The 230,686-nt window shown below is 70.0% G+C and carries 144 protein-coding genes, 1 tRNA gene, 1 pseudogene and 2 riboswitches (2 of these 148 running past the window's edge); of the genes and pseudogenes, 73 read left to right on the top strand and 73 right to left on the bottom strand.

The window, feature by feature from the left end:
• Positions 1–262 carry the 5' portion of an OmpW/AlkL family protein gene (locus C9I47_RS15625; RefSeq protein ID WP_111267584.1) on the bottom strand. The gene continues 386 nt to the left of window position 1, outside the view, so 262 of the gene's 648 nt are visible here — the first part of the coding sequence; it begins with the start codon at positions 260–262; the stop codon falls past the left edge of the window.
• 322 nt (positions 263–584) lie between these two features.
• Between C9I47_RS15625 and aceF the strand changes: the two genes are divergently transcribed.
• The 4 genes from aceF to lpdA are packed head-to-tail and all read left to right on the top strand — an operon-like array spanning position 585 to position 5,593.
• Positions 585–1,934 carry a dihydrolipoyllysine-residue acetyltransferase gene (gene aceF, locus C9I47_RS15620; protein WP_111267583.1) on the top strand — a complete coding sequence of 450 codons (1,350 nt, stop codon included), beginning with the start codon at positions 585–587 and terminating at the stop codon, positions 1,932–1,934.
• A 20-nt stretch (positions 1,935–1,954) separates the two neighbouring features.
• On the top strand, positions 1,955–2,617 hold the full coding sequence (locus tag C9I47_RS15615; RefSeq protein ID WP_111267582.1) for a hypothetical protein: 663 nt from the start codon (positions 1,955–1,957) through the stop codon (positions 2,615–2,617).
• A 6-nt stretch (positions 2,618–2,623) separates the two neighbouring features.
• The gene (locus tag C9I47_RS15610; RefSeq protein ID WP_111268184.1) at positions 2,624–3,769 is read left to right on the top strand and encodes a mechanosensitive ion channel family protein; all 1,146 of its coding nucleotides are present in this window, start codon (positions 2,624–2,626) and stop codon (positions 3,767–3,769) included.
• 30 nt (positions 3,770–3,799) lie between these two features.
• The gene (gene lpdA / locus C9I47_RS15605; RefSeq protein WP_111267581.1) at positions 3,800–5,593 is read left to right on the top strand and encodes a dihydrolipoyl dehydrogenase; all 1,794 of its coding nucleotides are present in this window, start codon (positions 3,800–3,802) and stop codon (positions 5,591–5,593) included.
• Positions 5,594–5,856: 263 nt separating this feature from the next.
• On the opposite strand, the gene C9I47_RS15600 is transcribed toward lpdA, so the two are convergent.
• Positions 5,857–6,063, bottom strand: a complete 207-nt coding sequence (locus C9I47_RS15600) for a DUF2061 domain-containing protein (protein ID WP_111267580.1) — start codon at positions 6,061–6,063, stop codon at positions 5,857–5,859.
• 204 nt (positions 6,064–6,267) lie between these two features.
• Between C9I47_RS15600 and C9I47_RS15595 the strand changes: the two genes are divergently transcribed.
• The 9 genes from C9I47_RS15595 to C9I47_RS15555 all read left to right on the top strand — a co-directional run bounded on the left by C9I47_RS15595 (position 6,268) and on the right by C9I47_RS15555 (position 13,597).
• On the top strand, positions 6,268–6,633 hold the full coding sequence (locus C9I47_RS15595) for an ATP synthase subunit I (protein WP_223250180.1): 366 nt from the start codon (positions 6,268–6,270) through the stop codon (positions 6,631–6,633).
• A gap of 51 nt (positions 6,634–6,684) precedes the next feature.
• The gene (gene atpB / locus C9I47_RS15590) at positions 6,685–7,482 is read left to right on the top strand and encodes a F0F1 ATP synthase subunit A (protein WP_111267578.1); all 798 of its coding nucleotides are present in this window, start codon (positions 6,685–6,687) and stop codon (positions 7,480–7,482) included.
• A gap of 79 nt (positions 7,483–7,561) precedes the next feature.
• Complete coding sequence (atpE, locus tag C9I47_RS15585) at positions 7,562–7,858, top strand: F0F1 ATP synthase subunit C (RefSeq protein ID WP_111267577.1); 297 nt, start codon at positions 7,562–7,564, stop codon at positions 7,856–7,858.
• A 111-nt stretch (positions 7,859–7,969) separates the two neighbouring features.
• Positions 7,970–8,440 carry a F0F1 ATP synthase subunit B gene (locus C9I47_RS15580; protein WP_111267576.1) on the top strand — a complete coding sequence of 157 codons (471 nt, stop codon included), beginning with the start codon at positions 7,970–7,972 and terminating at the stop codon, positions 8,438–8,440.
• Positions 8,441–8,457: 17 nt separating this feature from the next.
• Positions 8,458–8,985, top strand: coding sequence for a F0F1 ATP synthase subunit delta (locus C9I47_RS15575; protein WP_111267575.1), 528 nt, complete (start codon positions 8,458–8,460; stop codon positions 8,983–8,985).
• 55 nt (positions 8,986–9,040) lie between these two features.
• Positions 9,041–10,591, top strand: coding sequence for a F0F1 ATP synthase subunit alpha (gene atpA / locus C9I47_RS15570; protein WP_111267574.1), 1,551 nt, complete (start codon positions 9,041–9,043; stop codon positions 10,589–10,591).
• 69 nt (positions 10,592–10,660) lie between these two features.
• The gene (atpG, locus tag C9I47_RS15565) at positions 10,661–11,524 is read left to right on the top strand and encodes a F0F1 ATP synthase subunit gamma (protein ID WP_111267573.1); all 864 of its coding nucleotides are present in this window, start codon (positions 10,661–10,663) and stop codon (positions 11,522–11,524) included.
• A 105-nt stretch (positions 11,525–11,629) separates the two neighbouring features.
• On the top strand, positions 11,630–13,057 hold the full coding sequence (gene atpD / locus C9I47_RS15560; RefSeq protein ID WP_111267572.1) for a F0F1 ATP synthase subunit beta: 1,428 nt from the start codon (positions 11,630–11,632) through the stop codon (positions 13,055–13,057).
• A 114-nt stretch (positions 13,058–13,171) separates the two neighbouring features.
• On the top strand, positions 13,172–13,597 hold the full coding sequence (locus tag C9I47_RS15555; RefSeq protein ID WP_111267571.1) for a F0F1 ATP synthase subunit epsilon: 426 nt from the start codon (positions 13,172–13,174) through the stop codon (positions 13,595–13,597).
• A gap of 98 nt (positions 13,598–13,695) precedes the next feature.
• Here C9I47_RS15555 and C9I47_RS15550 read toward each other — a convergent pair whose 3' ends face one another.
• Entirely contained in the window at positions 13,696–14,079 is a 384-nt protein-coding gene (locus C9I47_RS15550; protein ID WP_111267570.1) for a GtrA family protein, read from the bottom strand.
• A 181-nt stretch (positions 14,080–14,260) separates the two neighbouring features.
• Here C9I47_RS15550 and glmU point away from each other — a divergent pair, with 181 nt between their 5' ends.
• The gene (gene glmU, locus C9I47_RS15545; RefSeq protein ID WP_111267569.1) at positions 14,261–15,643 is read left to right on the top strand and encodes a bifunctional UDP-N-acetylglucosamine diphosphorylase/glucosamine-1-phosphate N-acetyltransferase GlmU; all 1,383 of its coding nucleotides are present in this window, start codon (positions 14,261–14,263) and stop codon (positions 15,641–15,643) included.
• A gap of 152 nt (positions 15,644–15,795) precedes the next feature.
• Positions 15,796–16,752, top strand: coding sequence for a right-handed parallel beta-helix repeat-containing protein (locus C9I47_RS15540; RefSeq protein ID WP_111267568.1), 957 nt, complete (start codon positions 15,796–15,798; stop codon positions 16,750–16,752).
• A 32-nt stretch (positions 16,753–16,784) separates the two neighbouring features.
• Here C9I47_RS15540 and C9I47_RS15535 read toward each other — a convergent pair whose 3' ends face one another.
• The 8 genes from C9I47_RS15535 to C9I47_RS15500 form a co-directional block, all read right to left on the bottom strand.
• Positions 16,785–18,056: a sensor histidine kinase gene (locus C9I47_RS15535; RefSeq protein WP_111268183.1), complete on the bottom strand. Its 1,272-nt coding sequence runs from the start codon at positions 18,054–18,056 to the stop codon at positions 16,785–16,787.
• 62 nt (positions 18,057–18,118) lie between these two features.
• A complete protein-coding gene (locus C9I47_RS15530; protein ID WP_111267567.1) occupies positions 18,119–19,465 on the bottom strand; it encodes a sigma-54-dependent transcriptional regulator in 1,347 nt (448 codons plus the stop codon).
• Positions 19,466–19,539: 74 nt separating this feature from the next.
• The gene (locus C9I47_RS15525; protein ID WP_190238531.1) at positions 19,540–20,046 is read right to left on the bottom strand and encodes a nuclear transport factor 2 family protein; all 507 of its coding nucleotides are present in this window, start codon (positions 20,044–20,046) and stop codon (positions 19,540–19,542) included.
• A gap of 35 nt (positions 20,047–20,081) precedes the next feature.
• On the bottom strand, positions 20,082–21,299 hold the full coding sequence (locus tag C9I47_RS15520; protein ID WP_111267565.1) for an ABC transporter permease: 1,218 nt from the start codon (positions 21,297–21,299) through the stop codon (positions 20,082–20,084).
• A gap of 8 nt (positions 21,300–21,307) precedes the next feature.
• A complete protein-coding gene (locus tag C9I47_RS15515; protein WP_111268182.1) occupies positions 21,308–22,639 on the bottom strand; it encodes an ABC transporter permease in 1,332 nt (443 codons plus the stop codon).
• Between the two features lie 10 nt (positions 22,640–22,649).
• Positions 22,650–23,381: an ABC transporter ATP-binding protein gene (locus C9I47_RS15510; protein WP_111267564.1), complete on the bottom strand. Its 732-nt coding sequence runs from the start codon at positions 23,379–23,381 to the stop codon at positions 22,650–22,652.
• 61 nt (positions 23,382–23,442) lie between these two features.
• On the bottom strand, positions 23,443–23,697 hold the full coding sequence (locus C9I47_RS15505) for a hypothetical protein (protein WP_111267563.1): 255 nt from the start codon (positions 23,695–23,697) through the stop codon (positions 23,443–23,445).
• 44 nt (positions 23,698–23,741) lie between these two features.
• On the bottom strand, positions 23,742–25,025 hold the full coding sequence (locus C9I47_RS15500; protein WP_111267562.1) for an efflux RND transporter periplasmic adaptor subunit: 1,284 nt from the start codon (positions 25,023–25,025) through the stop codon (positions 23,742–23,744).
• A gap of 234 nt (positions 25,026–25,259) precedes the next feature.
• Between C9I47_RS15500 and glmS the strand changes: the two genes are divergently transcribed.
• A complete protein-coding gene (gene glmS / locus C9I47_RS15495; RefSeq protein WP_111267561.1) occupies positions 25,260–27,092 on the top strand; it encodes a glutamine--fructose-6-phosphate transaminase (isomerizing) in 1,833 nt (610 codons plus the stop codon).
• Between the two features lie 623 nt (positions 27,093–27,715).
• Here glmS and prpF read toward each other — a convergent pair.
• The 6 genes from prpF to C9I47_RS15465 all read right to left on the bottom strand — a co-directional run bounded on the left by prpF (position 27,716) and on the right by C9I47_RS15465 (position 36,337).
• Entirely contained in the window at positions 27,716–28,912 is a 1,197-nt protein-coding gene (gene prpF, locus C9I47_RS15490; RefSeq protein ID WP_111267560.1) for a 2-methylaconitate cis-trans isomerase PrpF, read from the bottom strand.
• An 8-nt stretch (positions 28,913–28,920) separates the two neighbouring features.
• The gene (locus tag C9I47_RS15485) at positions 28,921–29,382 is read right to left on the bottom strand and encodes an SRPBCC family protein (protein ID WP_111267559.1); all 462 of its coding nucleotides are present in this window, start codon (positions 29,380–29,382) and stop codon (positions 28,921–28,923) included.
• A gap of 43 nt (positions 29,383–29,425) precedes the next feature.
• Positions 29,426–32,065: a Fe/S-dependent 2-methylisocitrate dehydratase AcnD gene (acnD, locus tag C9I47_RS15480; RefSeq protein WP_111267558.1), complete on the bottom strand. Its 2,640-nt coding sequence runs from the start codon at positions 32,063–32,065 to the stop codon at positions 29,426–29,428.
• Positions 32,066–32,732: 667 nt separating this feature from the next.
• The gene (gene btuB / locus C9I47_RS15475; protein ID WP_111267557.1) at positions 32,733–34,607 is read right to left on the bottom strand and encodes a TonB-dependent vitamin B12 receptor; all 1,875 of its coding nucleotides are present in this window, start codon (positions 34,605–34,607) and stop codon (positions 32,733–32,735) included.
• A 142-nt stretch (positions 34,608–34,749) separates the two neighbouring features.
• Positions 34,750–35,017, bottom strand: a riboswitch (cobalamin riboswitch).
• Between the two features lie 442 nt (positions 35,018–35,459).
• A complete protein-coding gene (locus tag C9I47_RS15470) occupies positions 35,460–35,840 on the bottom strand; it encodes a TfoX/Sxy family protein (protein ID WP_111267556.1) in 381 nt (126 codons plus the stop codon).
• Entirely contained in the window at positions 35,837–36,337 is a 501-nt protein-coding gene (locus C9I47_RS15465) for a GAF domain-containing protein (RefSeq protein ID WP_111267555.1), read from the bottom strand. The genes C9I47_RS15470 and C9I47_RS15465 overlap by 4 nt, the downstream gene beginning before the upstream one ends.
• A gap of 42 nt (positions 36,338–36,379) precedes the next feature.
• Here C9I47_RS15465 and bioD point away from each other — a divergent pair, with 42 nt between their 5' ends.
• Entirely contained in the window at positions 36,380–37,108 is a 729-nt protein-coding gene (gene bioD / locus C9I47_RS15460; RefSeq protein WP_111268181.1) for a dethiobiotin synthase, read from the top strand.
• A 92-nt stretch (positions 37,109–37,200) separates the two neighbouring features.
• Here the strand turns inward: bioD and C9I47_RS15455 are convergent, their stop codons facing one another.
• Both C9I47_RS15455 and C9I47_RS15450 read right to left on the bottom strand, forming a co-directional pair.
• Positions 37,201–40,371 carry an efflux RND transporter permease subunit gene (locus tag C9I47_RS15455; protein WP_111267554.1) on the bottom strand — a complete coding sequence of 1,057 codons (3,171 nt, stop codon included), beginning with the start codon at positions 40,369–40,371 and terminating at the stop codon, positions 37,201–37,203.
• Positions 40,372–40,544: 173 nt separating this feature from the next.
• Entirely contained in the window at positions 40,545–41,690 is a 1,146-nt protein-coding gene (locus C9I47_RS15450; RefSeq protein ID WP_223250179.1) for an efflux RND transporter periplasmic adaptor subunit, read from the bottom strand.
• Between the two features lie 484 nt (positions 41,691–42,174).
• Here C9I47_RS15450 and C9I47_RS15445 point away from each other — a divergent pair, with 484 nt between their 5' ends.
• Both C9I47_RS15445 and C9I47_RS15440 read left to right on the top strand, forming a co-directional pair.
• Positions 42,175–43,422 (top strand): efflux RND transporter periplasmic adaptor subunit, encoded by a 1,248-nt coding sequence (locus C9I47_RS15445; protein WP_111267552.1) that lies wholly within the window; start codon positions 42,175–42,177, stop codon positions 43,420–43,422.
• A 9-nt stretch (positions 43,423–43,431) separates the two neighbouring features.
• On the top strand, positions 43,432–46,581 hold the full coding sequence (locus C9I47_RS15440) for a multidrug efflux RND transporter permease subunit (RefSeq protein ID WP_111267551.1): 3,150 nt from the start codon (positions 43,432–43,434) through the stop codon (positions 46,579–46,581).
• A 481-nt stretch (positions 46,582–47,062) separates the two neighbouring features.
• On the opposite strand, the gene C9I47_RS15435 is transcribed toward C9I47_RS15440, so the two are convergent.
• Entirely contained in the window at positions 47,063–47,515 is a 453-nt protein-coding gene (locus C9I47_RS15435; protein WP_317616523.1) for a phasin family protein, read from the bottom strand.
• A 73-nt stretch (positions 47,516–47,588) separates the two neighbouring features.
• Positions 47,589–47,942 (bottom strand): 6-carboxytetrahydropterin synthase QueD, encoded by a 354-nt coding sequence (queD, locus tag C9I47_RS15430; protein WP_111267550.1) that lies wholly within the window; start codon positions 47,940–47,942, stop codon positions 47,589–47,591.
• A gap of 307 nt (positions 47,943–48,249) precedes the next feature.
• On the opposite strand from queD, the gene C9I47_RS15425 reads away from it, so the two are divergent.
• From C9I47_RS15425 to C9I47_RS15360, 14 genes and pseudogenes are all read left to right on the top strand, one after another.
• Entirely contained in the window at positions 48,250–49,017 is a 768-nt protein-coding gene (locus tag C9I47_RS15425) for a 4'-phosphopantetheinyl transferase family protein (protein ID WP_111267549.1), read from the top strand.
• Positions 49,018–49,209: 192 nt separating this feature from the next.
• Positions 49,210–50,355 (top strand): annotated as a pseudogene (locus tag C9I47_RS15420) (efflux RND transporter periplasmic adaptor subunit); the annotation flags it as partial.
• A gap of 54 nt (positions 50,356–50,409) precedes the next feature.
• Entirely contained in the window at positions 50,410–53,631 is a 3,222-nt protein-coding gene (locus C9I47_RS15415) for an efflux RND transporter permease subunit (RefSeq protein WP_111267547.1), read from the top strand.
• Between the two features lie 49 nt (positions 53,632–53,680).
• Entirely contained in the window at positions 53,681–56,866 is a 3,186-nt protein-coding gene (locus C9I47_RS15410; protein WP_111267546.1) for an efflux RND transporter permease subunit, read from the top strand.
• 373 nt (positions 56,867–57,239) lie between these two features.
• Positions 57,240–59,744, top strand: a complete 2,505-nt coding sequence (locus C9I47_RS15405) for a penicillin acylase family protein (RefSeq protein ID WP_111267545.1) — start codon at positions 57,240–57,242, stop codon at positions 59,742–59,744.
• Entirely contained in the window at positions 59,741–61,477 is a 1,737-nt protein-coding gene (locus tag C9I47_RS15400) for a cyclic peptide export ABC transporter (protein ID WP_111267544.1), read from the top strand. The genes C9I47_RS15405 and C9I47_RS15400 overlap by 4 nt, the downstream gene beginning before the upstream one ends.
• 61 nt (positions 61,478–61,538) lie before the next feature.
• Positions 61,539–64,745, top strand: a complete 3,207-nt coding sequence (locus tag C9I47_RS15395) for a non-ribosomal peptide synthetase (RefSeq protein ID WP_190238530.1) — start codon at positions 61,539–61,541, stop codon at positions 64,743–64,745.
• Positions 64,738–80,718, top strand: a complete 15,981-nt coding sequence (locus tag C9I47_RS15390; RefSeq protein ID WP_111267542.1) for a non-ribosomal peptide synthase/polyketide synthase — start codon at positions 64,738–64,740, stop codon at positions 80,716–80,718. The genes C9I47_RS15395 and C9I47_RS15390 overlap by 8 nt, the downstream gene beginning before the upstream one ends.
• Before the next feature lies 1 nt (position 80,719).
• Positions 80,720–91,813, top strand: coding sequence for a non-ribosomal peptide synthetase (locus C9I47_RS15385; protein ID WP_190238529.1), 11,094 nt, complete (start codon positions 80,720–80,722; stop codon positions 91,811–91,813).
• Positions 91,807–107,355: a non-ribosomal peptide synthetase gene (locus C9I47_RS15380; protein WP_111267540.1), complete on the top strand. Its 15,549-nt coding sequence runs from the start codon at positions 91,807–91,809 to the stop codon at positions 107,353–107,355. The genes C9I47_RS15385 and C9I47_RS15380 overlap by 7 nt, the downstream gene beginning before the upstream one ends.
• On the top strand, positions 107,352–120,845 hold the full coding sequence (locus tag C9I47_RS15375; protein WP_111267539.1) for a non-ribosomal peptide synthetase: 13,494 nt from the start codon (positions 107,352–107,354) through the stop codon (positions 120,843–120,845). Before C9I47_RS15380 ends, C9I47_RS15375 begins: the two co-directional genes overlap by 4 nt.
• Before the next feature lie 114 nt (positions 120,846–120,959).
• Complete coding sequence (locus C9I47_RS15370) at positions 120,960–121,940, top strand: TauD/TfdA family dioxygenase (protein ID WP_111267538.1); 981 nt, start codon at positions 120,960–120,962, stop codon at positions 121,938–121,940.
• Positions 121,937–122,812: a thioesterase II family protein gene (locus tag C9I47_RS15365; protein WP_111267537.1), complete on the top strand. Its 876-nt coding sequence runs from the start codon at positions 121,937–121,939 to the stop codon at positions 122,810–122,812. Before C9I47_RS15370 ends, C9I47_RS15365 begins: the two co-directional genes overlap by 4 nt.
• Positions 122,805–124,406, top strand: a complete 1,602-nt coding sequence (locus C9I47_RS15360; protein WP_111267536.1) for an MBL fold metallo-hydrolase — start codon at positions 122,805–122,807, stop codon at positions 124,404–124,406. The genes C9I47_RS15365 and C9I47_RS15360 overlap by 8 nt, the downstream gene beginning before the upstream one ends.
• A gap of 138 nt (positions 124,407–124,544) precedes the next feature.
• On the opposite strand, the gene C9I47_RS15355 is transcribed toward C9I47_RS15360, so the two are convergent.
• Positions 124,545–124,621, bottom strand: a tRNA-Met gene (locus tag C9I47_RS15355).
• 144 nt (positions 124,622–124,765) lie between these two features.
• Between C9I47_RS15355 and C9I47_RS15350 the strand changes: the two genes are divergently transcribed.
• The 3 genes from C9I47_RS15350 (at position 124,766) to bfr (ending at position 126,321) form a co-directional block, all read left to right on the top strand.
• The gene (locus C9I47_RS15350; protein WP_111267535.1) at positions 124,766–125,389 is read left to right on the top strand and encodes an RNA pyrophosphohydrolase; all 624 of its coding nucleotides are present in this window, start codon (positions 124,766–124,768) and stop codon (positions 125,387–125,389) included.
• A 110-nt stretch (positions 125,390–125,499) separates the two neighbouring features.
• On the top strand, positions 125,500–125,703 hold the full coding sequence (locus C9I47_RS15345; RefSeq protein ID WP_111267534.1) for a (2Fe-2S)-binding protein: 204 nt from the start codon (positions 125,500–125,502) through the stop codon (positions 125,701–125,703).
• Between the two features lie 147 nt (positions 125,704–125,850).
• Complete coding sequence (gene bfr, locus C9I47_RS15340) at positions 125,851–126,321, top strand: bacterioferritin (RefSeq protein WP_111267533.1); 471 nt, start codon at positions 125,851–125,853, stop codon at positions 126,319–126,321.
• Positions 126,322–126,925: 604 nt separating this feature from the next.
• Here the strand turns inward: bfr and C9I47_RS15335 are convergent.
• Positions 126,926–127,501, bottom strand: a complete 576-nt coding sequence (locus tag C9I47_RS15335; RefSeq protein ID WP_111267532.1) for a DUF4126 domain-containing protein — start codon at positions 127,499–127,501, stop codon at positions 126,926–126,928.
• Between the two features lie 100 nt (positions 127,502–127,601).
• Here C9I47_RS15335 and C9I47_RS15330 point away from each other — a divergent pair, with 100 nt between their 5' ends.
• From C9I47_RS15330 to C9I47_RS15305, 6 genes are all read left to right on the top strand, one after another.
• A complete protein-coding gene (locus C9I47_RS15330) occupies positions 127,602–128,402 on the top strand; it encodes a DUF6776 family protein (RefSeq protein ID WP_223250178.1) in 801 nt (266 codons plus the stop codon).
• Positions 128,403–128,404: 2 nt separating this feature from the next.
• Positions 128,405–128,833, top strand: a complete 429-nt coding sequence (locus C9I47_RS15325; protein ID WP_111267531.1) for a bactofilin family protein — start codon at positions 128,405–128,407, stop codon at positions 128,831–128,833.
• A gap of 103 nt (positions 128,834–128,936) precedes the next feature.
• Complete coding sequence (locus tag C9I47_RS15320; protein WP_223250177.1) at positions 128,937–129,737, top strand: DUF6776 family protein; 801 nt, start codon at positions 128,937–128,939, stop codon at positions 129,735–129,737.
• A 48-nt stretch (positions 129,738–129,785) separates the two neighbouring features.
• Positions 129,786–130,175 (top strand): iron-sulfur cluster insertion protein ErpA, encoded by a 390-nt coding sequence (gene erpA / locus C9I47_RS15315; protein ID WP_111267530.1) that lies wholly within the window; start codon positions 129,786–129,788, stop codon positions 130,173–130,175.
• A 69-nt stretch (positions 130,176–130,244) separates the two neighbouring features.
• Positions 130,245–131,189 carry an NAD(+) diphosphatase gene (gene nudC / locus C9I47_RS15310; protein WP_111267529.1) on the top strand — a complete coding sequence of 315 codons (945 nt, stop codon included), beginning with the start codon at positions 130,245–130,247 and terminating at the stop codon, positions 131,187–131,189.
• Positions 131,190–131,354: 165 nt separating this feature from the next.
• A complete protein-coding gene (locus C9I47_RS15305) occupies positions 131,355–132,266 on the top strand; it encodes a hypothetical protein (RefSeq protein ID WP_111267528.1) in 912 nt (303 codons plus the stop codon).
• An 89-nt stretch (positions 132,267–132,355) separates the two neighbouring features.
• On the opposite strand, the gene C9I47_RS15300 is transcribed toward C9I47_RS15305, so the two are convergent.
• From C9I47_RS15300 to C9I47_RS15290, 3 genes are read right to left on the bottom strand one after another with little or no spacing between them, the layout of a single operon-like run.
• Positions 132,356–132,640 (bottom strand): CD225/dispanin family protein, encoded by a 285-nt coding sequence (locus C9I47_RS15300; protein WP_111267527.1) that lies wholly within the window; start codon positions 132,638–132,640, stop codon positions 132,356–132,358.
• A 25-nt stretch (positions 132,641–132,665) separates the two neighbouring features.
• Entirely contained in the window at positions 132,666–133,103 is a 438-nt protein-coding gene (locus C9I47_RS15295; RefSeq protein WP_111267526.1) for a DUF2752 domain-containing protein, read from the bottom strand.
• Between the two features lie 55 nt (positions 133,104–133,158).
• Positions 133,159–133,443, bottom strand: a complete 285-nt coding sequence (locus C9I47_RS15290; protein ID WP_111267525.1) for a CD225/dispanin family protein — start codon at positions 133,441–133,443, stop codon at positions 133,159–133,161.
• Between the two features lie 304 nt (positions 133,444–133,747).
• Between C9I47_RS15290 and C9I47_RS15285 the strand changes: the two genes are divergently transcribed.
• On the top strand, positions 133,748–134,158 hold the full coding sequence (locus C9I47_RS15285) for a hypothetical protein (protein WP_145985542.1): 411 nt from the start codon (positions 133,748–133,750) through the stop codon (positions 134,156–134,158).
• 7 nt (positions 134,159–134,165) lie between these two features.
• On the opposite strand, the gene C9I47_RS15280 is transcribed toward C9I47_RS15285, so the two are convergent.
• Positions 134,166–136,169, bottom strand: a complete 2,004-nt coding sequence (locus C9I47_RS15280; protein ID WP_223250176.1) for an MFS transporter — start codon at positions 136,167–136,169, stop codon at positions 134,166–134,168.
• A 191-nt stretch (positions 136,170–136,360) separates the two neighbouring features.
• Positions 136,361–137,659 (bottom strand): phosphoribosylamine--glycine ligase, encoded by a 1,299-nt coding sequence (purD, locus tag C9I47_RS15275; protein WP_111267523.1) that lies wholly within the window; start codon positions 137,657–137,659, stop codon positions 136,361–136,363.
• 198 nt (positions 137,660–137,857) lie between these two features.
• On the opposite strand from purD, the gene C9I47_RS15270 reads away from it, so the two are divergent.
• Positions 137,858–139,294, top strand: coding sequence for an alanine/glycine:cation symporter family protein (locus C9I47_RS15270; protein WP_223250175.1), 1,437 nt, complete (start codon positions 137,858–137,860; stop codon positions 139,292–139,294).
• Positions 139,295–139,482: 188 nt separating this feature from the next.
• Here the strand turns inward: C9I47_RS15270 and C9I47_RS15265 are convergent, their stop codons facing one another.
• From C9I47_RS15265 to C9I47_RS15195, 15 genes are all read right to left on the bottom strand, one after another.
• Positions 139,483–140,565, bottom strand: coding sequence for a calcium/sodium antiporter (locus tag C9I47_RS15265; protein ID WP_111267522.1), 1,083 nt, complete (start codon positions 140,563–140,565; stop codon positions 139,483–139,485).
• A gap of 8 nt (positions 140,566–140,573) precedes the next feature.
• The gene (purH, locus tag C9I47_RS15260; protein WP_111267521.1) at positions 140,574–142,184 is read right to left on the bottom strand and encodes a bifunctional phosphoribosylaminoimidazolecarboxamide formyltransferase/IMP cyclohydrolase; all 1,611 of its coding nucleotides are present in this window, start codon (positions 142,182–142,184) and stop codon (positions 140,574–140,576) included.
• 157 nt (positions 142,185–142,341) lie between these two features.
• Positions 142,342–142,614 carry a DNA-binding transcriptional regulator Fis gene (gene fis / locus C9I47_RS15255; RefSeq protein ID WP_111267520.1) on the bottom strand — a complete coding sequence of 91 codons (273 nt, stop codon included), beginning with the start codon at positions 142,612–142,614 and terminating at the stop codon, positions 142,342–142,344.
• 124 nt (positions 142,615–142,738) lie between these two features.
• Positions 142,739–143,548 carry a DUF3426 domain-containing protein gene (locus C9I47_RS15250; protein WP_190238528.1) on the bottom strand — a complete coding sequence of 270 codons (810 nt, stop codon included), beginning with the start codon at positions 143,546–143,548 and terminating at the stop codon, positions 142,739–142,741.
• Positions 143,549–143,639: 91 nt separating this feature from the next.
• Positions 143,640–144,560, bottom strand: a complete 921-nt coding sequence (gene prmA / locus C9I47_RS15245; RefSeq protein ID WP_111267518.1) for a 50S ribosomal protein L11 methyltransferase — start codon at positions 144,558–144,560, stop codon at positions 143,640–143,642.
• A gap of 2 nt (positions 144,561–144,562) precedes the next feature.
• Positions 144,563–145,276, bottom strand: coding sequence for an NYN domain-containing protein (locus C9I47_RS15240; protein WP_111267517.1), 714 nt, complete (start codon positions 145,274–145,276; stop codon positions 144,563–144,565).
• 160 nt (positions 145,277–145,436) lie between these two features.
• Complete coding sequence (gene accC, locus C9I47_RS15235; RefSeq protein WP_111267516.1) at positions 145,437–146,804, bottom strand: acetyl-CoA carboxylase biotin carboxylase subunit; 1,368 nt, start codon at positions 146,802–146,804, stop codon at positions 145,437–145,439.
• An 11-nt stretch (positions 146,805–146,815) separates the two neighbouring features.
• Positions 146,816–147,292: an acetyl-CoA carboxylase biotin carboxyl carrier protein gene (gene accB, locus C9I47_RS15230; RefSeq protein WP_111267515.1), complete on the bottom strand. Its 477-nt coding sequence runs from the start codon at positions 147,290–147,292 to the stop codon at positions 146,816–146,818.
• 92 nt (positions 147,293–147,384) lie between these two features.
• Positions 147,385–147,795, bottom strand: a complete 411-nt coding sequence (locus C9I47_RS15225; protein ID WP_111267514.1) for a lysozyme inhibitor LprI family protein — start codon at positions 147,793–147,795, stop codon at positions 147,385–147,387.
• Positions 147,792–148,235 (bottom strand): type II 3-dehydroquinate dehydratase, encoded by a 444-nt coding sequence (aroQ, locus tag C9I47_RS15220; RefSeq protein WP_111267513.1) that lies wholly within the window; start codon positions 148,233–148,235, stop codon positions 147,792–147,794. The genes C9I47_RS15225 and aroQ overlap by 4 nt, the downstream gene beginning before the upstream one ends.
• A 204-nt stretch (positions 148,236–148,439) precedes the next feature.
• Positions 148,440–149,045: a TlpA disulfide reductase family protein gene (locus C9I47_RS15215; RefSeq protein WP_141482405.1), complete on the bottom strand. Its 606-nt coding sequence runs from the start codon at positions 149,043–149,045 to the stop codon at positions 148,440–148,442.
• Positions 149,046–149,114: 69 nt separating this feature from the next.
• Positions 149,115–151,637 carry a protein-disulfide reductase DsbD family protein gene (locus C9I47_RS15210; protein WP_111267512.1) on the bottom strand — a complete coding sequence of 841 codons (2,523 nt, stop codon included), beginning with the start codon at positions 151,635–151,637 and terminating at the stop codon, positions 149,115–149,117.
• Positions 151,634–151,984: a divalent-cation tolerance protein CutA gene (cutA, locus tag C9I47_RS15205; protein ID WP_111267511.1), complete on the bottom strand. Its 351-nt coding sequence runs from the start codon at positions 151,982–151,984 to the stop codon at positions 151,634–151,636. The genes C9I47_RS15210 and cutA overlap by 4 nt, the downstream gene beginning before the upstream one ends.
• Positions 151,985–152,167: 183 nt before the next feature.
• Positions 152,168–153,904 (bottom strand): endonuclease, encoded by a 1,737-nt coding sequence (locus C9I47_RS15200; protein ID WP_111267510.1) that lies wholly within the window; start codon positions 153,902–153,904, stop codon positions 152,168–152,170.
• A gap of 86 nt (positions 153,905–153,990) precedes the next feature.
• Positions 153,991–154,425: a helix-turn-helix transcriptional regulator gene (locus tag C9I47_RS15195; protein WP_190238527.1), complete on the bottom strand. Its 435-nt coding sequence runs from the start codon at positions 154,423–154,425 to the stop codon at positions 153,991–153,993.
• Between the two features lie 659 nt (positions 154,426–155,084).
• Here C9I47_RS15195 and groES point away from each other — a divergent pair.
• The 5 genes from groES (at position 155,085) to C9I47_RS15170 (ending at position 162,939) form a co-directional block, all read left to right on the top strand.
• Complete coding sequence (gene groES / locus C9I47_RS15190) at positions 155,085–155,372, top strand: co-chaperone GroES (protein WP_111267508.1); 288 nt, start codon at positions 155,085–155,087, stop codon at positions 155,370–155,372.
• 143 nt (positions 155,373–155,515) lie between these two features.
• Complete coding sequence (gene groL / locus C9I47_RS15185; protein ID WP_111267507.1) at positions 155,516–157,156, top strand: chaperonin GroEL; 1,641 nt, start codon at positions 155,516–155,518, stop codon at positions 157,154–157,156.
• A 645-nt stretch (positions 157,157–157,801) separates the two neighbouring features.
• On the top strand, positions 157,802–159,166 hold the full coding sequence (locus C9I47_RS15180; RefSeq protein WP_111267506.1) for a S8 family peptidase: 1,365 nt from the start codon (positions 157,802–157,804) through the stop codon (positions 159,164–159,166).
• Between the two features lie 143 nt (positions 159,167–159,309).
• Complete coding sequence (gene glnE / locus C9I47_RS15175) at positions 159,310–162,162, top strand: bifunctional [glutamate--ammonia ligase]-adenylyl-L-tyrosine phosphorylase/[glutamate--ammonia-ligase] adenylyltransferase (RefSeq protein ID WP_111267505.1); 2,853 nt, start codon at positions 159,310–159,312, stop codon at positions 162,160–162,162.
• 129 nt (positions 162,163–162,291) lie between these two features.
• Positions 162,292–162,939, top strand: coding sequence for a LysE family translocator (locus C9I47_RS15170; RefSeq protein WP_111267504.1), 648 nt, complete (start codon positions 162,292–162,294; stop codon positions 162,937–162,939).
• A gap of 21 nt (positions 162,940–162,960) precedes the next feature.
• Here the strand turns inward: C9I47_RS15170 and C9I47_RS15165 are convergent, their stop codons facing one another.
• Positions 162,961–163,950 (bottom strand): mitochondrial fission ELM1 family protein, encoded by a 990-nt coding sequence (locus tag C9I47_RS15165; protein ID WP_223250174.1) that lies wholly within the window; start codon positions 163,948–163,950, stop codon positions 162,961–162,963.
• Positions 163,951–164,126: 176 nt separating this feature from the next.
• Here C9I47_RS15165 and C9I47_RS15160 point away from each other — a divergent pair, with 176 nt between their 5' ends.
• From C9I47_RS15160 to C9I47_RS15135, 6 genes are all read left to right on the top strand, one after another.
• On the top strand, positions 164,127–164,714 hold the full coding sequence (locus C9I47_RS15160; RefSeq protein WP_111267502.1) for a malonic semialdehyde reductase: 588 nt from the start codon (positions 164,127–164,129) through the stop codon (positions 164,712–164,714).
• A gap of 72 nt (positions 164,715–164,786) precedes the next feature.
• Complete coding sequence (locus C9I47_RS15155) at positions 164,787–165,368, top strand: YceI family protein (RefSeq protein ID WP_223250173.1); 582 nt, start codon at positions 164,787–164,789, stop codon at positions 165,366–165,368.
• A 77-nt stretch (positions 165,369–165,445) separates the two neighbouring features.
• Positions 165,446–166,150 (top strand): pirin family protein, encoded by a 705-nt coding sequence (locus C9I47_RS15150; RefSeq protein ID WP_111267500.1) that lies wholly within the window; start codon positions 165,446–165,448, stop codon positions 166,148–166,150.
• Between the two features lie 155 nt (positions 166,151–166,305).
• Positions 166,306–166,506: a zinc-finger domain-containing protein gene (locus tag C9I47_RS15145; RefSeq protein WP_111267499.1), complete on the top strand. Its 201-nt coding sequence runs from the start codon at positions 166,306–166,308 to the stop codon at positions 166,504–166,506.
• A 172-nt stretch (positions 166,507–166,678) separates the two neighbouring features.
• Positions 166,679–167,776: a glycosyltransferase gene (locus C9I47_RS15140; protein ID WP_223250392.1), complete on the top strand. Its 1,098-nt coding sequence runs from the start codon at positions 166,679–166,681 to the stop codon at positions 167,774–167,776.
• Positions 167,757–169,091: an O-antigen ligase family protein gene (locus C9I47_RS15135; RefSeq protein ID WP_111267497.1), complete on the top strand. Its 1,335-nt coding sequence runs from the start codon at positions 167,757–167,759 to the stop codon at positions 169,089–169,091. The genes C9I47_RS15140 and C9I47_RS15135 overlap by 20 nt, the downstream gene beginning before the upstream one ends.
• 42 nt (positions 169,092–169,133) lie before the next feature.
• On the opposite strand, the gene lpxL is transcribed toward C9I47_RS15135, so the two are convergent.
• The gene (gene lpxL, locus C9I47_RS15130; RefSeq protein WP_111267496.1) at positions 169,134–170,051 is read right to left on the bottom strand and encodes an LpxL/LpxP family Kdo(2)-lipid IV(A) lauroyl/palmitoleoyl acyltransferase; all 918 of its coding nucleotides are present in this window, start codon (positions 170,049–170,051) and stop codon (positions 169,134–169,136) included.
• Between the two features lie 239 nt (positions 170,052–170,290).
• Between lpxL and waaA the strand changes: the two genes are divergently transcribed.
• Positions 170,291–171,622, top strand: coding sequence for a lipid IV(A) 3-deoxy-D-manno-octulosonic acid transferase (gene waaA, locus C9I47_RS15125; RefSeq protein WP_111267495.1), 1,332 nt, complete (start codon positions 170,291–170,293; stop codon positions 171,620–171,622).
• Positions 171,623–171,700: 78 nt separating this feature from the next.
• Here waaA and C9I47_RS17655 read toward each other — a convergent pair whose 3' ends face one another.
• From C9I47_RS17655 to C9I47_RS15110, 4 genes are all read right to left on the bottom strand, one after another.
• Complete coding sequence (locus tag C9I47_RS17655; protein ID WP_145985541.1) at positions 171,701–171,964, bottom strand: hypothetical protein; 264 nt, start codon at positions 171,962–171,964, stop codon at positions 171,701–171,703.
• A 244-nt stretch (positions 171,965–172,208) separates the two neighbouring features.
• Positions 172,209–173,624, bottom strand: a complete 1,416-nt coding sequence (locus C9I47_RS15120; RefSeq protein WP_111267494.1) for a TolC family outer membrane protein — start codon at positions 173,622–173,624, stop codon at positions 172,209–172,211.
• Between the two features lie 17 nt (positions 173,625–173,641).
• The gene (locus tag C9I47_RS15115; protein WP_111267493.1) at positions 173,642–174,310 is read right to left on the bottom strand and encodes a protein-L-isoaspartate O-methyltransferase family protein; all 669 of its coding nucleotides are present in this window, start codon (positions 174,308–174,310) and stop codon (positions 173,642–173,644) included.
• Positions 174,311–174,474: 164 nt separating this feature from the next.
• Positions 174,475–175,137, bottom strand: a complete 663-nt coding sequence (locus tag C9I47_RS15110) for a TetR/AcrR family transcriptional regulator (RefSeq protein WP_111267492.1) — start codon at positions 175,135–175,137, stop codon at positions 174,475–174,477.
• 148 nt (positions 175,138–175,285) lie between these two features.
• On the opposite strand from C9I47_RS15110, the gene C9I47_RS15105 reads away from it, so the two are divergent.
• Complete coding sequence (locus tag C9I47_RS15105; RefSeq protein WP_223250172.1) at positions 175,286–176,407, top strand: efflux RND transporter periplasmic adaptor subunit; 1,122 nt, start codon at positions 175,286–175,288, stop codon at positions 176,405–176,407.
• Positions 176,408–176,414: 7 nt separating this feature from the next.
• Positions 176,415–179,594: an efflux RND transporter permease subunit gene (locus C9I47_RS15100; RefSeq protein ID WP_111267490.1), complete on the top strand. Its 3,180-nt coding sequence runs from the start codon at positions 176,415–176,417 to the stop codon at positions 179,592–179,594.
• 114 nt (positions 179,595–179,708) lie between these two features.
• Here the strand turns inward: C9I47_RS15100 and leuB are convergent, their stop codons facing one another.
• The 13 genes from leuB to thrA form a co-directional block, all read right to left on the bottom strand.
• Complete coding sequence (gene leuB, locus C9I47_RS15095) at positions 179,709–180,812, bottom strand: 3-isopropylmalate dehydrogenase (protein WP_111267489.1); 1,104 nt, start codon at positions 180,810–180,812, stop codon at positions 179,709–179,711.
• On the bottom strand, positions 180,802–181,398 hold the full coding sequence (gene leuD, locus C9I47_RS15090; RefSeq protein WP_111267488.1) for a 3-isopropylmalate dehydratase small subunit: 597 nt from the start codon (positions 181,396–181,398) through the stop codon (positions 180,802–180,804). Before leuD ends, leuB begins: the two co-directional genes overlap by 11 nt.
• Positions 181,398–182,858 (bottom strand): 3-isopropylmalate dehydratase large subunit, encoded by a 1,461-nt coding sequence (leuC, locus tag C9I47_RS15085; protein ID WP_111267487.1) that lies wholly within the window; start codon positions 182,856–182,858, stop codon positions 181,398–181,400. Before leuC ends, leuD begins: the two co-directional genes overlap by 1 nt.
• Before the next feature lie 8 nt (positions 182,859–182,866).
• A complete protein-coding gene (locus C9I47_RS15080; RefSeq protein ID WP_111267486.1) occupies positions 182,867–184,462 on the bottom strand; it encodes a 2-isopropylmalate synthase in 1,596 nt (531 codons plus the stop codon).
• Positions 184,459–185,601, bottom strand: coding sequence for a threonine dehydratase (locus tag C9I47_RS15075; protein ID WP_111267485.1), 1,143 nt, complete (start codon positions 185,599–185,601; stop codon positions 184,459–184,461). Before C9I47_RS15075 ends, C9I47_RS15080 begins: the two co-directional genes overlap by 4 nt.
• Positions 185,602–185,603: 2 nt before the next feature.
• The gene (locus tag C9I47_RS15070) at positions 185,604–186,548 is read right to left on the bottom strand and encodes an aminotransferase class IV (protein WP_111267484.1); all 945 of its coding nucleotides are present in this window, start codon (positions 186,546–186,548) and stop codon (positions 185,604–185,606) included.
• Positions 186,539–186,775 (bottom strand): ACT domain-containing protein, encoded by a 237-nt coding sequence (locus C9I47_RS15065; RefSeq protein ID WP_111267483.1) that lies wholly within the window; start codon positions 186,773–186,775, stop codon positions 186,539–186,541. Before C9I47_RS15065 ends, C9I47_RS15070 begins: the two co-directional genes overlap by 10 nt.
• Complete coding sequence (gene ilvG / locus C9I47_RS15060; RefSeq protein WP_407067485.1) at positions 186,759–188,594, bottom strand: acetolactate synthase 2 catalytic subunit; 1,836 nt, start codon at positions 188,592–188,594, stop codon at positions 186,759–186,761. Before ilvG ends, C9I47_RS15065 begins: the two co-directional genes overlap by 17 nt.
• 31 nt (positions 188,595–188,625) lie before the next feature.
• The gene (gene ilvC, locus C9I47_RS15055; RefSeq protein WP_111267481.1) at positions 188,626–189,606 is read right to left on the bottom strand and encodes a ketol-acid reductoisomerase; all 981 of its coding nucleotides are present in this window, start codon (positions 189,604–189,606) and stop codon (positions 188,626–188,628) included.
• 41 nt (positions 189,607–189,647) lie between these two features.
• A complete protein-coding gene (gene ilvD / locus C9I47_RS15050; RefSeq protein WP_111267480.1) occupies positions 189,648–191,414 on the bottom strand; it encodes a dihydroxy-acid dehydratase in 1,767 nt (588 codons plus the stop codon).
• Between the two features lie 372 nt (positions 191,415–191,786).
• On the bottom strand, positions 191,787–193,118 hold the full coding sequence (gene thrC, locus C9I47_RS15045) for a threonine synthase (protein ID WP_111267479.1): 1,332 nt from the start codon (positions 193,116–193,118) through the stop codon (positions 191,787–191,789).
• Positions 193,115–194,104: a homoserine kinase gene (locus C9I47_RS15040; protein WP_223250391.1), complete on the bottom strand. Its 990-nt coding sequence runs from the start codon at positions 194,102–194,104 to the stop codon at positions 193,115–193,117. Before C9I47_RS15040 ends, thrC begins: the two co-directional genes overlap by 4 nt.
• Before the next feature lie 76 nt (positions 194,105–194,180).
• Positions 194,181–196,712, bottom strand: coding sequence for a bifunctional aspartate kinase/homoserine dehydrogenase I (gene thrA / locus C9I47_RS15035; RefSeq protein ID WP_111267477.1), 2,532 nt, complete (start codon positions 196,710–196,712; stop codon positions 194,181–194,183).
• 769 nt (positions 196,713–197,481) lie between these two features.
• On the opposite strand from thrA, the gene C9I47_RS15030 reads away from it, so the two are divergent.
• Positions 197,482–198,639, top strand: coding sequence for a M23 family metallopeptidase (locus tag C9I47_RS15030; protein WP_111267476.1), 1,158 nt, complete (start codon positions 197,482–197,484; stop codon positions 198,637–198,639).
• Between the two features lie 18 nt (positions 198,640–198,657).
• Here the strand turns inward: C9I47_RS15030 and C9I47_RS15025 are convergent, their stop codons facing one another.
• Together C9I47_RS15025 and C9I47_RS15020 are read right to left on the bottom strand one after the other, a co-directional pair.
• Positions 198,658–199,518 (bottom strand): helix-turn-helix transcriptional regulator, encoded by an 861-nt coding sequence (locus C9I47_RS15025; protein WP_111267475.1) that lies wholly within the window; start codon positions 199,516–199,518, stop codon positions 198,658–198,660.
• A 23-nt stretch (positions 199,519–199,541) separates the two neighbouring features.
• Positions 199,542–200,105: a YbhB/YbcL family Raf kinase inhibitor-like protein gene (locus C9I47_RS15020; RefSeq protein WP_111267474.1), complete on the bottom strand. Its 564-nt coding sequence runs from the start codon at positions 200,103–200,105 to the stop codon at positions 199,542–199,544.
• Positions 200,106–200,250: 145 nt separating this feature from the next.
• Positions 200,251–200,351: riboswitch (TPP riboswitch) on the top strand.
• A gap of 63 nt (positions 200,352–200,414) precedes the next feature.
• On the opposite strand from C9I47_RS15020, the gene thiC reads away from it, so the two are divergent.
• The 5 genes from thiC to C9I47_RS14995 all read left to right on the top strand — a co-directional run bounded on the left by thiC (position 200,415) and on the right by C9I47_RS14995 (position 210,023).
• Positions 200,415–202,292 carry a phosphomethylpyrimidine synthase ThiC gene (thiC, locus tag C9I47_RS15015; RefSeq protein WP_111267473.1) on the top strand — a complete coding sequence of 626 codons (1,878 nt, stop codon included), beginning with the start codon at positions 200,415–200,417 and terminating at the stop codon, positions 202,290–202,292.
• Positions 202,293–202,617: 325 nt separating this feature from the next.
• Positions 202,618–204,939, top strand: coding sequence for a winged helix-turn-helix domain-containing protein (locus tag C9I47_RS15010; RefSeq protein ID WP_111268175.1), 2,322 nt, complete (start codon positions 202,618–202,620; stop codon positions 204,937–204,939).
• A 143-nt stretch (positions 204,940–205,082) separates the two neighbouring features.
• Positions 205,083–205,988: a helix-turn-helix domain-containing protein gene (locus C9I47_RS15005; RefSeq protein ID WP_111267472.1), complete on the top strand. Its 906-nt coding sequence runs from the start codon at positions 205,083–205,085 to the stop codon at positions 205,986–205,988.
• Between the two features lie 51 nt (positions 205,989–206,039).
• The gene (locus C9I47_RS15000; RefSeq protein ID WP_407067484.1) at positions 206,040–208,916 is read left to right on the top strand and encodes a TonB-dependent receptor; all 2,877 of its coding nucleotides are present in this window, start codon (positions 206,040–206,042) and stop codon (positions 208,914–208,916) included.
• Positions 208,917–209,033: 117 nt separating this feature from the next.
• Positions 209,034–210,023, top strand: a complete 990-nt coding sequence (locus C9I47_RS14995) for an aspartyl/asparaginyl beta-hydroxylase domain-containing protein (RefSeq protein ID WP_111267470.1) — start codon at positions 209,034–209,036, stop codon at positions 210,021–210,023.
• Positions 210,024–210,099: 76 nt separating this feature from the next.
• Here C9I47_RS14995 and ppa read toward each other — a convergent pair whose 3' ends face one another.
• From ppa to C9I47_RS14980, 3 genes are all read right to left on the bottom strand, one after another.
• Complete coding sequence (gene ppa / locus C9I47_RS14990; RefSeq protein WP_111267469.1) at positions 210,100–210,654, bottom strand: inorganic diphosphatase; 555 nt, start codon at positions 210,652–210,654, stop codon at positions 210,100–210,102.
• Positions 210,655–210,830: 176 nt separating this feature from the next.
• Positions 210,831–212,333 (bottom strand): mechanosensitive ion channel, encoded by a 1,503-nt coding sequence (locus C9I47_RS14985; RefSeq protein WP_111267468.1) that lies wholly within the window; start codon positions 212,331–212,333, stop codon positions 210,831–210,833.
• A gap of 220 nt (positions 212,334–212,553) precedes the next feature.
• On the bottom strand, positions 212,554–214,581 hold the full coding sequence (locus tag C9I47_RS14980; protein WP_111267467.1) for a sodium-translocating pyrophosphatase: 2,028 nt from the start codon (positions 214,579–214,581) through the stop codon (positions 212,554–212,556).
• 262 nt (positions 214,582–214,843) lie between these two features.
• Here C9I47_RS14980 and C9I47_RS14975 point away from each other — a divergent pair, with 262 nt between their 5' ends.
• On the top strand, positions 214,844–215,362 hold the full coding sequence (locus C9I47_RS14975) for a hypothetical protein (protein ID WP_111267466.1): 519 nt from the start codon (positions 214,844–214,846) through the stop codon (positions 215,360–215,362).
• Between the two features lie 54 nt (positions 215,363–215,416).
• Here the strand turns inward: C9I47_RS14975 and C9I47_RS14970 are convergent, their stop codons facing one another.
• A complete protein-coding gene (locus tag C9I47_RS14970; protein ID WP_223250171.1) occupies positions 215,417–216,928 on the bottom strand; it encodes a DUF4434 domain-containing protein in 1,512 nt (503 codons plus the stop codon).
• Between the two features lie 356 nt (positions 216,929–217,284).
• The gene (locus C9I47_RS14965) at positions 217,285–218,544 is read right to left on the bottom strand and encodes a 6-phosphofructokinase (protein WP_111267464.1); all 1,260 of its coding nucleotides are present in this window, start codon (positions 218,542–218,544) and stop codon (positions 217,285–217,287) included.
• A gap of 228 nt (positions 218,545–218,772) precedes the next feature.
• Between C9I47_RS14965 and C9I47_RS14960 the strand changes: the two genes are divergently transcribed.
• The 3 genes from C9I47_RS14960 (at position 218,773) to C9I47_RS14950 (ending at position 221,736) form a co-directional block, all read left to right on the top strand.
• Positions 218,773–219,351 carry an adenylate kinase gene (locus C9I47_RS14960; protein ID WP_111267463.1) on the top strand — a complete coding sequence of 193 codons (579 nt, stop codon included), beginning with the start codon at positions 218,773–218,775 and terminating at the stop codon, positions 219,349–219,351.
• Between the two features lie 295 nt (positions 219,352–219,646).
• On the top strand, positions 219,647–221,038 hold the full coding sequence (gene mpl, locus C9I47_RS14955; RefSeq protein WP_223250170.1) for a UDP-N-acetylmuramate:L-alanyl-gamma-D-glutamyl-meso-diaminopimelate ligase: 1,392 nt from the start codon (positions 219,647–219,649) through the stop codon (positions 221,036–221,038).
• Positions 221,039–221,127: 89 nt separating this feature from the next.
• Entirely contained in the window at positions 221,128–221,736 is a 609-nt protein-coding gene (locus C9I47_RS14950; RefSeq protein ID WP_111267462.1) for an LON peptidase substrate-binding domain-containing protein, read from the top strand.
• Between the two features lie 25 nt (positions 221,737–221,761).
• Here the strand turns inward: C9I47_RS14950 and C9I47_RS14945 are convergent, their stop codons facing one another.
• Positions 221,762–223,771: a bifunctional DedA family/phosphatase PAP2 family protein gene (locus C9I47_RS14945; protein ID WP_111267461.1), complete on the bottom strand. Its 2,010-nt coding sequence runs from the start codon at positions 223,769–223,771 to the stop codon at positions 221,762–221,764.
• Positions 223,772–223,892: 121 nt separating this feature from the next.
• On the opposite strand from C9I47_RS14945, the gene C9I47_RS14940 reads away from it, so the two are divergent.
• The 3 genes from C9I47_RS14940 (at position 223,893) to C9I47_RS14930 (ending at position 225,911) form a co-directional block, all read left to right on the top strand.
• Positions 223,893–224,558: a protein kinase family protein gene (locus tag C9I47_RS14940; protein WP_111267460.1), complete on the top strand. Its 666-nt coding sequence runs from the start codon at positions 223,893–223,895 to the stop codon at positions 224,556–224,558.
• 74 nt (positions 224,559–224,632) lie between these two features.
• Complete coding sequence (locus C9I47_RS14935; protein ID WP_111267459.1) at positions 224,633–225,445, top strand: SDR family oxidoreductase; 813 nt, start codon at positions 224,633–224,635, stop codon at positions 225,443–225,445.
• A gap of 46 nt (positions 225,446–225,491) precedes the next feature.
• The gene (locus tag C9I47_RS14930) at positions 225,492–225,911 is read left to right on the top strand and encodes a VOC family protein (RefSeq protein ID WP_111267458.1); all 420 of its coding nucleotides are present in this window, start codon (positions 225,492–225,494) and stop codon (positions 225,909–225,911) included.
• A gap of 154 nt (positions 225,912–226,065) precedes the next feature.
• Here C9I47_RS14930 and C9I47_RS14925 read toward each other — a convergent pair whose 3' ends face one another.
• Positions 226,066–226,938 (bottom strand): ion transporter, encoded by an 873-nt coding sequence (locus C9I47_RS14925; RefSeq protein ID WP_111268173.1) that lies wholly within the window; start codon positions 226,936–226,938, stop codon positions 226,066–226,068.
• A gap of 122 nt (positions 226,939–227,060) precedes the next feature.
• Here C9I47_RS14925 and C9I47_RS14920 point away from each other — a divergent pair, with 122 nt between their 5' ends.
• Positions 227,061–228,287: an acetylornithine/succinylornithine family transaminase gene (locus C9I47_RS14920; RefSeq protein WP_111267457.1), complete on the top strand. Its 1,227-nt coding sequence runs from the start codon at positions 227,061–227,063 to the stop codon at positions 228,285–228,287.
• A gap of 308 nt (positions 228,288–228,595) precedes the next feature.
• Here C9I47_RS14920 and hemL read toward each other — a convergent pair whose 3' ends face one another.
• A complete protein-coding gene (gene hemL, locus C9I47_RS14915) occupies positions 228,596–229,894 on the bottom strand; it encodes a glutamate-1-semialdehyde 2,1-aminomutase (RefSeq protein ID WP_111267456.1) in 1,299 nt (432 codons plus the stop codon).
• 35 nt (positions 229,895–229,929) lie between these two features.
• Positions 229,930–230,559, bottom strand: coding sequence for a thiamine phosphate synthase (gene thiE / locus C9I47_RS14910; protein WP_111267455.1), 630 nt, complete (start codon positions 230,557–230,559; stop codon positions 229,930–229,932).
• Positions 230,560–230,625: 66 nt separating this feature from the next.
• Here thiE and C9I47_RS14905 point away from each other — a divergent pair, with 66 nt between their 5' ends.
• Positions 230,626–230,686: the 5' end (the start) of a rubredoxin gene (locus tag C9I47_RS14905; RefSeq protein ID WP_111267454.1), read on the top strand. It continues 131 nt past the right edge of the window; 61 of the gene's 192 nt are visible here — the first part of the coding sequence; it begins with the start codon at positions 230,626–230,628; its stop codon lies off the right edge, out of view.

The following is a 230,686-nucleotide window of genomic DNA, read 5'->3' as shown; positions in this document are numbered from 1 at the left end:
TGGCCGCGCCCCAGGCTTCGATCGCGATGTTGTCGTTGATGTACCAGCTCGCGCTCAGGGTGGCGGCATTGCTGCCGTCCAGCTCCAGGCGCTGGCTGTCGCCGATCCAGGTGTTCTCGGTCGGCTCGGCCAGGGCGACGCCGCCGACCACGGCAAAGCGCTTGCCGGTCGAGGTTTCGGTGCTGAACGCGTCCTGCGCGAACGCGGTGGGGGCGATGGCCAGGGTGCCCAGCAGGGCCAGGGTCAGGTGACTGAAACGCATTTTGGATTCTCCTGGAGCTTCTACGGCTCCTGTTTTCGGGGGAGCCCCGCCGACGCAAAGGGGGAGGGAGCGTTGCAGGGCGCGCACACCGTATCCGGGCCTGCATGAATGCGAGTTGCGCGGTAATTGCCGCCTGAATGAACTTTTCACGCCCGCGACCGGTCGCGCCGTCGCGTCCGCGCGGGCCTTCCGTACCGCCCCGTGTGGTGCCCGGATGCGCGCAATGCCCGTCGCGCAAGGCCTGCGGGGCCAAAGTCGCGGTTGGCGCTGCCGCGATCAGCCGCCACAATAGGATTTTCCCCTCCCACGGCGAACCCGAACCATGGCTGACTTGAAGGAAGCGCGCGTCCCCGACATTGGCGATTACCAGGGCGTGCCCGTGATCGAACTGCTGGTCGCCGTGGGTGACCAGGTCAGCCAGGACCAGGGCCTGGTGACCCTGGAGTCGGACAAGGCGACGATGGAAGTGCCGGCCCCGTTCGCCGGCGTGGTCCGCGAGCTGAAGGTCAAGATCGGCGACGAGCTGTCCGAGGGCAGCGTCGTCGCCCTGATCGAGGCCCAGGATGCCGGCGCCGCGCCGGCCGCCGATGAATCGGCCCCGGCCAAGGCCGCGGAGACCGCAGCGGCCCCCGCGCCGGCGCCCGCGCCGAAGGCCGAGCCCGCCCCGCCGGCGCCGCCGACCCAGGCCGCGGCCGGCGAGCCGAAGTCGCCGCCGGTCGCGTTCGACGCCGACGAGCTGTTGCCGGACAAGGTGCCCTACGCCAGCCCGGCGGTGCGCCTGTACGCCCGCGAGCTGGGTGTGGACCTGTCGAAGGTCGCTGGCAGCGCCCGCGCCGGCCGGATCACCCGCGAGGACGTGCAGAAGTTCGTCAAGGGCGTGATGTCGGGCGAGGTCGCTTCCGGCGCCCCGGCGGCGGCCGGCGGCGGCCTGAGCCTGCTGCCCTGGCCGAAGGTCGACTTCGCCAAGTTCGGCGAGATCGAGAGCAAGCCGCTGTCGCGGATCAAGAAGATCTCCGGCGCCAACCTCGCCCGCAACTGGGCGATGATCCCGCACGTGACCCAGCACGAGGATGCCGACGTCACCGAGCTGGAGGCGCTGCGCGGCACCCTCAACAAGGAGAACGAGAAGGCGAAGAACGGGGTCAAGCTGACCATGCTCGCCTTCCTGATGAAGGCTTCGGTGGCGGCGCTGCAGAAGTACCCGGAGTTCAACGCTTCGCTCGACGCCAGTGGCGAGAACCTGGTGCTGAAGAAGTACTTCCACGTCGGATTCGCCGCCGATACCCCGAACGGGCTGGTGGTGCCGGTCGTGCGCGACTGCGACAAGAAGGGCGTCATGCAGATCGCGAAGGAGATGGGCGAGCTCGCGGGCAAGGCGCGCGAGGGCAAGCTCGGTCCGGCCGACATGAGCGGCGGCTGCTTCTCGATCAGCTCGCTGGGCGGCATCGGCGGCACCGCGTTCACGCCGATCATCAATGCGCCCGAGGTCGCGATCCTCGGCGTCTCGAAGTCGTCGATCAAGCCGGTCTGGGACGGCAAGGCGTTCCAGCCGCGCCTGATCCTGCCGCTTTCGCTGAGCTACGACCACCGTGTGATCGATGGCGCGGCGGCGGCCCGCTTCGCCGCCTATCTGGCGACCCTGCTCGGCGACCTGCGCCGCGGCCTGCTGTGAGCGCCCGCGGCACGACGACGATGCGTCGCGCCCTGCGTCTGGGCGCCTTCGTGCTCGCCTGCGCGGCGGCGGCGCCGGCGTTCGCCGACGACGAGGCCTGCAAGCCGGCGCTGGGCCACGGCTGGCCGCCGGCGACCGAGAACTACGGAACCGCGGTCGAAGGTCTGCTCGCCGACGGCATCGCGCCGGAGCTGATGTTGACCCGTCTGCCGGCGCGCGGCAACGAGGACGCGTTGATGCTCGCGCGCGACGCCAGCGGAGGCTGGACCCTGCGCTATGCCGAGGCCGACGAGCGGGTCATGAGCTGGACCGGCAACGGCCTGGAGATGCGCCGCGAGCTGATGGTCGACCAGGTACCAGAGAAGCTGGAAGTGCCGATCCCCGCGATCCTGGCCACCCGTGTCGTCGATGCGTGGCGGCAGGCGCTGACCGAGGCGGTGCCGGCCGGAGTCGAGGCGCCCTACAACGAGGGCGACACCTGGTTGGTGGTGATCGGCGGCGACCGGGTCAGCGGCGCGGCGCCCGACTGCGGCAGCGCCCGCTTCATGGCCGAGCAGTTGGAACTGCTGATCGACGCCGCCGACACCAAGGCCTCCAAGCGCGACCGGCGCTGGGCCGAGGTCGCAGAGTCGCTCGACGAGATGCGCGAGGCGCGGGCCCGCGCCGATGGCGGGAGTGCCTGAGCGATGATGAACGAGACGGCCGCCAGTCCGATCGAGGCGGTGGGCGAGCAGACGCTCGACATCGCCGATGCGGCCGCGAAGCAGGGCATCGACGGGCTGCGTTCGCTTCTCGAGTTCCAGTTGCTGCACACATCCAACGTCACCATTGCCGTCGGCAGCCTGCTCGCCGCCGTGCTGGTGATGGTCGGCACGCTGCTGGTTTCGGCGCTGGTCCAGCGCGCGCTGGGCCGCTATGGCAAGCGCACGCCCAGCGTCAACCAGGCCTCGCTGTACACGCTGAACCGGGTCGTGCACTACCTGCTGCTGGCGGCCGGCCTGCTGCTGGCGCTGGAAGTGCTGGGGATGTCGGTCACCAAGTTCGCTGTGCTGGCCGGCGGTCTCGGCGTCGGCCTGGGCTTCGGCCTGCAGGCGATCTTCAACAACTTCGTCTCCGGCCTGATCCTGTTGTTCGACAAGTCGCTGAAGGTCGGCGATTTCGTCGAGCTGGAGGCCGGCACGCGCGGCATGGTCAAGGCGATCAACATCCGCGCGACCCTGATCACCACCAACGACAACATCGACATCCTGGTGCCGAACTCGGAGTTCGTCAGCGGCCGCGTCGTCAACTGGACCCACCGTTCGGCGAACCGCCGCATCCGGGTGCCGTTCGGCGTCGCCTACGGCACCGACAAGGAGCTGGTGAAGAAGGCCGCGCTGGAAGCCGCCGCACGGGTGCCGTTCACCCTGGCGATGGAGGGCCCCGAGGGGCCGCAGGTCTGGCTGGACAACTTCGGCGACAGCGCGGTCGAGTTCATCCTCGCGGTCTGGCTGACCGAGGAGGCCGCGCGTCGCAATGCCGCGATCAGGGCCGCCTACCTGTGGGAGCTGGATACCTCGCTCAAGGAACACGGCATCGAGATCCCGTTCCCGCAGCGCGACCTGCATATCCGCAGCGCGTTCGGACGCCACGGCGAGGCCGCGCTGGCGGCGTTCGCCCGCGGCGCGGCGGCGCCCGGCGACGACACCGAGGACGCCGCGCCGGCGCTTGCGCGCGAGGAGCGCGAGGCGCTGTCATCCAACGATGCGACGCTGGACGTACAGCAGGGCGGCGTCGATGCGCCCGCGTCCGCCGATCACGAACAGACACCGGACACCGACGCGCGCGACCGCTAGAGCGCGCGCCTGACAGGAGAGCCCCCCGCAATGGCAACACAGATCGAAGTAAAGGTTCCCGATATCGGCGACTACGACGACGTCCCGGTGATCGAATTGCTGGTCGCCGTCGGCGACAGCGTTGCCGCCGACCAGGGGCTGGTCACGCTGGAGTCGGACAAGGCGACGATGGAGGTGCCGTCGCCCGCCGCCGGCGTGGTCAAGGCGCTCAAGGTCAAGATCGGCGACGCCGTATCGGAGGGCAAGGTGATCGCGATCCTCGAGGCCGAAGGCGAGGGTGGCGGCGATGCCGGCCCGGACGCGGGCGCCGAAAAGGCCGCGCCCGCCGAGGCGGCGCCGGCTGCTGCGGCCGCCCCGGCCCCGAGCGCGGCCGCGGCCAGCGGACGCAAGGCCGACATCGAATGCCGGATCGTCGTGCTCGGCTCCGGCCCCGGCGGCTACACCGCCGCCTTCCGCGCCGCCGATCTGGGCCTGGATACCGTGCTGGTCGAACGCTACCCGACCCTGGGCGGCGTCTGCCTCAACGTCGGCTGCATTCCGTCCAAGGCGCTGCTGCATGCCGCCGCGCTGATCGACGAGGCCTCGCACTCGTCGACGATCGGCATCGACTTCGGCAAACCGAAGATCGACCTCGACACCCTGCGCGGCTTCAAGCAGGACAAGGTGGTCGGCCAGTTCACCAAGGGCCTGGCCGGGATGGCGAAGCAGCGCAAGGTACGCACCGTGCAGGGCGTGGGCCGGTTCCTGTCGCCGAACGAGATGGAGATCGCCGACGCCGACGGCAACACCCGGGTGCTGCGCTTCGAGCAGTGCATCATCGCCGCCGGCTCGCAGGCGGTGAAGCTGCCGAACTTCCCGTGGGACGATCCGCGGGTGATGGATTCGACCGATGCGCTGGAGCTGGCCGAGGTGCCCAAGCGTCTGCTGGTCGTCGGTGGCGGCATCATCGGCCTGGAGATGGCGACCGTCTATCGCGCGCTGGGCAGCGAGGTCACCGTGGTCGAATTCATGGACCAGCTGATGCCGGGCGCCGACAAGGACCTGGTCAAGCCGCTCGCCGACCGCCTGAAGAAGCAGGGCGTGAGCGTGCACCTGAAGACCAAGGCGGCCCGGGTCGAGGCGGCGAAGAAGGGCATCACCGTGCACTTCGAGAGCGCCGACGCGGGCCAGAAGCCGGCGCTGGAATCCGGCACCTGGGACCGCGTGCTGGTCGCGGTCGGCCGCGCGCCCAACGGCGGCAGGATCGACGCCGACAAGGCCGGCGTGCAGGTCACCGAGCGCGGCTTCATTCCGGTCGATCGGCAGATGCGCACCAATGTGCCGCACATCTTCGCGATCGGCGATCTGGTCGGGCAGCCGATGCTCGCGCACAAGGCGACCCACGAGGGCAAGCTCGCCGCCGAGGTCGCCGCTGGCGAGAAGAAGGAGTGGGTCGCGCGGGTGATCCCGTCGGTGGCCTATACCGATCCGGAAATCGCCTGGGTCGGCGTCACCGAAACCGAGGCCAAGGCCAAGGGGTTGAAGATCGGCGTTGGCAAGTTCCCGTGGGTGGCCTCGGCGCGCGCGGTGGGGATCGGCCGCGGCGAGGGTTTCACCAAGCTGGTCTTCGACGAGGCGACCCATCGGATCATCGGCGCCGGCATCGCCGGCGTGCATGCCGGCGACCTGATCTCCGAGCTGGCGCTGGCGATCGAGATGGGCTGCGAGGCGGCCGACATCGGCCACACCGTGCATCCGCATCCGACCCTGGGTGAGACCGTGGCGATGGCCGCCGAGGTCTACGAGGGCACGATCACCGACCTGTACATCCCCAAGCGCAAGTAGCCGGAGTGGTTCCGCAGCGCGCGATTCTGTCGGAGCGGCGTAAGCCGCGATGAGGCGTTCATGGGGAGGCCGTCGCGCTGCGCAACGCATGCGGGCGCCGGACAGACAGAAGCCCCGGCATGCCGGGGCTTCTGCTTTGAGGCCACCGCGGTTCAGGCCTTTGACGAGGAAGTAGTGGCGGGGCGCTCGCAGGGTATGACCGCGCCGACGCGCTTTGGTTCCCGGCGCTGCGCCGCACGTGCCGGTTCGCGCGGCGGCGATGGTCAGCCGGCCAGCATTCCGGTCGAGGGCGGGCCGCGGCGGGCCTCGAGCCGCTTCCAGACCTTCTCGTGCAGGTGGAAGGCGACGGTGTTCAAGGCCGGCTCGACCAGGGCCAGGGCGCCGCCCACCAGCACGCTGCCGGTCATCAGATAGCCGACGCTGAAGGCGACGCTGAAATGCACTGCGGCGAAGCTGAGGGTCTTGCCCATGACGGCGGCCTTTAATGAGAATGATTCTCAATCATCACAAAGCGCGGGCCGGATGTCCAATCGAAAACCGCGTTCGGGCCGATAGCCGGGGGCTATCCCGGCCGGTGGCCGGTGCGCACTTGTGGCGGTTGCTGGAGGGCGGTCCTCAATCTATACTCTCGGGGCTCACCCGGGCGTTTTTCTCCAAATACAACCGAGTCCCGCGTGTACGATCCCTTGCAAGCAGGCCATCGCCTGGCGCGCCGCAGCGCTGCCTGGCAGGCCGGAACAACGGCGCTGTTGGCTCTGATGTTCCTGCTGCAGGGGGTTCCGCACGCCCTCTCGGCGCTGGTTGGAGGCGCGTCCATGCTGGCTGGCGGGGCGGTCGCGGCACGACTCATGGTCGGCGGCGGCGTCCAGGCCGCGGCGGGGGTGATGATCCGCTGGTTCGCCGGTGCGGTCATCAAATGGGTGTTGGTGGTCGTGGTGCTGGCGTTGGGGCTGCTGTTGTGGCGCCTGCCGCCGGTTCCGATGCTGCTGGGCGTGATTGTCAGCCTGGTCGCACAGATGCTGGCGATGAGCCGGCGCTGACCCGGCCGGCAGCTCCAAATTCATTTCACTTCAATCCAGGATTCAGGATAAATGGCGGGCGAGGCAGAACTGACTCCCACCGGGTATATCAACCACCACTTGCACAACCTGACCACGTCGGTTGGCGAGGGCGGCTTCTGGACCCTCCACCTGGATACGCTCATCACCGCGGTGCTGATGGGCCTGTTGATCGTTGTCGCATTCTGGGCCGCGACCCGCAAGGCCACCTCGGGCGTGCCGGGCAAGTGGCAGGCCTTCGTCGAGATCTGCCTGGAGTTCGTCGACAAGCAGGCGCGCGACACCTACCACGGTCCGAGCAAGCTGGTGACGCCGATCGCGATCACCCTGTTCTTCTGGATCCTGATGATGAACCTGCTGAAGATGATCCCGGCAGACTTCATCGCCAAGCCGCTCGAGCTGCTCGGCGTGCATTACTGGAAGCCGGTCCCGACCGCCGACGTCAACGCGACCCTCGGCATGTCGATCAGCGTGTTCTTCCTGATGCTGTTCTTCGCCATCCGCGCCAAGGGCTTCGGCGGCTTTACCAAGGAATTCCTGACCGCTCCGTTCGGCAAGTGGATGATGCCGTTCAACCTGATCCTGAACATCGTCGAGTGGCTGAGCAAGCCGATCTCGCTGGCGATGCGACTGTTCGGCAACATGTTCGGCGGCGAGATCGTGTTCCTGCTGATCTGGGTGCTCGGCGGCGCCGGCATCCTCGGTGCCCTCGCAGGCGGCGCGTTCGGCCTGGGCTGGATGCTGTTCCACCTGCTGGTGATCCCGCTGCAGGCATTCATCTTCATGATGCTGTCCATCGTGTACCTGAGCCTGTCGGAAGACGCGCACTGACCGCCGGCCAGACCGCAACAAACTCCAGTTTCACCCTTCCACCCTTAAGCAACACAACAAAACCCGTTCGGAGAAAACCATGGAAATTCTTGCCCACCTCGCTCAAGTCCAGGCTTCCACCGTGCTGGCCGTCGGCATCATGATCGGTCTGGCTGCGCTGGGTGCGGGTCTCGGTCTGGCGATCATGGCCGGCAAGTTCCTCGAGTCCGCCGCGCGTCAGCCGGAGCTGATCCCGGTCCTGCAGGTCCGCATGTTCATCACCGCCGGCCTGATCGACGCCGCGTTCATCATCAGCGTCGCCGTCGGCCTGCTGCTGGCCTTCGCCAACCCGCTGGCCTCCGCGCTGCTGGCCGAAGCCGCGAAGGTCGCCGGCTAAGCACCGGTTGAGCGTGTCGCACCGGGTGCCCTGCGCGGGTACCCGGTGCGGAGATGAAGGGTCGGCGCCGTCGGTGCCGTTCGCCCCATTCCATCTGGCAGAGCCTTACGTATGAGCATCAACCTGACCCTATTCGCCCAGGCGCTGGCATTTGCCGGCTTGATCTGGATCATCGCGACCAAGATCTGGCCGCCGCTGCTCAACGCCATCGAGGAGCGCCAGAAGAAGATCGCCGAGGGCCTGGCCGCCGCCGATCTGAGCCAGAAGCACCTGGCCCAGGCCCAGGAAAAGATCGACGCGGAGCTGCGTGCGGCCCGTACCAAGGCCAACGAGATCATCGAGCAGGCGCATCAGCGCGCCAATCAGATCGTCGATCAGGCCAAGAACGAGGCAATCACCGAAGCCGCCCGCCAGAAGGCGCTGGCCGAGGACGAGATCGCCGCGGCCGCCAACCGTGCCCGCGAGGACCTGCGCAAGCAGGTGTCCGCGCTGGCCGTCAGCGGTGCCGAGAAGCTGATCCGTCGCGAGATCGACGCCGCCGCCCACAAGGCGCTGCTCGACGAACTCGCGGCCGAGATCTGAGCAGGGAAGGCTGAGCGATGACCCAGGCCCTGACTCTCGCCCGACCCTACGCCCGCGCGGCGTTCCAGCTGGCCCGCGAGGCCGGCCGTGCCGCCGACTGGTCGCTGGCGCTGGCGTTCGCCGCCCGCGTCGCCGCGGACCCGCAGGCGCATGCGCTGCTGGGCCACCCCCAGCTGGGCGAGGCCGATGCCGTCGCCCTGCTGGCTCCGGACGGCGCGGACGACACCTTCAAGCGCTTCCTCGGTCTGCTGGTGAGCAACCACCGCGCCGCCCTGCTTCCGGAAGTCGCCGGTCTCTACGAGGACCTGCGCGCCGAGGCCGACCGCGTGGTCAACGCCAGGGTGACCTCCGCCAGCGAATTGCCGGTGTCCGAGCTGGAGTCGATCAAGGCCGCGCTCAAGCGCCGTTTCGGCCGCGAGGTCGAGGTCAGCACCGCGGTCGACCCGACCCTGATCGGCGGCGCGGTGATCGACGCCGGCGACGTGGTCATCGACGGCTCGCTCCGCGGCAAGCTCGCGCGCCTGCAGACGCAGCTCGCCCAGTAACCGAATTCACGTACACGCATTCACTCCGGTTTTGGCCGGATCAAGGGAACCACCCATGGCAACCACCCAGCTCAACCCGTCCGAAATCAGCGAACTGATCAAGACCCGCATCGACCAGGTCAAGCTGACCGCCGAGGCGCGCAACGAAGGCACCGTTACCTCGGTGTCCGACGGCATCGTGCGCATCTACGGTCTGGCCGACGTGATGCAGGGCGAAATGATCGAACTGCCAGGCAACACCTACGCGCTGGCGCTGAACCTGGAGCGCGACTCCGTCGGCGCGGTGGTCCTGGGTGACTACGAGCACCTGCGCGAGGGCGACGTCGCCAAGACCACCGGCCGCATCCTCGAGGTGCCGGTCGGCCGCGAACTGCTCGGCCGCGTGGTCAACGCGCTGGGCGAGCCGATCGACGGCAAGGGTCCGATCAACGCCGCGCAGACCGCGCCGGTGGAGCGCGTCGCGCCGGGCGTGATCTGGCGCAAGTCGGTCGACCAGCCGGTCCAGACCGGTTACAAGTCGGTCGACTCGATGATCCCGATCGGCCGCGGCCAGCGCGAGCTGGTCATCGGCGACCGCCAGACCGGCAAGACCGCGCTGGCGATCGACGCGATCATCAATCAGAAGGACACCGGCATCAAGTGCATCTACGTCGCGATCGGCCAGAAGGCCAGCTCGGTCGCGAACGTGGTGCGCAAGCTGGAAGAGAACGGCGCGCTGGCGCACACCATCGTGGTCGCCGCGACCGCTTCCGAGTCGGCCGCGATGCAGTACATCTCCGCCTACTCCGGCTGCACCATGGGCGAGTTCTTCATGGACCGCGGCGAAGACGCGCTGATCGTGTACGACGATCTGTCCAAGCAGGCCGTCGCCTACCGCCAGATCTCGCTGCTGCTGAAGCGTCCGCCGGGCCGCGAGGCCTACCCGGGCGACGTGTTCTACCTGCACAGCCGCCTGCTCGAGCGCGCCGCCCGCGTCTCCGCCGACTACGTCGAGAAGTTCACCAACGGCGAGGTCAAGGGCCAGACCGGTTCGCTGACCGCGCTGCCGATCATCGAGACCCAGGCCGGCGACGTCTCCGCGTTCGTGCCGACCAACGTGATCTCGATCACCGACGGCCAGATCTTCCTGGAGACCGACCTGTTCAACGCCGGCATCCGCCCGGCCGTGAACGCCGGCATCTCGGTGTCGCGCGTCGGTGGCGCGGCCCAGACCAAGATCATCAAGAAGCTGTCGGGCGGCATCCGCATCTCGCTCGCCCAGTACCGTGAGCTGGCCGCGTTCGCGCAGTTCGCCTCGGACCTGGACGAAGCCACCCGCAAGCAGCTCGAGCGCGGCCAGCGCGTCACCGAGCTGATGAAGCAGCGCCAGTACGCGCCGATGTCCATCGCGATGCAGGCGCTGTCGATCTACGCCGTCAACGAGGGCTACCTGGACGACGTTCCGGTCAACAAGATCGGCGCCTTCGAGGACGGTCTGCACGCCCACTTCGTCAACACCAAGGGCGAGCTGGTCGATCAGGTCAACTCGACCGGCGGCTGGAACGACGACATCGAGGGCGCCTTCAAGAAGGGCATCGAAGAGTTCAAGTCGACCGGTACCTGGTAACAGGCGCAGGACACAACGGACGGCCCGCGGCGCGGGCCCGGCCCCAGCAGCGACAACAGCGAGCGATACATGGCAGGCGGACGCGAAATCAAATCCAAGATCAAGAGCGTGCAGAACACCCGCAAGGTGACGCGCGCGCTCGAGATGGTCTCGGCTTCCAAGATCCGGAAGGCGCAAGACCGGATGCGCGCCTCGCGGCCGTACGCGCGGGTGATGAAGCAGGTGATCGGTCATCTGGCGCAGGCCAATACCGATTATCAGCATCCGTTCCTGCAGGAGCGCGAGCAGATCAAGCGGGTCGGCTACATCATCGTCTCCTCCGATCGCGGCCTGGCCGGCGGCCTGAACAACAACATGTTCCGCAAGCTGCTGGCCGAGTTCCGCGGCTGGCAGGAGAAGGGCGTCGAGATCGACGTGGTGACGATCGGCCAGAAGGCTTCGGTCTACTTCCGCCGCCTCAAGGTCAACATGGTCGGCTCGGTGACCCATCTGGGCGACACCCCCAAGCTCGAGCAGATCGTCGGCGTGGTCAAGGTGATGCTGGATGGCTACAGCGACGGCAACCTCGATCGCGTGTTCGTCTGCTACAACGACTTCGTCAACACCATGACCCAGCGGGCGACCTTCGACCAGCTGCTGCCGCTGCCGAAGTCGGAAGAGCAGGTCGCCAAGCACGACTGGGACTACATCTACGAGCCCGGCCCGCAGGATGTGCTGGACATGGTGCTGACCCGCTACGTCGAGTCGCTGGTGTACCAGGCGGTGCTGGAGAACGTGGCTTCCGAGCACGCCGCGCGCATGGTCGCGATGAAGGCGGCTTCGGACAACGCCAGCAAGCTGATCGACACCCTGCAGCTGGTCTACAACAAGGCCCGCCAGGCGGCGATCACCCAGGAAATCTCCGAGATCGTCGGTGGCGCCGCCGCTGTTTGACGAAACCCCATGTGGGAGCGGCGTGTGCCGCGGCCTGCAAACCACCAAGCGGTCGCGGCTGACGCCGCTCTTACAACAAGATTTGAGAGTTCAGAGGAAACAACCATGAGCCAGGGCAAGATCGTTCAGATCATCGGTGCCGTCGTCGACGTCGAGTTCCCGCGCGCCGAAGTACCGAAGGTGTACGACGCGCTGAAGGTCGAGAACACCGCCATCACGCTGGAAGTCCAGCAGCAGCTCGGTGACGGCGTTGTCCGCACGATCGCCCTCGGTTCGACCGACGGCCTGAAGCGCAACCTGGTCGCCACCAACACCGGTCGCGCGATCTCGGTCCCGGTCGGCGCCGGCACCCTGGGCCGCATCATGGACGTGCTCGGCAACCCGATCGACGAGGCCGGTCCGGTCGAGGCCAGCGATGCCTGGGAAATCCACCGCAGCGCCCCGAGCTTCGACGAGCAGGCTTCGGCCACCGAGCTGCTGGAAACCGGCATCAAGGTCATCGACCTGATGTGCCCGTTCGCGAAGGGCGGCAAGGTCGGCCTGTTCGGCGGCGCCGGCGTCGGCAAGACCGTCAACATGATGGAGCTGATCAACAACATCGCCAAGGCGCACTCGGGCCTGTCCGTGTTCGCCGGCGTGGGCGAGCGTACCCGCGAGGGCAACGACTTCTACCACGAGATGATCGAGTCGGGCGTCGTCAACCAGGACAATCCGAAGGAGTCCAAGGTGGCGATGGTCTACGGCCAGATGAACGAGCCGCCGGGCAACCGCCTGCGCGTGGCGCTGACCGGCCTGACCATGGCCGAGTACTTCCGCGACGAGAAGGACGCCAGCGGCAAGGGCAAGGACGTGCTGCTGTTCGTCGACAACATCTACCGCTACACCCTGGCCGGTACCGAAGTGTCGGCGCTGCTGGGCCGCATGCCGTCGGCGGTGGGCTACCAGCCGACCCTGGCCGAGGAAATGGGCGTCCTGCAGGAGCGCATCACCTCGACCAAGACCGGTTCGATCACCTCGATCCAGGCCGTGTACGTGCCCGCGGACGATCTGACCGATCCGTCGCCGGCGACCACCTTCGCCCACCTGGATTCGACCGTGACCCTGTCGCGTTCGATCGCCTCGCTGGGCATCTATCCGGCGGTGGATCCGCTGGATTCGACCAGCCGCCAGATGGACCCCAACGTCATCGGTCACGAGCATTACGACACCGCCCAGCGCGTCCAGCAGACCCTGCAGAAGTACAAGGAACTGAAGGACATCATCGCGATCCTGGGCATGGACGAGCTGTCGGAAGAGGACAAGCAGGCCGTGTCGCGCGCACGCAAGATCGAGCGCTTCTTCAGCCAGCCGTTCCACGTCGCCGAGGTGTTCACCGGCTCGCCGGGCAAGTACGTGTCGCTGAAGGACACCATCCGCGGCTTCAAGGGCATCGTCGATGGCGAGTACGACCACCTGCCGGAGCAGGCGTTCTACATGGTCGGTACCATCGAGGACGCGGTCGAGAAGGGCAACAAGATGATCGAGAAGGCCTGACCGGTTTTCTCTCCCGTCCGCGGGAGAGAACCAGGGTGAAGGCATCGCTGCCCGCACCCTCACTCCTGCCCTCTCTCGTCTGCGAGAGAGGGGGAATCGGAAGAGAAGCGAGTTATGAGTACCACGATCCGTTGCGACATCGTCAGCGCCGAGAGCGAGATCTTCCACGGTGAGGCCGAGCTGGTCGTCGCCACCGGCGAGATGGGCGAGCTGGGCATCGCACCCAAGCACGCGCCGCTGATCACCCGGCTCAAGCCCGGCAAGGTCGTGGTGACCCTGCCAGGCGGCGAGAAGCTCGACTTCGCGATTTCCGGCGGTCTGCTGGAGGTGCAGCCGCAGGTGGTGACCGTGCTGGCCGACACCGCGATCCGCGCCGAGGACATCGACGAGGCCGCGGTGCGTTCGGCGAAGGAAGAGGCCGAGCGCATCCTCGCCCATCGCGGCGAGCAGATGGAGATCGCCGAGGCCCAGGCCAAGCTCGCCGAGGCGATGGCGCAGCTGCAGGCGCTGGAGCGTCTGCGCCGCAACATGAAGCACTGACGGCGGGCGGCGTCAGCCGCCTGTCCGAGCGAAAGACGCCGGCCCCGTGCCGGCGTTTTTTGTGCCCGAGCGTCCGACAATGGGAGGGCGACGCGGCGCTAGCGGCGATAGACCCAGTGGCGCGAGACCACGAATCCGACCATTGCGAGCAGGGCCTCGACCGGCAGCTTGGCAATCCAGGCCCATTTGAGCCCCAGTTGGGCGTCGATCGTGGTCATCGCGGCGGTGCTGACCGCGGTCGTGCACAGCCACATGGCGATGAACCGGCCGAGCTGGCGACCGCCGACCCGGGTATCGTCGCCGGCGAAGGTGATCCGGCCGTTCAACCAGAATCCCAGCAGCGCGCCGCTGACGCGTCCGCCGATGTTGGCGGCGACCATGGGGACGCCGGCATGGCTGAGCATGACCATCACCGCCCAGTCGACCAGCCACTGGATGCCGCCGATGATCAGGTAGTGCCGCGACTGCCTGAAGAGGGTCATGGCGCGGATCGGATCCGCCAGGCGCGGGTTTGCCGGGCGCAGGGTCCATCGGACCGGCGCGGCAGCGCTACCGGACGGTGTCGGGCGGACGGGATGAAGACCGGCATCGCGGGAGCATAGCAGGGCGACGATCGCTAGAATGCAGGGTCCGATATCGAGTTGCGAAAACGCCGGAGCCCGCATGAGCGCACCCCTGCACGTCGTCATCCTCGCCGCCGGCGAGGGCAAGCGCATGAAGTCCGCGGTGCCGAAGGTGCTGCAGAAGATCGCCGGAAGGCCGATGCTGGGGCACGTGATCGATACCGCGCGCGCGCTGGCGCCGGCCGGCATCCACGTCGTCTACGGCCATGGCGGCGAACAGGTGCGCGCGGCCTTCGCCGACGATGGCGAGCTGTCGTGGAGCGAGCAGAGCGAGCGCCTGGGCACCGGTCACGCGGTGCAGCAGGCGATGCCGGACGTGCCGCAGGACGCGCGGGTGCTGGTGCTGTACGGCGACGTGCCGCTGATCGCCGCCGACACCCTGCGGCGGCTGCTGGACGCGCCGGGGCGGGTCGCGGTGCTGGTCGCCGATCTCGACGATCCGACAGGCTACGGCCGCATCGTCCGCAATGCCGAGGGCAACGTCGCCCGCATCGTCGAGCACAAGGACGCCGACGACGAGCAGCGCGAGATCCGCACCGTCAACACCGGCATCCTGGTCGCCGACGGCGAGCCGCTGCGGCGCTGGCTCGACCGCCTGGACAACGACAACGTCCAGGGCGAGTACTACCTGACCGACGTGTTCACCTCCGCGGCGGCGGAGTTCAACGCCGCCGAGATGGTGCATGTCGCGACCCCGGTCGAGGTCGAGGGCGCCAACGATCCCTGGCAGCTGGCCCAGCTCGAGCGCGCGTTCCAGTTGCGCGCGGCGCGTGCGCTGTGCGTCGCCGGCGCGCGCCTGGCCGATCCGGTGCGCTGCGACATCCGCGGCGAGGTCAGCGTCGGGCGCGACGTCGAGATCGATGTCGACGTGGTGTTCGAGGGCCGGGTCGAGCTGGCCGACGGCGTCCGGATCGGTCCGTTCTGCCGGCTCAAGGACGTGCGCCTCGGACCGGGCACCCAGGTCCACGCGCACTGCGACCTGGAGGGAGCGGTGGTCGAGGGCGCGGCGGCGATCGGGCCGTATGCGCGCCTGCGTCCGGGCACCGTGCTGGCCGACGGCGCGCGTATCGGCAACTTCGTCGAGACCAAGAACGCACGCCTGGGCGTCGGCAGCAAGGCCAATCATCTCAGCTACCTCGGCGATGCCGACATCGGCGCCGGAGTCAACGTCGGCGCCGGCACCATCACCTGCAACTACGACGGGGTGAACAAGTCGAAGACGGTGATCGGCGATGGCGCCTTCATCGGCTCCAACAGTTCGCTGGTCGCGCCGGTCACGATCGGCGCCCGGGCCACCATCGCCGCCGGCTCGGTGATTACCCGGCCGGCGCCGGAGGGTCAGTTGACCGTTGCGCGGGCCCGGCAGAGTGTCGTCGAGGGCTGGCAGCGGCCGGTGAGGCGGGCACGCCAGGACCAGGAATGACCGCACTGGCGCGGCCGTCTCCGCCGCGCGACTCCGCCTTCCCCGCGTTGCCGCCGGGCGGGTCCGCGGTGTGGGGCGGGCACGATGGCGCGCCGATCTCGCACGCCCCCCCATCGCAAGGCGGGACGACCGGGGCACATCGACGCTTGGCCATGAGCGCGATGGTCCTGGGGACGTTGCTGCTGTGCGCGCTGCCGGGCAGCGTGCAGGCGGCATTCCGTCTGTACCTGTCGGCCGACGGCGACGATGCCCGCGACGGCAGGCGCGCGGCGACCGCGATCCGGACGCTGTCCCGTGCCGACCGCCTGCTGCACCGCTACTCGCCGAAGGAAGAGGTCGAGATACTGATCGCGCCCGGCCTCTATCTCGACCAGCAGGTCCGCTGGACCTATCTCAACGGCTGTCGGATCAGCTTCATGCCGATGCCGGACGCATCCGGGCGCGCGGTGTTCGACGGGCGCGGCGATGGCACCTGGTTCCAGCTCAGAAGCGGCTCCGGCGCATCCAAACTGCGCTTCCGCGGTCTGACGGTGACCCGCTACTGGTTGGGGATCGACCTCGTCGGAGACCGCGACGACCCCGGGCGGTGGAATGCGGACAACGAGCTCGACGGCATGCACTTCCTGCGGATCGGCAACAAATACCCTCCCACGGGCGGGCGCTACTCGTATGCCGCGGTACGGCTGGTCAACTCGCGATCGAACCTGATCGTCGGCAACGTGTTCGAGAAGATCGAGAACGTCGAGGCCCGGTCCGGCTACGTGCACGCGATCTACGCCGCGCACCACTCGCGGTGGAACCGGATCGAGAACAACGCCTTCATCGATGTCAGTGGCGATGCGATCCGCACCCGCGATGCCTCGAACGGCAACCGGATCATTGGCAACAGCTTTGTGCGCGCCGGCAAGTACGCCGCCTATTCGGACTGGTTCTGCACCCGCAACTGCGGTCTGTTCCGCCACGAGTGCCCTTCGGTTTCCAATGTCTTCCGCGACAACCGCGTCCAGGACGGCTACCACGGGGCGCTGGCGGCGACCCGGGCGTTCGGGCCGGACGATGCCTGCGGCGCACCCGGACAGGCGAGGATCATCGAGGTGCGCTCGCCGTAACCGCCCCGATACGGGAGGCCCGGCGGAGATGCTCAGCCGCGCGCATCGTGCGTGCTGGAAAAATACAGCGATACGCACAGCCCACCGTCCTCGCGGTTGAGCAGGGCGATGCGGCCGCCATGGGCCTCGGCGATCTCGCGCGCCAGGGCCAGGCCGAGGCCGGTGCCGTTGCGCTTGGTCGAATAGAACGGCAGCAGCGCGTTGGCCAGCACCGCCTCGTTCATGCCGCTGCCGCGATCGAGCACGTCGACGCGCCAGGCGTCGGGCAGGCGCCGCAGGGACAGCCTCACGTCCTCCGGCGCGGAGCCGGATTCGTGCGCGTTCTTGAGCAGGTTGAGCAGGCACTGTTCGAGCTGGGCGGCATCGACGCTGATTCCGCCTTCGTCCGGCACACCCTCGGCCTGGAACGGCACCTGGGCCTGCAACTGGGCAACGAAGCGCCGCCACTCGATCGGCTGCAGGCGCGGTGCCGGCAGCTTGGCGAAGCGCGCGTAGTCGCGGATGAACCCTTCCAGGTGGCGTGCGCGCTCCTCGATCGTCGCCAGCGCCTGCGGTACCCGTTCGGTCTGGCCGCGCCGCAGCAGCTCGGCGCCGGAGTGCGCCAGCGACGCGATCGGCGCCAGCGAGTTGTTGAGCTCGTGGCTGATCACCCGGATCACCTTCTTCCAGGTCTGCACCTCCTGTCGGCGCAGTTCCGCGGTCAGCAGCCGCAGCATCACCAGTTCGTGGCGGCGTCCGTTGAGACGGAAGTGGCGCCGCGACAGATGGTAGATGTCCTCATTGTCCTCGTCGCCGACGGTGAACATGCCGTCGCCGCCGCGGGCCAGCGCCTCTCGCAGCGCCTCGGGCGCGCTGTCGACGATCGTGTCGAAGGCGTGGCCTTCGAGCCGGCGGCCATCGCCAAGCATCTTGCGGGCGGCCAGATTGCCGTGGACGACGCGTCCGCTGGGATCGACCAACAGCATCGCGACCGGTGTGTTCTGGACCATGGTGTCGAGCAACAGTTCGCGCTGGACCAGCGCGTTGCGTTGCTCGCGCAGGGCGGCGCCGAGACGGTTGTGGGTTTCGACCAGCTCGCCCAGTTCGCCCTTGCCCTTCCAGTTCAGCCCGAAGCTGTAGTCGCCGTCGCGGTAGCTGGCCACGGTGCCGCTGAGCGCGCGGAACAGCGAGCGCATCGGCGCGAATGCGCGGCGCACGTGATAGATCAGCAATGGCACCGGCAGCACGGTGGCCAGCGCCACCGCCATCCAGGTGTGCGGCAGCAGCCGCGACAGGCCCGCCGTCAGCAAGGCCGTCGACAACATGTAGGCCACGGCGATGCCGGTGTAGATCAGGCTCAGCGGCAGACGGCGCCAGTCGAACATGCTCAGTCCCGCTTGATGCCCAGGCGCTCGAGCCGGCGATACAACGCCTGCCGCGACAGCCCCAGGTCGCTGGCGGTCTGTGCCATCACGCCGTCGTTGCGTTCCAGCGCCGCCTCGATCGCGGCGCGATCGGGTTCGTCGCCGGAGGCGCCGCTGTTCGACGAGGCCGCGGCCGGGGGCGGCGGCAGGCCCAGGTCGGCGGCGGCCACGGTCTCGCCGCGGGCGAGCAGGGCGCCACGCTGGAGCGTGTTGCGCAGCTCGCGGACGTTGCCCGGCCAGGCGTGCGCGAGCAGCGCGCGCTCGGCGTCGGCCGACAGCGAGCGGCCGTCGGGAAGGAAGTGCCGGGCCAGCGGCAGGATGTCGTCGCCGCGCTCGGCCAGCGCCGGCACCTTCACCTCGATCGCGTTGAGGCGGTAGTACAGGTCCTCGCGGAACTGGCCGTCGCGGATCATCGCCGCCAGGTCGGCATTGGTCGCGCTGACCACGCGGACCTTGACGCTGCGCTCGCGGTTGCTGCCCAGGCGCTCGAAGCGCCCGGTTTCCAGCACCCGCAGCAGCTTGACCTGTCCGGCGGGGGGCAGGGTGCCGATCTCGTCCAGGAACAGGGTGCCGCCGTCGGCGGCCTCGAACTTGCCTTCGCGCGCCCGGCTGGCACCGGTGTAGGCACCGGCATCGGCGCCGAACAGCTCGGCCTCGATCAGTTCGCCGGGAATCGCGCCGCAATTGAGGGCGACGAACGGGCCGTCCTTGACCAGGGAGTTGGCGTGGACGATCTGCGCGTACTTTTCCTTGCCGGCGCCGTTCGGACCGGTGATCAGGATCGGCAGGTCGGAGCGCGCGACCTGGCAGGCCAGGGAAATCGCGCGTTCGCTGGCCGCGTCCGCATAGACGATGCCGCGCAGGTCGTATTCGGCCAGCGCGTCGCGCCGGCGCTTCTCGCTGCGTCGGTGGCGGGCCAGCTCGCGCCGCGTCTCCGACAGCTCCAGCAGGTTGTTGACCGTCGCCAGCAGCTTCTGGTCGTCCCAGGGCTTGCCCAGATAGTCGGCGGCGCCGGCGCGCACCAGCTCGACCGCGGACTCGAGGTGGGTCCAGGCGGTCAGCAGGATCACCGGCAGATCGGGATGGCGTTCGCGGATCGCGTGGAACAGCGCCACGCCCTCGTCGCCGGAGGTGGTGTCGGCGTGGAAATTCATGTCCTGCACGACCAGGTCGATCGCGTGCGACTGCAGCATCGCCAGGCCCTCGTCGGGGTCGCCCGCCGAGACGGCTTCGATGTCGTGCAGCGAGAACAGCGTTTCCAGCGCCGTGGCGACGGCGGGGTTGTCGTCGATGACGAGAACGGTGGGCATGGGGCAGGCGGGTCCATCGGGGCCCTGCGTCCATCGACGCGGGCGGGCTGGCCAGGTGGCGCGGGACGAGCGACTCAGTTGCCGGAGGCGTGGCCGGGAGCCTGGTGATCGTAGCTCAGAACTTCCTTGAGCAGCCAGCGGCCGTCCTCGCGGACATAGACGTGGGTGAAGTGCGCCGAACTGGTCGGGGTGTCGGGCTTGCCCGGTTCGCGCATGTGGAAATGGTGGACGCCGCTGTGGATCGCCGCGTAGAGGACGCCGTCGTCGTAGAGCGGAAACGCGGCCAGGCTGTCGGGGTCGACCTTGCGGATCGGCTTGTGCGCGGGATCGGCGCAGATGTACCGGCGGGTGTTGTCGAGGAAGGCGTCGTAGTCCTGGAAGCCGCCCTGGTCGTGATAGAAGCGCAGCTGCGGATGCACGGCATCGGCCAGGTAATCGAGATCGCAGCGGTTGAAGCCGCGTTCGAAGAACTCGGCGTCGTGGGCCTTCAGGCTCCGGTAGAGGTCCTCGCCGCCCGCGTCCTGCGCCTGGGCGGCGCAGGCGCAGGACGCGAGCAGGACGATTGCGGGAATGCGATGCATGCGCTGTGCTCCTGGTCGCATGGGGACGTCGTGGATTACACGCTGCGGGTGGCGACGGCCGGCGGCACCGAGGCCGCGCGCCGCGCCGGGCCGTAGACCGCGATCTGTCCGAGCAGCCACAGCGTGGCCGCGCCCACCGGCAGGTAGATCGCCGGCAGCCGGGCCAGCTCGTAGTGCGACATCAGCCACTGGTTGATGCCGTACGCGCCGAGCATGCCGATCGCGATACCGAAGCTCGCCAGGAGGAAGTTCTCGGTCTGGAAGTAGCGCAGCACCTGGCCTCGGGTCGCGCCGAGCGCGCGCCGCACGCCGATCTGCTTGGTCCGCTGCTGGACCCAGAAGCTGGCCAGGCCGACGATGCCGAACGCGGTCACCACCAGCAGGGCGACGCAGACCGAGATCAGCAGCCAGACCATCGCCTTGTCGGACCGGTAGTAGCGGGCCTTGATCTCCTCGAAGGTCTTCTCGGTGGTCAGCACGCGGCGCGGGTTGAGCTTCTCCATCTCCTCGATCGCCGCCTTCATGACCTCGCCGCGACGCTCGGGGCTGGTGCGGATGACGGTATTGCCGTTGGCGTAGCGGATCGGCAGGACCATCGACAGGTAGGCGCCGGCCGGGCCGCCCTGGTTGTTGGGACGGATCAGCGGGTCGACGATGCCGACCACCCGGTGCGGCTCATCGCCCCAGGAGTAGAGCGGCTTGCCGATCGGATCCTGGCCGGGGAACAGCTTCTCGGCCAGGGCTCGGGAGATGAGCACCGCAGGGATGGCCCGCTCTTCGCCAGGGTCACGCAGGTCCGTGTAATCGACGTACTCGTCGGCATTGAAGTTGCGGCCCTGCACCAGATTCAGACCGAAGGTGTCGATGAAGCCCTCGTCGGCGAGGTAGACGGTGGCATTGGCCGAAGAGTCCTTCTGGTCCGGGGTGAGATTGATGCCGGAGTTCCAGGAGCTGTTGTTGAAGGGCACCTGGTTGACGCGGGTGGCCGCCTTGACGCCGGGCAGCTGCCGCAGCGCGGCCAGGTCCTGGCGGGCGTTGAGCTGGGCGTCGTCGTCCTGGCCGATGCCGGCGTGGCGCAGCACGACCAGCTCGTTCTCGGCCAGGCCGCTGGGGCGGTCCATGCGGGTGATGCGCTCATTGATCAGGAACACGGCGTTGCAGATGATCGCGCACGACAGCGCGATTTCCAGCACGATCAGCGCGGCCGCGGTCTTGTGGCGACGCAACGTGGTCAGGATGGGCTTGATGTCCATGAGGGGCCTCACTGGCTCTTGAGCTGGATGGCGGGGGTGACCTGGCAGGCGCGCCAGGCCGGCAGCAGGCCGGCGACCAGGCTCGCGGCGATGGCCAGTACGAAGGTGGTCGCCAGCATCGTCGGGTCGAGGTGGGCGAGCGGGGCGTAGTCGGTCGGTTGCTGGCGGACCGCCCACAAGCCGAGCAGGGCCAGGCCCAGGCCGAGCACGCCGCCGACCAGGCCGACCACGCCGGCCTCGACCAGGCACTGGGCGAAGATCGCGGCGCGCGAGGCGCCCAGCGCCCGGCGCACGCCGATCTCGCTGGAGCGGCGCAGGAACTTGGCCAGCAGCAGGCCGACGGTGTTCAACAGGCACACAGAGAGGAAGCCGAACGCCAGCCACACCTGCAGGCGCACGTCGGCCGGCACGATGCCGTTGTGGTCCAGCCATTCCATCACGTTGCGCAGGCGCACATTGGTCGGGCGCTCGAAGCGGCCGCCCTCGCGCTGCAGGTCGGAATAGTTCGACAGGTACTGGCGGTAGTCGTCGGCCTTGGCCGGGTCCATCTCGACCCAGTACTGCAACCAGGCGCAGTTGGCGTTGACGCCAAGCTGGCCATCGGGGTCCTGTTCGCGTTCCTGGTCCTCGAGGGCGGCCGGCGCCTGCCAGCAATTCATGTTGCCGTTGGTGCCGAACTTGAGGTCGATCGCGGTCCAGAACGGCACGTAGAGCTGTTCGTCGGCGTTGAACCGGCCCTGGGTGACGTCGTAGAAGCGCGGCTGCATGTTCCACGGCGCCAGCACGCCGACCACGGTGAAGTCGCTGCCGTCCAGGCGGACGCTCTTGCCGACGCTGTTGCCGCCGCCGAACAGCTTCTGGTTGAGGTCGTGGTCGAGCACCGCGACCCGCGCGCGCGCGTCGTCGTCGGCCTTGCTCCAGCCATTGCCGTACTCGAACGGCACCTCGAACATCGCGAAGAAGTCGGCGGTGCTCATGCGGCCGTCCTGCTGCATCGGCGCCAGGTCCGGAGAGGGGGGCTCGATCACCACGCTGATGCCGCTCATCATCGCCTGGCGTTCGCCGCGCGCGTCGCGCAGCAGCTGTTCGGAGTCGAAGCGGGTCATCTGGTCCTGCGGTTCCTCGCCGGGCTGGAAGCCGCCGATCGACTCGGCGTCCATCTGCACGTAGAACAGCCGGTCGCTCTTGCTCGGGATCGGATCGCCGGACAGCACGTGGAACACGGTCAGGGTGGTCATGCTGGCGCCGATGCCCAGCGCGATCGCCAGCACCATCAGCGCGGTCAGCGCCCGGTTGCGCTTGAAGCTGCGCAGGGCGAGGTCGAAGTAATAGCCGAACATGGTCGTCACCTCAGGACTGGGCCGGGCTGGTCTCGTGGCGGCTGGCCTCGGCGACCCGGACCAGGCTCGGCTCGACCGAGACGTCGGTGGCCATGCCGTCGACGATGTGGACGTTGCGCTGCGCGCGGGCGGCCAGTTCGGGGTCGTGGGTGACCATCACGATGGTGGTGCCGTTGGCGTTGATCTCCTCCAGCAGCTCCATCACCCCGCGCGCCATCTGCGAGTCGAGGTTGCCGGTCGGTTCGTCGGCCAGCAGGAGGCGCGGGCTGCCGGCCAGTGCGCGCGCGATCGCCGCGCGCTGCTGCTGACCGCCCGACAGCTCGGCCGGGTAGTGCTTCATGCGCGAGCCCAGGCCGACCTGGGACAGCGCCTTCTCGATCCGCTCGCGGCGCTCGGCGGCCGGCATCCCGCGGTAGCGCAGCGGCACGTCGGCGTTGTCGAACAGGTTCAGGTCCGGAATCAGGTTGAAGCTCTGGAAGATGAAGCCGATCTTCTGGTTGCGCAGCCGGCTGCGGGCGTCGTCGGACATGCCGCTGACGTCCTCGCCATCGAGCAGATAGGTGCCGCCGGTAAAGGTCTCCAGCAAGCCCGCGATGTTGAGGAAGGTGGTCTTGCCCGAGCCCGACGGCCCGGTCACCGCGACGAACTCGCCGTTCTTGACGTGCAGGTCCAGCGAGCGCAGGGCGTGGGTTTCGACGAGTTCGGTGCGGTAGACCTTGGTGACGGCTTGCATGTGCAGCATGACGGGCTCCGGAAGGCGGATGGGAAGGACAGGGCTTGCGTTTGGAACTGGCGGGGCGCGCTCAACGCACCCGGAACAGGGACGGCATCGGGTTGCCCGGCAGGTAGCTGGCCCGGTGCTGGCGGCGCGGCGGGCAGGGCTGGTTGGCGGACGGCTGCCGCCGGGTTTCGCCGAGGACGTCGACATCGAACAAGCGGTGCAGGCGCAGCGGCACCGCGGCGGTGAGCTGGTCCGCATTCCAGTGCAGTTGGAAGGGGAACGCGGCGCCAGCAGGCGCGGCGTGGACATCGAAGTTGCGATCGCGCTGGGTGTTCATGGCGTTGCTCTCCTGGGACGTGGGGGCGTGGGGGAGGAAAAGAGTCAGGGGGCGCCGGAGACCCGGACGCTGTCGGCATCGTCGAACTGGTCGGCACCGGAGACCACGACACGGTCGCCCGGCTGCAGGCCTTCGAGGATCTCGACCGCGCCGAGGCTGCTGACGCCGGTGCGGATCGGGCGGCGGACGGCGGTGCTGCCATCCATCACGTAGGCGCTGCGGCCGCCGCCCTGGTCGACGAAGGAACCGCGTTCGACCTGCAGCACGTTCTCGCGGGTGTCCAGGGTGATGAGCGCGGACAGGCGCTGGTTCTGGCGCAGGCCCGGCGGCTGCTTGTCGCTGAAGCGCAGGCGGGCGACCACTTCGCCGCCGACCACCTCCGGCGACACCGCCGAGACCTCGCCGGGGAACGGCTGGCCGCTGCCGCTGGCCAGTTGCGCCGGCATGCCGATCGCCAGGTCGCGGGCGAAACTTTCCGGCACCCGGATCTCGACCTCGAAGCGGGTCAGGTCGACCACGCTCAGGATCGGCGCATCGTCGGCGACGTTGGCGCGCTGCGCGATCTGGACCTGCCCGACCTGGCCGTCGAACGGCGCGCGCAGGGTCAAGGCGTCGACCTGGCGCTGGATCTCGGTGACCACCGCGCGCTGGCGATCGGCCAGCAGCCGCTTGTTGCGGGTGTCCAGACCGGCGCCCTGGCCCTGCAACTGGAGTTCGCGGCGGGCCTGGGCCAGGCCGAGTTCGGCCTTCTTGAGCTGATCCTGGGCGCGTGCGACATCGACCTGGGCGACCGCGCCGCCATCGAAGGCGCGCTGGTTGCGCTCCAGGTCGCGTACCGCCGCGGTGCGGTCGATCTCGGCCTGCTCCAGCGCCTTGCGTGCCTGCGAGCGGGCGATCTGGGCGTCGAGGCCGGCGCGGCTGGCCTCCGCTTCCAGGCTGGCGAGGGTGGCCTGCTCCTGGGCCAGGCGGCTGCGCAGCTCGGGGCTGTCGATCTCGGCCAGGGCCTGGCCCTGCTTGACCGCGTCGCCGGCGACCACGTTCAGGGTGACGGTGCCGCTGGCGACCGCGTACAGGGTCGGGCTGTTGGCGGCGATCACCCGGCCGTCGGCGCGGATGTCGCGGACCAGGTCGCCGCGGGTGACTTCGGCGATGCGCAGCCGGGAGGCGTCGACCGAGCGGCTGCCGGCGCTCCAGCCCAGGGCCAGCCAGCCGGCGAGTGCGAGCCCGGCGACGCCGGCGCCGATCGCGATCAGTCGGGTGCGGTTGCGGCCGATGACCGAGGGCTGGGAGACGCTTCGGTCCTGGGCGGAGGTATCGCGGATGCTCATCTGGTCTTGGGTCCCGTATTGCCTGGTTCTGTCCGCCTGATCGCGGCGCTCGTCGGTGGATGCCTGTAGACAAGCAGAAAGCGTGCCAACATTTAAGTGGCTGATTTTTCGGTGTTTTGCGTTTGTCCTTGAGTGTCCGGACAGCTGGTGCGGTGTCCGCCGGACAGTGTCCGGTCAAGCAGGACCGGCTAAACTGCTTCGCCGCCGAGACGTGTACCTGGGGAGTGATGTTGCATGTGTGGAATCGTGGGTGCGATTGCCGATCGCGACGTGGTGCCGGTCCTGGTCGAGGGACTGAAGCGGCTCGAGTACCGGGGCTATGACTCGGCCGGCATCGCCGTGTTCGATGGCGATCGGATGCGCCGGGTCCGCCGCACCGGCCGCGTGGCCGAGATGGAGGCCGCCGCCGCTGGCGAGGGCCTGAGCGCCGGCCTGGGCATCGGCCACACCCGGTGGGCTACCCATGGCGGCGTCACCGAGGTCAACGCGCACCCGCACGTCAGCTTCAACGAGTTGGCGGTGGTCCACAACGGCATCATCGAGAACCATGACGCCCAGCGCGAACGCCTGAGCGCCGCCGGCTACACGTTCGAGTCGCAGACCGATACCGAGGTCATCGCCCACCTGGTGCACTACCACCAGCAACAGGGCGCCGATTTGTTGCAGGCGGTGCAGCGTGCGGTCAGCGAGCTGGAGGGCGCCTATGCGATCGCGGTGGTCAGCAAGCGCGAGCCGTCGCGGTTGATCGCCGCGCGGATGGGCTGCCCGCTGCTGGTCGGGCTCGGCCAGGGCGAGAACTTCGTCGCCAGCGACGTCTCCGCGATCGTGCAGGCGACCCGCCAGGTGATTTTCCTGGAAGAGGGCGATACCGCCGAGGTGACCCGCGAGCGGGTGCGGGTGTTCGACGGCGAAGGCCGCGAGATCGAGCGCGATGTGCACGTCTCCGATGTCTCTCTGGCGTCGCTGGAGCTGGGGCCGTACCGCCACTTCATGCAGAAGGAAATCCACGAGCAGCCGCGCGCGATCGCCGACACCATCGAAGCGGTGATCGACCAGGGCGGGTTCATCCCGGCGCTGTTCGGCGCCGACGCGGCCGAGGTGCTGGCCGGCGTCGAGGGCGTGCAGATCCTGGCCTGCGGCACCAGTTACTACGCCGGTCTGACCGCGCGCTACTGGATCGAGGCGATCGCCGGGCTGCCGTGCTCGGTCGAGATCGCCAGCGAGTACCGCTATCGCGCCGCGGTCGCCAATCCGAACCAGCTGGTGGTGACGATTTCGCAGTCCGGCGAGACCCTGGACACGATGGAGGCGCTCAAGTACGCCAAGTCGCTGGGGCACGAGCGCACGCTGTCGATCTGCAACGTGCCCGAGAGCGCGATCCCGCGCGCCAGCCGCCTCGTCTACTACACCCGCGCCGGCGCCGAGATCGGCGTCGCCTCGACCAAGGCCTTCACCACCCAGCTGGTGGGGTTGTTCACCCTGACCGCGACCCTGGCCAAGCTGCGTGGACGGCTGTCGGACGAGCAGGAAGCGCAGTACCTGGATGCCTTGCGGCAGTTGCCGGGCAGCGTGCAGCATGCGCTGAACCTGGAGCCGCAGGTGGTCGGCTGGTCGGAGCGCTTCGCGCCGAAGCAGCACGCCTTGTTCCTGGGGCGTGGCGTGCACTACCCGATCGCGCTGGAGGGGGCGCTCAAGCTCAAGGAGATCTCCTACATCCACGCCGAGGCCTACCCGGCCGGCGAGCTCAAGCACGGGCCGCTGGCGCTGGTCGACGCGGAGATGCCGGTGGTGGTGATCGCGCCCAACGACAGCCTGCTGGAGAAGGTGAAGTCGAACATCCAGGAAGTGCGTGCGCGCGGCGGCGAGATGTTCGTGTTCGCCGATCTCGACAGCCAGTTCGGCGAGTCCGAGCAGGTGCACGTGATCCGCACCCCGCGCCATGTCGGCGTGCTGTCGCCGGTGATCCATGCGATCCCGGTGCAGTTGCTGGCCTATCACGCCGCGCTGGCGCGCGGCACCGACGTCGACAAGCCGCGCAACCTGGCCAAGTCGGTCACGGTGGAATGATCGCGAATCGCCCTTGACTCAGGGGGAACGATATCCAGCTGCGCCCGGATATCTCCCAAGGTTTGCTGTGCAAACCTCGGGCCCCGCCGTTGCGCTTCCACACCCCCATTCGCGCTGCGCACGAATCGCCCCCTGACTCAGGGGGGAGCGATATCGGGCTGCGCGCGGATATCTCCCAAGGTTTGCTTCGCAAACCTCGGCCCCCACCGTTGCGCTGCCACACCCCCATTCGCATCTGCGATGCGAATCGCCCCCTGACTCAGGGGGGAGCGATATCGGGCTGCGCGCGGATATCTCCCAAGGTTTGCTGTGCAAACCTTGGGCCCCGCCGGTGCGCCTCCAGACCCCCATTCGCATCTGCGATGCGAATCGCCCCCTGACTCAGGGGGGAGCGATATCGGGCTGCGCCCGGATATCTCCCAAGGTTTGCTGTGCAAACCTTGGGCCCCGCCGGTGCGCCTCCAGACCCCCATTCGCATCTGCGATGCGAATCGCCCCCTGACTCAGGGGGCTGAGGCCGTGCTGTATCGCATCTCGTAGGAGCGGCGTAAGCCGCGATGGGGACGTTCATGAGGCCGTTCGGTCGCGGCTTACGCCGCTCCTACAGGATTGCCGTGGTGGGCTCAGTCGGCGGGAACCCGCACCCGGCCTTCCATCAGCACCCGCGCGCTGCGGCTCATCACCGCCTTGGTCGCGACCCACTGGCCGTCGACCTGTTTCACCTCGGCGCCGACGCGCATCGTGCCCGAGGGATGGCCGAAGCGGACCGCGTCGCGGTTGTCACCGCCTGCGGCCGCGTGCACGACGGTACCCGGCACCGCGGCGGCGGTGGCGATCGCCACCGAGGCGGTGCCCATCATCGCGTGGTGCAGCTTGCCCATCGAGATCGCGCGTGCGAGCAGGTCGATGTCGGCCGCGCGCACCGGCTTGCCGCTGGAGGAGACATAGTCCTTCGCTGGCGCGACGAAGGCGATCTTCGGAGTCAGCGGGCGCCTGGCGGCCTCGGCGACGTCGGCAATCAGGCCCATCCGCACCGCGGCTTCGGCGCGGATCGCCTCGAGCCGGGCCAGGGCCGCGGCATCTTCGTTGATCGCCGGCTGCAGTTCGGTGCCGTCGTAGCCGAGCGCGGCGGCTTCGAGGAAGACCATCGGCACGCCGGCGTTGATCAGGGTCGCGCGGAACCCGCCCACGCCGGCGACGTCGAGTTCGTCGACGACGTGGCCGGTCGGGAACATGGCGCCGCCGTCCTCGCCCTCGTCGGCGGGATCGAGGAACTCCAGCGCGATCTCGGCGGCCGGGAAGGTGACCCCGTCCAGCTCGAAGTCGCCGGTCTCCTGTACCTCGCCGTCGCTCACCGGGACATGGGAGACGATGGTCTTGCCGATATTGGCCTGCCAGATCCGCACCGTGCAGATGCCGTCGCGCGGCACCCGCTCAGGGTCGATCAGGCCGTTGGCGATCGCGAACGGTCCCACCGCCGAACTCAGGTTGCCGCAGTTGCCGCTCCAGTCGATGAAGTCGCCGTCGATCGGCACCTGGCCGTACAGATAGTCGACGTCGTGCCCGGGCACCGCGGATCTGCCGATGATCACCACCTTGCTGGTGCTGGAGGTCGCCCCGCCCATCCCGTCGGTGTGCTTGCCGTAGGGGTCGGGCGAGCCGATCACGCGCAGCAGCAGCGCGTCGCGCGCGCGGCCGGGCACGCGCGCGGCACCGGGCAGGTCGTCGAGGCGGAAGAACACGCCCTTGGAGGTACCGCCACGCATGTAGGTGGCGGGGATCTTCAGTTGGGGCGCGTGGCGCCGCGGCGGCTGGGTCATGGGTCGGATCAGACGTTGTCGGGAATCTCGGGCTCGACCAGGTGGGCGAGCAGGGCCAGCGACTCCTGCCAGCCGGCGTAGCAGAACTCGGTCGGTATCGCGGCCGGAATGCCGGTCTGGGTGACCTGCAGTTCGGTACCGCAGGCGACCGCCTTCAGCGTCACCGTGGTCTCCATCTGGCCGGGCAGGTTGGGATCGTCGAAGCGGTCGTCGTAGCGGATGCGCTCGTTCGGGACCAGTTCCAGGTAGGTGCCGCCGAAGGCATGGGAATGGCCGGTCCCGAAGTTGCTGAACGACATCCGGTAGCTGCCGCCGACGCGTGCGTCCAGCTCGTGGACCTTGCCGGTGAAGCCATGCGGCGGCAGCCACTTGGCCATCGCGTCGGCGTCGAGGAAGGCGCGGTAGACGCGTTCCGGCGGCGCGCGCAGGACGCGGTGGAGGCGGACGGTGCCGGTGGTGTCGCTGGACATGTTCGGATTCCTTGAAGAGGGATGTGCCAATACGACGAACGGCTCAGGCCGCTTTCGACGACTCCAGGAAATCCTGGGCGAAACGCTGCAGCACGCCGCCGGCCTCGTAGATCGAGACCTCCTCGTCCGAGTCCAGGCGGCAGGTGACCGGTACTTCGACCGTGTCGCCGTCCTTGCGATGGACGATCAGGCTCAGCGTCGCGCCCGGCGCGCGTTCTCCGACCACGTCGAAGGTCTCGCTGCCGTCGATGCCCAGGGTCTTGCGGTCGGTGCCGGGCTGGAATTCCAGCGGCAGCACGCCCATGCCGATCAGGTTGGTGCGGTGGATGCGCTCGAAGCCCTCGGCGACGATCGCCTCGACCCCGGCCAGGCGCACGCCCTTGGCGGCCCAGTCGCGCGAGGAACCCTGGCCGTAGTCGGCGCCGGCGACGATGATCAGCGGTTGCTTGCGTTCCATGTAGGTCTCGATCGCCTCCCACATGCGCATGACCTCGCCGTCCGGCTCCAGCCGGGTCAGCGAGCCCGGCCGCACCTCGCCGTCGACCACCGCCATCTCGTTGACCAGTTTGGGGTTGGCGAAGGTCGCGCGCTGCGCGGTCAGGTGGTCGCCGCGATGGGTCGCGTAGGAATTGAAGTCCTCCTCCGGCAGGCCCATCTTCGCCAGGTATTCGCCGGCGGCGCTGCTGGCCAGGATCGCGTTGGACGGCGACAGGTGGTCGGTGGTGATGTTGTCGCCGAGCACCGCCAGCGGCCGCATGCCCTTGAGCGTGCGCTCGCCGGCCAGCGCGCCCTCCCAGTACGGCGGGCGGCGGATGTAGGTGCTCATCGGTCGCCAGTCGTACAGCGGGCTGACCTCGCCGCCGCGCTGCAGGCGAGCAGCGAACATCGGGTCGTAGACGCGACGGAAGAACTCCGGTTTGACGTGCTCGGCGATGACCGCGTCGATTTCCTCGTCGCTGGGCCACAGGTCCTTCAGGGTGACCGGCTTGCCGTCGTGGTCGAGGCCGAGCACGTCCTTCTCGATGTCGAAACGCACCGTGCCGGCGATCGCGTAGGCGACCACCAGCGGCGGCGAGGCGAGGAAGGCCTGCTTCGCGTACGGATGGATGCGGCCGTCGAAATTGCGGTTGCCCGACAGCACCGCGACCGCATACAGGTCGCGGTCGACGACCTCCTGCTGGATCTGCGGATCGAGCGCGCCGCTCATGCCGTTGCAGGTGGTGCAGGCGAATGCGACCACGCCGAAACCCAACTGTTCCAGCTCCGGCAGCAGGCCGGCGTCCTCCAGGTACAGCTGCACCGCCTTCGAGCCCGGCGCCAGCGACGTCTTGACCCAGGGTTTGCGCATCAGCCCGCGGGCGTTGGCGTTGCGCGCCAGCAGGCCGGCGGCGATCACGTTGCGCGGGTTGGAGGTGTTGGTGCAGCTGGTGATCGCGGCGATGATCACCGCGCCGTCGGGCATCCTGCCCGCCGCTTCCTCACGCAGCGCGGCGTCGAGGTGGCCGGCGATGCCGCGCTCGCCCAGCGCCGAGGTCGGCAGGCGCCGGTGCGGGTTGGACGGGCCGGCCATGTTGCGGGTCACCGTCGACAGATCGAAGTGCAGGACGCGCTCGTACTGCGCATCGGCCAGGGCGTCGGCCCACAGCCCGGCCTGTCTGGCGTAGGTTTCCACCAGCGCGATCTGGGCATCGTCGCGACCGGTGAGGCGCAGGTAGTCGAGGGTGTTGTCGTCGATGAAGAACATCGCCGCGGTCGCGCCGTACTCCGGCGCCATGTTGGAGATCGTCGCGCGGTCGCCGAGGGTCAGCGCCGCGGCGCCCTCGCCGCGGAATTCCAGATAGGCGCCGACCACCTTCTGCTGGCGCAGGAACTCGGTCAGCGCCAGTACCACGTCGGTCGCGGTGATGCCCGGCTGCGGGCGGCCGGCCAGTTCGACGCCGACGATGTCGGGCAAACGCATCCAAGAGGCGCGGCCGAGCATCACGTTCTCGGCCTCCAGGCCGCCGACGCCGATCGCGATCACCCCCAGCGCATCCACGTGCGGGGTGTGGCTGTCGGTGCCGACGCAGGTGTCGGGGTAGGCGAGGCCGCGGCCGTCGCCGCTGCGGTCGGCGTGCACCACCGGCGACATCTTCTCCAGATTGATCTGGTGCATGATGCCGTTGCCCGGCGGGATCACGTCGACGTTGCGGAAGGCCAGCTTGGTCCAGTCGATGAAGTGGAAGCGGTCCTCGTTGCGGCGATCCTCGATCGCACGGTTCTTCTCGAACGCGTCCTTGTCGAAGCCCGGCGCCTCGACCGCCAGCGAGTGGTCGACGATCAGCTGCACCGGCACCACCGGGTTCACCGCGGCCGGATCGCCGCCCTTGTCGGCGATCGCGTCGCGCAGGCCGGCCAGGTCGACCAGGGCGGTCTGGCCGAGGATGTCGTGGCAGACCACGCGTGCCGGGAACCACGGGTAGTCGAGGTCGCGGCGGCGCTCGATGTGCTGGCGCAGATAGTCGTCCAGCCGCGCCGGGTCGGCGCGCCGGACCAGGTTCTCGGCGAACACGCGCGAGGTGTAGGGCAGGGTCGCCCAAGCGCCGGCTTGCAGCGCCTCGACCGCCTCGCGGGCGTCGAAATAGTCCAGTTCGGTCCCCGGCAGGGGCTTGCGGTGCTTGCTGTTGACGGCGTTGGCTGACATGCGTGGCTGGCCGGCGAGGCGTTTCGGGGAGACCTCTCAGGATACCAGTGCGGGCAGCTCCCGGCCCGGACGGCGCGAACGCACGCGCGCCAGCTCCACAGTCGCTGGCCACCCTCGGGAGCCTTGCAGAAAAGCATCGCGGCTCACGCCGCTCCTACGAAGAGCGTTTGTCTGTCACATGGCCCCAGCCCCCTGAGTCAGGGGGTGATTCGCATCGCAGATGCGAATGGGGGTGTGGGAGCGCAACGGCGGGGCCCGAGGTTTGCGAAGCAAACCTTGGGAGATATCCGGGCGCAACCGGATATCGTTCCCCCCTGAGTCAGGGGGCGATTCGCATCGCAGATGCGAATGGGGGTGTGGCAGCGCACCGGCGGGGCCCGAGGTTTGCGCAGCAAACTTTGGGAGATATCCGGGCGCAGCCGGATATCGTTCCCCCCTGAGTCAGGGGGCGATTCGCGCCGCGGGCGCGAATGGGGGTGTGGCAGCGCACCGGCGGGGCCCGAGGTTTGCGCAGCAAACTTTGGGGATTCCCGGGCGCAGCCCGGGGATCGCGGCTTACGCCGCTCCTACGGGGGCAACCATGACTGGATCCGCGCGTCCGTTGCGTCGCGGTGGGTAGCCCGGGCGAGGCCGATGATCTCACCCGGGACCCTGTTCCAGCCGCGCCTCAGCGCGGCGCGTAGCGCAGGGTCAGGAACCACTCGCGGCCCGGCCGGTTGTACCAGTCGACGGTCTGGTAGTCGCGGTCGAACAGGTTGGCGACGCGGGCCTGCACGGTCCAGTCGGGGTGGACGGCATACTCGGCGCGCAGATCGAAGCTGGCATGACCGCCGACCCGCACGCTGTTGGCGACATCGTCGTAGCGGCCGCTCTCGGCCACACCGGTCACGCCCAGGCGCAGGTCGCCGAAGGCGCGATCGAGATCGATGCGCGCGCTGCGACGGGCACGGCGCGGCAGCTCGTTGCCGGCATGGAAGCCCTTGCGGTTCTCGCTGTCGACGAAGCTGGCGCTGGCATCGACACTCCAGCCCCACAGCTCGGTGTCCAGGCCGATCTCGGCGCCGCGCAGGCGCGCCTCGTCGATGTTGTTGGGCATGAACAGCGCCGCATCGTAGGCGATCAGATCGTCGACGCGGGTGCTGAAGGCGTCGATCCGCCAGTCGAGGGCGGCGCCGTCGTAGGCCAGACCCAGCTCCCAGCTGCGCGATTCCTCCGGACGCAGATTCGGGTTGTTGAAGAACGGGTAGTACAGCTCGTTGAAGGTCGGCGCCTTGAATGCGCTGCCGTAGCCGGCGGTCAGCCGCCAGTTCCCGCCGAAGCCCAGGCCCCAGGCGACGCTGCCGGTGGTATGGCCGTCGAACTGCTCGTTGTCGTCGCGGCGCAGGCTGGCCTCGAACGACTGCCGACCGAGGCTGCCCGCGGCGAACTGGCCGCGGTACTGCACGAAGGCGGCGCGGTTGTCGCGGGAGGTCTCATCGTAGGCGGTGTTGCTGTCGACGCGGTCGCGCAGCCAGTCCAGGCCGACGCTGAACAGATGGTCGCCGGCGAACCTGAAGTCGCCCTGCAGGGTGGCGCTGTCGCGGTCGGTGTCGAAGTAGCCGACATCGATGCCATCCATGTAGTTGTCGGAGGCGTCGGTGTTGCGGCCCAGGTTCAGGCTGACGGTGGCGACCTCGTTGGGGGTCCAGCGCGCGTTGGCGCCAAGTACCTGCTGGGTCACCTTGGACAGGTTCTGGAAGCTGCCGTCGTACTCGTTGCGGCCCTCGGCGCGCAGCGCATGCGCCCCGAACGCGAAGGTGTCGCCGACGTCGTAGCCGGCGCGCGCCGACAGCGAGCGGTTGCGGTAGCCGTCGCGGTCGGGCTCGTCGGTGAAGCAGCCGGCACCGAAGTCGAACGGGATCGACGGATCCGGGCCGCGGCCGCTGCAGGCGTCGAAGCCCTCGGTGTTGGTGTAGGCGGTGTCGATGCCGAACCAGGCGCCGCCGCTGCGGCCGCCGATGCCGGCGCTGCCTTCGGCGTAGTCGTTGCTGCCGACGGTGGCGCTGGCGCGCAGGTTCAGGCCTTCCCGGTCGCGCCGGGTGAAGATCTGGATCACGCCGCCGATCGCCTCGCTGCCGTACAGGCTCGAGCGCGGGCCGCGCACCACTTCGATGCGTTCGATCAGCGCCAGCGGCAGGTCCTGGAACGAGGCCAGGCCCGAGGTCGCCGAACCGATGCGGACGCCGTCGACCAGCACCAGCACGTGGTCGGACTCGCTGCCGCGCAGGAACAGGGTGCTGAGCTTGCCGGTGCCGCCCTGGTTGGCGATCGAGATGCCGGCGCGACCGCGCAGCAGGTCGGTCAGGTCGCGGGCCTGGCTGCGCTCGATGGTGGCGCGATCGATCACCTCGACCGGGACCAGGGTGTCGTCGACGCTGACCGCGGTGCGGTTGGCGGTGACCACGACTTCATCCAGTTCGGTCGCCTGCTGGGCGTGGACCTGCGGCGCGGCGGATGCGGCCAGGACGGCGGCGACGGCCAGGGTCAGGGATTTGGGGTGCATCGGCTCTCTCCAGCACGCAGGGGGCGCCTGCGCATCGCGTTACGGGGCGCGCGGAAGGAGAGGGCCTCGACCGCCGGCCAGGGCCGGCATCGCCGCCGCGACGCCCTCCGCATCGCAATCAGTCGTGGCGTCGCGCGATCGGCGCGACCCCGGCGACGAGGCCGGTCTCCGGACTTGCGGCTGGACCCGGACCGTGCGGTCCGGAATCCCGGCGCCGACGCCTTCCCGTGCGATGCACAGTGGCCGATGTCGGAGCCTTGGCGCGCTTACCGTTGCGGGGGCAGTGCCGGACTGCTGCATGCCGGCCGGGCCTCGTTGGCGAGGTCCGACCGTGGCAGGTCACCGGCTTCCCGTTTCAACCCGTTCGCGCACGTGGCGCGGGCCGGGTCACCTCGAAGCGCGCGCAGTGTACGCCAAAAGGCCGGAAGTGAGGGGGAAAGAGGAGAAGTGAGGGGGGAGAAGCGAGGAGCGAGAGAAGGGCGGCATCTCCGCCCTCGCGGCCTGCTTTCCTGCCGGGGGGCTTTCCGTGCTTCCGCCGGTCCTGCGGCATGAACGCATAGACCCAGCCCCCTGCGTGAGGGGGCGATTCGTGCTGCAGGCACGAATGGGGGGGTGGCAGCGCAACGGTGGGGCCCAAGGTTTGCGCAGCAAACTTTGGGGATTCCCGGGCGCAGCCCGGGGATCACCGGCTCACGCCGCTCCTACATGGGCGATCGAGCTTCACGACGCGGGTTGGGTTCCCTTCCATCCAGACGGCCTGGACCCGAGACCGAGACGAACCGGATCCTCGTAGGAGCGGCGTGAGCCGCGATGGGGCCCTCCCGGGGAAGGCCATCAAGTCGCACGCCGCTGTCAAGGCTCTGCGTCGTTGCCGTCGCTACCTTCGTCGGGATCCGCGGGCGGGAGTTCGACCGTGTCGGCGGTCAGCACCGTGGTCCGCACCGGCGCGGCGGCCGGCTTGTAGCGCGGCGGCGGCAACTGCTCGATCGCGGCCTCGGCTTCGGCGACCAGCTGTTGCCGGCGCGCGTCCGGCACTTCCTGCCAGTGGCAGTCGCACAGCGCGCCCTCGATCGCGTAGAGCAGGTTCATGGTCGGCTTGAAGCCGGCCCGCTTGATCCGCATGAACGCTTCGACCGGACCGGCCGCCTCCAGGTCTTCGCGGCTGTGCAGGCCGACCTGGCGCAGCCAGGCCGCGCTCTTGGGACCGATGTTGCGCAGTTTCGGCAGGCTCATCCGTGTGGCTCCGGCTCCAGGGCGTCGGTATACAGTCGCGCCAGCGCTTCGATACCGGCCTGGTCGTCGGCCTCGAAACGGCCCCGCAGCGGGCTGTCGATGTCGAGTACGCCGAGCAGGTCGCCGTTGCGCGCGAACAGGGGCACGACCAGCTCCGAGCGCGAGGCCGCGTCGCAGGCGATATGGCCGGGAAAGGCGTCGACGTCGTCGACCCGCTGGGTCTGGCCGGTCTGCGCGGCGGTGCCGCACACGCCCTTGCCGACCGCGATGCGCACGCAGGCCGGCAGGCCCTGGAACGGCCCGACCACCAGCTCGTTGCCATCGAAGAAGTAGAAGCCGACCCAGTTCAGGTCCGGCAGGCTGTTGAACACCAGTGCCGCCAGGTTGGCGGCATTGGCGATGCGGTCGTGCTCGCCATGGAGCAGACCGCGGGCCTGGTCGGCCAGCTGGGCGTACTGTTCCGGCTTGTTGCCGGTCAGGGTGGTAGCGGCGAACATTCCCGGAGTTTAGCAGCGCGCCGCGCTGTGTTCAGGATCAGCATGACCGCCCAAGAACATCGCTTCGAGACCGCCCCGTCCGCCGCCACCGCCATCGGCGTCTTCGTCACCGGCACCGATACCGGTATCGGCAAGTCGGTCGCCAGCGCCTGCCTGCTGCATGCGCTGCGGGCGCAAGGCCTGCGCGCGAGCGGGATGAAGCCGGTCGCCAGCGGCTGCGAACCCAGCCCCGACGGCTGGCGCAACGAGGACGCGTTGCTGCTGCAGGCGGCCAGCGACCCGCGGCCGCCCTACGCGGAGGTCAATCCGTACGCGTTGCCGGCGCCATTGGCGCCGGAGCTGGCCGCGGCCGATGCCGGGGTCGAACTGGAACTGGAGGCGATCGCCGCCGCCTATGCGCGCCTGGCCGCGGCCGCCGATCGGGTCGTGGTCGAGGGGGTCGGCGGCTGGGCGGCGCCGTTGTCGGCGAGCCTGGACCAGGTCGACCTGGTCCGCGCGCTGGACCTGCCGGTGGTGCTGGTGGTCGGGTTGAGGCTGGGCTGCATCAATCATGCGCGGCTGAGCGCGCGCGCGATCGCCGCCGACGGCCGTCGCCTGGCCGGATGGATCGCCAACGACATCGACCCGGACATGCAGCGCGCCGACGACAACTTCCGGCTGCTGCAGGCGCGCCTGCCGGCGCCGTGCCTGGGACGGGTGCCGCATCTGCGCGACCTGGCGGCGTTGCCGACGGTGGCGCTGGACGTCTCGCCCCTGCTGGCGCCCGCCTGACATCGGCAGGGCGCGACCTCAGGCGCCCACAAAAAAGCCCGGGCCGCGCCCCGCCATTGCCGGCGGCGACGCGGCCCGGGCGGTCATGCCGTTCAGCCCTGCTGCGGTGCCGGATTCAGCGCCGGGGCCTTCTCTTCCCCGTCGGCATGCTGCGCCGAGTGATCACGTGCCAGGTACAGATAGAACGCCGGCAGCACGAACAGGGTGAACAGCGTGCCGATGCTCATGCCCGAGACGATCACGGTGCCCATCGAGAAGCGCGAGGCCGCGCCCGGGCCGCTGGCCATCAGCAGCGGGATCATCGCGAACACCAGCGCCGCGGTGGTCATCAGCACCGGACGCAGACGGATGCTGGTGGCGTGCTCGATCGCATCGCGCTTGGACATGCCCTGCTCGATCTGCAGCTTGTTGGCGAACTCCACGATCAGGATGCCGTGCTTGGAGATCACCCCGACCAGGGTCACCAGGCCGACCTGGGTGTAGATGTTGATGCTCATCCCCGGGAACGCCTCGATGCCGCTGAAACTCAGGATGTTGGCGACCAGGGCCAGCACGTTGAGCACCAGCAGCGCGCCGCAGATCGCCATCGGCACGGTCAGCAGCATGATCAGGGCGTCGCGGAAACTCTCGAACTGCGCCGACAGCACCAGGAAGATCACGATCAGCGCCAGTCCCATCGTGACCAGCATCGCCGCGCCCTCCTGCTTGAACTGGCGCGACTCTCCGGCGTAGTCGACGCTGTAGCCCTGCGGCAGCACCTCGTTCGCGGCCTCCTCGAGGATGCTCAGCGCCTCGCCCTTGCTGACGCCCGGACGCGGCGCGAAGGTGATCGCCACCGCGTTCAACTGCTGGAAGCGCTTGAGCGACTGCGGCTGGGTGCTCTCCTTCAGCGTCACCACGGTCGACAACGGGATCAGTTCGCCGTCGCGGGTGCGGGTGTAGTAGTTCTCAAGGTCGCTGGCGTTGAGGCGATCGCTGCGCTGGACCTGCGGAATCACCCGATAGGAGCGGTTCTGCATCGCGAAGCGGTTGGTGTAGCCGCCCGACAGCAGCGCCGCCATGTCGGCCGCCAGCGTGCGCATCTCGATGCCGAGCGTGGCCGCCTTGTCGCGGTCGATGGCGACCTCGATGCGCGGCTTGTCGATCTTCAGGTCCTTGTCGAGGAAGATGAAGCGCTTGCTCGCGTAGGCCCGCTCCAGGATCGCGTCGGCCAGCTCCGACAACTGGCTCAGCTCGCCGACGCCGCCGATCACGAACTCGCCGCCACCGTCGCCGCCGGCGCTGGGCAGCGAGGGCGGGACCAGGGCGAACACGTTCAGGCCGGTGACCTGGCTGATCTGCGGTTGCAGGGTCTGCTGCAGCACCTGGTTGGTCGAGCGGTCGCGCTCGCTCCACGGCTTGAGCACGAAGCCGGCCATCGCCTGCGGGCTGGCGCCGCCGCCGCTGCCGCCGAAGCCGCCGTTGAACAGGAAGTAGCCGTCGACCTCGGGCACGGTCTTGGAAATCGCGGTGATCTCCTCGGTATAGCGCTCCACGTAGTCGAGGGTCGCGTAGGGGTCGGCGCTGGCGATCGAGAAGATGAAGCCCTCGTCCTCCAGCGGTGCCGGCTCCTTCGGCGCGGTCATGTACAGGAAGACGCAGGAGAGGAAGGTGATCGCACCGAACGCCGCGAGCACCGACTTGGTCTCCAGCGCGCCGTGCAGGCGACGCTGGTAGGCCAGGCGCAGCACTTCGAACTTCTCGTCCAGCCAGTTCTCAAGCTTGCCCTTGGGGTGCTCGGGATCGTGCGGCTTGAGGATCTTCGCGCTCATCATCGGCGACAGGGTCAGCGCGATCACGCCCGACAGCAGCACCGAACCGGCCAGGGTGAAGGCGAACTCGGTGAACAGCACGCCGGTCAGGCCGCCCTGGAAGCCGATCGGCACGTACACCGCGACCAGGGTCGTGGTCATCGCCACCACCGGCCAGGCCAGCTCGCGCGCGCCCTTGAGCGCGGCGGCATGCGGACTCATGCCCTCCTCGATGTGGCGATGGATGTTCTCCAGCACGATGATCGCGTCGTCGACCACGATGCCGATCGCCAGCACCATCGCCAGCAGGGTCAGCAGGTTGATGGTGAAGCCCATCAGCAGCATCAGGAACAGCGCGCCGACCAGCGACAGCGGCACGGTCACCGCCGGGATCAGCACGCTGCGCAGCGACCCCAGGAACAGGAAGATCACCACGATCACGATGATCACCGCCTCGACGATGGTGCTGACCACCTCGTCGATGGCCTCCTGGATCGACTCGGTGCTGTCGTAGGGGATGGTGCCCTTGATGCCCTGCGGCAGTTGCGGAACGATCTGCTCGTCCCACAGCACGCGCACGTCCTTGATCACGTCCAGCGAGTTGGCGTCGGGCGAGACGTAGATGCCGACGAAGGTCGCCGCCTCGCCGTTCATCCGCACCGAGGTGCCGTAGCTCTCGGAACCCAGCACCACGTCGGCGACGTCGCCGAGGCGCACGATCGCGCCGTCCTGCTCGCGGATCACCAGACGGCGGAACTCCTCCGGCGTGCGCAGGTCGGTCTCGGCGGTCATGTCGATCGCGACCATCTGGCCCTTGGTCGAACCCACCGCGGCCAGCACGTTGTTGGACTGCAGCGCATTGGAAACGTCGCTGGCGGTGATCTGCAGCGCGGTCATGCGGTCGGGCTTGAGCCATACCCGCATCGCGAAGGTGCCGGCGCCGAGGATGTCGGCGCGCTGCACGCCCTGCACGGTGACCAGCTTGGGCTGGATCACCCGGGTCAGGTAGTCGGTGATCTGGTTGTTGTTGAGGGTCTCGCTGGCGAACGACAGGTACATCGCCGCGATCTGCTGGCCCTGCTGAAGATCGATCACCGGGTCTTCCGACTCCGGCGGCAGCTGGCCGCGCATCTTGTTGACCTTGGCCGCGATCTGGGTGAGCGCCTCGTTCGGGTCCTGGTCCAGGCGGATGTAGGCCTGGATGGTGCTGACCCCGGCCGAGCTGGTCGAGGTCATGTAGTCGATGCCCTCGGCGCTGGCGATCTCGCGTTCCAGCGGGGTGGTGATGAAGCCCTCGATCAGGTCGGCGTCGGCACCGAAGTAGGTGGTGCTGACGTTGATCACGGCATTGCGCAGCTCGGGGTACTGGCGCACGTTCAACTCGCTGTAGGCGCGCAGGCCGAACAGCAGGATGAACAGATTGAGGACGATCGCCAGTACCGGCTTGTTGATGAAGATGTCGGTGAATTTCATCGCTGGGCTTCTCCCTCTCTCCCGCGGGCGGGAGAGGGTTTCGCGTGTGTCCCTGTCCCGCGGGCGGGGGAGGGCTGGTGTGGGGGCGAGGCCCGCGGACGGGCTTCGCAGCGATCAACCGGGTTTGCTCGAGCGTGCCGTCCGGGCTTCGGCGGGCCCGGACGGCGGGTACGTCAGCGGTTCTCGGGAGCCGGCTGCTCGTCGGCGGCCGGCTTCACCTTGTTGTTGATCGTGACTTCGGCATCGTTGCGCAGCTTCAACAGTCCGCTGGTCGCGACCTCCTCGCCCGGCTCGAGGCCGTCGGTGACCGCGATCAGGTCGCCGCGGGTCGCGCCGGTGGTGATGAAGCGCTGGCTCACGGTCAGCTTGTCGCCGGTCAGCGGATTGCCCTGCATGTCGGTTTCGCCCTCGGCGCGCGGGGTCTTGCCGATCACGAACACCGCATTGCCGTAGGGATTGAAGCTGACCGCCGTCTGCGGGATGACCACCACGTCGTGCTGGGCTCCGGTCGCGAAGCCGACCTTGGCGAAGCTGCCCGGACGCAGGCTGCGGTCGGGGTTGTCGAAGGTCGCCTGCACCTTGAAGTTGCGGGTGCTGGGGTCGATCTGCGGCTCGATCGCGGTGATCCGGCCCTCGAAGGTCTGCCCCGGCAGGGCGTCCACCGAGGCCTGCACCGTGCCGCCCTCGGCGACCTTGCCCATCTGCTGCTCGGGCAGGGTGAAGTCGAGGTAGATCGGATCAAGCTGCTGCAGGCTGACGATCGCGGTGCCGGGGGAGACGTACTGGCCGAGGTTGACCTTGCGGATGCCCAGCTCGCCGGAGAACGGCGCGCGGATGGTCTTCTGCGCGATCAGCGCGCGCTGCGCGTCGACCTGCGCCTGCGCGGTGGCGGCGGCGGTGGCGCGCTGCTGGGCCTCGTCCTTGGAGACCAGTTGGTCGCGGGACAGCTGCTGCCAGCGGTCGCGCTGGGCGGCGGCCAGGCGGGCGGAGGCTTCCAGCGACTTCAGGGTCGCCTCCTCGTTGGCGGTGTTCAGCCGCACCAGCACCGCGCCGGAGGCGACCGGCTGGCCGGCGGTGAACTCGATCGCGCGGACCACGCCGCCGGACTCGGTGGTGACGTCGGTGCCGTTGACCGCGACGAAGGTGCCCACCGCCTCGCCGGAGTCGTTCCACTGCTCGGTTCGCGCGACCTGCGAGCTGATCGCGACCGGCGGCTGCGGCATGTTGTCGAAGAACTTGTTGGTCTGCGCGGCAAAGAATCCCTTGACCGCGAAGACGCCACCGAACACGACGATCGCGCCGATCAGCATCAGGATCATGCGCTTGCTCGTGGAGGGGGGGCGCTTGCCTGCGGATTTCGACATGTGAGCCTCGGGCGTTGACGCCGGGTAACGGCGGGGGGAGGAGGAGGGCATGGTCCCGGTCCGATGGAATGGGAACCACTCCCATTAGTTTATTGAACCTGCCGGTCCGGAATTGTGGCAGTTGTCTTCCGGCGGTGGCGCGACGCCGGCACGCGATGCCCATCCGATGCCCTGTGGGAGCCCCTGATGATGGCCGTCGGCCGCCCTGGCGGGGCGGTCGCCGTCGATGCCGGCCGTGACGGTACGTGGACAGTGCCGGACGTAGGCTCGCCCGATGGGGTCGACCGTTTTGCCCAGCGTGGCCGTATACCAATGTTCATCGCCCGTTGGCCTTGCGGCGGTCCGGGGGCGCGGGGCCAATGCTAAACTGGTCAGTTCAAGAATTACAAATCCTATCCCCGAGCAGTTGCTGCTCTCGATGACGGAATTCGGAGTGTCCATGGTCATGAACCTGCGTCCGGTGGCATTGGCCGCCGTGTTGGCCCTTGTCGTGTCGGCCTGTGGTGGCGACGAGCAGGCCGCCGGCGGTCCGCCGCCTCCCGAGCTCGGCGTGATCGCCGTGCAGCCCGGCAACGTGCCGCTGGAGAAGGACCTGGTCGGACGACTGGCGCCGTTCCGCAGCGCCGACGTGCGCGCCCGGGTGCCCGGCGTGCTGCAGCAGCGCGTCTACGAGGAAGGCACCGACGTGAAGGAAGGCCAGGTGCTGTTCCAGATCGACCCGGCCCAGTTGCAGGCGGCCGTCGGTCAGGCCCAGGCCTCGCTGGCCGCGGCCCAGGCCAACTACGCCAATGCCAAGGTCGCCGCCGACCGCGCGCGCACCCTGGCGCCGCAGAAGTTCGTGTCCCAGGCCGATCTCGACAACGCGCTGGCCGCCGAGCGCAGCGCCAGCGCTTCGGTCAAGCAGGCCGAGGCGGCGTTGCAGAACGCCCGCATCAACCTGGGCTATGCCACCGTGCGCGCGCCGATCGACGGCCGTGCCGGCAAGCAGCAGGTCACCGAGGGCGCCCTGGTCGGCCAGGGCAACGCGACCCTGCTGACCACGGTCGACCAGATCGACCCGCTGTACGTGAACTTCTCGCTGAGCGTGTCCGAGCTCGACCAGGTGCGCCGGGCGATGGTCGACCACAGTGCCGGCGAGGCCCACGTGCAGGTGTTCCTGCCCGACGGCAGCGCCTACGCCCACACCGGCGTGATCGACTTTTCCGGCGACGTGGTCGACCCGGCCACCGGCGCGGTCGCGCTGCGCGCCCGCCTGCCCAACCCGGGCCGGAGCCTGCTGCCGGGCACCTACGTGACCCTGAAGGCGACCATGGGCATGCAGTCGGGCGCGGTGCGGGTGCCGCAGGCGGCGCTGCAGCGCGACGCCCAGGGCGCCTATGTGCTGGTGGTCGGCGCCGACGACACGGTGGTGCGCAAGGACGTCGTCGCCAGCCGCACGATGGGCCGCGACTGGGTGATCGGCGGCGGTCTGGACGCTGGCGACCGGGTGGTCGTGTCCGGGATCCAGCGTGCGCAGCCGGGCCAGCCGGCCAAGGCGACGCCGTGGCAGCCGCCGAGCGAGGCCGGGGCTCCCGCATCCGCGCCGGCGGCGGCGCCTGCCGGGACCGGGCCGGATGCCGAAGATGCCGCCGAGCCGGCCGCTCCCGCTCCGGCGGACGCGGCCGACGACGCCTCCAGCGAAGGCTGATCCGCCACCATGTCCAGATTCTTCATCAACCACCCGGTCTTTTCCTGGGTCGTCGCGATCCTGATTTCGCTGGCCGGCGTGCTGGCGATCTTCAACCTCGGCGTCGAGTCCTACCCGAACATCGCGCCGCCGCAGGTGATCGTCTCGGCCGGCTATCCGGGCGCGAGCGCGGAGACCGCCGAGGCCGCGGTCACCCAGGTGATCGAGCAGCAGCTCACCGGCATCGACAACCTCGACTACTTCAGCTCCTCCTCCAGCGCTTCCGGCGGCAGCTCGATCACGCTGACCTTCAAGCCGGGCACCGATCCCGACATCGCCCAGGTGCAGGTGCAGAACAAGGTGTCGCTGGCGACCCCGCGACTGCCCTCGGAGGTGACCCAGCAGGGCGTGGTGGTGGCCAAGGCCAACTCCGGCTTCCTGATGGTGGTCGCGGTGCGCTCGGACAATCCGGGCGTCGACCGCAATGCGCTCAACGACCTGGTCGGCTCGCGGGTGATCGACCAGATCTCGCGCGTGCCCGGCGTCGGCAGCACCCAGCAGTTCGGCAGCTCGTATGCGATGAACATCTGGCTCGACGCCGACAAGCTGCGCGGCTTCGGACTGTCGGCCAGCCAGGTGCTGGCCGCGGTGCGCGGCCAGAACGTGCAGTTCGCGGCCGGCTCGATCGGCTCCGAACCGTCGCCGCCGGGCCAGGGCTTCACCGCAACGGTCTCGGCCGAGGGCCGCTTCAGCACCCCCGAGCAGTTCGGCAACATCCTGCTGCGCGCGAACGAGGACGGCACCACGGTGCGCCTGGCCGACGTCGCCCGGATCGAGCTGGGCGCGCAGTCCTACGGCTTCGACAGCCAGTGGAACGGCGCCCCGACCGGCGCCTTCGCGGTCCAGCTGAGCCCGGGCGCGAACGCCCTGGGCGTGGCCGAGGCGGTCAAGGCGCGGATGGCCGAGCTGGAGGCGACCTTCCCGCCGGGGGTCAGCTGGTTCGTGCCCTACGACAGCTCGACCTTCGTCGAGGTGTCGATCGAGGAGGTCGTGCACACCCTGCTCGAGGCGATCGTGCTGGTGTTCCTGGTGATGCTGATCTTCCTGCAGAACTTCCGCGCGACGATCATCCCGACCCTGGTCATCCCGATCGCGCTGCTGGGCACCTTCCTGGGCATGTACGTGATCGGCTTCACCATCAACCAGCTGACCCTGTTCGGCATGGTGCTGGCGATCGGCATCGTGGTCGACGACGCGATCGTGGTGATCGAGAACGTCGAGCGCCTGATGACCGAGGAGGGGCTGTCGCCGAAGGACGCCACGGTCAAGGCGATGGGCCAGATCAGCGGCGCGGTGGTCGCGATCACCGTGGTGCTGGCGGCGGTGTTCATCCCGTCCGCGTTCCAGGGCGGCTCGGCCGGCGAGATCTACAAGCAGTTCGCGCTGACCATCGCCACCTCGATGGCGTTCTCGGCGTTCCTCGCGCTGACCTTCACCCCGGCGCTGTGCGCGACCATGCTCAAGCCGACCCACCACGCGGAGAAGAACATCGTCTTCCGTGCCTTCGACTGGGGCTATGGCAAGGTCGCCAACACCTACGTCGGCCACATCACCGGCGCGATCCGCCATGCGCCGCGCTGGATGATGGTGTTCGCCCTGCTGGCGGTGCTGTGCGGCTTCCTGTTCACCCGCATGCCCGGCAGCTTCCTGCCCGAGGAGGACCAGGGCTATGCGATCGGCCTGGTCCAGTTGCCGCCGGGCGCGACCCTGGAGCGCACCAAGGACGTGCTCACCCAGGTCCGCGAGACGCTGGAGCAGCAGGAAGGCTACGACGGCATGATGCAGGTCGCCGGCTTCAGCTTCGTCGGCCAGGGCGAGAACGTCGGCATCGCCTTCATCCGCCTCAAGCCCTGGGACGAGCGCGACCTCACCGCGATGGAATTCATCTCCAACGCGAACCGCGCACTGTACGGCATCCGCGACGCGCAGATCTTCGTGATCAACCTGCCGACGGTGAGCGGCCTGGGCGCGTTCGGCGGTTTCGACATGTACCTGCAGGACCGTGGCGGCAACGGCCGCGACGCGCTCGCGCAGGCGCGCAACACCCTGCTGGGCAAGGCCGGCGAGGACCCGGCGCTGACCGCGGTCCGGCCCAATACGCTGGAGCCGGCGCCGCAGCTGAAGCTCGATGTCGACCGCGTGCAGGCGCAGGCGATGGGGCTGTCGGTGAACGACATCTACAACGCGATCCAGCTGATGCTGGCGCCGGTGTACGTCAACGACTTCAGCGACCAGGGCCGGATCAAGCGGGTGACCATGCAGGCCGATGCGCAGTTCCGCACCGGGCCTGAGTCGCTGGCGCGCTTCTATACGCCCAGCCCGCTGTTCGATCCCTCCGGCGGCGTCGACGCGACCACCGGCGCGATGGTGCCGCTGGCCAACGTGGTCAAGAGCCACTGGGTGATGGCCTCGCCGTCGCTGAACCGCTACAACGGCTACGCCGCGGTCGAGATCGTCGGTTCGCAGGCGCCGGGCCACAGTTCGGGCGAGGCGATGACCGCGATGGAACGCATCGTCGACACCGAGCTGCCGGACGGCTTCGGCTACGACTGGACCGGCCAGTCCTATCAGGAAATCATCTCCGGCCAGCAGGGCCCGATGCTGATGGCGCTGTCGATCCTGGTGGTGTTCCTGTGCCTGGCCGCGCTGTACGAGAGCTGGTCGGTGCCGGTGGCGGTCCTGCTGGTGGTGCCGCTGGGCGTGCTCGGCGCGGTGGTGTTCACCATGCTCCACCCCAGCGACCTGACCAACGACATCTACTTCAAGATCGGCCTGATCACGGTGATCGGCCTGGCGGCGAAGAACGCGATCCTGATCATCGAGTTCGCGATCGAGCAGCGGCTGGAGGGCAAGACCCTGCGCGAGGCGACGATCGAGGCCTGCAAGCTGCGCTTCCGGCCGATCCTGATGACCTCGTTCGCGTTCATCCTCGGCGTGGTGCCGTTGGTGCTGTCCAGCGGCGCGGGCGCCAACGCCCGCCACGCGATCGGTACCGGCGTGATCGGCGGCATGGTCTTCGCGACCTTCCTGGGCGTGTTGTTCATCCCGATCTTCTACGTCGTGGTCCGGCGCGTGCTTGGCGACAAGCTTGACGAAAAACCGGATCTGAGCCACGACTGATCCGGCCCGTACCGGGAGCAAGACGACGAACCCGCCCACGTGGCGGGTTCGTCGTTTGCGCGCCCGCGCCGGCCCCTCCCGTGTTCAATCGCGGCTCACGCCGCTCCTACGAGATGCGATACGGCACTGACCCAGCCCCTGAATGAGGGGGCGGTTCGCATCGCAGATGCGAATGGGAGTCTGGAAGCGCACCGGCGGGGCCCGAGGTTTGCACAGCAAACCTTGGGAGATATCCGGGCGCGGCCGGATATCGTTCCCCCCTGAGTCAGGGGGCGATTCGTGCCGCAGGCACGAATGGGGGTGTGGAAGCGCAACGGCGGGGCCCGAGGTTTGCGCGGCAAACTTTGGGGATTCCCGGGCGCAGCCCGGGGATCGCAACGTGGCGGGATCGCGCGGGCACAAAAAAACCGGCAGCCGAAGCTGCCGGTTTCGTCCAGCCTGGACCGGAGGGAGAGAGGGTCCCGGTCCGTGCGGAGCGTGCTTACTTGGCGGCCTTGGTCGCGGCCTTGGTGGCCTTCTCGACGTTGGCCTGGGCGGTCTTGGCGGCCGACTCGAACTGGCCCTTGGCCAGCTCGGCGATCGCCTCGTTGGCCTTCAGGGTGCGGCCGATCGCTTCCTGGCCGGTGGTCACGGCGCGCTCGACGTTCTCGCGCGCGACCTGCACGCCCTTCGGCCACAGGCCCTTGAGGCTGTCGAAGTCACGGGCCTCGGTGGCCTCCTCGAAGAACGCGAAGGTCGCGGTGGCGCGCTCCTCGAGCGCGGCCAGCTGCATGCCGAACAGCGCTTCGACGTTTTCCAGGGCCAGGCGGTTGGCCTGGGCGGCGGTGTCCGCGAACTGGCGCGTCGCGGCGACGATCTGCTCGTTGAACTGCGGGTACATGTCGATCTCCTGCACGGGTTCGCCGACGGAATGCCGGTTTGTGCGGTGCAGCATATCGCGCCACTTGTTGCAACGCAACAATACGCGGATGACCGAAAAGTTACGGTTCAGCCGGGAGCCGGGACGCTCAGCCGCGGTAGCGGCAGCCCGAGGTGCAGGTCTCGTGCACCACCACTTCGCTCAGCAATGGCAGTTCCGGCTTCAGCCTCTCCCAGATCCAGACCGCGAGCCGTTCGCTGGTCGGGTTCTCCAGGCCCTCGATATCGTTCAGATAGTGGTGGTCGAGACGCTCGTAGAGCGGCTTGAAGGCGGTCTTCACGTCGGCGAAGTCCATCACCCAGCCGGCCCGCGGATCGAGTTCGCCGGACAGGTGGATCTCGATCCGGAACGAATGCCCATGCAGGCGCGCGCACTTGTGCCCGTCCGGGACGTTCGGCAGCCGGTGGGCGGCCTCGATGGTGAAGACCTTGAAGATGTCCATGCAGCGGAACCTCGGGCTGGCCGGGCGTGCGCTGCGCAGGTGAGGACGCGACGGGCGCCGGCCCAGAAACGACAGGGCCCGCGGGAGCGCGGGCCGGGATGCTTTCGCCGCGTCGTGGTGCGACCGCGGCGGCGTTCGGCGGCAGGAAACGGGCTCCAACCACTGACCGCATTATGAGAAAGTGGCGATAGCGTGTCCAGGCGGGCGGCGCGACAGGCGCGGGTCTGCGCGGTGCGCGGATGGCGCGCAAGCCGGTGTCCGCCAGGGCACGCGGGCGCATGCACACGGAGATCCGGGACCGCTGGAAATGACCATACCGCTCGATGCTGGATCGGGGCCGCGCGCCGGGGGGGCGTCGCCACGGCGTTACCGCGACCTTCCGGCGACCGAACTGGAGCCGCTGTTGGCGGGCGACGGTGCGGCGGTGTCCTGGCACGCGGTCGGTTTCGACGGCGAGGCCCCGTTCGCACCGTTCCTGGAGCGTCTGCCGGGCGACATGCGGCGGGTCAGCGGCAAGCGGATCGCCGAGTTCCTGGCCGGCCGTTACTGCGCCGAGCGCGCGCTGGCCGCCGCCGGTGGCGGCAACGGGCAATGGCTGCCGCGCGGCGACGATCGCCTGCCGGTGTGGCCGCCGGGGTGGACCGGCTCGATCAGCCATGCCGACGGGATCGCCGCGGCGGCGGTCGTCGCCAGCACGGCGGGGCGGGTGCTGGGGCTGGATGTGGAACGTTGGGTCGCGCCGGACCAGGCCCTGCAGATCCGGGAGATGATCGCCACGCCGGGCGAGCTGTCGCTGCTGTCGATGCTGCCTCCGGAGCGCGCGCTGACCCTGCTGTTCTCGGCCAAGGAAGCGCTGTTCAAGGCCCTGTACCCGCAGGTGGGGCGTTTCATGGAGTTCTCGGCGGCGCGGGCGGTCGCCGTTGCCGACGGCGAGCTGACGCTGCAGCTGAGCGAGCGTTGGAGCCCGGCGTGGCCGCAGGGCACCGTCGTCCGGGTCCGGTTTCTGCTGCGGGACACGTATGTGTCAACCGCGGTCTTGGGCGCGTCGCGGGACGGCGCCCTCCCTCCGGATTGAGGTCGCGCACCATTCGCCGGCGCATGCAAGGAGGCGATAGCCAGGCATTCACCCTGTCTTCCGACATGGTTACTATGCCCGGCTGCGGCCGATAGTCTGTGACGGTCCGTTCCGGTTTGGGTTACTTGTTCCGATTGAGTTTCGATTGATGGGGTTCGCCTGATTTTTATCTGAGGGTTAAGGAGTCGCAGGATGCGAAGGTCGGCCAAGGTGTTGCTGTTGTTGGGGGGAGTCGTGGCGGTGGTAGCGGTCACGCTGGCGGCGGCAGGACGGGGACAGGGTGAGGCCGCGACCGAGGCGGCGGACGAAGGCGACACGCCGGTGCCGGTTACCGTGATCGAGGCGGAGAGCCGCTCGGTACCGGTCAACCTGACCGCGCTCGGCACGGTCAGTGCGCTCAATACGGTGGTGGTCAGTGCGCAGGTCGGTGGACGCCTGCTGAGCATCGACTTCCGCGAAGGCCAGGAAGTCGCGAAGGGTGACCTGCTGGCGCGGATCGACCCGCGTTCGGCGCAGGCCCGCTACGACGAAGCCGCCGCGGCCCGGCGCCAGAACCAGGCGCTGTTGGCGACCGCGCGCGCGAACTTCAGGCGCTCCAGTACTCCCGAGTACAGCCAGTACGTGTCCAGGTCCGATCTGGACGTGCAGCGCAACCAGATCTCACAGTACGAGGGGGCAGTGGCCGCCAACGAGGCGGCGATGCGCGCCGCCGAGGTTCAATTGCAGTACACCCGGATCACCGCGCCGATCTCCGGCATCGCCGGAATCCGCAATGTCGATGTCGGAAACGTGGTCGGCGAGGGCACTGCTCTGGTGACCCTGACCCAGGTCCGCCCCGTGCATGTGCTGTTCAATCTGCCCGAGCGCCAGTTGCAGGACGTGCGCGAGGCGCAGCGAGCCGGTGCGGTGCCGGTGGCTGCGCTGGATCGCAACGACTCCCATGCATTGACCGTCGATGGACGACTGGAAGTCGTCGACAACCAGATCAGCGCCGACAGCGGCACCTTCCGCGCACGTGCGGTGTTCGAGAACCAGGACGACGCGTTGTGGCCGGGCCAGTTCGTCAACGTGCGCCTGCGCCTGCGTACCATCGATCGCGGTGTGGTGGTGCCGATCCAGTCGGTGATGCGTGGCACCGACAACGAGTACGTCTATGTGATGCAGCCCGACGATACGGTGGCGATACGCCCGGTGCGCACAGGCATCGAGGTCGACGACAGCCGGATCCAGATTGCCGAGGGCCTGAAGGCGGGCGAGCGGGTGGTGGTCGAAGGTCAGTTCCGGCTCAAGGCCGGCAGCAAGGTCACCGCGGTGGCGCCCACCACCGCGACGGAGCCGGCAGCGCCCTGATCCGGTGCGACCGCCACTGACGCTCCCGCAAAGGATTTGCCCATGAGCTTCTCGACGATCTTCATTCGCCGTCCGGTCGCCACCGCCTTGTTGATGGCGGGCGTGCTGCTGCTGGGTTTTCTGGGCTATCGCCAGCTGCCGGTCGCGGCGTTGCCGGAAATAGACGCGCCCAGCCTGGTGGTGACCACGCAGTATCCCGGTGCCAACGCGACCACGATGGCCGCACTGGTGACCACGCCGCTGGAGCGCCAGTTCGGGCAGATTTCCGGATTGGAGCTGATGACCTCGGACTCTTCGGCCGGGCTGTCGAGCATCACCCTGCAATTCTCGATGGATCGCGATATCGATGTCGCCGCGCAGGACGTGCAGGCGGCGATCCGCCAGGCGACCCTGCCGTCCTCGCTGCCGTACCAGCCGGTCTACAACCGGGTCAATCCAGCCGACGCGGCGATCGTCACCCTCAAGCTCAGTTCGGACACCCGGCCGCTGCGCGAGGTCAACAACTTCGCCGACTCGATCCTGGCCCAACGGCTGTCGCAGGTGCAGGGCGTGGGCCTGGTGTCGATCGCCGGCAACGTGCGGCCGGCGGTCCGGATACAGGTCAATCCGGCCCAGCTGTCGAACATGGGCATGACCCTGGAGGATCTGCGCGCCGCGTTGACCCGGGCCAACGTCAACGCGCCCAAGGGCTCGCTCAACGGCGCCACCCAGTCCTACAGCATCGGCACCAACGACCAGTTGGTCGATGCCGCTGCCTACCGCGAGACCATCATTGCCTACGACAACGGTGCGCCGGTACGGCTGGCCGACGTCGCCGACGTCGTCGACGGCATCGAGAACGACCAGCTTGCCGCCTGGGCCGACGGCAAGGACGCGGTGCTGCTGGAAGTGCGACGCCAGCCCGGCGCCAATATCGTGCAGACCGTCGAGCGCATCCGCGACCTGTTGCCGCAGTTGCGCAGTGTGTTGCCGGCCGACGTGCAACTGGAGATCTTCTCCGACCGCACCGAAACCATCCGCGCATCGGTGCACGAGGTCCAGTTCACCCTGTTGCTGACCATCGGCCTGGTGGTTGCGGTGATCTTCGTGTTCCTGCGCAGGTTGTGGGCGACCGTGATTCCCTCGGTCGCGGTGCCGCTGTCGCTGGCCGGCACCTTCGCGGTGATGGCCTCCGCCGGCATGTCGCTGGACAATCTGTCGCTGATGGCGCTGGTGGTCGCGACGGGCTTCGTCGTCGACGACGCGATCGTGATGATCGAGAACATCGTCCGCTACATCGAGCAGGGCAAGAGTGGTCCGGAGGCGGCCGAGATCGGCGCGCGCCAGATCGGTTTCACCGTGCTGTCGTTGACCGTGTCGCTGGTTGCGGTGTTCCTGCCGTTGCTGCTGATGCCAGGTGTGACCGGGCGCCTGTTCCACGAGTTCGCCTGGGTGCTGAGTACTGCGGTGGTGCTGTCGATGCTGGTGTCGCTGACGCTCACGCCGATGATGTGCGCGTATCTGCTCAAGCCCGATGCGTTGCCGGAGAGCGAGGACGCGCACGAGCGGGTCGGTGCCGATGGCCGCCGCAGCGTCTGGGCGCGCACTGTCGCGGCCTATGAGCGCAGCCTCGACTGGGTGCTTGAGCGGCAGAGACTGACCTTGTCGGTGGCGGCCGCGGCGGTCGCGCTGACGGTCCTGCTGTACGTGGCGATACCCAAGGGGCTGCTGCCGGAGCAGGACACCGGGCTGATCGCCGGTGTGGTCCAGGCCGACCAGAGCATCGCCTTTCCGCAGATGCGCGAGCGCACCCTGGCGGTGGCCGAGGCGCTGCGCGGCGACCCGGCGGTGACCGGGGTTGCCGCCTTCATCGGCGCCGGCAGCATGAACCCGACCCTGAACCAGGGCCAGCTGTCGATCGTGCTCAAGGAACGCGGCGATCGCGAGAGTCTGGACGTGATTCTGCCGCGTCTGCGTCAGGCGACCGCCGGCATTCCCGGCGTCGCGCTGTACCTGAAGCCGGTGCAGGACGTCACCCTGGATACCCGCGTCGCCGCGACCGAGTACCAGTACTCGCTGTCGGGGGTCGACGCGGCCGAAGTCGCGGTCCAGGCCGAGCGCATGACCGAGGCGCTGCGCGCGCGCCCGGAGCTGGCCGATGTCGACAACAACCTCTCCAGCCAGGGGCGCGCGCTGGAGCTGACCGTGGACCGCGACAAGGCCAGTCTGCTCGGTGTGCCGATGCAGACCATCAACGACACCCTCTACGATGCATTCGGTCAACGCCAGATATCGACGATATTCACCGAGATCAACCAGTACCGCGTGGTCCTGGAGGTGGCGCCCGAGTTCCGCACCCGCGAGGCCCTGTTGCAGCAGCTGGCGGTCGCCTCCAACGGTCAGGGCGCCCTGGTCGGCAGCAATGCGACCGCGTTCGGCCAGCTGGCCTCCAGCAATTCGTCCACCGCCACCGGAATCGGCAACCGCGACACCGGTATCGCGGTGGGGGCGGGCGGCATCATTCCGTTGTCGTCGCTGGCCGAGGCGCGGGTGACCAATACGCCGCTGGTGGTCAGTCACCAGCAGCAGTTGCCGGCGGCGATGATCCTGTTCAACGTCGCCCCGGGGCATTCGCTCTCGGACGCGGTCGCCGCGGTCGAGCAGGTGCGCGAACGGCTGGAGATGCCCATGCAGGTGCATGGGCAATTCGTCGGCAAGGCGGCGGAGTTCACCCACAGCCAGACCGACGTGGTCTGGCTGCTGCTGGCTTCGCTGGTGGTGATCTATATCGTGCTGGGCGTGCTCTACGAGAGCTATATCCATCCGATCACGATCATCTCGACGCTGCCGCCGGCCGGCGTGGGCGCATTGCTGGCGCTGATGGCCTGCGGCCTGAGCCTGTCGGTCGATGGCATCGTCGGCATCGTCCTGCTGATCGGCATCGTAAAGAAGAACGGCATCATGATGGTCGACTTCGCGATCGAGGCGCAGCGCGCTGGCGCCAGCGCGCACGAAGCGATCCGTCGCGCCTGCCTGTTGCGATTCCGTCCGATCATGATGACCACGCTGGCGGCGCTGCTTGGCGCGTTGCCGCTGGCGCTGGGCACCGGCATCGGCTCCGAGCTGCGCCGTCCACTGGGGCTGTCGATCGTCGGCGGTCTGCTGCTGTCGCAGCTGGTGACCCTGTACACCACGCCGGTGATCTATCTGTACATGGAGCGCTATCAGGCCTGGTTGAGGCAACGCCGCCAGCAGCGCGTGGGCGTGCCGGTGGCGCAGGCATGAGCGCGTCCGCATGCCGTTGGGTGCGCGCCAGGACGGCCGCGCGCGAGGCATGAACATCTTCGCCCCGATCATCCGCCGTCCGATCGGCGCCTCGCTGATGGGCGTCGGACTGGTGCTGGCCGGCCTGTGGTCGTACTTCGTGCTCGGCGTCGCCGCGTTGCCTTCGCTGGATCTGCCGGCGGTGGCGGTGGCCGCACAGATGCCCGGCGCCAGCGCCGAGACCATGGCCAATACGGTGATGACGCCGTTGGAGCGCCACCTGGGCCGGATCCCCGGGGTCAAGCAGATGGTCGGCATCGCCGGCGAGAATTCCGCCCAGGTGCAGATCCTGTTCGAGTTCGGGGTCGATGCCGACTCGGCGGCACGCGAGGTGCAGGCGGCGATCAATGCCTCGATGGTCGATCTGCCGGCGGGCATGCCGGCGCCGCCGCAATACTTCAAGTTCGACACCGCGCAGCTCCCGGTGCTGCTGGTGACGCTGACCTCCTCGACGCTGGCTTCAGATCAGCTCTACGAGGTTGCCGACAGCCTGGCCAAGCCGGTCGTCGCGCGGGTGGAGGGGGTCGCGACCGTGCAGTTGTCCGGCGGGTCGCCGCGCGCCGTGCGGATCGAGCTGGACAGCCGCGCCCTGGCCGCCAAGGGCATCACCGCCAACGAGGTCAGGAACGCACTGGCCGCGGCCAATGTCTCCTCGGCGCTGGGGGCGGTCGAACAGGGGCCACGCCGCCTGATGCTGGTCACTACCTCGTCCCTGATGCGGGCCGCTGACTTCGCCGGATTGGTGATCGCGGTACGCGACCGCGCGCCGGTCCGGTTGTCCGACGTGGCCCGTGTCTATGACGGTCAGGAGGACGAGTTCCAGGGGGCCTGGTACAACGGCGAGCGGACCGTGGTGATGCAGATCAGCAAGCGAGCTGACGCCAACGCGGTGGCGACCGTCGAGGCGATCCGCGCCGCGTTGCCGGGCCTGCGTGCGATCGTGCCGGCCGATGTCGCCATTCATCCGATCTTCGACCTCACCCAGACCACCAAGAGCGGCCTCCACGAGGTCGAGTTCACCCTGCTGCTGAGCGTGTTGATGGTGGCGCTGGTAATGCTGCTGTTCCTGCGTCGGATCGGTCCGACCCTGATCGCGATGGCCAGTGTGCCGCTATCGCTGGCCGGTGCGTTCATCGCCATGTGGTGCATGGACTTCTCGCTCAACACGCTGTCGTTGATCGCGCTGGTGCTGGCCATCGGGTTTGTGGTCGATGATGCGATCGTGGTGATCGAGAACGTGGTCCGGCACATGGAGCTCGGCCAGCCGCCGCTGGAGGCATCACTCAATGGCACCCGGGAAATCGGCTTCACCATCGTGTCGATCACCCTGTCGCTGGTCGCGGTATTCGCGCCAATGGTGTTCGGCAACAATATATTCGTGACCCTGGTTCGCGAGTTCTCGGTCACCCTGCTGGCGGCGATCATCGTCAGCGCCGTGGTTTCGTTGACGGTGACCCCGGCGCTTTGCGGACGGTATCTGACCCTGGACTCGGAGTCGGATGCCGGCTCGCGGACCGCGCGTGCGCGCGAGCTGCTCAAGCGCGCCGACGACGCGGTTCTGGAGGCCTATCGGCGCATGCTGGCCTGGGCGATGCGTCATCGCCGGCTGATGCGCTGGCAACCGGCCTGCCTGATTGTCATGACCGGTGTGCTGGCGGCGGCGGTCGCGATGACGGCGGGCGGCGGGGTGATGCCGGAAGAGGACCTGGGGATGATGCAGGCCATGGTGCGCGGAGACGCCAACGTCTCGCCGGACCGCTTCTCGGAAAGCGTGCGCGATGTCGCCGCGACCATGCAGGCCGATCCGGCCGTGCGCGACGTGACCACGGTCCTCAACGGCGGTGGCGGCTTCGATGCCGGCACCGGCAGTTCGGCGAGTCTCTACGTCGAGCTGTACCCGGTGAAGGAAAGACGGGCCAGCGTCGCCGAAGTGATCGCCCGACTCAACGAGAAGTACGAGCCGCTGGCCGACGTCGAGGTGGTGATGACCGCGGTGCAGTTCTTCGGCGGCGGTGGCGATACCCGATCCGGAGGCGGCCAGTATCAACTGCAGTTGACCAGTTCGGCCGGCGTAAGCCTGCAGGACACCACGTTGAAACTTGCCGAGCGGCTGCGTTCCATGCCGCAACTGCGCGACGTCGATACCAGCTTCGATGGAGTCGGCAAGCAGCAGGCGGTCGTCGTCGATCGGCGCGCGGCCGCTCGCATGGGCCTGTCGATGGCCGAGGTCGACGATGCCCTGTACAACGCCTTCGGTCAGCGACCGGTGTCGGTGATCTATTCGGACATCAACCAGTATCGGGTGGTGCTGACCTCTGAGCAGGCGCGCGCTTCCGGGCCGGAGCAGTTGCTGGAAACTTATGTGCGGACCGGCGAAGGACGTATGACTCCGCTGTCGGCGATCGCGACGATAGAACCGTCGATTACGCCGACCAGCGTGATGCACTACAACCAGCTGGAGTCCTCGACGATCAGCTACAACGTGGCCGCCGGCGTCAGCCAGATCGAGGGCATCCGGGTGGTCGACGAGCTGATCTCGCGGACGCCGCTTCCGCCGGGCGTCCAGGACGACTACGCCGGCGCCAACCAGAAGCTCATGGAGGCGGTGGTGGGCGCGGCCATCATGCTGATCGCCGTGATCGTGCTGATGTACGTGTTGCTGGGCATGCTCTACAACAGTCTGTTCCATCCGCTGGTGATTCTGTCGACGCTACCCGCGGCGGGCATGGGGGCGTTCCTGGCGATGCTGGTCACCCAGACCCAGCTGACCCTGATGTCGGTCATCGCGGTGCTGATGCTCATCGGAATCGTCAAGAAGAACGCGATCATGATGGTCGACTTCGCCCTGGTCGCCGAACGCGAGCACGGACTCGATCCGGTGGCGGCGATCACCGAGGCCGCGCTGGTGCGGTTCCGTCCGATCACGATGACAACGCTCGCGGCGATGGGGGCGGCGCTTCCGTTGGCGATAGGCTTCGGGATCGGTTCGGAGATGCGCCAGCCGTTGGGCATCGCGATACTGGGAGGCCTGATTGTCTCGCAGCTGCTGACCCTGTTGAGCACGCCGGCCATCTACTTGTGGCTGCACGATCGGGCTCGACGCAAACGCGTACGCATACGTATGCGTACGCGGAAGAAGCGCGAGAAGCCGAAAGTCCCGCAGGGTGTATTGGCGCCCGACGGAGGCCCCGGCTGACCGGTATCGACGTTCTTCTCCGTCATATTTCCGGAGCGTGTCGGAAACGTATCGGCAAGGTTTCGCGATGACGCCTGCCAATGCTCAGGGTCATTCCCGATGAACAGGCATTTATGCCCGGGATAAAGCGGTTCCGGCTTGTTCCGGGCGGTAGTGGACGGTTTGTATGCAATCTTGAAATGCCACAAATTTTCTGAAAGCATTCATCGGGTCGTGCTTCGATGCATGCACAAGGCAGGTGTCGCCAGGCGATGCCCGGTCGTGGAATGAGGTCAGGGGGATCTGGAAACCAACGGCTTGCGCGATACCGGAAGATCCGGTCGCGGGTGTCGCCGGTTTCCTGTTTCCAGCCCTGCATAGAACAGGATGTTCGATGCTTCGAAGACAGCCATTGCTTGCGCGTATTCTGGGTTTCGTCGTAGTTCCCGTTGCGATCGCCATTTCCGCCGGCTGGTGGCATTTGCGCGGAAGCCTTCCCCAGGATCAGGGCAGTCTCGAAGTCGAAGGTCTGCACGGCGCGGTCAGCGTCGAGCGCGACGGCCATGGCGTGCCCAGGGTGGTCGCGGGCAGCGATCGCGACGCCTATTTCGCCATCGGTTATCTGCATGCCCAGGACCGCATGTGGCAGCTGGAGTTGCAGCGGCGGATGGCGCAGGGGCGGTTGAGCGAAGTGCTCGGCAAGGACGCGGTGCAGCAGGACATCTGGTTCCGCACGCTCGGACTGGCGCGCTCCGCGAACGATGCCTGGGATGCGCTGAGTCCGGAAGCGCGCGCATCGCTGCAAGCCTATGCCGACGGCGTCAATGCATGGCTCGACAGCGACCCGGTGCTGCCGGTCGAGTTCGTCGCGCTGGGGGTGCGGCCGGAACGCTGGACCGTCTACGACTCGCTGGCCTGGTCGAAGGTGTTCGCACTCGACCTGGGCGGCAACTACCGTCGCGAGATCGACCGCATGCTGGCGGCGCAGCTGCTCGATCCGGCCCGGCTGCATACGTTGTTCCCCCCGGCGCCGACCTCCGTTTCCGGCGGCGCGACGCAGGATGAGGCGCAAGAGGAGGGGACGGCGCCTGCCCCGACGCCCGATCCTGTCGCGCTGGAAGGCTATGCGCGCATGGCCGAGTTTCTCGCCCGGTTGGAGCAACGCACCGGGCTGGGCGGGCGTTTCGTCGGCAGCAATGCCTGGGCGGTGTCCTCGAAGCTGACCGGCGGCGAATCGACGCTGCTCGCCAACGACCCGCACCTGGGCCTGCAGATGCCGTCGCTGTGGTACATGGCCGCGCTCAAGGGCGATCGTATCGACGTCTCCGGTGCGACCCTGGTCGGTCTTCCCCTGGTGGTGTTCGGCCGCAACGCCCGCATCGCCTGGGGTGGCACCAACCTGATGGCCGACAGCCAGGACATATACCTGGAGCAGGTCAAGCCCGACGACGCGTCGCGCTACCTTGCCGATGGCGAATGGGTGCCGTTCCTGCAGCGAGAGGAGCTGATCCGGGTACGCGAGAGCTTTCCGGCATTTCTGCATGCGCCGATCAAGCCGTTGCGTATCAGCGTGCGCGCGACCCGGCATGGCCCGGTCATCAACGACATGTTCCAGGTGTTCGACCAGCCGGCCTCACTGCGCTGGACCGCGCTGGATCGGGACGACACCTCCTACGAGGCGTTCTACCGGCTCGGCTACGCGCGCGACTGGAGCGAGTTCGACGAAGCGCTCGGGCACCTTGTCGCACCGGCGTTGAACATGCTCTACGCGGATCGGGGAGGCCATGTCGGTCACCTGGCCGCCGGTCGCATTCCTGTGCGTGCGGCGGGCGATGGCGGCGCGCCGGTGCCCGGATGGAGCGACGAATACGCGTGGAACGGCAGCGTACCGCACGAGGAGATGCCGCGGTTCTACGACCCGCCGTCGGGATTCGTCGCATCGGCCAACAACGATCCGACGCCGCCCGGCTATGGCCGGCTGATCTCCAATGACTGGGCACCGCCGACCCGGGTCCAGCGGATCGGACAGATGATCGGCGATGCCGTCGCCGCCGGCGAGCCGGTGGACCTCGCGTTGATGCAGCGCATGCAGGCCGATCAGCACAGCGCCGCTGCACTGCGGCTGCTCAAGGTGTTGATGGCGTATCCGCCCGGCAACGATGCGCAGCGGGCCGCCCATGAGTCCCTGCGCGAGTGGGACGGGCGCATGAACCGCGACAGCCATGCGGCGACCCTGTTCAACGCCTGGTTGCGCCAGCTCAAGCGCCATCTGGTGGGTTCCGCGTTCCAGGGCTACTGGAACCGCTCGCGCCAGACCCGGGTGTTGCAGGGGATGATCGATGGCATCGCTCCGGACACCGTCGCCGCGATGCTGTCCGGACGGTCCGGGCAGTGGTGCCGCGATCGCGAGGGTGGCCGGCCGGTACCCTGCGCCGAGGTCGCCAACGCGGCGCTCGACGATGCCCTGCGCGAACTGCGCAAGATGGCCGGCGACAGCCGCGATGGCTGGGCCTGGGGCGATGTCCACGAGACCGTGTATCGCCACGTTCCCTTCAGCAACGTCAACGTAGCCAAGGTCTGGTTCGAACGGCGGATCTCCAGCGGCGGCTCGCCCGACACCCTCGACGTGGCCGACTACGCCCTCGGCGAGTACGGCAGCTATGAGCAGACGTTCGGCGCCGGATTCCGCCAGGTGTTCGAGCTGTCGCCCGGTTCGATCACTCACCTGCAGATGAATTCGACCGGGCAGTCCTCCAACGTGATGAGTCCGCACTACGACGACATGATCGAGGCCTTTCGCGACGTGCGCTACCTGCCGATGGCCGGTGCCGGCGACGATCGCAGGACGCTCCAGCTCGTGCCCGCGGGGGCGGCCGACGACGGGGCCGAAAAGCGATGAGCATCCTGTCCTCGTTCTCGCAACGCGCCCCGAACAAGGTGTTCATCGCGATGCTGCTGGGCACCCTGGCCGGCATGGCCTACACCATGGTGATCCCACTGGTGATGAACGTGCTCGATCAGGGCCCCGCCGCGTTCGCGACCACCGAGCCGGAGACCATCAGCCTGTTCGGCTGGCAGGTATCGCACTACCGCTTCGCGCTCCTGTTCGTCGCCAACTGCGTGTTCATCCTGCTCGCGCGCACGGCGTCCCAGGTAATCCTGTCGCGGGTCGCACTGGATGTGACCACGGACCTGCGCGACCGCATGTACAGGCGCATCTCGCAGGCGCCGATCGCCGAGCTGGAGCGGGTGGGCCTTGCCAGGCTGGTGGCATCGATTACCGCCGACGTGCCGGTCATCGTTGCCGGCGCACGCCTGCTGCCGGACCTGTTGACCAACGCGGTGACATTGGCCGGCGTGCTCGGCTTCCTGCTGTTCCTCAGTCCCAGCGTGTTCTGGTTCGTGCTCGGCTGCATCGCATTGGGGGTGCTGACCTACCAGCTACCGATGATGATCGCGCGCCGCTATCTCATCCGCGCCCGTGGCCACCTGGACCACCTGCACGAGGGCATCCGTGGCCTGGTCCACGGCGCCAAGGAGCTCAAGCTCAGCTCCGACAAGCGCCGGGATTACGCCGAGAACGTACTCGCACTGAACGAACGGCTGGTGCGGGAGACGGCCAAGACCGGCATGAGCGTGATGTCGGTGGCGCAGAACTACGGCAACCTGATCGTGCTGTTCGTGATCGGCGCGATCGCCTTCGTGTTCGTCAACTATCACGCGATCGGAACCGGAGTGCTGGCTGGCGTGATCATGGCCCTGCTGTACGTGACCGCTCCGGTCGCCGCACTGCTCAACTTCGTTCCCCAGTTGAGCATGGCCCGGGTCGCCCAGCGCAAGGTCGACGAGCTGTTCGGACAACTCGCCCACGAGGATGTGGCCGACGACGGCGCACCCCGCCGCGAGTGGCAGCGCCTGCGTCTGCAGCAGGTCGCTTACCGCTATCCCGGGCGCGGTGAGGAAAGCGGCTTCCACATCGGCCCGATCGACCTGGAGATCGCGCGGGGCGAGATCGTCTTCATCGTCGGCGGCAATGGCTCGGGCAAGTCGACCCTGGCCAAGCTGCTGACCCTGCACTACCGCGCGGCGTCCGGGCGCGTGCTGTTCGACGACGTCGAGGTCGATGCCGGTACCGTCAGCGGGTTCCGCAGCGGCATCGCCGCGATCTACTCGGACTACTACCTGTTCGATCGTCCGCTGGGCATCGATGAGCAGGCCGCCCGGCCCGAGATCGAACGCTATCTGCAGTTGCTGGGCCTGTCCGGCAAGGTCAGCTTCGCCGACGGGCGCTTCAGCACGCTGTCGCTTTCCGACGGACAACGCCGGCGCCTGGCGCTGCTGGTCGCGTTCCTGGAGGACGCGCTGCTGTACGTGTTCGACGAGTGGGCGGCGGACCAGGACCCGACCTTCAAGGCGGTGTTCTATGGCGAGATCCTGCCTGCACTGAAGGCCCGCGGGAAGGCGGTGGTGGCGATCTCGCACGACGATCGCTACTTCGCCGCCGCCGACCGGGTCGTGGTGATGGCCGATGGCATGGTCAGCAGCGGTGCCGGTACGCAGACCATGCTTTCGTTGCCGGAAGCCATGGTGGCATCTCCGGATCCCGTCGCCGCCGCGACGGACGCCCCATGAGTCCGTCCGCATCGGCCTGAACCGGGGCAGGCCAAGAAACCGGAATGAAACGGAGATAAGGATGTCTCAGTGGTTTTCTCTTTCGCAGGGTCAGCAGGCACGCTGGTTCCAGTACCGGTTGAACCCGGCTGCGCGCGGCGATCACAACAACGTGTTCGTCGCCGCGCTGGATGGCGACGCGATCGCCGGCAGGCTGGCGGAGGCGATCGATGCGCTGGTCGCGCGTCACCCGATGCTGCGCGCGCGCCTGCGCCAGGATGACGAGGGCCGTATCGAGCAGACCGTGACCGCGCCCTGGCCGGGCGTCCTGGAGACGGTCGATGCGCGCGGGCTGGACCTGGACGCGCTGCGCCGACGGATCAGCGACGATGCCTGGCGCGCGTTCGATGACGACCGGCCCCTTCTGCGCGCCCGCCTGTACCGCCGTGGCGACGGCGGCGCGGTCCTGCTGCTGGCGCTGGACCACCTCATCTGCGATGGCTGGTCGTACTGGCGGATGCTCGACGAGCTGTCGGCCGCGCTGGGCGCCGACGGCGCGGGTACGCCCCCGCCATCCGAAACGGGGCATGACTACGGCGAGTACGTGCGCTGGCAGGAGCAATGGCTGCATAGCGCCGCCGGCGAACGTCAACTCGACTACTGGCGCGGTGTGCTGGAACCCTCGCCCCAGCTCCTGGAACTGCCCGCCGCCGACGCGGGCGCCAGTGGCGGACAGCAGGCGCATACCCTGCTGCTGGACCCCGCGCTGGGCGAACGCCTGCGCGGCTTCGTCGCCGATCATGGCGGCAGCGTGTTCAGCGTGCTGCTGGCGGCACTGCAGATCCTGCTGCACCGCTACAGCGGGCATCGTGCGGTCGCGGTGGGTGCGCCGATGCCTTGCCGTGGTCGGGCGGCCTGGCGCGGCGTGGTCGGGGACTTCGTCAACATGGTCGCGCTGCGTGCCGAGTTCGATGACGACGCCCGCGTGATCGACGTGGTCGAAGGCGCGCGGCGGGCGCTGCGTGGCGGCGTGCGTCATCAGGACTATCCGATCTCGACGTTGATCCGCCGTCTCGAACTGGGCGGTACGCCCTTCGATGCCAGCCTGGTGTTCCAGAACGCTCGCGAGTCGGGGCCGCTGGCCGAATTGTGGAACCCCCTGCGCGAGGGCGAGGCGATCGCCCGCTGGGGCGACACCGCGCTCAGCGCGTTCCCGATCCAGCAACGGGTCGCGCTGGACAGGATGGCGCTGGCGGTACATGCGATCGAATTCGAGCAGGGCCTGCGTTGCGATTTCATCCACGACCCGGCCCGTGTCGATGCAGGCGCGGTCGCACGCATGGCGGTCAACTTCGAGACCGTGCTGCGGGCGATGCTGACCGAGCCCGATGCGCTGGTGCGGACCCTGCCGCTGCTGGGCGAGGAAGAGCGCGCACGAGTGTTGGAAGAGTTCAACGCGACCCGGGTCGAACATCGCGGACCGGAAACCCTGCACGGCTGGTTCCAGCGCAGCGCCCGCGCGGTGCCGCAGGCGATCGCCCTGCGTCATGGCGCGCAGACCCTGAGCTATGCCGAGCTGGAGCGTCGCTCCGACGCGGTCGCGGCCCGGTTGCAGCGCCTGGGCGTTCAGCCCCAGGACCGCGTCGCGATCCACCTGTCTCGCGGACCGGGACTGGTCGCGGCGGTGCTGGGTGCGTTGAAGGCGGGGGCCGCCTACGTACCGATGGACCCGGCCTACCCACGGGAACGGGTGGTCTCGATCCTGGACGACTGCGGTGCCCGGGTCCGCATCGCCACCGCGGCACTGGCCGCGGAAATTCCCGCCGATCTGGCGACGCTGGACATCGACGATGCGTCACTGGAAGGAGAATCGGCGCTGCCTGTGCCGCGGCTGCCGCAGGATGCGTTGGCCTATGTGATCTATACCTCCGGTTCGACCGGTACGCCGAAGGGGGTGATGATCGAGCACGCGAACGCCTGCAACTTCATCGCCTGGGCCCTGCGCGATGGCGGACCCGATGCGTTCGCGCAGACCCTGTTCGCGACCTCGATCAGCTTCGACCTGGCGGTCTACGAGATCTTCGCCACCCTGGCCGCGGGCGGCACGCTGGAGATCGTCCGTGACGTGCTTGAGCCGCCATGCGGGCCGGTCGGCCTGATCAACACGGTGCCATCGGGGATGTCGGCGTTGCTGCAAGCGCAGGCGGTGCCGGCGTCGGTACGGCGGATCAACGTCGCCGGCGAGCCACTGCGTGCCGAGCTGGTCGAGCGCATCTTCGCCAACACCCAGGCGCAGAGCGTGCACAATCTGTACGGGCCGACCGAGACCACCACGTACTCCACCGGTGTGCGGATCCGTCGCGGCGAGGCGTTTGCGGCCCATATCGGCCGTCCGATCGACAATACCCGGATCTACATCGTCGACCGCGCCGGACAGCCCTTGCCTATCGGCGTCGGTGGCGAGATCTGCATCGGCGGCGCGGGCGTCGCCCGCGGTTATCTCGGTCGCCCCGAGCTGACCGCCGAGCGCTTCGGCGCCGATCCCTTCGTCGAGGGCGGTCGCTGGTACCGCACCGGCGACCTGGGGCGCTGGACCGCCGACGGCGACATCGTCTACCTCGGTCGCAGCGACCACCAGGTCAAGATCCGCGGCTTCCGTATCGAGCCGGGAGAGATCGAGGCGGCGCTGCTGCGGATCGAGGCCGTGCAGTCCGCCGTCGTGGTCGCCTGGGGGGATGCGACCGAGAGCCGGCGCCTGGTTGCCTATGTCGTGCCGGTGGCGCCTGCGGGCGCGACCCCACAGGCGCTGCGCGACGCCCTGACCGCAAGTCTGCCGGCGCACATGGTGCCGGCCGCGTTCGTGTTGCTGGACCGGTTGCCGTTGACCCCGAACGGCAAGCTCGACCGCGCCGCGCTGCCCGCACCGCAGTTCTCCAGCGACCGCGCCTACAGCGCGCCCGATGGAGAGATCGAGCGGCGGATGGCGGAGATCTGGGGCGAACTGCTCGGGGTGGCCCGGGTCGGTCGCGACGACGACTTCTTCGACCTTGGCGGCCACTCGCTGCTGGCGATGCAACTGACCCCGCGCCTGCGCACCGCGTTCGGCGTCGAGGTGCCGCTGGCGAAGCTGTTCGAGGCGCCGGTGTTGCGGCATGTGGCCGCTCAGATCGCCGCGGCACAGGCGGCGGTACTGGCCACGCAGGACATGCAGGCCATGCTGGACGAGCTGGAAGGGCTCAGCGATGACGAACTGATGGAACTACTGAGCAAGGAAGCGATCGATGACTGAGTCCGCCGAGCAGCGCCAGCGTCTGGTGCAGGCGATCCTGCTCAACCGCGCACGCCGCGCAATGCAGGCACGCGAGTCGGACGGCGACGCGATCGCGGTGATGCCACGCGATGCGGTCCTGCCGCTTTCGCTGGCCCAGCGCCGGCTATGGTTCCTGTGCCAGCTCGATGGCACCGCGTCGGCGGCCTACCACATGCCCGATGCATTGCGCCTGGAAGGCGAGCTCGATGTCGCGGTGCTGCGCGCCGCGCTCGACGCCCTGGTCGTGCGCCACGAAAGCCTGCGCACACGCTTCGTTGCCCGCGACGGCGAGCCCGAACAGGTGATCGACCCCGCCGATACCGGCTTCGCCCTGCGCGAGATCGACCTGTCGGCCCTGCCCGCCGCCACCCGCGAGGCGGCGGTCGCCGCCCAGGCCGACGAGGAGGCGGCCGCGGCGTTCGACCTCGCCGCCGGCCCGCTGGTGCGCGGCCGCCTGCTGCGCCTCGATACCCACACCCACGTGCTGCTGCTGACCCAGCACCACATCGTCTCCGACGGCTGGTCGGTCGGCGTGCTGATCCGCGAACTGGGCGCGCTGTACCGCGCCTTCGCCGAGGGCGCGGCCGATCCATTGCCGCCGCTGCCGCTGCAGTACGCCGACTACGCCGCCTGGCAGCACAGCCAGCTGGCCGGCGAGGCCTGGCAGCGGCAGATCGATTATTGGAAGGAAACGCTGTCCGGGGCGCCGTCGCTGCTGGAGCTGCCGGGCGACCGGCCACGGCCGCCGGTGCAGAGTTACCGTGGCGCGAGCCTGCCGCTGCGGCTGGACCCCGAGCTGGTCGAGGCGCTGCGCGGCTGGTCGTCGCGGCATGGGGCGACCCTGTTCATGGCCTTGACGGCGGGCTGGTCGGCGCTGCTGTCGCGGCTGGGCGGTCAGGACGAGGTGGTGATCGGCACGCCGGTGGCGAACCGCCCGCGCGCGGAGCTGGAAGGGTTGGCGGGGTTCTTCGTGAACACGCTGGCGCTGCGGGTGGCGGTGGACGCGTCGGTGGACGCGGCGACGCTGCTGGCGCGGGTGAAGGCGCAGGCACTGGGGGCGTTCGCGCACCAGCAACTGCCGTTCGACCAGGTGGTCGAGCATGTGCGTCCGCAGCGCAGCCTGGGCCACAGTCCGGTGTTCCAGACGATGCTGGCGCTGAACAACACGCCCGGCGATCGCGAGCTGTCGTTGCCGGGGCTGCGTCTGCAGCCGCAGCCGCAGGCGCGCACGACGACCCAGTTCGACCTGTCGCTGGTGTTGAACGAGCGCGATGGTGCGATCGTAGGCGCGATCGAATACGCGACCGACCTGTTCGACGTATCGACGATCCAGCGCTGGGCCGGCTACCTGCAACGGTTGCTGCAGGCCCTGCCCGGTGCCGATGCGCAGCCGGTCGCCGCGCTGCCGATGCTGCCCGACAGCGAGCGCGAGCAGCTCGAACACGGCTTCAACGCCACCGCCCGCCCGTACCCGGCCGATTCCACCATCGCCCGCGAGTTCGCCGCCTGCGCCGCCCGCCGCGGCGACGCGATCGCGCTGTGCGACGCCGATACCGCTCTCAGCTACGCCGAGCTCGACGCCCGCGCCAACCGCATCGCCCACGGCCTGCGCGCGCACGGCGTCGACCGCGAGCACCGCGTCGCCCTGATCGCGACCCGCAGTCTCGACCTGGTCGTCGCCACGCTTGGCGTGCTCAAGGCCGGCGCCGCCTACGTGCCGCTGGACCCCGAACAACCGGCCGGACGCCTGGCCGAACTGGTCGCCGACAGCGGCGCCCGGGTGGTGCTGTCCGACCGCGAACTCGACGGCGCGGTGTTCGACGCTGTGCTGCCGCTGGCGCCGCCGGCCTGGGGCGCCTACCCGGACACCGACCCCGCGGTCGACGGCGATGCCGGCGACCTGGCCTACGTGATGTACACCTCCGGCTCGACCGGGACCCCGAAGGGGGTGATGGTCGAACAGCGCTCGGTGCTGCGGCTGGCGGTGAACGGCGGTTTCGCACCGCTGGGCGAGCACGACGTGGTCGCGCACTGCGCCAACCCGGCCTTCGACGCCTCGACCTGGGAGCTGTGGGCACCGCTGCTGAATGGCGCGCGGGTGGCGGTGATCGATCCGCCGACGGTACTGGACCCGGCGGCGCTGTCGGCGGCGCTGGAGAAAGCCGGTGTCACCGCGATGTGGCTGACGGTGGGGCTGTTCAACGCCTATGTGGATGCGCTGGAGGCGGCGTTCGGGCGTCTGGACCAGTTGCTGATCGGTGGCGACGCGCTGGACGTGCGCACGGTGGGACGGTTGCTGTCGCGGCCGCGGCGCCCGCGCCGGTTGATCAACGGCTATGGCCCGACCGAGACGACGACGTTCGCGGCGACCCACGAGATCGACCTGGCCGATGTGGCGGGGCGCTCGATCCCGATCGGGCGGCCGATCGGCAATACGACGATCCGGATCGTCGACGGGCAGGGCCGTGCGGTGCCGGTGGGGGTGGTGGGCGAGCTGTACATCGGCGGCGCGGGGGTGGCGCGCGGGTATCTGAACCAGGCGGGGCTGAGCGCGGAGAAGTTCGTGGCTGACCCGCTGGGCGGTCCGGGTCGCTACTACCGGACGGGGGACCTGGGCCGCTGGCGGGCGGACGGGACGATCGAGTTCGCCGGTCGCAACGACGGCCAGGTGAAGCTGCGCGGTTTCCGCATCGAGCTGGGCGAAATCGAGGCGGCGCTGCAGCGGCTGCCGGGCGTCCGCGAGGCGGTGGTGACGGTGTGCGAAGGGGAGGGCGGCCGTCGTCTGGTGGGGTATCTGGTGGGGGCCGAGGGCGGTGTGTCGGAGTGGCGGCAGGCGCTGTCGTCGCAGCTGCCGGAGTACATGCTGCCGTCGGCGCTGGTGTCGCTGGAGGCGTTGCCGCTGACGGCGAACGGCAAGCTGGACCGGCGCGCGTTGCCGGAGCCGGATGCGTCGTCGCTGGCGGTGCGCGGCTACGAGGCGCCGCGTGACGAGACCGAGCGTGCGCTGGCGTCGATCTGGGGTGCGATCCTGCGGGTGGAGCGGGTCGGCATCCACGACAACTTCTTCGAGCTGGGCGGGCATTCGCTGCTGGCGGCGCGGCTGGCCGCGCGGGTCGCGGCCGAGCTGCAGCGGCAGGTGCCGGTCAGCGCAGTGTTCAGTCACCCCAGCGTCGCGCGCATGGCCGAATACCTGCAGCGTGCCGAGACCGCCGAGGCGGCACCGATCGCGATCGCCGACCGTTCGCGTCCGTTGCCGCCGTCGCTGGCCCAGCGCCGACTGTGGTTCCTGGTCCGCCTGGACGAGGCCGCGGGCAATGCGTATCACATGGCAGATGCATTGCGCCTGGAAGGCGAGCTCGATGTCGCGATGCTGCGCGCCGCGCTCGACGCCCTGGTCGCGCGTCACGAAAGCCTGCGCACACGCTTCGTTGCCCGCGACGGCGAGCCCGAACAGGTGATCGACCCCGCCGATACCGGCTTCGCCCTGCGCGAGATCGACCTGTCGGCCCTGCCCGCCGCCACCCGCGAGGCGGCGGTCGCCGCCCAGGCCGACGAGGAGGCGGCCGCGGCGTTCGACCTCGCCGCCGGCCCGCTGGTGCGCGGCCGCCTGCTGCGCCTCGATACCCACACCCACGTGCTGCTGCTGACCCAGCACCACATCGTTTCCGACGGCTGGTCGGTCGGCGTGCTGATCCGCGAGCTGGGCGTGCTGTACCGCGCCTTCGCCGAGGGCGCGTCCGATCCATTGCCGCCGCTGCCGCTGCAGTACGCCGACTACGCCGCCTGGCAGCACGGCCAGCTGGCCGGCGAGGCCTGGCAGCGGCAGATCGATTATTGGAAGGAAACGCTGTCCGGGGCGCCGTCGCTGCTGGAGCTGCCGGGCGACCGGCCACGGCCGCCGGTGCAGAGTTACCGTGGCGCCAGCCTGCCGCTGCGGCTGGACCCCGAGCTGGTCGAGGCGCTGCGCGGCTGGTCGTCGCGGCATGGGGCGACCCTGTTCATGGCCTTGACGGCGGGCTGGTCGGCGCTGCTGTCGCGGCTGGGCGGTCAGGACGAGGTGGTGATCGGCACGCCGGTGGCGAACCGCCCGCGCGCGGAGCTGGAAGGGCTGGCGGGGTTCTTCGTGAACACGCTGGCGCTGCGGGTGGCGGTGGACGCTTCGGTGGACGCGGCGACGCTGCTGGCGCGGGTGAAGGCGCAGGCGCTGGGGGCGTTCGCGCACCAGCAACTGCCGTTCGACCAGGTGGTCGAGCATGTGCGTCCGCAGCGCAGCCTGGGTCACAGTCCGGTGTTCCAGACGATGCTGGCGCTGAACAACACGCCCGGCGATCGCGAGCTGGCGTTGCCGGGGCTGCGTCTGCGGCCGCAGCCGCAGGCGCGCACGACGACCCAGTTCGACCTGTCGCTGGCCTTGAACGAACACGACGGCGCCCTGGTCGGCGAGTTGGAGTACGCGACCGATCTGTTCGACGCATCGACGGTCCAACGCTGGGCCGGTTACCTGCCGAGGTTGTTGCAGGCGATGGTGGCGATGGAGGACCGTGCGGTGGCGCGGCTGCCGTGGCTGCCGGAACAGGAGCTGGCGCAGTTGCGGGCCTGGAGCATGCCGGAGGACACGGCGGCATGGCCGGCGGCGACCCTGCCGGCGCTGTTCGAGGCGCAGGTGCGGCGGACGCCGGAGGCGGAGGCGTTGCGCTTCGAAGGGCGCAGCCTGAGCTACGACGCGTTGAACCGTGCGGCGAACCGGGTCGCGCACCGGCTGCTGGCGCTGGGGGTGAAGCCGGACGACCGGGTCGCGATCCGGGCCGAACGCGGGCTGGAACTGCTGGTCGGGCTGCTGGGCATTCTCAAGAGCGGTGCCGGCTACGTGCCGATCGATCCGGGCTATCCGCGGGCGCGGCAGGACTACATGCTGGCCGACAGCGCGCCGGCGGCGCTGCTGGTGGACACGGTCGCCGCCGACGAGCAGACCGCCTGTCCGGTGCTGGCGATCGCGTCCGACACGGACGCCGACGAGCACGACCCGCAGATCGCCGGGCTGACCCCGCGGCACCTGGCCTACGTGATCTACACCTCCGGCTCGACCGGCCAGCCCAAGGGCGTGATGGTCGAGCACGCCAGCGTCGCCGCGTTCGTGCGCACGCATGCGGAGGCCTGTCGTCTGCAGTCCGGCGATCGCGTGCTGCATTTCGCCTCATGTTCGTTCGACACGTCGATCGAGGAGATCTTCCCGGCGCTGCTGTCAGGCGCCACCGTGGTCGTGCGGCCGTCCTGGATGGTCTCGCCGGACAGGCATTTCGTCGGATTGCTTGCCGACGAACGCATCGCCATCCTCGATCTGCCGACCGCGTTCTTCCATGTCTGGGCGCAGCAGGCCGCGTCGCGCCGTCCCGCCCTGCCGGAACAGGTGCGCCTGGTCGTGGTCGGTGGCGAGAAGCTCGAACGCGAGGCCCTCGATGCCTGGTTCGCGCATCCCTCGGCATCGCGTGCCGCGGTCCTGAACACCTATGGGCCGACCGAAGCCACGGTATACGTGACCTCGGTTGCGCTCGAAGCCGATTCCCGCATCGAAGGCGAGGCGCCGATCGGACGGCCGTCGGCGGGAACCCGGGTATGGATCCTCGACCCGGTCGGCGCACCGGTGCCGCAGGGTGTGGTCGGCGAGATCCACGTCGGCGGTGTGCAGGTCGCGCGCGGCTATCTGGGACAGCCGGCGCTGACGGCGGAGCGCTTTGTCCCCGACCCGGACGGGGGCGATGACGCGCGCCTGTACCGCACCGGCGATCTCGGACGTTGGCTCGGCGACGGTAGCATCGCCTATGCCGGCCGCCGCGACGCCCAGATCAAGTTGCGCGGCTTCCGCATCGAGCCCGGCGAGATCGAACATGCGTTGCGCCGCTGTGACGGCGTCGCCGACGCGCTGGTGCTGCTGCGCGAGGACGCGCCCGATGAGCGCCGGCTGGTGGCCTACGTGGTCGCGGCGGCCGCGTCCGAGCCGTCGGAGCAGGCCCTCCATGCGGCGCTGTCCGTCGAGCTTGCCGCCTACATGCTGCCCTCGGCCTACGTGGTGCTGGAGGCGTTTCCGCTGACGCCATCGGGCAAGGTCGATCGTGCGGCACTGCCGGCGCCTGGCGCCGCTCACCTGACTGTCCGCGACCATGAGCCCCCGGTGGGCGCGGTCGAGGCGGCGATCGCGCGGGTCTGGGCCGGGCTGTTCGCAGTGGAGCGGGTCGGACGTCGCGACAACTTCTTCGAACTGGGCGGGCATTCGCTGCTGGCGATCGCGATGATCGAACGACTGGCGGACGAGGGCATCGAGTTGCCGGTGCGTGCCCTGTTCGTATCGCCGGTGCTTGCCGACCTGGCCGCGCAGGTGTCGCGCGGAACCGCGCAGGCGGTACCGCCGAACCCGATCGGGCCGGGTACCGCCACTATCACCCCCGAGTTGCTGCCGCTGGTGGCGCTGTCCCAGGCTTCGATCGACCGCATCGTCCAGGCGGTGCCGGGCGGGGCGGGCAACGTGCAGGACATCTATCCGCTGGCACCGTTGCAGGAAGGCATCCTGTTCCACTACCTGCTGCACGGCGTGGACGCGGCCGACCCCTACGTGCTACGGGTTGGCCTGGAGTTCGACAGCACCGCGCGGATGGAACGCTTCATTGGCGCGCTGAAGCGGGTCGTCGCGCGCCACGACGTGCTGCGTACGGCCTTGTTCTGGCGGGAGCTGGAGCGGCCCGTGCAGGTCGTGCTGCGCGAGGTGCCGCTGCCGGTGTTCGAAGGCGTGCCCGGCCCGGTGCGCATGGACCTGGGCGCCGCGCCGCTGTTGCAGCTGTGGCGCAGCGCCGACACCGACGGCGATGGCGCGACCCTGACCGTGCTGTGGCACCACATCGTCTCCGATGCGGTGGCGATGGGGGTGATCCTGGACGAGGTGCGCGAGCTCCTGCTGGCGGGCGCTGCGGCGTTGCCGCCGGCGGCGCCCTACCGCGACTTCATCGCACGTACCGGCGCCGTCCACGACAGCGTGCATGAGGCCTATTTCCGCGAACGACTGGGCAGCGTCGACGAGACCACCGCGATTGGTGGCGTACTCGACGTGCGACAGGACGGCGCCGCGATCCGCCAGTCGGCATTGCGCCTGGAGGAAGGCGTTGCCGCAATGATCCGCCGTGCCGCCGCCGCTGCGGGCACCGCGCCGTCGGTGTTGTTCCATGCGGCATGGGCGCACGTGCTGTCCGCGCACGCCGGTCGTGCCGACGTGGTGTTCGGCACCGTGCTGACCGGTCGCCTGCAGGGCCTGGCCCAGGCTGGTCGCACCGTCGGCATGTTCATCAACACCTTGCCGCTTCGGTTGGATCTGGCGGGGCGCGGTGTTGCCGAGGCGGTCGGCGAAACCCGCCTGCGCCTGGGCGAGCTGCTCGCCCACGAACACGCCTCGCTGGCCCTGGCCCAGCGTTGCAGTGCGGTCGCGGCGGGCGTGCCATTGTTCACCGTGTTGCTGAACTACCGCCAGCATGGAGGCGAGATCGATGGCGGGGACGCGCTGTCGCTGGGCGAGGGCGTGCGGGTCAGCGGCGGCGAAGCGCGCAACAACTATCCGTTGACGGTGTCGGTCGACGACTACGGCGTCGGCTTCGGGCTGACTTCGTTGAGCGTCGGCGATATCGACGGTCCGGCCCTGGCCCGCCATCTGGCCCGCGTTGTCGAAGCCCTGGCTGCGGCGATGCTGTCCGATCCGCAGCAGCGGATCGACGCGCTGGCGCTGATCGACGACGCGGAACGCGAGCGACTGCTGGCGCTGGGCCGCGGCCCGGCGATACCGCGCGAACGCGCCGGCACCATCGCCGATGCGTTCCAGGCCCGGGCCGCGCACCACCCGCAGGCGATCGCGCTGCGCGAGACCGCGACCGGCAAGAGCACCGACTACGCGACCCTGGCCGCGCACGTGAACCGCCTCGCCCACGCCCTGCGCGAGCAGGGCCTGGGCCCGGGCGACCGGGTCGGGCTGTGCATGGAACGCGGTCTGGCGCTTCCGATCGCGCTGCTGGCGGTGCTCGCCAGCGGCGCCGCCTACGTGCCGCTGGACGGCCACCAGGGCGGCGAACGACTGGCACGGATCATCGCCGACGCCGGCATCGGCGTGGTCCTGGTCGAGAGCGGCTCGGCCCCGGCCTCGCTGGGCGGGGTCGACACCATCTACCTGGACGGCGCCGGCACCGACCCGGACTGGCTCGGCGAGTACCCGTCGCAACCGCCGACAACGGCGCTGGCCGACGACGCCATCGCCTACGTGCTGTACACCTCCGGCTCGACCGGCGAGCCCAAGGGCGTGGAGGTGTTCCACTCGGGGCTCAGCGACTACTGCGCGTTCGCCCGCGAGGGCTATTACGACGAGGCGCTGGACGGCTCGCTGGTGGCGACCTCGCACGCATTCGACCTGACCGTGCCGTCGCTGTACGTGCCGCTGCTGGAGGGCGGCTGCGTGGAGCTGCTGCCGCCGGGCGAGGAGTTGCCGGCGCTGGCGCGGCGTCTGGACGAGGAGGCCGGGGCCTGGCTGCTGCGGCTGACGCCGTCGCACGTGCAGGGGCTGCTGCAGCTGGCCGACGCGGTGCCGCGGCAGGGGGCGCATGCGTTCGTGATTGGTGGCGAGGCGTTCCCGGCGTCGCTGGCGCGTGCGTTGCAGACGAAGTATCCGCAGGCGCGGCTGGTGAACCACTACGGTCCGACCGAGACGGTGGTGGGCTGCGCGTGGCAGCGTCTGGACGAGGCGCAGCTGTCGGGCGAGGGGACGCTGCCGATCGGGCGGGCGATGAGCAACACCCGGCTGTACGTGCTGGGGGCGTCGGGTCAGTTGTTGCCGCGCGGAGTGGCGGGCGAGCTGTACATCGGCGGCGCGGGGGTGGCGCGGGGGTATCTGAACGACGCGTCGCGGACGGCGGAGCGTTTCCTGGCGGACCCGTTCGAGGCGGGCGGGCGGATGTACCGCAGCGGCGACCGGGTGCGCTGGCGGTCGGACGGCGCGCTGGAGTTCCTGGGTCGGGTGGACGCGCAGGTGAAGCTGCGCGGGTACCGGATCGAGCCGGGGGAGATCGAGTCGGTGCTGCGGCCGCAGGTGGGCGACGTGGCGGTGGGGGTGTACGGCGAGGGTGGCACGGCGCGCCTGGTGGCGTGGGTGAGCGGCGTCTCGGGCGATGGCTGGGAGGACGGTCTTCGGGCGTTGGCGGCCTCGCGGTTGCCGGCGTACATGCAGCCGTCGGTGTACGTATCGCTGGAGGCGCTGCCGCTGACCGCGAACGGCAAGCTCGACCGCCGCCGGCTGCCGGAACCGGAGCGGCCGCAGGGCGATGCCGCCCGCGAGCAGCCGCAGGGCGTGTTCGAACAGGGCATCGCGTCGATCTGGAGCGAGCTGCTCGGGGTCGAAGCGATCGCTCGCGACGACGACTTCTTCGCCCTCGGTGGCCATTCGCTGACTGCGGTCCAAGCGGTCGCACGCCTGCGCGCCGCATTCCGTCGCGAAGTGCCGCTGCGCGAACTTTTCTCGCATCCATCGCCGCGCTCGCTGGCACGATATCTGGATCAGGCCGAGGCCACCGAGGCGGCGCCGATCGCGATCGCCGACCGTTCGCGTCCGTTGCCGCCATCGCTGGCCCAGCGCAGGCTGTGGTTCCTCTCGCAGCTCGATGGCGCCGCCGGTGCGGCCTATCACATGCCGGTGTCGCTGCGCCTGGAAGGCGAGCTCGATGTCGCGGTGCTGCGCGCCGCGCTCGATGCCCTGGTCGTGCGCCACGAAAGCCTGCGCACACGCTTCGTTGCCCGCGACGGCGAGCCCGAACAGGTGATCGACCCCGCCGATACCGGCTTCGCCCTGCGCGAGATCGACCTGTCGGCCCTGCCCGTCGCCACCCGCGAGGCGGCCGTCGCCGCCCAGGCCGACGAGGAGGCGGCCGCGGCGTTCGACCTCGCCGCCGGCCCGCTGGTGCGCGGCCGCCTGCTGCGCCTCGATACCCACACCCACGTGCTGCTGCTGACCCAGCACCACATCGTCTCCGACGGCTGGTCGGTCGGCGTGCTGATCCGCGAACTGGGCGCGCTGTACCGCGCCTTCGCCGAGGGCGCGGCCGATCCATTGCCGCCGCTGCCGCTGCAGTACGCCGACTACGCCGCCTGGCAGCACGGCCAGCTGGCCGGCGAGGCCTGGCAGCGGCAGATCGACTATTGGAAGGAAACGCTGTCCGGGGCGCCGTCGCTGCTGGAGCTGCCGGGCGATCGGCGGCGGCCGCCGGTGCAGAGTTACCGCGGCGCCAGCCTGCCGCTGCGGCTGGACCCCGAGCTGGTCGAGGCGCTGCGCGGCTGGTCGTCGCGGCATGGGGCGACCCTGTTCATGGCCTTGACGGCGGGCTGGTCGGCGCTGCTGTCGCGGCTGGGCGGTCAGGACGAGGTAGTGATCGGCACGCCGGTGGCGAACCGCCCGCGCGCGGAGCTGGAAGGGCTGGCGGGGTTCTTCGTGAACACGCTGGCGCTGCGGGTGGCGGTGGACGCTTCGGTGGACGCGGCGACGCTGCTGGCGCGGGTGAAGGCGCAGGCGCTGGGGGCGTTCGCGCACCAGCAACTGCCGTTCGACCAGGTGGTCGAGCATGTGCGTCCGCAGCGCAGCCTGGGCCACAGTCCGGTGTTCCAGACGATGCTGGCGCTGAACAACACGCCCGGCGATCGCGAGCTGGCGTTGCCGGGGCTGCGTCTGCGGCCGCAGCCGCAGGCGCGCACGACGACCCAGTTCGACCTGTCGCTGGCCTTGAACGAACACGACGGCACCCTGGTCGGCGAGTTGGAGTACGCGACCGACCTGTTCGACGCATCGACGGTCCAACGCTGGGCCGGTTACCTGCCGAGGTTGTTGCAGGCGATGGTGGCGATGGAGGACCGTGCGGTGGCGCGGCTGCCGTGGCTGCCGGAACAGGAGCTGGCGCAGTTGCGGGCCTGGAGCATGCCGGAGGACACGGCGGCATGGCCGGCGGCGACCCTGCCGGCGCTGTTCGAGGCGCAGGTGCGGCGGACGCCGGAGGCGGAGGCGTTGCGCTTCGAAGGGCGCAGCCTGAGCTACGACGCGTTGAACCGTGCGGCGAACCGGGTCGCGCACCGGCTGCTGGCGCTGGGGGTGAAGCCGGACGACCGGGTTGCGATCCGGGCCGAACGCGGGCTGGAACTGCTGGTCGGGCTGCTGGGCATTCTCAAGAGCGGTGCCGGCTACGTGCCGATCGATCCGGGCTATCCGCGGGCGCGGCAGGACTACATGCTGGCCGACAGCGCGCCGGCGGCGCTGCTGGTGGACACGGTCGCCGCCGACGAGCAGACCGCCTGTCCGGTGCTGGCGATCGCGTCCGACACGGACGCCGACGAGCACGACCCGCAGATCGCCGGGCTGACCCCGCGGCACCTGGCCTACGTGATCTACACCTCCGGCTCGACCGGCCAGCCCAAGGGCGTGATGGTCGAGCATGCCAGCGTGATCAACCTGTGGCGGGCGCTGGAGGCGCGGATCGCTCCGGCCTGTCCGGCCGCGGCAAGGGTCACCCTCAATGCCGGCGTTTCCTTCGACGCCTCGCTGCAGGGCATCGTGCAGTGGCTGTCGGGCCGCTGCGTGGTGGTGGTGCCGGCGGCGGTGCGCAGCGACGCGGATGCGCTGCGCGGGTTCCTGCGCGAAGAACGCATCGATGTCTGCGACACCACGCCGGCGCAGCTGGAGACCCTGCTGGCCTCCGGTCTGCCGGACGTCCATGTGGGCGGCCCCCGGGTATGGCTGATCGGCGGCGAAGCGATCGCGCCGCGGTTGTGGCAGGCGCTGGCGGCGCTGGATTCGCTGGCGCTGAATGTCTACGGCCCGACCGAATGCACGGTCGACAGCACCTGCGCGCGGATCGGGACCGCGGTCGCGCCGCATATCGGTCGGCCGTTGGCCAATGTGCGGATCCGCCTGCTGGATGCCTTCGGCGCGCCGGTGCCGATCGGCGTGCGCGGCCAGATCCACATCGGTGGCGCGGCCCTGGCGCGGGGCTACTGGCGCCGCCCCGAACTGACCGCCGAACGTTTCGTCGAACTGGAAGGCGGTCGCTTCTACCGCAGCGGCGATATCGGCCGCTGGCGCGAAGATGGCCGTCTGGAGTATCTCGGCCGCGACGACGATCAGGTCAAGCTGCGCGGCCACCGGATCGAGCTGGGCGAGGTCGAGGCCGCACTGGTCGCGGTGCCCGGGATCGAGGCGGCGGCGGTACTGCTGGGCCGCGACGCCGGCGGTGCCGGCCGCCTGGTCGCCTACGTCGCCAGTGCCGACGACGACACGGCCGGCTGGCACGATCGTCTGGCGGCACGCCTGCCGGCGCACATGCTGCCGGCCGCGTACGTCCGCCTGGACCGGCTGCCGCTGACCGCCAACGGCAAGATCGACCGCCGCCGACTGCCGGACTGCGGCCGCGAGGCCCAGGTCAGCCGCGGTCATGTCGAGCCGAGGACCGCGACCGAGCGCACGCTGACCGATATCTGGCAGAACCTGCTCGGTGTCGAACGGGTCGGTATCGAGGACAACTTCTTCGAGCTCGGCGGGCATTCGTTGTTGGCGATGCGGATGACCAGCGCGGTCGCCGCTCGCCTCGGGCGGACCCTGCCGGTGCGGGTGCTGTTCGAAGGCGCGACCCCGGCCGCCGTCGCCGCCTGGCTGGATGCGCAGGATGCCGGATCGGCCACGGCGGAGCCCATCGACACGGCGACGATCGAGCGGGTGCCGCGCGACGGCCGATTGCCGATGTCGTATTCGCAGCAGCGGCTGTGGTTCATCGATCGTCTGCAGGGCAGCGACGCCTACCGGATGAGCGGCGCGTTGCGTCTGCGCGGACGCCTCGATGTCGAGCGCCTGCATGCGGCGCTGCGCGAGGTCGTCGCCCGCCACGAGGTGCTGCGCACGACCTACGGCGAGGCCGATGGCGAGCCCGTGCAGCGGATCGGCGAGGGCGACGGGCTGCCGTTCGCGATTGACGATCTGCGCGGGCTGGATCCCGCCACCCGCGACGGGCATTGCCTGGCGATCGCCGCCGAGGAGGCGGCGCAGCCGTTCGACCTGGGCCGGGACCGCATGCTGCGCGGGCGGCTGGCGGTAATCGACGACGATGAGCACGTGCTGTGGCTGACCGCGCATCACATCGCCTTCGACGGGTGGTCCTACGCAGTGCTGGTGCGCGAATGCATGGCGGTCTACGCCGGCGAACGCCTGCCGCCGCTGCCGGTCCAGTACGCGGATTACGCCGCCTGGCAGCGGCGCCGCCTGGCCGGTCCTGCGCTGCGGGAGCAACTGGAATACTGGCGCGGACAGCTGGCGGATCTGCCGCCGACCCATTCGCTGGCGCTGGACGCACCGCGTTCGGCCGCGGCGGCCGAGGGCGGCGAGCGCTACGGCGTGCGGCTCGACATGGCCACCCTGCAGGCGCTGCGCGAACTGGCCGCGCGCCACGACGCGAGTCTGTTCATGCTGCTGCACACCTCGCTGGCGGCGCTATTGGCCGGTTTCGGTGCCGGCACCGACCTGGCGATCGGTACGCCGGTGGCGGGGCGCGGTCACGTCGACCTGGAGCCGATGATCGGCTTCTTCGTCAATACCCTGGTGCTGCGCAGCGACCTGTCCGGCGATCCCGACTTCGAAACCGCACTGGCACGCGTGCGCCGCACCGATCTGGAGGCCTACGGCAACGCCGAGGTCCCGTTCGACATGCTGGTCGAGGAGCTGAACCCGGTGCGCAGTCTGTTGCATGCGCCGCTGTTCCAGATCCTGTTCAACATGCGCAACAACGAGCGGGTGCATCTGCGGATGCCGGGGTTGGAGATCGCCATGCAGGAGCAGGAAGCCGCGCTGGCGAAGTTCGACCTGCAGATCGGCGCCGAGGAGAGTGACGATGGCCTGCTGCTCGACTGGCTGGCCGCGCCGGGCCTGTTCTCGCCGGCGCGGGTGCGCCGGATGGCCGATGCCTGGGTGTCGCTGCTGACCCAGGTCGCCGCCGACCCGGGCCGGAAGCTGAGCGGGTACGCCCTGCTCGACGCGCACGAGCGCGCCGAGGTGCTGGCGCTCGGACAGGGGGCGGATCGAACCGAGGGGCGCGAGCTGCCGCTGCCGCTGGCGATCGCGCAGGCCGCGCGCCGGCATCCGCACGCACCGGCGGTGCGTGCCGGCGAGACGACACTCAGCTACGCGGAGCTCGAACGCCTGAGCAATCGCCTGACGCATCGGCTGGCGGCCGCGGGCCTGGGCCCGGGCGACCGGGTCGGGCTGTGCATGGAACGCGGTCTGGCGCTGCCGGTCGCACTGCTGGCGGTACTCGCCAGCGGCGCCGCCTACGTGCCGCTGGACGGCCACCAGGGCGGCGAACGACTGGCGCGGATCATCGCCGACGCCGGCATCGGCGTGGTCCTGGTCGAGAGCGGCTCGGCCCCGGCCTCGCTGGGCGGGGTCGACACCATCTACCTGGACGGCGCCGGTACCGATCCCGACTGGCTCGGCGAGTACCCGTCGCAACCGCCGACAACGGCACTGGCCGACGACGCCATCGCCTACGTGCTGTACACCTCCGGCTCGACCGGCGAGCCCAAGGGCGTGGAGGTGTTCCATTCGGGGCTCAGCGACTATTGCGCGTTCGCCCGCGAGGGCTATTACGACGAGGCGCTGGACGGCTCGCTGGTGGCGACCTCGCACGCATTCGACCTGACCGTGCCGTCGCTGTACGTGCCGCTGCTGGAGGGCGGCTGCGTGGAGCTGCTGCCGCCGGGCGAGGAGTTGCCGGCGCTGGCGCGGCGTCTGGACGAGGAGGCCGGGGCCTGGCTGCTGCGGCTGACGCCGTCGCACGTGCAGGGGCTGCTGCAGCTGGCCGACGCGGTGCCGCGGCAGGGGGCGCATGCGTTCGTGATTGGTGGCGAGGCGTTCCCGGCGTCGCTGGCGCGTGCGTTGCAGACGAAGTATCCGCAGGCGCGGCTGGTGAACCACTACGGTCCGACCGAGACGGTGGTGGGCTGCGCGTGGCAGCGTCTGGACGAGGCGCAGCTGTCGGGCGAGGGGACGCTGCCGATCGGGCGGGCGATGAGCAACACCCGGCTGTACGTGCTGGGGGCGTCGGGTCAGTTGTTGCCGCGCGGAGTGGCGGGCGAGCTGTACATCGGCGGCGCGGGGGTGGCGCGGGGGTATCTGAACGACGCGTCGCGGACGGCGGAGCGTTTCCTGGCGGACCCGTTCGAGGCGGGCGGGCGGATGTACCGCAGCGGCGACCGGGTGCGCTGGCGGTCGGACGGCGCGCTGGAGTTCCTGGGTCGGGTGGACGCGCAGGTGAAGCTGCGCGGATACCGGATCGAGCCGGGGGAGATCGAGTCGGTGCTGCGGCCGCAGGTGGGCGACGTGGCGGTGGGGGTGTACGGCGAGGGCGGGGCGGCGCGCCTGGTGGCGTGGGTGAGCGGCGTCTCGGGCGATGGCTGGGAGGACGGTCTTCGGGCGTTGGCGGCCTCGCGGTTGCCGGCGTACATGCAGCCGTCGGTGTACGTGTCGCTGGAGGCGCTGCCGCTGACCGCGAACGGCAAGCTCGACCGCCGCCGGCTGCCGGAACCGCCGGCCGCCGGCGCCGAGTTGCCGTGGGTCGAGCCGGAAGGCGAGATCGAGTGCACGCTCGAACGCATCTGGGCTCAGGCCCTGGATCTGGAGCGGGTCAGTGCGACCGCCGACTTCTTCGCCCTCGGCGGCCATTCGCTGCTGGCGATGCGTGTCATCAACGATGTCCAGCGCGAGTTCGGGATCGAACTGCCGCTGCGGCGTCTCTTCGAAAGTCCCGATATCCGCTCGCTGGCACGGCTGGTGGGCGATCAGCGAATCCGCAGCGACAACCTCGCCGGTGCTGGAACGGACTCAACGCAAATCGAAATGGAGTGGTGAGATGCGGGCTGCCGAGATCGTGGCGTTGCTCAACGCCGAAGGCGTGTTTCCTTTCCTCGACCAGGGCCGGCTCAAGACCCGCTCGACTTCGGCGGATATCTCGCCGCGTGCGGTCACGCTGCTGCGCGAGAACCGCGACGCGCTGATCGCCTTCCTGTCCGAGGACGCCGCCGCGACCATCGTTGAGGCGATCCCCCGGCGCGCGCAGCCGCAGCAGCCGGCACCGCTGTCGTTCGCGCAGCAGCGGTTGTGGTTCCTGCACCAGCTCGATCCGGCCGCCAGTGCCGCCTACCACGTCGGCGCGGCGCTGGCCCTGCGCGGTCCCCTGGACGTGGACGCGCTGAGGCTGACGCTGGCACGCATCGTCGAACGCCACGAAGTGCTGCGGACCTGCTTCGTCGAGAACGAAGGCGAGCCGATGCAGCGGATCCTGCCGGCCCGCGCGGTGCCGCCGCTTCCGATGTTCGATCTGCGTGGAGACGATGCCCGTTCGCGGGTATGGGAGCACCTGCGGGACGAGAGCGAGGCGCCGTTCGACCTGGCCTCGGGCGGACCGTTGCGCATGCGCCTGCTGCGTACCGGCGAAGACGAACACGTGCTGGTGGTGACGATGCACCACATCGTCTCCGACGGCTGGTCGAACGCGGTGCTGGTGCGCGAGCTGGGTGAGATCTATGCCGCCACCGTCGACGGCCGGCCCGATCCGCTGCCGTTGCCGCCGATCCAGTACGCCGACTATGCGGTGTGGCAGCGCGAACGCCTGGACGATGCCCGCCTGGAGGCGGAGACCGGCTACTGGAAGGAGCACCTGGCCGGCGCCCCGGCGCTGCTGGAGCTGCCAGGCGACCGGCCGCGGCCGGCGCGCCAGAGCTATGCCGGCGAGCGCGTGCCGGTGCGCATCGACGCCGCGACCAGCGAAGCGCTGCGCGGCCTGGCCGCGCGCCATCGGGTGACGCCGTTCATGGTCCTGCTGGCGGCCTGGGCGGCCTTCCTGCACCGGCTGTCCGGCCAGGACTCGGTCGTGGTCGGTTGTCCGGTCGCCAACCGTCAGCGGCCCGAGATCGAACCCTTGATCGGCTTCTTCGCCAACACGATGCCGTTGCACGTACGCCTGGACGACGATCCGTCGGTCGCCGGGCTGCTGGCCCGGGTCCGCGAGCTGACCCTGGAAGGCTACGCCCACCAGAATGCGCCGTTCGAGCACATCGTCGATGCCCTGCGGCCGCAACGCAGCCTCAGTCATTCGCCGTTGTTCCAGGCCAGCCTCACCGTGTCCGCTGCAGGCGCCGCCGCGCCCGGCCTGCAGGGCCTGCAGGTGGAGGCACTGCAGCCGCCGCGGCACAGCGCGCAGTTCGATCTGGCGCTGGCGCTGGGCGAGGAGGCGGACGGCTTCCGCGGCGAACTGGTGTACGCCTGCGACCTGTTCGATCGCGCCACCATCGACCGCTGGCTCGGCCATTTCGACTGCCTGCTGCGGGCGATGGCCTCCGATGACGACGCCCGGGTCGGTGCGCTGGACCTGCTGGAGGCGTCCGGGCGCGAACGGATGGCCGCACTGGCCACCGGCGAGGCAATCGCCGCTGAGGTCCCGGAGACGGCGGCGACGCTGATCCAGCGCCACTGCCGCGAGCGGTCCGACGCGGTCGCGGTGATTGCGGGCGCCCGGCGCTGGAGCTGGGCGCAGCTTGGCGCCGCCGCCGATTCGGTGGCCGGAGCCCTGCGCGCGGCCGGTGTCGTCGAAGGCGATCGGATTGCCTTGCTGCTGGAACGCGATGCCTGGATGGCGGCGTCGATACTGGGCGTATGGAAGGCCGGCGCCGCCTACGTGCCGGTCGACCCGGCATCGCCGCCGGCCCGCATCGCCGCGATCCTGGCCGACGCCGCTCCGACCGCGATGCTGGCCTCGCGTGCCGGTGCGGCAGATGCGATCGAGTGCCCCGCCGGGATGACGGTGGTGGGCATCGACACGCTGGCGGTCCCCGGCGCCGACGCCACCGTCGACACCGCACCGGCGCCGGTGTCCACGACGGGCAACAGCGCCTACCTCATCTACACCTCCGGCTCGACCGGCCGGCCCAAGGGCGTCGTCGTCGGCCACGCCGCGCTGGCGCACTATCTGGAACGGGCGCGCCGCCTCTACGAGGCCGATGCGCTCGCCGCCGGCGTGGTCGCGACCACGCTCGCGTTCGATGCCACCGTCACCTCGCTGATCCTGCCCCTGGTCGCCGGTCGCGCGGTGCACCTGCTGCCCGCCGATCCGCAGGCTTCGCTGGAGGCGCTGGCCGCGTTGATGGCCGGCACCGAGCCGCTGCTGTTCAAGCTCACGCCGGTGCACCTGGACGCGCTGGCGAACCTGGCCACCGGGCCGGCGCCGGCAGGCCACTGCGTGGTCGTCGGTGGCGAAGCGCTGTCGACCGCGACCCTTGCCCGGTTCCGCGAACGGGTCGCGCCGAACGCGACCGTGGTAAACGAATACGGCCCCACCGAAGCCACGGTCGGGTGCATGGTGCATGCATTCGGGCCCGCCGATGCGCTGCCGGACGAGGATGGGATACCGATCGGACGGCCGTTTCCGGGCATGCGCATCGAGGTGCTCGATCGGCACGGCCAGCCGGTGCCGATCGGGGTCCGTGGACAGCTCCACATCGCCGGCCCGCAGCTGGCCGATGGCTATCTGGGACATGCAGCAGCCGGCGGCTTCCACGTCGACGCCAATGGCGACCGCCGCTACCGCAGCGGAGACCTCGCCGCCTGGGGCGCCGACGGCCTGCTGCGCTTCCTCGGACGCGACGACGCCCAGTTGAAGATCCGCGGCTACCGTGTCGAACCCGGCGAGATCGAGGCACGCCTGCTGGTATTGCCGGGCGTGCGCGACGCGGCGGTGGTCGCAGTCGGCGACGGCAGCGACCGTCGCCTGGTCGCCTATGCGGCTTCCGCCGACGGCACGCCGGCGTTGGACGATGCGTCGGTGCGTGCGGCGCTGGCGCTCGAACTGCCGCACTACATGCTGCCCGAGGCGGTGGTGTGGATCGAACGGATGCCGCTGACCGCCAACGGCAAGCGCGATCTCGCCGCGCTGCCGGCGTGGCGCACCGATGCCGCGACCGGACGCGACCTGGCGCCGCCGCGGACCGGCAGCGAACGGGCCCTGCACGACTCCTGGTGCGCGATCCTCGGCCATGAGCGGATCGGCATCGACGAGGACTTCTTCGCCCTCGGCGGGCACTCGCTGCTGGCCACCCGGGCGATCGCCGACATCGGCCGCCGCCTCGGACGCAGCGTGCCCTTGCGCGCCCTGTTCGAGCATCCGAGCGTGCGCGGCCTGGCCGCCCACGTCGACGCCCATGGCCAGCAGCGGATCGAACTGCTGCCGCGCGAAGCGGGCGCCGCGCCGGCGATGTCGCACGCGCAGAAGCGCCTGTGGATCCTCGATCAGGTCGAAGGCGGCAGTCGCCAGTACCACATCGCGGTCGCGCTGCGCCTGCGCGGCGATCTCGACATCGATGCCTGCCGGACCGCGCTGGACGGCATCGTCGCCCGCCACGAGGTCCTGCGCACGCGCTTCCTCGCCGGCGATGGCGACGGCCGGTGCGTGGTCGCCGAACCGTGCGGTGCGCCGCTGGAGGTGCACGACCTGCGTGGAACCGCGGCAGCGCAGCACGAGGCGGCGCTGACCGCGCAGGTGCGCGGAGAAGTCGGTCGGCCGTTCGACCTGGGCGCAGACACGCTGCTGCGCGCGGCGGTGTTCCAACTCGATGAGCGGGAGTGGGTCGCGGTGCTGACCGTGCACCATATCGCCTCCGACGGCGGCTCCAGCGCGTTGCTGGTCAACGAGTTCGTCGAGCGCTACGCCGCCGCCTGCGACCGGCGCGAGCCTGCGCTGGTCCCGTTGCCGGTGCAGTACGGCGACTATGCGCTTTGGCAGCGACGCGTGCTGGACGAGGCCAGCCTGCGGCAGGGGCTGGACTACTGGCGCGAGCGTCTGGATGGCGCGCCACCGGTGCACGGCCTGCCGCTGGACCGGACCTGGCCGGCGCAACGCGAGTTCTCCGGCGGCCGGGTCGAGCGCCGGCTGGAGCCGCAGCTGTCCGCGCGTCTTCGCGAACTCGCCCGCGCCCGTGCGGCGACGCCGTTCATGCTGCTGCATGCGGCCTTCGCCACGGTGCTGGCGCGCTGGAGCGGCGAGGACGACGTGGTGGTCGGTTCGCCGGTGTCCGGACGCAGCCACTCGGCGACCGAGCCGCTGATCGGCTGCTTCGTCAACAGCGTTGCGATCCGCACCCGCGTCGACGCGACGGAGAGCTTCGATGCCCTGCTGGATCAGGTTCGCGCGACCGTGCTGGACGCGTTCGCGCATCAGGCTATTCCCTTCGATCTAGTCGTCGAGGCGGTCAACCCGCCGCGCAGCCTCGGCCACGCCCCGGTGTTCCAGATCAGCTTCACGATGCATCAGGACACGGTCGCGGATCTCGAGCTGCCGGGCCTGAGCGTCGGCGGCCTGGAGTCCGGCACCGATGTGTCGCGCTTCGATCTGGAGCTGCACGTGCGCGACCTGGGCGATGGCTTCGACATGACCCTGCTGTATGCGGACGAGCTGTTCGATGCGGCGACCATCGAGCGCCTCGCCGATGCGCTGCAGGCGTGCCTGTCCACGGTCGCCGAACATCCGCATGCCCCGTTGCATACGCTGGCGGCGATGTCCGGGGAGGAGGCCGCGCGCCTGCGCGCGCTCGGGGCTCCGTCGATGCTGCCGCGTCCGGCGCTGTGCGCCCACGAGCTGTTCGAGCAATGCGCGCGGGCGAAACCCGACGCCGCGGCCGTGGTCTGCGACGGCGAGGCTTGGACCTATGCCGAGCTCGACCGCCGCGCGAACCGGATCGCCGCCTTCCTGCATGCGCAGGAGATCGGCCCGGGCGCGCGGGTCGGTGTGTGCATGGAGCGTTCGCACGACCTGTTCGCAGGCTTGCTTGCGGCGCTCAAGGCCGGCGCCGCCTACGTGCCGCTGGATCCGACCTATCCGGAGGATCGCATCGCCGCGATGCTGGAGGACGCCGCGCCGGAACTGGTGCTGACCCAGGAGGGCGTCCTGGAAGCGGTGCCCGCGCTGGCCGAGTACAGCGTGATTCCGGTCGACGGTGCCCTCGCCGAGGCCCTGTTCGGCACGTCGGACGACATCGGCCCGGATACCGTGCGCGCAGGTGTGCGTCCACAGGATCCGGCCTACGTGGTGTTCACCTCCGGCTCGACCGGACGTCCGAAGGGCGTCGTGGTGCCGCATCGGGGCATGATCAACCTGGCCCTGTCGCAGCGCGAGCTGTACGAGGTGGGCGAGAGCGACCGGGTGCTGGCGTTCGCCTCGGTGAGTTTCGACGGCGCGGTCTGGGAATGGCTGATGGCGCTGGCCAACGGTGCCGCCCTGCACGTCTGCGCGGAGGAGGACCGGCGTTCGCCGGCGCGGCTGGCGCGGCTGCTGGGCGACGCCGCGATCACCCATGCGGCGATACCGCCGGCGCTGCTGGCGCAGCTCGACATCGCCTCGACCCCGCCGCCGCGGGTGCTCTTCGTCGCCGGCGAGGCCTGCGACGAGCGCCTGGCCTGGGCCTGGGCCGAGCGTTGCCGGGTGGTCAATTCCTACGGCCCTTCCGAGGTCACCGTCGCCGCGACCAGCGCCGAGGTGGTCGTGGGCCGTCCGCTGACCCTGGGACGCGGCCTGCCCAACGTCGAACTGCGGGTGCTCGACGCGTACCGTGCGCCGGTTGCGGTCGGCGTCCCCGGGGAGCTGTACATCGGCGGCCCCGGCCTGGCCGATGGCTACCTGGGCAACGACGCGCTGACCGCCGCCAGCTTCATCGACGGCATCGCCGCCGACGGCGGTCGCCTGTATCGCAGCGGCGACCGGGTGCGCTGGAATGCGCAGGGCGAGCTGGAGTTCCTGGGCCGCGTCGACGGCCAGGTCAAGATCCGCGGCCATCGGGTCGAGCCGGGCGAGATCGCCGCGCTGTTGCGCGCCGATGAAGGCGTCGCCGAGGCGGTGGTCGTGGTGCGCGGCGAAGGTGCGTTGCGGCGGCTGGTCGCCTATCTGGTGCCGGCCACCGACGACGATGAAGAGGTCAACGAGGCGTTGCTGGTGCGGGCGCTGCGCGAGCGGGTCAAGCGGCACCTGCCCGACTACATGATGCCGGCGGCATTCATGGTGATCGATGCGCTGCCGCTGACCGCCAACGGCAAGGTCGATCCGCGCCGGCTGCCGGAGCCGGACTACCAGTCGCAGACCGAGCACGTGGCGCCGCGCGACGAGCGCGAGCGCGTGCTGGCGACGATCTGGCAGGACGTGCTGCGGCTGGAGCAGGTCGGCGTGCACGACAATTTCTTCGAGATCGGCGGCGATTCGATCCTGGCGATCCAGGTGGTGTCGCGCGCGAACCGCGCCGGACTGGCGGTCACGACCCGCCACCTGTTCGTCGCCCAGACCGTGGCCGAGCTGGCCGCGCTGGCGGCGACCCTGGACGCACCGGAGGCGCCGCCGCCGCAGGAGGCCGTCGAGGGCGGGCAGGTGCTGCTGCCGGTGCATCGCCTGTTGATCGGCCTGGACGAAACCGATCGCCATCACTACAACCAGGCGGTACTGCTGAGCACGCCGACGGACTTCGACCACACGACCCTCGAGGACGTGGTGGCGGCGGTCTACCGGCGTCACGATGCGCTGCGACTGCGCTTCGCCGAGCGCGACGGCGACTGGCAGGCCTGGTACGCGCCGCTCGACGAAGCGATGCTGGCGGCGACGATCGTCCGTGAGCATCTGCCCGAGACCGACGCGGCCGCGTTCGTGACCGCGCGTTGCGATCACTGGCAGCGCTGTTTCGACCTGGAGCGGGGGCCGCTGTTGCGCGTGGTCCACTTTGCCCCGGCCCGCGCGGGCGAAAGCGGGCGCCTGTTGCTGCTGGCCCAGCACTTCGTGGTCGACGGGGTGTCCTGGCGGATCCTGCTCGCCGATGTCGAGCGCGGCTACGGCCAGGCCGCGACCGGGCAGGCGATCGAGCTGGACGCCAAGACTTCCTCGTTCCAGCAGTGGGGTCAGGCCCTGCTCGAGCACGCCGAGTCGCCGCGCCAGGCGGCGCAACGGGCGTTCTGGCTGCGCCAGTGCCGGCACGAGGTCGAGCCATGGCCGAACGATTTCGACACCGACGATGTCGGACGAATGGACGACAACGCCCTGGTCACCGCCAGCCTGGACGCGGCGCGCACCCGTCGGCTGCAACAGGACTGCGCGGCCGCCTACCGGACCCAGATCAACGAACTGCTGTTGGCGGGGGTCTACCTCGGGCTTCGCGCGTGGAGCGGCAGGAGCGCGTTCCGTGTGCGCATGGAGGGACACGGTCGCGAGGACCTGTTCGACGGTCTCGACGTGACCCAGACCGTCGGCTACTTCACCGGCATCTACCCGCTGGTGATCGCCGCCGGCAGCGACGACGTGGGCGAGGTCATCAAGGCGGTCAAGGAGCAGTATCGCGAGGTCCCCGACCATGGCATCGGCTTTGGCATCGCCCATCACCTGGGCGCGGATCCGGAAATCGTCGAGGCCGCCGGGCGCCTCGGACCGCCCGATCTGGAGTTCAACTACCTCGGCCAGTTCGACCAGGTGATCAACGAAAGCACCGCGTTCCAGGCGGCGCCGGAAGGCGTCGGCGACAAGGTCAGTCCGCGTCGCCGGCGGGTACGCCGGATCGGGCTGACCGGGCGGGTGTTCGGCGGCGAGCTGACTCTGGTTCTGGACTACAGCCGTCGCCAGTACCGCGGCGAGACGGTGCAGGGGCTGGTCGACGCGATCCTCGACGGCCTGGACCGGGTCATCGCCCATTGCAGCGCACCGGGCGCCGGCACCCGCACGCCGTCGGACTTTCCGCTGGCGAAGGTCGACCAGGCGCAACTGGACGCGTGGCAGCGCCGCTACGGCACCATCGCCCAGCTGTATCCAGCCACGCCGATGCAGGCCGGTCTGCACTTCCACAGCCAGCTCGAGCGTTCCGCATATGTGGTGCAGTCGTATCCGACCCTGCACGGTCCGCTCGACGTCGAGGCGTTCCGCAGCGCCTGGAACGATACCGTCGCCCGCCACGACATCCTGCGCACCGCCTTCGCCGATGCGGGTGGAACGCTGCACCAGATCGTGCTGGACCGGGTCGAGCTGCCGTGGCGTGAGGAGGACTGGCGCGACCTGGCGCCGGCCGAGCAGGAGGCGCGCTTTGCCGCCTTCCTGGCCGCGGACCGCGACGCCGGCTTCGATTTCGCCAGCGCGCCGCTGCTGCGGCTGACCCTGTTCCGTCTCGGCGACGACCGCCATCGCGTGCTGTGGACCCAGCATCACATCACCCTCGACGGCTGGAGCGGGCCGCTGGTATATCGCGACGTGCTGGAGCGCTATGTCGCATTGAGCGAGGGCCGCCCGGACACGCTCGCGGCGCCGGCCGCCTACGGCGACTACATTGCCTGGTTGTCGCGTCAGGACGCCGACGCCGCGCGCGCCTACTGGCGCGATGCACTGTCGGGGGTGTCGCTGCCGACCCCGTTGGGCATCGATCGTCTGCCCACCGATGGAGGGCACGGTCACCGCGAGCGCCGGCTGCGCCTGTCGGCCGCGGCGACGCGTGCGCTGGAATCGATGGCGCAACGCCTGAAGGTCACCGTCAATACCCTGCTGCAATGGAGCTGGGGCTATGTGCTGCACCGCTACAGCGGGCAGGACGAGGTGGTGTTCGGCACCACTGTGTCGGGACGCCCGGCCGAGGTGCCGGGCATCGAGTCGATGGTCGGGCTGTTCATCCAGACCGTGCCGGTGGCGGTGCGCTTCGGCCGCGACGCCGACACGGCGGCAATGCTGGCGCGTCAGCACGCCGAGTTCGTCGACAGCACCCAGCACGGATTCCTGTCGCTTCCGCAGATCCAGCGCGAGGCCGGTGGCATGCCGCTGTTCGACAGCCTGCTGGTGTTCGAGAACCTGCCGACCGACGCCCGCGACCAGGCCGCGGCCCTGCCGGGCCGGCTGCGGATCGAGCGCGACTCGGCGCCGCAGTTCACCCACTACCGGCTGACCCTGATCGCGGTGCTGGAAGACACCCTGCTGCTGCGCCTGGGCTATCGCGCCGAGAACTTCGCCGAGGCCACCATCGATCGCCTGGCGGCGCATCTGGGCCGGGTGCTGGAGGATCTGCCGGCGGCGATCGCCGCCGGACGCGAGCCGGCCCTGCACGACGATGCCGAACGGGCGCTGATTGCCGGCTGGACCGGCAGCCGCGCGCCGTATCCGCACGACAGTTCGCTGGCCGACCTGTTCGAGGCGCAGGCCGCGCGCACGCCCGGCGCGGTCGCGGTCCAGGCCGACGGGATCGAGCTGGACTACGCCACCCTCAACGCGCGCGCCAATCGCGTCGCCCATGGCCTGCGCGAACGCGGCGTCGGCACCGATGCGCGGGTCGCGATCGTGGCGTCACGCGGAATCGGGATGCTGGTGGCGATGCTGGCGGTGCTCAAGGCCGGCGGTGCCTACGTGCCGATCGATCCGGCGCAGCCGGCGGCGCGCGTGCGGCATCTGCTCGACGACGCCGCGCCGGTCGTGGTGCTGGTCGGCGATGGCGCGGCGCCACTGGAGGAAGGCGTGCCGTTGGAAGAGGCGGCCTGGTCGCGTTGGCCGGACATCAATCCTCCGCGCGCACCGGCGACCGGCCGCGAACTGGCCTACGTGATGTACACCTCCGGTTCGACCGGGCGCCCCAAGGGGGTGATGATCGAACACCGCAGCGTCGCCCGCCTGGTGATCGGAAACGACTTCGCGCTGTTGTCCGCCGCCGATCGGGTCGCGCATTGCTCGAACCCCGCCTTCGACGCGTCCACCTGGGAAATCTGGGCGGCCTGGCTGCATGGCGCGCGCGTGGTGGTGTTCGACCAGGAGACCGTGCTGCACGCTCCGGCTCTGCGCGACGGGCTGTTGCGCGCCGGGGTAACCGCGATGTGGATGACGGTGGGGCTGTTCAACAGCTACCTGCCGGTGCTGGGGCCGGCGTTCGCGCAGCTGCGCCACCTGCTGGTTGGCGGAGACGCGCTCGACCCGCGCCGGATCGCCGAACTGGCGCAATCGCCGCATGCGCCGGCGCGCCTGGTCAACGGCTACGGACCGACCGAGAGCACTACCTTCGCGCTGACACATGCGATCGCCGCGCCGGTCGACGGCGAGCGCCCGATCCCGATCGGGCGGCCGCTGGCCAACACCACCGTGCATCTGCTCGATGAGCGGATGGATCCGGTGCCGATCGGTGTGGTCGGCGAACTGTGGATCGGCGGCGACGGCCTCGCCCGCGGCTATCTGAACCAGCCCGGGCTGACCGCCGAACGCTTCGTCGATACCGCCGATCATGGACGCCTTTATCGCAGCGGCGATCTGGCGCGCTGGCTGCCCGACGGTACCGTCGAGTTCGTCGGCCGCCGCGACGCCCAGGTCAAGCTGCGCGGTTTCCGGATCGAGCTGGGCGAGATCGAGGCGGCGCTGGCGGCGCTTCCGGGTGTGCGCGAGACGGTGGCGCTTGCCCGCGAGGACGAGCGCGGCGACCGCCAACTGGTCGCCTACGCGGTGGCCGTGGAGGATTTCGATCCGCTGCAGGCACGCCGCGCACTGGCCGCGGCATTGCCGGACTACCTGGTGCCGGCGGCGATCGTGGCGCTGCCGCGACTGCCGCTGACCGCCAACGGCAAGGTCGATCGTTCGGCCCTGCCGGCCCCCGATTGGAGCCTGGACGAAGGCGATACCCCGCCGCAGACGGCGACCGAAGCGCGTGTGCACCGGATCTGGTGCGAGGTGCTGGAACGCGAATCGGTCGGAACCCGGCGCACCTTCTTCGAGGTCGGCGGCCATTCGCTGCTGGCGACCCGGGTGGTGGTCGCGCTGCAGGCGGAGTTCGACTGCGAACTGCGCATCGCCGACCTGTTCGCACGCTCGACCATCGTCGAGCTGGCGGCCTGGATCGATGCCCTGACCGTGGCCGGCGCGCAGGTCGCGAACGGTGCGATGGAAGAGAACGACGCAATGGAGATGACCGAATGGTGAGCATGGATCTGGCCGCGTTGCTGCGCGAACTCGGCCAACGGCAGGTAACGCTTTCGGTCGAGAACGGGCGCCTGTGCAGCAATGCACCGCGCGGTGCGATCACGCCGGAGCTGGCCGACGCCATCCGTTCGCACAAGGAGGCCCTGGTCGCGGTGCTCGAGCGCGGTCGCGGCGCCATCGCTCCGGCCTCGATCCAGCCGGCGCCGGAGGCGTCGTGGTATCCGCTGTCGTTCGCCCAGCGCCGCCTGTGGTTCGTCGACACCCTTGGAGGGGGCAGTCCGCAGTACAACCTGCCCGGCGCGCTGCGCCTGCGCGGTCGGCTCGACGAAGCCGCGTTGCAGCGTGCGCTGGAAGCATTGCTGGAGCGGCATGCGGTGCTGCGCACCGTCTATGCCGAACACGACGGCGAGCCGGTGCAACAGGTGCTGCCGGCGAGCTCGCTGACGATCGACCGCCACGACCTGGGTGGGCTCGACGAGGCCGCGCGCTCGATCGCGCTGGACGCGCTGCTGCGGGCGCAGGCCGGCGCTGTCTTCGATCTGTCGCGGGACGTGCTGCTGCGGGTCGCGCTGGCGCGCATGGGCGAGGACGACCATGTGCTGGTCTTCGCCACCCACCACATCGCTGGCGACGGCTGGTCGATGGGCCTGCTGGTGCAGGACATGGCGGCGTTGTACGCCGCCTTTGTCGACGGCCGCGACAACCCCCTGCCGGCACCGGCGCTTGCCTATGCCGACTACGCCTGCTGGCAGCAGCAGCGCCTGGCCGACGGCAGCCTCGACGCCGCGTTGAAGTTCTGGTGCGACGGGTTGCGCGATGCGCCGGCATTGTTGGAGCTGCCGGGCGATCGGCCGCGGCCGGCGCGCGCCAGTCACCGCGGCGCCAGCGTGCCGTTGCGGCTGGCGCCGGAGCAGGCGCGGGCCCTGCGCGAATGGGCATCGTCCCATGGCGCGACCCTGTTCATGGCCCTGATGGCCGGCTGGTCGACGCTGCTGTCGCGGCTGGGCGGCCAGGACGAGGTGGTGGTCGGCACGCCGGTCGCCAACCGTCAGCGCCGCGAGACCGAGGCCCTGGTCGGCTTCTTCGTCAATACGCTCGCGTTGCGGGTGAACCCGGCCGCCGCCGACAGCGTGGCCGGGTTGATCGCCCAGGTGCGCGATGCGACCCTGCGCGGCTACGACCACCAGGACGTACCGTTCGAGCACGTGGTCGAAGAGCTGCGGCCGGTCCGCGATCTCGGCCACCACCCGGTGTTCCAGACCATGCTGTCGCTGGACAACACCCCCGGCGGCGCCGGTTTCGCGCTGCCCGGTCTCGACGTGCAGGCGCTGCCGATGCCGCATCAGAGCGCGCACTGCGACCTGACCGCGACCTTCGTCGAGAACGCGGATGGCAGCCTCGGCGGCGTGATCGAATACGCGACCGACCTGTTCGACGCATCGACGGTCCAGCGCTGGGCCGGCTACCTGCAACGGTTGCTGCGGGCCCTGCCCGGTGCCGATGCGCAGCCGCTCGCCGCGCTGCCGATGCTGCCCGACAGCGAGCGCGAGCAGCTCGAACACGGCTTCAACGCCACCGCCCGCCCGTACCCGGCCGATTCCACCATCGCCCGCGAGTTCGCCGCCTGCGCCGCCCGCCGCGGCGACGCGATCGCGCTGTGCGACGCCGATACCGCTCTCAGCTACGCCGAGCTCGACGCCCGCGCCAACCGCATCGCCCACGGCCTGCGCGCGCACGGCGTCGACCGTGAGCACCGCGTCGCCCTGATCGCGACCCGCAGTCTCGACCTGGTCGTCGCCACGCTTGGCGTGCTCAAGGCCGGCGCCGCCTACGTGCCGCTGGACCCCGAACAACCGGCCGGACGCCTGGCCGAACTGGTCGCCGACAGCGGCGCCCGGGTGGTGCTGTCCGACCGCGACCTCGACGGCGCGGTGTTCGACGCTGTGCTGCCGCTGGCGCCGTCGGCCTGGGGCGCCTACCCGGACACCGACCCCGCGGTCGACGGCGATGCCGGCGACCTGGCCTACGTGATGTACACCTCCGGCTCGACCGGGACCCCGAAGGGGGTGATGGTCGAACAGCGCTCGGTGCTGCGGCTGGCGGTGAACGGCGGTTTCGCACCGCTGGGCGAGCACGACGTGGTCGCGCACTGCGCCAACCCGGCCTTCGACGCCTCGACCTGGGAGCTGTGGGCACCGCTGCTGAATGGCGCGCGGGTGGCGGTGATCGATCCGCCGACGGTACTGGACCCGGCGGCGCTGTCGGCGGCGCTGGAGAAAGCCGGTGTCACCGCGATGTGGCTGACGGTGGGGCTGTTCAACGCCTATGTGGATGCGCTGGAAGCGGCGTTCGGGCGTCTGGACCAGTTGCTGATCGGTGGCGACGCGCTGGACGTGCGCACGGTGGGACGGCTGCTGTCGCGGCCGCGGCGCCCGCGCCGGTTGATCAACGGCTATGGCCCGACCGAGACGACGACGTTCGCGGCGACCCACGAGATCGACCTGACCGATGTGGCGGGGCGCTCGATCCCGATCGGGCGGCCGATCGGCAATACGACGATCCGGATCGTCGACGGGCAGGGCCGCGCGGTGCCGGTGGGGGTGGTGGGCGAGCTGTACATCGGCGGCGCGGGGGTGGCGCGCGGGTATCTGAACCAGGCGGGGCTGAGCGCGGAGAAGTTCGTGGCCGACCCGCTGGGCGGTCCGGGTCGCTACTACCGGACGGGGGACCTGGGCCGCTGGCGGGCGGACGGGACGATCGAGTTCGCCGGTCGCAACGACGGCCAGGTGAAGCTGCGCGGTTTCCGCATCGAGCTGGGCGAGATCGAGGCGGCGCTGCAGCGGCTGCCGGGCGTCCGCGAGGCGGCGGTGACGGTGCGCGAAGGGGAGGGCGGCCGTCGTCTGGTGGGGTATCTGGTGGGGGCCGAGGGCGGTGTGTCGCAGTGGCGGCAGGCGCTGTCGTCGCAGCTGCCGGAGTACATGCTGCCGTCGGCGCTGGTGTCGCTGGAGGCGTTGCCGCTGACGGCGAACGGCAAGCTGGACCGGCGCGCGTTGCCGGAGCCGGACGCGTCGTCGCTGGCGGTGCGCGGCTACGAGGCGCCGCGTGACGAGACCGAGCGTGCGCTGGCGTCGATCTGGGGCGCGATCCTGCGGGTGGAGCGGGTCGGCATCCACGACAATTTCTTCGAGCTGGGCGGGCATTCGCTGCTGGCGGCGCGGCTGGCCGCGCGGGTCGCGGCCGAGCTGCAGCGGCAGGTGCCGGTCAGCGCGGTGTTCGAACACCCAACCCCGGCGCGGCTGGCCGCGTTCCTGGCGACCGCGGCGCGAGCGTCGACGGCCATGCCGGTTCCCGTCGATCCGGCGCAGCCACCGCAACTGTCGCTGGCCCAGCAACGGCTGTGGTTCCTCGACCGTCTCGATCGCGCCGCGTCCGCGGCCTATCACATGCCCTCGGCATTGCGCCTGCAGGGGAGGTTGGACCTTCCGGCGCTGCGCGCCGCGCTGGACCGCATCGTCGCGCGGCACGCGGTGTTGCGCATGCGCTTCGCCGAGACCGACGGTCGGGCGACCCCGTGGATCGCCGCCGCCGACGAGGGCCTGCCGCTGCGCGAGGACGACCTGGGCACGCTGGACCCGGATGCGCGCGGGCAGGCCCTGGCCGCGATCGCGCGCGAAGAGGCGCTGGCCCCGTTCGACCTGGCTGACGGACGTCCGATCCGCGCGCGCCTGGCGCGACTGGGTGAGCAGGAACATGCCCTGTTCCTGACCCTGCATCACATCGTTTCGGACGGCTGGTCCAACGGCATCCTGACCCAGGAGCTGGGGGCGCTGTACCGCGCCTTCGCCGAGGGCGCGGCCGACCCGTTGCCGCCGCTGCCGCTGCAGTACACCGACTATGCGGCCTGGCAACGCGGCCGGGTCGACGACGTTGCGCTGGAGGCGCAACTGGCGTTCTGGCGCGAGCATCTGGACGGTGCGCCGGAACGGCTGGAACTGCCCGCCGACCGCGAGCGCCCCCTGCAGCCTTCGCACGCCGGTGCGATGCTGCCGTTCGAGCTGGGCGCGGACGCGAGTGCGCGGCTGCGCGATTGGGCGCGCGGTCATGGCGTGTCGACCTACATGGCCCTGATGACAGCATGGGCGATCGTGCTGTCGCGCCTGAGCGGGCAGGACGACGTGGTGATCGGCAGCCCGGTCGCCAACCGGCCGACGCCGGAACTGGAGACGCTGATCGGCTTCTTCGTCAACACCCTGCCGCTGCGGGTGAAGGTCGACGCAGACGTTCCGGTGCGGACATTGCTGGAACAGGTCAGGACCGGCACGCTTGCCGCACTGGCCAACCAGGATGTGCCGTTCGAGCAGATCGTCGATGCGGTCAAGCCCTCGCGGCAGTTGGCCTACAGCCCGCTGTTCCAGGTCGCGCTTGCATTCGACAACACCCCCGAGGGGACGGCACACGAATTGCCGGACCTGAGCCTGTCGGGCCTCGAACAGGCCCACGCCAGCACGCGCTTCGATCTGACCCTGTCGCTGTCCGACGATGCGCGTGGCATCCGTGGTGTGATCGAATACGCGACCGACCTGTTCGACGCATCGACGGTCCAGCGCTGGGCCGGCTACCTGCAACGGTTGCTGCAGGCCCTGCCCGGTGCCGATGCGCAGCCGGTCGCCGCGCTGCCGATGCTGCCCGACAGCGAGCGCGAGCAGCTCGAACACGGCTTCAACGCCACCGCCCGCCCGTACCCGGCCGATTCCACCATCGCCCGCGAGTTCGCCGCCTGCGCCGCCCGCCGCGGCGACGCGATCGCGCTGTGCGACGCCGATACCGCTCTCAGCTACGCCGAGCTCGACGCCCGCGCCAACCGCATCGCCCACGGCCTGCGCGCGCACGGCGTCGACCGTGAGCACCGCGTCGCCCTGATCGCGACCCGCAGTCTCGACCTGGTCGTCGCCACGCTTGGCGTGCTCAAGGCCGGCGCCGCCTACGTGCCGCTGGACCCCGAACAACCGGCCGGACGCCTGGCCGAACTGGTCGCCGACAGCGGCGCCCGGGTGGTGCTGTCCGACCGCGACCTCGACGGCGCGGTGTTCGACGCTGTGCTGCCGCTGGCGCCGTCGGCCTGGGGCGCCTACCCGGACACCGACCCCGCGGTCGACGGCGATGCCGGCGACCTGGCCTACGTGATGTACACCTCCGGCTCGACCGGGACCCCGAAGGGGGTGATGGTCGAACAGCGCTCGGTGCTGCGGCTGGCGGTGAACGGCGGTTTCGCACCGCTGGGCGAGCACGACGTGGTCGCGCACTGCGCCAACCCGGCCTTCGACGCCTCGACCTGGGAGCTGTGGGCACCGCTGCTGAATGGCGCGCGGGTGGCGGTGATCGATCCGCCGACGGTCCTGGACCCGGCGGCGCTGTCGGCGGCGCTGGAGAAAGCCGGTGTCACCGCGATGTGGCTGACGGTGGGGCTGTTCAACGCCTATGTGGATGCGCTGGAAGCGGCGTTCGGGCGTCTGGACCAGTTGCTGATCGGTGGCGACGCGCTGGACGTGCGCACGGTGGGACGGCTGCTGTCGCGGCCGTGGCGCCCGCGCCGGTTGATCAACGGCTACGGCCCGACCGAGACGACGACGTTCGCGGCGACCCACGAGATCGACCTGGCCGACGTGGCGGGGCGCTCGATCCCGATCGGGCGGCCGATCGGCAATACGACGATCCGGATCGTCGACGGGCAGGGCCGTGCGGTGCCGGTGGGGGTGGTGGGCGAGCTGTACATCGGCGGCGCGGGGGTGGCGCGCGGGTATCTGAACCAGGCGGGGCTGAGCGCGGAGAAGTTCGTGGCCGACCCGCTGGGCGGTCCGGGTCGCTACTACCGGACGGGGGACCTGGGCCGCTGGCGGGCGGACGGGACGATCGAGTTCGCCGGTCGCAACGACGGCCAGGTGAAGCTGCGCGGTTTCCGCATCGAGCTGGGCGAGATCGAGGCGGCGCTGCAGCGGCTGCCGGGCGTCCGCGAGGCGGTGGTGACGGTGCGCGAAGGGGAGGGCGGCCGTCGTCTGGTGGGGTATCTGGTGGGGGCCGAGGGCGGTGTGTCGGAGTGGCGGCAGGCGCTGTCGTCGCAGCTGCCGGAGTACATGCTGCCGTCGGCGCTGGTGTCGCTGGAGGCGTTGCCGCTGACGGCGAACGGCAAGCTGGACCGGCGCGCGTTGCCGGAGCCGGACGCGTCGTCGCTGGCGGTGCGCGGCTACGAGGCGCCGCGTGACGAGACCGAGCGTGCGCTGGCGTCGATCTGGGGTGCGATCCTGCGGGTGGAGCGGGTCGGCATCCACGACAACTTCTTCGAGCTGGGCGGCGATTCGATCCTGTCGATCCAGGTCGCGGCCCGGGCCAGCCAGGCTGGCCTGGCGCTGTCCACCCGCGATCTGTTCCAGGCCCAGACCATCGCCGCGCTGGCGGCACGCGTGCGCGATGGCGTGGCCCAGGTGGCGCCGCAGGGCGACAGCGAGGGCGAGCAGCGCCTGCTGCCGATCCAACGCGGGTTCTTCGACGACCCCGTCGACCGCCATCACTTCAACCAATCGGTATGGCTGACCACGCCGGCCGATTTCGACCCGGCCGCGCTGGCGCCGATCATGCAGGCCCTATACCGCCGTCACGATGCGCTGCGACTGCGCTTCGAGGTCGTCGACGGCTCGCCTCGCGCGCACTATGCGCCGCTGGATGCGGCGACACTGGATGCGGCGGTCGTGCTCGAGCCGGGGCTGGACGATCTGACCGCACGCTGCGAGCGCTGGCAACGTGGCTTCGATCTGGCACGCGGTCCGCTGCTGCGCGCCGTGCACTTCGTGCCGCCGGCCGGAGAGGAAGGGCGCCTGTTGCTGGTCGCGCATCACCTGGTCGTGGACGGTGTGTCCTGGCGGATCCTGCTGGAAGACATCGAGCGCGGCCATGCGAGCTTCCGCGCCGGCGAGCCGATCGTGCTGCCGCCGAAGACGCTGTCGTTCCAACAGTGGGCCGAACGGCTGGCCCGGTGGACCGACAGCGACGCCGCCGCTGCCGAACTGATGTACTGGCGCGAGCAGGCACGCGAAGCGGGCGCGGATGCGCAGATGCCGGCAGCGGCGCCCGATCACGGCCGTCATGGTGATGCGAGCAGCATCAGCCGTGCGCTGGACGAGGACAGCACCCGCGACCTGTTGCAGCGCTGCAACGCCGCCTACCGCACCCGTATCAACGAGCTGTTGCTGGCTGCGGTCTACCTGGGCGTGCGCGCGTGGAGCGGCCGCGATCGTGTGGCCTTGAGGATGGAGGGCCACGGGCGCACCGCGCCCGACGGCGTGTCCGACCCGACCCAGACCGTCGGCTGGTTCACCTGTGTCTATCCGCTGACTCTGCATGCCGCCGGCAGCGGGCCGGCCGAGGTGATCAAGGCGGTCAAGGAGCGTTGCCGCGCCGTGCCGGGCGACGGTATCGGTTTCGGTGTGCTGCGCGATCTGCTGGGCGACCCGCTGCTGCAGGCGATGGCCGAGCCCGAGTTCGAGTTCAACTACCTGGGACAGGTCGACCAGGCGCTGCGGGGGCAGGCAGGCCTGCGCGCCGCCGAGGGTGCCGCGGGGGCGCAGATCGCACCGGCGCGGCGGCGCTCGGCGCGGTTGTCGCTGAGCGGCCTGGTCGCCGGCGACCGCCTGCGCCTGTCGTTGGGCCACGACCCGGCGCGCGACGATGCCGACAGCGCCGCGCGCCTGCTCGACTGCATCGTCGACGGTCTGCGTACGGTGATCTCGCATTGCCTGAGCAGCGACCGTGGCGGGTTCACCCCCTCGGACTTCCCGCTGCTGACGCTGGACCAGGCCGCGGTCGACGCGCTGCATGCGCGGCACCCGCGCCTGTGTCATGCCTACCCGGCGACGCCGATGCAGACCGGTCTGCATTACCACGCGGCGCTGGACCGCTCCGCCTATGTCGTGCAGATCCATCCGCTGCTGTCCGGTTCGCTGGACGTGGCCGCGTTCCGCGCCGCCTGGCAGGCGACCGTGGAGCGGCACGCGATTCTGCGCACCGGCTTCGACAATGCGGGCGGGCCGCTCGTGCAGGTCGTCTGCGATGGCGTCGAACTGCCGTGGCACGAGTACGACTGGCGCGATCTCGACGAGGCCGGCTGGCGCGCGCGATTCGATGCCTTCCGCGAGGCCGACCGCCAGGCCGGCTTCGATCTGGAGGCGCCACCCTTGATGCGGGTAGCGCTGTTCCGGGTCGGCGAAGAGCGTTGGCAGCTGTTGTGGACGCAGCACCATCTGCTGCTCGACGGCTGGAGCCTGCCGATGGTCTATCGCGACGTCATGCACGCCTATGCGGTGCTGCGCGGCGTCGCTTCCGATCCGTTGCCGGCGCCGGCGTCCTACGAGGACTACGTCGCCTGGCTGGAGCGCCAGGCCCCGGCGCGGGCGCGCGACTACTGGCGCCAACGCCTGGCCGGGATCGAGGCGCCGACACCGTTGGCAATCGATCGCGGAGGCAGCGGCGAGAGCGGGCACCGCGAACTCATCGTCGAGCTGGATGAGGACGCCAGCCAGGCCCTGCGCGAGCTCGCGCAACGTCGCCGGACCACGGTCAACACCCTGCTGCAGTGGAGCTGGGCCTGGTTGCTGCATCGCTATAGCGGCGAGCGCGAGGTGGTGTTCGGCGCCACCGTCTCCGGTCGTGACATCGAGGTCCCGGCGATCGGCGAGATGGTCGGTCTGTTCATCAATACCCTGCCGGTGCGGGTCGGCTTCGACGGCCGCCCGATCGGCGAGTCGCTGGCTGAACTGCACGAACAGTTCCAGCAGTCCAACGGCCATGGCTACCTGTCGCTGGCGCAGATCCAGCGCGAGTCGGAGATCGAGGCGGGGGCGCCGTTGTTCGACAGCATCATGGCGTTCGACAACTATCCGCTCGACGCGATGGCCGATCCCGCGCTGACACCGCAGACCGCGGGCCTGCGGATGGAGAGCGGCGGCCATTCCGAGCGCACCAGCTACAAGCTCAGCCTCAGCGCGGGCCTGGAGCGGCTGCTGACGCTGAGGCTGGGCTACCGCGCCGAGCAGATCGCGCCAACCGCGGCCGGACGTCTGCTCGCGCACCTGTGCACGGTGCTGCGACGGTTGCCGGACGCGCTCGATACGGACGCGGTCGACCTGCTGGAGGCGGACGAGCGCGATGGCCTGCTCGCCCTGGGCGTCGCGGCGGCCCCAGCGCCGGCGTTCCGCGCCGTGCACGAGCGCGTGCTCGAATGGGCCCGCCGCCAGCCCGATGCGGTCGCGATCCGCGTCGACGGACACGAGACCGGCTACGCCGGGCTGGCCGCGCGCGCGACCGCGATCGCTGCCGAGATCGCCGGTCGCGGCATCGGTGAGGAGGACATCGTCGCGATCTGCGCGGGCCGCGGGGCCGACACGATCGCCGCGATGCTCGGTGTCCTGATGGCCGGCGCCGCCTACCTGCCGGTCGACCCGGCCTATCCGGCCGAGCGGATCGCCTTCATGCTCGATGATGCCGGCGCGCGTCTGGTACTGGCCGATGCGGTGGGGCGCGAGGCCCTGGCCGGCCAACACGAAGCGGTCGCGCTGGAGCGCATCGCCGCAAGCTCCGACCCGGCGCCGATGCCCGCGGCCCGCCCGGAGCGCCTGGCCTATGTCGTCTACACCTCGGGTTCGACCGGGCGGCCCAAGGGCGTGATGCTGGAACATCGCGGCCTGTCCAACCTCGCCGACGCGCAGCGGGAGCTGTATGCGGCCGACCGCGACAGTCGCGTGCTGGGCTTCGCCTCGATCGGTTTCGATGCCGCGGCCTGGGAATGGTTGATGGCGCTGACCGCCGGTGCCAGTCTGCACCTGTGCAGCGAGGAGACCCGGCTGTCGGCACCGGCGCTGACCGGATTGCTGGTCGACGAGCGCGTCACCCACGCGACCCTGCCACCGGTGATGCTGGCCCAGCTCGATCCGGAGGCGGAGTACGCGCTGAGGGCGTTGATCGTCGCCGGCGAGGCCTGCGACGAGCGCCTGGCCTGGGCCTGGGCGGCACGGGTGCCGATGTTCAACGCCTACGGGCCGTCCGAGAACACCGTCGCCGCGACCTGCGCACGCGTGGTTGCCGGCGAGCCGGTGCGGCTGGGCACGCCGTTGCCGGGCGTGAGCCTGCGCGTGTGCGCGCAGGACGGTGCCCTGCAGCCGCGCGGAGTCCCGGGCGAGTTGTGGCTGGGCGGGGTCGCGCTCGCGCGCGGCTACCTCGGCCGCGAGTCCCTGACCGCCGAGCGCTTCGTCGATGTCGACGGCCAACGCTACTACCGAACCGGCGACCGGGCCTGCTGGAGCGAAGGCGGCGAGCTGTGCTTCCTCGGCCGCGTCGATGAGCAGGTCAAGATCCGCGGCTATCGGGTCGAGCCCGGCGAGGTCGAGACCGCGATCGCCGCCGAGCCCGAGGTCGCCGAGGCGGTGGTGGTCGCCCGCGACGACGACGGCAATGGCCAGCGGCTGGTCGCCTACGTCGTTGCCATCGACGACATCGACATCGACGGCCTGGCGCGGACGCTGCGCCAGCGACTCGCCCGCCGCCTGCCGGCGCACATGCTGCCGTCGGCAGTGGTGATGCTGGAGCGGCTGCCGGTCACCGCCAACGGCAAGGTCGACAAGCGCCGCCTGCCGGTGCCCGCGCCGATCGCTTCCGACACCGACTTCGTCGCACCGCGCGACCCGGTCGAACAGGCGCTGGCCGGCATATGGGCACAGGTGCTGCGGGTCGAGCGGGTCGGCGTCCACGACGACTTCTTCGAACTGGGCGGCGACTCGATCCTGGCGATCCAGGCGGTCGCCCGCGCCAACCAGGCCGGTATCGCGATCTCCACCGCACAGCTGTTCGAGGCCCGCACGGTCGCCGCGCTGGCCGCGATGGCGGGGACGGCGGTCCGTGCCGATGCGCCGCAGGACGCGGTGCTCGGAGAGCAGGTCCTGTTGCCGATCCAGCGCGACTTCCTGGTCGGCGAGGACGAGGAGATCCACCACTTCAACCAGTCGCTGCTGCTGGTCGCACCGGCTGGGTTCGATGCCGATGCGCTGCGGACGCTGGTCACCGCGGTCTATGCGCGTCATGACGCATTGAGGTTGTGTTTCCGCCGCGACGATGACGGCTCCTGGCGCGGCCACTATCGCCCCTGGGACGAGGCCATGCTGGAGCAGGCGGCACGGATGGAGCCGCGGGATGGCGACCTGGCGGCACGATGCGACCGCTGGCAATGCGGGTTCGATCTCGCCGAGGGGCCGTTGTTCCGGGCGGTGTGGTTCCAGGCCGACGCGGGCGAAGGCCGCCTGTTGCTGGTCGCACACCATCTGGTCGTGGACGCGGTGTCCTGGCGCATCCTGTTGGCCGACCTGGAACAGGCATGGTCGCAGATCCGCGACGGCGGGCCGGTGGCGTTGGCGCCGAAGACCTCGTCGTTCGCGCAGTGGGGCGCCGCGCTGCAGGGGTGGCGCGATACTCCGCAGGGTCGCGCCGACGCCGCCTGGTGGGACGCCCGCCTCGACGGTGCCGGCGCCACGCCGGAGCAGGACCATGGGCGACTGGGCGACAGCCGGGTGGTCACCGACGCGCTCGACGATGCGGAAACCAGCGCCCTGTTGCAGGCCTGCAACGCGGCCTACCGCACCCGTGTCGATGAGCTGCTGCTGGCCGCCGCCTGCATGGCGTTGTCGGACCCGGAGCGGGCCGGCGCGCTCGACGTACTGGTGGAGGGCCACGGCCGCGAGGACCTGTTCCCGACCCTCGACACCACCGGCACGGTCGGCTGGTTCACCAGCGTGCATCCGTTGCCGTTGCGCTGGCACGGCAATGCCCCGGGCGAGGTCATCAAGGGCGTCAAGGAGAGCTGTCGGGCGGTGCCGCATCGCGGGATCGGCTACGGTCTGCGCGGTCGCGACGATGGTGGGCCGCGCCTGCTCGCGTTCAACTACCTGGGCCAGTTCGACCAGGTCGTCAACGCCGACAGTGCGTTCCAGGTCGCGCCGGAGCCCTCTGGCGCGCAGGGCAGCGCGTTGCGCCGGCGCCCGGCGCGGTATGCGATCAACGCGATGGTGTTCGGCTGCCGCCTGCAGCTGTCGCTGGACTACGACGGACGTCGCTGCGACGACGCCGAGGCGCGCGTCCTGCTGGAGGCGACGATGTCGGCACTGCGGCGGATCATCGCCCATTGCCGCGAGCCCGGTGCCGGTGCGTTCACGCCGTCGGATTTCCCGCTCGCCCATGTCGACGCGCCGACGCTGGATGCGCTGCTCCGCGACTACCCGGGGCTCGCCCGCCTGTACGCGGCGACACCGATGCAGCGCGGTCTGTGGTTCCACGCCCAGCTGGACCCTGCGGCCTACGTGGTGCAGGTGCATCCGCGCCTGCGCGGTCCGCTCGATGCCGATGCGTTCCGGGCGGCATGGCAGGACGTGGTCGATCGCTACGACATCCTGCGCACCGCGTTCGCCGGTGCCGGTGAGGCGCTGCGTCAGGTGGTGCTGGCGCAGGCGCCGCTGCAGTGGCGGCAGGAGGACTGGAGCGGGCTGGATGAGGCGTCGCAGCAGCAGCGCATCGACCGTCTGCTGTCCAGCGACCGCGCACGCGGCTTCGACTTTGCCTGCGCGCCGTTGATGCGGGTGACCCTGGTGCAACTGGGTGAAGACCGCCATCTGCTGCTGTGGAGCATGCACCACGTGCTGCTGGACGGCTGGAGCATGCCGCTGGTGTATCGCGACGTGATGACCTGCTACCGCGCGCGCGCCGCCGGAGATCGCCCCAGCCTGCCGGTCGTGGTGCCGTACGAGCGCTACATCGCGTGGCTGGAGTCACGCGATCGCAACGCCGCGCGTGAGTTCTGGCGCGGCTATCTGGGCGGGATTTCCGCGCCGACGCCGTTGAGCGTCGATCGCCACGGGACCGTGCCGGAGGCCGGTGCGGCAGGCTATCGCGAACGTTCGCTGGAGCTGGACGAGGCCGCGACCGCGGCACTCAACACGCTGGCCCGCGAGCGGCGCACCACGGTCAACACCCTGGTGCAGTGGGCCTGGGCCTATCTGTTGCACCGCTACAGCGGCGAGGACAGCGTGGTGTTCGGCGCGACCGTCGCCGGTCGTCCAGCCGAGGTGCCGGGCATCGAGTCCATGGTCGGCCTGTTCATCAACACGATTCCGGTACGGGTCGACTTCGTCGACGGGCAACCGCTCGAGCAGGCGTTGGCGGTGTTGCAGGACGGCTTCACCCGCGCCAGCGGCAATGGCTACCTGCCATTGGCGGAAATACAGAGTCTGTCGGCGGTGCAGGGTGCTCCGTTGTTCCAGAGCCTGCTGGCCTTCGAGAACTATCCGCTGGATGCGGTCGACGAGGCCAATCGAGGGGGCACGGATGCGACATCCGAGTCGAAGCTGGTCATCGAACAGTCCGATAGCAGCGAGCAGACCAGCTATCCGCTCGTGCTGAGCGCGATGCTCGACCGCCGGCTGACGATCCGCTTCGGATACCGCGGCGAAACCTTCGACGATCGCCTGCTCGAGCGCACGATCGGGCATCTGCGGCGGGTGCTGGAGCAACTGCCTGCGGCGGTCCGCGACGGCCGCCGCATCGACCTGCTCGATACCGCCGAGCGCGCCGAGCTGGAAGTCTGGCAGCAGCCGGCGGAACGGTTCGAGGTCGCCGATACCCTGCACGGCCTGTTCGAGGCGCAGGCCCGGCGCACGCCGGACGCGATCGCGCTTCGCCACGAGGGACGCAGTCTTGGTTACGCCGAGCTCAACCGTGCGGCCAATCGGGTTGCGCACCGCCTGCTGGCGTTGGGCGTGAAGCCAGACGACCGGGTCGCGATCCGGGCCGGTCGCGGCCTGCCGATGCTGATCGGCCTGCTGGGCATCCTCAAGAGCGGCGCCGGCTATGTGCCGATCGACCCGGCCTACCCGGAGGCGCGTCAGCGCTACATGCTGGAGGACAGCGCACCGGTCGCGCTGCTGGTCGATGAGGCGGTCGAGGAGCACGTCGGCGAAGCGGATACCGGCCTCGGCACGATCTGCCCGCTGCTGGCGATCGAGTCGGACGAGCCGGCGAACGAGGACGATCCGCGGGTGCCGGACCTGGGCCCGCAGCACCTCGCCTATGTCATCTACACCTCCGGCTCGACCGGTCGTCCCAAGGGCGTGATGGTCGAACACCGCCACGTGGTGAGGCTGTTCTGCGCATGCGCGCGCCATTTCGACTTCGCAACCCGCGACGTCTGGACGCTGTTCCATTCGTTCGCGTTCGACTTCTCGGTCTGGGAGATCTGGGGTGCGTTGCTGCACGGCGGCCGCCTGGTGATCGTGCCGGCGCCGGTCGCGCAGTCGCCACGGGAGTTCCTGCGCCTGCTGGCGGAGGAGGGCGTGACCGTGCTCAACCAGACGCCGAGTGCGTTCCGCGCATTGACCGCCGCCCAGGACGAGGACCACGAGCACCGCCTGCGAATGGTGATCTTCGGCGGCGAGGCGCTGGAGCTGCACGCGCTGCTGCCATGGATCGAGCGCAACGACCCGCGCCGTACGCGGCTGGTGAACATGTACGGCATCACCGAGACCACGGTGCATGTGACCTATCGCGAGATCGGCGAAGAAGACGTGCGCCGCGGCGGAGGAAGCCCGATCGGCCTGCCGCTGGCGGACCTGTCGCTGCGGCTGCTCGACGCCTGCGGCGAGCCGGTTCCGGTGGGCGTGACCGGCGAGCTGCACGTCGGTGGCGACGGCGTCGCCCGCGGCTATCTGAATCGTCCGGAGCTGACCGCCGAGCGCTTCCTGGCACTGCCCGACGGCAGCCGGCTGTATCGGACCGGCGACCTTGGCCGGCGGTTGCAGGATGGCTCGATCGAGTATCTCGGACGCAACGACCAGCAGGTGAAGATCCGTGGCTTCCGCATCGAGCTGGGCGAGATCGAAGCGGCCCTGGCCGCGGCGCCCGGGGTCGACGAGGCGGTGGTGGTCGTACGCGAGGATCGCGGCGATCGCCGCCTGGTCGCCTATCTGGTGGCCAAGCCCGGCGTGGCACTGGAGGTCGCGCGCTTGCGCGAGCGGATCGCGGGTACGTTGGCCGCCTACATGGTGCCGGCCGCCTTTGTCGTCCTGGACGCATTGCCGTTGACGGTCAACGGCAAGCTCGACCGCGCCGCGTTGCCGGCACCGGACGGTACCGCGACGGCGGCGAGGGAGTTCGAGCCGGCCCGGACCGACAGCGAGCGCGTGCTGGCGGCGATCTGGCAGGAGACGCTCGCGGTGGAACGGATCGGCCGGCACGACAACTTCTTCGAGGTCGGCGGTCACTCGCTGCTGGCGGTGAAGGTGCTGGCGGAGATCAAGCAGCGCTTCGGAGCCGAGCTGTCGATCCGCGACGTGTTCGAGAAGACCACGGTCGCGGCACTGGCGGCGTATCTGGACGAACGGGCAGGCGAGGCGGCGTTGCGCGACGCATTGGCGATGGACAACACGGACAGCAGCGATCAGGGACTTATCGAGCTATGAGTTTTCGCGAAGTATTGAAGGCGTGCGTCGACAGCGGGATCCGGGTCAAGGCCCGCGACGGAAAGCTGCTTCTGGACGATCCCGGCAAACGCCTGACCGCCGCGTTGCGCGATCAGCTGATCGCCCACAAGGCCGAGATCCTGGCCTGGCTGGAAGGCGCCGGTCACGGCGAGGGCCCGGCGCCGATTCCGCGCCGGGATGCGAGGCAGGCGCCGCTGTCGTTCCCGCAGCGGCGGTTGTGGTTCATCGACCAGCTCGAAGGCGGCAGCCGTCAGTACAACATCCCCACCGCGCTGCGCCTGCGCGGCCGCCTCGACGTGGAGGCGATGCAGGCCGCCCTCGACCGCATCGTCGAACGCCATCAGGTCCTGCGCACGGTCTACCGGTTGCAGGACGACGCGCCGGTGCAGCAGGTGATGGCGCCGGCACCCCTGCCGTTGGCGCGTGCCGACCTGTCCTCGCTGGCGCCCGAGGCCGCGCTGGAGCGTGCACGAGAGCTGGCGGCGCAGGAGGCGGCGCGGCCGTTCGACCTGTCCGCCGATCCGATGCTGCGCTGCGCGCTGATCCGGTTGGCCGACGACGATCATGTGGTGCTGCTGACCCTGCACCACATCGCTTCCGACGGCTGGTCGAGTGGCGTGCTGGTCAACGAGTTCGTCGCGCTCTACCGCAGCCGTGTCGACGGACTCGACGACCCGCTGCCGACGCTGCCGATCCAGTACGCCGATTTTGCCGCCTGGCAGGTCGAGGAGGCCGGGCAGGGCGTGTTGCAGCGCGGCCTGGATTACTGGAGCCGCCAGCTGGACGACCTGCCGGCGGTGCATTCGCTGCCGCTGGACCGTCCGCGGCCGTCGCACCAGCGCTTCGACGCGCAACAGTTGTGCCGGCGTGTCGATGCCGGCCAAGCCGAGGCGCTGCGTGCGCTGGCGAAGGCGAACGATGCCTCGTTGTTCATGCTGCTGCAGGCCGCGCTTGCGATCGTGCTCGGTCGCTTCGGCGCGACCGATGATGTCGTCGTGGGCGTACCGCATGCCGGCCGCGATCGCGCCGAACTGGCGCCGCTGATCGGTTTCTTCATCAACACCCTGGTGCTGCGCAGCGACCTGTCGGGCAATCCGACCCTTGCCGAGGCCATCGCGCGCGCGCGCGGCACCGCTCTGGACGCGTTCGCCGCGGCCGATGTGCCGTTCGACCTGGTCAACGACACCCTGCGCCATGAGCGCAGCATGGCCTACAACCCCTTGTGCCAGGTGAAGTTCGTGGTCCAGAACCACGAGGCCGGCGAGCTCGACCTGGCCGGGCTGCAGATCGAGCCGTTCGTGAACAGCGTCGAGCAGGTGCATTTCGATCTCGACCTGAGCGTCGGCGAGGGCCGCGACGGCCTCACCCTGGCCTGGACCTACAAGGAAGACCTGTTCGACGCCGCCACCATCGCGCGCATGGCCGATGCCTACCAGCGGGTGCTGACGGCGATGCTGTCCGATCCGCAGCAGCGGATCGACGCGCTGGCGCTGATCGACGACGCGGAACGCGAGCAATTGCTGGCGCTGGGTCGCGGTGCGCCGGTGGCGCGCGATCGCGCCGGCACCATCGCCGACGCGTTCCAGGCCCGGGCCGCGCGCCACCCGCAGGCGATCGCGCTGCGCGAGACCGCGACCGGCAAGAGCACCGACTACGCGACCCTGGCCGCGCACGTGAACCGCCTCGCCCACGCCCTGCGCGAGCAGGGCCTGGGCCCGGGCGACCGGGTCGGGCTGTGCATGGAACGCGGTCTGGCGCTTCCGATCGCGCTGCTGGCGGTGCTCGCCAGCGGCGCCGCCTACGTGCCGCTGGACGGCCACCAGGGCGGCGAACGACTGGCACGGATCATCGCCGACGCCGGCATCGGCGTGGTCCTGGTCGAGAGCGGCTCGGCCCCGGCCTCGCTGGGCGGGGTCGACACCATCTACCTGGACGGCGCCGGCACCGACCCGGACTGGCTCGGCGAGTACCCGTCGCAACCGCCGACAACGGCGCTGGCCGACGACGCCATCGCCTACGTGCTGTACACCTCCGGCTCGACCGGCGAGCCCAAGGGCGTGGAGGTGTTCCACTCGGGGCTCAGCGACTACTGCGCGTTCGCCCGCGAGGGCTATTACGACGAGGCGCTGGACGGCTCGCTGGTGGCGACCTCGCACGCATTCGACCTGACCGTGCCGTCGCTGTACGTGCCGCTGCTGGAGGGCGGCTGCGTGGAGCTGCTGCCGCCGGGCGAGGAGTTGCCGGCGCTGGCGCGGCGTCTGGACGAGGAGGCCGGGGCCTGGCTGCTGCGGCTGACGCCGTCGCACGTGCAGGGGCTGCTGCAGCTGGCCGACGCGGTGCCGCGGCAGGGGGCGCATGCGTTCGTGATTGGTGGCGAGGCGTTCCCGGCGTCGCTGGCGCGTGCGTTGCAGACGAAGTATCCGCAGGCGCGGCTGGTGAACCACTACGGTCCGACCGAGACGGTGGTGGGCTGCGCGTGGCAGCGTCTGGACGAGGCGCAGCTGTCGGGCGAGGGGACGCTGCCGATCGGGCGGGCGATGAGCAACACCCGGCTGTACGTGCTGGGGGCGTCGGGTCAGTTGTTGCCGCGCGGAGTGGCGGGCGAGCTGTACATCGGCGGCGCGGGGGTGGCGCGGGGGTATCTGAACGACGCGTCGCGGACGGCGGAGCGTTTCCTGGCGGACCCGTTCGAGGCGGGCGGGCGGATGTACCGCAGCGGCGACCGGGTGCGCTGGCGGTCGGACGGCGCGCTGGAGTTCCTGGGTCGGGTGGACGCGCAGGTGAAGCTGCGCGGGTACCGGATCGAGCCGGGGGAGATCGAGTCGGTGCTGCGGCCGCAGGTGGGCGACGTGGCGGTGGGGGTGTACGGCGAGGGTGGCACGGCGCGCCTGGTGGCGTGGGTGAGCGGCGTCTCGGGCGATGGCTGGGAGGACGGTCTTCGGGCGTTGGCGGCCTCGCGGTTGCCGGCGTACATGCAGCCGTCGGTGTACGTATCGCTGGAGGCGCTGCCGCTGACCGCGAACGGCAAGCTCGACCGCCGCCGGCTGCCGGAACCGGAGCGGCCGCAGGACGACTCGGTGGCGCCCGAGACGCCGATGGAGCGGGAGCTGGCGGCGATCTGGGAAAACGTGCTCGGGCTCGCGCCGATCGGCCGTGGCGCCCATTTCTTCGAACTCGGCGGCCATTCGCTGATGGCGATGCGGGTGGTCGGCGAGGCCGGCAAGCGGCTGCGCCGACGGGTGCCGGTGCGCACCCTCTTCGAGCACCCGACCCTGCAGGCGCTTGCGACCGCGCTGGAGGCCATTCCTGAGACGGCTGCGGACACGATTCCGCCGGCCGACCGCTCGCGCCCGCTGCCGCTGTCCTACGCGCAGCAGCGCTTGTGGTTCATTGATCGCCTCGAGGGCGACAGCGCCCAGTACAACATGCCGATGCAGCTGCGCCTGCGTGGTGCGCTCGATCCGGTCGCGCTGCAGGCGGCGCTGGACGGCGTGGTCGCGCGTCACGAGGCGCTGCGCACGACCTACCATCCGGTCGACGATGGCGCGGTGCAGGTCGTGCATGCGCCGCGTCCGCTGCGTATCGAGCGCGCCGATCTGGCGGCGCTGGCCGCGCCCGAGCGCGAACGCGAGCTGGCTTCGCTGGCGCGTGCCGAGGCCCGGCGCGGTTTCGACCTGGAACGCGATCCGTCGTTGCGCTGCACCCTGGTGCGATTGGGCGACGAGGAGCATGCGCTGCTGCTGACCCTGCACCACATCGCGTCCGACGGTTGGTCCAACGAGGTGCTGGTGCGCGAATGCCTGGCCGGCTACAGCGCCCACCTGCGCGGCGAACCCGTGGCTCTGCCGCCGTTGCCGATCCAGTACGCCGACTACGCCGCCTGGCAACGCGCGCAGCTGGCGGAAACGGCCCGGGTTGGCGGACTGGCGTACTGGACCCGACAGCTGTCCGGGCTGCCGGTCCTGCACGGGCTGCCGCTGGACCGTCCGCGTCCGGCTCGCCAGTCCTTCGCCGGCCGCGCCCTGTTCGAAGTGCTGGACGAGGCGCGGACCGGGGCCCTGCGCGGGTTCTGCAAGGACCACGACGCGACCCTGTTCGCGCTGTTGCACAGCGCCTTCACCGTGTTGCTGCGCCGGATCAGCCGCGAGACCGACATCGTCGTCGGCATGCCGATGGCAGGGCGCGAGCGCCACGAGCTGGAGGGCCTTGTCGGACTGTTCATCAACACCGTGGTGCTGCGTTCGGATCTGTCCGGCGATCCCGGGTTCGACGAGCTGCTCCGGCGCAACCGCCAGGTGCTGCTCGATGCGCACAGCCACCAGGACATTCCCTTCGACATGCTGGTCGACGAGCTCAGGCCCGAGCGCAGCCTGAGCCACCAGCCGCTGGTGCAGATCCTGATCAACGGTTTCGAGGGCAGCGCGCCGTCGCCGGACTCACCGGAGGGGCTGGAGGTCGCCCCGCTGCACGGCGACGACGCCGAGGACCTGTCCAAGGCCGATCTGACCCTGTACACGCGGGTGGTCGGCGAGCGACTGGTACTGAAATGGTCGTATCGCACCTCGCTGTTCGAGGAAGCGACGATCGCCCGTTTCAATCGCGCTTTCCTGAGCCTGCTGGAGGCGGCGGTCGCCGATCCCTCGCGACGGATTTCCGACCTGCCGCTGCAGCCGGAGCCGGCGGCGGCGATCCCGGAGGCGCCGGCGTCCGAAGCCGCGGCAATATTCGATGGCGCGGTGCACGCGCGGGTCCGTGCGCTGGCGGCACAGGCACCGGATGCGCTGGCGCTGATCGACGGCGGCACGCGGGTCGCACGCGGCGAACTCGAGCAGCGGGTCGAGGCGCTGGCGCAGGAACTCGATGCGCAGGGTCTGGTCCGCGGCGATGCGATCGCGGTGTTCGCGCCGCGTGGGATCGACTACGCGGTCGCGGTACTGGCGACGCTGCGTATCGGCGCCGCCTACGTGCCGTTGGCGGTCGACCTGCCCGACGAACGTCTGCGCTACATGCTCGATGAGGCGCGGGTTCGCGCCCTGCTGGTGCGCAGCGACCTGCGCGAGCGTCTGGCGGTCGCGGTGCCGTGCGTGGTCGTCGACGCGCCCCGCGATGCCGGGCCGGCGCGGCGATGGCCGACGATGGCCGCCGCCGACGCATCGCACATCCTGTTCACTTCAGGCTCGACCGGTCAGCCCAAGGCGGTGCTCGGCACCCATGGCGCGCTCGCCAACCGGGTCGGCTGGATGCACCGGCGCTTTCCGGTCGCCGCCGACGAGGTCGGCTGCCTGATCACCAGCACCGCCTTCGTGCGCGCGGTGTGGGAGCTGATGGTGCCGCTGGCCGCCGGAATGCCGGTGCTGGCGGTGGCGGCCGACACCGTCGTCGACCTGGATGCCTTCGCCGGCCTGCTCGCCACGCACGGGGTCACCCGTATCGTCACCGCGCCTTCGCTGGCCCGTGCGTTGGCCGAGCTGGACGGCGCCTCCACGCGGTTGAAAGGACTGCGCTACTGGTTCGTCAGCGGCGAACCGCTGAAGTCCGATGCCGCCGCGCGCCTGCGCGCGACCCTGCCGGGCACCGTGCTGTGCAATCTGTACGGCTCGACCGAGACCATGTCCGATGTCAGCTTCCAGGTCGTCGAGCACGTGCCCGAGCGCGCGTTCGTACCGATCGGACGGCCGATCGACGCGACATCGATCCGGATTCTCGACGAGCGCCTGCGCGAGGTGCCGCAAGGCCTCCCGGGCGAGATCTGCGTCGCCGGCGCCAACCTCGCCGCCGCCTACCTCGGCCAGGCGGAGATGACCGCGGCGCGGTTCGTCGATGTAGCCGTCGCTCCCGGCCGTACCCTGCGCCACTACCGTACCGGCGACCTGGGCCGGGTGCTGGACGACGGCAGCATCGAGTGCCTGGGGCGCACCGACTACCAGGTCAAGCTGCGCGGCTTCCGTATCGAGCTGGGCGAGATCGAGGCGCGCCTGCTGCGTGCGGACGGGGTCAGGGAGGCGGTGGTCAGCGTGTTCGGGGACGGCGACGGCGCGCGCCTGCTGGCCCATGTCGTCGCCGAATCGCCGCCCGCCGACCCGGTTGCCTGGAGCGACGCCCTGCGCGCGGGCCTGCGCGGCTGGCTGCCGGACTACATGCAGCCCTCGGAGTTCGTGCTGCTGGAGCGCATGCCGCTGACCGCGAACGGCAAGATCGACCGCCGCGCGTTGCCGCCGCCGCGGGCATCTGCGGCCGAGGCTCCTCTGGTCGGCGCCACCGAGCGGGCGATTGCCGAGCTCTGGGGCGAACTGCTCGCGGCCGGCCCCATCGACGCCCGCGCGAACTTCTTCCACCTGGGCGGCCATTCGCTGCTGGCCACGCGGATGGCCGGCATGGTCGCCGCGCGACTGCATCGACGGGTGCCGGTGCGCGCGGTGTTCGAGCATCCGACCGTGCGCGAGCTGGCCGCCTACGTCGACCACAAGGCCGCCGCGGCGCTGCCACCGATACGGCCGGCTGGCGACCAGAACGCGCATCCGCTGTCGTTCTCGCAACAGAGGCTGTGGTTCCTGGATCGCCTGGAAGGCGGCAGCGCCCACTACAACCTGCCGATCGCGGTGCGGCTGCGCGGCGGGCTGGACGCCTCCGCACTGCAGCGTGCGCTGGATGCGCTGATCGTGCGCCACGAGGTCCTGCGCACCAGCTTTTCCGGCAGCGCCGAGCAGGCGCGCCAGATCGTGCATGCGCCGATGCCGGCGCCGCTGCGGCGGATCGATCTGCGCGACGTCGAGGCCGAGGTGCGACAGGCGCAACTGCACGACGCGGTGCGCGAGGCCGCGACGGCGCCGTTCGACCTGGCCGCGGCGCCGATGCTGCGCGCGTTGTGGGCGCAGCTGGCCGACGACGACCACGTATTGGTGGTCAATACCCACCACATCGCTTCCGACGGCTGGTCCAAGGGCATCCTGCTGCGCGAGTTCGTGACGTTGTACGAGGCGTTCCGCGAAGGCGGCTACAACCCACTGCCGCCCCTTCCGGTGCAGTACGGCGACTTCGCCCGCTGGCAACGGCAGACCTTCGACGACGAGACCCTCGCCCGCGAGCTGGCCTACTGGCGGGGCCAGCTCGACGGCCTGGCGCCGGTGCACGGTTTGCCCCTGGACCGTCCGCGGCCGGCACGACGTTCGTTCGCCGCCGGTCGCCTGCAGCGGCGGATCGGCCGCGACCGGGTCGAACGCCTGCAGCGCATCGCCCGCGACGGTGACGCCACCCTGTTCATGGCGCTGCAGTCGGCGTTTGCGTTGTTGCTGGGCCGCTGGAGCGACTCCGACGACATCGCCATCGGTACGCCGATCGCCGGCCGCCTGCAGGCCGAGGTCGAGCCGTTGATCGGCTTCTTCGTCAACACCCTGGTGCTGCGCAGCGACCTGTCCGGCGAGCCGGGTTTCAATGAGCTGCTGCAGCGCGGTCGCGAAACCGTGCTCGATGCCTTCGCCCATCAGGCGACGCCGTTCGAGGCCCTGGTCGAGGCCCTGGCGCCGGAACGTTCGACCAGCCATGGTCCGTTCTTCCAGGTCGCCTTCGCGCTGCAGAACCACGAGCGCGCTGTGTTGAACCTGCGCGACCTGGAGATCGAACCGTGGGAGGTCGGCGCGGCCGGCATCGACGGTGAGCTGGCCCTGGTCGCGGCCGAGACCGGCGATGGCCTGAACCTCACCTGGAGCTGGGCCGAGAGCGTGTTCGACCGCGCCACCATCGAGCGCCTGGCCGACGGCCTGGAAGCCCTGCTGGAGGCGATCGTCGCCGATCCGACGCAGCCGGTGCACTGCTTGCCCGTGTGCGGTGGCACCGAACTGGCGCGGTTGCGCGAGCTGGAGCGCGGCCCCGCGCCGGTGCGGCCCGAGCTGCACGCGCATGCACTGTTCGAAGCGGCCGCGCGGCGGCACCCTGATGCGACCGCGGTGGTCGATGCGAGCGGTTCGCTGAGCTATGCCGAACTCGACCGCTGGGCCGGCAACGCGGCGCTGCAACTGCGCGCGGCCGGGATCGGGCCCGGTCAGGTGATCGCCCTGAGCACGCCGCGCGACGCGACGATGCCGGCAGGCGTTCTCGCCATCCTCAAGGCCGGCGCGGCCTATCTGCCGATCGACCCGACCCAGGCGCCCGAGCGCGCGGCGGCGATGCTCGAGGACGCGGGCGTCGAACACCTGGTCGGTGCCGGCGCGCCGCCGCCATGGTGCGGGGCCCGCCGCTGGTGGGATATGGAGGTGCTGCGCACGGCCCCGTCGCCGGAGTCGGTGCCGGCGACGGTCGACGATGAGGACGGCGGTCGACGCCTGGCCTACGTCGTCTACACCTCCGGCTCGACCGGTCGGCCCAAGGGCGTCCAGATCGAGCACGCAGGCATGGTCAACCTGGCGCTGGCGCAGGCCGAGCTGTACGGTGCCGGCCCCGGCTCGAGAGTGCTGGCGTTCGCCTCGCTGGGTTTCGACGGCGCGGTCTGGGAGTGGATGATGGCGCTGACCTCCGGTGCCGAGCTGCACATCTGCGACGAGGAGCGCCGGCACGCACCGGAGCAACTGGCCGCGCTGCTGGTCCGGAACCGGATCACCCACGCCGCGATCCCGCCGGCACTGCTGGCCCAGCTCGACCCCGCACTGGAACACGTGCCCGACGTGCTGATCGTCGCCGGCGAGGCCTGCGACGAACGCCTGGCCTGGCGCTGGGCGCAGCGCTGCCGCGTGGTCAATTCCTATGGCCCGAGCGAGACCACCGTCGCCGCGACCGGCGCCGATGTCGAGGTCGGTGAAGGCATCACGCTTGGCCGGCCGTTGCCGAACGCGTTCGTGCAGGTGCTCGACCGGCACGGCCGGCGCGTGCCGATCGGCGTGCCGGGCGAACTGTGCATCGGCGGCGTGGGCCTGGCCCGCGGCTATCTGGGACAACCCGGGCTGACCGCGCAGCGCTTCGTGGAGAGCGCCGACGGCCGGATCTACCGCAGCGGCGACCGTGGATTGTGGCGTGCCGACGGTGCCCTGCTGTTCCTGGGGCGCGACGACGACCAGGTCAAGCTGCGCGGCTTCCGCATCGAGCTGGGTGAGGTCGAAGCGGCGCTGCGCGCCTGCGACGGCGTGGCCGAGGCGGTGGCCGGTGTGGTCGGCGACGGCGAATCGCGGCGGCTGGCGGCCTGGATCGTGCCTGTTGCCGAGGCCGCGGACGAGGCCGGTACGACCGCGCGTTGGCGCGAACAACTGCGCCAGCGTCTGCCGGCCTACATGGTGCCCTCGGCCTGGGCGACGTTGGCGGCGCTGCCGTTGACCCGCCACGGCAAGGTCGATCGACGCGCCCTGCCGGAGCCGGCCGCCGATGCGGCGACCGCGCACGTCGAGGCAGAGACCCCGATGGAGCGGGCACTGGCCGGTATCTGGGGCGAGCTGCTGGGAATCGAGCGGGTCGGCGTGGAAAGCAATTTCTTCGACCTCGGCGGCCATTCCCTGCTGGCGACCCGGATGGCGGCCCAGGTCGCCGCGGTCCTGGGCCTGGAGCTGCCGATACGCGCCGTGTTCGAGGAGGGCACCGTGCGTGCGCTGGCCCGGCGGCTGGAGCAGGCAGGCGAGGCTGGCGACGGCCGGATCGAGCCGGTCGATCGCGAACGACCGCTGCCGCTGTCGTTCGCGCAGCGGCGATTGTGGTTCGTCGACCGCCTCGGCGGCGACAGCCGCCAGTTCAACGTGCCGACCGCGGTGCGCCTGCACGGCGCGCTCGACGCGGAGGCGATGGCCCGCGCGGTGGATGGCCTGGTCGAGCGCCACGAGATCCTTCGCACGGTCTACGCCGAACGCGATGGCGAGCCGGTGCAGCAACCGTTGCCGGCGCCTTCGCAGGTGCTGGAACGGGTCGATCTGGGCGATCTGGACGAGGCCGCGCGCAATGAGCGGGTTGAGGCGCTGCTGCGCGAACAGGCGACCCGGCCGTTCGACCTGGGGCGCGACCTGATGCTGCGCGCGCTGCTGTGCCGCGAGGCCGACGACCGCCACGTGCTATCGCTGACCCTGCATCACATCGCTTGCGACGGCTGGTCGGTCGGGGTGCTGGTGCGCGAGCTGGCCGAGCTGTACGCGGCGGCGCTGGAACACCGGCCGTCGACGCTGCCGGTGCCGTTCCTGCAGTACGCCGACTTCGCGGCGTGGCAGCGACGTACCCTCGACGACGCGCGCCTGGACCGGCAGCTGGACTACTGGGAGCACCAGTTGGCCGGGCTGCCGGCGGTGCATGGCCTGCCGCTGGATCTACCGCGTCCGCCACGGCCCGAGTTCGCCGGTACCCGCGTGCGCGCCCGGGTCGATGCCGACTGTCTGGCGCGCCTGCATGCGCTCGCGCGCCGTCACGAGGCCAGTCTGTTCATGGTGATCCAGGCCGCCTTCGCGACCCTGCTTGGCCGCTACAGCGGCGAGGACGACATCGTGATCGGCTCGCCGGTCGCCGGTCGCACCCATGCCGACACCGAGGCGCTGGTCGGCTTCTTCATCAACACCCTGGTGCTGCGCAACGACCTTTCCGGCGACCCCGACTTCCACACCTTGCTGGCGCGCACCCGCGAGACCACGCTGGCGGCGTTCGCCCACCAGGACCTGCCGTTCGAGACCCTGGTCGACCGGCTCAACCCGGCGCGCAGCCTCGGACATTCGCCGCTGTTCCAGATCAGCCTGACCCTGCACAACCTGGCCGCGCCGCAGCTGAGCATGCCCGGCCTGGAGGTGTCCGACGCGCGTGCCAGCGAGGACGTCGCCCGCTACGACATCGAGCTGCACGCCAGCGAGAGCGCCCATGGCATCGAGTTCAGCTGGCTGTTCGCCAGCAGCCTGTTCCTGCCGGCGACGATGCAGCGGGTGGCGAAGGGGCTGTGCGTGCTGCTGGATGCCCTGTCGCGAGACCCGGATGCCGCGGTGACATCGCTGCCGATGCTGGACCAGCGCGATGTCGAGGACCAGCAGGCGTTGACCCGGCCGTTGCGGCGCGAGCGGCCGGATGGCCCGGCGCATGCGCTGTTCGAACAACAGGTGCGTCGCGACCCGGACGCCATCGCCGTGCTCGGCGCCGGGGAATCGTTGAGCTACGGCGAACTCAACCGCCGCGCCAACCGGGTCGCGCACTACCTGCTGGAGCAGGGCGCGCAACCGGAGGCGGTGGTGGGCCTGTGTCTGGATCGAGGCCCCCAACTGCTGGTCGGCATCCTCGGCATCCTCAAGGCCGGTGCCGCCTACCTGCCGCTGGACCCCTCGTACCCGGAAGACCGGATCGAGGCGATGCTCGAGGACACCGGCGCGGAGTTCGTGGTCACCCGTATGGAGCTGGTCGAGGCCCTGCCGTGCCTGGGAGAACGCAGCCTGCTGCCGTTGGACGAGGCCCTGCAGGAGGCATTGCTGGGGGGACAGCCCACGGAAGATCCGGGCCATGCGGTCGCCGTCGATGCGCTGGCCTACGTGGTGTTCACCTCCGGCTCCACCGGCACCCCCAAGGGCGTGTTGGTCGAGCATCGCGGCATGGTCAACCTGGCCCATGCGCAGCGCGAACTCTACGCCCTGGATCCCGACAGTCGGGTGCTGGCGTTCGCCTCGATCTCATTCGACGCCGCGGCCTGGGAGTGGCTGATGGCGCTTTCGCACGGCGCCTCGCTGTATGTCTGCGACGAGGACGAGCGGCTCTCGGTGCGCGCCTTGCAGCGCCTGCTCGGCGAGGGCGGCATCACCCATGCGACCCTGCCACCGGCGCTGCTGGCGCAGATGCCGCCGGCCGCGCACGGACGCCTGCGCTGCCTGATCGTCGCCGGCGAAGCCTGCGATCCGCACAGCGCCTGGGCGTGGGCGCGGCACGTGCCCTTGCACAACGCCTATGGACCGTCGGAGACCACCGTGTGCGCGACCTCGGCGCAGGTGCGTCCGGGCGAACGGATAACGATCGGGCGACCGCTGCCCAACGTCGAATGCGCGGTGGTCGATGCGCACGGACGCCGCCAGCCGATCGGCGTCGCCGGCGAACTGTGGGTCGGCGGCGCCGGACTGGCGCGCGGCTACCTGGGGCGCGAGCGTCTGACCGCCGAGCGCTTCGTCGCCGATCCGGATGCGCCGCATGCGCGCATGTACCGTACCGGCGACATGGTGCGGTTGCTGGCGTCGGGCGAGTACGAGTTCCTCGGTCGCATCGACAACCAGATCAAGATCCGTGGCTTCCGTATCGAACCAGGCGAGATCGAGGCGCGCCTGCGCCAGACCGACGGTGTCCATGCCGCGGTGGTGGCCGCCTGCGGCGAGGGCGCGGCCCGGCGCCTGGTCGCCTACGTCGCCCGCGATGGCGACGGCAGCGACGATGTGGCGCTGGCGCTGGGCTTGAAGGCGCTGCTGCGCCGCCAGTTGCCGGACTACATGGTGCCGGCGGCGATCGTGCCGGTCGATCGCATCCCGCTGACCCGCAACGGCAAGGTCGACCTGCGCGCGCTGCCGGCGCCGGATCTGGCGCTGACGGCCGAGGTCGAGCCGGCGGCGGACGAGGACGAAGCCGCGCTGGTCGCGTTGTGGGTGGACCTGCTCGGTGTGGACGCCGCCGCGGTCGGCGCGACCTCCAACTTCTTCGACCTCGGTGGCCACTCGCTGCTGGCGATCCGCCTGCTGGCGTTGCTGGAGGAGCGCTACGCCCGTGCGCTGTCGGTGCGCGACGTGTTCCAGCATCCGACCCCGCGCGAACTGGCGGTCCGCTTGCGCGAGGACGGTCCCGCGGACGACGGTGGGGAGACGTCATGGGTGTCGCTGGGCGAGGGCGGCGGCCGTCCGCTGTTCGTGCTGCCGGCGGCCGGTCTGGGGGCGGCGTCCTATCTGGCGTTGGCGCGTGCGCTCGGCCGCGAGGTCGAGGTGCGGGTGTTCGAGCCGCGTGGACTGGACGGTCGGCAACCGCCGCACGAGGACCTGACATCGATGCTGGAGGCCTGTCTGCCGGGGTTGCGCGCGCAGGCGGATGCAGTCGACGCGCCCGTGCTGCTGGTCGGCCATTCGTTCGGTGCGGCGCTGGCGTTCGAACTGGCCTGCGCGCTCGAGCGCGAAGGCACCGAAGTGCAACTGGTGTTGCTGGACAGCGTGCTGGAGGTGCGTCGCGAATGGATCGAGACGCAGCGACCCGTGCTGCCGGAGACGGCACCCGCGGCGGTCGCGGCGCTGGCGCGGGTCCACGAGGCGCAACGGCGGATTCTGCTGGATTACCGCCCCGGCGCCCGCTTCGGCGGCGCCGCCTGCCACCTGCGCGCCGCGCAGGGGCGGGCGATCGGGTTGCCGGCCGAGGAGCTCGCGCGGCAGGACCGCAGCCACTTCGAGCGCCCGCCGCGGCATGCCGTGGTGCCTGGTGGGCACCTGGGCATGTTGCGCGAGGCGCATGCCGATGGCCTGGCTTCGGCACTGCTCGATGCACTGCAATCGCAATCGCAGGCGGCACCCGCATGAGTGTGCCGGACTGTCTGCTCGCGGCTCCGCTGTCCGCGGAACCGTCGTTTGTAATTCCGGTCGGCGCTTCGCGTCGGGCCGGGCACTGGAACCGTCCGCAAGGGGAAAAGGAAGATGCGTGACCTGACTCAGGTGGGGTGCGAGGATCTGAAGCCGATCCAGGGCACTCCGTTGTTGCTGGAAGTCGATACCGGCGCCGTGCGCGTGACCGACTGGGCCGAGCAGAATCGCGGCGAGGTCGAGCGCCTGCTGCAGGCGAACGGCGCGTTGCTGATCCGTGGGCTGCGCTTCCTCGGCAGCCAGCAGTTCGGCACCACGCTGTCGACGCTGTTCGGCGAGGAACTGATCCAGTACACCTACCGCTCCACGCCGCGCACCGAGCTGCGTGGCAGCGTCTACACTGCGACCGAGTATCATCCCGACCAGGTCATCCCCCAGCACAACGAGAACTCGTACTCGAACCGTTGGGCGATGCGCATCGGTTTCCTGTGCACGATGCCGGCCAGCCAGGGCGGCGCCACGCCGATCTGCGACAGCCGCAAGGTCCTGTCCGACATTCCCGACGACGTGCGCGAGCGCTTCGAGCGCGACGGGGTGATGTACGTGCGCAACTATTCGGACATCGACATCCCGTGGACCGAGGTGTTCCAGACCGGCGACCGGAGCGAGGTCGAGGCGTTCTGCGCGGCCAACGACCTGCAATGGGAGTGGCTGGACGAACAGCGGCTGCGTACCCGCCAGGTCAACCAGGCCACCGCGGTGCACCCGCTTAGCGGGGATACGGTCTGGTTCAACCAGGCGCACCTGTTCCACGTCACCAATCTGGAGCCGGAGCTGCGTACCAGCCTGCTGAGCGTCATGGACGAAAGCGAACTGCCGCGCAATACCTATTACGGCGACGGCGAGCCGATCGATCCGGCGACCCTGGACCGGGTGCGCGGGGTCTACGAGCGTCACCAGATCGCGTTCGAGTGGCAGCGCAACGATCTCCTGCTGCTCGACAACATGCTGTATTCGCATGGGCGCGGCACCTTCGCCGGCAACCGCCAGGTCCTGGTCGGCATGGCGCGCCCGCATGACGCGGCGGCGGCATGAACGCGGTGGCGACTTCGGGCGGCGCCGGGCCGTGGCTGGTGCGCTGTTCGCCGCCGACCGCGGGCGAGCGGCTGTTCTGCTTTCCGTATGCCGGCGGCAATCCGCATCTGTTCCGCGAATGGCCTGCCCTGCTGGATCACGCCTTCGAGGTGTTCGCCTTGCAGGCCCCCGGCAAGGCGGCGCGTATCCTCGAACCTCCGTGCGAGACGGTCACCGCGCTGGTCGACGGCCTGATGCCGGCGATCGAGCCGATGCTGGCCCAGCGCCCCTTCAGCCTCTACGGCCACAGCAACGGCGCGGTGATCGCGTTTGAGCTGGCCTGCCGACTGCAGCAGCGCGGCCTGCCGATGCCGAGGCACCTGTTCCTGACCGGCAGTCCTGCGCCATGGACGCGCGTCCATGAGCGCGACTACCTGCGGATGCCGGACGACGAGTTCGTGCAGGTGCTGCGCGAACTGCAGGGTACGCCGGAAGAAGTACTGGCCGATCGTGAACTGCTGAAGGTGGTGATGCCGGGGTTGCGCGCGGACTTCGCCCTGGGCGGGAGCTACCGTTTCGAGCACTCGGTTGCGCTGGACGTGGCCACGACCCTGGTGCATGGCGATGGCGACAGCTTCGAGGTCGAGCGCACGCGGGCCTGGCAGCGGCATCTGGTGCGACCGGCCAGTCTGCATCGCCTGCCTGGCGGACACTTCTTCATCCACAGCCATATGCGCGAGCTGACCGCGCTGGTCGGTCGCACCCTGCGCGGCGAGGAAACGGCCGGCGCCGAACGGGTCGGATGCGACCCGGTGGCGGGCAGCGAGGACGGCCGCGTGGACCGCGCTCCAGAACATCAATCAGAACACCAGGAAGGGAATGCCCATGTCTGATTCACCCGACTCGCTGTACCTGTGCGAGGACGTGTATTTCGAACCGCTGATCAACGGCTGGTACGCCTGGCCCTATCTGCTGCCGCCGGTGACCGGTGCGCGGCACATGGTCCATACCCACCGCCGGATCATGAACTCGTTCGTCAAGAACCATAAGCTGCACATGATGGCGGTCAAGCAGCCCGGCATGGCCGGGTCCGAATACCTGGATTGCGGCGAGGAGCAGGTCGCCGACATCCGCGCGCTGGTCGAGACCATCGACACCGAGCACGCCGACCTCGTCGAACTGTCGGACGCGGTCCGAGAGCTGGACGAGATGCTGCGCGAGCACACCAGCGGGGAGTCGGTCGAGCCGCTGTACGAGCGCGTGCCCGAGCCTTTGAAGGGCTATGTCGAGCTGACCATGGATCTCGAACACCGGCCCTCCTACCGGCTGATCGAGGGCCTGCTGTACCGCAGCCCGTACTACAAGCCGCAGCTGCAGGGCCTGTCGTTCGGTCGTCTCGACGCCCAGGGCGACCGCCCGTTCGTGATGAGCACGCCGCGACTGCCGACCGGCGACAACCTGCAGCTGGCCGCCGACTACAACGACCCGTTGATCGATACCTTGTTCCGCGCGCGCACAGAACCGATGAGTCCGGCCGAGGTCGATGCGCTGTTCGCCGGGCGTACCGCGCGTGGTGGCCTGGACTATCGCGAGCTGTTCACTGCGCAGGCGCCGGAACGGCGTCATCAGCCGGTCGCGGAGGGCGTGCGCGTGCAGTATCTGGGCCACGCCGGCTTCCTGATCGAGACCGCCGAGGTGTCGATCCTGATCGATCCGGTGATCGCCCCGCGCGGCGAGACCTTCGCCGACGAGGTCATCAGCTTCAGCGAACTTCCGCCGCACATCGACTACATCTGCATCACCCATCACCACCAGGACCACGCCAACCTGGAGACGCTGCTGCAGCTGCGCCACAAGACCGGCAAGGTGCTGGTCCCGCGCAACAACGGCGGCACCCTGGCCGATCCGTCGCTGCGGCTGCTGCTGCGCCAGTTCGGTTTCGATGCGGTCGAGATGGACGACATGGAGGAGCTGCCGGTGCCTGGCGGCCGCATCGTCAGCATCCCGTTCCTGGGCGAGCACGGAGACCTCAACGTGCGTACCAAGGCGGCGTGGTTCGTCGAGCTATGCGGGAAGCGAGTGCTGCTGGCGGCCGACTCCTCCAACCTGGAGCCGCGCATGTACCGTCATATCGCCGATCAGCTCGGCGCGCTGGACATCATGGCGATCGGCATGGAGTGCGTCGGCGCCCCGTACACCTGGCTGTACGGGGCCCTGCACACCAAACTGGTCAGCCGCAAGATCAAGGAGTCGCGGCGTCTCAACGGCTCCGGCTACGAGCAGGCCGCGCGTATCGCCGACATGCTGGAGCCTTCGCGGATCTTCCTCTACGCGCTGGGGCTGGAGCCCTGGTACAAGTACTTCATGGGCATCGAGTACGACGAGCACTCCGCACAGATGGTCGAGACCGGGCGCATGCTCGAGGCCTGCGAGGGCAAGGGCATTCCCGCCGAGCGCCTGTACGGCAAGAAAACCGTCGAGCTGTAGCCGCGTCGGCCTCCCGCCGCCGGGGGCGACGCGCCCGGCGGCCGCAGCCCAGGCCCGCCCCGGGCCGCCCCGGGCCGCCCCGGGCCGCGGAGCAGGGCCGGAAACGCAAAAGCCCCGCTGCGGCGGGGCTCCGGAATATGGTGGCTATGGGTGGACTCGAACCACCGACCCCAGCATTATGAGTGCTGTGCTCTAACCGGCTGAGCTACATAGCCACGGGGTGAACCGCGAATTCTTCCTGTTGGCGGGCCATCTGTCAATCGTCCGTAGCGGCATCGGGCGCCGGCTTGTGGCCTCGCCGGGCCCGTGGCAGAGTCGGGGTCAGTGACGCAAGTCAGTGAATTCTAGGAGTCCGCATCGTGATCGATCCGGACGGCTACAGACCCAACGTAGGCATCGTCCTGATGCGCCCCGATGGCCGCCTGTTCTGGGCACGGCGGATTCGCCGCGACGGCTGGCAGTTCCCGCAGGGCGGGATGAACAGCGACGAAACGCCGATCGAGGCCATGTACCGCGAGCTGCGCGAGGAAACCGGCCTGTGCCCCGAGCACGTCGAGGTGCTGGGCGCCACCCCCGGCTGGCTGCGCTACCGGTTGCCGCAACGGGCGATCCGCCGTCATGACCGGCTGGTCTGCGTCGGCCAGAAGCAGGTCTGGTTCCTGCTGAGGCTGCTGGGCGAGGAGTCCGATCTGCGCCTGGATCTGACCGACAAGCCCGAGTTCGATCACTGGCGCTGGGTCGATTTCTGGTATCCGCTCGAGCATGTGGTGATGTTCAAGCGCGGGGTCTATGCCCGTGCGCTGGTCCATCTGGCGCCGTTCGCGCGCAAGGTCGCCGGCGCCCAGGCGGTTCCGCAGAAGGAGGGCGACCCCAGGGTGAACGGCTGGAGCCGCAGCCGCGGCAGGCCGCGCCAGCGCCCGCGCGAGGCTTCCGGCCGCGACACCGCGCTCGGCCAGGGGCACAAGGAGCGCGGCCCGAGCTGAACGCGCGGGCGTCCTTTCGGGGCGATGCGAGACAGATTGACAATCATTCTCATTCGTAGTGGAATGCAGATGCGGCCAATCCGGCTGCGTCAGCCCGACGCCACGACACCATGTACGTCTGCATCTGCAACGGGGTCACCGATCACGACATCCGCGAAGCGGCCGAAGCCGGCTGCGGCAGCGTGCCGGAGCTGACCATGCGGACCGGCGCCGGCGCCAACTGCGGCAGCTGCCTGGACCTGGCCGCGGAACTGCTGCAGGCCCACCGTCCGGTCCGCGACCTGCCCCTGCCGGTGCTGGCCCACGCCGCCTGAGTCCGCTGCGGCCGGCCGCAGCGCCGGTTTCCGCGATACCACTGTCCTGATACTGATTCGCGTATGCGGCTGCGGCCGATTCGCGTTCCGTCATGCCTTTGCGACAGGCGCTAGAGTGCCGCCATAGATTTCGCACGGAGCACGACCATGAAAGGTGACGCCAAGGTCATCGAGTTCCTCAACAAGGCGCTCTACAACGAGTTGACCGCGATCAACCAGTACTTCCTGCACGCCAAGATGCTGAAGAACTGGGGGCTGAAGGAACTCGCCGATCACGAGTACCACGAGTCGATCGACGAGATGAAGCACGCCGACAAACTGTCCGAGCGCATCCTGTTTCTCGACGGCCTGCCGAACTTCCAGGCGCTGGGCAAGCTGCGCATCGGCGAGAACCCGCGCGAGCTGCTCAACTGCGACCTGGCGCTGGAGCTGGAGGCGGTGCCGCTGCTGCGCGAGGCGATCGCGCATTGCGAGAGCGTGTCCGACTACGTCAGTCGCGACCTGTTCGCCGAGATCCTCGACTCCGAGGAAGAGCACATCGACTGGATCGAGACCCAGCTGGCGCTGATCGAGCGCGTCGGCGAGCAGAACTACCTCGCGATGAAGATGGAAGGCTGAGGCCGCCGCCTCGCCCCATGCCTGCGCTGCAGCCATCAACGCCCGGGAGATCTGCCCCAGCCCCCTGAGTCAGGGGGCGATTCGCGCCATCGGCGCGAATGGGGGTATGGAGGCGCAACGGCGGGGCCCAAGGTTTGCGCAGCAAACTTTGGGAGATATCCGGGCGCGGCCGGATATCGTTCCCCCCTGAGTCAGGGGGCGATTCGCGCCATCGGCGCGAATGGGGGTGTGGAGGCGCAACGGCGGGGCCCAAGGTTTGCGCAGCAAACTTTGGGAGATATCCGGGCGCAGCCGGATATCGTTCCCCCCTGAGTCAGGGGGCGATTCGCGCCATCGGCGCGAATGGGGGTATGGAGGCGCAACGGCGGGGCCCAAGGTTTGCGCAGCAAACTTTGGGAGATATCCGGGCGCAGCCGGATATCGTTCCCCCAGTAGGAGCGGCGTAAGCCGCGAGGGCACTCCCACGAAACCATCGCGGCTTACGCCGCTCCTACAAGGGCTCGCCGTCTCCGGCAGGGGGCCGCAATTGCGGGTGGGCCGGAAGTGGTTCCGCAAACGAGCGCGTACAGGCAGGTTTCCTGTCGCTCCTGCGGAAATGCCCGCGTCAGGCCGGTTTCGGCGCGCGCCGGAACAGCTTGCGCCAGACCCACCAGATCGACAGCGCGATGCACAGGCTGAAGGTCAATATGACCCCCAGGGTCAGCCACGGGTAGGCGAACACCAGGCCCAGCGCGCCGACCACCGCGACGTCCTCGCCAACCGAGGCGGTCCAGTTGGTGACCGGCTCGGGCGAGGTGTTGAGCATCATCCGGGTGCCCGACTTCAGCGCGTGGCTGGTCAGTGCGACGCCGGCGCCGGCGGCCATCGCGCCGGCTCCGAGCTCGCCGTCCGAGGACAGCGTGGCCGCAGCCAGGAACGCGCCGGCGGGGACCCTGGCCAGGGTCTGCAGCAGGTCCCAGCCCGAATCCACGCCGGGGATCTTGTCGGCGAAGAACTCGGCCAGGGCCAGTGCGCCCGAGACTCCCAGCACCCACGGCGACTGGGTGGCCTGCAGCGCGTCGGGCAGATCCAGCCAGCCCAGCGCCCCCGCCAGTCCGACGCCGAACACGGTCAGATAGGCGCGGACCCCCGCCAGCCAGGCCAGAACCACGCCAATTGCGAACAGGTGCGCATCAGTCATCGTTGTCGCGCCGCTAGAATGACGGTTAAGTATAGAGTCAGCCGCGTGACGAGCCGGCCACGGCCGCCGTCCGCCCGACAGAGTCCAGTCCAGCGAGCGCATGAACCCGCCACCCCGGAAAGCACCGCCGCCGCGTTACCGCATCATCCAGCAGGGTCCGGACCGCCGCCCGCTGATCTGGACGCTGCTGGCACTCGCCTGGCTGGCCTCGGTCGGGATCGCCTGGCGCTGGTCCCAGCAACTGGCCGCGCCGCGCCTGCCCGAGCTCGACCGCGAGCTGTCGCAGGCCCACGGCCGCCTCAAGCGCCAGCAGAGCGAGCTGGAGACCCTTCGCCAGCGTACCGAGATCCTGGAGAAGTCCGACCAGATCACCCGCGCCGCCAACAAGCAGGTCCAGCGCAGCCTCGCCGAACGCGAGGAGGAGATCGCCGGCCTGCGCGAGGATGTGGCGTTCTACGAGCGCCTGGTCGGCGCGACCACCCCGCGCAAGGGCCTGAACGTGCATTCCTCGCAGTTCACCCGCGAGGTGGCCGGCAGCTGGCGCTACGAGATCGTGCTGACCCAGAACCTCAACCGCGGCGCGGTCAGCGAGGGGCGGCTGAAGTTCGCGATCGAGGGCGTGCGCGAGGGCCAGCTGGCCACGATCGACTGGGATACCCTGCACCAGAGTCGGGACGCGCCCGGGCAGCCGTATTCGTTCCGCTACTTCCAGCAGCTCGCCGGCAGCGTGATGCTGCCCAAGGGGTTCACCCCGCAGCGGGTGAAGGTGCGTCTGCGCGGGGAGGGCGGTTCGGTCGACCAGACCCTGGCCTGGCGCGGCCGGGAGTCCGACAATGCCACCGCCGCGACGGCCGTGGCCGGCGCCATCGGCGCCAACGATCTCATCCAAGGGGAACCGTAAGCATGTTCAAGAACAAACCCGCCCACATCGAGGGCCAGGTCGACACCCTGATCGGCCCGCAGGTCGTGTTCCGCGGCGACATCGAGTTCAGCGGCGGCCTGTACATCGAGGGTCGGGTGATCGGCAAGATCGTCGCCCAGGAGGGCCAGAAGGCGACCCTGACCCTGGCCGAGGGCGGCGCGATCGAAGGCGAGGTGCATGCGCCGGTGGTGATCCTCAACGGCGCCCTGACCGGCGACGTCTACGCGGCCGAACGGGTCGAGCTGGCGGCCAAGGCGCGGGTGCAGGGCAACGTCCACTACAAGGTGGTGGAGATGTGCGCCGGCTCGACCCTGACCGGGCGCCTGATCCATGCCGACAGCCTGCATGCCGAGAGCACCCTCGGCGAACAACTGGGCGCGGCCCGCAACGAGTTCGTCGAAGCCGCCTGAGCGCATCCGGGCGCCGCCGCCGCGCCCGAAGCATGAACCGCGCCCGCCGACCCCGCCATCGGTTGGCTTGACGCGGCCGTGAGCGACTCCTATATCGGGGGCGATGGACGAATCCACGCGCCCCGACGAGGCCGCCCCGAGTGGCGGAGCCGCCGAGCCCGAGGCCGCCCCCGAGACGGCGGGGCGGTCCTGGCGACGCGCACGCTGGGCGCTGCTGGCGGCGGTGCTGCTGTCGTTGCTGTTCGGTGGCTGGGGCCTGTGGCGGGTGGTGTCGCCGGCGTCCGACGACATCCGCAGCCGGTTGGCCGCCAGCGAGGCCCAGCGCAGCCGCCTGCAGAGCGAGGTCGACGAGTTGCGGCAGAAGGTCACGACCCTGGGCCGCTCCGACCAGATCAGCCGCGACGCCAACCGCGACGTGCAGAACACCCTGGCCGAGCGCGACGAGGAGATCGCCGGCCTGCGTGCGGACGTCGCCTTCTACGAGCGCCTGGTCGGCGCCACCGGCCAGCGCCGCGGCCTCAGCGTGCATGCGATCCGGATGCAACCGCAGAGCGACACCGCCTGGCACTTCACCACCACCCTGACCCAGAACCTCAACCGCGGCGCGGTCAGCAGCGGCCGGCTGAGCCTGGCGATCGAGGGCACCCGCGACGGCCGTCGCCAGACCCTGGACTGGGACGGCCTGCGCCAGGGCGAGCAGGCGCCGGGCCTGGACTATTCGTTCAAGTACTTCCAGCAGGTCGAGGGCGACGTGTTCCTGCCCGGCGGTTTCACCCCGGTCCGGGTCACGGTGCGGCTGCAGCCGCGTTCCGGTGCCGCGGTCGAGCAGTCGTTCACCTGGGCCGACGCGACCCGCGAAAGCAATGCCATTGCGGTGCCGGACACCGCGGCCGGCGAAGACTGACCCCACCGCACGCTTGAATGCCGTGCCCGCACCCCCCATCCTGAACACATGGACATCACCCCGCTGCCCTCCGCCAACGACGCCTCCGCGCCGGACTACCAGTCGCTGGACCGGCCGCTGACGTTCACCTCGGCCGCCGCGGCCAAGGTTCGCGAGCTGATCGCCGAAGAGGGCAATCCGGCGCTGAAGCTGCGCGTCTACATCCAGGGCGGCGGCTGCTCCGGCTTCCAGTACGGCTTCGAGTTCGACGAGGACAGGGCCGAGGACGATCTCGCGGTCGAGACCGACGGCGTGACCCTGCTGGTCGATCCGCTCAGCCTGCAGTACCTGATGGGCGCGGAGGTCGACTACACCGAGAGCCTGCACGGCGCGCAGTTCGTGATCCGCAATCCGAACGCCAAGACCACCTGTGGCTGCGGCTCGTCGTTCTCGGCCTGAGCCGCCGTCCCGGCGTCGCGCGATGATCGTTTCCGACTCCTCCCGCCCGGGCTGCGCGGGACTGCCGGCATGAGCGCGACGCAACCGTTCGCCTTCGTGCCGACCGGGCCGGGCGAGCTGCCCGCGGCCACGCTTGATCGCGCCGACCGACTGCGCACGGACGATGCGGCGCTGGATGCGCTATGGGCCGACGCCCGGGTGTTGCTGCTCGATGCCGAGGGCCGTGCCCTGGTCGACGAGCACGGCCTGCCGGCCGCGCCGCGTGGCGCCGAGCTCAGTGGCGGCGCCGGCGGCAGCGGCATGGCCACCTTCCTGGGCCTGGCCGCCGACGGCCAGGCCTGGTTCTCGCTGGATGCCGAACTGGCCGCATACACCGCGACGGGCACGCTGGACGTGCGCTCGGCCGCGGCCGCGTGGCCGATGCAGGAGGCGGCCGCCTTCGCCCAGGCCCGCGCCATGCAGCACTGGCACCAGCGCCACCGCCATTGCGGCGCCTGCGGGGCGCACAACCGGGTCGAGCGCGGCGGCTGGCTGCGCCGCTGCGGCGGTTGCGGGATCGAACACTACCCACGCACCGATCCGGCGGTGATCGTCGCCGTCAGCGACGGCGAACGCCTGCTGCTGGGACGCCAGGCCGGCTGGCCGGCGGGCCGCTACTCGGTGATTGCCGGCTTCGTCGAGCCGGGCGAGTCGCTGGAACAGGCGGTCGCGCGCGAGGTCGAGGAGGAGACCGGCCTGGCCATCGCCCGTTGCCACTATCGCGCATCCCAGCCGTGGCCGTTCCCGGGCACCCTGATGCTGGGCTTCTTCGCCGACGCGATCGCCGGCGAACCGCGTCCCAGCGACGAGCTCGAGGACGTGCGCTGGTTCGACGTCGACAGCATCGCCGATGCGCGCCGGCGCGAGCAGGCCGGCGACGACAGCAAGGCGGCGCTGCGGTTGTCGCCGTCGCTGTCGATCTCGCGCTGGCTGCTCGAGCAGTGGCTGGCCGAGCGCATGGCCGCCGCGTCCTGATCCCGCCAGACGCGATACCGGTCGCGGTTACGGACGGTGGCCGGCACCGCCGATGGCGCAAGATGAACCAATCACATCGCGCAGGCTAGAATCGGATCACGCGGTGCCGCCGGCATCGCCGTCCCGAAAGTCGTCCGCACCTCGCCGCCGGAGCACCGCCGCCGCATGTCCACCACCTTGATCGCCACCGTCGTCGCGCTCGTGCTGGGACACCTGGTGCCATCGCTGGCCGCCAGCGTGCGGGCCTACGGCTGGTACGGCGACTGGCTGCGCTGGCTGGACGGCCGCTTCGAGGAAGGCAGCCCGTGGCATGGCCGCTGGGGCATCGTGCTGGCGCTGGCGCCGCCGCTGCTGTTGCTGGCGCTGTTCCAGTTCGCGCTGGAAGGCACCATGTTCGGGCTGGCCAGCCTGGTCCTGGGCATCGCCGTGCTGTTCTACGCTTGGGGGCCGCGCGATCTCGACATCGACGTCGAGGCGGTCCTCAACGCGCCCGATACGGCTTCGCGCCGCGCCGCCGCGATGTCCCTGTGGTCGGAACCGGAGGCGGTGTCGCTGGACGGCGCCGCGCTGGTCGATGCGGTGTTCCGCAACGCGTTGAGGCGCTGGTTCGGGGTGCTGTTCTGGTTCCTGGTGTTCGGACCGTTCGGGGCGCTGCTGTACCGGCTGACCGAACTGGCCGCCTACAGTCCGTTGGCGCGGATCCTGCCGCACGACACCGTGCTGGGTGCGCGCACCCTGTTGTCGGCGCTGGAGTGGCCGGTCGCCCAGCTGATGACGCTGGCGCTGGCGATCGTCGGCAACTTCGACACCGTGCTCGCGGCCTGGCGCGACAATGGCGGCGCCTCGTTCCGGCTGGATACCGGGTTCCTGACCGCGATCGGACGCGCCAGCGTGCGCGCCGAGCTGAGCGAGGAGGCCGGGGACTATGCCGACGGCCCGGAGGCCGGCGAGGGCGAGGCGGCCGTCGCACTGGGCGAACTGCCCGAGCTGCGCGATGCGATGAGTCTGGTCTGGCGGGTGCTGCTGGCGTGGCTGGCGGTGCTGGCGCTGTTCGTGATCGCCGGTTACGTCAACTGAGCCGGCGCCCGCAGGAGCGGCGTAGGTCGCGATGTCCCGCCGCGATGTCCCGGCCCGGCCGGTGCCGCAGCCGGGTTCGTTCCCCCGCCTCAGTAATTCCCGGCGCCGAACATCGTGCTGAGCATCGCCATGCCGCCGGCGAACACGACCCACAGCGCGATCAGGATCGGCGCGGCAAAGGCCGAGGCGAGCGCCCAGTTGCGCGCGCTGGCCGAGGCGGCACGCGCGGCGTGGATGTTGCCGGCCGCGCGCAGGCCATCGACCTTGGCGGCGTAGACGATCGACACGATCCCCAGCGGCAGGCAGCAGAACAGGGTGGTCAGGATCGCCCAGACCAGGTTGTTGGGGACGTATTCGCCGTGCGGGGCGTTCATCGGAACTTCTCCAGAGGGATGGGCGTCAGCCCGGGGCCAGCCAGGTGAACGGCCACCACGGCAGATTGCGGGCGATCCAGTAACCCAGCAGCAGTATCAGCCAGAGCTTGGGTGCCGCCAGCACCGGCCACAGCCGCTGCAGCGGCCGCGGCCGCCAACCGGCGGCGTTGAGCGCCATCAGCGCCAGCGCCGGCAGCGCCAGCACCATCAACGGGTTCATCGCCATCGCGTGGTCGATGTCGCCGTGGATCAGGGCGTGGAGGGCGCGGGTGCTGCCGCAGCCCGGGCACAGCAACCCGGTCAGCCAGGTCAGCGGGCAGCCCGGCAGCGGACTGTCGGCGGCATTGGGGTCGACGTGGGTCAGCACCGCGATGGCCACGACCGCGCCGATCGCCAGGACGACCGTCGGCAGGGCCTGCAACAGACGCGAGTGGCTGGCGGCCGGGGCGTCGGTGGTGCTCATCGACATGCATCGAGGACGCGAACGGCGCGGTCGGCGCCGTCCGCGTCGGCCCGGATCAGTAGCTGTTCATGCCCGAGGACATCATGCCCAGGCCCATCAGCGCCAGGTAGATCACGATCGCGGCCAGGCCGAGGCCGAACGAGACCCAGGCCCAGGTCTTGGCCTTGTCCGAGGACTCCTGGGCACCGGCGATGTCGCCGGCGGCGACCTTGCCGTTGACCTGGGCGGCGAACACGATCGATACGATGCCGGCCGGCAGACAGCAGAACAGCGTGCTCAGGATCGCCCAGACCAGGTGGTTCGGGACGTTGGCGTTGACGACGGGTGGTGGTGTGCTCACGCAGGGCTCCCCTTCAATGGATTCGGTGTGTTGGTGATGTTGCAGAAACGTGCGGCCGGTCGCGGCCCGCTCCCCGCCAATATCCTAGCAGCGACCGGCGAAATCCGTGATGCCGCGACGGCCGCCTCGCGGATCCGGGGGGGCCGCGATCGCTGAACCGGCGCCAAGCGCCGTGCGCGCCAGCCGCTGCTTCGGGTTGGGGTGGGGCCGTTCCTCGTCGTTTCGGTGGTTGGGACCGGAGGCTGGCTCCGGCCTGTCTAGCGACGGCGGCGCTGCCGTCGCCTACCGATGGACGAACGATCCGATGGAACAACCCCGTGTTTCGGCGCCCCGCTCCCGCATGCGGACGGTGGCGCTCCGGCTGGTGGCGATCCTGCTGCCGTGCCTGCCGCTGGCGGCATGCACGACCTACGACTATCTACCGCCGGTCAGCGATGCCGGCCGCGAGTGCGCCGCGATCTGTACCCATGCCAAGCAGGTCTGCGAGGCCGGCAAGGCCGAGGCGGAGGCGGTCGCGCGCAGCGATTGCCAGGCGGGGTCGGACTACCTGTTGAGCGAATGCCTGGCCGATGCCGAGGACGACGACGAGAAGGGAGCCTGCCGTCTGCAGGCGCGCGACTGCAGCGTGCCGTATCCCCCCGTCGGGTTGGACTGCCGCCCGGACTTCGATCGTTGCTACACCGATTGCGGGGGGCGGATCGTGCCGCGCGAGTGACGCGGCGCTATGCCGCGTCGCCACGCAGGGCGCGCACCTGCGCCTCCAGCCCGGCCGCGGTCGCGGTGGCGCCGTCGACCGGCGGCGCGGCCGAGGTTTCCACGTGCGCGCGGAAGCGTCGTGGGACGCGCATCCGGCCAAACCGCGAATCGCGCCGGCTCCACATGCTCGCCCACATCCCGCGCAGCGCCAGCGGCACCACCGGAACGTTCTGTCCGCGCGCGCGGGCGCGTTCGAGGATGCGCTCGACGCCGGCCTTGAACGGCGCGATCGTGCCGTCGCGGGTCAGCGCGCCCTCGGGGAATATCCCGACCAGCTCGCCCTCGGCCAGGGCCGCGTCGATCTCGTCGTAGGCGCGCTGCAGCAGTTGCGGGTCCTCCTTGGCGCTGGCGATCGGAATCGCCTTGGCGGTGCGGAAGATCCAGCGCATCACCGGTATGTTGAAGATCCGGTAGTACATGACGAAGCGCACCGGCCGCGGGATGCAGGCCGACAGGATCAGCGCGTCCATGTAGCTGACATGGTTGCAGACGATCAGCGCCGGCCCCTCGTCGGGCACGTGCTCCTCGATGCCGCGCACCCGCAGCCGGTACAGCACCCGCACCAGCAGCCAGCTCAGGAACCGCATCAGGAACTCGGGCACGATGGTGAAGATCCAGATCGCGACCAGGGTGTTGAGCACCGCCAGGGCCAGGAACACCTGCGGGATCGTCCAGCCCAGCAGCTTCTGCGCGGCCAGCGCCGACATCGCCGCCAGCACGATGAAGCCCGAGTTCTGGATGTTCAGGCCGGCGATCACCCGCGACAGCTCGCTCTTGGGCGAGCGGCTCTGGATCAACGCGAACAGCGGCACCACGAAGAAGCCGGCGAATAGGCCGATGCCGACCAGGTCGGCGACGATCCGCAGGCTGCCGTCGGCGCTCAGGAAGCCGGCCAGGTCCAGGCCGGTGGCCGGGGCCAGTCCGGTGCGGGCGAAATACAGATCGAGGATGAACGCGCTCATGCCGAACGCGCCCAGCGGCACCAGGCCGATCTCGACCGTGCGTCCGGACAGCTTCTCGCACAGCAGCGAGCCGACCCCGGTGCCGATCGAGAACAGCGCCAGGGCGACGATGTACAGGGTCGCGTCGCCGCCCAGGTGCAACTCGGCGTAGGCTGGCAGCTGCGAGGTCAGCACCGTGCCGACGAACCAGAACCACGACACCCCGAGCACCGCGTTGCGCACCGCCAGCTGCTTGCGCGCCAGCTTCAGCATGTGTATCGACTCGGGGATCGGATTCCAGTTGACCCGCAGTTCCGGCGCACCGGCATCGACCCGTGGAATCATCCGGCTGATCAGATTGCCGGCCACCGCCAGCGCGATCACCGCCAGGCCGCTGACCCACGGGGCCTGGTCGCCGGCCAGCTTGAACAGCAGCCCGCCGAGGATCATGCCCAGCAGGATCGACATCGAGGTGCCCATCTCGACCAGGCCATTGCCGCCGGTCAGCTCCTCCGGTCGCAGCACCGAGGGCAGGATCGAATACTTGACCGGTCCGAACAGGGTCGATTGCACACCGGTGCAGAACAGCGCGACCAGCAGCACCGGCAGGCTCTGCAGGTAGAAGCCGACCGCCGCCACCGACATGATCGCGATCTCCATCGCGGTGGTGATGCGGATCAGCCGGTGCTTCTCCAGCTTCTCGGCGACCTGGCCGGCGAGCCCGGAGAACAGGAAGTAGGGCAGGATGAAGATCGCAGGCGCCAGGCTGGCGTACAGCGCCTTGTCCTCGCTGCTGGCGCCGAGCCAGAACAGCATGCCGATGATCGCCTGGCGGAAGACGTTGTCGTTGAACGCGCCCAGCGCCTGCACCACGAAGAACGGCAGGAAGCGGCGCTGCTTCAGCAGTCCGAACTGGCTGTGCGCGACCGGCAGGTCCGCGCGTGGGTCCTGTGCGGCGAATGCGCCGACGGTGGCGTCGGTCGCGGTATCGGTACCGGTCGTGTCCATCCCGGACGGGTTCTGCGCCATGCGTCCTCCTCGCGGTTTCGCGGGAGTGTAGCCGGTCGCCATGTTGCCGGTGGCGGCGGCCGGCGCGACGTCGACGTCCGCGCGCACTCCGACGCCCCCGCCCGGAAGGGGGCGGGTCATCGGAGTGGGCGAAGGCGCGGTCCTGTCGCCGGCGGTACGGCGCGCGCTGGAATCGGGACCGCGCGAGCCGCTCAGGCCTCGACCGGCTCCTGCTCGCGCTCGATCGCGCGCCAGCCGATGTCGTGGCGGTGGAACTCGCCGTGCCAGGAGATCCCGGCGACCTCGGCGTAGGCGTTGCGCTGCGCCTCGGCGACGGTTTCGCCCAGCGCGCAGACGCACAGCACCCGGCCGCCGGCGGTGACCACGTGTTCGCCCTCGATGCGGGTACCGGCGTGGAAGACCTTGGCGCCGTCGACATCGGGGGTGTCCCAGCTGCCGATGGTGTCGCCGGTGCGCGGCTTGCCCGGATAGCCCTCGGCGGCCATCACCACGCCCAGCGAGGCGCGCGTGTCCCAGTCGACGCGGCGGCCGTCGAGCCCGCCATCGATCGCGGCCTCGACCAGTTCCACCAGGTCGGACTTCAGCCGCAGCATGATCGGCTGGGTCTCGGGATCGCCGAAGCGGACGTTGAACTCGATCACCCGCGGCGCGCCGCTGCTGTCGATCATCAGTCCGGCGTAGAGGAAACCGGTGAACGGATGGCCGTCGGCGGCCATGCCGCGCACGGTCGGCTCGATCACCTCGCGCATGATCCGGTCGTGGATCGCGGGGGTGACTACCGGTGCCGGCGAGTACGCGCCCATGCCGCCGGTGTTGGGGCCGGTGTCGCCGTCGCCGACCCGCTTGTGGTCCTGGCTGGTGGCCATCGGCAGGGCGGTGGCGCCGTCGACCATCGCGATGAAGCTGGCCTCCTCGCCGTCGAGGAACTCCTCGATCACCACCCGCGCGCCGGCCTGGCCGAACGCGTAGTCGGACAGCATGTCGGTGACCGCGGCCTCGGCCTCGGCCTCGGTCATGGCGACGATCACGCCCTTGCCGGCGGCCAGGCCATCGGCCTTGATCACGATCGGCGCGCCCTTCTCGCGGATGTAGTCCAGCGCCTTGTCGGCTTCGGTGAACACCGCGTAATGAGCGGTCGGAATGCGGTGGCGGGCCAGGAAGTCCTTGGCGAAGGCCTTGCTGCCCTCCAACTGGGCGGCGGCGGCGGTGGGGCCGAAGATGCGGCGACCGTCGGCGCGGAAGCGGTCGACCACGCCGGCGACCAGGGGCACCTCGGGGCCGACCACGGTCAGGTCGACGGCCTCGTCCCGCGCCAGCGCCAGCAGGCCGTCGATGTCGGTCACCGCGACCTCGGCGTTGCGGCACTTGGCCTCGCTGGCGGTGCCGGCGTTGCCGGGGGCGACCACGATCTCCTCGACGCGCGGCGACTGGGCCAGTTTCCAGGCCAGGGCGTGTTCGCGACCGCCGGAACCGATAACGAGGATCTTCATGGGCACTCCTGGCCGAGGGGGTGTATTGGGGATCACGGATTTTACGGGAGGTTCCGGAAGCGGGGCAGCGTCGGCGTGTCCCCGGGGGGCGCCGGAGCGGCCGGATCGGGCCGGGAAGCGCGGCCGCGGGGCCGATCCTCATGCCGTTGCTACCATGGCCGGCATTGCCCGCCGGGGCCCCGGAGACGCTTGCAGCCGATGAAGGCCGTACTGGACGCGATCGAGGCGCTGCTGACGCCACTGATCGGCGGTATCAACACCGTGTTGTGGGACTACGTGCTGGTCTATGGCCTGCTCGCGGTCGGCCTGTTCTTCACCGTCGCCCTGCGCGGCCTGCAGCTGCGCCGGCTCCCGCACATGCTGCGGCTGGTCGCCCGCGGTACCCACGCCGACGCCAGCGGCATCTCGCCGTTCCAGGCGCTGTGCACCAGCCTGGCCGCACGGGTCGGCACCGGCAATCTGGCCGGGGTCGCGATCGCGCTGGGCGTCGGCGGCCCGGGCGCGCTGTTCTGGATGTGGTGCACCGCGCTGCTGGGCATGGCCACCGCCTATGCCGAGAGCACGCTGGCGCAGCTGTACAAGGAACGCGACGAGGCCGGTCAGTTCCGCGGCGGGCCGTCGTATTACATGTCGCGGGGGCTGGGCCAGCGCTGGATGGGCGTCGCCTTCGCGCTGGCGCTGCTGTTGAGCTACGGACTGATCTTCAGCAGCGTGCACGCCAACGCGATGGCGCAGGCGCTGGAGGGGGCGTTCGGGCTCGGCCAGGCGGCGGTCGCCACCGGGCTGGTGGTGCTGACCGCGGCGATCATCTTCGGCGGTCTGCGTTCGGTCGCCCGCTTCGCGCAGTGGGCGGTGCCGTTCATGTCGGTGGCCTACCTGTTGCTGGCCGGCTGGGTGGTGCTGACCCATCTGCCGCAGCTGCCCGGCGTGCTGCTGCAGGTGGTGCGCTCGGCGTTCGGGCTGGATGCCGCCGCCGGCGGCCTGCTGGGCGCGCTGAGCGTGGCGATGCTGCAGGGAGTCAAACGCGGTTTGTACTCGAACGAGGCCGGCATGGGCAGCGCGCCGAACGTCGCCGCCGCGGTCACCCCGGTGCCCAACCATCCGGCCAGCCAGGGCCTGGTGCAGGCCCTGGGCGTGTTCATCGACACCCTGTTGATCTGCAGCGCGACCGGGGTGGTCATCCTGCTGTCGGGCGTGCTCGGCGAGGGCGGCGACGGCGTGCAGCTGACCCAGGCGGCGATGAGCGCCTTCCTCGGCGACTGGGGCGCGGGCTTCGTCGCGGTGGCGATGTTCTTCTTCGCGTTCACCACGATCCTGGGCAACTACTCCTATGCCGAGGCCAACCTGCTCTACCTCGGCGGCGGCCGGGCCGGGCTGCTGGCGCTGCGGCTGGCGACCCTGGCGACGATCACCTGGGGCGTGTACTCGAAGGTGCAACTGGTCTGGAACGCGGCCGACGCCTCGATGGCGGTGATGGCCTCGATCAACCTGGTCGCGATCGTGATGCTGGCCGGCGTGGTGGTGCGGCTGACCCGCGATTACGAGACCCAGCTGCGCGGCGGCCAACAGCCCCGGTTCGAGATCGGCCGGCATCCGAAGCTGGCGCGGGGCGTGGATATCGAGATCTGGAAATAGCCGGGCCAGGAACGGGTGCCGGTATGGCGGCGGCAAACGTTCATGGGAAGGGCCCTGTCGCGGCTCACGCCGCTCCTACGGGGGCTGCACCGGCGCATCCGGCTTCTGTGGAGCGGCGTAAGCCGCAATGAGGCTTTCCCATCGAGCCCCGGTCGCGGTTTACGCCGCTCCTGCGGGGATGCCGGGGGCTACCGTGGCGCGCCGTTGCGCGGGTTGCGCAGCGCGTGCGAGACCACCACCAGCAGGGTCAGTGCGGTCAGCGGGATCACGAACCACAGCATCACCGAGCTGAAGGTTTCCAGCGCCGCGTGATGGGTGTTGGCCAGCAGCAGATAGGCGACGTAGGCGATGTAGTAGCCGAGGAACAGTCCGCCTTCCCAGCGCGCGATGTAGTGGCCGGTAAAGAAGATCGGCAGGCAGGCCACCGCGGTGGCGACCATCACCGGGATGTCGAAGTGCAGCGCGGCATTGCTGATGTGGACGCCATCGGGTGCCACCGCCGCGGTCGCGCCCAGCACCAGCAGCAGGTTGAAGATGCAGCTGCCGATCACGTTGCCGGCGGCGAGGTCGCGCTGGCCGCGGGCGACCGCGAGGATCGAGGTCGCGATTTCCGGCAGCGAGGTGCCGATCGCGATCACGGTCAGGCCGATGATCAGCTCGCTGACGCCCAGCGACTGCGCGATGGTCACCGCCGACTGCACCAGCCAGCGCGCGCCCAGCACCAGCAGCGCCAGCCCGGCCACGAACAGCAGCAGGTTGAACCACAGCGGTCGCTTCGGCATGTCGTCGAGATCGTCACCGGCCTCGGCGATGCCCTGGCCGCGCCGGCTCATCCACACCAGCAGCACGGTATAGGCGGCGGCGCCCAGCACCAGGGCGATGCCCTCGATGCGGCCGATCCGATGGTCGAGCGACATCAGCCAGACCGCGCCGGCGATGCCGACCAGCAGCGGTGCGTCCAGCCAGATCAGCTGGCGTGCGACCACCAGCGGCGCGACCAGGGCGGCGATGCCCAGCACTAGCAGCACGTTGGCGATGTTGCTGCCGAGCACGTTGCCGACGGCGATGTCGGGCGAGCCCTGCAGCGCCGCGCCGAGGCTGGTCGCCAGCTCGGGCGCGCTGGTGCCCAGTGCGACCACGGTCAGGCCGACCACCAGCGGCGACAGCCCGGTGGCCAGCGCGATCCGGGCCGCGCCGCGCACCAGCAGTTCGGCGCCGCCGACCAGGGCGACCAGTCCGATGACGAGCCAGAGCGCGACGGCGAAATCCATGGCGGGCATCAGTGCCGGAAGTGGCGCACCCCGGTGAACACCATCGCCAGGCCGTGCTCGTCGGCGGCAGCGATCACCTCGGCGTCGCGCATCGATCCGCCGGGCTGGATCACCGCCTTGATGCCGGCGTCGGCGGCGGCGTCGATGCCGTCGCGGAACGGGAAGAACGCGTCCGACGCCATCACCGAACCCTCGACCACCAGGTGGGCGTCGGCGGCCTTGATCCCGGCGATCCGCGCCGAGTAGACGCGGCTCATCTGGCCGGCGCCGACACCGATCGTGCGGTTGTCCTTGGCGTAGACGATGGCGTTGGACTTGACGAACTTGGCGACCTTCCAGGCGAACAGCAGGTCGCGCAGCTGGTCGGCGCTGGGCGCGAGTTTCGACACCACCTTCAGCTCGTCCGCGGTCACCACGCGGGCGTCGGCGGTCTGCATCAGCAGGCCGGAGTTGATCCGCTTGGTGTCGATGAAGCCCGGGGTGACCGGCGCCAGCGGGATCCGCAGCAGGCGCACGTTGGCCTTCTTCGATGCGTAGGCGAGCGCCGCCTCGTCGTAGTCGGGCGCTATCAGCACCTCGACGAACTGGCGGTCGAGGATCGCCTTGCAGGTCGCGCCATCCAGCGGCCGGTTGAAGGCGATGATGCCGCCGAAGGCGCTGGTCGGATCGGTCGCATAGGCCAGCTCGTAGGCGTCGCCGCAGGCCACGCCCACCGCGACGCCGCACGGATTGGCGTGCTTGACGATCACGCAGGCCGGCGCCTCGAACTGGCGCACGCATTCCCAGGCCGCGTCGCTGTCGGCGATGTTGTTGTAGCTCAGCTCCTTGCCCTGCAGCTGCTCCAGCGTGGCCAGCGAGCCGGGGGCGGGGTAGAGGTCGCGGTAGAACGCCGCCTGCTGGTGCGGATTCTCGCCGTAGCGCAGGTCCATGACCTTGACGAAGCTGCCATTGGCCTGGGCCGAGAACGCCGAGCGCGCCGGCACTTCGTCCGAGGCCTCGGCCGCGGCGGCGGTGATCGCCGACAGGTAGTTGCTGATCGCGGCGTCGTACTGGGCGACGCGGTTGAACGCAGCCACCGACAGCTCGAAGCGCCGGGCGGCCGACAGCGCGCCGTCGTTGCCCCGCATCTCGTCGACCAGCGCCGGATACTGCGCCGGGTCGGTCGCCACCGCGACGCGGGCGAAGTTCTTGGCCGCCGAGCGCAGCATCGCCGGGCCGCCGATGTCGATGTTCTCGACCGCGTCGGCCAGGGTGCAGTCGGCGCGCGCGGTGACCGTCTCGAACGGGTACAGGTTCAGCACCAGCAGGTCGATCGCGCCGATGCCGTGTTCGGCCATCACCGCGTCGTCGGTGCCGGCGCGGCCGAGCAGGCCGCCGTGCACGAGCGGGTGCAGGGTCTTGACCCGGCCGTCCATCATTTCCGGGAAGCCGGTGACCTCGCTGACGTCCTTCACCGCCAGTCCGGCGTCGCGGATCGCCCGGGCGGTGCCGCCGGTGGAGAGCAGCTCGACGCCCAGCCCGGAGAGGGCGGTGGCGAGTTCGATCAGGCCGGTCTTGTCGGACACGGACAGCAGGGCGCGGCGGATCTTCACGGCGCCGGTCGGTTGGGCAGCGGTCATCGGGGCGGGCATGTGCGGCGAGGGGAGCCGGCGATTATACCGGCGGAGGTCGCCGGAACCGCGGGGCAAGGCCGGTGGGAGCGGCGTAGGCGCGAGAAGCTTTGCGGGAAGGTCCCATCGCGGCTTACGCCGCTCCTACGGGGGGGCTGCCGGCCGCTCAGGACAGCCCGTATTCGCGCAGCTTCTTGCGCAGGGTCGCGCGGTGGATGCCGAGCATCGCCGCGGCACGACTCTGGTTGCCGTCGCAGTGCTGCATGACCTCCGCGAACAGCGGGATCTCCAGCTCGCGCAGCGCGATCTCGTACAGGTTCTCGGTGTCGCAGCCGTTCAGATCCCCGAGATAGCGGCGGATCGAAGTCGCCACGTGGTCGCGCAATGGCACGCGCGGCCCGGAACGGGCGGATTCGTTGCGTTCGGCGGCAGCGTTCAAGTGGTTTCCCCTGTGCGACGACGCCGTCATCGCCGATCAGGCGCCGGAGGGCGTGCGCGGGGCGGTAACGGGAGGAGGGAGTCTAGCGCGATGACCGGCCAGGCGACACCGCCTGGGATCACAATCACTGGAAATCGAAGGTGAACGCGACGATGTGCGGCGCCGGTTCGACCACGTCGAAGCTGACCGTCGTGCTCTGTCCGGGCTCGAGCACGTCGCCGGCATCCTGGTTGCCGCGATACTCGTCGGGGGCGAACGCGCGCAGTCCGACCTGGCGACCGTCGACGTCGGACAGGCTCAGCACCAGCACCGGCCAGGCCTGCGCCCAGCGCGCATCGTTGCGGAAGCTGGCGTTGACGTGCAGCACGCCCGGGCGCTCCGGTCGCGGGGTCACGCTGCGATCGAGCATCGCGTAGGCCTCGGGCTGGTGCCAGGGCGGCAGATCGCAGAACAGGGCGGTGCACAGCGCGCCCAGCAGGGGCCGCCAGCGCGCCTGCGCGGCCAGCTCGGCGCGCTGCGACAACAGCAGTTGCAGCGCCAACAGCAGGGCGAGGCCGGCGACCGCCAGCAGCGGCGGCCAGCGTGGCGCCGATGCGTGCGGGTCGACGCGCACGCGGGCGAAGCTCGGGCCGCTGGCGCGCGGGCGTGCCGCGCCGGCGGCCGCCTCGGGCGCGGCGGCCGGCTCCGGTACGGGCTCCGGCTTCGGCTCGGGTGTGGCTTCCGGTTCCGGTGTTGCTTGCGGCGGTGCCGCGGTGGGCGCCGTCGCCTGCTCGGGCGGTGTCGATGGTGTCGGCGCTGCTGCCTCGTCGCTTTCGGGCGCCGGGCCGCCGTCATCGTCCATCAACGCATTGCAGCGCGGGCAATGCTGTGAGGTGCCGGCCCGCTTGGCGGCGAGCGCGACCAGGAATCCGCAGTTGGGGCAGGGCACGAACATGGCGGCCAGTGTACGGACAAGCGCGCGTCCAGCGGAACCGTCGCGGTGGCAATCCGTGCGCTGCGGCGGCTCGCCGTGCATGCCGCCGGGATCAGCCGCGGCGGATCCCGGTGACCCGCATCCAGTCGTCCAGGCGCTCGGCGTGGAGGGCGTCGAAGCGGTCGGCATAGGCGGCGATCACCTCGTCCTCCTGCCCGGCGAGAATGCCCGACAGCGCGAGCCGTCCGCCCGGCGCGACCCGGTTGCCGATCACCTCGGCCAGCTCGATCAGCGCCGAGGCCAGGATGTTGGCGACCACCACCGGGTAGCTGGCCCGCGGCGCGTCGTCGGGCAGGTGGACCCGCATCCGCGACTCGACCCCGTTGCGCTGGGCGTTGTCGAGGGTGGCGGCGACCGCCTGCGGATCGTTGTCGACGCCGACCGCGCGCGCCGCGCCGAGCTTGAGCGCGGCCAGCGCGAGGATGCCCGAGCCGCAGCCGAAGTCGAGCACCTCGCGGTCGGCGATCAGGCCTTCGCCGGCCAGCGCGTCCAGCCATTGCAGGCACAGCGCGGTGGTCGGATGGGTGCCGGAGCCGAACGCCAGTCCGGGGTCGAGCCGCACCACCGCCGCGTCGGCGGCGTCGGCGCCCTCGGGCAGTTCGTGGTTCCACGGCACGATCCAGGTGCGGGCGCCGAACTTCAGCGGCTCGTACTGGTCCATCCAGGCGCGTTCCCAGTCCTGGTCCTCGATCTCGCGGAATTGCGCCCGCGACCAGTCCAGGCCCTCGTCGTGCGCGGCCAGCGCGTGCAGCAGCAGCTCCGACGGCGTGTCCGCGGGAAACAGCGCGGTCAGCGTCATCTCGCCCCACAACGGGGTCTGGCCGACGCCGGGTTCGAAGATCGCCTGCTCGTCCGGGGCATCGGCATGCGCGTCGGCGAGGGTGACCGCGAGCGCGCCGACGTCCTCCAGCGCGCGCTCGTAGCGCGGCTGCTGGACCTCGGTGCAGGGCAGGGTGAGTTCTAGGAAGGGCATGCTCAGGTGTCCGTTTGGGACTGGGGTGCAGGTTCCCCAGCCGCGACTTGCTCGGCGATGGGCTTGAGTCTGACCGAGTGAAGTCCGTCGATGTGTTCGAAGAGGTCTTTGGAGATGGACTTGCCCATCGGATTCAGGATGAAGTCGATGCCTTCGCGGCGTGCCAGTTTGGCGGCCGGGACAAAATCGGCGTCGCCTGCAATCAGGACGATCTGATCGACAAGTCTCTTGTAGGCCAGGGACGCAATGTCCAGCCCCACTTTCATGTCCACGGCCTTCTGTTTGATGTTGAGCTGGAAGTTCGCGTCCTCAAGAGCTTCCCATCGCAGTTCGCCGCGGCGCAGCAGGCTCAGTGCATCGGGCTTGAGCTCCCAGTCCACATGGTCCGATAACTGGCCCAGGCGCAGGGCGAGCTTGCGCTGCTGGCGCAACTCCTGATGAAGGCGGCGCCGGAAGCGGGCCTCCGGCGACTTGGCGAAGTCGACCGATCGTCGGCTCACCGGCAGGTGCATCTTCTTCTCGATGGGCGGACAGTCGTAGAAGAAGATGCGATAGAGCGCATCCTTGGAGCGCTTCGCCCTGCGGAGGTGTTCCAACGCGACCGAGAACGCGGTCCTGGCCACGATGGCGGCGTCCTGATGATCGCGGTCAGGGAACGCATGGCGGAAGCACTTCAGGAAAAATGCTCCGTCTATCAGGACGGCGGTCTTCATCATCGTTCCCTGATCCGTAAGGCACGATCCGGAAAAACTTCGCCCCCGGGCTCGGCTTCCGATGGATGTCCGCAAAGCGGATCGAAAGCGTACTGCCGGGGGCGGGATGGCCGGGATATTGTAGCAGCGGTTGGGGATAGTCAAATCACCCCGAGATCAGTATTCACACGATCGACAGCGCCTTTTCCTTCTGCTCCTTCAGCCGCTTCTCCAGGTAGTGGATGTTCTGTCCACCCTGCTGGAAGCCGATGTCGGAGAGGATGCGCTGCTGCAGCGGAATATTGGTCTTGATGCCGTCGACGACCATCTCGCTCAGCGCCACCCGCATGCGCGCGATCGCGGTCTCGCGGTCGGGGCCGTGCACGATCAGCTTGCCGATCATCGAGTCGTAGTTCGGCGGCACCCGGTAGCCTTCGTAGATGTGGCTGTCGACGCGCACGCCGGGACCGCCCGGGGCGTGGAAGTGCTGGATCAGGCCCGGGCTGGGCATGAAGGTCTCCGGGTCCTCGGCGTTGATCCGGCACTCGATCGCGTGGCCTTCCAGCACGATGTCGTCCTGGGTCAGGCTGAGCTTGTTGCCGGCGGCGACGTTGAGCTGCTCGCGGATCAGGTCGATGCCGGTGACCATCTCGGTGACCGGATGCTCGACCTGGATGCGGGTGTTCATCTCGATGAAGTAGAAGCGGCCGTTCTCGTACAGGAACTCGAAGGTGCCGGCGCCGCGGTAGCCGATGCGGATGCAGGCCTCGACGCAGACCCGGCCGATCTCGGCGCGCTGCTCGGGGGTGATGCCCGGCGCCGGCGCTTCCTCGACGACCTTCTGGTGGCGGCGCTGCATCGAGCAGTCGCGCTCGCCCAGGTGGATCGCGCTGCCCTGGCCGTCGGCGAGCACCTGGATCTCCACGTGGCGCGGGTTCTCCAGGAACTTCTCCATGTAGACCATGTCGTTGCCGAACGCGGCCTTGGCCTCGGTCTTGGTGGTGGTGACCGCGTTGTGCAGCGCCGCCTCGGTGTGGACCACGCGCATGCCGCGGCCGCCGCCGCCGCCGGCCGCCTTGACGATGACCGGGTAGCCGATCTCGCGGGCGATCCTGGCGTTGACGTCGGCGTCGTCTCCGAGCGGGCCGCCGCTGCCGGGCACGCAGGGCACGCCGGCCTCCTTCATCGCCCGGATCGCCTCGACCTTGTCGCCCATCAGGCGGATGGTCTCGGCCTTGGGGCCGATGAAGACGAAGCCCGATTCCTCGACCCGTTCGGCGAAGTCGGCGTTCTCCGACAGGAAGCCGTAGCCGGGGTGGATGGCCTGGGCGTCGGTGACCTCGGCGGCGGCGATGATCTGCGCCATGTTGAGGTAGCTGTCGGTCGACGGCGCCGGACCGATGCAGACCGACTCGTCGGCCATCGCGACGTGCTTGAGGTTGCGGTCGACGGTGGAATGCACCGCGACGGTGCGGATGCCCAGGGCGTGACAGGCGCGCAGGATGCGCAGCGCGATCTCGCCCCGGTTGGCGATTACGACTTTATCGAGCATGGGCCCGGCCCTCAGGCGATGACGAACAGCGGCTGGTCGAACTCGATCGGCTGGCCGTTCTCGACCAGGATCTTGACCACGGTGCCGGAGACGTCGGCCTCGATCGGGTTGAACATCTTCATCGCCTCGATGATGCCCAGCGTCTCGCCGGCCTTGATCGTCTGGCCGGCGCTGACGAAGGCCGGCTTGTCCGGGGCCGGCGAGGCGTAGAAGGTGCCGACCATCGGCGCGCGCACGACGTGGCCGTCGGGCAGGTCGTCGCCGCCCGCCGCCTCGGCCGGCTTGCCGCCGGTGGCGGCATCGACCGGCGACTGCATCGGCATCGTCGCCGGCACGTGCACGGTGTGCTGCACCGGCGCGCCGACCGGAATGCCGCCGCGCGGCGTGCGGGCGAGGCGGACGGATTCCTCGCCCTCCTTGATTTCGATCTCGGCGAGGTTGGATTCCTCGAGCAGGTCGATGAGTTTCTTGATCTTGCGCAGGTCCATGGATGGGCCTCTTGGTCGTGTGCCCCGGCAGGGGCGGGTCGGTCCGGGTGGAATCGATCCGGGCGGGTCGATCCGGGTAGGGGTGGAGCGGGTCAGCCGGCGGGTTCGATGCGCCGGTCGAGTTGTCGGGTCCGGGTGCGGGTGTGTTCGATCAGGCATTCCAGCAGGGCCTGATTGCGGCCGCTGCCGTCGGCGGCGTGCGCGTAGACGGCGTCGCAGTCGCGGTCGCGGAAGGCGATCCAGTGGCGCTGCGCCTCCACCAGCATCCGGCTCATGCCCGAGCAGGCGACGCATTCGACCTCGTCCTCGAAGCGCTGCAATTGCTCGCGCAGGCGCTTGTAGCGGTCGTTGAGTTCGGCGTCGGCGCGTTCGTACTCGCGCGACATGCAGATGTCGATCTCCATCGTCGCGCTGGCCCGGTCGCAGTCGATGTCGTCGGCCCGGGCGGACGTGCCGGCGGCCGCCAGGGCCAGTCCCGCGAGCAGGGCGGTGCGCGCGATCACCCGGCCGCTCCCAGCCGCTGCAGGGCGGCGTCCAGCGCGTAGCGGTAGCTGTCGGCGCCGAAGCCGCAGACCACGCCGACCGCGAGGTCGGAAAAATAGCTGGTGTGGCGGAACGGCTCGCGCGCGTGCGGGTTGGACAGGTGGATCTCGATGAAGGGGATCGCGACCGCGGCCAGCGCGTCGCGCAGGGCGACCGAGGTGTGGGTGAACGCGGCCGGGTTGATCAGGATGAAGTCGGTCCCGTCGCGGGCGGCCTGGACCCGCTCGACCAGGGCGTGCTCGGCGTTGGACTGGAAGCTCTCCAGCCGGTGGCCGGCCGCCTCGGCGCGCGCGACCAGGTCGGCCTCGATCTCGGCGAGGGTGGTCGCGCCGTAGATGCCGGGCTCGCGGGTGCCGAGCAGGTTGAGGTTGGGGCCATGCAGGGCCAGCAGCTTCGCCATCGCCTGGGAATCGTCCGGGTCATCGCCCTCGAAGGCCGGCAGTGTGCGTGATGGTAGCGGCGCTGTCCAGAAGTTAACCGCCAAATCGGCGAAGTTGTCGCGATTTAAGCGTTTGTTTGAGTTGTCGCTCTAAATCGTCGGGCCGGCCGGCGTCAAGTCCCGATCGCCGCGGCGGCGGTCTCCGCCTGCGCCAGCAGGATAGGGCTACTCGCCGGTCTCCGACCAGCTGTCGATTTCGCCATGCTGGAACGGGCCGATCTTCTGCTTCAGCAGGCGTCCGTCGGCGGAGATCAGCACCGAGTACGGCAGCACCCCGCGTGGATTGCCGAACTGCACGCTGCTGTCGCGCGGCCCGGCCTGGTCGATCAGGATCGGGTAGTCGACCGGGATCCGGGTCAGGAACTCGCGCACCGCGTCGGCGTCGTCGAGGGCGATGCCGATCACCCGCGCGCCATCGGCGTCGTGGCTGCCGGCATAGCGGTTCAACTCGGGCATCTCCTCGATGCAGGGGCCGCACCAGCTGGCCCAGAAATTCACCAGCAGCGGGCGTCCGGCATAGGCGGCGGGCACGTCGACCGGAGCGCCGTCCAGGTCGGGCAGCCGTACCGGCGGCACCGCCTCGCCGCGGCGGGCGATCGCCAGGTCCTGCGGCGGTGCCGGGGCGGTCGCGGACAGCGCATCGTGCAGCGCGCGCTGGCCCAGCTCGCTCTGCAGCAGCGGACCGGAGCCGCCGCGCCACAGGCCGACGGCGGCGCCGAGCACGGCGCCGATAATGGCGATCAGGAGAATGCGGCCGGTGGTGAGTTTCATGCGGGCGACTTCATCGGATCGGCCGGGCGCGCTCGGTCGCCGGGCCGTAGGCGGCTGGGAGACGGAGGTTCAGGGCGCGTGGCCGGCGGCGTCGAGCAGGGCCTCGCGGACGATCCCCGGGGTGACCAGGATCGGCAGCACCCGGCCCTCGCCGCCGTCGACCGGATAGACCACGTACAGCGGCACGCCGACCGCCTCGTGACGCTGCAGGAAGGCGGTCAGGGTCGGATCGACGTCGGTCCAGTCGCCGACCATGTAGACGGTTCCGGTCGCCGCCAGGGTCTGGCGGAACTCGTCGCGCGAGAACACCGCGCTCTCGTTGGCCTTGCACGACACGCACCAGTCGGCGGTGACGTTGACGAACACCGGGCGGCCGCTGGCGCGCAGGTCGGCCAGGCGCTGCTCGGAGAACGGCACCGGGCTCAGCGCATCCTGGCTGACGGCGGCCGCCGCAGCCTGCGGGCGTTCCAGCTGATGGATGCGCAGCAGCGGCCAGGCGGTCGCCAGCAGGGCCAGGGCGGCGACCACCGCGGCCCAGCGACGGCCGTCGCGGCGGGCGCGGGTCCAGGCCCAGGCGGCGAACGCCAGCGCGGTGGCGGCGACCAGGAACCAGCCGATCGCGTCGGCGCCACGCTGGCGGGTCAGCACCCAGGCCAGCCACACCGCGGTCAGGTACAGCGGGAAGGCCAGCAACTGCTTGAAGGTCTCCATCCACGCGCCCGGCTTCGGCAGCCGGTGCGCCAGCGCCGGGATGAAGCCGATCAGCAGGAACGGCAACGCCAAGCCCAGGCCGAGGGTGAGGAATACCGCGATCGCGGTGACGGTGTTGGCGGTGAAGGCCCAGGCCAGCGCCGCGCCCATGAACGGTGCGGTGCAGGGCGTGGCCACGACCACCGCCAGCACGCCGGTGAAGAAGTCGCCCGCGGGGCCGGACTTCATCGTCAGCTCGTGGCCGACGCCGGTCCAGCGGCCGCCGATGTGCCAGACCCCGGACAGGCTGAGTCCGAGCGCGAACATCAGCAGGGCCAGCATCGCGACCACCAGCGGCTGCTGCAGCTGGAAGCCCCAGCCCAGCGCCAGACCGGCCTCGCGCAGCGCCAGCGCCAGTCCGCCGAGGGCGGCGAAGCTCAGCAGCACGCCGGCGGTGTACCACAGCGCATGCCGGCGCGCGCGCCGCGGGCTTTCGCCGTTGCCGGCCAGCGACAGCGCCTTCAGCGACAGCACCGGCAGCACGCACGGCATCAGGTTCAGGATCAGGCCGCCGCCGAGTGCGAGCAGCAGGGCGCTGAACAGGTTGAGCGGGCGGCGTTGGCCGCCGCTGGCGGCACCGTCGCCGGTTGCCATGGCTTCGTTGGCGCCGTCGCCCGCGGCGGTCGCGCTGGCGGCGTCGTCGGTTGCCGTCGCCGCTGCAGCCGCTTCGGCCTGGGCCCTGGCTTCGGCCGGTTTGGCGGCGGTGTCTTCGGCGGTCGGGTCGTCCGCGATGGGGCCTGCAACGGCGTCGTCGCCGCCGGCCGCCGGCATGGCCGGGGCGGGAGCGGAGGCGGTCGCCGCCGCCTCGGCGCCGGCGGGTTCGACGCTACCGGCGGGCAGCGACACCGCCAGGGTGCGGGTCATCGGCGGGTAGCAGATGCCGTCGGTCTGGCAGCCCTGCAGCTCGACGGTCAGGCGCGCGTCGGTGGCGTCGGCGGTGCGGCGCAATACCGGCAGGGTGACCTCGACCGGCTCGAAATACACGGTGGTCTCGCCGAAATACTCGTCGCTGTGGCGCTGGCCGGGCGGCCAGTCCGGGCGGCCGTTGGCGAGGGACGGCGTGCCGTCGACCGCTTGCAGCCGGAATGCGGTCTTGTCGCGGTAGAGGTAGTAGCCGGGGGCGACGTCGAAGCGCACCCGCACGCGGTTGCCGTTGTCGGCGAGGGCCTGCACCGCGAACGCCTGTTCGGGCGGCAGTGGTTTGGCTTCGCCGCCGGGCAGGGCGGTCGGCGCCAGCAGGCGGTTGCCGGCGGCGGCCGGGTCGACCGCGCTGGACACCCCGCCGCTGCCGGGCAGCCGCAGGCCGCCGGAGACCGGTGCCGGGTCGCTGGCGGCGGCCACCGCACCCGGTGCGGCCAGTCCGGCCACCGGCGCGCCGGTGGCCGCGGGCATCGCGACCTGCAGTTCGCGGGTCTGCGGCGGGTAGCAGATGCCGGCATCGGCGCAGCCCTGGTACTTGACCTTCAGGGCGACCGTGCCGGCGCCGGCGCGACCGGGCAGGGTCGCGGTCAGGCGGTCGCGGTAGGTCTCGACATCGCCGAAGAACTCGTCGGTGTAGGCATGGCCCCTGGGCAGTCGCAGCTCGCCCTGGGCGAACGCCGGGCTGGCCTGGACCGAGGTGCGGTGCCGATACAGGTAGTAGCCGTCGGCGATCTTCCATTGCACCTCGATGGTGTCGGCGGCGCTGGCGGAGGCGCTCAGTACGAAGGCTTCGTCGACCGGCAGCAGATCCTCCTCGTCGACCGCGGCCTGGGCCGGCAGCAGCGGAGCGAGCAGGGCCAGCAGGACGAGCAGGGAGGCGGACGCGCGGCGGCGCCCCGGGATCGGTCGGGATTGGGTCATCGATGCGGGTCCGGGAGGCGGGTCTGCCCGGCCACCCACTGCAGGTACGGGGCCAGGCCGGTGCGGACTTCGACCGCGACCAGTTCGGGAAGTTCGTAGGGGTGCAGGGCACGGACGCGCTCGCTCAGTGCGTCCATGCGCTCGGCGGTGGTCTTGATCAGCAGCAGAACCTCGTCGGCCTGCTCGATCGCGTCCTGCCAGCGGTAGGTCGAGCGCACCCCCGGCAGGCGGCTGACGCAGGCGGCCAGCCGTTCCCCGACCAGGGTCTGGGCCAGGCGCTCGGCACTGGCGTCGTCGGGACAGCTGCAATGGACCAGCAGCACGGACGGGGAGGGCGCATCGGACATGCGGCGATTGTAGCCGTCCCGTCCCGGCGGGCGCCGGCGGTCGCGCGGACCGGCCAGGATTGGTACCACGGCGGTGCCGGGCCCGTCGCGGGGCCGGCGAAGCAGGCCATCGGTCCCGCAAATGGCGGCGCCAAAAAAAGGAGGGCCGTCGAACGGCCCTCCCTTCCTGCCTGGATCAGCGGCTCAGTTGAGCTGGCAGCTGGCCGGCTGGCTCGAGGTGAACAGCGCCTCGCTCGCCCATTCCGGGTGGTCGATGAACGGGTTGCGGTTGCCCTGGAAGCTGTAGATCACGTCGTTGCGGGCGCGCTCGGCGTCGTCCGGCGGATCGGCCTGGTGCCAGGCCAGCAGGGTCGACAGCAGGCCCATGTAGGCCGGGGAGCTGGACGTGGCCACGATCAGGTTGGCGTTGTCGGTCAGCTCCAGGTCGGGCTCGGACTGGCCGCTGTTGATGTCCTGGCCGCCCTCGTAGCGGATCGCCATGTACATCACCGCGCGGGCCATGTCGCCGCGACGTGCGCCCCAGACCTGGAAGCCGCTGCTCCAGGTCCAGTTCGAGTTGCCCGGGAACACGCCGCTGCCGCCGCCGTTGCCGTTGTAGGCGTCGGTCACCCGCTCGCCGCAGCTGCCCTGCGACGGGCAGTTCTTGTACGGCTTGTTGCCGCGGTCGGAGTTGTAGCCGGTATCGGTCAGATACAGCATGTGGGTGTCGGTGTACGGCGCGTTCGGCAGGCCGAGGTTGCCGGTGCGGTTGCCGAAGCCCAGCGAGTTCGGCCAGCTGTGCTCGCGGTTGTAGGTCGCGCCGCTGCCGGTGCCGGCCCGGTCGCTGCCCTTGGCGTAGCTGCGGTTGCGGTAGGCATCGAGGATCCGCGAGCCGTTGTTGGGGTCCTCGTCGGCGATCTCCAGGATGTCCCAGGTGCTGGTGGTGCCGCTGCCGCTGTACGGATAGACGGTGTGGCCGCGGATGGTCTGGTGCAGCGAGCAGCGCAGCTGGCTGGCACTGCTGGTGTTGACCTGGGCGTAGTAGTCGTCGTTGCCGCCGCCGTTGCTGGCGACATTGAAGGCGACCACGGTGTCGGCGACCGGGTGGGCGCCGCCACCGTCGGTGACCTGGCTGGCGTGCACGGTGAAGGTGCAGGCCTCGCCGGCGTACAGCGCGGTGCCGGTGGTGGCGGTGAAGCTGCTGCCGCTGGACGGGTACTGCAGGGCGATCGTGCCCGACTGCGCGCATTGCAGGGTCAGGGCATTGCCGCCGAGGCTGACGCTCTCGGTGAAGGCGACGCCGAGATCGCCGGCGGCCGGGAAGTTGGTGGCGCCGTCGACCGGCTGGGTCGCAGTGACTTCCGGTGGCGGGTTCGGCGTGCTGAAGCTCTGGCCGTTGTTGCAGGCGCCGAAGGTCTGGGCCGCGGCCGACTGCCAGCTGAAGTCGCTGTAGCCGTCGCCGCTGCCGCCCAGCTGCAGGGAATGGCCGACCGGGGTGCTGCCGGTTTCGGACACCGGCAGCGCGGTGCTGGTCTGGCCGGCGGCCGGGCCGTTGCCGGCGGTGACCGTGCCTTCGTAGCTGAGGAACTGGACCAGGGCGCCGCTGCCGTCGACCAGCGCGATCGCGTCCGGTGCGCCGTTCTGGATGCCGTTGCTGGGGTAGCTCAGGCTGGCGATGCGGACGTTGCCGCCGCAGGCGACCATGCTGCCGGCCGGCAGCGGGTCGTTGTCGTACACGCTTGCGGACGACGACGAGCTGCCGTTGTAGAGGTAGATGCGATAGCCGGACAGGCTTTCGCCTTCGCTGGCGACGACCTCGATGGCTTCGCCGGTATCGCTACCGTCGTTGTCGTAGTGAATTTCGTTGATGAACACTTCGGCCAGCGCGGGGGCGGGCGCGAGTGCGACGGCGAGGGCAAGCCACAGACTGCGGCGGATCATCCGTTTCGACTCCTTTCATGATCATGAACACGGAAGTCTAACGGGCTTTTGTGACCGCAAGTGGCGGATGTGTCCGCCGGTTGTGCTCAGCTTGTGCGCTCGGTCGCAGCTATGCGCTCGGTCAGGCTGCGCTCGGGCGTCGGCTTGCGCCCCATCCGCTGGGCGGCCAGCTGCTCGGCGATCTCCACCAGCGGCGCGCGCGACAGGGTCGGGGTTTCGCGGAAGGCGGTCAGCAGGCGCAGCTCCAAGGGGTCGTCGACCAGCAGCGCATCGGCGGCGGCGACCGAATCCATCGCCACGTCCTCGCTCAGGGTCATCCGGCCGCGGCCGGTGGCCAGCCACTCGAACTGGACCTGGGTGACCAGCGCCAGCTCGCGCATGTTCGAGGTGCTCGGGGATTTGCCGACGGTGGCTTCCCAGTGGCTGACGGCACTGCGTTGCACGCCGACCGCGCGGGCGACGGCGGCCTGGGAGAGCCCGGCATGGCGGCGGGCGAGACGGATGCGCTGCTGGAGTGTCATGGGCGTTTTCGCTCGATGGTGGGGCTGGGGGTAATCGGGCCGTGGCGCGTTGTGGTCAGGGTGGCGAACACCGCAAGGGGGCGGTGGCCGCCATTCTCGCGCCAGACTCGGCAAATATGTGATCATAAGTCACATAGTGATCAATAGTCACAAACATGTGTCTACCAACAGTAACTCCACAGAGGTTAAAGCACGTATTTACGGGCTGTTTGAGGGTTAAAGACCGGTTGTGCGCTACCAAAAGTAAACATATTTCGTGACTGGGTGCTATGGCCAAGGTGATGTGCCGCGCGCAATATCGGGTCAAGCCGACATGGATTGCTGGTTTCGACACTGATGTCTGGTCAGGGGAGGACGCAGGACGCGCATGCCAGGTAGGGCCGACCCCGTGCCACGAAAGAGCGCGTCACTTCGGGGACGCGCTCTTTCTCTATGTGACATCCGTCCACGTGTGACCTCCTTCCACTACTTCATCGCGGTTTGGCGCCGTAGGCGGAAATTTTTTCCCGCCAGCCCTTGAAAGCCCCGCGCACGCTCCCATCTCGTCGCCGTCCCGGTTCGCCGGGCGCAGTTTTGCCCGGGCTTTGGCACTCGCCCGGGTCGACTGCTAATATCCCGCGACTTTATTTCCCACAATCAATCACTTGCGTGAGGTTCTCATGAACATCAAGCCGCTCTACGACCGCGTGGTCATCAAGCGCATGGAAGAAGAGAAGATGTCCGCCGGCGGCATCGTCATTCCGGACTCGGCCACCGAGAAGCCGATCAAGGGTGAGGTCGTCGCCGTGGGCGAAGGCAAGGTGCTGGACAACGGCAACGTGCGCGCGCCCAAGGTCAAGGCCGGCGACAACGTGCTGTTCGGCAAGTACAGCGGCACCGAGGTCAAGCTCGACGGCGTCGAGTACCTGGTGGTGAAGGAAGACGACATCCTCGCGGTGCTCGGCTGAGCCGACTTCCGCGTGTGATCCGGCGCCCGGGGCCCGGGACCGCTCGCAGCGCCATGCGCTGACGCGTCCGCCGCTCGTCCCGACGCCGTACTTCCGCCTCCCACGAATCACCAATCCCCCTACACGAATCCCGGAGTCATCCCATGGCAGCCAAGGAAATCCGTTTCGGTGAAGACGCGCGCGCGAAGATGCTGCGCGGCGTGAACACCCTCGCCAATGCCGTCAAGGCCACCCTCGGTCCGAAGGGCCGCAACGTCGTGCTCGACAAGAGCTTCGGCGCCCCGACCATCACCAAGGACGGCGTCTCCGTCGCCAAGGAAATCGAGCTGCAGGACAAGTTCGAGAACATGGGCGCGCAGATGGTGAAGGAAGTCGCATCCAAGACCTCCGACAACGCCGGCGACGGCACCACCACCGCCACCGTGCTGGCGCAGGCGCTGATCCGCGAGGGCATGAAGGCGGTCGCCGCCGGCATGAACCCGATGGACCTCAAGCGCGGCATCGACAAGGCCGTCACCGGCGCCGTCGATGAGCTGAAGAAGCTCAGCAAGCCGTCCTCGACCAGCAAGGAGATCGCCCAGGTCGGCGCCATCTCCGCCAACTCCGACGCCAACATCGGCGACCTGATCGCCCAGGCGATGGACAAGGTCGGCAAGGAAGGCGTGATCACCGTCGAGGACGGTTCGGGTCTGGACAACGAGCTCGACGTCGTCGAGGGCATGCAGTTCGACCGCGGCTACCTGTCGCCGTACTTCGTCAACAACCAGCAGTCGATGCAGGCCGAGCTGGACGATCCGTTCATCCTGCTGCACGACAAGAAGATCTCCAACGTGCGCGACCTGCTGCCCGTCCTCGAGGGCGTGGCCAAGGCCGGCAAGCCGCTGCTGATCATCGCCGAGGACATCGAGGGCGAGGCCCTGGCGACCCTGGTCGTCAACACCATCCGCGGCATCGTCAAGGTCTGCGCGGTCAAGGCGCCGGGCTTCGGCGATCGTCGCAAGGCGATGCTGGAGGACATGGCGATCCTGACCGGCGGCACCGTGATCTCCGAGGAAGTCGGCCTGCAGCTGGACAAGGCCACCATCAACGACCTCGGCCGCGCCAAGAAGGTGCAGGTCTCCAAGGAGAACACCACCATCATCGACGGCGCCGGCGAGACCGGTGGCATCGAGGCGCGCATCAAGCAGATCAAGGCGCAGATCGAGGAGACCTCCTCGGACTACGACCGCGAGAAGCTGCAGGAGCGCGTGGCCAAGCTGGCCGGCGGCGTGGCCGTCATCAAGGTCGGTGCCTCCACCGAGATCGAGATGAAGGAAAAGAAGGCGCGCGTCGAAGACGCCCTGCACGCGACCCGTGCGGCGGTCGAGGAAGGCATCGTGCCGGGCGGCGGCGTCGCCCTGATCCGCGCGCTGGCCGCGGTGGGCGCCGTCAAGGGCGACAACGAGGACCAGAACCACGGCATCACCATCGCCCTGCGCGCGATGGAAGCGCCGCTGCGCGAGATCGTCACCAACGCCGGCGAAGAGCCGTCGGTCATCGTCAACAAGGTCAAGGAAGGCAAGGGCAGCTTCGGCTACAACGCCGCCACCGGCGAGTTCGGCGACATGCTCGAGCTGGGCATCCTGGACCCGACCAAGGTCACCCGCACCGCGCTGCAGAACGCCGCGTCGATTGCCGGCCTGATGATCACCACCGAGGCGATGGTCGCCGAGCTTCCGAAGAAGGAAGAGCCGGCGATGCCGGCCGGCGGCGACATGGGCGGCATGGGCGGCATGGGCTTCTAAGCCGACCCGTCGACACGTTCCAACGCGTCACCCGGGCCCCCGCAGCGATGCGGGGGCTTTTTTTTGTCGCGGCAGTGGGCGCGGCTCGGGGCGGTGGCGCCACGAGGTGACGCGCGTTCACCAAACGGAATGGCGGCATCGTCGCCTTTCTTGTACCCATCGGTTCTCTTTTGCAGTGCAGCGTGCAAGCCGGTAACGCATCCTTCACGATCGGTCCCGCATCCCGACGTGGGGGAGGGAGCAAGCCCGCAACCGGTTCGACCGGGGCGGGCTTTTTAATTGCCTGCACGTTTCAATTGCCCGCAAGTTGCCTGTACCGCAGGTTGATTGCCGGCCCCGCAGGACGCGCCGGACCGAGCGCGCCGAGCGTCGGGTACGCGCCGGCCGATGCCCAGGCCCGCCCGGTCCTTCCGCGGTCGACCGCGACGGTCGCCGCCCGCTCGTGTACGCCCCGCCCCGGTCCATCGGCCCGGTCCATCGGCCCGGAGCGCTGCCCGCGCACCCGCGACGCCGCGACACGGACTTGGCCGGTCGGGGCCGATAAATGCGTGGACACCTGGACGGGGTGCTGTCCGGGGAGCTTCGGGCGGATGCCCCGGGCGGCGTGCGAACGCACGCTCATCCACCTCAGCTTCGGAGCAACCCATGAAGAACCGCACTATTTTGGCGACCGGTATTGGTCTGGCCTTGTTGGGCCTGGGCACGATGGGGTCGGCGCATGCCGGCAAGTACGTGGTGATGACCCAGGGTCAGGGATTGAACGCGACCCAGATCGAGCGCATCCAGGCCGCGGGCGGCACCATCACCGCCCAGCTGCCGCAGATCGGCGTGGCGATCGTGCAGGCGGGCGACGCCTTCGCCGCCGATGCCGGGGCGATTCCCGGCCTGCAGTCGGTCACTCGCGATGTCGAGTTGCAGTGGGACGTTCCCGAGTCCGAGGGTGCTCCGATCTCGGCCGATGCGTTCGCCAACCCGCCGGGTTCCGGCGACGACGACCGTTTCTTCGATCTGCAGTGGGGGCATGCCGCGCTCGATGCCGCCGGCGCCTGGAACGCGGGCTATCGCGGCGCCGGCGCGACGGTGGCGGTGCTCGACAGCGGTGCCTACTGCGCGCATCTGGACATCGCCCCGAACCTGATCGGCGGCGCTTCGTTCGTCGATGGCGAGAGCTACTGCAACACCAGCGGCAGCAGCCACGGCACCCACGTCGCCGGCACCATCCTGGCCGCCGACAACGCCATCGGCACGATCGGCGTGGCCCCGGAGGCCAAGCTGCTGGCGGTCAAGGTGCTCAGCTCGGCGACCGGCAGCGGCGACTTCGCCGGCATCATCCAGGGCATCGTCTGGGCGGTCGACAACGGCGCCAACGTGATCAACATGAGCCTGGGCGTGCGTGGCGGCCTGCCGCGCAGCGGCCAGGGCGCGAACGAACTCTCCGAGCTGATCAACGCGACCAAGCGGGCGATGCAGTACGCCGGCAAGAACGAGGTCCTGGTGGTGGCCTCGGCCGGCAACGACGGCCGCGACCTCGATCACGACAACAGCACGATGAGCTTCCCCGGCCAGCTGCCGGGCGTGCTGACGGTTTCGGCGCTGGCGCCGGAAGGCTGGGCGATCGATGCCGGCGTCGACCTCGACGTGCTTGCCAGCTACAGCAACTACGGCCAGTCGACGATCCATTTCGGCGCCCCCGGCGGCGATACCCGCTACCCCGGCAACGAGCTGTGCACGGTCGGTCCGGTGACCCAGGTCTGCTGGATCTTCGATGCGGTGTTCAGCACCACCTCGGTGTCCGGTGGCAGCCACTTCTACGGCTGGAATGCCGGTACCAGCATGGCCGCGCCGCACGTGAGCGGCGTCGCCGCGCTGGTGTACGGCAAGCATCCGGGCATCAAGGCCTCGCACGTGGCGACCATCCTCAAGCAGTCCGCCGACGACGTCGGCAAGCCCGGCAAGGACGACAGCGCCGGCTTCGGTCGCGTCAACGCGGCGCAGGCGGTGACGTACTGAGCGGCATCGACGCATCGCCGAAAGCCTGTTGAACACGGGGCGCCTGCGGGCGCCCCGTCTGGTTGAGGTGTCTGGTCGTGATGTCCAGCCGTGGTGGCGGTGATCGCGCGTCTGCGCGCCGGCGCCCGTGTCATCATCGCCGGATGACCCCAAGCCACCACGACGCCGCCACAGCGACGGCGCTGGACACCTGCATCGACCGCGCGATCGAACGCCTGCGCGCCAGTTCGCCCGAAGCCGCCAGCGCGCTCGCCGACCCGCAGGTCGCCGCGCGCCTGCGACGCCTGGCGGGCGCCAGCGACTTCGCGATCGAGACCCTGCGCCGACAGCCGGCGTTGCTGGAGCGATTGGCCGCCGATCCGGCCGCGCCGGCGCTGCCGATGCCGGTGCTGGACGCCGGCAACCGCGGCGACTGGGGCGCGCTGTTGCGCCGCCACCGCGCCGCCGAGTCGACCCGCCTGGTGTGGCGCGACGTGCTCGGCCTCGACGACGTCGCCGCGACCCTCGCCGGCACCACCGGCCTGGCCGAGGACTGCCTGCGGGTCGCGCTGGACGCGCTGGAGCTGGAGTTCGCCGGCCGCCATGGCATGTTCCGCGACGACGGCGGGCGGCCGCGGCGGCTGGTGGTGTTCGGCCTGGGCAAGCTCGGCGGCGGCGAGCTGAACTTCAGTTCCGACGTCGACCTCGTGTACGGCTACGACCTGGACGGGGTCGCCGATCCGCAGGCCAGCGACGGCGAGCGCCCGCTGGCGGCGGAGACCTGGTACGCCCGGCTCGGCCAGCAGTTGGCACGCCTGCTCGACGAGGTCACCGGCGACGGCTTCTGCCATCGGGTCGACCTGCGCCTGCGGCCCTACGGCAGCGCCGGCCGGGTCGCCTGGTCGTTCTCGGCGATGGAGCAGTACTTCCAGCACGAGGGCCGCGACTGGGAACGCTATGCCTGGCAGAAGGCGCGTCCGGTGGCCGGCGACATCGAGGCCGGCGAGCGCTTCCTGGTCGCGTTGCGGCCGTTCATCTACCGCCGCTATCTGGATTTCGGCGCGCTCGACGGCCTGCGCACGATGAAGGCGGCGATCGCCGCCGAGGTCGCGCGCAAGGAGCTGGCCGACGACATCAAGCGCGGGCCCGGCGGCATCCGCGAGATCGAGTTCCTGGTCCAGGCGCTGCAACTGATCCGCGGCGGCCGCGAGCCGGCGTTGCGCGGCCGCGCCCTGCTGCCGACCCTGCACGCGCTGGTCCAGGCGCGGCAGATGGAGGCCGCCGCCGCCGAGGCGCTGGAGGAGGCCTACCTGTTCCTGCGTCGGCTGGAGAACCGCCTGCAGATGCTGGCCGATGCCCAGACCCATGCGCTGCCGGAGGACCCGCTCGCCCGCGATCGCATCGCCGGCGGGCTGGATTTCGACGGCTGGGACGCGCTGCGCGAGGCGCTGGACCGCCGCCGCGAGGCGGTCGGCGCCGAGTTCGCCGCGTTGCTGGCGCCGCGCCGCAGCCAGGCGGCGCCGGATGCGCTGGCGCTGTACTGGCGCGCGCTGCCCGACGCCGGCGCGGCCGACACTCTGGTCGAGGCCGGTTTCACCGATGCGTCCTCCGACGCCGAAGAGGCCGATGGCCTGTTGCGCGACCTCGCCCGCAGCCCGGCGGTGGCGGCATTGTCGGACCGGGCGCGGGCGCGCCTGGACCGGGTCCTGCCGGCGCTGCTGCAGGGCGCTGCCCAGGCCAGCCATCCGATGCTCGCGCTGCGCCGCTTGCTGACGATGCTGCACAACATCCTGCGCCGCAGCGCCTACCTGGCCCTGCTCGACGAGCAGCCGGCGGCGCTGGCGCGCATGGTCGAAGTGGTCTCGCAAAGCGCACTGCTGGCCGAGCGCCTGGCGTTGCATCCGCTGCTGCTGGACGAGTTGCTCGACGCGCGGGTGTCGGGGCCGCTGCCGGGCCGCACCGAATTGTTCGACGCCTGCGCCGGCGTGCCCGGCGGCGGCGATGCCGAGACCGTGCTGCAGGCGCTGAACGAAGTGCGCCAGGCGCTGAGCTTCCGCATCGCGATGGCGTTCCGCGACGGCCGCCAGAGCGCCGAGGCCAGCGCCCGCCAGTTGGCCTGGCTGGCCGACGGGGTGGTCGCGCGGGTACTCGCGCTGGCCTGGCAGGAGGTCGCCGGCAATCACGGCGAGGTGCACGGCGCGCGCTTCGTGGTGCTCGGCTACGGCAGCCTCGGCGGCGAGGAACTGGGTTTCGGCTCCGATCTGGACCTGGTGTTCCTGTACGACGCCGACCCGGATGCGCCCTCGGACGGTGCCCGTCCGATCGAGGCCTCGCGCTGGTTCTCGCGGCTGGCGCAGAAGATCGTCGCCCTGCTCGGCGCGGTCACCGCCGCCGGGCGCCTGTTCGATGTCGACGTGCGGCTGCGCCCGGACGGTGCCCAGGGGCTGCTGGTGTCGAGCCTGGCCAGCTATTCGGAGTACCAGCGCGAGCGTGCCTGGACCTGGGAGCACCAGGCGCTGGTGCGGGCGCGGATGGTCGCCGGCGGCGCCGGCCTGGGCGACGATTTCGAGCGGGTGCGCGCGCAGACCCTGTCGCGCGCGCGTGACCCGGACCGGCTCGCCGACGATGTGGTCACGATGCGGCGACGGATGCGCGCCGAGCTGGATCGCAGCGATGCGGCCTCCTTCGACCTCAAGCAGGGCGAGGGCGGCCTGGTCGACCTGGAATTCCTGCTGCAGGCGATGGTGCTGCGGCATGGCCTGGAGCACCCGGCATTGCTGGAACCACGGCATACGCCGGGACTGATCGATGCCGCCCGCGAGGCCGGGGTGTTCGGCCCGGCGACGACGGCGGACCTGCACGCGGCCCATGCCTACCTGCTCGACCTGGGGCTGTCGTGCACGCTCGACCGCCGCCAGCGCCGGGCGCCGCGCGATGCCGCGCTCGATCGCGCGAGGGCGGCGATCGGTGCCGCCGCGCGCGCGCAGGGGCTGGACTTCGCGGCGGCGCCGCGCTGAGCCGGGGGGCGCTTACAATCGCGATGGCCGCGGGACCGCGGCGCCATCGCCGGCGCGCCATCGCGGCACGCAGGCGGACGCCCGCCGTGCGCTTGAGACCGTTCCCGCTGCCGACTCCGGAGGTGCGCCGTGCCCGATTTCCCCCATCTGCTGGCCTTCTCGCTGATCGCGCTGGGCATGGTGCTCACGCCGGGGCCGAACATGCTGTACCTGATCTCGCGCTCGATCAGCCAGGGGCCGGCGGCCGGGCTGGTCTCGCTGGGCGGGGTCGCGCTGGGGTTCGTGTTCTACATGGTCTGCGCCGCGCTGGGCATCACCGCGCTGGTGATGGCGGTGCCCTACGCCTACGACGCGCTGCGCATCGCCGGTGCCGCGTATCTGCTGTACCTGGCCTGGCAGGCACTGAAGCCCGGCGGCGGCTCGCCGTTCGCCACGGTCGATGCGCAGTCGCGCCGGCTGCGCCACGACAGCCCGCGCCGGTTGTTCCTGATGGGCCTGTTCACCAATCTGCTCAACCCGAAGGCGGCGGTGCTGTACCTGTCGCTGCTGCCGCAGTTCATCGAACCCGAACGCGGCAGCGTGCTGGCGCAGTCGCTGGTGCTGGGTTTCACCCAGATCGCGATCAGCCTGGCGGTCAACGCGCTGCTGGTGCTGATGGCCGGGTCGATCGCCGGCTTCCTCGCCGGTCGCCCGTTGTGGGCGCAATGGCAGCGCTGGCTGATGGGCGGCGTGCTCGGCGCACTGGCGTTGCGGATGGCGACCGAAACCCGGCGCTGAGGCCGCTGCGCCGACAGGGCGCTACAGGCCCAGTCGGCTGGCGACCTCGGCGGCGACCCGCGCGGTCTCGCGCAGTGCCTGCGCCGGGAACGGCGCCATCAGCGGGTCCAGCGGCCGCACCCGGCCGCGTCCCAGCAGGCTGTCGACGAAGCGGCGCGGGCGGCCGCCGAGGCGGTCGATGCCGGCGACGAATACCGGCGCGTCGGTCGCGCAGGCCTCCGACAGCATGTTGACCGAGTCGGCGCTGGCGACGATGCGGTCGGCCCAGCCGAGCAGGCCGGGGTAGGGGTTGCGACCGTCGTCGGCGGCACCCGGGCCCCAGACCACGCCCGGCAGCCAGCCCAGGCGCTCGCGCATCCGCGCCGCGATCGCCGGCGGCGTGCGTCGCGAGGCGGTCGCCAGCACGCTGCCGCCCTCGCGCTGGACGCAGTCGGCAACGCATTCGAACAGCGCCTCGAAGCCCGCTTCGTCGAAGTCGGCGTGCGCGCTGGGCCCGCCGATCAGCACCGCCGTGCGCGGCCCCGGCAGTTCGCCGAACGTGGCGAAGTCGCGCCGTGCCGCCGCCAGCCACAGGTCGTCGACCGGATGCAGGCTGCCGAGCAGGCGGATCACGTTGCGGCCGTGCAGGCCATCGTGCTCGGGCGCGATCACCAGGTCCCAGTGACGGGTCGATATCCTCGGATCGAGGATCTGCACGGCGGCGACGCCATGCCGGCGCAGCAGCCGGGTCGCCAGCGCCGCCTGCCGCCCGCAGCCGATCGCCAGCCCGGGCAGGGCGGCCTCACCCAGCGCCAGCGCCTGGCCGAAGCCGGGGCCGAACGCGCCGCGGCTGCCGGGCAGCCGGCGCGGCGCCAGCCAGCGCCAGGGCGCGCGCGCGTCCAGGGTCCACTCGCGCGCGGCCAGGCCCAGTGCGCCGGCCAGTGCGGTCGCCTGGCGGACATTGCCGGCGTGGCCGTCGCTGAGCGTCCACGTGGTGGTGTTTTTCGGTGTCTGGCTGTCTCTTTGTTGCACGAGTGGCGCCAATCCGTTCCGGGCGTGAAGACGGTGAGCTGATTTCCGAGACTCTACACTTGCCCTGCCCGCCGCGGACGCCTGTAACGTCCGGGCCCCATCGCCCGAAAAGGCCGATGGTCGGCCCGGCGCCTGCCCGGGCCTCATGCCGATACCACCGCAATTGGAGACCCTTGATGTCCAGGACCCTGCCCGACGCCGCCCTCGACCAGTTGTTCCGCACCGCCCGCACCCACAACGAGCTCGGCGGCGAGGTCAGCGACGACACCCTGCGCCAGCTGTACGAACTGGCCAAGTGGGGTCCGACCAGCGCCAACATGAGCCCGCTGCGGCTGGTGTTCGTGAAGTCGCCCGAGGCCAAGGCCAAGCTCGGGCCGGCCCTGGACGAGGGCAACTACGCCAAGACCATGGCCGCGCCGGTCACCGCGATCGTCGCCTTCGACCAGGATTTCCACGACAAGCTGCCGTACCTGTTCCCGCATACCGACGCCAAGAGCTGGTTCGACGGGCCGCGCGAGAACCGCCACGACGCCGCGTTCCGCAACGGCAGCCTGCAGGGCGCCTACGTGCTGCTGGCCGCGCGCGCGCTCGGCCTGGACTGCGGCCCGATGTCCGGGTTCGACAACGCCAAGGTCGACGCGGCGTTCTTCGCCGGCACCGCGATCAAGTCGAACTTCCTCATCAACCTCGGTCATGGCGACCCGGCCAAGCTGTTCCCGCGCTCGCCGCGGCTGTCGTTCGACGAGGCCGCGCGGATCCTCTGATCGCGGCGCCGTCACCCGATTCCGTCTCACGCTCACCCCCGCCCCTCCGCCCAACCTCCGATGGAGCCTGTCATGTTCAAGCAGATCGTCCTTGCCGCCGCCTTGTCGGTCGCCAGCGCCGCCACGTTCGCGGCCCCGGTCACCTACGACATCGATCCCAACCACACCGACGTGATTGCGTCCTGGAGCCATTTCGGCTTCTCGCATCCGGTCGCCCACTTCGGCGATGTCGACGGCACGATCGTCTACGACGCCGACAACGTCGGCCAGTCCTCGGTGAACGTCACCATTCCCCTGAGCGGGCTGGAGTCGCACGTGCCGGACTTCAACGACCACCTGCGCAGCGCCGATTTCTTCGACGCCGGGCAGTTCCCCGAGATCACCTTCAAGAGCAGCAAGGTCGAGGCCGCCGGCGACAGCAAGCTGCGCATCTGGGGCGAGCTGACCGTGCATGGCGTGACCAAGCAGGTGCTGCTGGACACCACCATCAACAAGTTGGGCGTGCATCCGCTGGGCAAGCGCGAGGCCGCCGGCTTCGACGCCCGCACCATGATCAAGCGCAGCGACTTCGGCGTCGGCAAGTACGCGCCCAACGTCAGCGACGAGGTCGAGATCCGGATCACCGTCGAGGCGATGGTGCCGAAGGCGGAATAAGGCAGAATCCGGGGCCCGGACATCGGGCCCCGGCGCCGCTGTCATCCCATCTCCGTCCCCCATCCCCTGCCATCACCATGATCATCGAACGTCGCTCGCAGGACCGCGGCCATGTCCAGGCCGGCTGGCTCGACAGCCGCCACACCTTCTCGTTCGGGCACTATTACGACCCGGCGTGGATGGGCTTCGGCGTGCTGCGGGTCATCAACGAGGACCGCGTCGACCCCGGCGCCGGCTTCCCGACCCATGGCCACGCCAACATGGAGATCCTCAGCTACGTGCTCGAGGGCGCGCTGGCGCACAAGGACAGCAGCGGCGGCGGTGGCGTGATCCGTCCCGGCGAACTGCAGTGGATGGGCGCCGGGCACGGCGTCGAACACAGCGAGTTCAACGCATCGAAGACCGAGCCGGTGCATTTCCTGCAGATCTGGCTGCAGCCGGACCGGGTCAACGCGGCGCCCGGCTATGCCCAGCGCGAGGCCGCGGCGGCGGTGCCTGGCGGCGGCTGGACCCTGCTGGCTTCGCCCGACGGCGCCGAGGGCAGCGTGGCGATGCGCCAGGACGCGCGCGTGTTCGAGGCCCGGCTCGATGACGGGGAGGGGGCCGAATGCGCGCTCGATCCCGCCCGCCGCTATTGGCTGCATCTGGCCCGAGGCGGCGCCCGGGTCGGTGCGCGCGAACTAAGGGCCGGCGATGCGCTGGGCTTCAGCGACGAGACCGGCGCCTTGCGGTTGCAGGCCGACGGCGAGGCCCTGGCCCTGCTGTTCGACCTGCCGGGCTGAGCCACACGACCGCCGGAAAGACCGTAGGAGCGGCGCAAGCCGCGAGGGCCTTCCCGGGAAAGCCCGGTCGCCGCTGACGCTGCGCCGGCCGATCGTCTCGAGAGCCGGCCGCGGCTGCTAGAATTGCCTCCCCCGCGACCGATTCCCCGCGACCCATGACCGCAGCCGCCAGCACCCACACCACCCAGGCCAACGCCGAGCAGCGCTACACCGTGACGCGTGCCGACCTGCCGCTGAGCTGCCCGACGCCGTCGATGGCGTTGTGGAACTCGCATCCGCGTGTCTACCTGCCGATCGAGGCCGAAGGCGAAGTGCAGTGCCCGTATTGCGGCGCGCACTTCGTGCTCGAGGGCTGAGCGGCGAGGCCGCCAGCGCCCGCCGCGCCGTCCCCGGTCCGGGTGACGGCCGCCGTGCACGATGACCGCCATGCAGGGTGAGCGCATGGACCATGCCGATGCGGGGCGGGCCGATGTGAAGCATGCCGGCGCCGGACAGGCGCGCCGGCGTCCGGGGCATCGGCGCACGGTGATGCAACTGCTGCCCGCGCTGGATTCGGGCGGAGTCGAGCGTTCGACCCTGGAAGTCGCCGAGGCGCTGGTGCGCGCCGGGCACCGCGCGCTGGTGGTGTCCGCCGGCGGCCGGCTGGTACCGCGACTGCGGGCGCTGGGCGCCGAACACCTCGAACTCGACATCGGCCGCAAGTCGCCGCTGACCCTGCTGCGCGCGCGCGCCTTGCGCCGGCTGATCGTCGAGCAGCGGGTCGACCTGGTGCACGCGCGTTCGCGGCTGCCGGCGTGGCTGGCGGTGCTGGCGCTGCGTGGGTTGCCGGACAGGGGCCGGCCGCGACTGGTAACGACCGTGCACGGCCTGAATTCGCCTTCGCGCTACTCCGCGGTGATGACCCGCGGCGAGCGGGTCGTCTGCGTGTCGGAGACGGTGCGCGACTACGTGATGCGGCACTACCCGGCCACCGACGCGGCCAGGCTGCGGGTGATTCCGCGCGGGATCGAGCCGTCGGCGTTCCCGCCCGCCGCGCATCCCGATCCGGCCGCGCGCGCCTGGGCGGCGGCCCTGCATCCGCAACTGGCAGGGGACGGCCCACTGCTGCTGTTGCCCGGCCGCGGCACCCGCTTGAAGGGGCATGCCGATGCGCTGGCGCTGCTGGCGGCGTTGCGCCGCGACGGCGACGACGTGCGTCTGTGGCTGCCCGGTGCGCGCGAACAGGGTCGTGAGGCGTACATCGCCGAGCTGGAGGCCGAAGCGGGACGACTGGGCATCACGGAAGCGGTGGCGTTCTCCGCGCCCACCGACGCGATCGCCCGTGCCTACGCGGCCAGCGATCTGGTGCTGCAGCTTTCGCGCAAACCCGAGGCGTTCGGGCGGACCGTGATCGAGGCGTTGTCCTGCGGCCGGCCGGTGCTGGGCTGGGCGCACGGCGGGGTCGGCGAGCTGTTGGCGGAGTTGCAACCGGCCGGCGCGGCGCCGCCGTTCGACACCCATGGGCTGCACAGCCGTGCGCGGACGCTGCTCGCGCAGCCCCCTGTCGCAGCCGTTACGATGTCGCGCTATACCCTGCGCGCGATGCAGGACGCCACACTTGCCGTCTATGACGAACTCCTCGACTGAAACCCGTTCCGCGACCGCACCGGCGGCGCCACACGATGCCGCGCCGGGCTGGCGCTGGGCACCGGCCTGGATCCTCGCCTATGTGGCGCTGTGGCCGGCGCCGGGCTATGCCGAGGCGATGCTGGTGCTGGGCGCCCTGGCCGCGCTGTTCCGGCTGACCGTCTCGCGCTTCCGTGGCGGCGCCGGCCTGCTCAGCCACCAGGCCTGGGCGCTGACCAGCGTGTTGTTCTTCGCCTACTGGCTGCCGGAGCTGGTGTCCTCGTTCGATGCGGTCGACGTGGGGCGCGCGCTGAAGGAGGCGGCCGGCGACCTGCGCTACCTGCCGTTCCTGTGGCTGGCGGCGTCGGCCGTGGCCGACCGTCGCGGACGCCGGATCACCTTCGGTGGACTGGCGGCGATCGTCGGCATCTGGACCGTCGACGCGCTGATCCAGGCGGCGAGCGGCACCAGCCCGCTGTTCGCCGGCATCGACGGCATCAAGCAGATGATCAGCGGACATGGCATGTGCACGGCGGAGGAGATCGCCGGTGTCGATCGCCTCAGCGGCATCCTCGGCCCCTGCAACCTCAAGCTGGGCCTGGTGCTGGCCAGCCTGTCGCCGTTCGCGCTGTATGCCGCCGGTCGCCGCTTCGGCAGCGCCGGTTGGCTGCTGGCCGCCGCCGCGGTCGGCGTGGTGGTCGTGCTGGCCGGCTCGCGCGCGTCCTGGATCACCTTCGGCCTGGTGCTGCTGTTCTCCGGCTGGCGCCTGCTGGGCTGGAAGAAGCTGCTGGGGGTATTCGCGTTCGGCGCCGCGTTGTTGCTGGTGTTGAGCCTGACCTCGCCACAGGTCAGCCAGCGGGTGGAGCGTACCCTGCACGCGCTGACCGGCGACGAGGCCGGCGTCGACACGGCCCTGTCCGGGCGTGCGCGGATCTGGGGTGCGGCCGCCTGCATGGCGCGCGCGCATCCGTTCAACGGGGTCGGCGCGCGCGGCTTCCGCGAGGCGTTCCCGGCCTGCGATCCGACCCCGGACGAGATGGCGGCCTGGGGCGAGGGCCCGGCCTTCCATGCCCATCAGCTGGTGCTGGAGGTGCTCAGCGAGACCGGCGGTTTCGGACTGCTTTTGTGGCTGGCCGGCGCCGCGCTGGCCTGGCGCGCCTGGCGCTTCGCCGGTGCCGCGGCGCGCGAGAACGCGCGTCCGGCGATGCTGGCGTTGGCGGTGACGGTGTTCCCGTTCAATACCCACCTCGCGTTCTACTCGACCTTCTGGGGCGGGCTGACCCTGCTGCTGGCCGCGCTGTATGCCGGCAGCCTGCTGGCGCGCGAGGAGGGCTGAGCGCGATCGCGCAGAGGCCGCGACGGCAACGAGCCGCCGCGGTCAGTTGCCGTAGGGCGGCGCTTCGCCGTCCGGGCGCCGCTTGAAGCGGCGGTGGATCCACAGGTACTGGCTCGGCGCCTCGCGCACCATCGCCTCGATCGCGGCATTGACCCGCGCGGTATCGGCGGCGACGTCCTTCGATGGAAAGTCCGCCAGCGGCTCGCCCAGCCGCAACACGTAGTCGGCGCCCTCGCGGCGATGGAAGAACGGCACCACCGCGCAGCCCGACAGCCGCGCGAACTGGTGGGTCGCGGTGATCGTCGCCGCCGGCACCCCGAAGAACGGTGCGAACACGGTGTCCTTGCCGCGCATGTCCTGATCGGGGGCGTACCACAGGATGCCACCCTGCTTGAGGTGACGGATCGCCGGACGCACCTCCTCGTTGGCGAACATCGCCACCGCGTAGCGCTGGCGTCCGCGGCGCACCGCCCACTCGAACACCGGACTGCGGTGGCGGCGGTACATGCCGGCCAGCGGCAGCCGGTCGCACATCAGCCGCCCGCACATCTCCAGGGTCATGAAGTGACCCGACACCAGCAGCACGCCGCGCCCCTGCGCGAGGATCGCTTCGATCGCCTCCACGCCCTCGATCCTCGCGGTCCTGCGCATCGGGGTCGCGTCGCCCCACCACGCGCGCGCGAACTCGAGGAAGCCGACACCGAGGTCGCGGAAGCTGTCGCGCAGCAGGGTCGCGCGCTCGCCCGGGGACCGCTCCGGCAGGCACAGGTCCAGGTTGGTCGCCGCGGCACGTCGGCGGCTGCCGGCCAGGGCGAACGCCAGCGCGCCCAGTCCGCGGCCGAGCAGGCGCTGCAGTGTCCACGGCAGGCGCGCGGCGACCATCATCGACGCCAGGGCGAGCCACATCGGCCAATGACGGGGCCCGAGCGGCGGGCGGGGAAGCGGAGTGTCGTCGCGCATCCACGAATTCTAAGGCAACGCCGGAGGCGCCCTGCGCGATGCGATCGTGGCGGAGCAGCACGGCGCGGATCGCCCGCCGCACGCGCGGATCGCGCGCCCCTTCGCTATCCTTCCCCGATGCCCAGGCCCCGTCGTCAGCTTGCCAGTAGATCGCGCTGCCCCCGAACCGCGGTCGCCGCCGCGCGGCAGGCGCACCGTAGCGGGGCGGTCGCGCCGGGTCCTTTGGGGTCGGGAAGCCGATGAAGGACTCGCCCGACCTGCTCGAGCGCCTGCTGCGCGGGCTGTACTCGGCGGTGCTCTACCTGCTGGTGCCGGTCACCCTGTATCACCTGATCTGGCGTGGTTTCCGCCATCAGGCCTATCTGTTGCGCTGGCACGAGCGCTACGCGGTCTACCACCAGCCGCCGGCCGATGCCGAACTGGGCCGACGCACGGTGTGGCTGCATGCGGTCTCGGTCGGCGAGGTCAACGCCGCCGCGCCGGTGGTCAACGCGCTGCGTCGCGCGCGTCCGGACCTGCGTCTGCTGATCACCACGATCACCCCCACCGGCTCGGACCGGGTCAACGCGCTGTGGGGAGGCGAGGTCGAGCACGTCTACCTGCCCTACGATCTGCCCGGCGCGGTCGGACGCTTCCTCGCCCATTTCAAGCCGGGGGTTGCCCTGATCATGGAGACCGAGTTGTGGCCGAACCTGTTGTTCGGTTGCCGCGACCGTGGGATTCCGGCCTATATCCTCAATGCGCGGCTGTCGGAGCGTTCGCTGCGCGGCTACCGCGTGCTGGCGCCGCTGGTCGCGCGCGCGCTGCGCACGGTCACCCGGGTCGCCGCGCAGTCGCAGGCCGACGCCGAGCGCTTCGTCAGGTTGGGGGCGGATGCAGGACAGGTGGTCAGGACCGGCAATCTGAAGTTCGACGTGCCCCTGCCCGACGGCATCGACGCCTTTGCCGCGCAGTGCCGGGCCGCCCATGGCGGCCGGCCGGTCTGGATCGCCGCCAGCACCCACGAGGACGAGGAGGCGGCCGTGCTGGCGATGCATCGCCGCCTGCGCGAACGGCATCCGGACCTGCTGTTGCTGTGGGTGCCGCGGCATCCGGAGCGGTTCCGGGTGGTGGCCGAACTGGCGCGGATGGCGGGGATGCGGGTCGCGACCCGCTCGCGCGCGACCTGGCCCGGCGCCGCCGACGAGGTGTTCGTGGTCGATACCCTGGGCGAGCTGATCAGCTTCTACGCCTGTGCCGACGTCGCCTTCGTCGGCGGCAGCCTGCAAGCGGTCGGCGGCCACAACCTGCTGGAACCGGCGGCGACCGGTACCGCGATCGTGACCGGCCCGCACCTGCACAACTTCGCCGAGATCCGCCGTCTGTTCACCGGCGCCGGCGCGCTCAAGATCGGCTGCGACGCCGCGGCGGTCGGGCGCGCACTGGGCGATCTGCTCGACAACCCTGAAGAGCGTGCGCGGATGGTCGAGGCCGGCCTGGAGCTGGTCGAGTCCGGTCGCGGCGCGTTGGCGGCGACGATGGCGCTGATCGAGCCGGTGCTGCCGCCGGTGGAGGCATTTGGCCGGTATTAGGGGCCACGTAGAAGCCGGGGGCGGACCAGCATTCGGAAGTACCAAAGGCCGGACGATCCGACCTTTGGTTTCTGGAGGTCACGGATTGGTGATGCAACCGGCGCTGCCGAAAGCCTGCCAATCGCCGTTCGTTGTAGGCTGGGCGGATATTTCGATATTCACCAGACTTCCATTGCGCAGGACGACACATTGAACGTAGAGATCATTGTATGTCGCTTGCCGGGCGATTTCTTCCGTGGGGCCGTTCCACATTGCAGTCAGGAAGATGTATCCAGCTTCTGATGCTGCCGAGTAACCCAGCGCCAGGGCCAGTAGCGCCGATCCAAACAGGGCCTTCTTCATCGTGGACTCCTTGTCGAATGAGTGCGATGCCGCGCTTGTGTTGCCGGCGGCATGCCTGCCCTGGAAACGTGTCAGGACAGCTTCGTTCTATTTGGACAAGCGAGTTGCGTCAACGCGGAACCGCTGTTTCCTGCGGCATCTTTCAGGTGTCGTTTCCTACAGGTCCCGGCACCGTCCTCCCCCCACAAACGAAGAAGGGCCGGCATGAGCCGGCCCTTCTCGATCGTGCGCGTGCAGGAGCGGGTCAGAGATCGACCTGGGCCTCGGCGTCGACGGTCAGCAGGCGGTTGACGTCCTGCAGGTCCTCGACCTTCAGGGTGCCGGCGGCCTGTTGCAGCAGCAGGCGGTTCTGCAGGTAGTTGTAGCGCGCCTGCGCGTAGGCCTGCTGGGCGGTGAACAGGTTGCGCTGGTTCTGCAGTACGTCCAGCACGGTGCGGGTACCGACTTCCAGGCCGACGTTGGAGGCGTCGTAGGCGCTCTGTGCCGAGACCAGGGCCAGGCGGCGGGCCTCGACCTCGCTGATGCCGGCGACCAGGGTCTGGTAGGCGTTGCGCGCGTTGCGCTCGAGCGCGCGGCGCTGCTGGACCAGTTCGTCCTGGGTCACGTCGCGCTGGGCCAGTGCCTGGCGCACGCCGGACTGGGTGGCGCCGCCGGCGAAGATCGGCACGCTCAGGGTGATGCCGAACTGCGGGCCGCGGCTCTCGCTTCCGATCGGGTTCGTGACCGAGCCGATGCCGCTGTTGCTGAATGTATTCTCGCCCCACTGCGCGCTGTCGACGTAGCTGCCGTTGAAGTACAGGCGCGGGTAATGGCCGGCGCGAGCGGTGCTGACATTGGCCTCGGCGGACTCGAGCTGGTATTCCTTGGCCTGCAGCGCGGGGTTGTTGTCGATCGCGGTCTGCACCCAATCCTCGACGCCCATCGAGTTCGGCAGCACCGGCTGGAAGTCGGCCGGCAGCGCCTTGAGGTTGCGCACCGGCTGGCCGGTGATCTCGGCCAGCGCCTGGTAGGCGTCCTCGACCGCGTTGCGGGTCAGGATGGTGCTGGCGCGCGCGCTTTCGTACTGGGCCTGGGCCTCGTGCACGTCGGTGATCGGCGCCAGGCCGACTTCCAGGCGCTTGGACGCGTAGTCGAACTGCTTCTTGGCGGCGTCCTCGGCGGCCTGCGCGGCGGCCAGGGTCTCCAACTGCACCAGCACGTTGAAGTAAGCGGCCGAGGTGCGGGTGATCAGGTCGTTGCCGGCGGCTTCGAGCTGGAAGTCGCTGGCCATGCTCAGCGCCTTCTGGCTCTTGAGCGTGGTGATCCGCGAATGGTCGTAGATCATCTGGGTCAGGTCGACCCCGTAGCGACGCGAAGTGGTTTCGCTGTCGGATTCGCCTCTGAGCGAGATTGGCTGGTTGGTGTTCGGATCAAGCAGGTTCTGGGTGGCCGGACCCTTGCTCCTGCTACGGGTCAGGGTAGCGGTGCCGTCGAGCTGCGGCAGCATCGCCGCGCGCGCCTGCACCGCGCCTTCGCGGGTCGCCAGGCGGCCGGATTCGGCGGCGGCGAACTGCGGGTCGCCGGCGCGGGCCAGTTCATAGGTCTGCATCAGGTCTTCGGCCGAGGCCAGCGAGGGCGCCAGCACGAAGGCGAGGGCGAGGAAGAGGGGGCGGCGGATCATGCGGGGTCCTTATTCCTTTAGAACTCGAAGGTCGGTGCGGGGGCCGCACCGGCGAGGTAGGGGAGGTCGGTCTCGAACAACGACTGGATGCGCGCGGCGTTGACGGCGTCGCCGTCGACGCCCTGCACCAGCACGGCTTCCATCACCGGCGAGCGGCCGCGGATCGCGAACATGCGGCCGCCGGGCTTGAGCCAGCGCATGAAGCGCGGCGGGATCTCGGCGACCGCGCCGGTCACGCAGATCGCGTCGAAGCGGCGCGCGTTGTCCCATTCGAAGGCGTCGGCGTGGATCACGCTGGCGTTGCTGATCGCCTGTTCGGCCAGGCGCGCACGGGCACTGTCGGCGAGGTCGGCGTGGCGCTCGATGCTGACCACTTCGCGGGCGAGGCGGCCCAGGCACGCGGTCAGGAAACCGCTGCCGGTGCCGATCTCCAGCACCTCGTCGCCGGCCTCGACCGCCAGCGACTGCAGGCTGCGGCCCTCGAGCACCGGCTTCATCATGAACTCGCCGTGCGCCAGCGGCAGGGCGATGTCGGCATAGGCCAGGTTGCGGCGGCCCTCGGCGATGAAGGCCTCGCGCGGCAGCGTCGACAGCACGTCAAGGATGCGCGGGTCGAGCACGTCCCACGGCCGAACCTGTTGTTCGACCATCAGTTCGCGTGCCTTGGCAAAGTCCATCGTCGTCATGTCGGGTTTCGTCGTGCGCGGAAAAGGTGCGACATTCTAATCGACCGTCCGCGAAGGGGCGGCGACGGTCGCGCGCCGGAAGCCAAAGGATGGCCGCGGCGCCGAAGGTGATTTAGTGCCATAAGTCACCCGTACACAAGTAACGGCAGGTGCCGCCGCGCCGCTCAGTGCCGGCCCCGATCGGTCGCATAGGCCGCCAGGAACATGTCCACCGAGGCGGCCAGGTGCTCGTCGACGCTGCCCAGCGGCGGCCCGGCGCAGCCGAACACCAGGCGCGCGTGGTGCTCGCCCTTGAGCAGGGTGAAGAACTGGCTGGCGGCGCGCTCGACGTGGGCGATCTCCAGTTCGCCGACCCCGATCCGTCGTTCCAGCAGGTGCGCGAAGTCGCCCTGCACCCGCATCGGCCCCGACTCCCAGAACAACTGGACCATCGGCGATTCGGCCATCTGCGGCGAGCACATCATGCGGTGGCCGGCGACCGCCTCGGGGCTGGAGATCATCGCGTAGAAGGCCTGGGCGATCTCCAGCAGGCGTTCGCGCAACGGCAGCTCCGGGCGCTCCACGAACAGCGACGAGGGCATCTGCTGCTCGCAATGGGCCTTCACCACCGCCGAGAACAGCCCTTCCTTGTCGCCGAAGTGGCTGTAGACGGTCAGCTTGGAGACGCCGGCCTCGGCGGCGACCTGGTCCATGCTGGTGCCGTCGAAGCCCTGCAGGGTGAAGATGCGCTTGGCCGCGTCGAGGATCGCGGCCCGCTTGGCCAGGTCCTTGGGCCGGCCGGGACCGGTCGGGCGGGGCGCAGGGGGGGAAGTGCGGTTCTCGGACATGCCTCAATACTAGACTACGCGGTTTGATATTTATACAGTACCGCCTGGTTCATTAATTTCGACTGAGGCCTCCACCATGCGCCACCCGTCCCCCACCGGCACGCGCGCGCCCCGATTCGCCCCCGCTCACCGGGCACTGGGCCGTCCTTTGAGCTTGCTGTTGCTGGCCGCCGCGTTGACCGCATGCGGCGGCGGCACCGACGGCAACAGCGCGCCGCGCCCGGTGCTGGTGGCGCAACCGCAGCCGATGAGCGCGTCGGTGAATGCGTTCGCCGGCGACGTGCGGGCGCGTGAGGAGAGCCCGTTGGCGTTCCGGGTCGGCGGCAACCTGCTCGAGCGCCGGGTCGACGTCGGCGACCGGGTCGAGGCCGGCCAGGTGCTGGCCGTGCTCGACGGCGACGACTACGCCGCGCAGGCGCGGGCCGCGCAGGCTCAACTGAGCGCGGCCCAGGCCGAGCTCAAGCGCGCCCGCGACGAACGCGCGCGGTTCACCCGGCTGGGGGCCGAACAGGTGGTCAGCCGTTCCGCGGTCGATGCCCAGGACGCCGCCGCGATCGCCGCCCAGGGCCAGGTCGACGCGGCCCGCGCCAACCTGCAGGTCGCCAACAACCAGTCCGCCTACACCCGCCTGCGGGCACCGGCCGCCGGCGTGATCGCCGCGCGCCAGGCCGAGGCCGGGCAGGTGGTCGCCGCCGGCCAGAGCGTGTTCGTGCTGGCGGCGGACGGCGAGCGCGAGATCGCGTTCGCGGTACCGGAAAGCGCGATCGCCACGGTCGCGCCGGGTCGACCGGTACTGGTCGAGTTGTGGTCGCGTCCGGGCAAGCGCTGGCCGGGCCGGGTGCGCGAGGTCTCGCCCGCCGCCGATCCGGCATCGCGCACCTTCGCGGTGCGGGTCACCGTCGATGCGCCGGCCGGCAGTCTCGAACTGGGCCAGAGCGCCCGGGTCTACCTCGATGGCGGACGCGAGGCCGAGCTGGGGGTGCCGCTGGCGGCGCTGCAGAAGAACGGCGAAGGCGCCGCGGTATTCGTGGTCGACCCGAAGGATTCGACCCTGCGCCTGCGGCCGGTGCAGGCCGGCGCCTACGGCCAGGACCGCGTCGCGGTGAGCGGCGACATCGGCGCCTCGGACTGGGTGGTCACCGCGGGCGGCCATCTGCTGCGCGAGGGGCTGAAGGTCGCGCCGGTCGATCGCGACAACCGGCCGGTCAAGCTGGCGGCGGCTGCGGACCAGGCCGGTCCGCAGCCGGTGGTCCAGGTTCCGGAACGCTGAGGCGGCCATGCGCTTCAATCTTTCCGAATGGGCGCTGCGCCATCGCAGCCTGGTCGTCTACGCGATGCTGGTGGTGGCGATCGCCGGCACCTTCTCCTATCTCAACCTGGGCCGCAGCGAGGACCCGGAGTTCACCTTCAAGGCGATGGTGATCCGGACCCTGTGGCCGGGCGCGACCGCCGAGGAGGTCTCCACCCAGGTCACCGAGCGGATCGAGAAGAAGCTGATGGAGACCGGCGAGTACGAGTTCATCCGCTCGTACTCGCGCGCGGGCGAATCGCAGGTGATCTTCATGGCGCGCGACTCGATGCGCTCCAAGGAGATCGAGCCGCTGTGGTACCAGGTGCGCAAGAAGGTCGGCGACATCCGTCCGTTGCTGCCGGCCGAGGTCGTCGGCCCGTTCTTCAACGACGAATTCGGCGACACCTTCGGCAACATCTATGCGCTGACCGGCGAGGGTTTCGACTACGCGGTGCTGAAGGACTACGCCGAGCGCGTGCAGCTGGCGCTGCAGGACCTGCCCGACGTCGGCAAGATCGAGCTGTTCGGCGTGCAGGACGAGAAGGTCTGGATCGAGCTGTCGAACACCAAGCTGGCGACTCTCGGGGTGCCGGCGCAGGCGGTGCAGCAGGCGCTGGAGCAGCAGAACGCGATGGTCCCGGCGGGCTTCTTCGAGACCGCCAGCAGCCGCGTGCCGCTGCGGGTCGACGGCCGCTTCGGCACGGTCGAGGAAATCCGCGACTTCCCGATCCGGGTCGGCGACCGCACCTTCCGCCTCGGCGACATCGCCGAGATCCGTCGCGGCTTCGCCGACCCGGCGGCGCCGCGCATGCGCTTCCGGGGCCAGGACGCGATCGGCATCGGCGTGGCGATGCGCGACGGCGGCAACATCCTCGATCTGGGCGAGACCCTGGAGTCGGAGTTCGCACGCCTGCAGGACACGCTGCCGGCGGGCATGGAGCTGCACAAGGTCGCCGACCAGCCGGCCGCGGTCGACGAGTCGGTCGGCGAGTTCGTCAAGGTGCTGACCGAGGCGGTGGTGATCGTGCTGCTGGTCAGCTTCCTGTCGCTGGGCCTGCGCACCGGTCTGGTGGTCGCGCTGTCGATCCCGCTGGTGCTGGCGATGACCTTCGCGACGATGGAGTTCTTCGGAGTCGGCCTGCACAAGATCTCGCTGGGCGCGCTGGTGCTGGCGCTGGGCCTGCTGGTCGACGACGCGATCATCGCGGTGGAGATGATGGCGATCAAGATGGAGCAGGGCTTCAGTCGCCTGAAGGCGGCCGCGTTCGCCTGGGAGAGCACCGCGTTCCCGATGCTGACCGGCACCCTGATCACCGCCGCCGGTTTCCTGCCGATCGCCACCGCCGCCTCCAGCACCGGCGAGTACACCCGCTCGCTGTTCGAGGTGGTCACCATCGCCCTGCTGGTGTCGTGGGTCGCCGCGGTGATGTTCATTCCCTTCCTGGGCGACAAGCTGCTGCCCGATCACGGCCACTCGGCGGCGCTCAAGCCCGGCTCGCTGGCCGCGCGCTGGCATGCGCAGCGCGAGCGCTGGGCCGACCGGCTCGCCGCTGGCAGGAGCGGGGCGCTGGCCGACTTGATCCGTCCGCCGCCGCACGACGGCCGCGACCATGACCCGTATGCGACCCGTTTCTACGTCCGCTTCCGGCATCTGCTGGTGTGGTGCGTGCGCCGGCGCAAGACCGTCATCGCGATCACCGTTGCCGCCTTCGTCGGCTCGGTGCTGCTGTTCCGCTTCGTGCCGCAGCAGTTCTTCCCCGACTCGGTGCGCCCGGAACTGATGGTCGACATGGAGCTGGCCGAGGGCAGCTCGCTGAAGGCGACCGAGGCGCAGGCGAAGAAGCTGGAGGCGCTGCTGGCCGAACGCGAGGACCTGAGCAACTACGTCGCCTATGTCGGTACCGGCTCGCCGCGCTTCTACCTGCCGCTCGACCAGCAACTGCCGGCGGCCAACTTCGCGCAGTTCGTGCTGATGCCGAAAGACATCGAGGCACGCGAGGCGGTGCGTGAGTGGGTCATCGACGAGGTGGTGCCACAGTTTCCCGACCTGCAGTTGCGCGTGACCCGCCTGGAGAACGGTCCGCCGGTCGGCTATCCGGTGCAGTTCCGCGTGTCCGGCGAGCACATCGACCAGATCCGCGAGATCGCCTACCAGGTGCGCGAGAAGATCCGCGAGAACCGGCACGTCACCAACGTCAACCTCGACTGGGACGAGCCCAGCAAGGTTGTGCGCCTGAACATCGACCAGGAGCGCGCCCGCGCGCTGGGGATCAGCTCGGCCGAGGTCGCGCACTTCCTGACCAGCTCGCTGTCCGGCTCGCACGTGAGCACCTACCGCGAGGGCAACGAACTGGTCGAGATGCTGCTGCGCGGTCCGGAAGAGGAGCGGCTCCAGCTGGACATGCTCGGCAGCCTGGCGGTGCCGACCGGCAATGGCGCCAGCGTGCCGCTTGAGCAGATCGCGACCCTGGAGTACGGCTTCGAGGACGGCATCATCTGGCATCGCGACCGCCGGCCGACCATGACCGTGCGCGCCGACATCTACGACGGCACCCAGCCGGCGACGGTGGCCGGGCAGATCTCGCCGACCCTGGACGCGCTGCGCGCGACGCTGCCTTACGGCTATTCGATCGACATCGGCGGCACCGTCGAGGACTCCGCGCGCGGCCAGAACTCGATCAACGCCGGCATGCCGCTGTTCCTGTTCGTGGTGTTCACCCTGCTGATGCTGCAGCTGCGCAGCTTCTCGCGCAGTGTGATGGTGCTGCTGACCGCACCGCTGGGATTGATCGGCGTGACCCTGTTCCTGCTGGTGTTCCGGGTGCCGTTCGGCTTCGTGGCGATGCTGGGCACGATCGCGCTGGCCGGCATGATCATGCGCAACTCGGTGATCCTGGTCGATCAGATCGAGCAGGACCGTGCCGCCGGCGAGGAGACCTGGAAGGCGATCGTGGAGGCGACCGTGCGCCGCTTCCGACCGATCGTGCTGACCGCGCTGGCGGCGATCCTGGCGATGATCCCGCTGTCGCGCAGTGCGTTCTTCGGCCCGATGGCGGTGGCGATCATGGGCGGCCTGCTGGTCGCGACCGTGCTGACCCTGCTGTTCCTGCCGGCCCTGTACGCGGCCTGGTTCCGGGTCAAGGTGCCGGCATCGACGCAAGGCTGATGCCGGCGCACCACCCGTAGCGATCCAGTAGGAGCGGCGTAAGCCGCGATGCAGCTTTCATGGGAAGGCCCGATCGCGGCTTACGCCGCTCCTACGGGGGACGGCTGGAGAGGGTCAGTCGCGCATCATCACCGGCCGGCACTCCAGCTGCAGTTGTTCGATCACCGCGTCGGTCGCCTGGCGGCTGCCGACACCACCGCCGCTGCCGGCGATGTCGGCGGTGAACACGCCGGCGTCCAGCGCCGCCGCAACCGCCTTCTCCACGCACTCGGCCTCGTCCGCCAGGCCCAGCGAGTGGCGCAGCAGCAGCGCGGCGCTGAGGATCGTCGCGTAGGGATTGGCGACGCCGCGTCCGGCGATGTCCGGGGCCGAGCCGTGGATCGGTTCGTACAGGCCCATGATCCTGCCGCTGCCGTCCGTATCGCCCAGCGACGCCGACGGCAGCAGGCCCAGCGAGCCGGCCAGCATCGAGGCCTCGTCGGTGAGAATGTCGCCGAACATGTTCTCGGTGACGATCACGTCGTATTCGCGCGGCCGCGACAGCAGATGCATCGCCATCGAGTCGACCAGTTGGTGTTCGAGCTGGATGTCGGGAAACTCCTCGGCGACGATCCGGGTCGCCGTCTCGCGCCACAGTCGCGAGGTTTCCAGCACGTTGGCCTTGTCGACCGAGGTCAGCCGGCCACGGCGACTGCGGGCCAGGGCGGCGGCGCGACGCACCACCCGCTCGATCTCGGTGACGCTGTACCGGCACAGGTCGCTGGCCGAATCGCCATCGCGGGTCTTGTCGCCGAAGTAGATGCCGCCGGTCAGCTCGCGCACGACCACCAGATCCACCCCGGTCAGCAGGTGCGGCTTGATCGGCGAAGCGCCCAACGCGGCCGGGTGCGGAGTGACCGGCCGCAGGTTCGCGTACAGGCCCAGCGCCTTGCGGATCGCCAGCAGGCCCTGCTCCGGGCGTACCGGCGCCTTCGGATCCGACCACTTGGGGCCGCCGACCGCGCCCAGCAGGATCGCGTCGGCACGCTTTGCCGCGGCTAGGGTCGCCGCCGGCAGCGCCTCGCCGGTCGCATCGATCGCGGCGCCGCCGATCAGTTGGGTGTCGAAGCTGAAGGTATGGCCATAGCGGTAGCCGACCGCGCGCAGTACCTCGACCGCCGCGGCGGTGACCTCGGGGCCGATGCCGTCTCCGGGCAGTACGACGATTTCAGCATGCATGGGGGCGGTCCTCGTGTTGCGATTGTTCGTAGTGCTCGATGGCCGTCTGCTGGCGCAGCAGGTAGCCGAGCTGGTCGACGCCTTCCAGCAGGCAGGTGCGGGCGAATGCGTCGAGCGGGAACTCGACCTGGGCGCCGCCGGGGAGGGTGACGCGACGGCGGGCGACGTCGATGCTCAACTCGATGCCGGGCCGGTCGAGCAGCTCGTCGACGATCGCCTCGTCCAGCACCACCGGTAGCAGACCGTTCTTGAGCGCGTTGCTGCGGAAGATGTCGGCGATCTCGGCGCTGATCACCGCGCGCAGGCCGAGGTCGGTCAGCGCCCAGGGCGCGTGCTCGCGCGAGGAGCCGCAGCCGAAATTGCGGCCGGCGACGAGGATCTGCGCGTCGGCGTTCTCGGCGCGGTTGAACGGAAAATCGGGGTTTGGCGAACCGTCGGCGCGCAGGCGCCAGTCGCTGAACGCATGCCGGCCCAGGCCGGCGCGCTCGGTGGTGGTCAGGAAGCGCGCGGGGATGATCTGGTCGGTGTCGATGTTGCGTTCGCGCAGGACCACGGTCTTCGAGGTCAGGGTGGTGAAGGCGGCCATCAGGCGGTCTCCAGTTCGGCGGTGGCGGCGGTGGCGTCGATGAAGGCGCGGGGGTCGGCGATCTGCCCGGTGACCGCGCAGGCGGCGGCGGTCAGCGGCGAGGCCAGCACGGTGCGCGCGCCCTTGCCCTGGCGGCCCTCGAAGTTGCGGTTGCTGGTCGATACCGCGAGCTGGCCGGGCCCGACCAGGTCGCCGTTCATCGCGATGCACATCGAGCATCCGGGTTCGCGCCATTCGGCGCCGGCGGCGCGCACGATCGCGTCGATGCCCTCGGCCTCGGCGGCGCGCTTGACCTGCTCGGAACCGGGCACGACCAGCATGCGCACGCGCGGATGCACCTTGCGCCCGCGCAGCACGCGGGCGGTGTCGCGCAGGTCCGACAATCGCGAGTTGGTGCAGCTGCCGACGAACACCACGTCGACCGGGCGTCCGGCCAGCGCGGCCTCGGGCTGCCAGCCCATGTAGTCGCGGGCCTTGGTGGCGTCGGCGTCGGCGTCGGCCGGCAGCCGCGCATCGATCGCCGCGACCTGTCCCGGGTGAGTGCCCCAGGTGACGGTTGGTCCGATCTGGTCGGCATCGATGACCACCTCGCGGTCGAAGCGCGCGCCCGGATCGCTGGCGAGCCGTTGCCAGTGCTCGACCGCGGCATCGAACGCGTCGCCTTGCGGCGCGCGCGCGGTGCCGCGCAGGTAGTCGAAGGTGGTCGCGTCGGGCGCGATCAGGCCGGCGCGCGCACCGGCCTCGATCGACATGTTGCAGACCGTCATCCGCTCTTCCATCGACAGGGCGCGGATCGCGCTGCCGCGGTACTCGATGACGTGGCCGGTGCCGCCGTTGACGCCGATCCGGCCGATCACGTGCAGGATCAGGTCCTTGGCGGTCACGCCGGGACGCAGCGCGCCGTCGACGGTGATCGCCAGGGTCCGCGGCTTGCGTTGCAGCAGGCACTGGGTGGCGAGCACGTGGCCGACCTCGCTGGTGCCGATGCCGAACGCCAGCGCGCCGAACGCGCCATGGGTCGCGGTGTGGCTGTCGCCGCAGACGATGGTCATGCCCGGTCGGGTCAGGCCGAGCTCGGGACCGATCACGTGAACGATGCCGCGTTGCGGGCTGTCGATGTCGAACAGCTCGATGCCATGACGCGCGCAGTTCTCGGCGAGCCGTCGTACCTGCGCGCGCGCCTGCTCGCTGGCGTAGGGCAGCTCGCCGTCCGCTCCGGCCGGCAGGGTCGGGGTCGAATGGTCCATCGTCGCCTTGGTGAGATCCGGACGGCGCGGCGCGAGACCGCGCGACTCCAGTTCGGCGAAGGCCTGCGGCGAGGTCACCTCGTGGATCAGGTGCAGGTCTATGTAGAGCACCGCCGGCGCGGCCTCGGTCTCGGGGACGACCACATGGGCGTCCCACAGCTTGTCGAACAGGGTGCGGGGGCGGGAATTTTCGTGGGCTTGGGTCGATGACATGGACGGGCTCATGCGGTGGCGGCGACGCGTTGCGGCGCGGTCGCCCGGGAGTCGGTGGCGGCGTGGGTGCGCAGGACCCGGTTGGCGACGTCGAGCCAGGCCTGCGCGCTGGCCTCGAGGATGTCGGTGCTGGTGCCGGAACCGGTCAGCTCGCTGCCGTCGACGCGTGCGATCACCTGCGCCTGGCCCTGGGCATCGTCGCCGGTGGTCACGCTGGAAACCTGGTAGCTGTCGATGTCCAGCTCGATCCCGGTCGCGCGTGCCAGTGCGGCGAACAGCGCATGCACCGGGCCGTCGCCGACCGCGGCCTCGCTGACCTCGCCGCCGTCGGCGTCGCGCAACTGCACGCTGGCGGTCGGCAATGCGTCGCCCGCACCGCTGCCGGTGCTGACATGCAGCCGGGTCAGCCGCCAGCCGCGGGTCGCGGCGGCATCGGCCCCCAGTACCAGCGCCTCCAGGTCGCCATCGAACACTTCGCGCTTCTTCTCTGCCAGCGTCTTGAACGCGGCGAAGACCTGGTTCAGGGCAGGCTCGGGCAGCTGGAAGCCCAAGGTCTGCAGGCGGTCGGACAGGGCGGCGCGGCCGCTGTGGCGGCCCATCACCATTTGCGACTGCGCCCAGCCGACATCCTCCGGGCGCATGATCTCGTAGGTGCCGCGATGCTTGAGCATGCCGTGCTGGTGGATGCCGGATTCGTGCGCGAACGCGTTCTGCCCGACCACCGCCTTGTTGCGTTGCACGGCCATGCCGGTGATCCGCGACAGCAATCGCGAGGTCGGCACCAGACGGCGCGTGTCGATGCGGGTATGGGTAGCGTAGTAGTTGCCGCGCACCCGCAGCGCCATCACCAGTTCCTCCAGCGCGCAGTTGCCGGCGCGCTCGCCGATGCCGTTGATGGTGCACTCGACCTGGCGCGCGCCGCCCTCGATCGCGGCCAGGGAATTGGCGACCGCCAGGCCGAGGTCGTTGTGGCAGTGCGCGCTGAACACCACCTCGCCGGCGCCGGCGACGCCGGAAGCGTTCAGCGCCTTGCGCAGGTATTCAAACAGGGCGCGGATCTCGCTCGGGGTGGTGTAGCCGACGGTGTCGGGGATGTTCAGGGTGCGCGCGCCGGCGGCCACCGCGGCGCTGCATATCTCGGCCAGGAATTCCGGCTCGGTGCGCAACGCGTCCTCTGCGGAAAACTCGACGTCGTCGACGTGACGGCGCGCGCGTTGCACGCCCGCCACCGCGCGTTCGACCACCTGTTCGCGGCTCAGACCCAGCTTGTGCTCGCGGTGCAGCGGACTGGTCGAGATGAATACGTGGATGCGCGGGTCCGCCGCGCCCTCCAGCGCGGCCGCGCAGGCGTCGATATCGCCGTCGTGGCAGCGTGCCAGGGTGGTGATGGTGCTGCCGCGCACCTCGCGCGCGATCGCGCGCACGGCGTCGCGATCGGCTTCGGAACTCGCCGGGAAGCCCGCCTCGAGCGCATCGACGCCCAGCTCCGCGAGCGCATGGGCGAAGCGTAGCTTCTGCGCGGCGGTCATGCTGCAGCCGGGCGATTGCTCGCCGTCGCGCAGGCTGGTGTCGAAGATGCGTACTCGGTCGGCGGGGTCGTTCATGCGAAGACTTCCTGTTCGGGGCGGCGCCGGGTGGCGCCGGCGGGGGCGGGGGTGATGGCAGGTTTCATCGTGGTGTGGATGGTCCGGGGTGAAATGCCGGAAATGGCGGGCTCCTGGGACAGCTGGGTAGCGAGGCGCTCGCGCTTGCGGCGGCGCGGCCGGCGCGGCGCACGCGGGCGGACCTCCGACAGCAGGGTCGCCAGCACACCGGCGTCGAGGTTGCCGCCGGAGACCACCGCGCATTTGCGCTTGCCGGCGACGCGGCGGCCGGCGGCCAGCGCCAGCGCGCCGGCGCCCTCGGCGATCACATGTTCCTCCAGCGCCAGCCGCACCAGTGTTTCGCGCAACTCGGCCTCGCGGACGATCACGATGTCGTCGAGCAGATCGGCGAGCAGGCGCCGGGTCAGCCGGCCGGGCTCCTTGACCCGCACGCCGTCGGCGAGGCTGGTCGCCGGTTCGATCAGGCGTTCGTCGCCCTGGAGCGCGCGCGCCATCGAGTCCACGCCCTCGACCTGGGCGCCGACCACGCGCACGCCCTGCGACTTGAGCGCCAGCGCGACGCCGGAGGCGAGGCCGCCGCCGCCGATCGGCACCAGCACCACGTCCGGCGCCAGCGCGGCCAGTTCCAGGCCGACCGTGCCCTGGCCGGCGATCACGTCCGGGTCGTCGAAGGCCGACAGCAGCCGGTAGCCGTGCTGCTGCGCCAGCTCGCAGGCGAAGGCCTTGGCCTGGTCGTAGCTGTCGCCGTGCAGGCGCACCGTCGCGCCCCAGTGGGCGACCCCGGCGATCTTGGTGTCCGGCGCGCCGCGTGGCATCACCGTGATCGCCTGCATGCCGAGCCGGTAGGCGGCCCAGGCCAGGCCCTGCGCGTGATTGCCGGCGGAGGCGGCGATCACCGGGCGGTCGTCGCCGCGTTCGCGCGCGGCCAGCAGCGCGTTGAGCGCGCCGCGCACCTTGTAGGAACCGGTGCGCTGCAGGTTCTCCAGCTTCAGCCAGCAGCCGAAACGCTCGGCGTGGTGCAGCGGCGTCGCCGACAGGTAGCGGCGCAGGCGCGCCTGCGCGGCCAGCACGTCGGCGACGCCTACCGCCACGTCCGAAACGTCGGTGCCGGGGGAGTCGCTGGCGCGGCTGCCGTCCATCGTCACACCCGGGTCAGCCAGTGGGCGAAGGCGGCGTCGCGGCCGCGGACGATGTCCGCATAGCGTTGCTGGAACTCGCGCGTCACCGGGTTGTCGCCGAACTCGCGCCCGTCCAGCGAGGCGATCGGCGCGACCTCGGCGGCGGTGCCGCAGACGAACACCTCGTCGGCCTGCTTCAGTTCCTCCAGCGTCACCGGCCGCGACTGCGCCGCGGACAGCTCGACCAGGGTCGCGCGGGTGATGCCGTCCAGCGCATCCGGGTGGCTGACCGCGACGACCTGGCCGTCGGCGACCATGAACACGTTGGCGCCGGTGCATTCGACCACCCGGCCGTCGCCGTCGACGAACAGCGCCTCGTCGAAGCCGCGCTGCTTGGCCTCGCGCTTGGCCAGTATCGAGTTGACGTAGCCGCCGCACAGCTTCAGCGGCGGCAGCGAGCTGGCCGGATTTCGACGCCATCCGGACACGCCCAGCCGGGTCGCCTTGCCGGCCAGGTGCACCGCGGTCGCCATCGTCGCGACCATCAGGTGCTGGCTCAACGACGCCACGTCCAGCCCGATCGTGCCGCTGCCCAGCCAGGCCAGCGGACGGATGTAGGCGTCGCGATGGCCGTTCGCGCGCAGCGTCTGCAGCACCGCCTCGCTGGCGGCGTCGACGTCGAAGTCGATGCCCAGCAGCTCGGCGCCCTTGCGCATGCGCTCCATGTGCTCGGGCAGGCGGAACACCGCGGCGCCGCCGTCGGCGGTGGCGTAGGCGCGGATGCCCTCGAACACGCCGCTGCCGTAATGCATCGCGTGGGTGGTCAGCGGCGCCTGCGGCGAGTCGATCGCCACCATGCGGCCGTCGAACCAGACCTGCGGGGTCGCCGCCGTCGCCTGGGCGCTTTCCTGCGAGGCGTCCGTTCCCGGATGCGCGGACTTGTGCGTGGAACCGGCCTCTAGCTGCACGGCGACACCTCCACGGCGAGGCAGTCGTACAGCTTGGCCAGCTGCGTCTGCAGCGAGGTGTCGGCGCGTTCGCCTTCGACGGTCAGGCGCAGATGCCAGCGATCGCCGTCGGGCTGGGCTTCGCCGTCGACCGCGAGCGGACGGAAGCCGCGGCGTTCGGCGGCGCCGAGCACGCGGGCGAGCGCGCCCTCGGCCTGTCTGAGGGTGAGATCAAGCTGATAACGCATGGTCGGGGTTCTCCAATGTGGGGGAAGAAGCGGATGCGGTTTCGCTCTCGCCGGCTGGGACCTCGGCCGGATCGCCATCGAGCATCTGCGCGTTGTTGTGGTTCGGCGGCACCAGCGGCCAGACGTTGGCCTTCTGGTCGATGGCGACGTGCAGCAGTGCCGCGCCCGGTGCCGCGATCAGCGCCTGCAGCGCGCCCTCGACGTCCTCGGCGCGTTCGATGCGGGTGGCGGGAATCCCGAATGCCGCCGCCAGCGCGGCGAAATCGGGGTTGTCGGACAGGTCGATCTCCGAGTAGCGGCGTTCGAAGAACAGCTCCTGCCATTGGCGGACCATGCCCAGCGCCTGGTTGTCGAGCAGCACGATCTTCAGCGGCAGCCGGTAGCGGGCGACCGTCGCCAGTTCCTGCACGTTCATCAGGAACGAGCCATCGCCGCTGACGCAGATCACGCAGGGGTCGGCCTGCTGCGGGTCGTGTGAGGTTTGCGCCCGCATCGCAAGCTGCGCACCGATCGCCGCCGGAAGACCGAAGCCCATCGCGCCGAGCGCGCCGCTGGTCAGGTGCTGGCGCGGGTGTTCGAAGCGCCAGTGCTGGGCGACCCACATCTGGTGCTGGCCGACGTCGCAGGACACGACCGCGCCCGGCGCGATCTGCGACAGTCGCCTCAGCAGGGCCGGAGCGTAGACGCCGTCGCCGGGCGCGTCGTAGCGCGCGGCGTGGTCGCGGGCGCGCTGGAAGCAGGTCTCCAGCCACTGCCGCCGCGCGACCGCGTGACGGCCATGCACATGCGCCGCGCACGGCAGGGTCAGCGCCTTCAGCGCGGCGGCGATGTCGCCGTTGACCGCGGCATCGGCATGGCGCAGCTTGCCGATCTCGCAGGCATCCGGGTCCATGTGGATGACCCGCGCATGCGGCGCGAACTCGGCCAGCTTGCCGGTCGCGCGGTCGTCGAAGCGCGCGCCGACCACGATCAGCAGATCGCATTCCTGCACCGCCAGATTGGCGGCACGGGTGCCGTGCATGCCGAGCATGCCCAGGTTCAGCGGATTGTCCGGCGGCAACGCGCCCAGTCCCTTGAGGGTCAGCACCGTGGGGATCCGGGTCGCGTTGACGAAGTCGCGGAACACCTCGACCGCATGCCCGAGGGCGACGCCGCCGCCGCCGTAGACGACCGGCCGCTGTGCCTGCGAAACCAGGGCCAGCGCCTCGTGCAGCGAGGCATCGGTGGCGCGCGGCACATCGTCGATGTCCAGCGGCACGTGGGCGGGCAGCGCGCAGGCGTCGCCGACCTGCACGTCCTTGGGGAAGTCGATCAGCACCGGTCCCGGACGCCCGGAACGGGCCAGGCGGAAGGCCTCGGCGACCACCCGCGGCAGCTCCTCGACCCGACGCACCAGGAAGCTGTGCTTGACGATCGGCATGGTCATGCCGAACACGTCCAGCTCCTGGAAGGCATCCGTGCCCATCAGCGGGGTCGCGACCTGGCCGGTGATCACCACCATCGGCACCGAGTCCAGCATCGCGTCGGCGATGCCGGTGACCAGGTTGGAGGCGCCGGGACCGGAGGTGGCGACGCATACGCCGACGCGTCCGCTGGCCCGCGCGTAGCCATTGGCGGCGAACGCCGCGCCCTGTTCGTGGCGGACCAGGACGTGCTTCAGGTCCGATCCGTGCAGGGCGTCGTAGAACGGCATGATCGCGCCGCCGGGATAGCCGAACAGGGTGTCGACGCCCTCGGCGATCAGGGCCTGCGCGAGCCATGCGGCCCCGTTGCTCGGGGCCGCGGCCTGCGGTGCGGTACTGGCGGGTTGGGTGCTCATGGACATCCTGTTGGCCTTGGGGCGGGAAGGCTCAGGCCGCTTTGGCGGCGGCGGGGGCGTTGTCCAGCCACTTCATGTTGGCGCGCAGCTTCTTGCCGACGGTCTCGATCGGGTGCTCGAGGTCGGCCTGCTTCATCGCCTTGTAGTTGGCGTTGCCGGCCGCGTACTCGGCGATCCACTGGCGGGCGAAGGTGCCGTCCTGGATTTCCTCCAGCACCTTGCGCATCTGCGCGCGGGTGTTGTCGTCGACCACGTAGGCGCCGCGGGTCAGCGCACCGTACTGGGCGGTCTCGCTGATGAATTCGTGCATGCGGGTGATGCCGCCCTCGTAGAACAGGTCGACGATCAGCTTCAGCTCGTGCAGGCACTCGTAGTACGCGACCTCGGGCTGGTAGCCGGCCTCGACCAGGGTTTCCCAGCCGGCCTGGACCAGCTTGGTCGCGCCGCCGCACAGCACCGCCTGCTCGCCGAACAGATCGGTCTCGGTTTCCTCTTTGAAGGTGGTCCGGATCGCGTTCTGGCGGGCGCCGCCGATGCCGGCGCAATAGGTCAGTGCGAGCTGTTCGGCGTTGCCGCTGCGATCCTGGTGAACCGCGTAGACCGAGGGCACGCCGCGGCCGATCTCGTATTCGCGGCGGACCAGTGCGCCCGGTCCCTTGGGCGCGACCAGCACCACGTCCAGGTCCTCGCGCGGGGCGATCTGCTGGTAGTGCACGTTGAAGCCGTGCGCGAACAGCAGGCAGGCGCCCTTGGCGATGTTCGGCTCGATGACCTCGCCGTAGAGCTGCGGCTGGACCATGTCGGGGGTCAGCACCGCGACCAGCTCGGCGTCCTTCACCGCCTCGGCCGGGGTCTTGACGGTGAAGCCGTCGGCCCTGGCCTTGATCTCGGTCGGGCCGCCCGGACGCAGGCCGATGGTGACGTCGAAGCCGGAATCGCGAAGGTTGAGCGCGTGCGCACGACCCTGGCTGCCGTAGCCGACGATCGCGATGCGGGGTTTGCTGGTGGACATTGCAGGTTCCTGTGGGTGGTGGATGGGACGGAGGGAGCGGATCAGGCGGTGGCGGTTTCGGTCGCTCGGGCGGCGGCCGATTCCGTTGTGGTTTCGATCAGGGTCGAGGCGATCGCGCGGCGGTCGTCGAGCGGACCTGGCGCGGTGACCGCACCACGCGAGGCGGAACTGACGATGCGCGCGTACTTGGCCAGCGCACCGGTACGGACGCGCGGCTGGAACGACGCCGGCGCGCGCGCGGCGAGCTCGGCATCGACATCGATGCGGCGCGTGCCGACGTCGATGCGCACGCGGTCGCCGTCGCGCAGGCGCGCGATCGGGCCGCCGTGCGCGGCCTCCGGGGCGATGTGGCCGACCATGAAACCGTGGGTCGCGCCGCTGAAGCGGCCGTCGGTGATCAGGGCGACGTCGTTGCCCAGGCCCTGGCCGACCAGGGCCGCGGTGACCGCCAGCATCTCGCGCATGCCGGGGCCGCCGGTGGGGCCCTCGAAGCGGATCACCACGACGTCGCCGGCCTCGATCCGGCGCGCCTGCACCGCGGCGAACGCGGCCTCCTCGGAATCGAACACCCGTGCCGGGCCGTCGAATCGGTCGCGGCCGTGACCGGCCAGCTTGACGATGCAGCCTTCGGGCGCGAGGTCGCCGTACAGGATCGAATAGCCGCCGCGCGGCTTGATCGGGTCGGCGACCGGGCGCACGACATCCTGCGTGACCGGCGCGGGCACCGCGTCGAGTTCGGCGAACAGCGAGCGGCCGGTGACCGTGGGGATGTCCTCGATCAGCCCGGCGCTGCGCAGTTCGCGGGCGACCAGGGCGGTGCCGCCCTGCTCGAACATCTCCGCCGCGGTGTAGCGTCCACCGGGCTTGAGGTCGGCGATGACCGGGGTCGCCGCCGCGGCCGCCTCGAACTCCTCCAGGTCGAAGGCGACGCCGGCCTCGTGCGCGATCGCCAGCAGGTGCAGCGCCGCGTTGGTGGAACCGGCGGTGGCCGACACCGCGCGTGCCGCGTTGCGCAGCGCGGCGGGGGAGAGGAGGGTGCGCGGTGTCGGACCGCCGTTGCGCAACTGCTGCATGACCAGGGCGCCGCAACGGCGGGCGGCGGCCGGTTTGTCGGCGTGGACCGCCGGAATGTCGTTGAGCTGCAGCGGCGACAGGCCGAGGAAGCTCAGCACCATCGCCATCGTGTTGGCGGTGAACTGGCCGCCGCAGGCGCCGGCACCGGGGCAGGCGTGCGATTCGACCCGGTGCAGTTCGGCGTCGTCGATGCGTCCGGCGGCATGCGCGCCGACCGCCTCGAACACGTCCTGCACGGTCAGCGGCCGCTCGTCGCCGGGCTCGGCCGAGTCGTCCCTGGAAGGACAATGGCCGGGCATGATCGTGCCGCCGTAGAGGATCACGGTCGGGACGTCCAGCCGCGCGGCGGCCATCGCCGCCGCCGGGATGGTCTTGTCGCAGCCGACCAGCAGCACCATCGCGTCCAGGCTGTGGCCGGTGACCGCCAGCTCGATCGAGTCGGCGATGGTCTCGCGCGAGGCCAGCGACGCGCGCATGCCGTCGGTGCCCATCGCGATGCCGTCGGTGATCGCGATGGTGTTGAACTCGACCGCGGTGCCGCCGTTGTCCTCGACGCCGGCGCGCACGTCCTCGGCCAGCTCGCGCAGGGTCAGGTTGCACGGGGACACGTCGGTCCAGGTGTGGATCACGCCGACGAACGGGCGCGCGATGGCGTCGTCGTCGCGGCCGGTTGCGCGCAGCATGGCCCGCGCGGGTGCGTGTGCGGGGCCTTGCTTGATCGCGTTGCTTCTCACGGTGGGAAGTCCTTGCTCGGTGGTCTGAAGAGGTTTTCTTGGGCCTGGAAACGAAAAACCCCGCGCCATTTCTGGCGCGGGGTCCTGGTACTTTTCGGGTTTGCCTGGTGTTACCTACGCAATCCCGTACCCCGCGCTTGTTGGCCCGGTAATAAGTACGAGTACGAGAATGAGCGCCGCGGATGCGGTCGCGATCAGGAGCGGGTGCGCGGCGCGCAGCGCGTCGGCCGGGGTCTGGGCCCGGGCGATGGCGGTCTGCAGGTGGTTGCTGCGCTGCGTCATGGGTTTGGAGATAAGCACGGCTCGAACGGTGGTGTCAACAGTTTCCGTTGAAACGGGCCCGGGTCGTGACCCGGCACCCGCTTTGCCGCGTCATCCGGCCTCCAGCGCTTCGACCAAGGTCGAATACGTCGCCGCCATCGGCGTGGCGTGCGCGCGACGGGACAGCGATTCGGCCAGCGCCGGCGGCGGCTCGACGTCGTGTCCGACCAGCGGTTCGACGATGGTTTCGAACTTGGCCGGGTGCGCGGTCGCCACCACCGCCCAGGGGCGATCGTCGCCGGCGGCCCGGATCTGCTCGAGCAGATGCAGACCGGTGGCGGTATGCGGGCAGGGCACCACGCCGTGGCGCGCGGGCGCGGACGCGATCGTCGCCCGGATCGTGGCGTCGTCGACCGCGGTCGCGGTCATCGCCGCGCGCAACGATGCGTCGTCGGCGTGCCAGTGGCGCAGGCGTTCGAAGTTGCTCGGTGCGCCGACATCCATCGCGTTGGCCAACGTGGCCCGGGTCGGCTGCGCCGCATAGTCGGCGCCGGCGAAGTAGCGCGGCAGGGTGTCGTTGGCGTTGGTGGCCAGGCGGACCTCGCCGACCGGCAGCCCCATCCGCCGCGCCAGCACCGCCGCGCAGGCGTTGCCGAGGTTGCCGGTGGGGACGATGAAGTTCAGCGCCTGCCCATGCCGGGCATGGTGGGCGAGCGCGGCATGCGCGTAGTAGGCCGCCTGGGGCAGCAATCGGCCGAGGCTGATGCTGTTGGCCGAACCCAGTGGACAGCGCGCGCGCAGCGCCTGGTCGGCCAGGGCCTGCTTGGCCAGCCGCTGGCAGTCGTCGAAGCTGCCGTCGACCCGGAACGCGTGCACGTTGTCGCCCCAGCATCCCAGCCCGTGCGCCTGGCGCGGCGAGACCCGGCCGTCGGGGTAGAGGATCGCGACCCGGAAGCCCTCGCGGCGGTGGAACGCGGCGGCGACCGCGGCGCCGGTGTCGCCCGAGGTCGCAACGAGGATCGTCGTGGTCGCGCGCGCGTCGTCTTGCCGTGCCCCGGCCTCGCGCAGGTGCGACAGGGCGCCGGCGAGGAAGCGCGCGGCGTAGTCCTTGAACGCGGCGGTCGGCCCGTGGAACAACTCCAGCAGGTGATCGCCCGCGCCGGCGAGCGGTCGCAGCGGCGCGTCGAACGAGAACGCCTGCGCACAGAGCGAGGGCAGCGCGTCCTCCAGCCGCGAGTCGACGAAGTACGGCGCCAGCACCGCGGTCGCGGTGTCGGCCAGCGATGCGCCGGGCGCGTCCGGCGCGACCTCGGGAATGACGGTCGGGACATACAGTCCGCCGTCGGGCGCGAGCCCGGCGACCAATGCGGCGTCGATGCCGGCGACCGGCGCCTGGCCGCGGGTGCTGGCATATCCGAGGCTTGCGATCGCTTGCGCGCTCATGCCGCGTCTCCTGGCCCGGTCAGTACCTGCGCGCGTGGCCCGGCGACCGGCGAGACGTAGGCGCGCGCGTCGAAGCCGGCATCGACGAAGGCCGCACGCATCGCCGGCGCCGCGGCCTCGGCGTCCTCGCGCGAACCGAACCAGGCGAAGGTGCTGGGCCCGGCGCCGGAAATGCTCGCGCCCAGTGCGCGATGGTCGAGGGCGACGGCCTTGGCGGCGGCGAAGCCGGGGATCAGCGGCGCGCGTCGTGGCTCGACCAGCAGGTCGACCAGACCTTCGCGCAGCATCGACGCGTCGCCGCGCTGCAGGCCGGTCAGGAACAGCGCCAGGTGCGCGCTCTGCCGTACCACCACCGGAAGCGGGTAGGGGTCGGCCAGCGCCGCGCGCGCGCGCCGGGTTTCCAGCACCTGGTCGGGATGGACCACGACCGCATGCAGCCAGTCCGGCGCCGGCAACGCGATCATCCGATCGTGGGTGGCCATTACCACGCCGCCGAGCAGCATCGGCGCGACGTTGTCGCCATGGCGGCTGCCGCTGGACACCGACTCGCCATCGAGGGCGAAGCGGTACAGCGCGGCGCGGTCCAGCGGGGTGTCCAGCAGCGCATTGGCGGCGACCAGGGCCGCCACGCAGGAGGCCGCCGAACCGCCCAGCCCGGAGCCGAGCGGGATGCCCTTCTCCAGCGAAAGCTCGAAACCGTGTGCCAGTCCCAGCGCTTCGCGCAGGCAGATCAGGGCCTGGCCGGCGGTGTTGCGCGGTGCCTGCAGCGGCAGTTGATCGACGCCGGCGACGTCGCCGGCGATGCCGGCGATGCGGACCATCGGCGCGTCGATGCGACGGACCGTGGCGATGTCGCGCGGACCGTCGATGCTGTGGCCGAGCAGGTCGAAGCCGACGCCGATGTTGCCGACGCTGGCGGGCGAGAACGCGCGGGCCTGCAGCGGGGGCGGAGTCTGGGCGGGCAAGCGGGATTCTCCAGGAGCCATCGGGTCTTCGATGATCGCATCGTTCATGAGGCGGTTCCGCGTTCGGTTCTTGGTGGGGGCGTGCATCCGCGCAGGCTCAGTTGAGCGTCTGCGCGATCGCGAGGATGTCGCCGAACACGCCGGCGGCGGTGACCTCCGGACCGGCGCCGGGGCCCTGCACGACCAGCGGGTTGTCGGGATAGCGCAGGGTGCGGAACTGGATCAGGTTGTCGGTCAGGCGGCCGTACAGGCTGGCATGGCCGGCCGGCGGCACCACCAGCGATACGTCGGCGCGGCCGTCGCGGTCGAGCCGGGCGAGATAGCGCAGCTTGCCGCCGTCGGCGCGGGCGGCCTCCAGGCGAGCCTGAAGCGGTGCGTCCAACTCGTCGATGCGGGCGAGGAAGGCGTCGAGGTCGAGCGCGCGCAGCGGTTCGGGCACCAGGTTCTCGATCGCGACATCGTCCAGCGACAGCTCGCGGCCGGCCTCGCGGGCGAGGATCACCAGCTTGCGGGCGACGTCCATGCCCGACAGGTCGTCGCGCGGGTCGGGCTCGGTATAGCCGAGTCTTCGCGCTTCCAGCACCAGCTCGGAGAATGGCGCGCTGCCGTCGAAGCGGTTGAACAGCCAGGCCAGGGTGCCGGAGAACAGGCCCTCGACCTCGTGCAGCACGTCGCCGGTGTCGATCAGGTCGCGCAGGGTGCGGATCACCGGCAGGCCGGCGCCGACGGTGGCTTCGTAGCGGAACTGGCCGCCGCCGCGACTGGCCCTGCGGATCGCCTGGAAGCGCGGCAACGGGCCGCTGCCGGCGTGCTTGTTCGGGGTCACCACGTGGATGCCGGCGGCCAGCCATTCGGCGTAGTGCGCGGCGACCGCATCGCTGCCGCTGCAGTCGACGATCATCGCGTGCGGCAGGTGCTCGGCGCGGACGTGGGCGACGAAGCGCTGCAGGTCCAGCGGTTCGCCGGCGTCGCGCAGGTCGTCGGCGGCGCTGGCCGGATCCAGGGTCCTGGGATGCAGCAGCATCCGCCGGCTGTTGGCGATCGCGCGCACGCGCAGGTCGAGATTCTGCCCGTGCAGGGCGCCGGCGGCGAAGCGCGGCGCCGCCTCGGCCAGTTGCTGGAGCAGGGTGCGGCCGACGTTGCCGGGGCCGATCAGGCCGACCGACAGCGTCTGCGGCGACAGCCAGAATGCCGCGTGTGCCGCGCGCAGCCCGCGCTGGGCGTCGCCTGCCGCGACCGCGACCGAGATGTTGCGCTCGCCCGCGCCCTGCGCGATCGCGCGGACGTTGACCCGCGCCTGCGCCAGTCCGCCGAGCAGGCGCGCGGCCACGCCCGGGGTGCCGACCATGCCGTCGCCGACCGCCGCCAGCACCGCGATGTCCGGGGTCACGTTGACGCCCTGGGCCTGGCCGTCGCCGATCGCCTCGGCGAAGGCCTCGACCACCGCCGCGCGCCCGGCCTCGGCCTGGGCCTGGCGCACCACGCAGCAGATCGAGTGTTCCGAGGAGCCCTGCGAGATCATGATCACCGAGACCCCGGCCTGGCGCAGCGCCGCGAACATGCGTTCGGCGGTGCCGGGCACGCCGATCAGGCCGGCTCCGGACAGCTCCAGCAGGGCCAGGTCCTCGGCCAGGCTCAGGCCCTTGACCGGGGTTCCGTGCAGCCCGTCGGGTCCGCGCGAGACGGTGCTGATCAGGGTGCCCGGCGCCTGCGGAGCCCGCGAATTGCGGATCCGGATCGGCAGCGCGTGGCGGATCGCCGGCGCCATCGTCTGCGGATGCAGCACCCGGGCGCCGAAGTAGGCCAGTTCGCAGGCCTCCGCGTACGACAGCATCGGCAGACAGACCGCGTCCGGCACCAGTCGCGGGTCGGCCGACAGCACGCCGTCGACATCGGTCCATATGGTCAGTTCATCGGCCCCGAACAGCACCGCGAAGATCGCGCCGGAATGGTCGCTGCCGTTGCGTCCCAGCGTGGTCGGACGGCCCCGCGCATCGCTGGCGACGAAACCGGTGACGACGACGTGTTCTTGCGGATGCCGTTGCCGCCATCGCGCCAGCCGGTCGCGGGAGGCTTCCCAGTCGACCGCGACGCCGAGTTCGCCCGGATGCACGCACAGCACCTCGCGCGCGTCCAGCCGGGCCCAGCCGGCGTCCTCGCCGCCAAGCGCGGCGTGCAGCAGGTGCGAGGACAGCACTTCGCCGAGGCCATGGACCCAGGCCCGGTCGCTGTCGTCGCCGTGCCCGGCGGCCAGCGTGGCCAGGCGCTCGCGCAACCCCTCCAGCTCGTGCTCGAGCGCGGCCTTGGCCGCCCCGGCGACGGCGGCATCGGGGAGCAGGGCGTCGGCGGTGTCGAGATGGCGTTGCACGAGCAACGTCCAGTCGGGTTGCCAGTCGCGCAGGCCGCAGGCGGCGTCGGCGAGGGCGACCAGGGCGTCGGTGACCCCCTGCATCGCCGAGACCACCACGATGCGCGCCGCGGCGGCGGCGTCGTCGCTCAGCGCCGCGGCGGCGCGCAGGCGCTCGGCATCGGCGAGGCTACTGCCGCCGAACTTGTGGGCGTGACGGCGCGGGCGCGCGGGAGCCGCGGCGGCGGCCTGTTCGAGTGCGGGTGCTGGCTGGCTGGACATCGGGCGGGCTTCCTTGGATGGAGCTCCGCATTCGAACCCGGTGCCTCGATCCGCACCCGGTCCGGGGTGCGGAGTGGCGTGGGAATCAGCTGGACACGCCCGTCCGCACCACTCGGGGAGTGGTGGTACCGGTACCGGTAATCAGCGCCGCCTGCGCATGCGCGGCGGTACTCCGGCCTTGCGGCAGGCGCGCGATGCGGCAGGTGGCGGGGACGGCGTGCATGGGCGATAGCAATAACCGCAGTTTGTGCGGCGCGTCAAGAGGGGATTCCGCCATCGTCCGGCAGCCCTGTAACCGTGGGCATCGTGGCGATGGCAGCTCATGCCGGCGGCGTCGGTGAGGACACGGTTTGCGCGAGTGTCGACACGGAGTGGGGCCTCGCCACGACTGCGCCCGGTGCTCCGTCGAGATGTCGGGTCGTAACCTGGTGCCCAGAAATTCATGTCCTCGTGAGCGCTGATGATGCTTGTTTTAGAAGGTTCTTTCGCGGTTTGGATGCCAGGGCGGACACATATCTAAAAATGTAATCAGAGATCTGAAGAGTCAGTTCCAGTTCGTGGAACTGGTATCAACTGAAACCAACAACCGGAACCCGATCCCGGAATCGGCTGTCGGCGGCTGACACAGTGGCCCCGCTGGCGCGTCCTCGAGGGCGAAAGACCGCCAGTGACGGCACGGGAGCCTGGCCGGAAGCCCCGTGCCGGTGCCGGGCTCCACGGCCGGGGCTGGCGCGCTGATTCGCCCATTCGTCCACTCGGAGAAAAAGGAATGAAAGCGAACTCCAAGGCAAGCGTGTCGGTGTTGGCCTGCTGCATCGCCGCGGCGATCGGTCTCAGTGTGCATGCGGCGCAACCCGCGGCCACCGCGACGGCGGGGTTGTCGGCGCAGGATCTGGTCTACAGCTACGACGAGATGTTCGATTTCGACATCGATGCCTGGCTGGCCAGGCGCGCGCCGCATCTGTCGCGCCATGGCGAGACGATCTCGCACTGGGCCGGCTACAGCGGTGTCAGTCCCAAGGTGTTGATCGCGTTGATGGAGCAGCAAAGCGGGGTGGTTACGCGACGTCATGCCAGGGCCGATGCGATGAGCCGGCCGTTCGGATCGATCGGCAGGCAGCGTGGCTTCGGTGAGCAGACCCGCGAAGTCGCGCTGGCCCTGCGCGAGGCCATGTACGAGCCCGATGCGATCGACGCGCGCGGTGCGGCGACCCTGGCCCGGACCAATCCGCTGCAGTCGCTGTTCGCCCGCTCGGGCGCGGGAGCCGCGGGCGCGGCAATGAGCGGCAACATCGAGTTCCAGCAGGTCTACGCCGGACTGTTCAACGAGCCGCGCCGCGCCGCAGAGCCGTCGCCGCGCTTCGCGGGCGCCGATGCGACGGTGCTGGCCGGACCCGCCAACGGCTTCCTGCAGTTTCCGTTCCCGCGCGGACAGCAATGGTATGTCGGAGGCGCCCACACCACCACGGGTTCGGGAAGCTACCCGATGTCGTCGCTGGACATGCACCAGGGCGGCGGCTGGGGCAGCTACCAGGGCGACAAGTGGGTGTCGGCGTCGGCGGGCGGCAGCTTCAAGCGGCATTCCTCGTGCTTCGCCGAGGTCGTCCACGGCGGTGGCTGGTCGACCAGCTACTACCACCTGATGAACATCCGCTACGGCACCGGTGCCAGCGTCTCGGCCAATACCGCGATCGCCAACCCGGCCAACACCCAGGCGCAGGCGCTGTGCAACGGCGGCCATTCGACCGGCCCGCACCAGCACTGGTCGCTGAAGTACAACGGCAGCCACTACCACCTCAACGGCGTCTACCTGTCCGGATTCCAGATCACCGCGATCAGCAATCAGAGCTACGACACCAACTGCAGCCGCTTCTATCTGAGCAAGAACGGTTACCGGTACTGCGCGGGCTATTTCTACAATCCGTGAGGCGGGACTGCGCGCGGTCTACAGGGCCGCGCGCAGTTCGCTGGGCGATATTCCGAAGCGGCGACGGAAGCGGATCGCGAATCGAGATGGCGACGCGTATCCGACCGCGTGGGCGATGTGGCCGATGCTGTCGCGAGTGCTCTGCAGGCTGTCCAGTGCGGCGCTGAGGCGGGCGTCCTCCAGGATCGTCCTGAAACCCTGGTCCTGCGCGGACAGGTGACGGCGCAGGGTGGAGGCGGCCATGCCGGTCAGGTTCGAGAGTTCGTCGATGTTCCAGTTGCGGCCCGGATCGTCGTTCAGCAGCTGCCGGACCCGCTGGATCAGGGGCGCCTCGCGGCCGGGCAGCAGTGCCCGTGCCGCGCCGGCCAGGGTCAGGCACAGCAGCAGGGTGCGGGCGTGCTGGTCCAGAAGCGGCGCCGGCGCGCCTTCCTCGATCGCGGCCAGCAGCGATTGCCAGGCCTGGCCGGTATGGCGGTCGCGATGCACGCTGATGGGTATCTCGGCGGTGTCCTGCAGCGCCGCGTCGATCAGCCCGCCGTGGTGGCGGCGGAAGTCGGCCACCAACGCCGGCGACAGCTGTATCAGTTCGGCACGGTAGCCGTGCGCGCCAGGACGGTTGTCGATGCCGTAGCGCTCGCCCGGCCGCAGCAGGATCAGGTCGTCGCGGCCGCCACGATACTGGCGCTCATGCCAGTACACCCGTTTGTGGCCTTCCTCGACGCCAACGATCAGCAACTGCGGCACGCCGACATTGCGCAGCGCATGCGATTTGCGGGCATGCAACCGTCTGCCGCTGACCAGATCGTCGCGATGGTTGCGCTGATGGCGCACGCCGGCCGCGGGCGGGGTGTCCGGAACGGGAGCGGCAGCGGTGAGCATGCGTCGATCCTGCCACAGCCGGCCTAGCGGCCGTAGCGCACCTCGAGTTCGGCGTGGTCCAGCGCGTTCTGGCGGATCAGGAAGCCCGCCATCGCGCCGCTGGCGCCGGCGTCCAGGTCCAGTCCGTCGGTCTTGAGCGCCCAGACAGTGAAGCGATAGCGGTGCGACCGGCTCGGAGGCGGGCACGGGCCACCGTACCCGGACGTGCCGAAGTCGGTACGGGTCTGCACCGCGCCCTCGGGCAGGCCGCCGCCGGAGGCGCCGCGGGCCAACGCGCGGGTGTCGGGAGGCAGGTCGGTGACGACCCAATGCCACCAGCCGCTGCCGGTCGGGGCGTCGGGGTCGTACACGGTGATCGCGAAGCTGCGCGTGCCGGACGGCGGGTCGCGCCAGCTCAGTGCCGGCGACAGATTGCCGCCGCTGCAGCCGAAGCCGTCGTAGACATGCCGCGCATCGACTCTTCGGTCGGCCTCGAGATCGGGGCTGCTCAGGGTGAAGCCGTCGGCGGCGGCGGGCATGGGCGCCAGCCCCAGCCATAGCGACGGCAGGGCGGCCAGGAGCAGGGACGATCGGAGCGGGGGAAGCATCGGCACGATTCCTCGGGAGGGGGAGGCCAGTGTTGCGGTTGCGGCCGTCGCTGCCGGTGCCCCAACGCTCGCGGACCGTGCGCGAACGCTCATGCCCGGCGGGTGCCGGCCGATTGGCGTCGCCGCCGCTTTCCATGTCTAATGTGCGGTGAAGCGGGGGTACCGGCCGCCATGGCGCCGGTTGAGACAGACCCTTCGAACCTGATGCGGTTGAGACCGCCGTAGGGAAGCTTCGCCGGGACGGCCGTGGCCGTGCCGACGCCGCCCGCTTCGTCCCTGCCCGGTTGGGCGTGTCACAGGACGAAACACATGAATGCGGTTCCCTCCCAGCTCCTCGAGCAGGCCGACAAGTTGTCGGCCGACGTCGTCCGCCCGATTCCGGGCTCGCGCAAGATCCATGTCGAGGGCTCGCGTCCCGACCTGCGCGTGCCGATGCGCGAGATCGCTTTGCAGCGCACGCCGACGATGTTCGGGGGCGAGGACAACGCGCCGCTGGCGGTCTACGACACCTCCGGTCCGTACACCGATCCGGAGACGACGATCGACCTGGCCGCCGGACTGGCGCCGCTGCGCGCGGAGTGGGTCGCCGAGCGCGGCGACACCGAGGTGCTGGAGGGCCTGAGCTCGGAGTTCGGTCGTCGTCGCGAGCACGACCCCAAGCTGGACGCCGTGCGCTTCGGCAACCGGCGTCCGCCCCGCCGCGCGATCGCCGGCGCCAACGTGACCCAGATGCACTATGCCCGCCGCGGCATCGTGACCCCGGAGATGGAGTTCATCGCGATCCGCGAGAACCAGCGGATGGAGGCGATCCGCGAGGCGCATCTGCTGAACCAACATCCGGGCGAGAGCTTCGGCGCGAGCATCCAGAAGCTGATCACCCCCGAGTTCGTCCGTGACGAGGTCGCCCGCGGCCGCGCGATCATCCCCAACAACGTCAACCACCCCGAGAGCGAGCCGATGATCATCGGCCGCAACTTCCTGACCAAGGTCAATGCCAACATCGGCAACTCGGCGGTGTCCTCGGGCATTGCCGAAGAGGTCGAGAAGCTGGTCTGGTCGATGCGCTGGGGCGCGGACACGGTGATGGACCTGTCGACCGGCAAGCACATCCACGAGACCCGCGAGTGGATCATCCGCAACTCGCCGGTGCCGATCGGCACGGTGCCGATCTACCAGGCGCTGGAGAAGGTCGACGGCCGCGCCGAGGAGCTCAACTGGGAAATCTTCCGCGACACCCTGATCGAACAGGCCGAGCAGGGCGTGGACTACTTCACCATCCATGCCGGCGTGCTGCTGCGCTATGTGCCGCTGACCGCCAAGCGGGTGACCGGCATCGTCTCGCGCGGCGGTTCGATCATGGCCAAGTGGTGCCTGGCGCACCATCGCGAGAGCTTCCTCTACGAACACTTCGAGGAGATCTGCGAAATCATGAAGGCCTACGACGTGGCCTTCTCGCTCGGCGACGGCCTGCGTCCGGGCAGCATCGCCGACGCCAACGACGCCGCCCAGTTCGGCGAGCTGGAGACCCTGGGCGAACTGACCAAGGTCGCCTGGAAGCACGACGTGCAGACCATGATCGAGGGCCCCGGCCACGTGCCGATGCAGTTGATCAAGGAGAACATGGACAAGCAGCTGCGCGAGTGCGGCGAGGCGCCGTTCTATACGCTCGGCCCGCTGACCACCGATATCGCGCCGGGCTACGACCACATCACCTCGGCGATCGGCGCGGCGATGATCGGCTGGTACGGCACCGCGATGCTCTGCTACGTGACCCCGAAGGAACACCTGGGCCTGCCCAACAAGCACGATGTGCGCGAGGGTCTGATGGCCTACAAGATCGCCGCGCACGCGGCCGACCTGGCCAAGGGGCATCCCGGCGCGCAGGCGCGCGACAACGCGATGAGCAAGGCGCGCTTCGAGTTCCGCTGGGAGGACCAGTTCAACCTCGGCCTGGATCCGGAGCGTGCCCGCGAGTACCACGACGAGACCCTGCCCAAGGACGCCCACAAGGTCGCCCACTTCTGCTCGATGTGCGGTCCGCACTTCTGCTCGATGAAGATCACCCAGGACGTGCGCGACTACGCGGCCGAGCACGGCGTCGACGAGCAGGCGGCGCTGGCCGAGGGCATGGCCGAGAAGGCGGCCGAGTTCCGCGAGCAGGGCGCCGAGGTCTACCGCAAGGCTTGAGCGGGATGCGTCTGTCCGGGTCGCGGGGAGGCGATCCGGGCCGCGGAGCGGCCCGCTACCGGAGGTGGCGGGCCGACGGGGTAAAAAAAAGGCGCCTTTCGGCGCCAATGTTGAACCTCAGCATAATGAGACGTCGGCGAGAGAGGGCCTGGAGCCTGTACCCGCGCTGCGGGCCAGTGCCAACAAGCTAGAATTGACGGCCGCGGTGCGTTAGTCCGCACGCGCCAGGGTTGTTTGCCGGATCTGGCCAGTGGCTTGTCCGATCCATGGCAGGACCTTTTGGCACATGCCGGACCCGGCCACCCTGTTCAGTATTGCAGGTGAGATGTCTCCCCCCATCGAACCAACCTCGTTGCCGTCCGATCGGCTGCGCGTAGGCGATTGCGTCGTCGACGTGCCGCTGCGCGAAGTCAGCGCGCCAGACGCCAGGCGACCCCGCCGGATCACGCCCAAGGCGATGGGCGTGTTGCGGGTGCTGGTCGGACATGGCGGCCGTGTGGTCAGCCGCGACACGCTGCTGGCCGAGGTGTGGCCGGATACCCTGCCGACCGACGACGTCATCACCCAGGCGGTGACCCAGCTGCGCAAGGCCTTCGGCGAGAAGCGTGGCGATGCGCAGTACATCGAGACCATCGCCAAGACCGGCTACCGACTGTTGGCCCCGGTCGCCTGGCTGGATGCGGGCGCGGCGGCCGACGCCGACGGTGTCGACGGCGCGATCGCGGCCGGTGGGCCGCAGGCCACGGACACCGCCCGCGATGCTGTCGCCTCCGCGCCGGCCGACGGTCCGGTCCGCTGGTGGCTGCGTGAGCGGGTGCTGGTCAGCCTGGTCGCGGCGGTGATGGCGGTCGCGCTGGTCGCGTTCCTGTTGATGCGGGCGCCGGCCGCGCCACCGGGGGAGGACGCGGCGACGGTGGTCGCCGCCTCGCCGGACCGCCCGTACCGCCTGCTCACCTCGGCGCCCGGCTTCGAACTGTCGCCGACGCTGTCGCCGGATGCGTCGATGGTCGCGTATGCCGCGACCCTGCCCGAACGCCGCGGCACGGTGATCATGATGCAGACGACCAACTCGTCGCAGCCGCGCCAGATCAGCTTCCCCGAAAGCGGCGTGTCCGATCGGCTGCCCTCGTGGTCGCCGGACGGGCGCGAGATCGCCTGGATCCGCTACGGCCCCGGCCGCGCCTGCGAGGTGCTGGTGATGGCCGCGAGCGGCGGCGGTGGCGAGCGCAGCGTCGCCAGCTGCAACGGCGACGATCTGCTCAGCTTCGATTGGGCGCCGGACGGCCGCGCGCTGGTGTTCGGCAGCATGGGCAGCGACAGCGACGCCACCGGCCTGCGTCTGCTCGACCTGCAGAGCGGCCGCTGGAGCGAGCTGCGCTACCCCAGTCGCGGCACCGCGCTGGACCATGCGCCGCGTTACTCGCCGGACGGCCACTGGGTCGGCTTCGTGCGCAACCCGCAGCTGGGCGATCTGTGGCGGATCCCGGCCGAGGGCGGCAGGCCCGAGCGTCTTACCGACATCGGCGGCGAGTTCCGTGGCTGGGACTGGCTGCCCGACGGCAGCGGGATCGTGTTCGCGCGGCGTATCGACAGCGAGACCCGGCTCTATCGGCTCGACCTGGCCAGCCGCCGGATCAGCGACCTGGGCCTGGACGATGCCCAGGCTCCGGCCGTCGCCGAGCGCGCGGGGGTGCTCGCGTTCGTGCGCCGGCGGCCGCAGTTCGGCCTGTTCCGGGTCAATCGCAGCGAAGCCTCCGGGCCGGTGCGGCGCGAGCACCTGTTCGCCTCCTCCGGGCGCGATACGATGCCGTCGCTGGCGCCGGACGGGCGGCAACTGGTGTTCAGCTCGGATCGTTCCGGGCACTTCCACCTGTGGTGGACCGACCTGGAGAATCCGCGCAGCCTGCGCCAGCTCGAGGACGTGCATCCGGATACGCACAGCCGTCCGGAGTGGTCGCCCGACAGTCGCCGGATGCTGGTGGTCGGGCATGACGACGACGGCCGCAAGGGCGTGTTCGAGGTCGTCGCCGCCAGTGGCCAGGTCAGCTTCCTGCCGATGCCCGGCCCGCGCTTCCGGACCCTGCAGGCGATGTACACGCCGTCGCCCGACCGGATCCTGATGACCGTGCGCGACCCCGACGACCGGCTCTGCCTGGCGTTGCTGGACCGCAGCCAGACGCCGTGGAAGGTGCTGGGCAAGATCGAGGACGTCTCGCACGCGCGGGTCGACAGCGCCAATCAGCGGGTGTTGTTCACGCGGTTGTCGGCGGACGGGTTGTGGCAGGCGGACCTGTCGCTGGCGCAAGACAGCATCCGGATGGTCGATCGGGACAAGCCGACCCGCTGGCGCTATCAGACCTGGGCGGTCGCCGAGGACGGCAGCATCGACTATCTGGAACCGCGCGCGGATTGTCTGAGCAGCCTGCGGCCGATCGGTGTGCCGGACGGGGATGCGTCCACGCCGGCGACGGGCCGCTGCCTGAATCCCGACCGGCTCAGCGCGACCACCTCGTTCAGCAGTTCCTCGCGCCTGGACGCGGTGTTCAGCGCGCAGGCGATCGACGACGGCACCGACATCGGCCTCATGGGGATCGATTCGGCGCCTTCGGAGGCGCCGCGGGTCGAGGTCCCGGGTTGGATCAAGTGATTGATTCCAAAAAATAAAATGCTTTCGGAATTCCTTCGGCACAGGCTCCCGACAGAATTCGCATAGTTCTACGCCTTTTGTCAGGCGAATCGCGCCCGATTCGGGCAAATCCATTGCTCATTCTCTGCAAGCGAGGTGAGCCAATGGAGCAAGTGCTTTGGGCCGACCGTGGCCAGTCCGTGCAATCTGAATCCCCCGAGGGCGCCGCCAGCAGTTGTGTCGGCGTGTCGCGGCTGGGCAGCGCGCAGTTGGCCGGCAACCAGTTCTCGATCTGGATCCAGCTGCGTGGCAGCTCGTGGGTCGAGGCCAAGGAGGGCAAGTTCCGGCTGCGTCGCGGCCGTTGGATCGCGTTCGAGAAGGATTCCCGTCCCAACGTCCAGGCCGACCACCACGGCCTGTGCATCGGCCTGAGCCTGTCGGCCGAGGCGCTGCAGGCGATCATCCGCTTCACCGACTGTGGGCTGTACGCCGGTCGCGGCCAGATCTCGCTGCGCGATGCGCGCACCGCGCTGCGTCTGTGGCGCGAGGTCGGCGCGCGCGCCACCGCCAACGACGGCATCGACATGGCCACGCTGCGGCCGATGCTGCTGCAGCTGGTCGGCTTCCAGCGCGACATCGCCGCCCGCGTCGCCCGCTGCCCGGGACGCTCGCGCGTGCGCAAGCGTCAGGTGTTCAGTCGCCTGCAGCGCGCGCACCTGTATCTGGAAGGCAACTGCGACCGTGTCGTGCGCATCAGCGAGCTGGCCGAGCTGACCAGCTTCTCCAGCTGGTACTTCTCCAAGACCTTCCACGGTCTCTACGACGAGAGCCCACAGGCCGCCGCCGCGCGCATGCGCCTGGAGCAGGCCGCCGAACTGCTGGCCGGCACCGAGATGATGGTGGGCGAGGTCGCCGCCGCCTGCGGCTTCGACAACTGCTGCAGCTTCGCGCGCGCGTTCCGCGCACGCTACGGAATGTCCGCCAGCCGCTACCGCGCCGATGCCGCGCAGACCGATTCGGCAAAGTCTCCCGTCGTTGCCGGCAAAGCAAGCTTGCGGACCGGAACGTAACGTGACTGGGCGTTTTAACACGCCCATAACGATATTTTTGGAGAGAGATAGATGAACCACTTGCGTTCCGCGATGCGCGTCGGCCTGCTGCCGGCCAGCATTGCCCTCGCGCTGACTCCGGTCATCGCCGGTGCCCAGGAAGCCGACACCGGCAGCCAGGCCACCACGCTCGACCGCATCGAAGTGACCGGTTCGCGCATCCGTCAGGTCGATATGGAGACCGCGGCGCCGGTGCTGTCGATCAGCCGTGAGGACATCGAGCAGCAGGGCTTCAACTCCGTTGCCGACATCCTGCAGAACATCTCGGCCGTCGGTTCTCCGGCGATCAGCCGCACCTCGCCGCTGTCCTCGGGCGAGTCGGTCGGTGGCCAGTACATCGATCTGCGCAACCTCGGTGCCAACCGCACCCTGATCCTGGTCAACGGCAAGCGCCTTGGCATCACCAACGACGGCCTCCAGGACGTCGCCTCGATCCCGGCCGCGATGGTCGAGCGCATCGAAGTGCTGAAGGATGGCGCCTCGACCATCTACGGCTCCGACGCGGTCGCCGGCGTGATCAACATCATCACCCGCAAGAACTTCGAAGGCGCCGAAGCCAACGCCTACATCAGCCAGTACGACCAGGGCGATGGCACCCGCGAGCAGTACTCCTTCATCCTCGGCCAGACCGGCGACCGTGGTTCGGTGACCTTCGGCGTCGAGTACACCAAGGAAGACCCGGTGTGGGCGCGCGACCGCTGGTTCGCACGCGACCGCTTCCCGACCGGCGAGAAGTCCGCTCCGCGTCCGGGCGGCCTGTCCTCGATCAGCCAGTACGGCACCCTGTACGACTCCAACGGCGATGCCTGGACCCTGATCCGCGACGGCCAGAACCGCGACGCCAGCGACTTCAGCAACTACCGTCCGTACGATCCGGCCCTGGACAGCACCAACCCGGCGCTGGCCTCGACCGTGTACTCCGGCGTCGAGCGCCGTTCGCTGTTCGCCAGCGGCAGCTACGACATCACCGACAACGTCCGTTTCGAAACCGACATCCTGTACACCGATCGCGACTCGTTCGCGCAGAACGCCGGTTATCCGTTCCGTTCCAACGCGTTCGGCATCTCGATGTCGGCCGACAGCGTGTACAACCCGCTCCCGGGCGAGGAAGTCACCTTCTGGCGCCGTGGCTGGGAAGTGCCGCGTGAGGTCAAGAACAGCCTGACCACCTACCGCTTCTCCGGTGCGTTCATCGGTTCGTTCGAGATCGGCGACAAGTTCTGGGATTGGGACGCTGGCTATCTGTACAACCAGAACGAAGGCAAGCAGATCAGCACCGGCAACCTGAGCCTGACGGCGGTGGAAGCCGCGGTCGGCCCGTCGTTCATCAACGGTGATGGCGTGGCCCAGTGCGGCACCGCGGCCAACCCGATCCCGCTGGGCTTCGGTCCGGGCGCGTGCACCCCGTGGAACCCGCTGGTTCCCGATGGCGTGACCGGCCAGGGCGGTCTGGCTGACAAGGCCGTGCAGGATTACCTGTACCTGCCGGGCCAGGCGCTGTCGGAGACCACCACCAAGGTCTACTACGCCAACATGAGCGGCTCGCTGTTCAGCCTGCCCGCCGGCGACGTCGGCCTGGCGGTCGGCTACGAGCACCGTTCGGAGAGCGGCTACTTCTCGCCGGACGCGCTGGCCCAGACCGGCACCTCGACCGATCTGGCCGCCGGCCCGACCGGTGGCCGCTACGCGCTGGACGAGGTCTACGCCGAGCTGCTGGTGCCGATCCTGTCCGACATGGCCTTCGCGAAGGAGCTGAGCGTCACCCTCGCAAGCCGCTACTCGGACTACGACACCTTCGGCGACACCGTCAACAGCAAGTTCGGTTTCACCTGGAAGCCGATCGACTCGCTGCTGGTCCGCGGTACCTGGTCCGAGGGCTTCCGCGCTCCGACCATCGCCGATCTGTACGGCGGCAGCTCGCAGAGCTTCGAGTACTACACCGATCCCTGCGACACCTTGTTCGGTTCGGTCGGCGGCAGCGCCCGCTGCCTGCAGGACGTCCCGGTCGATTACCGCCAGCCGGCCAGCGATCCGGACGGCCTCGCCGACGGCCCGGACACCCAGACGCCGGTCCCGTTCGTTTCCGGCGCCAATCCGTTCCTGCAGCCGGAAACCTCCGAGTCCAAGACCCTGGGCGTGGTGTGGAGCCCCGACTTCGTCGAAGGCCTGAACCTGTCGCTGGACTGGTGGAACATCCGCATCGACAACACCATCGTCGCCGACAGCCCGACCGACATCCTGGACGACTGCTACGTCCGCGGTATCGAGTCGCGCTGCGACAACCTGGGCCCCGATGCGTTCGTGCGTGACCCGGTCACCGGTCAGATCAGCACCCTGCTGTACGCGACCCGCAACGCCGGTTACCAGGAGGCCGAAGGCTACGACTTCGACCTGAACTACCGGATCGACACCGACTACGGCCGCTTCTCGCTCGCCTGGCTGACCACCTACGTCACCAAGAACGAGCTGAAGACCGACAACCTGGAAGGCGCTCCGCAGCAGCAGAATGGCTTTGAGGGCAACTTCCGGGTCCGCTCCAACGCCAATCTCACCTGGGAGAAGGGCGACTGGGGTGTCACCTGGGGCGTGCGTTACTACTCCGGCGTGAAGGAGAAGTGCTACTTCGACGACCGCTGCAGCCTGCCGGACTACTCGGCTCCGGACACCGGCGGCAACATCGTTCCGATGAACGAGCTGGGCTCCACCGCTTTCCACGACCTGCAGGTCCGCTGGAACGCACCGTGGAACGCCTCGGTCGCGGTCGGCGCCAACAACGTGTTCGATCACTTCGCGGCTCCGAACTACGACCAGCCGAACTCCGGCTACTCGTACTACGGCGGCTTCGACATCGGTCGCATGCTGTACCTGAAGTACCAGCAGCGCTTCTGATCGAGGCACCGCTGAGCAACACCTACGGCCCCGCAAGGGGCCGTAGTTTTTTGCGGCGGTGGGAGCGGAGCGGTCCAGCCGGTAGCATGGGACGGTCCCGCCAACCCGGTCGTCGCCATGAAACTGCAGGTCCCCTTCATCCAGCTGCCGCTGTGCTTCGATGCCGCCGCGCTCGCGGACGAGGTCGAGGCGCTGGGCGAGGCCCCGTGGCGGCCGCACCCGCAGGGTTTTCCGGGCAACTCGATGCTGCCGCTGGTCGCCGCCGACGGCGATCCCGCCAATGAGGCCTTTTCCGGCACCATGCGGCCGACGCCGGCGCTGCGGGCCTGTGGGTACCTGGGCCGGGTGATCGCCAGTCTGGGCGCGACGGTCGGCCGCTCGCGGTTGATGCGGCTGGCCGGCAATGCCGAGGTCACCCGCCACGTCGACCAGGGGTACTACTGGGCCGAGCGCGTGCGCGTGCACGTGCCGATCGTGACCCAGCCGACCGTGCGTTTCGAGTGCGGCGAGGCGGCGATCAACATGGCCGCCGGCGAATGCTGGATCTTCGACACCTGGCGCCAGCACCGGGTGCTCAACGACGCGACCGCCTCGCGGATCCACCTGGTGGTCGATACCGTCGGCGGCGACGGGTTCTGGGAGCTGGTCTCCCGAGGCCGCGCGCCGGGCCATCCGTCGCCCGCGCAATGGCAGCCGCGGCGGCTGGGCGTCGATGCCGACGTGGCGGCGGAGATCGCATGCGAGCAACACAATGTGCCGCGGGTGATGAGTCCGTGGGAGCTCAACGCGCTGTTCGCGATCCTGTTCGCCGACTCGGCGGCGGGGCCGGCGCTGGCCCAGGTCCAGCAGATCACCTTGCGCTTCATCCGCGCCTGGCGCGGGCTGTGGGCGCGTTTCGGCGATTCCGAGCCCGGACTGGACGCCTACCGGGCACGCTTGCAGCAGTATCTGGAGGAGGTGCGCGGCCCTGCCCAGGCGGTGCGGATGGCCAACCACCTGGACTGGTATGGCGCGATGACGATGATGATCGGACGGGTCGCGGTGGCGGCGTCCGAGCCGGTCGGTGCCGACGCCGGTGGCCAGCGCGCGATGGGCGACAACGCCTGAGCAGGCCGCCGGAACGACGAAGGCCGCCCGGGAAGGCGGCCTTCTGTCTGCGGACGAACGGCGTTCGCCGCCGCTGTCAGAACTTCGGCTTGTCGGCCTCGGCGGTGTCGTTGTAGCGCTTGATCGCGTCGTTGAGGATCGCCTTGGCCTCGGTCGCGTTGCCCCAGCCCTCGAGCTTGACCCACTTGCCCTTCTCCAGGTCCTTGTAGTGCTCGAAGAAGTGGCCGATACGCTCCAGCCAGTGCTTGGAGACCTGGTCGATGTCCTCGATGTGGGCGTAGCCGCCGAAGATCTTGGCTTCCGGCACCGCCAGCAGCTTCTCGTCGCTGCCGGCCTCGTCGCTCATCTTCAGCACGCCGACCGGCCTGCAGCGGATCACCGAGCCCGGCACCAGCGGCAGCGGCAGGATCACCAGCACGTCGGCGGGGTCGCCGTCGCCGCAGACGGTGTGGGGTACGTAGCCGTAGTTGCACGGATAACGCATCGGCGTGGACAGGATGCGGTCGACGAAGATCGCGCCGGAGGCCTTGTCGACCTCGTACTTGACCGGTTCGGCGTCCTTGGGGATTTCGATGATGACGTTGATCTCGTCCGGCGGGTTCTTGCCGGTGGAGACGAGGTCCAGGCCCATGCTGATGCTCCGACTGCTGGGTCCGCCGCGACGGCGTCGGGGCGGAGGGGTGAGGGAAGGCGGGCATTTTACGCGGGATGCTGTTGCGCTGCAGCAGGACCGGCCCGCGGCAACGAAAAGGGGCCCCGCAATCGCGGGGCCCCGGTGGTGACGGCCTGTAGCGCGTGCCTGCGCGGCTATTTGCGCAGGTGGCGATCGGCCCAGTCGTCGGCCAGGCGCCCGGCGGCGTCGCGGCCGCCCAGGCCGAATGCCAGCGCGATCGCGACCGCGACCGCTCCCAGCACCAGCCCGAACGCCAGGTTGACGATCTCGTCGGCGATGCCCATCGCGCGCAGCCCCATCGCCAGCACCAGGCCCAGGATCGCGACCCGTGCGATCCGCGACAGGCCGACGCTGTTGCCGGGGTTGGCGCGCTCGATCGCGGCGCTGGCGAGATTGGCGAGCCAGTAGCCGATCACGAAGATCGCCAGGCCCAGCAGCACGTTGGCGCCGAACTCGATGAAGGTCTCCAGCAGCTCGCGCACGCCGGTGAAGCCGACCCGGTGGGCGGCCTCGACGGTCGCGAACAGCATGATGAAGAACAACGCCACCCGGCCGCCCAGTTCGGACAGCGAAAGCCGGCGCAGCTGGTCGGTACCGTCGGTCGCCGGTGCGTCGCTGCCCGCCGCCAGCGCATGACCGAAGCCCAACCGCTCGGGCAACTGGTCGAAGCCGAGGCTGGAGAGCAGGCGGGTGGCGAGGTCGGCGACGAAGCGGCCGACGAACCAGGCGATGATCAGGATCGCGGCGGCGGCGATGATGTGCGGCACCGCGGCCAGGAACATGTTCAGCATCTCGGTCAGCGGTCCGGAGATCGCCTCGATCCGCAGCGCGTCGAGCGCGGCGATCAGGGTCGGCACGATCACCAGGATGAACACCAGGGTGCCGCCGAGCTGGGACAGCTTGAGGTCGCGGGTCGCCTCGCTCTGCGCGCTGAAGCGGTCGACCCCGGTCGCCACCAGCAGGTTGCTGACCAGGCCGCGCACGGCCTTGGCGATGATCCAGCCGGCCAGGCCGATCATCGCGGCGGCGAACAGGTTCGGCAGCATCCCGACCAGCTCGGTGGTCATCGACGACAACGGCACCATCAGGCCTTCGATCTGCAGCGCGCCGACGATCGCCGGCAGGAACAGCAGCAGCACCAGCCAGTAGGCGACATTGCCCATGGTGTCGGAGAGCGGGCGCATGTCGGCGCCCTCGGACAGCTTCTCGTCGACCCGGGTCGCGCCCAGCGCCTTGTTGACCACGGTGCGCACCAGGGTCGCGACCAGCCAGCCGATCACGGCCAGGGCGATCGCCAGCAGCAGGCGCGGCAGGTACATCATCACCGTGTTGGCCAGGGTCGACAGCGGGCCGGACACGCCGTCCACGTGCAATACCCCGAACATGCCGATCACCGCCAGCAGCAGGATCGCCCAGAACACCACCCGGCCGGCGATGCGTTCGAAATCGAGGGTGCTCTCGGTCTGCGCCGACAGCCGTTGATTGGTGCCGAGCTTGGCGAGCCCCTTGCGGGTCGCCGCGCTGGCGGCGAGGGCGACGATCCAGCCGAGCAGCAGGATGGCAAGCGCGCCGAGAATCGAAGGCAGGTACCCGCCAAGCGAGCTCTGCAATGAGGACAACCAGGACATCGAGCCCATGAAACTTCCCCCTTGAAAGTGTCGAGAAAGGTGGAGGAGAGCTGCGTCACAGTTTCTCCGCTCACCAGACCACCATACCGGGCGGATGTAAACGATCCGTCTAGGGAGGTTTCCGGCGCGAAGCGTCGGGCCGAAAGACAAGGACCCCGCCGTGGCGGGGTCCTTGCGGGGAGGTGCCGCCGCATCGGTCGGGCGGCACCGTGGTTGGCGTTGCGAAGCGCTACAGCAACGGCACCAGCAGCAGCGCCACGATGTTGATGATCTTGATCAGCGGATTGATCGCCGGACCGGCGGTGTCCTTGTAGGGATCGCCAACGGTGTCTCCGGTGACCGCGGCCTTGTGCGCCTCGCTGCCCTTGCCGCCGAAATTGCCGTCCTCGATGTACTTCTTGGCGTTGTCCCAGGCGCCGCCGCCGGTGGTCATCGAGATCGCCACGAACAGGCCGGTCACGATCGTGCCGATCAGCAGACCGCCCAGCGCCTTGGGCCCCAGCAGCAGGCCGACGACCACCGGAACCGCGACCGGCAGCAGCGACGGCACGATCATCTCCTTGATCGCCGACCTGGTCAGCATGTCGACCGCCTTGTCGTACTGCGGCTTGCCGGTGCCTTCCATGATCCCGGGGATCTCGCGGAACTGACGGCGCACTTCCTCGACCACCGCGCCGGCGGCGCGGCCGACCGCCTCCATCGCCATCGCCCCGAACAGGTACGGGATCAGGCCGCCGATCAGCAGGCCGATGATCACGTAGTGGTCGGAGAGGTCGAAGGTGAACACCTCGCCCGGATTGCTGGCCTGCAGGTTGTGGGTGTAGTCGGCGAACAGCACGAGTGCCGCGAGTGCCGCCGAACCGATCGCATAGCCCTTGGTCACCGCCTTGGTGGTGTTGCCGACCGCGTCGAGCGGGTCGGTGATGTCGCGCACCTCCGACGGCAGCTCGGCCATCTCGGCGATGCCGCCGGCGTTGTCGGTGATCGGGCCGTAGGCGTCGAGGGCGACGATCATGCCGGCCATCGACAGCATCGCGGTGGCGGCGATCGCGATGCCGTACAGCCCGCCGAGCGCATGACAGGCCCAGATCGCCGCGCACACCGCGATCACCGGCAGCGCGGTCGACTTCATCGATACGCCGAGGCCGGCGATGATGTTGGTGCCGTGACCGGTGGTCGAGGCCTGGGCGACGTGCCGCACCGGTCCGTACTCGGTGCCGGTGTAGTACTCGGTGATCCAGACGATCGCGCCAGTCAGGGCCAGGCCGATCAGGGCGCAGTAGTAGATGTTCATCGCCCCGTGGCCGTTGTCGCCCATCAGCGCGGTGGTGATCGGATAGAACGCGATCGCGGCCAGCACAGCGGAGATGATCACGCCCTTGTACAGCGCGCCCATGATCGAGCCGCCCGCCTTCACCTTGACGAAGAAGGCGCCGATGATCGAGGCGATGATCGAGGCGCCGCCCAGGACCAGCGGATACAGCACGCCGGCGGCGCCGACCTCGCCGGCCATCAGGTGGCCCAGCAGCATCGTCGCGATCACCGTCACCGCGTAGGTCTCGAACAGGTCGGCGGCCATGCCCGCGCAATCGCCGACGTTGTCGCCGACGTTGTCGGCGATCACCGCCGGATTGCGCGGGTCGTCCTCGGGGATTCCGGCCTCGACCTTGCCGACCAGGTCGGCGCCGACGTCCGCGCCCTTGGTGAAGATGCCGCCGCCGAGACGGGCGAAGATCGAGATCAGCGAGGAGCCGAACGCCAGGCCGACCAGCGCGTGCAGCGCCGGTTCGCCGTAGACGCCCATGCGACCGAGCAGGGCCCAGTAGCCGGCGACGCCGAGCAGGCCCAGGCCGACCACCAGCATGCCGGTGATCGCGCCGCCGCGGAAGGCGACGTCCATCGCCGGGCCCATGCCCTTGCGCGCGGCCTCGGCGGTGCGGACGTTGGCCTTCACCGACACGTTCATGCCGATGTAGCCGGCCGCGCCGGACAGGATCGCGCCGATCGCGAAGCCAATCGCGGTGGTCCAGCCCAGGGTGAAGCCGATCACCAGCAGCAGGATCACACCGGCGATGGCGATGGTCATGTATTGCCGGTTGAGGTAGGCGCGTGCGCCTTCCTGGATCGCCGAGGCGATCTGCTGCATGCGTTCGTTGCCGGCGGGCTGCGCGCCGATCCAGCGCGCGGAGATGATCCCGTACAGGATCGCGATGACGGCGCAGGCCAGCGCCATGGTCAAACCGTACTGCTCCAACATGAACCCCTCCCCGGAGTGGACCTAAGTGGAATTTCGGATTTCGAACCTTCTTCTTGTGAGCGTTGCGGGAGCGCCTCACGGCGGCCGATGGGGGCAACGGTCCCGACTATCGCACAGGTCGAGGCGATTCCGCCTCGCCCCTGGCCGGGTTTCGTGCCGGCGATCGCGGGGCGCCCGCCGCAGACGGGGTGATCCGGCATTCAGCCGGGGCGTGCCAGCCTCCTGGCCCATGTCCTGGTCCATGTTCCACAGGAGTCCGCCGATGCGTTCCGTTCCGATCCTGATCCTGCTGCCGATGCTCGCCACCGCCGCGTCGGCGTTCGCCGCCGGACCGGCGCCGGAGATCGAGCGCCCGGTCGCGCCGCCGCAGGCGGTCGGCAGCGCGCACTCGCTGCGTACGATTCCCGAGGCCTGCGCCCGCCTGGAGGGGGCGTTCACCGGCGATGCGGCCGAGCCGTACCGGTTCGCGGCGGTCCGCACCAGCGCCAACTGCCAGCCGCGTGCGCGCTTCGTCGATGCCGCCAGGGCCGACCCGGGCGTTGCCAATGGCTGGATCCTCAACGATCTGATCCGGGTGCCCAGTGCGGCGTGCGCCGGGCAGCAGGCGGTGGTGCGGGTTTGGCGCAAGCCGGCCACGGCTTCGCCGCCGGACCTCGATGCCCAGGGCCGCTCGCGGATCTATCTGCAGGATTCGAAGCAGACCGCCGGCGCGGCGAGGGACCGGGTCCCGATGTTCGCCGCGGAGATGACGGTCGAGGGGCGTCCCTGCGCCCAGGAATGAGATCGGCGCTGGCCGGCGCCCCGTTCGGGGGGCCGGCCAGTTGAGGCTCGATGACTAGTCCCGAGCGAGTTCGATCTCGCTGAGGAACACCCAGTTTCCACCAGTAGCCGCGCGCAGTTCGAAGTAGCGGCAACTGGCATTGAGCGGAGTCCGGTTGCCCAGTACGTACTCTTCTTCCTGCACGCTGTCCTGGGCCGCTGCCGTGAACGGCGCCGTCAGTGTGGCGACCTTGGTCATGCTCGAGGTAGTAGCGCCGCAGTACAGGTCGGCGGAAACCGGGCTGCGGATACCCCAGGCGGGGTAGGAGAGAGTGTGAACACCAATCCAGTCGATCGTCTTGGCACTGCCGAGGTCGACGCGCACGCGGGCCGTGCCCCCAGCTCCCGGAATTCCGATCCAGCTAGAGTCCTGGGGGTTCCGCGGATCGCCGGTGCGGCGGTCGAACAGTTCGTAGCCGGTGCTATCCGGGTAGGTCGGACTTGGCGCGGACAGCCAAGTGTAGTTCTGGTGGTTGAGTGAGATCAGCGAATGTGCGCCGCCGATCCCGTAAGTGCCGCGATAGGTGCCTCGCAACCGCGGCGCTTCCACGTAGCCATTGGCTGGACCGACGAGCTCGGACATATGCCATTGATGCAGCCAGGAAACCCGCTTGCCCGCCGAGCGGGCGCTCCACAACTGCTGGTTGATGCGGCGTGCGGACGCAGCACGATACCCGCCGGTCAGCCCGGCGCTGTTGAACAGTGGGGTTCCATAGTTGAACACCTCGATGTCGGCCCACAGGGCCTCGGCTCCCAGCTTTGCCGCCAGCGCCTCGTAGTATTGCTCGGACGAGTAACCGGGACGCTCCCAGTGAAACAGCTTCGTTCCCGGGATGGCGCCGATGCCGTCCTGCCAGGCCTGGATGTCGACGCCGGTATAGCTGCGGAAACTGGCGGCTGTATCGGCGAGGCTGGAGGGGGACGGCAGATTGGGTTGGTTCGGGAAGTACGGAGCGACGATCACCGGTTTGCCGGGTGCCAGAGCTTTCAGGGCGGAGGTGATCCGCTTGTAGTAGTTGTACTTGGACAGATCGGGAATGCCAGGCTCGTCCGGGATGTACCAGCCGGCAAATGCGGGATGGCTGCGGTATTGGTTCGCCAGTACCGCGATGTTGGTCCGCACATCCTCCTCGACTCCCCGGGTGTTGCCGCTTTCCCAGAACTTCGGACACTGCTGCGAACTCAGGGTCGTGCCGACGTAGACCTTCATTCCGCGCGACTGGGCCTCGTCGAGGACGTTGCCGAGCTTGCCCGGAAAGCCTTTGATCCACTCGAACTCGGTGGCGTAGTAGGTGCAGCCCTGTCCGGCGCGGGTGGCGCGGGTCTGGGCGATGATGATCGTGTCGTTGCCAAGCTCCTGAAGCTCGTCCAGGAAGGCAGGCAGCTGGCTGACCGGAATCACCTCGTTGGTGCCGCTGTAGCCGAAATACGTGAACGCGCCGGAGAGCGCTTTTGAGGTCTGCGCCTGCGCCGACGGGAGGCTGGCGAGCGCGCCTACGAAGCTCAAGGACAGCATGAGTCCTTTCATGTGAATGCTCCTGGTTGGGGGAACGTCGCTGGGCACGACGGGCGACGGATGCTATCGGCCCGGACGTTTGCGATAGGTGAGGAGGGACGGTGAGCCTGCGATAAGGGTGGCTCGTGCCCGCTTGGCGACCGCGTTGGCGGAAAGCGGGCATGTGTGGTTGCGATGTTTGCCGGGGGAGGGCGGTGGAGGATGGACTCGCGGAGAGTGAAGAGTGGAACTCTCCGCCCGGCATGGATGGCGGCCGGGTCACGCCGTTGGGTGAGTCCGGACTTGCCAAGGACTTCGTTGAGGGCGGTTGCGTCCGGCCGGTACCTCATCGTGATCGAACCTTGGGCGTAGTAGGTCCCGCATTCCTGCTACTGGGTACTGGTGTCCGCCAGCTTCTTCCGCACCATCGCATTCTTCGGCGAGACGTACTTCGGCAGGCCGTCGCGGCCGTAGGGCGGCGGTGCCTCGCCGCGGATCAGCGGCTCCAGGTAGCGGCGTGCCGCGGGAGTGATGCCGTAGCCGTCGCGGCGGATGAAGCCGGCCGGCATCTTCTTCTCGCGGTTGGCGATCTTCTCCAGCGGTGCCGGCTCGATCTTCCAGCGGTATGGCGCATCCGAGCTCCGCACGATCACCGGCATCACCGCGTTCATCCCCTTGAGCGCGTACTCGACCGCCTTGCGGCCGACCGCCTGGGCCTGGTCGAGGTCGGTCTTGCTGGCGAGGTGGCGGGCCGAGCGCTGCAGGTAGTCGGGCAGGGTCCAGTGGACCTTGTAGCCCAGCCCGTCCTTGACCCGGCCGGCCAGGTACGAGGCGACGCCGCCGAGCTGGGTGTGGCCGAAGGAGTCCTGGCCGCCGCCGGCATCGGCGACGAAGCGCCCGTCGGCGGTCTGGATGCCCTCGCTGGCCACCACCACGCAGTAGCCGACGCGCTCGACGGTCTCGCGGACCCTGGCGAAGAAGTCGGCCTCCACGTACGGGCGTTCGGGGAACAGGATCAGGTGCGGGGCGGCATCGCGATCCGCGCCGGCGAGCCCGGCGGCCGCAGCCAGCCAGCCGGCATGGCGGCCCATCGCCTCGTAGACGAACACCTTGGTCGAGGTCTCGGCCATCGCCGCGACATCGAGCGCGGCCTCGCGGATCGAGACCGCGGTGTACTTGGCCGCGGAGCCGAAGCCGGGACAGCAGTCGGTCACCGCGAGGTCGTTGTCGACCGTCTTCGGCACACCGATGCAGGTCAGCGGGTAGTCGTACTCCGCCGCCAGCCGCGAGACCTTGAGCGCGGTGTCGGCGGAGTCGTTGCCGCCGTTGTAGAGGAAGTAGCGCACGTCGTGGGCGCGGAAAACCTCCAGCAGGCGTTCGTACTTCGCGCGGTCCTCCTCCAGCGACTTGAGCTTGACCCGGCAGGAGCCGAACGCGCCGCCGGGGGTGTGCGCCAGCGCCCGGATCGTGGCGATGCTCTCCTTCGAGGTGTCGATCAGCTCCTCGCGCAGGGCGCCGAGAATGCCGTTGCGCGCGGCCAGCACCCGGACCTGCCTGGTGCGGGCGGCCTGGATCACCGCCGAGGCGGTGGCATTGATGACGGCGGTGACGCCGCCGGACTGGGCGTAGAGCAGGGTTCCCTGGGCCATGTCGGCTCCCTCGCGGAGGTCTTGGATGGGGGTGGAGACGGTCCGATGGTCGATATTCGCGGACTTTGCCCGCAAATGGCGCCAGAATCCTGCCGGCGAGGGCCATGAACGGGCCATCGATAGGGTAAGCTGGACGCCGTTTCGCCCGTCGGGCCACGGCTGGCGCCAGTGTAGCGCCGCGGTGCCGGGACATGCGGGCCCGGTTTTCTTCTCTGTGGAGCGAAGTTGATGCGATTGGTACTTCTAGGCGCGCCGGGTTCCGGCAAGGGCACCCAGGCGGCCCGTCTCAAGGATCACCTGCAGGTGCCCCACATCTCCACCGGCGACCTGCTGCGGGCGGAAGTGGCGGCAGGCTCGAAGCTGGGACTGGAGGCCAAGGAAGTGATGGCCCGCGGCGAGCTGGTCAGCGATGCGATCCTGCTGGGCATGCTCGAGGACCGTTTCTCGCGTCCCGACACCGCCGGCGGCTTCATCCTAGACGGCTATCCGCGCAACCTGGCCCAGGCCGACGCGCTGGACGCGTTGCTGACCCGGATCGGCCAGCCGATGGATTTCGCGGTGCAGCTGGACGTCGCCACCGAGCTGCTGGTCGAGCGCATCGCCGGACGCGCCCAGGCCGAGGGTCGTGCCGACGACAATCCCGAGTCGGTGCGCAAGCGTCTGCATGTCTACGACACTTCGACCGCACCGGTGATCGAGTTCTACCGCCAGCACGGCCAGCTGACCGTGGTCGACGGCGTCGGCTCGATGGACCAGGTGTTCACCCGCATCGTCGAGGCGATCGAGCCGGTCCGCGAGGTCGGTTGAGCCGACTGGCCGCTCGCCGTCGGGCGCAGCGACGGATGAGAACGCCCCGGCATGCCGGGGCGTTTTCGTTTGACCGGTCCGGTCGCCTCAAGGGGGCGGCAGGGTCAGGCCATGGATGTTGCCGGTGCCACGGTCCGCGGTGACGTCCCGGTTGTCCGGCCTGGTTGTGCGGCTTGGTTGTGCGGCCGCTGGCGAAGGCCATGGCGACACCGGGCATGACCCCGGACACGGCCTTCGGCGTTACCCTAGGACGCGCTCCACAGCATGTGCTCCATAGACTCAGGGAACCCTTCGCTTGAAACTCCACATCCTCGGCATCGCCGGTACCTTCATGGGCGGTGTCGCCGCCCTGGCGCGCGAACTTGGTCACGAAGTCGAGGGCAGCGACCAGGCGGTCTATCCGCCGATGTCGACCCAGCTCGAGCGGCTCGGCATCGCGCTGAAGCAGGGCTACCTGCCCGGGAACATCTCCGACGACTGCGACGAGATCGTGGTCGGCAACGCGTTGTCGCGCGGCAATGCGGCGGTCGAGCGGGTCCTCGACGACGGGCGCCGCTACACCTCCGGCGCGCAATGGCTCAGCGAACGGGTCCTGCCCGGTCGCGACACCCTCGCGGTCGCCGGCACCCACGGCAAGACCACCACCACCACCATCCTGACCTGGCTGCTGCAGGCGGCCGGGCGCGAACCGGGGTTTCTGATCGGCGGCGTCGCCGAGGACTTCGGCGTGTCGGCGCGGATCGGAAGCGGGCGCGAATTCGTGGTCGAGGCCGACGAGTACGACACCGCGTTCTTCGACAAGCGCAGCAAGTTCGTTCATTACCGGCCGCTGGTCGCGATCCTCAACAATCTCGAATACGACCACGCCGACATCTTTCCCGACGTGGCCGCGATCCAGCGCCAGTTCCACCATCTGGTGCGCACCGTGCCCGGCCGCGGCCGGCTGATCGTCAACGGCGAGGACCCGCGTCTGGCCGAGGTGCTGGCGATGGGCTGCTGGACGCCGGTGGAGACCTTCGGCCTGGATGCCGGCGCACGGGCGGACGGACAGGCCGGATTCGACTGGAGCGCGCGGCTGCTGGCCGAGGACGGCAGCCACTTCGTCGTCCTGCACCGGGGCGTGGACATCGGCGAGGTGCGTTGGCCGCTGCTGGGCCGGCACAACGTGATGAACGCCCTCGCCGCCCTGGCCGCCTGCGCCGCGGTCGGTGTCGAGTTGACGCGGGTGTTGCCGGCGCTGGCCGACTTCCGCAGCGTCAAGCGGCGCATGGAGCTGCTCGGCCGGGCGCGCGGGGTGACCGTGTACGACGACTTCGCCCATCATCCGACCGCGATCCGGACCACCCTGGCCGGCCTGCGCGCGAAAGTCGGCGACGCGCGCATCGTGGTGGCGATGGAGCCGCGCAGCAACTCGATGCGCCTGGGCGCGCACGCCGAGGCGCTGGCGCCGTCGCTGGACGGCGCCGACACGGTGCTGTTCCTGCATCGCCCGGAGTTGGCCTGGGACGCCGGCAAGGTGGTGTCGGCGCTGCGCGGCGAAGGCGTCGCGGTGGCCGACGTGGATGCACTGATCGCCGGCCTGTGCGAGCGGGTGCGCGACGGCGACCATGTGGTGTTCATGTCCAACGGCGGCTTCGACGGCGCACCGCGACGTTTCCTGGAGGCACTGGACGAGGGCGCTGGCTGAGTACGCTGCGACGGCGATGGCCGGCCGGGGGCGCGACGCCCCCTGCTGGGCGGCGGCGCATGGCGTGTCCTCTCGCCGCCTTGACACCGATGCGTACACTGGTCGCGATGCCGGAGCCGACCACGCCCATCGAGACGATCGGACTGTTCCCCCTGCACGCGGTGCTGCTGCCGGGGGCCGCGCTGGGCCTGCGCGTGTTCGAGCCGCGCTACCTGGACCTGGTCCGCGACTGCAGCCGGACCGGCCGCGGCTTCGGCGTCTGCATGATCCTGGAGGGCGAGGAGGCCGGCACCGTGACCTCGGCGGCCGCCTACGGCACCGAGGCGGCGATCGAGGACTTCGGCACCGGCGACGACGGCCTGCTGACCCTGCGGGTGCGCGGGCGGCGCCGCTTCCACGTGCACCGGGTGCGGGTTCGCGACAACGGCCTGCAGGTGGCCGAGATCAGCTGGTGCGGGGCCGACGCGGTCGAGCCGCTGCGGCCCGAGCACGGCCTGTTGGCGACCTTGTTGCACGAAGTGATCGAGAAGTTCGGCGGCGAGCACGCCAGCGCCCCGAACGAGCGTTTCGACGATGCCGCCTGGGTCGGCTGGCGGCTGGCCGAGATGCTGCCGCTGCACGACACCCAGCGCCAGGCCCTGCTGCAGATCGAAGACCCCCACGAGCGCCTGCAACAGGTCCTGTCGCTGCTGCCCTGAGCCCGCCGGGAGCCACCGGCGCGGACTACCGCGTCGTGGAGCGGGTGCGCAGCCGCAGCACCGGCTGCCCGGTGTCCGGGTGCGGCTGCTCGATCGGCGCGAAGTCCGACAGTGCATCGCGTACCTGGTCGAAGGCCTCGCCGTCGTCCGGCTCCGGTCGCCACAGTGCGGCGGCGTCGAGCGGACGCGCCAGGTGCAGCCGCTGGGTCGAGCCCAGCCACAGCGGGCTGCCGTCGTCGAGCGCGACCGGCGCCGGCCACAGCCGCAACGCGTACAGGCGTTCGCCATCGTCCGCGCCCGGCGGCGCATCGTGCAGCATCAGCAGCGTCTCCGCGCGCGCGTCCAGGGTCGCCGGCAGCACCGGCTGGCGGATGGCGGGGATGTCGTCGTCGAGCAGGCCGATCGTCGCGGTCCAGTCCGCCTGCGGCTGCACCCGCCAGCCCTCGGCCTCCAGCGCCGCCTGCAGCGGCGCCAGCGGTCCGGCCACCTGCATGTCGAGCAACCAGCGCCGGCGCGCGTCGCTCTCGTCGCGACGACCGGGAAGCTCACCCCAGCCGTCGTTCCACCAGCGCTCGGCAGCGACGATCCGCAACGGTGCGGCGGCCTCGAACTTGGCCAGCAGGCCGTCCGCCGCCCGCGGTGCGTGCCACAGCGCGGCGGCGAGGAAGCTGCCGTAGAACATCCACGCCAACGGTCGCATCCAGAACGAGCGGGCGACGTGGCTGCGGTAGGCCAGGCCGAGCGCGAGCAGCCACAGGATCCCGAACAGGCTGCCGCCGATCAGGTCGCTGAGCCAGTGCGCGCCCAGGTACAGGCGGGCGAAGCCGATCAGGGCGGTGGCGATGCCGGCGACCAGGTACGGCCAGACCCGCTTGCGCCCGGGCAGCTCGCGCGCGATCAGCACCGCGAAGAAGCCGAACACGACCGTGGTCATGGTCACCGCCACCGACGGAAAACCGAATCCGGCCGGCGCGGTCGGCGGGCGCGGCATGTCGATCGCGGTTTCCAGCAGCGCGGTCAGCACCAGTCCGAACACGATCGCCGCGATCCAGTGCGCGGCGGCCATCCAGCGCCGCCGCCACAGCAGGTAGACCAGGGTGACCGCCGACGCGGTACCCAGCACCGCGGTGTCGCCGAGGCTGGCCAGTCCCGCCATCAGGCGGTCGGCGAGCGGATTGCGCAGGCTCCACATCAACGCATGGATGGCCTGGTCCACCGCCAGCGGTCCGCCGCTGGCGAGCAGGGTCGCCAGCAGGGTGAACCAGGCCCAGCTGATCGCCAGCAGGCACACCGCCAGCATCACCAGCGACGGCGATTCGGGGCGGTTGGGGTCGACCAGGGCCGCCGCGTAGCGCCCCAGGCGCGGGTGCTTGCGGGTCCAGGACAGGCCGCGGGCGAGCAGGTTGTCGGCATGGGCCGCGAACCAGCGCCAGGTGTACAGCACCGCCGCCCAGACCAGCGCCAGCACCGCCAGCAGGGTGCCCAGCACGATTGCCAGGCGGTCGGCGACCGCGGCCACCGCCTCGTAGGAGGCGCCCAGTATCCAGCCGGGGGCGAGGAACAGGCCCGCCCAGCCGATCGAGGCGAGCAGGCTCGGCACCAGGTAGCGCGGGAGCGGCATCCGCAGCATGCCCGCGATCGCCGGCACGAACGGCCGCACCGCGCCGACGAAACGCGCGATCACGATGCTCATCGCGCCGCGCCGCCGGAACATCAGCTCGCCCCGGTCCAGCCATTGCGGATAGCGCGAGAACGGCCAGGTCTGCCGCAGCTGCGGGCCCCAGACCCGGCCGACCCAGTAGCTCACCGCGTCGCCGAGGAAGGCGCCGGCGGCCGCGGCGGCCAACGCATAGGGGCCGTTGATGTGGCCCAGTCCGACCAGCGCGCCGACCGCGAACAGCAGCGGCAGCGCTGGTACGAAGATGCCGAGAATGACCAGCGCGTCGCAGAAGGCGATCAGGAAGATCAACGCGCCCGCCGCGATGGGGTGTGCCGCGATCCAGGCGGTCGCGCTTTCGATCCAGGCCGAGTCCATCGACAGATTATGAGGGACGCGCCATGCATTGGCGTAGGTCATTGGTGCGGATGTGGCCGCATTCGCGTTCCGGCGGCACCCGGCAATCACCCCGAGCGCCCGAGGGGCTTAGACTCTGGGCATGTCCTCCGACGCGATCCCCTCCGAAGTTTCCGCGCTGAAGGCCGACAGTTTCGGCCGCATCGCCCTGATGCGCGACGCGCATGGGCTGTTCGTCCGCCGCGATCTGGCCCATGTGCCGCTGTGGCTGCGGCTGCCGGCCTGGTGGCTGGCCCGGCGCGAGGCCCGCGGACTGCAGGCGGTGGTCGGGCTGGAGGCGGTGCCGCAGCTGTTGCGCTGGGACGGGCGCCGGCTCGACCGCAGCTACATGGACGGCGCGGCGATGTACCAGCGCCCGCCACGCGGCGACCTGACCTACTTCCGCCAGGCGCGGCGGCGGTTGCAGTCCCTGCACCGGCGTGGCGTCGCCCACAACGACCTGGCCAAGGAGGCCAACTGGCTGGTGCTGGCCGACGGCAGTCCCGGCATCATCGACTTCCAGCTGGCGGTGCGCGGCAATCCGCGTTCGCGCTGGATGCGCCTGCTCGCGCGCGAGGATCTGCGCCACCTGCTCAAGCACAAGCGCACCTACTGTCCCGACGCGCTGACCCCGGTCGAGCGGCGCGTGCTCAAGCGCCACTCCTGGGTCCGCGAAGCCTGGTTCGCGACCGGCAAGCCGGTTTACCGCTTCGTGACCCGGCGCCTGCTCAAATGGGAGGACAACGAAGGGCAGGGGCCCAAGCCGTGAGCCGGCGCCCCGTTCGCCGTGGTCCGCCGTTCACCCGCCGCTCCATCTCCATTCCCCATCGATAGACGACCGCCATGTCCCTTTCCGGCAAGACCCTGTTCATCACCGGCGCCTCGCGCGGCATCGGTCGCGCGATCGCCCTGCGCGCCGCCCGCGACGGCGCCAACGTCGCGATCGTCGCCAAATCGGGCGTCCCCAACCCCAAGCTGCCCGGCACCATCCACAGCGTGGCCGCCGAGGTCGAAGCCGCCGGCGGCCGCGCGCTGCCGATCCAGTGCGACATCCGCGAGGAGGACCAGGTCCGCGCCGCGGTGGCGGCGACCGTCGACGCCTTCGGCGGTGTCGACATCCTGGTCAACAACGCCAGCGCGATCTGGCTGCGCGGCGCGCTGGAGACGCCGATGAAGCGCTACGACCTGATGCAGGAGGTCAACGCGCGCGGCACCTTCCTGTGCACCCAGGCCTGTCTGCCTCATCTGCGCGAGGCCGCCAATCCGCACGTGCTGACGCTGTCGCCACCGCCCAGCCTCGACCCGAAGTGGTGGGGCCCGCACGTGGCCTACACCTACGCCAAGATGGGCATGAGCCTGCTGACCATCGGCCTGGCCGCCGAGTTCGGTCCCCAGGGCATCGCGATCAATGCGCTGTGGCCGCGCACGGTGATCGCCACCGACGCGATCCGGATGATCCCGGGGGTCGAGGCCGAGGCCTGCCGACGCCCGGAGATCATGGGCGATGCCGCGCACGCGGTATTGTCGCGCCCGGCGGCAGGCTTCTTCGGCCAGTTCCTGATCGACGACGAGGTGCTGGGCGAGGCCGGTGTGACCGACTTCGACGCCTACGCGGTCGCGCCGGGGCGGCCGCTGCTGCCCGACCTGTTCCTGTGACGCCGGTCGCCGCCGCAACCGTTCCCCCACGACATCGGACGACACGATGAAATATCTGCACGCGATGGTCCGCGTCCGCGACCTCGACGCCTCCCTGAAATTCTTCCGCGACGGCCTGCGCCTGCGTGAGACCCGGCGCAAGGACGTGCCGCAGGGCCGCTTCACCCTGGTCTACCTCGGCGCCCCGGAGAACCCCGAGAGCGAGGTCGAGCTGACCTGGAACTACGACGACGAGGACTACGGCAGCGCCCGCAATTTCGGCCACCTCGCCTTCGCGGTCGACGACATCTACGCGCTGTGCGCCCACCTGCAGGGCATGGGCGTCACCATCAACCGCCCGCCCCGCGACGGCCACATGGCGTTCGTGCGCTCGCCCGACGGCATCTCGATCGAACTGCTGCAGAAGGGCGAACCGCTGGCGCCGGCCGAGCCGTGGGCGTCGATGGCCAACACCGGGAGTTGGTGAGGCGCGCGGCGCTGGAACAGGGCATTGCCCGGCGCAGCGCGCCGGGCGTTCGCCAAGGCCGCGCGGCAGTGCCGCGATAAGGCATGCCCGGCCCGGCGCAGCGCGCCGGGCGTTCGCCGAAGGCGCGAACCAGTGGTTCGCAGGCGCCTTCGGCTCACCCCATAGCCGCGGGGAGGGGGTGGCCGCAGTGGCGACAGTGCAGGGCGTCGGGGTCGTGGCCTTCCAGTCCGCATTCGGGGCAGCCGCGCGCATCGTGATGGCCGGCCGCACCGGAGGCTTCGCGCAGGCTGCTGGCCAGCTCGGCGGTGTAGATGCCGGTCGGTACCGCGATCACGCTGTAGCCGATCAGGATCAGGATCGAGGCAAAGAACCGGCCCAGTACCGTTTCCGGCGAGATGTCGCCGTAGCCGACCGTCGCCATCGTCACGATCGCCCAGTACATGCCGGTCGGAATGCTGGTGAAGCCGTGCTGCGGGCCCTCGATCAGGTACATCAGCGCGCCGAAGATCACCACCACGGTCATGATCGCGCACAGGAACACGAAGATCTTGCGGCGGCTGCGCCACAGCGCCTTGATCAGGATGCCGCCCTCCTCGACGTACTGGGTCAGCTTGAGGATGCGGAACAGCCGCAAAATGCGCAGGATCCGCACCACCAGCAGGCTCTGGCTGCCCGGCAGCAGCAGCGACAGGTAGGTCGGCAGGATCGACAGCAGGTCGATCAGGCCCCACACGCTCAGCGCGTAGCGCAACGGCCGCCGCACCACCATCAGGCGCAGCGCGTACTCGGCGGTGAACAGCAGGGTGAACGCCCACTCGACCACGTACAGCGATTCGGAGAAGCGCTGGTGGATGTGCGGGACGCTGTCGAACATGATCACCAGCACGCTGGTGAAGATCGCGAATACCAGGATCAGGTCGAAGTTCCGCGACGGCGGGGTGTCGTGGCGGTAGATGATGTCGAACCACGTCCGTCGCCAGCCGGTCTCGGTGGCGGGGTTCAGTTGCGGGGCGAATAACAGGCGCATCGGTCTCCTCCGGTCGTCCCGATTGTGACGCATCTTGCCGTGCCGCATCCCGTGACCGGCCTCGCGCCGCATCCGCCCGTGGATCGGCGAGAATGCGCATTCCCTCCTTTGGCATCACGCCCATGTCCGCTCCCAACGACGTCCTTTGCGCCCTCGCCGACGACTACTACGTGCCGGTCTACCGCCCGCGCAGGATCGTCCTGGAGCGCGGCCGGGGCTCGCGCATCTTCGATATCGGAGGCCGCGAGTACGTCGACTTCGGCGGCGGCATCGCGGTCAATGCGCTCGGCCATGCCCATCCGGCCCTGGTCGAGGCGCTGACCGCCCAGGCGCAGCGGTTGTGGCACACCAGCAACGTGTTCGTCAGCGAGCCGCCGTTGCGCCTGGCGCAGGAGCTGGTCGAGGCCAGCGGCTTCGCCCGCCGGGTGTTCCTGTGCAATTCCGGCGCCGAGGCCAACGAGGCGGCGATCAAGCTGGCGCGGCGCTGGGCGACCGCGCAGGGCCGTGAGCCGGAGCGGCGGGTGATCCTGAGCTTCCGCGGCAGCTTCCATGGCCGCACCCTCGCGACCGTCACCGCGACCGCGCAACCGAAGTACCAGGAGGGTTTCGAGCCGCTGCCCGGCGGTTTCCGTTACAGCGATTTCAACGACCTCGATGCGGCCGAGGCGGCGATGGCGGCCGGCGATGTCTGCGCGGTGCTGGTCGAGCCGGTGCAGGGCGAGGGCGGGGTGATGCCGGCCACGGAGGACTTCCTGCAGGGGCTGCGCGCGCTGTGCGATCGCCACGGCGCGCTGCTGATGCTCGATGAGATCCAGTGCGGCATGGGGCGCACCGGGCGCCTGTTCGCCTGCGAGGGCTACGCGGTGGTGCCGGATGTGGTCACCCTGGCCAAGGCGCTGGGCGGCGGCATGCCGATCGGAGCGATGCTGGCCGGTCCGAAGGCCAGCGAAACCCTGCAGTTCGGCGCCCACGGCACCACCTTCGGCGGCAACCCGATGGCCGCGGCGGTCGCCCGCGTGGTCCTGCGCGAACTGTCCTCGGCGGCGCTGCGGGCCAACGTGGAGCGGCAGGCGGCGGCGATCCGCGCTGCGCTGGCGCGGGTCGACGCGGAGTTCGGGCTGTTCGCGGAGGTGCGCGGTCGTGGGCTGATGATCGGTGCCCAGCTGCGGCCGCGGCATGCCGGCAAGGCGGCCGAGATCCTCGACCGCTGCGTCGACCATGGCCTGCTGATGCTGCAGGCCGGTCCGGACGTGCTGCGTTTCGTGCCGGCGCTGAACATCGACGATGTCGACGTCGCCGACGGCATGGCGCGCTTGCAGGCCGCGTTGCGCGATTTCGTCGCCGGCTGATCCGGCAACCGCTTTCCCGCACTCGTACCGGTAGAAGCGGCGTACGCCGCGATGAAGCTGTCCCATGAAGGCCCGATCGCGGCCTACCCCGCTCCTACCGGCGTCCCGCCAACCGCCCCCAACGAAAAGGCCGCGCGATGCGCGGCCTCTCCGTGTCTCGATGCAGGCGGTCAAGGCCTGCGGGTGGGGGCCTCTTCGTCGCGACCGCCCATCGCTATCTCAAGCATCGGCGGCGCAGGTTGCGAGAGCGCCTCTGCAGGAGCGGCGTACGCCGCGACATGGCGGCGGCTCGCCTCGTATGTCCTGCCTCAGCGCCCCGCCTGGGCGACCTCGGCGAACGCCGAGCGCGCGGCCAGTATGGTGTGCGCGATCTCGGTATCGCCGTGCGCGCCGGACATGAAGCCGGCCTCGAACGCCGACGGCGCCAGGTAGACGCCGCGCTCGAGCATCGCGTGGAAGAAGCGCTTGAAGCGCGCGCCGTCCGAAGCCTTGGCGTCCTCGAAGGTCTCGACCGGGCCCTCGCGGAAATACAGCCCGAACATGCCCGGTGCACGGGTGGTGTGGAAAGCAACGCCGGCCTCGCGCGCGGCCGCTTCCAGTCCGTCGCACAGCTGGTGGGTGCGGCGCTCCAGCGCATCGTGGAAGCCCGGCGCCTGGATCAGTTCCAGGGTCGCCAGTCCCGCCGCCATCGCGACCGGATTGCCGCTGAGCGTGCCGGCCTGGTAGATCGGGCCGCTCGGCGCGACCTGCGACATCAGCTCGCGGCGCCCGCCGTAGGCGCCGACCGGCATGCCGCCGCCGATGATCTTGCCGAAGGTGCTCAGGTCCGGAGTGACGCCGTAACGCTGCTGCGCGCCGCCCAGCGCGACCCGGAACCCGGTCATCACCTCGTCGAATATCAGCACCACGCCGTGCTTGGTGCACAGCTCGCGCAGGTGCTGCAGATAGCCCTCGCGCGGCAGGATGCAGTTGGCGTTGCCGACGATCGGTTCGATGATCAGGCCGGCGATCTGGTCGCCGACCTCCTCGAACAGCCGGGTCGCGGCGTCGAAGTCGTTGTACGGAATCGTCATGGTCAGGTCGGCCAGCGCATCCGGCACGCCCGGCGAATTCGGCAGCCCCAGGGTCATCACCCCGCTGCCGGCCTTGACCAGGAAGCTGTCGCCGTGGCCGTGGTAGCAGCCCTCGAACTTGACGATGCGGCTGCGCCCGGTCGCGCCGCGGGCGACGCGGATCGCCGACAGCGTCGCCTCGGTGCCGGAGTTGACCATGCGCACCATCTCGCAGCTGGGCACGATCCGGGTGATCACCTCGGCGATGTCGACCTCCAGCGCGTTGGGCACGCCGAAGCTCAGGCCGTTGCGCATCGTGCCCTCGACCGCCGCCAGCACCTCCGGGTGGGCATGGCCGGCAATCATCGGCCCCCACGAACCGACGTAGTCGATGTAACGGTTGCCGTCGACGTCGAATAGATAGGCGCCCTCGGCGCGCTTGGCGAAGAACGGTTCGCCGCCGACCGACTGGAACGCGCGTACCGGAGAGTTGACGCCGCCCGGGATCAGGCTCTGGGCGCGGGTGAACAGATCGTGGGAGCGTTCGTGGTTCATGGCGTGGGGATGTCTGTGGAAGTGAGGGAATGCGTTCAGTCGAAGCAGGCGCGGTAGGCGCGCACCGCGGCGGCCGGATCCGGCGCATCGAACACGCCGCTGATCACCGCGACCAGGTCGGCGCCGGCGGAGACTATCGGGCGAGCATTGTCCGGGGTGATGCCGCCGATCGCCACCTGCGGCACGCCCAGCCCGGCCGTCGCGGCCAGCAGCGCCGGAGCCGCCCGGCGCGCATTGGGCTTGGTCGGCGAGGGGAAGAATGCGCCGAACGCGATATACGACGCGCCGGCGGCGACCGCGGCACGTGCGAGGCCGGCATCGTCGTAGCAGGACGCGCCGATCAGGGCGTCGTGCCCCAGCGCCTCGCGGGCGCGGGCGATGTCGCCGTCGCCCTCGCCCAGGTGGGCGCCGTCGGCGCCGATCCGCGCGGCCAGTTGCCAGTCGTCATTGACGATCAACGGCACCCCATGCGCGCGGCAGGCCTGCAGCAATGCGCTGGCCTGGGCGTGCCGGAGCGCGGCGGACGCGGTCTTGTTCCTGTACTGCAGCCAGGCGATGCCGGCATCGAGCACCACCGCGACGCGCCGCAGCAACGGTTCGGTGTCGGCGCTGTCGGGTGTGATCGCGTAGACACCGCGATGCGGTGCGGCGACGGATGGATTCATGGCTCGGCTTCCTCATCGCCGCATCCGTGTGACAATGCGGCCCTATCGGTCACTCATTATCCGCCCATGTCCGTTTCCGACGTCATCGCGCCGTACCGCACCTGGATGTGCGTTGTCTGTGGCTTCA

The organism is Marilutibacter maris, from assembly GCF_003233695.1.
Lineage (GTDB): Bacteria > Pseudomonadota > Gammaproteobacteria > Xanthomonadales > Xanthomonadaceae > Marilutibacter > Marilutibacter maris.
This window is presented reverse-complemented; position numbering and strand designations above follow the sequence as displayed.

What these genes read in the sequence shown, in the direction of transcription:
- C9I47_RS15385 (WP_190238529.1), top strand. Translation starts at nt 80,720, where the DNA reads ATGCGGGCTGCCGAGATCGTGGCGTTGCTCAACGCCGAAGGCGTGTTT.
- C9I47_RS15025 (WP_111267475.1), bottom strand. Translation starts at nt 199,518, where the DNA reads ATGCTCACCGCTGCCGCTCCCGTTCCGGACACCCCGCCCGCGGCCGGC.
- C9I47_RS15610 (WP_111268184.1), top strand. Translation starts at nt 2,624, where the DNA reads ATGAACGAGACGGCCGCCAGTCCGATCGAGGCGGTGGGCGAGCAGACG.
- C9I47_RS15470 (WP_111267556.1), bottom strand. Translation starts at nt 35,840, where the DNA reads ATGAGCCTGCCGAAACTGCGCAACATCGGTCCCAAGAGCGCGGCCTGG.
- glmU (WP_111267569.1), top strand. Translation starts at nt 14,261, where the DNA reads ATGAGCGCACCCCTGCACGTCGTCATCCTCGCCGCCGGCGAGGGCAAG.
- C9I47_RS15115 (WP_111267493.1), bottom strand. Translation starts at nt 174,310, where the DNA reads ATGACGACGATGGACTTTGCCAAGGCACGCGAACTGATGGTCGAACAA.
- thiE (WP_111267455.1), bottom strand. Translation starts at nt 230,559, where the DNA reads ATGAATCCATCCGTCGCCGCACCGCATCGCGGTGTCTACGCGATCACA.
- C9I47_RS15100 (WP_111267490.1), top strand. Translation starts at nt 176,415, where the DNA reads ATGCGCTTCAATCTTTCCGAATGGGCGCTGCGCCATCGCAGCCTGGTC.
- C9I47_RS15020 (WP_111267474.1), bottom strand. Translation starts at nt 200,105, where the DNA reads ATGCTTCCCCCGCTCCGATCGTCCCTGCTCCTGGCCGCCCTGCCGTCG.
- C9I47_RS15395 (WP_190238530.1), top strand. Translation starts at nt 61,539, where the DNA reads ATGTCTCAGTGGTTTTCTCTTTCGCAGGGTCAGCAGGCACGCTGGTTC.
- thrA (WP_111267477.1), bottom strand. Translation starts at nt 196,712, where the DNA reads ATGTCCAGCCAGCCAGCACCCGCACTCGAACAGGCCGCCGCCGCGGCT.
- C9I47_RS15505 (WP_111267563.1), bottom strand. Translation starts at nt 23,697, where the DNA reads ATGAACACCCAGCGCGATCGCAACTTCGATGTCCACGCCGCGCCTGCT.
- C9I47_RS15160 (WP_111267502.1), top strand. Translation starts at nt 164,127, where the DNA reads ATGTCCAGGACCCTGCCCGACGCCGCCCTCGACCAGTTGTTCCGCACC.
- C9I47_RS15345 (WP_111267534.1), top strand. Translation starts at nt 125,500, where the DNA reads ATGTACGTCTGCATCTGCAACGGGGTCACCGATCACGACATCCGCGAA.
- C9I47_RS15550 (WP_111267570.1), bottom strand. Translation starts at nt 14,079, where the DNA reads ATGACCCTCTTCAGGCAGTCGCGGCACTACCTGATCATCGGCGGCATC.
- atpA (WP_111267574.1), top strand. Translation starts at nt 9,041, where the DNA reads ATGGCAACCACCCAGCTCAACCCGTCCGAAATCAGCGAACTGATCAAG.
- C9I47_RS15370 (WP_111267538.1), top strand. Translation starts at nt 120,960, where the DNA reads ATGCGTGACCTGACTCAGGTGGGGTGCGAGGATCTGAAGCCGATCCAG.
- C9I47_RS15295 (WP_111267526.1), bottom strand. Translation starts at nt 133,103, where the DNA reads ATGAGCACCACCGACGCCCCGGCCGCCAGCCACTCGCGTCTGTTGCAG.
- ppa (WP_111267469.1), bottom strand. Translation starts at nt 210,654, where the DNA reads ATGGGCCTGGACCTCGTCTCCACCGGCAAGAACCCGCCGGACGAGATC.
- C9I47_RS15540 (WP_111267568.1), top strand. Translation starts at nt 15,796, where the DNA reads ATGAGCGCGATGGTCCTGGGGACGTTGCTGCTGTGCGCGCTGCCGGGC.
- groL (WP_111267507.1), top strand. Translation starts at nt 155,516, where the DNA reads ATGGCAGCCAAGGAAATCCGTTTCGGTGAAGACGCGCGCGCGAAGATG.
- C9I47_RS15530 (WP_111267567.1), bottom strand. Translation starts at nt 19,465, where the DNA reads ATGCCCACCGTTCTCGTCATCGACGACAACCCCGCCGTCGCCACGGCG.
- lpxL (WP_111267496.1), bottom strand. Translation starts at nt 170,051, where the DNA reads ATGCGCGACGACACTCCGCTTCCCCGCCCGCCGCTCGGGCCCCGTCAT.
- C9I47_RS14980 (WP_111267467.1), bottom strand. Translation starts at nt 214,581, where the DNA reads ATGTTGGAGCAGTACGGTTTGACCATGGCGCTGGCCTGCGCCGTCATC.
- purD (WP_111267523.1), bottom strand. Translation starts at nt 137,659, where the DNA reads ATGAAGATCCTCGTTATCGGTTCCGGCGGTCGCGAACACGCCCTGGCC.
- C9I47_RS15510 (WP_111267564.1), bottom strand. Translation starts at nt 23,381, where the DNA reads ATGCTGCACATGCAAGCCGTCACCAAGGTCTACCGCACCGAACTCGTC.
- C9I47_RS15065 (WP_111267483.1), bottom strand. Translation starts at nt 186,775, where the DNA reads ATGCGTTATCAGCTTGATCTCACCCTCAGACAGGCCGAGGGCGCGCTC.
- atpD (WP_111267572.1), top strand. Translation starts at nt 11,630, where the DNA reads ATGAGCCAGGGCAAGATCGTTCAGATCATCGGTGCCGTCGTCGACGTC.
- C9I47_RS15030 (WP_111267476.1), top strand. Translation starts at nt 197,482, where the DNA reads ATGAAAGCGAACTCCAAGGCAAGCGTGTCGGTGTTGGCCTGCTGCATC.
- atpB (WP_111267578.1), top strand. Translation starts at nt 6,685, where the DNA reads ATGGCGGGCGAGGCAGAACTGACTCCCACCGGGTATATCAACCACCAC.
- glmS (WP_111267561.1), top strand. Translation starts at nt 25,260, where the DNA reads ATGTGTGGAATCGTGGGTGCGATTGCCGATCGCGACGTGGTGCCGGTC.
- C9I47_RS14985 (WP_111267468.1), bottom strand. Translation starts at nt 212,333, where the DNA reads ATGGGCTCGATGTCCTGGTTGTCCTCATTGCAGAGCTCGCTTGGCGGG.
- thiC (WP_111267473.1), top strand. Translation starts at nt 200,415, where the DNA reads ATGAATGCGGTTCCCTCCCAGCTCCTCGAGCAGGCCGACAAGTTGTCG.
- C9I47_RS15305 (WP_111267528.1), top strand. Translation starts at nt 131,355, where the DNA reads ATGTCCACCACCTTGATCGCCACCGTCGTCGCGCTCGTGCTGGGACAC.
- prpF (WP_111267560.1), bottom strand. Translation starts at nt 28,912, where the DNA reads ATGACCCAGCCGCCGCGGCGCCACGCGCCCCAACTGAAGATCCCCGCC.
- prmA (WP_111267518.1), bottom strand. Translation starts at nt 144,560, where the DNA reads ATGCCCTTCCTAGAACTCACCCTGCCCTGCACCGAGGTCCAGCAGCCG.
- accC (WP_111267516.1), bottom strand. Translation starts at nt 146,804, where the DNA reads ATGCTCGATAAAGTCGTAATCGCCAACCGGGGCGAGATCGCGCTGCGC.
- C9I47_RS15140 (WP_223250392.1), top strand. Translation starts at nt 166,679, where the DNA reads ATGCAACTGCTGCCCGCGCTGGATTCGGGCGGAGTCGAGCGTTCGACC.
- C9I47_RS15450 (WP_223250179.1), bottom strand. Translation starts at nt 41,690, where the DNA reads ATGATCCTGATGCTGATCGGCGCGATCGTCGTGTTCGGTGGCGTCTTC.
- C9I47_RS15405 (WP_111267545.1), top strand. Translation starts at nt 57,240, where the DNA reads ATGCTTCGAAGACAGCCATTGCTTGCGCGTATTCTGGGTTTCGTCGTA.
- C9I47_RS15380 (WP_111267540.1), top strand. Translation starts at nt 91,807, where the DNA reads ATGGTGAGCATGGATCTGGCCGCGTTGCTGCGCGAACTCGGCCAACGG.
- C9I47_RS14965 (WP_111267464.1), bottom strand. Translation starts at nt 218,544, where the DNA reads ATGGCCCAGGGAACCCTGCTCTACGCCCAGTCCGGCGGCGTCACCGCC.
- C9I47_RS15455 (WP_111267554.1), bottom strand. Translation starts at nt 40,371, where the DNA reads ATGAAATTCACCGACATCTTCATCAACAAGCCGGTACTGGCGATCGTC.
- purH (WP_111267521.1), bottom strand. Translation starts at nt 142,184, where the DNA reads ATGACCGCTGCCCAACCGACCGGCGCCGTGAAGATCCGCCGCGCCCTG.
- C9I47_RS15400 (WP_111267544.1), top strand. Translation starts at nt 59,741, where the DNA reads ATGAGCATCCTGTCCTCGTTCTCGCAACGCGCCCCGAACAAGGTGTTC.
- C9I47_RS15440 (WP_111267551.1), top strand. Translation starts at nt 43,432, where the DNA reads ATGTCCAGATTCTTCATCAACCACCCGGTCTTTTCCTGGGTCGTCGCG.
- bioD (WP_111268181.1), top strand. Translation starts at nt 36,380, where the DNA reads ATGACCGCCCAAGAACATCGCTTCGAGACCGCCCCGTCCGCCGCCACC.
- C9I47_RS15010 (WP_111268175.1), top strand. Translation starts at nt 202,618, where the DNA reads ATGTCTCCCCCCATCGAACCAACCTCGTTGCCGTCCGATCGGCTGCGC.
- C9I47_RS15320 (WP_223250177.1), top strand. Translation starts at nt 128,937, where the DNA reads ATGGACGAATCCACGCGCCCCGACGAGGCCGCCCCGAGTGGCGGAGCC.
- C9I47_RS15270 (WP_223250175.1), top strand. Translation starts at nt 137,858, where the DNA reads ATGAAGGCCGTACTGGACGCGATCGAGGCGCTGCTGACGCCACTGATC.
- C9I47_RS14940 (WP_111267460.1), top strand. Translation starts at nt 223,893, where the DNA reads ATGTCCTCCGACGCGATCCCCTCCGAAGTTTCCGCGCTGAAGGCCGAC.
- C9I47_RS15485 (WP_111267559.1), bottom strand. Translation starts at nt 29,382, where the DNA reads ATGTCCAGCGACACCACCGGCACCGTCCGCCTCCACCGCGTCCTGCGC.
- C9I47_RS15280 (WP_223250176.1), bottom strand. Translation starts at nt 136,169, where the DNA reads ATGGCGCAGAACCCGTCCGGGATGGACACGACCGGTACCGATACCGCG.
- C9I47_RS14925 (WP_111268173.1), bottom strand. Translation starts at nt 226,938, where the DNA reads ATGCGCCTGTTATTCGCCCCGCAACTGAACCCCGCCACCGAGACCGGC.
- C9I47_RS15580 (WP_111267576.1), top strand. Translation starts at nt 7,970, where the DNA reads ATGAGCATCAACCTGACCCTATTCGCCCAGGCGCTGGCATTTGCCGGC.
- C9I47_RS15000 (WP_407067484.1), top strand. Translation starts at nt 206,040, where the DNA reads ATGAACCACTTGCGTTCCGCGATGCGCGTCGGCCTGCTGCCGGCCAGC.
- C9I47_RS15325 (WP_111267531.1), top strand. Translation starts at nt 128,405, where the DNA reads ATGTTCAAGAACAAACCCGCCCACATCGAGGGCCAGGTCGACACCCTG.
- C9I47_RS15215 (WP_141482405.1), bottom strand. Translation starts at nt 149,045, where the DNA reads ATGAAACTCACCACCGGCCGCATTCTCCTGATCGCCATTATCGGCGCC.
- cutA (WP_111267511.1), bottom strand. Translation starts at nt 151,984, where the DNA reads ATGTCCGATGCGCCCTCCCCGTCCGTGCTGCTGGTCCATTGCAGCTGT.
- C9I47_RS15500 (WP_111267562.1), bottom strand. Translation starts at nt 25,025, where the DNA reads ATGAGCATCCGCGATACCTCCGCCCAGGACCGAAGCGTCTCCCAGCCC.
- nudC (WP_111267529.1), top strand. Translation starts at nt 130,245, where the DNA reads ATGAGCGCGACGCAACCGTTCGCCTTCGTGCCGACCGGGCCGGGCGAG.
- thrC (WP_111267479.1), bottom strand. Translation starts at nt 193,118, where the DNA reads ATGAGCGCGCAAGCGATCGCAAGCCTCGGATATGCCAGCACCCGCGGC.
- accB (WP_111267515.1), bottom strand. Translation starts at nt 147,292, where the DNA reads ATGGACCTGCGCAAGATCAAGAAACTCATCGACCTGCTCGAGGAATCC.
- C9I47_RS15265 (WP_111267522.1), bottom strand. Translation starts at nt 140,565, where the DNA reads ATGGATTTCGCCGTCGCGCTCTGGCTCGTCATCGGACTGGTCGCCCTG.
- C9I47_RS15615 (WP_111267582.1), top strand. Translation starts at nt 1,955, where the DNA reads ATGCGTCGCGCCCTGCGTCTGGGCGCCTTCGTGCTCGCCTGCGCGGCG.
- C9I47_RS15330 (WP_223250178.1), top strand. Translation starts at nt 127,602, where the DNA reads ATGAACCCGCCACCCCGGAAAGCACCGCCGCCGCGTTACCGCATCATC.
- C9I47_RS15425 (WP_111267549.1), top strand. Translation starts at nt 48,250, where the DNA reads ATGACCATACCGCTCGATGCTGGATCGGGGCCGCGCGCCGGGGGGGCG.
- C9I47_RS15415 (WP_111267547.1), top strand. Translation starts at nt 50,410, where the DNA reads ATGAGCTTCTCGACGATCTTCATTCGCCGTCCGGTCGCCACCGCCTTG.
- C9I47_RS15180 (WP_111267506.1), top strand. Translation starts at nt 157,802, where the DNA reads ATGAAGAACCGCACTATTTTGGCGACCGGTATTGGTCTGGCCTTGTTG.
- C9I47_RS14975 (WP_111267466.1), top strand. Translation starts at nt 214,844, where the DNA reads ATGCGTTCCGTTCCGATCCTGATCCTGCTGCCGATGCTCGCCACCGCC.
- ilvG (WP_407067485.1), bottom strand. Translation starts at nt 188,594, where the DNA reads ATGAGCACCCAACCCGCCAGTACCGCACCGCAGGCCGCGGCCCCGAGC.
- C9I47_RS15240 (WP_111267517.1), bottom strand. Translation starts at nt 145,276, where the DNA reads ATGATGAAGACCGCCGTCCTGATAGACGGAGCATTTTTCCTGAAGTGC.
- C9I47_RS15200 (WP_111267510.1), bottom strand. Translation starts at nt 153,904, where the DNA reads ATGATCCGCCGCAGTCTGTGGCTTGCCCTCGCCGTCGCACTCGCGCCC.
- C9I47_RS15110 (WP_111267492.1), bottom strand. Translation starts at nt 175,137, where the DNA reads ATGTCCGAGAACCGCACTTCCCCCCCTGCGCCCCGCCCGACCGGTCCC.
- leuC (WP_111267487.1), bottom strand. Translation starts at nt 182,858, where the DNA reads ATGTCATCGACCCAAGCCCACGAAAATTCCCGCCCCCGCACCCTGTTC.
- C9I47_RS15525 (WP_190238531.1), bottom strand. Translation starts at nt 20,046, where the DNA reads ATGCATCGCATTCCCGCAATCGTCCTGCTCGCGTCCTGCGCCTGCGCC.
- acnD (WP_111267558.1), bottom strand. Translation starts at nt 32,065, where the DNA reads ATGTCAGCCAACGCCGTCAACAGCAAGCACCGCAAGCCCCTGCCGGGG.
- C9I47_RS15375 (WP_111267539.1), top strand. Translation starts at nt 107,352, where the DNA reads ATGAGTTTTCGCGAAGTATTGAAGGCGTGCGTCGACAGCGGGATCCGG.
- C9I47_RS15145 (WP_111267499.1), top strand. Translation starts at nt 166,306, where the DNA reads ATGACCGCAGCCGCCAGCACCCACACCACCCAGGCCAACGCCGAGCAG.
- C9I47_RS15040 (WP_223250391.1), bottom strand. Translation starts at nt 194,104, where the DNA reads ATGGCTCCTGGAGAATCCCGCTTGCCCGCCCAGACTCCGCCCCCGCTG.
- bfr (WP_111267533.1), top strand. Translation starts at nt 125,851, where the DNA reads ATGAAAGGTGACGCCAAGGTCATCGAGTTCCTCAACAAGGCGCTCTAC.
- C9I47_RS14935 (WP_111267459.1), top strand. Translation starts at nt 224,633, where the DNA reads ATGTCCCTTTCCGGCAAGACCCTGTTCATCACCGGCGCCTCGCGCGGC.
- C9I47_RS15150 (WP_111267500.1), top strand. Translation starts at nt 165,446, where the DNA reads ATGATCATCGAACGTCGCTCGCAGGACCGCGGCCATGTCCAGGCCGGC.
- C9I47_RS14950 (WP_111267462.1), top strand. Translation starts at nt 221,128, where the DNA reads ATGCGTACACTGGTCGCGATGCCGGAGCCGACCACGCCCATCGAGACG.
- atpG (WP_111267573.1), top strand. Translation starts at nt 10,661, where the DNA reads ATGGCAGGCGGACGCGAAATCAAATCCAAGATCAAGAGCGTGCAGAAC.
- C9I47_RS15535 (WP_111268183.1), bottom strand. Translation starts at nt 18,056, where the DNA reads ATGTTGTCGACGGCCTTGCTGACGGCGGGCCTGTCGCGGCTGCTGCCG.
- C9I47_RS14995 (WP_111267470.1), top strand. Translation starts at nt 209,034, where the DNA reads ATGAAACTGCAGGTCCCCTTCATCCAGCTGCCGCTGTGCTTCGATGCC.
- C9I47_RS15135 (WP_111267497.1), top strand. Translation starts at nt 167,757, where the DNA reads ATGACGAACTCCTCGACTGAAACCCGTTCCGCGACCGCACCGGCGGCG.
- C9I47_RS15080 (WP_111267486.1), bottom strand. Translation starts at nt 184,462, where the DNA reads ATGAACGACCCCGCCGACCGAGTACGCATCTTCGACACCAGCCTGCGC.
- C9I47_RS14920 (WP_111267457.1), top strand. Translation starts at nt 227,061, where the DNA reads ATGTCCGCTCCCAACGACGTCCTTTGCGCCCTCGCCGACGACTACTAC.
- aceF (WP_111267583.1), top strand. Translation starts at nt 585, where the DNA reads ATGGCTGACTTGAAGGAAGCGCGCGTCCCCGACATTGGCGATTACCAG.
- C9I47_RS14960 (WP_111267463.1), top strand. Translation starts at nt 218,773, where the DNA reads ATGCGATTGGTACTTCTAGGCGCGCCGGGTTCCGGCAAGGGCACCCAG.
- C9I47_RS17655 (WP_145985541.1), bottom strand. Translation starts at nt 171,964, where the DNA reads ATGAAGAAGGCCCTGTTTGGATCGGCGCTACTGGCCCTGGCGCTGGGT.
- C9I47_RS15435 (WP_317616523.1), bottom strand. Translation starts at nt 47,515, where the DNA reads ATGCTGCACCGCACAAACCGGCATTCCGTCGGCGAACCCGTGCAGGAG.
- C9I47_RS15250 (WP_190238528.1), bottom strand. Translation starts at nt 143,548, where the DNA reads ATGTTCGTGCCCTGCCCCAACTGCGGATTCCTGGTCGCGCTCGCCGCC.
- C9I47_RS15465 (WP_111267555.1), bottom strand. Translation starts at nt 36,337, where the DNA reads ATGTTCGCCGCTACCACCCTGACCGGCAACAAGCCGGAACAGTACGCC.
- C9I47_RS15390 (WP_111267542.1), top strand. Translation starts at nt 64,738, where the DNA reads ATGACTGAGTCCGCCGAGCAGCGCCAGCGTCTGGTGCAGGCGATCCTG.
- C9I47_RS14970 (WP_223250171.1), bottom strand. Translation starts at nt 216,928, where the DNA reads ATGAAAGGACTCATGCTGTCCTTGAGCTTCGTAGGCGCGCTCGCCAGC.
- C9I47_RS15335 (WP_111267532.1), bottom strand. Translation starts at nt 127,501, where the DNA reads ATGACTGATGCGCACCTGTTCGCAATTGGCGTGGTTCTGGCCTGGCTG.
- aroQ (WP_111267513.1), bottom strand. Translation starts at nt 148,235, where the DNA reads ATGGCGAAGCTGCTGGCCCTGCATGGCCCCAACCTCAACCTGCTCGGC.
- C9I47_RS14930 (WP_111267458.1), top strand. Translation starts at nt 225,492, where the DNA reads ATGAAATATCTGCACGCGATGGTCCGCGTCCGCGACCTCGACGCCTCC.
- btuB (WP_111267557.1), bottom strand. Translation starts at nt 34,607, where the DNA reads ATGCACCCCAAATCCCTGACCCTGGCCGTCGCCGCCGTCCTGGCCGCA.
- groES (WP_111267508.1), top strand. Translation starts at nt 155,085, where the DNA reads ATGAACATCAAGCCGCTCTACGACCGCGTGGTCATCAAGCGCATGGAA.
- C9I47_RS15195 (WP_190238527.1), bottom strand. Translation starts at nt 154,425, where the DNA reads ATGACACTCCAGCAGCGCATCCGTCTCGCCCGCCGCCATGCCGGGCTC.
- waaA (WP_111267495.1), top strand. Translation starts at nt 170,291, where the DNA reads ATGAAGGACTCGCCCGACCTGCTCGAGCGCCTGCTGCGCGGGCTGTAC.
- C9I47_RS15520 (WP_111267565.1), bottom strand. Translation starts at nt 21,299, where the DNA reads ATGGACATCAAGCCCATCCTGACCACGTTGCGTCGCCACAAGACCGCG.
- C9I47_RS15575 (WP_111267575.1), top strand. Translation starts at nt 8,458, where the DNA reads ATGACCCAGGCCCTGACTCTCGCCCGACCCTACGCCCGCGCGGCGTTC.
- C9I47_RS15365 (WP_111267537.1), top strand. Translation starts at nt 121,937, where the DNA reads ATGAACGCGGTGGCGACTTCGGGCGGCGCCGGGCCGTGGCTGGTGCGC.
- ilvC (WP_111267481.1), bottom strand. Translation starts at nt 189,606, where the DNA reads ATGTCCACCAGCAAACCCCGCATCGCGATCGTCGGCTACGGCAGCCAG.
- erpA (WP_111267530.1), top strand. Translation starts at nt 129,786, where the DNA reads ATGGACATCACCCCGCTGCCCTCCGCCAACGACGCCTCCGCGCCGGAC.
- C9I47_RS15360 (WP_111267536.1), top strand. Translation starts at nt 122,805, where the DNA reads ATGTCTGATTCACCCGACTCGCTGTACCTGTGCGAGGACGTGTATTTC.
- lpdA (WP_111267581.1), top strand. Translation starts at nt 3,800, where the DNA reads ATGGCAACACAGATCGAAGTAAAGGTTCCCGATATCGGCGACTACGAC.
- leuD (WP_111267488.1), bottom strand. Translation starts at nt 181,398, where the DNA reads ATGGCCGCCTTCACCACCCTGACCTCGAAGACCGTGGTCCTGCGCGAA.
- C9I47_RS15285 (WP_145985542.1), top strand. Translation starts at nt 133,748, where the DNA reads ATGGAACAACCCCGTGTTTCGGCGCCCCGCTCCCGCATGCGGACGGTG.
- C9I47_RS15075 (WP_111267485.1), bottom strand. Translation starts at nt 185,601, where the DNA reads ATGGACGGCAGCCGCGCCAGCGACTCCCCCGGCACCGACGTTTCGGAC.
- atpE (WP_111267577.1), top strand. Translation starts at nt 7,562, where the DNA reads ATGGAAATTCTTGCCCACCTCGCTCAAGTCCAGGCTTCCACCGTGCTG.
- C9I47_RS15005 (WP_111267472.1), top strand. Translation starts at nt 205,083, where the DNA reads ATGGAGCAAGTGCTTTGGGCCGACCGTGGCCAGTCCGTGCAATCTGAA.
- C9I47_RS15120 (WP_111267494.1), bottom strand. Translation starts at nt 173,624, where the DNA reads ATGATCCGCCGCCCCCTCTTCCTCGCCCTCGCCTTCGTGCTGGCGCCC.
- C9I47_RS15210 (WP_111267512.1), bottom strand. Translation starts at nt 151,637, where the DNA reads ATGACCCAATCCCGACCGATCCCGGGGCGCCGCCGCGCGTCCGCCTCC.
- leuB (WP_111267489.1), bottom strand. Translation starts at nt 180,812, where the DNA reads ATGCATGCTGAAATCGTCGTACTGCCCGGAGACGGCATCGGCCCCGAG.
- queD (WP_111267550.1), bottom strand. Translation starts at nt 47,942, where the DNA reads ATGGACATCTTCAAGGTCTTCACCATCGAGGCCGCCCACCGGCTGCCG.
- C9I47_RS14945 (WP_111267461.1), bottom strand. Translation starts at nt 223,771, where the DNA reads ATGGACTCGGCCTGGATCGAAAGCGCGACCGCCTGGATCGCGGCACAC.
- C9I47_RS15300 (WP_111267527.1), bottom strand. Translation starts at nt 132,640, where the DNA reads ATGAACGCCCCGCACGGCGAATACGTCCCCAACAACCTGGTCTGGGCG.
- C9I47_RS15600 (WP_111267580.1), bottom strand. Translation starts at nt 6,063, where the DNA reads ATGGGCAAGACCCTCAGCTTCGCCGCAGTGCATTTCAGCGTCGCCTTC.
- glnE (WP_111267505.1), top strand. Translation starts at nt 159,310, where the DNA reads ATGACCCCAAGCCACCACGACGCCGCCACAGCGACGGCGCTGGACACC.
- C9I47_RS15445 (WP_111267552.1), top strand. Translation starts at nt 42,175, where the DNA reads ATGGTCATGAACCTGCGTCCGGTGGCATTGGCCGCCGTGTTGGCCCTT.
- C9I47_RS15410 (WP_111267546.1), top strand. Translation starts at nt 53,681, where the DNA reads ATGAACATCTTCGCCCCGATCATCCGCCGTCCGATCGGCGCCTCGCTG.
- hemL (WP_111267456.1), bottom strand. Translation starts at nt 229,894, where the DNA reads ATGAACCACGAACGCTCCCACGATCTGTTCACCCGCGCCCAGAGCCTG.
- C9I47_RS15555 (WP_111267571.1), top strand. Translation starts at nt 13,172, where the DNA reads ATGAGTACCACGATCCGTTGCGACATCGTCAGCGCCGAGAGCGAGATC.
- C9I47_RS15515 (WP_111268182.1), bottom strand. Translation starts at nt 22,639, where the DNA reads ATGTTCGGCTATTACTTCGACCTCGCCCTGCGCAGCTTCAAGCGCAAC.
- C9I47_RS15155 (WP_223250173.1), top strand. Translation starts at nt 164,787, where the DNA reads ATGTTCAAGCAGATCGTCCTTGCCGCCGCCTTGTCGGTCGCCAGCGCC.